Source organism: Mycolicibacterium vulneris (assembly GCF_002104765.1).
In the GTDB taxonomy this organism is placed as follows: domain Bacteria; phylum Actinomycetota; class Actinomycetes; order Mycobacteriales; family Mycobacteriaceae; genus Mycobacterium; species Mycobacterium vulneris.
Window position 1 is genome coordinate 57,223 of record NZ_NCXM01000006.1, and the last position, 167,992, is coordinate 225,214.

General features: G+C 65.2%; 177 protein-coding genes and 5 pseudogenes (1 of these 182 cut by a window edge). 111 read left to right on the top strand and 71 right to left on the bottom strand.

The genetic code is table 11. The annotated features are described in order from the left end of the window. Positions 1-578, bottom strand: the start of a protein-coding gene (locus B8W69_RS07405; protein WP_009953777.1) for an amidohydrolase family protein. 652 nt of this gene lie to the left of the window's left edge; 578 of the gene's 1,230 nt are visible here — the first part of the coding sequence; the start codon lies at positions 576-578; its stop codon lies off the left edge, out of view. 147 nt (positions 579-725) lie between these two features. On the opposite strand from B8W69_RS07405, the gene B8W69_RS07410 reads away from it, so the two are divergent. Genes B8W69_RS07410 through B8W69_RS30535 form a run of 4 tightly spaced genes read left to right on the top strand, consistent with a single transcriptional unit; the run spans position 726 to position 2,309 of the window. Continuing rightward, positions 726-1,337 (top strand): TetR/AcrR family transcriptional regulator, encoded by a 612-nt coding sequence (locus B8W69_RS07410; RefSeq protein WP_085289241.1) that lies wholly within the window; start codon positions 726-728, stop codon positions 1,335-1,337. Next, complete coding sequence (locus B8W69_RS07415; protein ID WP_085289242.1) at positions 1,334-1,774, top strand: pyridoxamine 5'-phosphate oxidase family protein; 441 nt, start codon at positions 1,334-1,336, stop codon at positions 1,772-1,774. Before B8W69_RS07410 ends, B8W69_RS07415 begins: the two co-directional genes overlap by 4 nt. Continuing rightward, entirely contained in the window at positions 1,767-2,126 is a 360-nt protein-coding gene (locus B8W69_RS07420) for a hypothetical protein (protein ID WP_245843163.1), read from the top strand. Before B8W69_RS07415 ends, B8W69_RS07420 begins: the two co-directional genes overlap by 8 nt. Positions 2,127-2,162: 36 nt before the next feature. After that, positions 2,163-2,309, top strand: coding sequence for a hypothetical protein (locus tag B8W69_RS30535; protein WP_009953781.1), 147 nt, complete (start codon positions 2,163-2,165; stop codon positions 2,307-2,309). 5 nt (positions 2,310-2,314) lie between these two features. Here the strand turns inward: B8W69_RS30535 and B8W69_RS07425 are convergent, their stop codons facing one another. Genes B8W69_RS07425 through B8W69_RS07435 form a run of 3 tightly spaced genes read right to left on the bottom strand, consistent with a single transcriptional unit; the run spans position 2,315 to position 4,977 of the window. After that, entirely contained in the window at positions 2,315-3,343 is a 1,029-nt protein-coding gene (locus B8W69_RS07425; RefSeq protein ID WP_085289244.1) for a DUF2889 domain-containing protein, read from the bottom strand. A gap of 10 nt (positions 3,344-3,353) precedes the next feature. Further along, positions 3,354-3,788: a Zn-ribbon domain-containing OB-fold protein gene (locus B8W69_RS07430; protein ID WP_009953784.1), complete on the bottom strand. Its 435-nt coding sequence runs from the start codon at positions 3,786-3,788 to the stop codon at positions 3,354-3,356. Between the two features lies 1 nt (position 3,789). Beyond that, on the bottom strand, positions 3,790-4,977 hold the full coding sequence (locus tag B8W69_RS07435) for a thiolase family protein (protein WP_009953786.1): 1,188 nt from the start codon (positions 4,975-4,977) through the stop codon (positions 3,790-3,792). Between the two features lie 110 nt (positions 4,978-5,087). On the opposite strand from B8W69_RS07435, the gene B8W69_RS07440 reads away from it, so the two are divergent. From B8W69_RS07440 to B8W69_RS07450, 3 genes are read left to right on the top strand one after another with little or no spacing between them, the layout of a single operon-like run. Continuing rightward, positions 5,088-5,546, top strand: coding sequence for a MaoC family dehydratase (locus tag B8W69_RS07440; RefSeq protein WP_009953787.1), 459 nt, complete (start codon positions 5,088-5,090; stop codon positions 5,544-5,546). After that, entirely contained in the window at positions 5,540-6,736 is a 1,197-nt protein-coding gene (locus B8W69_RS07445; protein ID WP_009953788.1) for a thiolase family protein, read from the top strand. Before B8W69_RS07440 ends, B8W69_RS07445 begins: the two co-directional genes overlap by 7 nt. 3 nt (positions 6,737-6,739) lie before the next feature. Continuing rightward, positions 6,740-8,302 carry a class I adenylate-forming enzyme family protein gene (locus B8W69_RS07450; protein WP_085289245.1) on the top strand — a complete coding sequence of 521 codons (1,563 nt, stop codon included), beginning with the start codon at positions 6,740-6,742 and terminating at the stop codon, positions 8,300-8,302. A gap of 10 nt (positions 8,303-8,312) precedes the next feature. Here B8W69_RS07450 and B8W69_RS07455 read toward each other — a convergent pair whose 3' ends face one another. Both B8W69_RS07455 and B8W69_RS07460 read right to left on the bottom strand, forming a co-directional pair. Continuing rightward, the gene (locus tag B8W69_RS07455; RefSeq protein WP_085289246.1) at positions 8,313-9,611 is read right to left on the bottom strand and encodes a TetR/AcrR family transcriptional regulator; all 1,299 of its coding nucleotides are present in this window, start codon (positions 9,609-9,611) and stop codon (positions 8,313-8,315) included. 29 nt (positions 9,612-9,640) lie between these two features. Then, complete coding sequence (locus B8W69_RS07460) at positions 9,641-9,955, bottom strand: hypothetical protein (protein ID WP_009953792.1); 315 nt, start codon at positions 9,953-9,955, stop codon at positions 9,641-9,643. 121 nt (positions 9,956-10,076) lie between these two features. Here B8W69_RS07460 and B8W69_RS07465 point away from each other — a divergent pair, with 121 nt between their 5' ends. Beyond that, complete coding sequence (locus tag B8W69_RS07465) at positions 10,077-11,276, top strand: amidohydrolase family protein (RefSeq protein ID WP_009953793.1); 1,200 nt, start codon at positions 10,077-10,079, stop codon at positions 11,274-11,276. Here the strand turns inward: B8W69_RS07465 and B8W69_RS07470 are convergent. Then, the gene (locus B8W69_RS07470) at positions 11,273-12,427 is read right to left on the bottom strand and encodes an acyl-CoA dehydrogenase family protein (protein WP_085289247.1); all 1,155 of its coding nucleotides are present in this window, start codon (positions 12,425-12,427) and stop codon (positions 11,273-11,275) included. The two genes, B8W69_RS07465 and B8W69_RS07470, sit on opposite strands and share 4 nt — an antisense overlap. Before the next feature lie 220 nt (positions 12,428-12,647). Between B8W69_RS07470 and fdxE the strand changes: the two genes are divergently transcribed. The 3 genes from fdxE (at position 12,648) to B8W69_RS07485 (ending at position 16,448) form a co-directional block, all read left to right on the top strand. After that, complete coding sequence (fdxE, locus tag B8W69_RS07475; RefSeq protein ID WP_009953795.1) at positions 12,648-12,842, top strand: ferredoxin FdxE; 195 nt, start codon at positions 12,648-12,650, stop codon at positions 12,840-12,842. 76 nt (positions 12,843-12,918) lie between these two features. Beyond that, positions 12,919-15,213: an acyl-CoA dehydrogenase family protein gene (locus B8W69_RS07480; protein ID WP_085289248.1), complete on the top strand. Its 2,295-nt coding sequence runs from the start codon at positions 12,919-12,921 to the stop codon at positions 15,211-15,213. A gap of 44 nt (positions 15,214-15,257) precedes the next feature. Beyond that, complete coding sequence (locus B8W69_RS07485) at positions 15,258-16,448, top strand: acyl-CoA dehydrogenase family protein (RefSeq protein ID WP_085289249.1); 1,191 nt, start codon at positions 15,258-15,260, stop codon at positions 16,446-16,448. A gap of 3 nt (positions 16,449-16,451) precedes the next feature. Here B8W69_RS07485 and B8W69_RS07490 read toward each other — a convergent pair whose 3' ends face one another. Beyond that, the gene (locus B8W69_RS07490; protein ID WP_085289250.1) at positions 16,452-17,459 is read right to left on the bottom strand and encodes an acyl-CoA dehydrogenase family protein; all 1,008 of its coding nucleotides are present in this window, start codon (positions 17,457-17,459) and stop codon (positions 16,452-16,454) included. Between the two features lie 93 nt (positions 17,460-17,552). Between B8W69_RS07490 and B8W69_RS07495 the strand changes: the two genes are divergently transcribed. The 7 genes from B8W69_RS07495 to B8W69_RS07525 are packed head-to-tail and all read left to right on the top strand — an operon-like array spanning position 17,553 to position 24,836. Further along, on the top strand, positions 17,553-19,070 hold the full coding sequence (locus B8W69_RS07495) for a class I adenylate-forming enzyme family protein (RefSeq protein WP_085289251.1): 1,518 nt from the start codon (positions 17,553-17,555) through the stop codon (positions 19,068-19,070). Between the two features lie 37 nt (positions 19,071-19,107). Then, on the top strand, positions 19,108-19,917 hold the full coding sequence (locus B8W69_RS07500; protein ID WP_014379527.1) for a crotonase/enoyl-CoA hydratase family protein: 810 nt from the start codon (positions 19,108-19,110) through the stop codon (positions 19,915-19,917). A 1-nt stretch (position 19,918) separates the two neighbouring features. After that, a complete protein-coding gene (locus B8W69_RS07505; protein ID WP_085289252.1) occupies positions 19,919-20,770 on the top strand; it encodes a mycofactocin-coupled SDR family oxidoreductase in 852 nt (283 codons plus the stop codon). Between the two features lie 8 nt (positions 20,771-20,778). Continuing rightward, a complete protein-coding gene (locus B8W69_RS07510) occupies positions 20,779-22,074 on the top strand; it encodes an FAS1-like dehydratase domain-containing protein (RefSeq protein WP_009953803.1) in 1,296 nt (431 codons plus the stop codon). 9 nt (positions 22,075-22,083) lie between these two features. Continuing rightward, on the top strand, positions 22,084-23,226 hold the full coding sequence (locus B8W69_RS07515) for an acyl-CoA dehydrogenase family protein (protein WP_009953806.1): 1,143 nt from the start codon (positions 22,084-22,086) through the stop codon (positions 23,224-23,226). A 10-nt stretch (positions 23,227-23,236) separates the two neighbouring features. Further along, positions 23,237-23,992 (top strand): enoyl-CoA hydratase, encoded by a 756-nt coding sequence (locus B8W69_RS07520; RefSeq protein WP_085289253.1) that lies wholly within the window; start codon positions 23,237-23,239, stop codon positions 23,990-23,992. A gap of 46 nt (positions 23,993-24,038) precedes the next feature. Then, positions 24,039-24,836, top strand: coding sequence for an alpha/beta fold hydrolase (locus B8W69_RS07525; protein WP_085289254.1), 798 nt, complete (start codon positions 24,039-24,041; stop codon positions 24,834-24,836). Positions 24,837-24,998: 162 nt separating this feature from the next. Here the strand turns inward: B8W69_RS07525 and B8W69_RS07530 are convergent, their stop codons facing one another. The 13 genes from B8W69_RS07530 to B8W69_RS07590 are packed head-to-tail and all read right to left on the bottom strand — an operon-like array spanning position 24,999 to position 36,863. Further along, positions 24,999-25,850 (bottom strand): thioesterase family protein, encoded by an 852-nt coding sequence (locus tag B8W69_RS07530; protein WP_029384511.1) that lies wholly within the window; start codon positions 25,848-25,850, stop codon positions 24,999-25,001. A gap of 7 nt (positions 25,851-25,857) precedes the next feature. After that, positions 25,858-26,610, bottom strand: coding sequence for an alpha/beta fold hydrolase (locus B8W69_RS07535; protein ID WP_085289255.1), 753 nt, complete (start codon positions 26,608-26,610; stop codon positions 25,858-25,860). Further along, positions 26,607-27,542, bottom strand: coding sequence for a TIGR03619 family F420-dependent LLM class oxidoreductase (locus B8W69_RS07540; protein WP_085289256.1), 936 nt, complete (start codon positions 27,540-27,542; stop codon positions 26,607-26,609). Before B8W69_RS07540 ends, B8W69_RS07535 begins: the two co-directional genes overlap by 4 nt. Before the next feature lie 11 nt (positions 27,543-27,553). Further along, the gene (locus tag B8W69_RS07545; RefSeq protein WP_033722641.1) at positions 27,554-28,717 is read right to left on the bottom strand and encodes an acyl-CoA dehydrogenase family protein; all 1,164 of its coding nucleotides are present in this window, start codon (positions 28,715-28,717) and stop codon (positions 27,554-27,556) included. Beyond that, positions 28,717-29,307, bottom strand: coding sequence for a flavin reductase family protein (locus B8W69_RS07550; protein ID WP_085289257.1), 591 nt, complete (start codon positions 29,305-29,307; stop codon positions 28,717-28,719). Before B8W69_RS07550 ends, B8W69_RS07545 begins: the two co-directional genes overlap by 1 nt. A gap of 19 nt (positions 29,308-29,326) precedes the next feature. Next, positions 29,327-30,817, bottom strand: a complete 1,491-nt coding sequence (locus B8W69_RS07555; protein ID WP_085289258.1) for an aldehyde dehydrogenase — start codon at positions 30,815-30,817, stop codon at positions 29,327-29,329. 10 nt (positions 30,818-30,827) lie between these two features. Next, on the bottom strand, positions 30,828-31,610 hold the full coding sequence (locus B8W69_RS07560; RefSeq protein WP_009953818.1) for an enoyl-CoA hydratase/isomerase family protein: 783 nt from the start codon (positions 31,608-31,610) through the stop codon (positions 30,828-30,830). Next, complete coding sequence (locus B8W69_RS07565) at positions 31,607-33,214, bottom strand: class I adenylate-forming enzyme family protein (RefSeq protein WP_011724921.1); 1,608 nt, start codon at positions 33,212-33,214, stop codon at positions 31,607-31,609. Before B8W69_RS07565 ends, B8W69_RS07560 begins: the two co-directional genes overlap by 4 nt. Positions 33,215-33,228: 14 nt before the next feature. After that, positions 33,229-33,744, bottom strand: a complete 516-nt coding sequence (locus tag B8W69_RS07570) for an aromatic-ring-hydroxylating dioxygenase subunit beta (RefSeq protein ID WP_085289259.1) — start codon at positions 33,742-33,744, stop codon at positions 33,229-33,231. Then, positions 33,741-35,036, bottom strand: coding sequence for an aromatic ring-hydroxylating oxygenase subunit alpha (locus tag B8W69_RS07575; RefSeq protein ID WP_011724923.1), 1,296 nt, complete (start codon positions 35,034-35,036; stop codon positions 33,741-33,743). The genes B8W69_RS07570 and B8W69_RS07575 overlap by 4 nt, the downstream gene beginning before the upstream one ends. Further along, complete coding sequence (locus B8W69_RS07580) at positions 35,033-35,473, bottom strand: Zn-ribbon domain-containing OB-fold protein (protein WP_009953823.1); 441 nt, start codon at positions 35,471-35,473, stop codon at positions 35,033-35,035. Before B8W69_RS07580 ends, B8W69_RS07575 begins: the two co-directional genes overlap by 4 nt. After that, complete coding sequence (locus B8W69_RS07585) at positions 35,470-36,588, bottom strand: thiolase family protein (protein ID WP_085289349.1); 1,119 nt, start codon at positions 36,586-36,588, stop codon at positions 35,470-35,472. Before B8W69_RS07585 ends, B8W69_RS07580 begins: the two co-directional genes overlap by 4 nt. 29 nt (positions 36,589-36,617) lie before the next feature. Further along, complete coding sequence (locus B8W69_RS07590; RefSeq protein WP_009953826.1) at positions 36,618-36,863, bottom strand: hypothetical protein; 246 nt, start codon at positions 36,861-36,863, stop codon at positions 36,618-36,620. A gap of 195 nt (positions 36,864-37,058) precedes the next feature. On the opposite strand from B8W69_RS07590, the gene B8W69_RS07595 reads away from it, so the two are divergent. From B8W69_RS07595 to B8W69_RS07630, 8 genes are read left to right on the top strand one after another with little or no spacing between them, the layout of a single operon-like run. Continuing rightward, complete coding sequence (locus B8W69_RS07595) at positions 37,059-37,985, top strand: alpha/beta fold hydrolase (protein WP_009953827.1); 927 nt, start codon at positions 37,059-37,061, stop codon at positions 37,983-37,985. Continuing rightward, positions 37,982-38,803 carry a 2-oxo-hept-4-ene-1,7-dioate hydratase gene (gene hpaH / locus B8W69_RS07600; protein WP_085289260.1) on the top strand — a complete coding sequence of 274 codons (822 nt, stop codon included), beginning with the start codon at positions 37,982-37,984 and terminating at the stop codon, positions 38,801-38,803. Before B8W69_RS07595 ends, hpaH begins: the two co-directional genes overlap by 4 nt. Continuing rightward, positions 38,800-39,564: an aldolase/citrate lyase family protein gene (locus tag B8W69_RS07605; RefSeq protein ID WP_085289261.1), complete on the top strand. Its 765-nt coding sequence runs from the start codon at positions 38,800-38,802 to the stop codon at positions 39,562-39,564. The genes hpaH and B8W69_RS07605 overlap by 4 nt, the downstream gene beginning before the upstream one ends. Before the next feature lie 45 nt (positions 39,565-39,609). Continuing rightward, positions 39,610-40,782, top strand: coding sequence for an acyl-CoA dehydrogenase family protein (locus B8W69_RS07610; RefSeq protein WP_009953832.1), 1,173 nt, complete (start codon positions 39,610-39,612; stop codon positions 40,780-40,782). A gap of 6 nt (positions 40,783-40,788) precedes the next feature. Beyond that, a complete protein-coding gene (locus B8W69_RS07615) occupies positions 40,789-41,817 on the top strand; it encodes an acyl-CoA dehydrogenase family protein (RefSeq protein WP_014379533.1) in 1,029 nt (342 codons plus the stop codon). Next, the gene (locus B8W69_RS07620; protein WP_009953835.1) at positions 41,814-42,974 is read left to right on the top strand and encodes an acetyl-CoA acetyltransferase; all 1,161 of its coding nucleotides are present in this window, start codon (positions 41,814-41,816) and stop codon (positions 42,972-42,974) included. The genes B8W69_RS07615 and B8W69_RS07620 overlap by 4 nt, the downstream gene beginning before the upstream one ends. Next, positions 42,975-44,474 (top strand): class I adenylate-forming enzyme family protein, encoded by a 1,500-nt coding sequence (locus B8W69_RS07625; RefSeq protein WP_009953836.1) that lies wholly within the window; start codon positions 42,975-42,977, stop codon positions 44,472-44,474. Between the two features lie 13 nt (positions 44,475-44,487). Continuing rightward, the gene (locus B8W69_RS07630; protein ID WP_009953837.1) at positions 44,488-45,303 is read left to right on the top strand and encodes a mycofactocin-coupled SDR family oxidoreductase; all 816 of its coding nucleotides are present in this window, start codon (positions 44,488-44,490) and stop codon (positions 45,301-45,303) included. 9 nt (positions 45,304-45,312) lie between these two features. Here the strand turns inward: B8W69_RS07630 and B8W69_RS07635 are convergent, their stop codons facing one another. After that, on the bottom strand, positions 45,313-45,909 hold the full coding sequence (locus tag B8W69_RS07635) for a PaaI family thioesterase (RefSeq protein ID WP_085289350.1): 597 nt from the start codon (positions 45,907-45,909) through the stop codon (positions 45,313-45,315). A gap of 164 nt (positions 45,910-46,073) precedes the next feature. Between B8W69_RS07635 and B8W69_RS07640 the strand changes: the two genes are divergently transcribed. After that, the gene (locus B8W69_RS07640) at positions 46,074-48,539 is read left to right on the top strand and encodes a CaiB/BaiF CoA transferase family protein (RefSeq protein WP_085289351.1); all 2,466 of its coding nucleotides are present in this window, start codon (positions 46,074-46,076) and stop codon (positions 48,537-48,539) included. 4 nt (positions 48,540-48,543) lie between these two features. On the opposite strand, the gene B8W69_RS07645 is transcribed toward B8W69_RS07640, so the two are convergent. Continuing rightward, positions 48,544-49,227 (bottom strand): TetR/AcrR family transcriptional regulator, encoded by a 684-nt coding sequence (locus B8W69_RS07645; RefSeq protein ID WP_085289262.1) that lies wholly within the window; start codon positions 49,225-49,227, stop codon positions 48,544-48,546. A gap of 136 nt (positions 49,228-49,363) precedes the next feature. Here B8W69_RS07645 and B8W69_RS07650 point away from each other — a divergent pair, with 136 nt between their 5' ends. From B8W69_RS07650 to B8W69_RS07665, 4 genes are read left to right on the top strand one after another with little or no spacing between them, the layout of a single operon-like run. Beyond that, positions 49,364-50,500: an amidohydrolase family protein gene (locus tag B8W69_RS07650; RefSeq protein ID WP_009953842.1), complete on the top strand. Its 1,137-nt coding sequence runs from the start codon at positions 49,364-49,366 to the stop codon at positions 50,498-50,500. A 4-nt stretch (positions 50,501-50,504) separates the two neighbouring features. Then, entirely contained in the window at positions 50,505-51,704 is a 1,200-nt protein-coding gene (locus B8W69_RS07655) for a thiolase C-terminal domain-containing protein (protein ID WP_033722644.1), read from the top strand. Beyond that, positions 51,701-52,156 carry a Zn-ribbon domain-containing OB-fold protein gene (locus B8W69_RS07660; protein WP_009953845.1) on the top strand — a complete coding sequence of 152 codons (456 nt, stop codon included), beginning with the start codon at positions 51,701-51,703 and terminating at the stop codon, positions 52,154-52,156. Before B8W69_RS07655 ends, B8W69_RS07660 begins: the two co-directional genes overlap by 4 nt. Before the next feature lie 4 nt (positions 52,157-52,160). Further along, positions 52,161-52,370: a hypothetical protein gene (locus B8W69_RS07665; RefSeq protein ID WP_009953846.1), complete on the top strand. Its 210-nt coding sequence runs from the start codon at positions 52,161-52,163 to the stop codon at positions 52,368-52,370. Positions 52,371-52,650: 280 nt separating this feature from the next. Here B8W69_RS07665 and B8W69_RS07670 read toward each other — a convergent pair whose 3' ends face one another. Next, a complete protein-coding gene (locus B8W69_RS07670) occupies positions 52,651-53,262 on the bottom strand; it encodes a TetR/AcrR family transcriptional regulator (protein WP_009953847.1) in 612 nt (203 codons plus the stop codon). A gap of 233 nt (positions 53,263-53,495) precedes the next feature. Here B8W69_RS07670 and B8W69_RS07675 point away from each other — a divergent pair, with 233 nt between their 5' ends. The 5 genes from B8W69_RS07675 to B8W69_RS07695 all read left to right on the top strand — a co-directional run bounded on the left by B8W69_RS07675 (position 53,496) and on the right by B8W69_RS07695 (position 59,346). Continuing rightward, positions 53,496-54,575: a hypothetical protein gene (locus tag B8W69_RS07675; protein ID WP_009953849.1), complete on the top strand. Its 1,080-nt coding sequence runs from the start codon at positions 53,496-53,498 to the stop codon at positions 54,573-54,575. 312 nt (positions 54,576-54,887) lie between these two features. After that, entirely contained in the window at positions 54,888-56,045 is a 1,158-nt protein-coding gene (locus B8W69_RS07680; RefSeq protein ID WP_049770293.1) for a cytochrome P450, read from the top strand. A gap of 25 nt (positions 56,046-56,070) precedes the next feature. Continuing rightward, positions 56,071-56,910: an NAD(P)-dependent oxidoreductase gene (locus B8W69_RS07685; protein ID WP_014382036.1), complete on the top strand. Its 840-nt coding sequence runs from the start codon at positions 56,071-56,073 to the stop codon at positions 56,908-56,910. Next, positions 56,907-57,728, top strand: coding sequence for a mycofactocin-coupled SDR family oxidoreductase (locus B8W69_RS07690; protein WP_014379538.1), 822 nt, complete (start codon positions 56,907-56,909; stop codon positions 57,726-57,728). Before B8W69_RS07685 ends, B8W69_RS07690 begins: the two co-directional genes overlap by 4 nt. Before the next feature lie 16 nt (positions 57,729-57,744). Next, entirely contained in the window at positions 57,745-59,346 is a 1,602-nt protein-coding gene (locus B8W69_RS07695) for an AMP-binding protein (protein ID WP_014382037.1), read from the top strand. On the opposite strand, the gene B8W69_RS07700 is transcribed toward B8W69_RS07695, so the two are convergent. From B8W69_RS07700 to B8W69_RS07720, 5 genes are read right to left on the bottom strand one after another with little or no spacing between them, the layout of a single operon-like run. Further along, positions 59,343-59,933 (bottom strand): nuclear transport factor 2 family protein, encoded by a 591-nt coding sequence (locus tag B8W69_RS07700; RefSeq protein ID WP_014382038.1) that lies wholly within the window; start codon positions 59,931-59,933, stop codon positions 59,343-59,345. The genes B8W69_RS07695 and B8W69_RS07700 overlap by 4 nt on opposite strands. Continuing rightward, positions 59,930-60,853, bottom strand: coding sequence for an SDR family NAD(P)-dependent oxidoreductase (locus B8W69_RS07705; protein ID WP_009953855.1), 924 nt, complete (start codon positions 60,851-60,853; stop codon positions 59,930-59,932). The genes B8W69_RS07700 and B8W69_RS07705 overlap by 4 nt, the downstream gene beginning before the upstream one ends. After that, positions 60,850-61,284, bottom strand: coding sequence for a Zn-ribbon domain-containing OB-fold protein (locus tag B8W69_RS07710; protein ID WP_009953857.1), 435 nt, complete (start codon positions 61,282-61,284; stop codon positions 60,850-60,852). The genes B8W69_RS07705 and B8W69_RS07710 overlap by 4 nt, the downstream gene beginning before the upstream one ends. Continuing rightward, positions 61,278-62,081 carry an enoyl-CoA hydratase/isomerase family protein gene (locus tag B8W69_RS07715; RefSeq protein ID WP_011724944.1) on the bottom strand — a complete coding sequence of 268 codons (804 nt, stop codon included), beginning with the start codon at positions 62,079-62,081 and terminating at the stop codon, positions 61,278-61,280. The genes B8W69_RS07710 and B8W69_RS07715 overlap by 7 nt, the downstream gene beginning before the upstream one ends. Continuing rightward, on the bottom strand, positions 62,078-63,352 hold the full coding sequence (locus tag B8W69_RS07720; protein WP_085289263.1) for a cytochrome P450: 1,275 nt from the start codon (positions 63,350-63,352) through the stop codon (positions 62,078-62,080). Before B8W69_RS07720 ends, B8W69_RS07715 begins: the two co-directional genes overlap by 4 nt. Positions 63,353-63,495: 143 nt before the next feature. On the opposite strand from B8W69_RS07720, the gene B8W69_RS07725 reads away from it, so the two are divergent. Together B8W69_RS07725 and B8W69_RS07730 are read left to right on the top strand one after the other, a co-directional pair. Next, the gene (locus tag B8W69_RS07725) at positions 63,496-64,578 is read left to right on the top strand and encodes a Gfo/Idh/MocA family protein (RefSeq protein WP_009953861.1); all 1,083 of its coding nucleotides are present in this window, start codon (positions 63,496-63,498) and stop codon (positions 64,576-64,578) included. Positions 64,579-64,762: 184 nt separating this feature from the next. After that, the gene (locus B8W69_RS07730) at positions 64,763-65,266 is read left to right on the top strand and encodes a cupin domain-containing protein (RefSeq protein WP_011724946.1); all 504 of its coding nucleotides are present in this window, start codon (positions 64,763-64,765) and stop codon (positions 65,264-65,266) included. 30 nt (positions 65,267-65,296) lie between these two features. On the opposite strand, the gene B8W69_RS07735 is transcribed toward B8W69_RS07730, so the two are convergent. From B8W69_RS07735 to B8W69_RS07745, 3 genes are all read right to left on the bottom strand, one after another. After that, positions 65,297-66,145 carry an SDR family oxidoreductase gene (locus B8W69_RS07735; RefSeq protein WP_225345943.1) on the bottom strand — a complete coding sequence of 283 codons (849 nt, stop codon included), beginning with the start codon at positions 66,143-66,145 and terminating at the stop codon, positions 65,297-65,299. A gap of 148 nt (positions 66,146-66,293) precedes the next feature. After that, on the bottom strand, positions 66,294-67,427 hold the full coding sequence (locus B8W69_RS07740; RefSeq protein ID WP_085289264.1) for an NDMA-dependent alcohol dehydrogenase: 1,134 nt from the start codon (positions 67,425-67,427) through the stop codon (positions 66,294-66,296). 16 nt (positions 67,428-67,443) lie between these two features. Then, positions 67,444-68,907 (bottom strand): aldehyde dehydrogenase, encoded by a 1,464-nt coding sequence (locus B8W69_RS07745; RefSeq protein ID WP_038535475.1) that lies wholly within the window; start codon positions 68,905-68,907, stop codon positions 67,444-67,446. 78 nt (positions 68,908-68,985) lie between these two features. On the opposite strand from B8W69_RS07745, the gene B8W69_RS07750 reads away from it, so the two are divergent. From B8W69_RS07750 to B8W69_RS07760, 3 genes are read left to right on the top strand one after another with little or no spacing between them, the layout of a single operon-like run. Further along, positions 68,986-69,420: an FAS1-like dehydratase domain-containing protein gene (locus B8W69_RS07750; protein WP_080749702.1), complete on the top strand. Its 435-nt coding sequence runs from the start codon at positions 68,986-68,988 to the stop codon at positions 69,418-69,420. Beyond that, positions 69,417-69,902, top strand: a complete 486-nt coding sequence (locus tag B8W69_RS07755; RefSeq protein WP_009953867.1) for a MaoC/PaaZ C-terminal domain-containing protein — start codon at positions 69,417-69,419, stop codon at positions 69,900-69,902. The genes B8W69_RS07750 and B8W69_RS07755 overlap by 4 nt, the downstream gene beginning before the upstream one ends. Positions 69,903-69,914: 12 nt before the next feature. Beyond that, positions 69,915-71,255: a TetR/AcrR family transcriptional regulator gene (locus B8W69_RS07760; RefSeq protein WP_085289265.1), complete on the top strand. Its 1,341-nt coding sequence runs from the start codon at positions 69,915-69,917 to the stop codon at positions 71,253-71,255. A 13-nt stretch (positions 71,256-71,268) separates the two neighbouring features. Here the strand turns inward: B8W69_RS07760 and B8W69_RS07765 are convergent, their stop codons facing one another. Next, the gene (locus B8W69_RS07765) at positions 71,269-72,459 is read right to left on the bottom strand and encodes a CaiB/BaiF CoA transferase family protein (protein WP_085289266.1); all 1,191 of its coding nucleotides are present in this window, start codon (positions 72,457-72,459) and stop codon (positions 71,269-71,271) included. Positions 72,460-72,747: 288 nt separating this feature from the next. Here B8W69_RS07765 and B8W69_RS07770 point away from each other — a divergent pair, with 288 nt between their 5' ends. Further along, complete coding sequence (locus B8W69_RS07770; protein WP_245843168.1) at positions 72,748-73,752, top strand: CaiB/BaiF CoA transferase family protein; 1,005 nt, start codon at positions 72,748-72,750, stop codon at positions 73,750-73,752. On the opposite strand, the gene B8W69_RS07775 is transcribed toward B8W69_RS07770, so the two are convergent. Genes B8W69_RS07775 through B8W69_RS07780 form a run of 3 tightly spaced genes read right to left on the bottom strand, consistent with a single transcriptional unit; the run spans position 73,744 to position 75,760 of the window. Beyond that, positions 73,744-74,607, bottom strand: a complete 864-nt coding sequence (locus B8W69_RS07775; RefSeq protein WP_085289268.1) for a 3-carboxyethylcatechol 2,3-dioxygenase — start codon at positions 74,605-74,607, stop codon at positions 73,744-73,746. The genes B8W69_RS07770 and B8W69_RS07775 overlap by 9 nt on opposite strands. Before the next feature lie 54 nt (positions 74,608-74,661). Beyond that, positions 74,662-74,829, bottom strand: a complete 168-nt coding sequence (locus B8W69_RS30540; protein ID WP_155254932.1) for a DUF7156 family protein — start codon at positions 74,827-74,829, stop codon at positions 74,662-74,664. Between the two features lie 16 nt (positions 74,830-74,845). Beyond that, entirely contained in the window at positions 74,846-75,760 is a 915-nt protein-coding gene (locus B8W69_RS07780) for a spirocyclase AveC family protein (protein ID WP_165762568.1), read from the bottom strand. Positions 75,761-75,996: 236 nt separating this feature from the next. Between B8W69_RS07780 and B8W69_RS07785 the strand changes: the two genes are divergently transcribed. Beyond that, positions 75,997-77,037, top strand: a complete 1,041-nt coding sequence (locus tag B8W69_RS07785; protein ID WP_165762569.1) for a spirocyclase AveC family protein — start codon at positions 75,997-75,999, stop codon at positions 77,035-77,037. A 6-nt stretch (positions 77,038-77,043) separates the two neighbouring features. On the opposite strand, the gene B8W69_RS07790 is transcribed toward B8W69_RS07785, so the two are convergent. Next, the gene (locus tag B8W69_RS07790) at positions 77,044-77,634 is read right to left on the bottom strand and encodes a TetR family transcriptional regulator (protein ID WP_085289270.1); all 591 of its coding nucleotides are present in this window, start codon (positions 77,632-77,634) and stop codon (positions 77,044-77,046) included. Positions 77,635-77,801: 167 nt separating this feature from the next. Between B8W69_RS07790 and B8W69_RS07795 the strand changes: the two genes are divergently transcribed. Next, positions 77,802-78,992 (top strand): cytochrome P450, encoded by a 1,191-nt coding sequence (locus B8W69_RS07795; RefSeq protein ID WP_009953879.1) that lies wholly within the window; start codon positions 77,802-77,804, stop codon positions 78,990-78,992. Positions 78,993-79,015: 23 nt separating this feature from the next. Here the strand turns inward: B8W69_RS07795 and B8W69_RS07800 are convergent, their stop codons facing one another. Next, a complete protein-coding gene (locus B8W69_RS07800) occupies positions 79,016-79,936 on the bottom strand; it encodes a TIGR03619 family F420-dependent LLM class oxidoreductase (protein WP_085289271.1) in 921 nt (306 codons plus the stop codon). A 240-nt stretch (positions 79,937-80,176) separates the two neighbouring features. Here B8W69_RS07800 and B8W69_RS07805 point away from each other — a divergent pair, with 240 nt between their 5' ends. The 6 genes from B8W69_RS07805 to B8W69_RS07830 are packed head-to-tail and all read left to right on the top strand — an operon-like array spanning position 80,177 to position 85,715. Further along, entirely contained in the window at positions 80,177-80,542 is a 366-nt protein-coding gene (locus B8W69_RS07805; RefSeq protein ID WP_085289272.1) for a DUF4286 family protein, read from the top strand. Continuing rightward, complete coding sequence (locus B8W69_RS07810) at positions 80,542-81,150, top strand: nitroreductase family protein (RefSeq protein WP_085289273.1); 609 nt, start codon at positions 80,542-80,544, stop codon at positions 81,148-81,150. Before B8W69_RS07805 ends, B8W69_RS07810 begins: the two co-directional genes overlap by 1 nt. A gap of 19 nt (positions 81,151-81,169) precedes the next feature. Further along, positions 81,170-83,320: an acyl-CoA dehydrogenase family protein gene (locus B8W69_RS07815; RefSeq protein WP_085289274.1), complete on the top strand. Its 2,151-nt coding sequence runs from the start codon at positions 81,170-81,172 to the stop codon at positions 83,318-83,320. A gap of 13 nt (positions 83,321-83,333) precedes the next feature. Continuing rightward, positions 83,334-84,470 (top strand): thiolase C-terminal domain-containing protein, encoded by a 1,137-nt coding sequence (locus B8W69_RS07820; RefSeq protein WP_009953884.1) that lies wholly within the window; start codon positions 83,334-83,336, stop codon positions 84,468-84,470. After that, entirely contained in the window at positions 84,467-84,877 is a 411-nt protein-coding gene (locus tag B8W69_RS07825) for a Zn-ribbon domain-containing OB-fold protein (protein ID WP_036390490.1), read from the top strand. The genes B8W69_RS07820 and B8W69_RS07825 overlap by 4 nt, the downstream gene beginning before the upstream one ends. A 16-nt stretch (positions 84,878-84,893) precedes the next feature. Next, positions 84,894-85,715, top strand: a complete 822-nt coding sequence (locus B8W69_RS07830; protein ID WP_020188800.1) for a mycofactocin-coupled SDR family oxidoreductase — start codon at positions 84,894-84,896, stop codon at positions 85,713-85,715. 19 nt (positions 85,716-85,734) lie between these two features. Here B8W69_RS07830 and B8W69_RS07835 read toward each other — a convergent pair whose 3' ends face one another. The 4 genes from B8W69_RS07835 to B8W69_RS07850 all read right to left on the bottom strand — a co-directional run bounded on the left by B8W69_RS07835 (position 85,735) and on the right by B8W69_RS07850 (position 89,360). Then, on the bottom strand, positions 85,735-86,853 hold the full coding sequence (locus B8W69_RS07835) for a phosphotransferase (RefSeq protein ID WP_085289275.1): 1,119 nt from the start codon (positions 86,851-86,853) through the stop codon (positions 85,735-85,737). Between the two features lie 103 nt (positions 86,854-86,956). After that, the gene (locus tag B8W69_RS07840) at positions 86,957-87,403 is read right to left on the bottom strand and encodes a Zn-ribbon domain-containing OB-fold protein (protein WP_085289276.1); all 447 of its coding nucleotides are present in this window, start codon (positions 87,401-87,403) and stop codon (positions 86,957-86,959) included. Then, complete coding sequence (locus B8W69_RS07845) at positions 87,400-88,542, bottom strand: acyl-CoA dehydrogenase family protein (RefSeq protein ID WP_085289277.1); 1,143 nt, start codon at positions 88,540-88,542, stop codon at positions 87,400-87,402. Before B8W69_RS07845 ends, B8W69_RS07840 begins: the two co-directional genes overlap by 4 nt. Further along, a complete protein-coding gene (locus B8W69_RS07850; RefSeq protein WP_085289278.1) occupies positions 88,539-89,360 on the bottom strand; it encodes an SDR family NAD(P)-dependent oxidoreductase in 822 nt (273 codons plus the stop codon). Before B8W69_RS07850 ends, B8W69_RS07845 begins: the two co-directional genes overlap by 4 nt. A 118-nt stretch (positions 89,361-89,478) precedes the next feature. Between B8W69_RS07850 and B8W69_RS07855 the strand changes: the two genes are divergently transcribed. From B8W69_RS07855 to B8W69_RS07890, 8 genes and pseudogenes are all read left to right on the top strand, one after another. Continuing rightward, positions 89,479-90,918, top strand: coding sequence for a class I adenylate-forming enzyme family protein (locus tag B8W69_RS07855; protein ID WP_085289279.1), 1,440 nt, complete (start codon positions 89,479-89,481; stop codon positions 90,916-90,918). Between the two features lie 306 nt (positions 90,919-91,224). Next, positions 91,225-91,617: a DUF732 domain-containing protein gene (locus B8W69_RS07860; protein ID WP_085289280.1), complete on the top strand. Its 393-nt coding sequence runs from the start codon at positions 91,225-91,227 to the stop codon at positions 91,615-91,617. A gap of 388 nt (positions 91,618-92,005) precedes the next feature. Continuing rightward, positions 92,006-92,443: an MmpS family transport accessory protein gene (locus B8W69_RS07865; protein WP_181447351.1), complete on the top strand. Its 438-nt coding sequence runs from the start codon at positions 92,006-92,008 to the stop codon at positions 92,441-92,443. Then, positions 92,440-95,307 (top strand): MMPL/RND family transporter, encoded by a 2,868-nt coding sequence (locus B8W69_RS07870; protein WP_085289282.1) that lies wholly within the window; start codon positions 92,440-92,442, stop codon positions 95,305-95,307. The genes B8W69_RS07865 and B8W69_RS07870 overlap by 4 nt, the downstream gene beginning before the upstream one ends. Before the next feature lie 62 nt (positions 95,308-95,369). Further along, positions 95,370-95,987, top strand: coding sequence for a TetR/AcrR family transcriptional regulator (locus B8W69_RS07875; protein ID WP_085289283.1), 618 nt, complete (start codon positions 95,370-95,372; stop codon positions 95,985-95,987). A 395-nt stretch (positions 95,988-96,382) separates the two neighbouring features. Next, positions 96,383-96,805 (top strand): Hsp20/alpha crystallin family protein, encoded by a 423-nt coding sequence (locus tag B8W69_RS07880; RefSeq protein WP_085289353.1) that lies wholly within the window; start codon positions 96,383-96,385, stop codon positions 96,803-96,805. Between the two features lie 1,105 nt (positions 96,806-97,910). After that, positions 97,911-98,060 (top strand): annotated as a pseudogene (locus B8W69_RS07885) (replicative DNA helicase); the annotation flags it as partial. A gap of 334 nt (positions 98,061-98,394) precedes the next feature. Further along, the gene (locus tag B8W69_RS07890; RefSeq protein ID WP_133057981.1) at positions 98,395-98,700 is read left to right on the top strand and encodes a hypothetical protein; all 306 of its coding nucleotides are present in this window, start codon (positions 98,395-98,397) and stop codon (positions 98,698-98,700) included. A 12-nt stretch (positions 98,701-98,712) separates the two neighbouring features. Here B8W69_RS07890 and B8W69_RS07895 read toward each other — a convergent pair whose 3' ends face one another. Further along, positions 98,713-99,465, bottom strand: coding sequence for a hypothetical protein (locus B8W69_RS07895; RefSeq protein WP_085289286.1), 753 nt, complete (start codon positions 99,463-99,465; stop codon positions 98,713-98,715). Positions 99,466-99,656: 191 nt separating this feature from the next. Between B8W69_RS07895 and B8W69_RS07900 the strand changes: the two genes are divergently transcribed. Beyond that, the gene (locus B8W69_RS07900; RefSeq protein WP_085289287.1) at positions 99,657-100,607 is read left to right on the top strand and encodes an alpha/beta fold hydrolase; all 951 of its coding nucleotides are present in this window, start codon (positions 99,657-99,659) and stop codon (positions 100,605-100,607) included. Between the two features lie 158 nt (positions 100,608-100,765). Here B8W69_RS07900 and B8W69_RS07905 read toward each other — a convergent pair whose 3' ends face one another. Both B8W69_RS07905 and B8W69_RS07910 read right to left on the bottom strand, forming a co-directional pair. Beyond that, the gene (locus B8W69_RS07905; RefSeq protein WP_085289354.1) at positions 100,766-100,981 is read right to left on the bottom strand and encodes a DUF3072 domain-containing protein; all 216 of its coding nucleotides are present in this window, start codon (positions 100,979-100,981) and stop codon (positions 100,766-100,768) included. A gap of 133 nt (positions 100,982-101,114) precedes the next feature. Continuing rightward, positions 101,115-102,143 carry a fused (3R)-hydroxyacyl-ACP dehydratase subunits HadA/HadB gene (locus B8W69_RS07910; RefSeq protein ID WP_085289288.1) on the bottom strand — a complete coding sequence of 343 codons (1,029 nt, stop codon included), beginning with the start codon at positions 102,141-102,143 and terminating at the stop codon, positions 101,115-101,117. A gap of 310 nt (positions 102,144-102,453) precedes the next feature. Here B8W69_RS07910 and B8W69_RS07915 point away from each other — a divergent pair, with 310 nt between their 5' ends. The 3 genes from B8W69_RS07915 (at position 102,454) to B8W69_RS07925 (ending at position 104,870) form a co-directional block, all read left to right on the top strand. After that, positions 102,454-103,347: a manganese catalase family protein gene (locus B8W69_RS07915; RefSeq protein ID WP_085289289.1), complete on the top strand. Its 894-nt coding sequence runs from the start codon at positions 102,454-102,456 to the stop codon at positions 103,345-103,347. A gap of 97 nt (positions 103,348-103,444) precedes the next feature. Then, positions 103,445-104,029 carry a hemerythrin domain-containing protein gene (locus B8W69_RS07920; RefSeq protein WP_085289290.1) on the top strand — a complete coding sequence of 195 codons (585 nt, stop codon included), beginning with the start codon at positions 103,445-103,447 and terminating at the stop codon, positions 104,027-104,029. 73 nt (positions 104,030-104,102) lie between these two features. After that, positions 104,103-104,870, top strand: coding sequence for a GAF and ANTAR domain-containing protein (locus B8W69_RS07925; protein ID WP_085289291.1), 768 nt, complete (start codon positions 104,103-104,105; stop codon positions 104,868-104,870). Between the two features lie 100 nt (positions 104,871-104,970). On the opposite strand, the gene B8W69_RS07930 is transcribed toward B8W69_RS07925, so the two are convergent. Beyond that, positions 104,971-105,342 (bottom strand): hypothetical protein, encoded by a 372-nt coding sequence (locus B8W69_RS07930; protein ID WP_085289292.1) that lies wholly within the window; start codon positions 105,340-105,342, stop codon positions 104,971-104,973. Positions 105,343-105,457: 115 nt separating this feature from the next. On the opposite strand from B8W69_RS07930, the gene B8W69_RS07935 reads away from it, so the two are divergent. The 3 genes from B8W69_RS07935 (at position 105,458) to B8W69_RS07945 (ending at position 107,050) form a co-directional block, all read left to right on the top strand. After that, positions 105,458-105,931, top strand: coding sequence for a GtrA family protein (locus B8W69_RS07935; RefSeq protein ID WP_085289293.1), 474 nt, complete (start codon positions 105,458-105,460; stop codon positions 105,929-105,931). A gap of 85 nt (positions 105,932-106,016) precedes the next feature. Then, on the top strand, positions 106,017-106,298 hold the full coding sequence (locus B8W69_RS07940; protein ID WP_245843169.1) for a hypothetical protein: 282 nt from the start codon (positions 106,017-106,019) through the stop codon (positions 106,296-106,298). A gap of 11 nt (positions 106,299-106,309) precedes the next feature. Beyond that, on the top strand, positions 106,310-107,050 hold the full coding sequence (locus B8W69_RS07945) for an SDR family NAD(P)-dependent oxidoreductase (protein ID WP_085289355.1): 741 nt from the start codon (positions 106,310-106,312) through the stop codon (positions 107,048-107,050). Positions 107,051-107,058: 8 nt separating this feature from the next. On the opposite strand, the gene B8W69_RS07950 is transcribed toward B8W69_RS07945, so the two are convergent. Next, a complete protein-coding gene (locus B8W69_RS07950) occupies positions 107,059-107,688 on the bottom strand; it encodes a DUF5134 domain-containing protein (protein WP_085289295.1) in 630 nt (209 codons plus the stop codon). Between the two features lie 247 nt (positions 107,689-107,935). Here B8W69_RS07950 and B8W69_RS07955 point away from each other — a divergent pair, with 247 nt between their 5' ends. From B8W69_RS07955 to B8W69_RS07960, 3 genes are all read left to right on the top strand, one after another. Then, the gene (locus tag B8W69_RS07955) at positions 107,936-109,369 is read left to right on the top strand and encodes an FAD-dependent oxidoreductase (RefSeq protein ID WP_085289296.1); all 1,434 of its coding nucleotides are present in this window, start codon (positions 107,936-107,938) and stop codon (positions 109,367-109,369) included. A 150-nt stretch (positions 109,370-109,519) separates the two neighbouring features. Further along, entirely contained in the window at positions 109,520-109,651 is a 132-nt protein-coding gene (locus B8W69_RS31785) for a hypothetical protein (RefSeq protein WP_281255216.1), read from the top strand. A gap of 163 nt (positions 109,652-109,814) precedes the next feature. Then, positions 109,815-110,492, top strand: coding sequence for a Crp/Fnr family transcriptional regulator (locus tag B8W69_RS07960; RefSeq protein WP_085289297.1), 678 nt, complete (start codon positions 109,815-109,817; stop codon positions 110,490-110,492). Here B8W69_RS07960 and B8W69_RS31965 read toward each other — a convergent pair. The 3 genes and pseudogenes from B8W69_RS31965 to B8W69_RS07975 form a co-directional block, all read right to left on the bottom strand. Then, positions 110,489-110,711, bottom strand: a pseudogene (locus B8W69_RS31965) (hypothetical protein). The gene B8W69_RS07960 and the pseudogene B8W69_RS31965 sit on opposite strands and share 4 nt — an antisense overlap. Before the next feature lie 46 nt (positions 110,712-110,757). Continuing rightward, entirely contained in the window at positions 110,758-111,654 is an 897-nt protein-coding gene (locus B8W69_RS07970; protein WP_165762576.1) for an alpha/beta fold hydrolase, read from the bottom strand. 94 nt (positions 111,655-111,748) lie between these two features. Beyond that, positions 111,749-112,087 (bottom strand): nitroreductase/quinone reductase family protein, encoded by a 339-nt coding sequence (locus B8W69_RS07975; RefSeq protein WP_085289357.1) that lies wholly within the window; start codon positions 112,085-112,087, stop codon positions 111,749-111,751. Positions 112,088-112,189: 102 nt separating this feature from the next. On the opposite strand from B8W69_RS07975, the gene B8W69_RS07980 reads away from it, so the two are divergent. Together B8W69_RS07980 and B8W69_RS07985 are read left to right on the top strand one after the other, a co-directional pair. Next, positions 112,190-112,582 carry an MFS transporter gene (locus tag B8W69_RS07980; protein WP_281255217.1) on the top strand — a complete coding sequence of 131 codons (393 nt, stop codon included), beginning with the start codon at positions 112,190-112,192 and terminating at the stop codon, positions 112,580-112,582. Then, positions 112,579-113,304, top strand: a complete 726-nt coding sequence (locus tag B8W69_RS07985; protein ID WP_085289299.1) for an esterase — start codon at positions 112,579-112,581, stop codon at positions 113,302-113,304. Before B8W69_RS07980 ends, B8W69_RS07985 begins: the two co-directional genes overlap by 4 nt. 50 nt (positions 113,305-113,354) lie before the next feature. On the opposite strand, the gene B8W69_RS07990 is transcribed toward B8W69_RS07985, so the two are convergent. Beyond that, positions 113,355-114,104: an Rv1363c family protein gene (locus B8W69_RS07990; RefSeq protein WP_085289300.1), complete on the bottom strand. Its 750-nt coding sequence runs from the start codon at positions 114,102-114,104 to the stop codon at positions 113,355-113,357. Further along, complete coding sequence (locus B8W69_RS07995) at positions 114,095-114,703, bottom strand: hypothetical protein (RefSeq protein ID WP_085289301.1); 609 nt, start codon at positions 114,701-114,703, stop codon at positions 114,095-114,097. The genes B8W69_RS07990 and B8W69_RS07995 overlap by 10 nt, the downstream gene beginning before the upstream one ends. A 335-nt stretch (positions 114,704-115,038) precedes the next feature. Between B8W69_RS07995 and B8W69_RS08000 the strand changes: the two genes are divergently transcribed. The 13 genes from B8W69_RS08000 to B8W69_RS08060 all read left to right on the top strand — a co-directional run bounded on the left by B8W69_RS08000 (position 115,039) and on the right by B8W69_RS08060 (position 127,724). After that, the gene (locus B8W69_RS08000; RefSeq protein ID WP_085289302.1) at positions 115,039-115,908 is read left to right on the top strand and encodes an MlaE family ABC transporter permease; all 870 of its coding nucleotides are present in this window, start codon (positions 115,039-115,041) and stop codon (positions 115,906-115,908) included. Position 115,909: 1 nt separating this feature from the next. Then, positions 115,910-116,767: an ABC transporter permease gene (locus tag B8W69_RS08005; RefSeq protein ID WP_085289303.1), complete on the top strand. Its 858-nt coding sequence runs from the start codon at positions 115,910-115,912 to the stop codon at positions 116,765-116,767. After that, positions 116,768-118,327, top strand: a complete 1,560-nt coding sequence (locus B8W69_RS08010) for an MlaD family protein (protein WP_085289304.1) — start codon at positions 116,768-116,770, stop codon at positions 118,325-118,327. Next, positions 118,324-119,403: an MlaD family protein gene (locus B8W69_RS08015; protein WP_085289305.1), complete on the top strand. Its 1,080-nt coding sequence runs from the start codon at positions 118,324-118,326 to the stop codon at positions 119,401-119,403. Before B8W69_RS08010 ends, B8W69_RS08015 begins: the two co-directional genes overlap by 4 nt. Next, a complete protein-coding gene (locus tag B8W69_RS08020; protein ID WP_085289306.1) occupies positions 119,396-120,442 on the top strand; it encodes an MCE family protein in 1,047 nt (348 codons plus the stop codon). Before B8W69_RS08015 ends, B8W69_RS08020 begins: the two co-directional genes overlap by 8 nt. Further along, on the top strand, positions 120,439-121,554 hold the full coding sequence (locus tag B8W69_RS08025; RefSeq protein WP_085289307.1) for an MCE family protein: 1,116 nt from the start codon (positions 120,439-120,441) through the stop codon (positions 121,552-121,554). Before B8W69_RS08020 ends, B8W69_RS08025 begins: the two co-directional genes overlap by 4 nt. Positions 121,555-121,556: 2 nt before the next feature. Continuing rightward, complete coding sequence (locus tag B8W69_RS08030) at positions 121,557-122,789, top strand: MlaD family protein (RefSeq protein WP_085289308.1); 1,233 nt, start codon at positions 121,557-121,559, stop codon at positions 122,787-122,789. Beyond that, positions 122,786-124,036: an MlaD family protein gene (locus B8W69_RS08035; protein WP_085289358.1), complete on the top strand. Its 1,251-nt coding sequence runs from the start codon at positions 122,786-122,788 to the stop codon at positions 124,034-124,036. Before B8W69_RS08030 ends, B8W69_RS08035 begins: the two co-directional genes overlap by 4 nt. A 36-nt stretch (positions 124,037-124,072) precedes the next feature. Next, positions 124,073-124,669 carry an Rv1363c family protein gene (locus B8W69_RS08040; RefSeq protein WP_085289309.1) on the top strand — a complete coding sequence of 199 codons (597 nt, stop codon included), beginning with the start codon at positions 124,073-124,075 and terminating at the stop codon, positions 124,667-124,669. Positions 124,670-124,681: 12 nt separating this feature from the next. Next, positions 124,682-125,467, top strand: a complete 786-nt coding sequence (locus B8W69_RS08045; protein ID WP_085289310.1) for a mannan-binding family protein — start codon at positions 124,682-124,684, stop codon at positions 125,465-125,467. 128 nt (positions 125,468-125,595) lie between these two features. Further along, the gene (locus tag B8W69_RS08050) at positions 125,596-126,858 is read left to right on the top strand and encodes a TetR/AcrR family transcriptional regulator (protein WP_085289311.1); all 1,263 of its coding nucleotides are present in this window, start codon (positions 125,596-125,598) and stop codon (positions 126,856-126,858) included. Between the two features lie 283 nt (positions 126,859-127,141). Then, positions 127,142-127,366: a hypothetical protein gene (locus B8W69_RS08055; RefSeq protein WP_064878624.1), complete on the top strand. Its 225-nt coding sequence runs from the start codon at positions 127,142-127,144 to the stop codon at positions 127,364-127,366. 10 nt (positions 127,367-127,376) lie between these two features. Beyond that, positions 127,377-127,724 (top strand): hypothetical protein, encoded by a 348-nt coding sequence (locus tag B8W69_RS08060; protein ID WP_085289312.1) that lies wholly within the window; start codon positions 127,377-127,379, stop codon positions 127,722-127,724. Positions 127,725-127,778: 54 nt separating this feature from the next. Here B8W69_RS08060 and B8W69_RS30545 read toward each other — a convergent pair whose 3' ends face one another. The 3 genes from B8W69_RS30545 to B8W69_RS08070 form a co-directional block, all read right to left on the bottom strand. Further along, positions 127,779-127,946, bottom strand: a complete 168-nt coding sequence (locus B8W69_RS30545) for a hypothetical protein (RefSeq protein WP_165762570.1) — start codon at positions 127,944-127,946, stop codon at positions 127,779-127,781. Positions 127,947-128,271: 325 nt separating this feature from the next. Beyond that, a complete protein-coding gene (locus tag B8W69_RS08065; RefSeq protein WP_281255218.1) occupies positions 128,272-128,961 on the bottom strand; it encodes a class I SAM-dependent methyltransferase in 690 nt (229 codons plus the stop codon). Between the two features lie 102 nt (positions 128,962-129,063). Next, entirely contained in the window at positions 129,064-129,960 is an 897-nt protein-coding gene (locus B8W69_RS08070) for a class I SAM-dependent methyltransferase (RefSeq protein ID WP_085289314.1), read from the bottom strand. A 155-nt stretch (positions 129,961-130,115) separates the two neighbouring features. Between B8W69_RS08070 and B8W69_RS08075 the strand changes: the two genes are divergently transcribed. Beyond that, a complete protein-coding gene (locus B8W69_RS08075) occupies positions 130,116-130,538 on the top strand; it encodes a nitroreductase family deazaflavin-dependent oxidoreductase (RefSeq protein WP_085289315.1) in 423 nt (140 codons plus the stop codon). Positions 130,539-130,827: 289 nt separating this feature from the next. Next, entirely contained in the window at positions 130,828-132,411 is a 1,584-nt protein-coding gene (locus tag B8W69_RS08080; protein WP_085289359.1) for a SulP family inorganic anion transporter, read from the top strand. A gap of 13 nt (positions 132,412-132,424) precedes the next feature. Here the strand turns inward: B8W69_RS08080 and B8W69_RS08085 are convergent, their stop codons facing one another. Continuing rightward, positions 132,425-133,282: an LLM class F420-dependent oxidoreductase gene (locus B8W69_RS08085; protein WP_085289316.1), complete on the bottom strand. Its 858-nt coding sequence runs from the start codon at positions 133,280-133,282 to the stop codon at positions 132,425-132,427. A 289-nt stretch (positions 133,283-133,571) separates the two neighbouring features. On the opposite strand from B8W69_RS08085, the gene B8W69_RS08090 reads away from it, so the two are divergent. Further along, positions 133,572-134,495 carry a 2-hydroxyacid dehydrogenase gene (locus B8W69_RS08090; RefSeq protein WP_439330597.1) on the top strand — a complete coding sequence of 308 codons (924 nt, stop codon included), beginning with the start codon at positions 133,572-133,574 and terminating at the stop codon, positions 134,493-134,495. Positions 134,496-134,648: 153 nt separating this feature from the next. Then, positions 134,649-135,074 (top strand): ATP-binding protein, encoded by a 426-nt coding sequence (locus tag B8W69_RS08095; RefSeq protein ID WP_085289318.1) that lies wholly within the window; start codon positions 134,649-134,651, stop codon positions 135,072-135,074. A gap of 19 nt (positions 135,075-135,093) precedes the next feature. On the opposite strand, the gene B8W69_RS08100 is transcribed toward B8W69_RS08095, so the two are convergent. Then, positions 135,094-136,311 carry a cytochrome P450 gene (locus tag B8W69_RS08100; RefSeq protein ID WP_085289319.1) on the bottom strand — a complete coding sequence of 406 codons (1,218 nt, stop codon included), beginning with the start codon at positions 136,309-136,311 and terminating at the stop codon, positions 135,094-135,096. Between the two features lie 224 nt (positions 136,312-136,535). Here B8W69_RS08100 and B8W69_RS08105 point away from each other — a divergent pair, with 224 nt between their 5' ends. Continuing rightward, on the top strand, positions 136,536-137,363 hold the full coding sequence (locus B8W69_RS08105; RefSeq protein ID WP_085289320.1) for a formate/nitrite transporter family protein: 828 nt from the start codon (positions 136,536-136,538) through the stop codon (positions 137,361-137,363). A 50-nt stretch (positions 137,364-137,413) separates the two neighbouring features. Here B8W69_RS08105 and B8W69_RS08110 read toward each other — a convergent pair whose 3' ends face one another. Next, on the bottom strand, positions 137,414-138,772 hold the full coding sequence (locus B8W69_RS08110; protein WP_085289321.1) for a WS/DGAT/MGAT family O-acyltransferase: 1,359 nt from the start codon (positions 138,770-138,772) through the stop codon (positions 137,414-137,416). A 160-nt stretch (positions 138,773-138,932) separates the two neighbouring features. Here B8W69_RS08110 and B8W69_RS08115 point away from each other — a divergent pair, with 160 nt between their 5' ends. Together B8W69_RS08115 and B8W69_RS08120 are read left to right on the top strand one after the other, a co-directional pair. Continuing rightward, positions 138,933-139,916, top strand: coding sequence for a methylenetetrahydrofolate reductase C-terminal domain-containing protein (locus tag B8W69_RS08115; RefSeq protein ID WP_085289322.1), 984 nt, complete (start codon positions 138,933-138,935; stop codon positions 139,914-139,916). Continuing rightward, complete coding sequence (locus B8W69_RS08120; protein ID WP_085289323.1) at positions 139,913-140,668, top strand: class I SAM-dependent methyltransferase; 756 nt, start codon at positions 139,913-139,915, stop codon at positions 140,666-140,668. Before B8W69_RS08115 ends, B8W69_RS08120 begins: the two co-directional genes overlap by 4 nt. A gap of 9 nt (positions 140,669-140,677) precedes the next feature. Here B8W69_RS08120 and B8W69_RS29810 read toward each other — a convergent pair. From B8W69_RS29810 to B8W69_RS08130, 3 genes and pseudogenes are all read right to left on the bottom strand, one after another. Further along, a pseudogene (locus tag B8W69_RS29810) lies at positions 140,678-140,749 on the bottom strand (phosphate transport system regulatory protein PhoU); the annotation flags it as partial. Positions 140,750-140,839: 90 nt separating this feature from the next. Further along, positions 140,840-142,171, bottom strand: coding sequence for an MFS transporter (locus B8W69_RS08125; RefSeq protein ID WP_085289324.1), 1,332 nt, complete (start codon positions 142,169-142,171; stop codon positions 140,840-140,842). Positions 142,172-142,470: 299 nt separating this feature from the next. Continuing rightward, positions 142,471-143,046 carry a hemerythrin domain-containing protein gene (locus B8W69_RS08130; protein ID WP_085289325.1) on the bottom strand — a complete coding sequence of 192 codons (576 nt, stop codon included), beginning with the start codon at positions 143,044-143,046 and terminating at the stop codon, positions 142,471-142,473. 348 nt (positions 143,047-143,394) lie between these two features. Here B8W69_RS08130 and B8W69_RS08135 point away from each other — a divergent pair, with 348 nt between their 5' ends. The 3 genes from B8W69_RS08135 to B8W69_RS08145 all read left to right on the top strand — a co-directional run bounded on the left by B8W69_RS08135 (position 143,395) and on the right by B8W69_RS08145 (position 145,406). After that, positions 143,395-144,279 carry a cyclopropane mycolic acid synthase family methyltransferase gene (locus tag B8W69_RS08135; protein WP_085289326.1) on the top strand — a complete coding sequence of 295 codons (885 nt, stop codon included), beginning with the start codon at positions 143,395-143,397 and terminating at the stop codon, positions 144,277-144,279. Positions 144,280-144,424: 145 nt separating this feature from the next. Continuing rightward, positions 144,425-144,940, top strand: a complete 516-nt coding sequence (locus B8W69_RS08140) for a hypothetical protein (RefSeq protein WP_245843165.1) — start codon at positions 144,425-144,427, stop codon at positions 144,938-144,940. A gap of 112 nt (positions 144,941-145,052) precedes the next feature. Beyond that, complete coding sequence (locus tag B8W69_RS08145) at positions 145,053-145,406, top strand: VOC family protein (protein WP_064878557.1); 354 nt, start codon at positions 145,053-145,055, stop codon at positions 145,404-145,406. Positions 145,407-145,438: 32 nt separating this feature from the next. On the opposite strand, the gene B8W69_RS08150 is transcribed toward B8W69_RS08145, so the two are convergent. Together B8W69_RS08150 and B8W69_RS08155 are read right to left on the bottom strand one after the other, a co-directional pair. Continuing rightward, the gene (locus tag B8W69_RS08150) at positions 145,439-145,705 is read right to left on the bottom strand and encodes a YdeI/OmpD-associated family protein (RefSeq protein WP_085289328.1); all 267 of its coding nucleotides are present in this window, start codon (positions 145,703-145,705) and stop codon (positions 145,439-145,441) included. Continuing rightward, positions 145,702-146,595 (bottom strand): SCO6745 family protein, encoded by an 894-nt coding sequence (locus tag B8W69_RS08155; protein WP_085289329.1) that lies wholly within the window; start codon positions 146,593-146,595, stop codon positions 145,702-145,704. Before B8W69_RS08155 ends, B8W69_RS08150 begins: the two co-directional genes overlap by 4 nt. 80 nt (positions 146,596-146,675) lie before the next feature. Here B8W69_RS08155 and B8W69_RS08160 point away from each other — a divergent pair, with 80 nt between their 5' ends. Beyond that, entirely contained in the window at positions 146,676-147,395 is a 720-nt protein-coding gene (locus B8W69_RS08160) for an NUDIX hydrolase (RefSeq protein WP_085289330.1), read from the top strand. Positions 147,396-147,430: 35 nt separating this feature from the next. Here B8W69_RS08160 and B8W69_RS08165 read toward each other — a convergent pair whose 3' ends face one another. Beyond that, complete coding sequence (locus tag B8W69_RS08165; protein ID WP_085289331.1) at positions 147,431-148,186, bottom strand: haloacid dehalogenase type II; 756 nt, start codon at positions 148,184-148,186, stop codon at positions 147,431-147,433. Positions 148,187-148,279: 93 nt separating this feature from the next. On the opposite strand from B8W69_RS08165, the gene B8W69_RS08170 reads away from it, so the two are divergent. Both B8W69_RS08170 and B8W69_RS08175 read left to right on the top strand, forming a co-directional pair. Further along, the gene (locus B8W69_RS08170) at positions 148,280-149,332 is read left to right on the top strand and encodes a ketopantoate reductase family protein (RefSeq protein ID WP_085289332.1); all 1,053 of its coding nucleotides are present in this window, start codon (positions 148,280-148,282) and stop codon (positions 149,330-149,332) included. A gap of 24 nt (positions 149,333-149,356) precedes the next feature. Next, entirely contained in the window at positions 149,357-149,779 is a 423-nt protein-coding gene (locus B8W69_RS08175; RefSeq protein ID WP_245843166.1) for a class I SAM-dependent methyltransferase, read from the top strand. Positions 149,780-149,791: 12 nt separating this feature from the next. Here the strand turns inward: B8W69_RS08175 and B8W69_RS08180 are convergent, their stop codons facing one another. Continuing rightward, the gene (locus B8W69_RS08180; RefSeq protein ID WP_085289333.1) at positions 149,792-150,397 is read right to left on the bottom strand and encodes a PadR family transcriptional regulator; all 606 of its coding nucleotides are present in this window, start codon (positions 150,395-150,397) and stop codon (positions 149,792-149,794) included. A 121-nt stretch (positions 150,398-150,518) separates the two neighbouring features. Between B8W69_RS08180 and B8W69_RS08185 the strand changes: the two genes are divergently transcribed. Both B8W69_RS08185 and B8W69_RS08190 read left to right on the top strand, forming a co-directional pair. After that, the gene (locus tag B8W69_RS08185) at positions 150,519-150,941 is read left to right on the top strand and encodes a nuclear transport factor 2 family protein (protein WP_085289334.1); all 423 of its coding nucleotides are present in this window, start codon (positions 150,519-150,521) and stop codon (positions 150,939-150,941) included. A gap of 11 nt (positions 150,942-150,952) precedes the next feature. Next, positions 150,953-151,990, top strand: coding sequence for an LLM class F420-dependent oxidoreductase (locus B8W69_RS08190; protein WP_085289360.1), 1,038 nt, complete (start codon positions 150,953-150,955; stop codon positions 151,988-151,990). A 22-nt stretch (positions 151,991-152,012) separates the two neighbouring features. Here the strand turns inward: B8W69_RS08190 and B8W69_RS08195 are convergent, their stop codons facing one another. Next, the gene (locus B8W69_RS08195; protein WP_085289335.1) at positions 152,013-153,221 is read right to left on the bottom strand and encodes an MFS transporter; all 1,209 of its coding nucleotides are present in this window, start codon (positions 153,219-153,221) and stop codon (positions 152,013-152,015) included. Positions 153,222-153,466: 245 nt separating this feature from the next. Here B8W69_RS08195 and B8W69_RS08200 point away from each other — a divergent pair, with 245 nt between their 5' ends. Together B8W69_RS08200 and B8W69_RS31270 are read left to right on the top strand one after the other, a co-directional pair. Continuing rightward, positions 153,467-153,748, top strand: a complete 282-nt coding sequence (locus B8W69_RS08200) for a hypothetical protein (RefSeq protein ID WP_065029583.1) — start codon at positions 153,467-153,469, stop codon at positions 153,746-153,748. Positions 153,749-153,863: 115 nt separating this feature from the next. Continuing rightward, a pseudogene (locus B8W69_RS31270) lies at positions 153,864-154,062 on the top strand (ABC transporter permease); the annotation flags it as partial. On the opposite strand, the gene B8W69_RS08210 reads toward B8W69_RS31270, so the two are convergent. Next, positions 154,007-154,702 (bottom strand): DUF998 domain-containing protein, encoded by a 696-nt coding sequence (locus tag B8W69_RS08210; RefSeq protein WP_085289336.1) that lies wholly within the window; start codon positions 154,700-154,702, stop codon positions 154,007-154,009. The pseudogene B8W69_RS31270 and the gene B8W69_RS08210 sit on opposite strands and share 56 nt — an antisense overlap. A 38-nt stretch (positions 154,703-154,740) precedes the next feature. Here B8W69_RS08210 and B8W69_RS08215 point away from each other — a divergent pair, with 38 nt between their 5' ends. After that, entirely contained in the window at positions 154,741-155,703 is a 963-nt protein-coding gene (locus tag B8W69_RS08215) for an alpha/beta fold hydrolase (protein ID WP_085289337.1), read from the top strand. Between the two features lie 5 nt (positions 155,704-155,708). On the opposite strand, the gene B8W69_RS08220 is transcribed toward B8W69_RS08215, so the two are convergent. The 4 genes from B8W69_RS08220 to B8W69_RS08235 form a co-directional block, all read right to left on the bottom strand. Continuing rightward, positions 155,709-156,926: a GNAT family N-acetyltransferase gene (locus B8W69_RS08220; RefSeq protein WP_085289338.1), complete on the bottom strand. Its 1,218-nt coding sequence runs from the start codon at positions 156,924-156,926 to the stop codon at positions 155,709-155,711. 30 nt (positions 156,927-156,956) lie between these two features. Beyond that, complete coding sequence (locus B8W69_RS08225) at positions 156,957-157,373, bottom strand: hypothetical protein (protein ID WP_085289339.1); 417 nt, start codon at positions 157,371-157,373, stop codon at positions 156,957-156,959. Between the two features lie 61 nt (positions 157,374-157,434). Beyond that, entirely contained in the window at positions 157,435-158,646 is a 1,212-nt protein-coding gene (locus B8W69_RS08230) for an acyl-CoA dehydrogenase family protein (protein ID WP_085289340.1), read from the bottom strand. Between the two features lie 27 nt (positions 158,647-158,673). Then, on the bottom strand, positions 158,674-159,276 hold the full coding sequence (locus tag B8W69_RS08235) for a TetR/AcrR family transcriptional regulator (RefSeq protein WP_085289341.1): 603 nt from the start codon (positions 159,274-159,276) through the stop codon (positions 158,674-158,676). A 225-nt stretch (positions 159,277-159,501) separates the two neighbouring features. On the opposite strand from B8W69_RS08235, the gene B8W69_RS08240 reads away from it, so the two are divergent. From B8W69_RS08240 to B8W69_RS08285, 10 genes and pseudogenes are all read left to right on the top strand, one after another. Beyond that, a complete protein-coding gene (locus B8W69_RS08240; RefSeq protein WP_085289342.1) occupies positions 159,502-160,830 on the top strand; it encodes a sensor histidine kinase in 1,329 nt (442 codons plus the stop codon). A 54-nt stretch (positions 160,831-160,884) separates the two neighbouring features. After that, positions 160,885-161,286: a VOC family protein gene (locus B8W69_RS08245; protein WP_085289343.1), complete on the top strand. Its 402-nt coding sequence runs from the start codon at positions 160,885-160,887 to the stop codon at positions 161,284-161,286. 243 nt (positions 161,287-161,529) lie between these two features. Beyond that, positions 161,530-161,841, top strand: coding sequence for a PE domain-containing protein (locus B8W69_RS08250; RefSeq protein ID WP_085289344.1), 312 nt, complete (start codon positions 161,530-161,532; stop codon positions 161,839-161,841). 31 nt (positions 161,842-161,872) lie between these two features. Continuing rightward, positions 161,873-163,054 carry a PPE family protein gene (locus B8W69_RS08255; RefSeq protein WP_085289345.1) on the top strand — a complete coding sequence of 394 codons (1,182 nt, stop codon included), beginning with the start codon at positions 161,873-161,875 and terminating at the stop codon, positions 163,052-163,054. A 102-nt stretch (positions 163,055-163,156) separates the two neighbouring features. Further along, positions 163,157-163,471 carry a WXG100 family type VII secretion target gene (locus B8W69_RS08260; RefSeq protein WP_040630553.1) on the top strand — a complete coding sequence of 105 codons (315 nt, stop codon included), beginning with the start codon at positions 163,157-163,159 and terminating at the stop codon, positions 163,469-163,471. Between the two features lie 50 nt (positions 163,472-163,521). Then, entirely contained in the window at positions 163,522-163,809 is a 288-nt protein-coding gene (locus tag B8W69_RS08265) for a WXG100 family type VII secretion target (protein ID WP_007771836.1), read from the top strand. Positions 163,810-163,927: 118 nt separating this feature from the next. After that, positions 163,928-164,758, top strand: coding sequence for an ESX secretion-associated protein EspG (locus tag B8W69_RS08270; protein WP_085289346.1), 831 nt, complete (start codon positions 163,928-163,930; stop codon positions 164,756-164,758). A 164-nt stretch (positions 164,759-164,922) separates the two neighbouring features. Continuing rightward, on the top strand, positions 164,923-165,948 hold the full coding sequence (locus B8W69_RS08275; protein WP_110881865.1) for a MinD/ParA family ATP-binding protein: 1,026 nt from the start codon (positions 164,923-164,925) through the stop codon (positions 165,946-165,948). Then, positions 165,945-167,474, top strand: a complete 1,530-nt coding sequence (eccD, locus tag B8W69_RS08280; RefSeq protein WP_085289348.1) for a type VII secretion integral membrane protein EccD — start codon at positions 165,945-165,947, stop codon at positions 167,472-167,474. The genes B8W69_RS08275 and eccD overlap by 4 nt, the downstream gene beginning before the upstream one ends. Continuing rightward, positions 167,459-167,992: pseudogene (locus B8W69_RS08285) on the top strand (type VII secretion-associated serine protease); the annotation flags it as partial. The gene eccD and the pseudogene B8W69_RS08285, both read left to right, overlap by 16 nt.

Below are 167,992 nucleotides of genomic sequence, written 5' to 3' on the forward strand. Positions count from 1 at the left end.
GGCTTGATCAGCGCGACCTTGGCGCCGTTGTCGAGGATGTACTCGAGTTCGCGACGCGCTTCGTCCACGAGTCCCAGGGTGAGTACCGGTGTCGAGTAGACGCGGTTGGCATGGCTGAACCCCCAGTGCTCCAGCATCCATTGGTTCAGCGCATGGATGATCGCCACGGTCAGGTCGGGATCCTCGGCGGCCGAATGCTCGACCAGATTGGCCAGCGTGGGGTAGTTCAGGCACGCGTCGACGCCCTGGCGGTCGAGTTCGGCAATTCGGTCTTCGGGGTTGCGCGCTCCCGGGGGGGTGTCGATGCCGCGGCCGGACATCTCTCGCATCGACAGGCCCTCGGGGTTCTGACCCGAGTAGAACTTCTCGTGCGCGCCGGGGGCCGCGACCCGTTCGAACGTCGGGTTCGGCATGTAGTCGGTGATCTTGTTCAGGATCGCGATGCGGGTGTGCCTGCCGATCTGGACGAACTGCACCTTGGGCTGGAACTCCTTCGGCAGATATTTCGTCAGCGCATCGGGGGTCTCATACATGTGCTGATCGGCATCGAAGATCGGTGCGTCGGTGAACTGCGTCATCGTGGTGCCTCTCGCTATTCGACTTTGGGCTTGGCTATGAGCTTCGCCTAACTTGACACTTGTGTCAAGTTCAGATGATTCCACGCCATGATTCGTCGAATAGGTGCATTGATTGCAGTTGACGGCACTGTCATATAAAGTCGCCGCATGACGGTGACCTCGGCTTCGGCCGCCGAACGGGAATCGGACCCCACCCGCGGTGAACGCACCCGCGCGGCGATCCTGAACGCCAGTCGCCGTCTGTTTCTGGAACGCGGCTACGCAGGCACGCCGATCAACGCGATCACTGAGGCGTGTGGCATCTCTCGGGCCGGCTTCTACACCTACTTCAAAGACAAGCGCGAGATCTTCAACGTCCTCGGCAAGAACGCCTACCGCGAAGCCCTAGCCGTCATCGGGGAATGGGCCGAGGCCGACGCAGCGTTCGGCCCAGCCGACATCCGGGCCTGGGTCGGTCATTACTTCGACTACATGGATCACCACGGTGCGTTCGTACTCGCTTCGGCGCAGTCGGCGCCCGACGACGACGATTTCCGAAACTCCCGCAACCGCATGGTGACTCGGGCGTCGTGGAAGCTTGGCCAGGCGATTGCCGGAAACGGCACACACTCGCCAGACGTCATCGGCGTCGCGGTGATGGGGCTGCTGGACCGCGCCTGGCACACGGTGCACCGGCAGACCGTGGCCGTCGACCGCCACGAGATGATCGCGGTGGTCGCGGAGATGATCGTCGCGATGGCAACGCCTCTCGCGTCGTGACCCCGCTGTCGCTCGACGCGCCGGACGTCATCGAGCTCCTCCATGCCCACCACCGCGTGTTTCTCTTCTGCCGCGATGGCGCCGGACGTCCGATCGGCTACGCCATGCGTTCGGTCGCCTATCGCTCCGCCACCCGCTGCCTCTACTTCGCCACCTACGCCAAGAGCGCCAAGGTCCGACACCTGCGCTCCGCTCCCGAAGTCGCCTGCTTGGTCGGCGACCACGAGGGTTGGGTCTCTGTTTGCGGTCATGCATCCGTCTACCAACCGTCCGCAGCCGAGGTCGACGAACTCATCGGCGAAAGCTCACCGGATCAACGCGTGCCGGAGGCGGTCGTGACGAACGTCCGCGACCGCCTCCTCAGCGGCAAGCGGTGCTTCATCGGCCTGACGCTCAACCAGATCCGCGCCGCCGATCTCCCCGATCGACGTGCCTAATCCGCGCAGCTCCGGCCCGATTGCGATGGCCGAGGACGAACTAGCCGAGTTTTTGGCGCAAGGGCCGTCCGGCGCGATCTGTGTCGTCGACACCGACGGCCAGTTGCTGGCGCTACCGGCGCGGGTGGTCGACTTCGATTCCGCCACAATCGCCGTCATCGTTGACGGTGTGAATAGTGAGGCCGCACAACGCGCTGAAATCCAGGCGTGCGTGGTGGCTGACACCTTCACCGCCTATCGGGACATTCGCGGTGTGATCTCGCAGGGAACAGTGATCTGGCCACCCGCAGCGAATCACGTGACCACGCTGACGGTTAGCCGCACACGGACGTTCTCGTTCGCCAACGCTTAGAGGATTGAGCGCCGGGATTCTGGCTATTCAGTAGCCATGTCAGGATTCGATACCAGCCAACCGATCACCGACGAGGCGTCCCTCGAGGACATCGACGAGGTTGACGGCGCGACCAGGCCGAAGTCGGCCACACCTCCCGCTCAACCCGACGAGCTGGGTGACGCGACGCCGGGCCCGCGCTGACGCGCTCAGGCTGCTTTCACTAGGCGTATCAACGCCTCAGCGTCGGCGGCGCTGCGCAGCAGGTCGTTGAGGTGGGTGCACGTACTGGTGCCCGATAGTTCTCGACGCACACGAAAGTGCAGTTCCTGCAACGTCATTCCGGTGATTCGCGCAGCGCTGGCGACGGCTCCGGGGCATTCCTGCCACGGCAGCACGCGCGGTGTGGCCCGCGAATCGACGATGACGCCGGTCTCGGTGTCCACGACGGCGTCCAGGGTGTACTCGTGGATGATCGTCTCCACCCCGTCACCGCGCACGTAGGTGTCGCGGAACATCGCATCGATGCCGACCCGCCGAGCGCTCTCTTCATAGACGTCGACGCGCCGTCTACGGCGCATGGCGTGGCGCGGCAAGGCCGCCACTTCGTGCCAGGCCCAGGGGTCCCCAGGATCTTGGCCGTGGTCGAGGTCGGGAGCCGCCGGGCCGGTGACGATCACCGGATCGCCCGCCTCGAAGGACGTCATTAGCAGACCCCCGGTCGCGAAACCCGCACACTGGTCTGCGACCGGCAGGTAGTATCCGGACTTCGCGACGTCGCCGAGCAGGTTGGATGCCGACAGCGCGTGGCCGGAGATCAGCGTCGCGACCGGAACGTCGTCGAGCAGCGTATAGCGCAGATCGCGGGCTTGCCGCAGCTCGGGAGCCACCTTGTCGGCCGCCGCGCGAAACCCGCTCATCGCGGGCGCGCCCGCCAGCCGGGACATCGCGGCGACGGCTGGCGTCACCTCGACGTGACGGACGACGCGGGCGACCAGCTCGATGGTGGCCGAGAGTGTCGCGGAGCCGAGTTCGGTCGCCGTTTCGTCGCCGGCTGTCCACAGATCGCGCGCCCGCCCACTCAGATACACCGGATCCAGCGAGCCCTCGTCGCGGGTCATGTCGATCGAGGTGGTCCGGCGCGCGGATCGCGGCCGGCGCGGCGGATTGCCGGTCGTGGGTTCGTGCACGCCGTGCAGGGGATGAAGCCCGAATTGCGGAGAGCCCAGGTCCGTCACCGAATGGACTCTAACTCTCCTCGGCCGGTCGGAACGCGAACGTCAGCAGCGACTGACCGTCGGCGGTCTCCAGGGTGGTGGTGGTCGAGACCAGGCGCTGGCCGATGCGCAGTTCGTCGGCAGTCGCGTCGACGATCAGCGTCTCCACCAGCACGCCCTCGGCCAGCTCGACGAAGCCCACCACATACGGCTGGAACACTTTCGGATCCCGATTGCCCTTGTAGGGTAGCGGTGGCGGGAACTCCTGCGTCGTATAGGTGTACAACGTTCCCGCGGTGGACAATTCGATCGGCTCGATGTCCTGCTGAATGTCGGAGTCGCCGTCGAACAGCTCGGGCCGCTCTGCAGGGAACTTCACCGCACCCGACGAACGCCTGCGCGACGCGAACAGCACCGCACGGCCGCCGTCGACCCGGAACAGTCCCTCGGTGATCAGTGCGGTCATCTCAGGCCACCTCAATGACCATCGCGGCACCCATACCACCGCCGGCGCACATTGACAGCACGCCGATACCCCCACCGCGCCTGCGCAATTCGTAGATCGCCGAGGTGACCATGCGGGCGCCGGTTGCGGCGATCGGGTGGCCCAGGCTGATGCCCGAGCCGTAGACGTTGACGATCTCCTCGTCGAGACCGAGTTCGCGCGCACACGCCACCGCCTGAGCGGCGAACGCCTCGTTGATTTCGAATAGTGCGACATCCTCGAGCTTGCGGCCCGCCAACTCGAGCGCCTTCGGGATAGCTTTGATCGGCCCGCTGCCGGTCCGCGTCGGGTCCAGTCCGACCTGTGTCCAGGACAGCACGCTTGCCAGCACTTCCTGCTGGGTGTCCGGGCTGGCCAGCGCGACCACTGCCGCGGCATCGTTGATCCCGGAGGAGTTTCCTGCCGTCACGGTGAAGCCTTCGATCTCAGGATGCAGCACCTTCAGCCCGGCAAGCGACTCCATCGAACTCCCGCGCCGTGGATGCTCGTCCTCGGCGAAGGTAATCACGCTGCCGTCGGCCTGGGGCACCTGGAGCGGGATGATCTCGTCGGTGAACGCCCCGGTGTCGATGGCCCTGATCGCGCGCTGATGGCTGCGCAGCGCCCACTTGTCCTGGTCCTCGCGGGTGATCCCGTACTGAAGGTTGCAGTTGTGCGCGACGGTGATGGACATGTCCATGGCGGGCGCTTCCGCAGTCGGCGGATGCGACTCGGGGAACCACTGCGCGTAGTCCTCGGGCGACTTGCCTGCGGTGAAGAGCTTGCGCTTCTGCATGATTGGGCCGGTCGACAGCGACTCCATACCGCCGGCCAGGATGGCGCGGCTCATCCCGGACGCGATCTGCCCGGCGCCCACGGCGATGGCCGAAAGACTCGATGCGCACTGGCGGTTCACGGCGAGCCCGGGAATGTCGAGCATGCCGAGGGCCACCGCGATGTAGCGGGCACTGTCGCCGCCGCCCTGCATGCTCTCGGCCAGCACCAGGTCGTCGAAGTCCGCCGCGTCCAGTCCGGAGCGTTCGACGACGGCCTGCACGACGGGTTTGGCGAGCTCGATCGCGGGCATGTTGGCCAGCGTGCCCTTGCGCGCCGTTCCGATCGGTGTGCGGGCAGCGGCCACGATCGCTGCGCGGGACGTGGTGGTGGCCATGTGTCTCCCAAGATCGTTAGAGTTGACGGGCTGCTTGCCCGACGAGCGAGGCCAGTCTATACCGTTAAATAGATATCGGTATATCGGCGCAGGCGACGTTGGGAGCAGCGGTGAAAATGATCAGGTCCGTGGACGATGCACTCGCGACGATCGGTGAGGAACTGGGCGTCAGCCGGTGGGTGGAAATCGACCAGAGCCGGATCGACGCCTTCGCCGACGTCACGATGGATCATCAGTGGATCCACGTCGACGTCGAGAAGGCCAAGGCCGAAAGTCCTTACGGCGCAACGATCGCGCACGGCTTTCTCACGCTCTCGCTCATCCCCGGTGTGAGCAAGGACAACTACCGCGTCGAGAACGCCAAGATGGGCATCAACTACGGCCTGAACAAGGTGAGATTCCTGTCCGCGGTCACCGCCGGTAGCCGCATCCGAGTCCGGTCCGAGCTCGCCGACGCCACCAAGGTCGCCGACGATACCGTGAACCTGACCGTGCGACACACCGTCGAGATCGATGGAGTCGACAAACCGGCCGCCGTGGCCGAACTGATCGCGCGGTTCGTATGGTGACCGGTGGTCCGTTCGACGGCAAGGCCGTCCTGACCGGAGCGGGTAAGTCGCAGGTCGGCCGCAGGCTGGGCCGGACGGGATTGGACCTCACCCTCGAGGCGGTGCTGCGGGCGATCGCCGACGCCGGGCTGAGCGTCGACGACGTAGACGGGATCGCGAGTTACCCGGGACCGGGTGTGCCGGACGCGGGGTTCTCCGGAGCGACCGTCCAAGAGGTCCGCAACGCACTCGGACTGCGCACCCGCTGGTACGTCTCCGCGATGGAGACAGCGGGGCAGATCGGCCCGGCGATCGAGGCGTGCATGGCGGTCAGTCTCGGGCTGGCCAACCACGTCGTGGTCTACCGGTCGGTATGGGAATCCACCGCCGCGCAACAAGCCGGCGGCGGTCGGGCCTCGGTGCTGTTCGGCGGCGGGGAATTGCCCCCGCACCTGGAATGGACGGCGCCCTTTGGCGCACTGTCGGCGGCGAACTGGCTGGCGATGCCCGCCCAGCGCTACATGCACGACTTCAGCCTGACGCGCGAGCACCTCGGCCGCATCGCGATCAACGCCCGCACCAATGCCGGACTCAATCCCGATGCGGTCTATCGCGAACCGATGACGATGGACGACTACCTCGGTGCGCGGATGATCTCCGAGCCGCTGTGCCTCTATGACTGCGATGTGCCCTGCGACGGCGCCACCGCCGTGATCGTGTCGCGCCGTGACGCCGCCAACGGCCTGCCGCGACACCCGCTGACGGTGGAGTCCGTCGGGCCCGGGATGTTCGAGCGGGCGACCTGGGATCAGCGCGGCGACATCACCACGATGGCGGCGCACGATTCGGCGGCCACGCTGTGGGAGCACACCACCCTGACTCCCGCCGATGTCGACATGGCCCAGCTCTACGACGGCTTCTCCTTCCTGACCGTCATGTGGCTGGAAGCGATGGGCTTCTGCGAGCACGGCAAGGTCGGCGAATTCGTCGGCGACGGTTCGTCTATCGCACTGGACGGTTCGCTGCCGATCAACACCAGCGGCGGTCAACTCTCCGGCGGGCGACTGCACGGAATGGGCTTCCTGCACGAGGCATGTGTGCAGTTGTGGGGCGAGGGCGGCGATCGGCAGGCGCCCCGCACCCCCGAGGTGGTGGCAGTCGGTGTGGGCGGCGGGCCGGTGGCTGGATCGATGCTGCTGAGTAGCCGGTAACTCATGTCGAGGGCCGAAGTCGACGACATGACGCTCGGTGACATCGTGACCGACAACGCAGTCCGCTTTCCCGACGTCGTCGCCTACCGGTACGGCCAGCGCACCGTGACCCACGCACAATTATGGGACCGGGCGGTCCGATTGGTGTCGGCGATGGCCGCGGCAGGGGTGAGGCGCCAGGACCGCATCGCAGTGTTGAGCCGCAACAGCATCGAGTTCGGCGAACTGAACGCGGCCGCCCAACTCGGCGGAATTATCATGGCCACCATCAACTTTCGGCTTTCGCCTCCCGAGATGGATGATGCGCTGCGGCGCGTCGCCCCGTCGATCGTGTTCTGCGCCGCCGAGTTCGTGCCGGTGATCGGCGATCTCATCGCGGATATGCCGTCGCCACCGATGTTGGTGGTCATCGGCGGACAAGCTCCGCAGGGGATCACGGGCTACGAACGATTTGTGGAGGAAGGCCGTAGCGGCGAGCACGAGTTCGTGGCCCGGCCCGACGACATCGCGTACCTGCTGTTCACCAGCGGCACGACCGGCGCATCCAAGTGCTGCATCCTCGGACAGCGAGAGATGCGCAGGGTCGCATTCACCATGAACAACGAGATGCGTTGCGGCAGCGCCGATCGCGGGCTGATCAACATGCCGATGTTCCACTTCGGTGCGCTCGGGATTATCGGTGGGCTGCATGCTCGAGGCGGAACCGTGGTGCTGCAGCAACAGTTCGACGCGGCCGATGCGGTGCGGCTGATCGCCGACGAGCGCATCACGGTGCTGCATCTGGCGCCGGTCATGCTCAGGGCGCTCCTCGATGAGGTGAGTGATCGCTTGGCGGTGGAATCGGTTCGCACGGTGGTCTATTCGGCCGCGCCGATGACCGCGGCTATCCTGCGGCGGGCACTCGCCGTTCTGCCGGACGCGGGTTTCCTCAACCTTTACGGACAGACGGAAGTCATTGTCTCTGGACTGCCACGGGAACTGCACATCCTCGACGACCCCAACGCTGCCGAGCGGCTGAGCTCGGTTGGCTTCCCATTTCCCGACACCCGGGTACGTGTGGTCGATGCGGACGGTGGCGTCCTGCCCGTGGGGCAGGCAGGTGAGATCGTCGTGCGGTCCGACTCGATGTTCCGCGGCTACTGGCAGGACGCGGCGGCGACGCAGGCGACGCTGCGGGACGGGTGGTGTCGCACCGGCGACATGGGTCGACTGGACGAGCGCGGGCTGCTCTATTTGATGGACCGCAAGAAGGACGTGATCATCAGCGGCGGGGAGAATATTTATTCGCCCGAGGTCGAGGATGCGGTCAGTGCGGTTGACGGGGTGGCCGCTTGCGCCGTCGTCGGGGTGCCCGACGACAAGTGGGGCGAGGCGGTCTGCGCCGTTGTGGTGCCGCGCGGCGGTGCGTCGCCGACGCTGGAAATGGTGCAAGAGGGGGTCCGGCAGCGGTTGGCGCGCTACAAGGTGCCTCGTCGACTGGTGTTGGTCGCCGATCTTCCTGTACTGGCCAGCGGCAAGGTGGACAAGAAGCGACTGCGCGCCGAGCTGAAGGCCGCCGCCGGCTGAGCTCCTGTGTTCACGCTTCACGCAGGAGCGAACGGCGCAACAGCTTGACCATCAACTCAGCGGCCTGCTCGTCGCTGTTCGGTCCGCTAGCCCCCGTCGGCTCGGACATCCGGCCCAGGACCGCCACGAACACCGCGCCTGCCACGTCAGCGTCGATGCCGGGCGGCAGGTCGACGGTGGACAACAACGCGGCAACCGCCTGGAAAATCGCGCCAATACCGTGGTCCACATCGGCGTTGGAGAGCTGTTCTGCGACCGTGCCGTCGAACCACGCCCGGATCACGCCGCGGTAGGTGCGATGGAATCGGACGTAGCCAAGCATCCATTCGGTCAGCGAATCCGCGGCCTTGGCAGGCAGGGCGGCGGCGTGCTTCTCGATCTCGGCGACCGCTCGGCGGGTCAGTTCGGCCAGGATCTTGTCCTTGGTGCTGAAGTACCGGTACAAGGTCGCGCGGCTGACATCGGCGGCGGCCGCGATCTCCTCCATGCCGATGGCGTAGTAGCCGCGTTCGGCGAACAACGCCGAACTGACCGACAGCACATCCTGCGGAATCGGCGATCCCGACGCCTCGACGGCCGCCGGTGTCGCCGCGGCATAGTCGAGGGCGCGGGGCGTGGTTCGTGCGCATCCGTCTCTTGCCGGTGCTACCACCTGCAACACGTCGGCTGGGGTCTCGGGGAACAGCATCAGCTGCAATGCACCGGTCAACGACCACGTCACGGTCGCGCGAGCGGGCAAAGGGAGCATGTCCCGGTACCGGTAGAGGTGAACCATGTGGGGGATCCGCCCGAGTGCTGCGGCCGCATCGTCGGCTTCCAGATCCCGCAGGCGTGTCCGCCGCAGCCGATCGGTGACGGTCTGATGGAACTGGGCGGCGGCCGAGCTGGCATCGATGACGGCCAACCCGGTGGCCGTGCCGATGCCCGGAAACTCGGCGAACACCGCGGCGTGGGCGTCGTAGATATCCGCCCATGCGACGAGCCAACGGTGCAGCGCATCCACTCCGTCGACTGTCGGGCCGAGTTCACCGAGGTGTTTACCGTGTGCCAGCACATCGCGTTCGGCCAGCGCACTCAGTTCGCGGAAGATCTCTTCCTTGCCCGCGAAGTATTGATACACGGTCGCACGAGAGGCGCCGGCCGCCCTCGCGATGGCGTCAAGTGAGGTGGCGTGAAATCCGTTGGCCAGGAACACTTCCGCGGCGGATCCGAGTATGCGCTCGCGGGTGTGCAGGCCGCGGCGTCCCACACCGTGATTGGCGGCGGGGGCATAGCCGGAGCGCCGCAACTTGTCGGGAGTGCGAGCCATGTGTGAATTATCCGTACGCGCCGACACGCTCATCGGGCCGACGGCGCTCCGGGCAGGTTGCGCTTGGCTTTGCCCGGATAGCCGAAGAACTTCTCGAAGTTGGCGTCGTTGATGGGCTGCGCGCTGTTGCGGGCTGCAGCGGACCGCAGTGCATCGAGGCGGGCCTGGGCCTTCTCGAGCGCCTCGACCGGCCCGGATTGCTGCAGGCCTTGCACCTCTCGCGCAGCCGCGGCGATTTCCAGGCGCAGTCGTTCGCCCGCTTCGCCGAAGGTCAACAGGTCGTGGTCGTCTTCATCGACCTTGTTCCGGCCTGCGTCTTCGGCGGGTCGGTCCGTGGATTCCATGTCGCGCCTCTCAACTGCTGGACGAATGTGGCATGTGTCATATAGTCTGTGAGACGAACCGTCAGAAAACAAGACGATATGTCAGAAAAATACGACCGCTCGTCAGATGCGAAGGAGCATCATGCCGCTTCAGGATGACCACCAGATCGTGTCCGTTGATGACCACTTGGTCGAGCACCCACGCGTGTGGCAGGACAGGTTGCCGCAGAAATACCTCGAACAGGGCCCGCGCATCGTCGAGGAAAACGGCATGCATCTGTGGCACTACGACGGTCAGGTCTTCCCGACCATCGGCCTGAACGCGGTCGCCGGCAAACCGCCCGAGGAGTGGGGCATGGATCCCGTCCGCTACGAGGACATGATTCCGGGCTGCTACGACCCCGTCGCGCGGGTCGCCGACATGGACCTCGACGGTGTGCAGTCGGCATTGTGCTTCCCGTCGTTCCCGGGATTCGGCGGCGGCACGTTCCAGCGTGCCGAGGACAAGGACCTGGCACTGTTGTGCGTCAAGGCGTGGAACGACTTCTACATCGACGAGTGGTGCGCGGTGGCGCCCGAGCGCTACATCCCGCTGGCGATCCTGCCGACATGGGATATCGACGCATGTGTGGCCGAGGCAGAGCGCGTCGCCGCCAAGGGTGCGCGCACGATCTCGTTCCCGGACAGCCCGGTGCCGCTCGGTCTGCCGTCATTCCACTCCGATCACTGGGACGGCTTGTGGCGGGTCTGCTCAGACGCCAAGATGCCGGTGTCGCTGCACTTCGGGTCCGGCTCGTTCGTGCCGGGTTTCTCGTTCTCGACGATCAAGCCGGTCCCGGGTCAGATGGCGGTGCCCGACGCACCGTTCGCGGTCGCGACGGCACTATTCTCCACGAACCTGATGTGGTCCACGGTCGACCTGCTGTTCTCCGGCAAGCTGCAGCAGTTCCCGGATCTCCAGATCTCGCTCGCTGAGGGCGGCATCGGTTGGGTGCCTTACATCCTCGAGCGAACCGACTACGTGTGGGAGCGGCACCGCTACTACCAGAAGATTGACTTCGACACCCGGCCTTCGGATCTGTTCCGCAAGCACTTCTGGGGATGCTTCATCGACGACGAGCACGGCCTGACGAACCGGCACAGCATCGGCATCGACCGGATCATGCTCGAGATCGACTTCCCGCACAGCGATTCCAACTGGCCGAACTCGCGCAAGCGGGCAGCCGAGGTCCTTGCCGACGTACCCGACGACGAGTGCAGGCTGATCGTCGAGGAGAACGCCCGCCGGATGCTCAACTTCCCGCGGGTGGGTGCGGTCGATCGGCAACTCGCCGGCGTCTAGAGTTTGCCCCGCGAGACCAGCTGTGCGGCAATGACGTTGCGCTGTATCTCGTTGGTGCCTTCGCCGACGATCATGAGAGGTGCGTCGCGGAAGTAGCGCTCGACGTCGTATTCGGTGGAATAGCCGTAGCCGCCGTGAATTCGGACGGCGTTGAGCGCGATTTCCATGGCTACCTCCGACGCGAACAGCTTGGCCATCCCGGCCTCCATGTCGCATCGCTCACCGCTGTCGTATTTCTCTGCGGCGTAGCGGGTGAGTTGGCGCGCCGCGGTGAGTTTGGTGGCCATGTCAGCCAGATAGTTGCCGACCGACTGGTGCTTCCAGATCGGTTGGCCGAAGCTCTCCCGCTCCTGCGCGTATTTCAGCGCGTCTTCCAGTGCTGCGCTCGCCACCCCTAGCGCCCGCGATGCAACCTGAATCCGGCCCGTTTCGAGGCCTTTCATCATCTGGGCGAATCCTCTGCCTGGTTCATCTCCGAGGATCGCCGAGGCCGGTACGCGGCACTGGTCGAACGACAGCTCGCAACTCTCCACGCCCTTGTAGCCCAGCTTGGGCAGGTCGCGTGAGACGGTCAGACCCTGACCGTGTTCGACCAGGACTATCGAGATGCCCTTATGGCGTGGCTCGGCTTGTGGATCGGTCTTGCACAGCAGTGCGATGAGGCCGGACCTACGCGCGTTACTGATCCAGGTCTTCGCGCCGTTGATCACCAGCTCGTTGCCCTCGGCTCGTGCGGTGGTCGTCATCGCCTGCAGGTCGGAGCCGCCACCAGGTTCGGTGAGCGCCATCGTGGCCCGCATCTCCCCGCTCGCCATGCGTGGCAAGTACTTCTGTTTCTGTTCTTCGGTGCCGTACAACGAGATCAGCTTGGCGACTACGGTGTGTCCGCCCATCGCGCCGGCCAGGCTCATCCAGCCACGGGCCAACTCCTCGGTCACCTTCACATAGCAGGGCATCGATACCGGTGAACCGCCGTATTCCTCGGGCACGGCAAGCCCGAAGATTCCGATCCGCTTCATCTGCTCGATCCACGCTTCCGGGTACTCGTTGGCGTGCTCGACTGCGCGGACCGTGGGCTTGACGTCGCGGTCGACGAAGGCCCGCACGGTTTCGACCAGCATGGTCTCTTCATCGCTGAGCGCGACTGTCATTGCAGCTCCTATCGAACATAGATGTCAGAACCAAGTGGAACATAGCCCGGTTGATCGCCACAAATATCCACTGACTCTGCGATATGAGTCAGGAATATGTATCGACACAAGTGTCAGAATAAGTGTGGACTAGAGGTGTGTCGAAATAGCTAAAGCTTTAGCCTTATGCTGAAAACTTGGATGAGACCGTACGCCTGGACGGTCGAGCGGAGGAGGTCGTATGAAGGTTCGGCTCGAGCAGTCGAAGTGCGTGGGCCATGCCCAGTGTTACGCCGTCGACCCGGATTTGTTCCCGATCGACGACTCCGGCTACTCCATCCTGGGGGAGCGTGAGGTGCGACCGGAAGACGAGCAGCTCACCCGCGACGGGGTAGCGGCATGCCCCGAGCTTGCTCTCATTCTCGAAGACGGCTGACGGGCGCGCTTGCCAAGCGGCTGCATTAACCGGCACACTCCAGACATAGTTAACCAAGTTGACTTTGTGGAGTGCCATGCAGACTGCTGATTGGCGGCCGCGTCTCGAGTTGCTGCTCGCCGAGTTTCGTCGTCGTCAGGCCGACGTCGCTCGGTCGGGCGTTGAACCCGACCGGATCGAGTTCGCCCGCGCTTGGCACGCCGAACTCGTCGACCACCAGCTGGCTGCGCCTGGGTGGCCCCGCGAGGTCGGTGGACTCGACCTATCGCTGGCGGATCAGCTGGACTACTACCGGATGACCACGGATGCGGGTGTGCCACCGCATCCGTGTCCGCTGTCGTTCATCCTCGCCCCCACGCTCATCGCGCACGGCACCCAGCAACAGAAGGATCGCTTCCTCACACCGCTGCTGCGCGCGGATGAGTTCTGGTGTCAAGGGTTTTCCGAGCCTGGGGCGGGCAGTGACCTGTCGTCGCTGTCCACCCGCGCGGTCCGCGACGGCGACGTGTACCGGGTGACGGGGCAGAAGGTGTGGACCACGATGGCCGATCGCGCCGACTGGATGTTCGCGCTGGTGCGGACGGGGTCGGGGGGCAAACCATCGGACGGGATCACCTATCTCTTGATCCCGATGAAGAGCCCCGGGATCACCGTGCGTCCCCTGCGCGACATCAGCGGCGCGGCGCATTTCGCCGAGGTCTTCCTCGACGATGTCGCGGTGCCCGTCGAGAATGTGGTCGGCGACGAGGGCGCGGGGTGGTCGATCATGCGCACATCGCTGGGCCACGAGCGTGCCACCGCCTTTCTGGCCGACGAGTTCAAGTACCGGCGCACGGCCGACCGGGTGATCGACCTTGTCGTCGCACAACGGCTTGACGACGACCCGCTGGTCCGCCAGGACGTTGCTCGGCTGGAATCCGGGGTCCGCACCATCGCAGCCAACAGCGCCCGCGCGCTGGCCGCGGTTCTGCGCGGCGAGGATCCCGGCGGTATGGCGTCGGTGAACCGATTGGTGAAGTCGGAGTTTGAGCAGCACATGCATGCGCTCGCCCTGCGCGCGGCCGGTCCCTATGCGGCGCTGGGCAGCCGCGCACCCGACGCCGTCGACAAGGGGCGTTGGACGTTCGGCTATCTGATGAGCCGTGCGACCACGATCGGTGCGGGCACCGCGGAGATCCAACGCAATACCATCGCCGAGAGCGTGCTCGGGCTGCCGTCACACCGCGGCGAGGGCACCCGGGAAGCGGCCGTCACGCCCGGCGACCCGCTCACCGTGCCCGAGGAAGATGAACGCGAGCTGCGCGAGGTGCTGGCGGCGACACTGCAGGCCAAAGTGGACGAAGCAGCATTGCTCGACCGCAAGCGTCCCGTCGATGCGGCCGAGCCCGAAGTGTGGTCGGCGCTCGTCGAATTCGGCCTACCGGGCCTTGCTGTCGATGAAACCTTGGGCGGCGCCGGCGCCCGACCGCGGTTGCTGTACACGGCCGTCGAAGAGGCCGCCAAGGCATTGGCCCCGGCGCCGCTTGTCCCGACCGTGATCGGGCTCGACGTCGCGTTACATTGCGGCGCAAAGGCTTTGGTTAAGCGAATCACGGGCGGTGCAACGGCGGCGTTCGCCGTACCCGTCAACGACAGCGGCTGGGTGACCAGCGGCCCCGAGCTGCCCGAGTGGGACGGAACTGGTCTCTCCGGTGTGGTCCCGATCGTGGCGGGAGCACCACACGCCGAGGTGCTCGTGGCATTGGCTCGCGTCGCAGCCGGGGTGGGTGAGGTATTGGTGGCCGTCGACGCGTCCGCCGACGGCGTTGAGGTGACGGCCCAGCAGCCGCTCGACCTCACCGGCACCGTCGGCGCGGTGACCTTCAGCGGGGCGGCGGGGGAGGTGCTGGCCGACGGAACCGATGTGCCTCGGATGTTGGCCGCGGCGCGCCGCCGGGCGGCCCTGGCCGTGGCCGCGGATTCCGTTGGGGTTGCGTCGCGCGCGCTGGCGATGGCCGTTCAGTGGGCACGCGAACGGCATCAGTTCGGCCGCCCCATCGGCAGCTTCCAGGCCGTGTCGCACCGGTGCGCCGACATGCTGGTCGCACTCGAGGGCGCCCGCAGCCAGATCCTCGAGGCCGTCGAGTCCGACCTCGAGGAGTCGGGTTACCTGGCGGATTTGGCCGCCGCGGCCGCCCTCGATGCCGGTGTCGCCGCCACCGAGGGTGCGTTGCAGATCCACGGCGGCATCGGCTTCACCTGGGAGCACCCGATCCATTTGCTGCTGCGCCGCGCTCGGGCCAACTCCGTGTTGGTTGGCCGTGCCGACGCGCTGCGAGACCGGGCGGCCGGCGAACTGTTGGCGCCGTACCGACAACGGCGCTCCGAATAACGTTGAGGCGCTGAGACGTTCGTAATCAACAGGAAGACGGAAACGTGGAATACGGAATGGGTCCCGAACTGGAGGCCTTTCGCGCGGAGGTGCGGGCTTTCATTGCGGAGCATGCACCGCCCATACCGCCGCGGGCGGGCGTGCGCAGCGCTGAGAATGAAGCCGAGCTCAAGGCGCTTCAGGATTGGACGGCGCGTCTGTTCGAAGCCGGCTACGTCGGCGCCGACTGGCCCGTGGAGTTCGGCGGCCGCGATGACCGCTCCGCTGAACACGCCATCGTGGTGGGCGAGGAGCTGGCCCGGGCCGCGGTGCCGGGGGTGCCGAGCGGTAACGCGCTGGCATCGCATGCGCTGATCCACTGCGGCACCGATGACCAGCGCCGCAGGCATCTGCCCGAGATCCGCGCGGGTCGACAGCTGTGGTGCCAATTGTTCAGCGAGCCCGGTGCAGGAAGCGATCTGGCGTCGCTGCGTACCCGCGCTGTTCTCGACGGTGATACCTATACCGTCAACGGGCAGAAGGTGTGGACCACCGACGGACACTGGGCCGACTACGGATATCTGTTGGCGCGCACCGATTCCGACGCCCCCAAGCACAAGGGCATCAGTGCGTTTATCCTCGACATGTCCAGCCCGGGCATCACGGTGCGCCCGCTGCGCGAGCTGACCGGCACCTCGGACTTCAACGAGGTCTTCTTCGATTCCGTCGAGGTGCCGGCCGAGGCGATGATCGGAGAACCGGGACAGGGCTGGGCGATCGCAAACGCCACGTTGGGGCATGAACGTACCAGCGTGGGCGCCGCGGTCGTCAAGTTGAGGCTGGCCATTGAGGCATTGGTGCAACTCGCCTCGCACGTCACCGTCGACGGTCGCCTCGCGATCGACAACGACCGTATTCGTGATCGGATCGGCGAGTTCAGCGCCGAGGTGGAGGCGCTGTCCGCGCTGACGTACGCCAATCTCACGCGTTGGCTGCGTGGCACCGAGCGCATGCACGACGGCGCGATGGCCAAGCTGATGTTCAGCGAGCTGAATCTCGAGATGGCACGCTTCGCAGTCGAACTCGGCGGCGAGGCAGGCGTTTTAGTGGAGGGCGACCCGGACGTTCTCGACGGCGGTCGCTGGCAGGACGAGTGGTTGTACGCTCGGGCCTACACCATCGCCGGCGGCAGTTCGGAGATCATGCGCAACCTGATCGCCGAGCGGGGCTTGGCGCTGCCGCGGGATCGGCGCTGAATGTCAAGCCGTGAGCAGCGCCGCGCGGTGTTCGGCGACGCTCCCGTTGAAGGCTTCGTCGACCTTGATCCGGCGCAGGAACAGATGCAGATCGTGTTCCCAGGTGAAGCCGATGCCGCCGTGCACCTGCAGCGCCGTTCCGGCCACCTTGGCGGCGGCGGACTTCGTGTACGCCGCCGCCGCGGACGCGGCCCGGGACCGGGCAGCGGCCGACGCGGTATCCAGTGCGAGCGCCGCGGCCCACAGCGTGGCCCGGCCGGCCTCCACCGCGACTGCCATGTCGGCGCAGTGATGCTTGACTGCCTGGAACGACCCGATCGGCGCGCCGAACTGCTCCCGCTGCTTGGCGTAAGACACCGTCATGTCGAGCAGTCGGGCCGCCCCGCCCAATGCGTCGAACGCCCGGTGCACCGCCAAAGCGTCGCGCAGCAGGGCCAGCGTGCCGGCAGGCAGCCGCGTCCAGTCGGCGATCGTCGCGTCGAGGTCCACGCGTGCCCACGAACGGCTCAGGTCGAGCGTCGACATGCCCGACAGCGTCGGGGCATTCAGGACCGCCAGGTACTCGCCGTCGTCCACGTGGCCCGCCACCGCGATGGAGTCCATATCGGCGGCCATCGGCACCGGACGGGTGATACCAGCCAGCCCCAGCGCATCGCTATCAAGAAGGGCGTCGGGACCGAGCGTCAATCCGGTCAGTTCGCCGTCTCCGGCGGGCGAGTCGACGTGGTCGAGCAGCCAGGCCGCGATATTGAGATCCGCGACCGGGAGCGAGCTGGCCGCGTATCCGTGCTCCTCGGCGAGGATGGCGAGATCCACATGGGTGCCGCCCATTTCGGGAGTGAGCAGCTCCAGAAGACCCGATTCCGCCGCATGCGCGACCGCCGCAGGATCGACGGTGACCGCAGCCGAGTCCAGCGTCGCGCGGACCCTGGCGATGGGGTCGTTTTTGGTGAGCCAGGCCCGCTCCGCCGCGGCGAGTTGATCCTGTTCGTCCGTCAAGCCGAAGTCCATCGCAAAACCTTTCACAAAGTTGACCTAGTAAACCATGTCCACTAGTTTCAGGAGAACGGCTATCCGCCGCGGAAGTCGATCCGGAAAGTCACGATGACGAGCATTGACGATGCGCTGGGACGGCTCTGGGACGCCGACGACGACGACCGCATGTTGGAGTGCGACGGACGCTGGGCGTCTTGGGGTTCCGTTCGGTCACTCACCGAGCGGATCGACCGGGAACTGACCGCCGCCGGGTGTCAGACCGGCGGCCGAGTCGCCGTCGTGCTATCCAATCGAATGGAGTCTGTCGCGGCGCTCATCGCCATCTTTCGGGGCGGACGGACGTTGGTGACCATCAGCCCGCTCCAGCCGCCGGACCGGCTGAGCGACGACCTCGGGGCGTCCGCCGCTCCCTTCGTCCTTGCGCCTGCCGCGTTGTGGTCCGACGAGGTGTTCAACCGCGTCGTCGCCGATCTCGGGGCGACCGGCTGGAGGCTCGACGACGGCGAACTCGACCTGCAGGTACGGGGCACGACGGAAGCGGTGAGCGGCGATCCAGCGGTAGCCATCGAGATGCTGACTTCGGGCACGACGGGTGCCCCGAAGCGCATCCCGCTGACCCGCGCGCAGCTCGAGGCCTCCCTGGCTTCGGCGTTGCGGCACAACGATCGTCCGGAAGTGAGAACCAAGCCGCCGCTGACCGGAGCGGTCGGCCTGGTGACGTTGCCGATCGTGCACATTGGCGGGCTCTGGTCGTTGTTGCAGTCACTGGTCGCGGCCCGGCCGATCGCGATGCTCGATCGATTCACGGTGCCGGGTTGGCACGCCGTGGTGAAGCAGTATCGGCCCGCGGTGGCAGGGCTGCCCCCGGCGGCCATGCGATCGGTGCTCGACTCCGACATTCCGCGGGAGGACCTGGCGAGCATCCGAGCCATCAATGCGGGTACCAGTCCCGTCGACCCAGCGTTGGTCGATGCGTTCTTCGAGCGCTACGGCATCCCGATCCTCGTCGTCTATGGCGCGACCGAATTCTCCGGCGCCGTGGCCGGATGGACGGTGAAGGACTTCCACTCGCGGTGGGCCGACAAGAAGGGCAGCGTCGGACGCGCCTTTCCCGGTGTGCGGTTGCGGGTCGTCGACGACGATGGCGCCGCGGTCAGCCGGGGGGTCACCGGCAGGCTGCAGGTTGCCACGCTGCAGGCCGGCGGCGCCGGAGACTGGATCACGACCAGTGACCTAGGGCATCTCGATGAAGATGATTTCCTCTACATCGACGGCCGCGCGGACGACGTGATCGTGCGCGGCGGTTTCAAGGTGTCCCCGGAGACGGTCGTCCGCGCATTGCGTGCGCACCCGGCGGTGGCAGATGCCGCCGTCGCGCCCATGCCGGATCAGCGGTTGGGCCAGATTCCGGTTGCCGCAGTTGAATTGCGCCCAGGCGCCGCCGCCGATGGCGAGGCGCTCCGGGAACACTGTCGGGCCACACTGACGCCCTATGAGGTGCCCGCCCGCATCTTCGTCGTCGACGAGTTGCCTCGTGGAGCGGCACTCAAGGTCGATCGTCGGCGTTTAATCGCACTGCTCGAGGACCTTGGCGTGCCGATCGGTCAACCGGCCGCCGCAGGCTGAAACTCCGGCACTGCCAATCCAATCGGAAGGAGACATTATGGCTGAAACCCTGACAGAGGTGACCCGCCAAGCCGCCGTCGTCGAGCGGCGGGGCAACGTCGCGCTCATCACCATCGACCGGCCAGATGCGCGCAACGCCGTCAACGGCGCGGTCAGCACGGCCGTCGGTGACGCACTCGAAGCGGCGCAGCGCGATCCCGAGGTGCGGGCCGTCGTCCTTACGGGTGCCGGCGAGAAGTCGTTCTGTGCCGGAGCAGACCTCAAGGCCGTCTCTCGCGGCGAGAATCTCTACCACGCGGAGCACCCTGAATGGGGCTTCGCCGGTTACGTGCACCACTTCATCGACAAACCCACCATCGCCGCAGTGAACGGCACCGCGCTCGGCGGCGGCTCAGAGCTCGCCTTGGCCAGCGATCTGGTGATCGCCTGCGAGAGTGCGAGTTTCGGACTTCCTGAGGTGAAACGCGGCCTGATCGCGGGTGCGGGCGGCGTGTTCCGGATCGTCGAGCAGCTGCCACGCAAGGTCGCGTTGGAGTTGGTGTTGACAGGTGAGCCGATGACAGCCTCCGACGCCTTGCGGTGGGGCCTGATTAATGAGGTCGTGCCGGACGGCACCGTCGTGGAAGCCGCCTTGGCGCTCGCCGAGCGGATCACCTGTAACGCGCCACTGTCGGTACAAGCCAGTAAGCGGATCGCCTACGGTGCCGACGACGGGATCATCGGCGCCGAGGAACCCAAGTGGGAACGCACGATTCGCGAATTCACCGAGTTGTTGAAGTCTGAGGACGCCAAGGAAGGTCCGTTGGCCTTCGCAGAGAAGCGTCAACCCGTATGGAAGGCACGCTGAAATGGGTCGAGTGCAGGACAAAGTGGTTCTGGTTACCGGAGGAGCCCGCGGTCAGGGCCGCAGCCACGCCGTCAAACTGGCCGAGGAGGGCGCTGACATCATCCTCTTCGACATCTGTCACGACATCGAGACCAACGAATACCCACTGGCGACATCGCGTGATCTCGAGGAAGCCGGTCTGGAGGTGGAGAAGACCGGCCGCAAGGCCTACACCGCCGAGGTCGACGTGCGAGACCGGGCGGTCGTGGGCCGCGAACTCGCGAACGCGGTCGCCGAATTCGGCAAACTCGACGTGGTAGTTGCCAATGCCGGCATCTGCCCACTGGGCGCTCATCTGCCGGTTCAGGCCTTCGCCGATGCCTTCGACGTCGACTTCGTCGGCGTCATCAACACCGTCCACGCCGCGCTGCCGTACCTGACGTCCGGCGCGTCGATCATCACCACCGGATCGGTCGCCGGCCTCATCGCAGCCGCCCAGCCCCCCGGCGCCGGCGGCCCGCAGGGCCCGGGCGGCGCGGGCTACAGCTACGCCAAGCAGCTGGTGGATTCCTATACCTTGCAGCTCGCCGCACAGCTCGCCCCACAATCCATCCGCGCCAACGTTATTCACCCGACAAACGTGAACACCGACATGCTCAACAGTGCGCCGATGTACCGGCAGTTCCGACCAGACCTCGAGGCGCCGAGCCGCGACGACGCCCTGCTGGCCTTCCCCGCCATGCAGGCGATGCCCACCCCCTACGTCGAAGCCTCGGATATCTCGAACGCGGTCTGCTTTCTGGCCTCGGACGAATCCCGGTATGTCACGGGCCTGCAGTTCAAGGTCGACGCCGGCGCAATGCTGAAGTTCTAGGAGGACCGATGACCACCACAGAAAAGCACAGCGCCGACGCGGCCGCCGAAGAGGGCCGCATCACCGACGAGGACATCGAACGCGCCAAAGGGCAGATCGGAATTCCCGTTCACCAGCGCGACGAAGCGTGGAACAAGCTGCCGTCGGCCGACGCCATCACGCACTTCGCCTTCGGCTGCGGTGACGACAACCCGTTGTTCCACGACCCGACGTACGGGCCGTCGACACGCTGGCACGGACAGATCGCATCGCCGACCTTCCCGATCGCGACGGGCCTGGATCAGACCCCTAAGTTCACCGATCCGGAGCGGAAGAAGCTGTTCCGCGGTCTGTTTCGCGGAACTGGCAAGTACTACTCGGGGGTGAAGTGGACGTGGTACCGCCCGATCTACGCGGGCAGGCCGGTCTTAGCGGAGAACTACACCCTCGACGTCCAGGTGAAGGAAAGTGAATTCTCCGGTGGGCGTTCGGTCAAGGAAACCTTCCGTTACCTCTACGTCGACATCGACGGCAACCCGATCGCGACCCGCGACGAGTCCTACATCAACGCCGAGCGTCACGGCTCGAAGAAGTCCGGGAAGCTTAAGGACATCGCGCGCAAGCACTGGACTCCCGAGGAGTTCGCCCAGGTCGAGGAAGAGTACGAGGCAGAGCAACGGCGAGGCGCTGATCCCCAGTGGTGGGAGGACGTCTCGGTGGGCGACGAACTCCCCGGAATCATCAAGGGCCCGTTGACTGTCGTCGACATCATCTCGATGCACATGGGGTGGGGCTGGGGCGGCTATGGCGTGGGGCCGCTGAAATTCGCCCACCAATTACGCAAGCGGATGCCCGCTTTCTACCAGCCGGATGAGTATGGCGTCCCCGACGTCGTGCAACGACTGCACTGGGATGCCGAACGCGCTCAGGCACTTGGTATTCCGGCGCCGTACGACTATGGTCAGATGCGCGCGGCGTGGGTAAGCCACCTGCTGACCAACTGGACCGGTGACGACGGCTGGCTGGCTGAGATGGATCTGCAACTACGCGGCTTCAACTACCACGGAGACGTGCACCGCTGCACTGGCACGGTCACCTCAAAGGGCGAGGGGGCTGAAGACCCAGTGTCGCTGGACGTCTTCGCCACCAGCCAGCGGGGCGAAACCACCACGCGAGGCACCGCCAAGGTGTTGCTGCCGTCGAAGGCGACCGGTGCTGTTGTGCTGCCGATCCCGGATGCCGATCTGCGAAGGCGGGGAGCACAGGTCGTTTCGCGAGTTTCTGGCAAAGTCGGTGAAGAAATGCGACGACTGTATGGAGAGTGAGATCACCACATGAAAAGACTCGTTCTGGAGCCGGAGCACGAGGCATTCCGCGAGACGGTCCGGCAGTTCATCGAGCGTGAACTCGTGCCAAACGCCGAGCGTTGGGAAGCCGACCGCATCGTCGACCGCTCGGCGTTCGTCGCCGCTGGCAAATACGGGTTGATCGGGTTCAACATGCCCGAGCAGTACGGCGGCGGGGGAGTCGACGACTTCCGGTTCAACGCGGTCATCGACGAGGAGATCGCCCGATACGGAGGGCCGTCGCCGTCGTTGAGCCTGCAAAACGACGTTGTGGGCCCGTACTTCTCGTCGTTGGCCAACGATGAGCAGAAGGAGCGCTGGCTGCCGGGCATCATCAGCGGCGAACTGATCGTCGCCGTAGCGATGACCGAGCCTGGCGCGGGCAGCGACCTGGCCGGGATCCGCACCTCGGCCGTCCGCGACGGTGACGACTGGATCATCAACGGCGCCAAGACATTCATCTCATCCGGCATCAACTGCGATCTGGTAGTGGTGGTATGCCGCACAGACCCCGAGGCCGGCCACAAGGGCTTCACATTGCTCGTGGTCGAGGCGGGCATGGAGGGCTTCAGCCGCGGCCGCAAGCTCGAAAAGATGGGGTTGCATTACCAGGACACCGCCGAGCTAGCCTTCGAGAACGTTCGGGTGCCATCGGCGAACCTGCTGGGCAAAGAGGGACGCGGCTTCTATCACCTGATGCACAACCTTCCGTCGGAGCGGTTGTCCATCGCCATCTCAGCCATCGCCGGCGCACGCGAGACCTGGCGGCAGACCTTGCAATACGCCAAGGACCGCAAGGCTTTCGGCCAGTCGATCGGCAGCTTCCAGCACAACCGATTCCTGTTGGCCGAGATGGACACCGAGCTCGAGATCGGTGAGCAATACATCGACAGGTGCCTCCAGGCGGTAGTGGACGGGGAACTCACCGCAGTTGAGGCATCGAAGGCAAAATGGTGGTGCACCGAGACCGCCAAGAAGGTGATCGATGGCTGCGTGCAGTTGCACGGCGGCTATGGCTATATGACGGAATACCGCGTCGCGCGCGACTATATGGACAATCGCATCATGACGATCTTCGGTGGCACCACCGAGATCATGAAGGACATCATCGGACGCGATCTCGGCCTATGATCCCGTTGCGATGAACGGCATCTCGGTCGAGCACGACGGCGCGGTGCTGCGGATCCGGCTGGACCGACCGGAGAAGCTCAACGCCGTCGACACCCCCATGCTCGAGGAGTTGTCGGTTCACATTCGCGATGCCGAGGCAGACGAATCGGTCCGCGCGGTACTGCTCACCGGTGCCGGTCGAGCATTCTGTTCCGGCGGCGACCTGACCGGCGGTGACACTGCGGGCGCCGCTGATGCCGCCAACCGGGTGGTCCGGGCGATCACCTCGCTACCCAAGCCGGTGATCGCCGGTGTCCATGGAGCGGCCGTTGGCTTCGGGTGTGCGCTGGCGCTCGCCTGCGATCTGGTGGTGGCCGCGCCAGCGTCGTACTTTCAGTTGGCCTTTACCCGGGTCGGGCTGATGCCGGACGGGGGTGCGTCCGCGCTGCTGCCATTGCTGATTGGTCGAGCGCGCACCTCTCGCATGGCCATGACCGCGGAAAAGATCTCCGCTGCAACCGCATTCGAATGGGGGATGATCTCGCACATCACTTCCGCGGACGAATACGAGTCGGTGCTGACCGACGTGCTGCGGTCGGTCTCCGGCGGTCCAACGTTGGCGTTCGGCTGGACGAAGCGTGCGCTGGCCGCAGCGACCCTGGCCGAGCTCGAGCCGGTGCAAGCTATCGAAGCCGAGGGGCAGTTGGCGTTGGTCGAGACCGCTGACTTCAGAGAAGGGGCACGCGCCTTCCGCGAACGGCGCACCCCAAATTTTCGTGGCCACTGAGCACAGGAGAGTCGACGTGACAACCCAGACAGTACGAGTAGACAACTTGGACATCGAATACACCGACAGCGGAACGGGTTCGACGATCCTTTTCGTCCACGGCGTCTATGTCACCGGCGCGGTGTGGAACGACGTCGTGGCTGAACTAGGGGAGGGCTTCCGCTGCATCGCGCCGACCTGGCCGCTGGGCGCGCATAGCACCCCCACCGGCGGCGCCGACCTGGGCGCTGAGGCGGCAGCGCGGCGCATCGTCCACTTCATGGAAGCCCTCGATCTGACCGACGTCACCGTGGTGGCCAACGACACCGGTGGTGGACTGGTGCTGGCATCGCTGGGCGATCCAGGTCTGGACACATCCCGCATCGCCCGTCTGGTACTCACCAATTGCGATAGCTACGAACACTTTCCGCCTGGCTCCTTCGCTCAGATCGTCAAGCTGTGCCGTCTCAGCTCCCGGGTGGGCGGAGGAATTGTCCGCCTGTTGGCCACTGAACCAGGGCAGAGCTTCTTCCTGAAGGCGGTGTCCAAGCACCCGCCCTCCCGCGAGCGGCAACGGGAGATCTTCGGCGCGTTCGCCACCAGCCGAGCGGCCCGTCGCGACGCGGTCATGGTGACCGCCTCACTGGATCCGGCGCTGACTCTGCGTGCCGCACCTGCGATCAAGGCGTTCGACAGACCCGTCACATTGACATGGGGCACCGAGGATAAGCTGTTCCCCCTCGACCATGCTCGCCGGCTACGCGACGCGTTTCCACATGCCGCGTTGATCGAGATCCCGGATTGCTCCGCCTTTGTCATGATCGATGCGCCCGCGAAACTCGCTGAGGCGATCCGCAACGGATGACCGGCTAAGCCCCAATGATCACGGTTCCAGAGCCGGCAGCCTAGATGGTGCGTGCCCAGCATTTCCAGGGCAATGCTTGTGCGCCGCAGGGAGGTATCGATGCACATCAAGTCCACGACTTGATCGAACTGAAGCTCGAGGGTGCCATCACCTGAGCTCCGGTCAGCTCACCACCATTGACGGTGGTGGCGTGAATCCCGGGTTCGACAACGCCGTTGCCATCCCGCTGCCGATCGGCCCGGTTTCGTCAAACAGGGTCGCCACCCCAGTGGCGACCCCCGCATGGCTGTAGTGCGTCACCGACGCCAATCCGATGTAGACACCTTCCGGCAGGCGACTGAGCGTGATCGTGTAGTCGGCGTTGATGAACTGCAATCCCTCAGTACCCCAATTGGTTAGCGAGCTGGTGACGTCTCCGGCCATGACGGCGCGAGTGAAAGGCGATAATGGCTCGTCATCGACGAGAAACTTCGTCTCCCGCATCCACGCGAATTTCTGGCCGTGGTGTCGCCACTCTTTGATGCCGACACCCGGACTCCCCGCGACTGGGTCCCGGCCGAACGAGTGAAACACCATCGGGGCATCGTCATTCAGCACGTCGGGCTCCGCGGGCACTGCGGGCATCGTGACGGGTGACGTCCACACGGTGTCCACGGCATGCTCACTCCGGCGGAGGAACAATGCGCTGGCCCGCGCCACGATCACGTCGTTCTGAGTCATGACCGCGTCGACCAGTCGAAGTCGGCGGCCGTCACGCACAACCGAGGAATGCATCTGCAGTGGTTGCAACGCCACCGGCCTGAGCAGGTCGACGGTCAGCCGGGCGGGTTGAAGGTCGACATCGTCTACTTCTTGCTCGACCGCTCGCCCCAACAACCCACCGATGTAATTGCCGCTGAGCGACGGACCCCATGGCCCTCTCGCCAAAGAAGTAGGCACATAGCATTTTCCGTCGGTGACGAAGAAGCACGTCGGTGCTGGGTCGGATTGATTCGTCGATGATGAGTCTGTCACCTGATCTCTAGCCCCTTAACCGGCATCGCTCGATGAGTATCTCGGCCAATCGCACCGGATGGCTGAACATCACCTCGTGGCAGGCATCGACGGGGATAACGGTATCCACCCCGCCGAGTGCCGCGATGCTGGCGTGCTGTGAGGCCACCGACAGGGCGCGGTCGCGGGTGGTCAATATCCAGGTGCGCGGCACATCGGTGGGTAGTCCGCTGCGGTCGACCGGCTCTCCGGGTATCCGCGCTGACTCCGCTTGCAGTTTGGACATCGTCAGTCGGCGCTGCGCGGCGGTCATGCCGTTGCAGAACGCCCACCGCGCCGCCGGTGCCGGAATCTTCATGGGTCTGCCGATTCGGGCGGCGCGCCGCGCGAAGACCGCCAGCGGGCCACCGAGTGTGTCCGCGATGGCCGAACCCTGAGGCGGTACGAATGCCGTTGCGAGAACCATCTCACGGACGCGCGATGAACCGAGCTTGGCGACGACGCCGGGGACGGTCACACCCGCCATCGAGTGGCCCACGATCACGATGTCACCGAGACCCGCTTCCTCGATGTCGGCGACGACAGAGTCCACCCAATCGGCGATCGTGACGGTCGCGAGGTCGCCTGGCTTGTTGCCGTGTCCGGGCAGATCCACTGCGAGAGTGCGTAATCCGGGTTCCTGGCGGCGCAATTCGGCGATGACGAGATCCCAGCAGTCACCGGCGTGCTCGCCGCCGTGGACGAGCACGAGGTCGGGCAGGGACTTGACGGCGCCGTTCATCGGGAGTTGATCAACTGGGAGCTCAGCATGTCGATGTCGGTCCGGAAGTCTGTGTAGCTCCTGCTGGCCGGCTCGATGGTGATCCACGTGACACCCGCCTCGGCGTAGGCGTCCAGCCGCGGCTGCACCGCGGCGCAGAATCTCTCGCAGTTGCCGCTGGCGAGCAGGTGCGCTTCGAACGGAACGAAGGCGACGTCAGCAGCGCCGCGGCCGGCTTCCGCCCGCTGCTTGTTCACCCTCGCGATCCAGTCACCAAGCGTGTCGATGTCCTCGAGTGGGCGGGCGCGGGTGATCGCGGCCATCTCGCCCGACGCGGCCATCGGCATCCAGCCGTCGGCGACCTCGACGACACGGCGTTGCGCGGCGGCGCCGTTGCCGCCGATCCAAATAGGGGGACCACCCGTCGTCAGCGGCGGCGGCAGCGCGACGTGACCGCTCACCCCGAACTCCGGGCCGTCATGATCGACACCCGCCCACGCCGCCTTCCACGCCGCGATCGCCTCGTCGAGCAGTGCGCCTCGCCGATCGAAATCGGCTCCTAGCGCTTCGAATTCGGCCTTGAGATAGCCGGCCCCGGTGCCCAATGTGAACCGACCACCCGAGAGCAGATCGAAACTCGCTGCGGCCTTTGCCGTCAGGTACGGACTGCGATAACCCGATACCAAGATGTAAGTCATCAACCTGACGCGGGTTGTGGCGCCCGCCGCGAAGCTCAGCGACACAAACGGGTCGAAGGCGTGGTGGCCGCCGCGGGCCAGCCACTCCCGATCCGGATAGGGGTGTTCGGACATGGAAAAGCCATCGAAGCCGGCCTCTTCCACCAGTCGTGCGACGTCCCCGATACCGGCGCCTTCGCACCAGCGGTTCCAGTGCTTGACGGCCCGCATCGGAAACATCAGGTTGTATTGCACTTCGGTCCCTTTCAGCTCCATTGTCGCCGCGGCTATCGCACCAGCGATCGCGCGATGATCTCGCGCTGGACTTCCGTCGCACCTTCGCCCAGACGCTTGACGCGCAGGTCGCGAAACCATCGCTCCAGCGGCAGTTCGGTAGAGATTCCCAGCGCGCCGTGAATCTGGATGCATCGATCCAGAACTCGGTAGGCTGCTTCGGTTCCGAACATCTTGGCCACCGACGCATCCACCCGGACGTCGCGTCCGAGGTCGGCGTTCGATGCGGCCTGGTACATCAGCAGCCGTGCGGCCCGCAGGTCTACCTCACTGTCCACCAGCATCCACTGGATGCCCTGCTTGTCAGCCAGCCTGCCGCCGAACACGTCTCGGTCCCTGGCCCATCGGCAGGCCATGTCCAGCGCGCTCTGCGCAATGCCGATCGGCCCGGCGGCATACACGATGCGGCCGTGCACCAGGAACTCCCCGGCTAACGAAAAGCCCTGTCCCTCTTCGCCGATCAGCTGTTCGGCCGGGAGCCGAACGTTATCGAAGTGCAGCTCGTAAGGGGCGAAGGACGCCATCACGGGGATCCGGCTGAACGTGACTCCTGGGGTGCCCTTTTCGAGAATGAAAGCCGAGATACCATGGCGCCCCTCACCGGTGCGGGCATACACCACCCCCCAATCGGCGTCGGGAGCATGTGAAATCCACATCTTCGAGCCGTTGAGCAGGTAGCTGCTGCCGTCACGCGTCGCCTTGAGCTTGATCGCCCGCGCCGGATCCGACCCACCGGAAGCCTCGGTGATCGCGGTGTACGCCTTGGACATGATCCCATCGATGACAGGTCGGGCGTACTTTTCGAACTGTTCGGGTGTCGCCTTGAACATAATGTTGGGGGGGTTGCCGCCGAAGGCTCCGAGGGCCGGAAAGAAGGCCCCCATCCGGCATTTCGCTGCCTCCTCGGCGACCACCACTTGGCCGAGGACACTGAGCCCGGCGCCGCCGTACTCCTCGGGCGTCTGCAGTGACCACAGTCCGGCCTCCCTGGCTTTTGCCTGCAGCGCGACGAGCTGTTCGCGGGGTAGCCCGACTGTGTCGTGGTCCAGCTTCTCCTCGACGGGATGCACATGCGCATCCATGAACCGCCGCACCGTATCGCGCAGCATCACCAATTCTTCCGGCAGCTGCCATGCGCCAGAAGGCCCTTCGGACATCAGACCCGTGCCGCAGCAGCAGCCCGCAGGTCGCGTGCACTCTGCAGCTGCGGCTCGTGGTTGGCCTCGTACTGCTCGATCCACTCCTGCGGCAACTTGCCCCATGCCTCACCGATCCGCAGCCGCTGTTCGGAGCTGAACACCTCCGCGGCGACGACGTCACCCACAAAGATGGTGTTCTCGTCGTTGTCCAGCGACCCCGTGATGCGGCATTCCACGTAGCTGTGTGCGTCAAGCAGGATCGGCGCACCAGTGACGCCCGGCTTGCTCCGCAGCTTGGAGATCTTGTCACCGTCCCGGCCCGAGCTGCCGCCGAGGGTCATCAGGATCTCCATCGACTTCTCGATCTCGTGCGGGCCGGCTGACAGCATGTGCATCACGAAAATGCCGGAGTTCACCAGCATGTCGTGCGTCCTATTGTATTTGGTCAGGCTGACGGTCGCGCGTGGCAGCTCCGGCACGATGCTGGCCGAGCCCGCCGACAGCGACATCAGCCCATTAGCGAAACCGCCGTCAATCGTGGTGACCGCCACCGGAAACGGCTGCAGTCCGGCCAGCACCTTGTCGGCGGCCGCGAGATTCAGCGTCATGTCTTTCCCTTTTGTCGATTCAGCCGAGCGTGAACGGGTCGCGAGTCTCTCCGGACAGCTCCACCCAGACCGCTTTGGTCTCGGTGAAGTCCTTCACGGCGTCGATGCCGTTCTCCCGTCCGATGCCGCTGTAGCCGATGCCACCGAACGGAACATGAGGCGCGACGACTCGATAAGCGTTGACCCACACCGTGCCGGCCCGCAGCTTGGCGGCCACCCGGTGCGCGCGGTGGACGTCCTTGGTCCACACCGCCGCGGCCAGTCCGAACTCGGTGCCGTTGGCCGCGGCGACGGCTTCGTCTTCGTCTTCGAAGGTCATCACCGCCAGCACGGGTCCGAAGATCTCCTCAGCGACGGCCCGCATCGACTGGTCGACGCCGGTCAGCACCGTTGGCTTGACGAAGAACCCGCCGAGGTCGCTGGCGGGCTCGCCGCCGTAGGCGACCGTCGCCCCCTGCTCACGTGCAGAAGCGAAGTGCGACAGCACCTTTTCGTACTGCGGCAAGTTGGACACCGGACCCATCTCGGTCGTCGGGTCCTTCGGGTCGCCCAGTTTGATGGTCGCCGCCCGCGCGACGATCTTCTCCACCAACGCGTCCGCGACGCTGCGGTCTACCAGCAGGCGCGAGCCCGCCAGACACGTCTGGCCGGTGGCGGCGAAGACGCCGGCGATCACCCCGTTGGCCGCGGCGTCGAGGTCAGCATCGGCGAACACCACTTGCGCCGACTTGCCGCCGAGTTCGAGTGAGAACCGGGTCATGTTCTCGATCGCGGCCTTGCCGACGTGAATGCCGGTGGCCGTCGACCCGGTGAACGCGACCTTGTCGACGCCCGGGTGCGACGCCAGCGCGGCGCCCGTCTCCGGACCCCAGCCGGTGACGACGTTGATCACGCCCGGCGGAAAACCGGCCTCGGCGAACAGCTTTGCGAACGCCAATGTCGACGTCGGGGTGTGATCGCTTGGCTTGACGACGAACGTGCAACCCGCGGCCAGCCCGGCGGCCAACTTCCAGGTCAACAGCAGTAGCGGTGAGTTCCAGGGCGTGATCGCGCCGACCACGCCGACGGGCTCATGGCGGGTGTAGACGAAGTAGTTGGGCTTGTCCACCGGTATGACGTCGCCCTGCAGCTTGTCTGCCAGCCCGCCATAGTAGAAGTAGTAATCCGGCAGCGACCGCATCTGGCCGACCATTTCGCGAACCAGCTTGCCGCCGTCACGCACCTCGAGTTCGGCGAGCTGGTCGGCTTCGCGCGCGATGATCTCACCGAGTCGGTGCAGCAGCTTGCCGCGGGCGGTCGCAGTGAGCGCACCCCACGGTCCATTCAGCGCGGCACGGGCGGCGGCGACGGCGCGATCCACATCGGCCGCCGCGGCATCGGGCACGCGCGCCCAGGGCCTGCCAGTGAAGGGGTCAACGCTGTCGTAGGTCAATCCCGACGCAGCGGAGGATGATTCGCCCCCAATCAGGAGGTCGAACTGGACCAACGTCTCGGTCGCGGTGTCGGTCATCGCCTCCTCCTCATCTTGTTCGGGGTTTCTTCTTGTTGTTCAACGAGTCCGGGGTAGCCCCGGCGTTGCCAAGGTCGGTAAAGAATTTGCCGTGCCGGGCGGCGACACTGGGGGTCAGATCGCGGGCCTCCCACATCGCGCGAACGGTGCCCTGCACGCCATTGGGTCTGCGCGCGGCGATTTCGGAGGCCAGTTCGAAGGCGCGGACGCGTAATTGGTCGTCCGGGACCACCTCGGTCACCAGCCCGATTCGCAGCGCGGTCTGCGCCGACATCCGCTCCTCGCTGCCGAGCAGCGCCCAGCGCATCACCTCGCCGTAGGGCACGCCAAGGGCCAGCATGCCCATCGGCTCCAGCGCCGAGACGATGCCCGCGTTGGCATGTGGGTCAAAGAAGGTGGCCGTCTCACTGCAGATCGAAAAGTCGCACTGGTTGACGAAGTACATGGCGCCGCCGGCCACGATGCCGTGCAGTGCCGCGATCACCGGCTTCCACACCTTGTGTGCCTTCGGCCCCAGCAATTCTCCCGGATCCTCTTGATTGAAGATCGGTCGGTGCTTCCACCAGGTGCCCTCGGTCACGTCGATGCCGGTGCAGAAGGCGCGCTCGCCGTTGGCGCACAGCACCGCGGCCCGGATGTCCTCGTCGTCGCGCACTCGGGCCCACACCGCGGCGAGTTCGGCGGCCATCTGTTCGGTGAAGCTGTTCATTTTCTCGGGCCGGTTGAGCGCCACGGTGGCGACGTGGTCGGCGACCTGGAATTCAATAGTGGCAAGGTCGGTCTGCTCGATCATCGTCGCTCCTCGGTCGATCCGGTCGATACCGGCATCTTCCCACCCGACTGGCTGACGTGGTTCACCTGGTTAGCGATCTCGCGTTTGAGGATCTTGCCCGCGGGCCCCAACGGGAACTCACGCCAGAACACGAACCGGCGCGGCTGCTTGTAACCGGCTAATTCCGCGCGGCACAACGCAGCCAGTTCCGCAGTCAGTGCGTCCTGATCGCCGACGTGGGATTTGGCAATCACGGCGGCCACCGGCGTCTCACCCCACTCGGGGTCAGGCACCCCGACCACCGCAACCATGTCGACATCGGAGTGCTGCGCGATCACCCGCTCAATCTCCGCCGGGTAGACATTGAACCCGCCGGAGATGATCAGATCGGTCTTGCGACCGGTGATGTGGAGGTAGCCCTCCTCGTCAAGGTAGCCCAAGTCGCCGGAGCGCAGCCCATCAGGACGGAACGTCTCGGCGGTCTGCTCGGGCCGGTTCCAGTAGCCAATCGCGTTGGCGGGGCTGGTGATGACGATTTCGCCGACATCGCCGGGCGGGGCGTCGTTGCCGTCGACGTCGATGACGCGGATCACGCACATCGGGGTTTCCTGTCCGCATGAGGTCGCGATCGAGGTTTTGCCGGCGACGATGTCGCGGTGATCTTGCGGGGTGAGGATCGTTGCCTGTCCTCCGCATTCGGTGAGGCCGTAGCGCTGTTGCAGCTCGCAGCCGAGCAGGTCCATCGCCTTACGTGCCAGGCCCGGCGGCACTGGGGCCGAACCATAGGAGATGCGCCGTAGGCTCGACATGTCCCGCGGTGGGCCGTCTTCGAGGATCGCCAGCGTCCGGTGCAGCATCGTCGGGATGAAGGTCGTGAACGTGATCGCACTGCGTTCGATCTCGTCGATCACCGCCTGCGGGTCGAATCTCTGATGGATCACCATGGTCTGACCGAGATAGAGCCAAGACACCGTGCGGACCATGCCGCCTGCAGTAAAGAACGGTGTCGTCGCGAGCATGACGTCGGAGCGGTTGGCCTCGGTGACCAGGTTCGTGTCGGCCGCCTGGTAGAGCAGGGCGCGATGAGTGTGCATCACACCTTTGGCGCGACCGGTGGTACCGCTGGTGTACAAGATGAACGCCACGTCGTCCGGCGTGATGTCGCGGCGCTCGGCGCCGGGCTGCGCTTGCGCCAGTGCCGTCTCGTAGTCGGTGACCAACTCGCTCGTGCCGAGCATTGAGTGCGCGCCCACGCCCAAGATCAGTGCCAGCTCGGTTAATTCGCCCAGGAACTTGTCCAAGTGGTCGGCGTGGATGATCACCGCTCGTGCGCCGGAGTCGTCGCGGACGTGGGCGACTTCGTCGGGAGCCAGCCTGATGTTCACCGGCACCGTGATCAGCCCGGCTTTGGCCAGGCCGAACGAGATCTCAGGCCATTCGATGCAGTTGCGGGCGATCACCATCACCCGGTCGCCCGGTACCAGCCCCCGTCCGATCAGGAAGGCGGCGAGCCGCCGGGCTCTGTCGTCGACCTGCGACCAGGTAAGCGCCCGGTCGGCATCGACCAGCGCACGCTTGTCGGGATAGCGGCGGGAGTTGTTGGTCGCGATGTCACCGATGAGCATCAGATGAAGTCCGTTCAAATTAGGAAAGCGAGTGTCTCGACCGGGCCGCTTGCGTCGATCAGGTGCACGATCTTGCGAATCAGCCGGGGGCCGTCCGGTGACAAGCGAATCGTGTGGATAACCCGGCCGGCCCAGAAGCGTTGACGTAGACGGTATTCGAATAGAGCGAAGTTGGATTCCACCGTGACGGAGTCGGCGCCCGTTTCCACCACCTCGCTGTTGGAGACCACGCGCCGCATTACCGACGGCGGTGTCTGGGAGTGCCGGTTGCCCGTGTTGAGCTGAGCCACCCGGCTTTTGATCCGTCGCCGGTTGTCGTTGATGTAGGCCAGCGTGGTGCGCGGGTCATCGTCGGGGTGCATCGGGACGCGGTACTCGACCGTGTCGTCGTCATCGGCCCACAGCGCTTCCCACTCCGAGTAGCGGCCCTCGTCGGCCAGCCGCGCTTCCAGATAGAGAAACGACAGGATCTCGGGGGCGGGCAGCGCGCGTAGAGCGGGACGTGCCTGGGCTTCGGAGTTGACGGTCATGCTCCGCTTCTCCCACCGACGACCGAGGCCCAGTGTGAGTAGAAACCGCGCTGGGGAGTCTCGGCGCTCTTGTCGCGGTTGATGATTCCAGTCATGTCGTCGACATCGCTTTCTATGCCGCGGGCCAGCATCAGCCACTCCGGCAGCTCGGCGGCGAGCCCGGCCTGGTTGCGCATCCCGATCTCTCCGTCGTCGGCGATCAAGAACCCCGCAGGACCCATCGCCCCCTCGGAACGGCGCAGCGTGCGCTCGTTCAACGCATCCTGGCCGGGTATCAGGACCGCGGTGGTGTAGGCGATGGTGCGGTCGGGCGCCTGCGGTTCGACGAACATCACGTTCATCTCGGCGAGGAAGAGGTTGGGCCATATCAACGTGTGTGGTGGACCCACCACCAGTGCGTCGTGCGCCTGCTCGGGGCCGTACGCACCCTCCAGCGCGCCGACGTAGTCGGCGAGCTTGGCTCGCGGGATCCTGCCGTACCAGACGAATTCCTCGTCGAGTTTCCGGTATTCGTCGCTGTAGTCGATCTCGGAATGGCCGTTACCGAGGTCGCGGACCAGCACGTCGACCTTAGTCGGGACGTGCGACACCTTGGCGGGCTTGATCGCGTCGTACACCGAGGCATGGGTGAACAGCGCGTGGTAACCGTCGACGTTGTTCTCCACCACCATCTTCCAGTTGGCGTGGTGCAAGTGCTTCATCCAGTTGGCCCGCAGGTCGATCTCGCGGGTGGGGGACAGGTTGAGCAGACGGTCGATGGCGCGTGTTGCCTTGCCAAGGTGCTCGGTTAACGAGATACCGTCTGGCGCCAATGATGCGAAGACGAATCCGCCGTAGCTGTCGACCCGAGGCGCCTGGGCAAGGCCCAGCTCGGAACGCACCTTGTTGAACTCCTCGCCGTAACCCTCACGCATCGGAACACCCTGCAGAGCACCGGTGTTGCCGAATGTCCAGCCGTGATACGGGCACCGGAACGAGTTGGCGTTGCCCTTCTCGGCGTTGCACAGCTTGTTGGCACGGTGAGTGCAGCGGTTGAGCATCACGCGAACCACGCCATCCTTACCGCGTGCGACGACGACCGGGTCGTGGCCGATCATTCGGGTCAGGTAGTCACCCGGCTCGCTGACCTCGCTCTCGTGGGCGACGTAGACCCATCCGGTCTTGAAGATAGTGTCCATTTCGCGTCGGAAGATCTCGGTGGACGTATACACGGTCCCGTGCACACGGTCGTGGCGGATGACACTGCCGACGTCGAAGTCGTCGACGGCGGGGGCGGATTCAAGTGTCGTCACTGGTCCTCCAGAATGTCGATGGCCGGGATGGCGACGTCGCCGAGGTGGCGGAAACCAATATGGACTGTTGTGCCGATGGGCGGTGCGGTGTCCGCAGGTTGCACGGTCGTCATCACAATCCGGTGCCCACTCGTCAGCTCGACGTCGACGACGGGGTAGGGCACCAGGCCGTGCACCAGGCCCGCTTCACGCCGGTGCATGAGCGTCGCAGCGTGTACGGTCCCGCGTAAATCAACTGTGCGCCAGTCTTGTTCGGCGTTCCCGCATTGGTCGCAGACTTCTTGATCGAGCTCGAGTGGCAGGGCGCAAGCCGCGCAGAACGGCAATGCGAGCTCATTGCGTGCGGCCGCTCGGTACAGCGGCGCCAGCATGTCGTCATCGGCGGCGGGCGCCAGTGCGCTGTCCAGCAGCCAGTCCTCGACCGCGGTGGCGGTCATGCGGCACGCTCCAGCACCAACGCGGCATGGTGGTCCATTCGGCCGCCGATACCGCCGACCAGCGCCACCGTGGCCCCGGGAACCTGACGTTGCCCGCCGGTGCCGCGCAGCTGAATCATCGCCTCCGCCAAGGGCGTCATGCCCTGCAGGTAGAAACCGGACAGCTGGCCACCGCCGGTATTGGTCGGCAGTGTGCCGCCCTGCCCGGTGTGGCCGTCGCGCACGAACGCACCCGCGGGAATGTCACCGGTGAGCCGGTATTCATCGAGCAGCACCAGGGTCACAATCGAGAACGGGTCGTACAGCTCGGCGACGTGCAGGTCTGATCGGGCCATGCCGGCCTGTTCGAGTGCGTCCTGGACCGCGCGGCCACCGCCGCCGAACCACGACTCGGCTCCGGAGCGACGGCGCCGCACCGGATGGTCGCGCCCGGTGCCGCGAACCCGCAATCGGGCGCCCCCGACCGAGGGCCGCCCGGTGAGCACGACGGCGACCGCCCCGTTCACCGGCCGAGCACAATCGAGCAGTCGAAGTGGTTCGGCAACCATCGGGGAAGAGTCATAGCCGGCGTCGTCGAGCGGCTCGCGGTTGACCGCGTCGGGATTGCCGCACGCCCATGCCCTTGCCGTGGTGGCCACGGAGCGCAGCGCGTCGGTGCGGGTGCCGGTGACGTGCAGCCAGCGCTGGGTAAGCAGCGCATACGTCGGGACTGAGCCAAGCAGCCCCGAGGCCCGCTCCAGTCCGCGCACCCCGACGTTGCCGCCACTGTGTGCGTAGGTCGAGCCCGCGCCGCGGCCGGCCACCAGGGGCGCGTCGGCGAACACGCACAGTATGGTTGCCGCCTCAGCGGTGAGGATCGCGTGGCGCGCGCGCTGGATCATGGCGATGGTCGTGGCGCCCTTGATCTCGACGTGCTCCAACAGGCGCAGATCCGAGAAGCCGGCCGCGGCGGCGAAGCCGACGCCCAGTCGTTCCGGCCGAACCCCCTGCGACGAGCCGACCAGGATCCCGTCGATGTCAGCCCGCTCGAGTCCGGCGTCGGCCAATGCGGCGGCGCTCGCCTTGACGGCCAGTTCGAGCGGCGTCGCGCCGGGACGCAGCGACATCGCGGTCATGCCCAGACCCACCAGGTCGGCGGCGGCGCTCACGGCCGCTCCGTTGAGCGGCGTTCGCCGCGGTAATTGCCCACCCTGATCCACTCCTCGCGGTCTTCGGCGGTGGCCATGGTGAAACTGGCCAACTCCAAGGGGCACAAGAAGACCTGCTCGCCGCCCTCCAGGTCCTCGACGAGCAGGCGGGGGCCGTTGCCGTTGACGTCCAGCGACAACCGCACGGCCGCGAACTCGTTGACCAGGTCGGCGAGGACGCGGCGTCCGGCCGGAGTGTTCACCTGCCCAGTATTACCGCATACAAGTGTCAGAATCAATGGAATGGAGCGGAATGACTCTAGGCGTATTACTTGCAGGCCGAGCGGTGGGAGCCATTCCCTACATGGGAACATAGAGCTTGTGCGACGATGAGGGGCATGCATCGCGACGCCAGCGCCAGATGACATATATGTCAGATACGAAGATTTGAGAAGGTGATGATGAGCCAAGCACCAGCACCGGCCGACGCGGTCGATGTGAGCCGGGTCGACACCGAGAACTACCGCAGCATCTGGATGTACCTCAAGGAGCTCGAGTTCCGGCAGGGGTTCATTGACATCCCGGTCAATGGAGTCCTCGTCCGTACCCGCTATGCCGAGGCCGGCGGTCCGGACAAGCCGCACGCCATCCTGCTGCACGGCACCGGCGGGCACTGGGAGACCTTCGCGCCCAATCTCGCCGCACTGTCGCAGCACTTCCACTGCGTGGCGATCGACATGGTCGGCAACGGGTTCTCCGGAAAGCCGGACTACGACTATGAGATCGCGGTTTACGTCGAACACGTATTGGGGGTGATGGACCACTTCGGCATGGCGTCGGCCAACTTCATCGCCATGTCGCTGGGCGCGTTCGTGGCGTCCGCGGTCTGCGTCGGCCACGCCGACCGGGTGGAGAAAGTGATCCTGATGTCGCCGGCCGGACGGGAAGCCTCGGCGTCGAATATGGCGCGCATCCGCACGGAACGAACCAAGGCGGTCAACGAGCCGACGTGGGAATCGCTGCACGCCGTGTTCGCTCACCTGATCGCCGACGAAGCCAATCGGCTGCCCGATCTCATCGGCCTACGCCAGGCCGTGTATCGGCGCGAGGACACCCGCAACACCATCGACCGGCTGCTGATCCTGCAGGACGAGAAGGTGCGTCACCGCAACCTGATTCCCGACGACAAGTGGCGCGGCATCGAGGCGCCGGTGATGATCGTGGCATCGGGCAAGGACCACGGCGTGTATCAGGACACGGCGCGCACCATCGCCGACCTGATCCCGAATTCGGAGGTGTTCGAGATGCCCTCGGTGCGGCACTGGCCGCATTTCGAGGATCCCGAGGCGTTCAACGCCGCGGCGATCGAGTTCCTTACGAGATGAGCAGACCCGCCGAGGACGAGCTCGCCGACATAGCCCGGCGGCTCTACGAGGCCGAGCAGACCCGCACGCCGATCCGGCAGTTGTCGTTGGACTATCCCGACATGACCATCGAGGACGCCTACGCGGTGCAGCGGGCACTCGTCGCGCTCAAGGTCGCCGACGGGCGAGAAGTCAAGGGTCGCAAGATCGGTCTGACCTCGAAGGTGATGCAGCGGGCGGTGTCGATCGACGAACCGGATTACGGCGCGCTGTTCGACGACATGTTCATCGAGGATGGCGGCCGCATACCGCTGGGCCGTTATATCCGTCCGCGCGTCGAGGTCGAGTTGGCGTTCGTAATGGGCGAGCAGCTATCCGGCCCCGGCGTCACATTGTTCGACGTGCTGCGGGCCACCGAGTTCGTGACTCCCGCACTCGAGATCCTCGACGCCAGGGTGCAGATGTCGGACCCCGAAACCGGTCATCTGCGCACCATCGTTGACACCATCGCCGACAACGCCGCGGACGCCGGTCTGGTCCTGGGCGGGCGGGTGTTCCGCCCGTTGGACGTCGACTTGCGCTGGGTGGCGGCCCTGCTGCTGCGCAACGGCACCATCGAGGAATCCGGGGTAGCCGCTGCGGTGCTCAACCATCCCGGCAATGGCGTGGCCTGGCTGGCCAATCGGCTTGCTCCACACGGTGTTTGGCTGGAACGCGGCGAGGTCATCCTGTCCGGATCGTTCACCAAGCCGGTGTTCGCCGAACCGGGGGACACCTTTGTCGCCGACTATGGACCGCTGGGCACGGTGTCGGTGACGTTCGATTCGGAGGCATCGTGACAAACCGGTGGACACAGCGCATCGGCGACGGCGACCCGCGCATCGGCATGTGGGTGGCCTCGGGCAGCGGTTACGTCACCGAAATCTGTGCAGGATCCGGGATCGACTGGCTGCTGTTGGATCAGGAGCACGCGCCCAACGATCTGCGCAGCACCCTCGGACAGCTGCAGGTGCTGGCCGGCTACCCGGATGTCGACGTGCTGGTGCGGCCGCCCTCGGCTGACCCGGTGTTCATCAAGCAATTGCTCGACATCGGGGCTCAGAACATCATCGTCCCGATGATCGATGGCCCCGGTGAGGCGGTCGCGGCGGTTTCCGCCACGCGTTATCCGCCCAACGGCATCCGCGGGGTCGGCAGCGCGTTGGCCCGAGCGTCCCGTTGGAACCGCATTTCTGACTATCTCGTCACCGCTGACACGGCCGTGTCGTTGACCGTCCAGGTGGAGAGTGTGGCCGGTCTGGCACAGCTCGGAGAGATCACCGACGTCGACGGAGTGGACGCCGTCTTCATCGGACCGGCCGACCTGGCAGCCTCGATGGGCAAACTTGGGCAGCCGGAGCATCCAGACGTCGTGAGCACCATAGAAACCGCGCTGGCGACCATCGTGGAACACGGCAAGCGCGCCGGGGTTAATGCGTTCAGCGAGCCACTGGCGCGCCGCTACATGGCGGCCGGGGCGAGCTTCGTGCTCGTAGGAGCGGACGTGGCACTGCTGGCCCGTGGCACCGAGCAGCTGGCAGCGAGGTATCGCCGCCAATGAACGACGCATTGTTTCTGACTGTCGTGTCACCTAGAATTCCGGATCATGGATCTCGACTTCACGCCTGACCAGCTCGAGTTCCGTGACCAGGTCCGCACATGGCTCGACGAGAACAAACCGGCTGAACCCCGCCCGCGCGACGACGCGGGGATCCGTGAATACGACCTTGCCTGGCAACGCACTCAGGCCGAGGGCGGCTGGGCCGGTATCGCCTGGCCCACCGAATACGGCGGCAAGGGGCTGACGCTGCTTCAGCAGTTGATCTGGTACGAGGAGTACGCCGCGCGGGGGTTCCCCGGCATCGATGCATGCTTCGTAGGCAACTCGCACGCCGGGCCCACCCTGATCACCAGGGCCACCGACGAACAGAAGTCTTTTCACTTGCCGAAAATCCTTGGTGGTGAAGTGATTTGGTGTCAGGGCTTCTCCGAGCCCGACGCCGGATCGGACCTGGCGGCATTGCGTACCAAGGCGGTGGTGGACGGCGAGGACCTGGTGGTCTCGGGGCAGAAGCTGTGGACCAGCTTCGCCACCGTCGCCGATTACCAGGAGCTGCTGGTGCGCACCGACAACACCGGCAGCAAGCACAAGGGCATCACCTGGGTGATCTGTGACATGAGCACGCCGGGCATCGACGTCCGCCCTATCGAGACCATCGAGGGCGGCTCGGAATTCTGCGAAGTGTTTTACGACGATGTGCGAATCCCGCTGAGCAACGTGGTCGGCGATGTCGGCGAAGGCTGGTCGGTTGCGATGGCCACCCTGTCCTTCGAGCGCGGCACCGCGTTCACCGCCAACCAGGTGCGGCTGGCGAAGATTATCGAGGACCTCATCGACTATGCCCGCGACCATGTCGGGCCGGACGGCCGCAGGCCCGCCATCGCCGACGACGACATCGCGCGACGGCTGGCGCGGGCCCGCGCCTCGGTGGCGTCGCTGCGGGCGCTCACCTACACCAATATCTGCGAGGCCATGAAGACCGAGACGCCCGGCCCGCGGGGTTCGATCGTCAAGCTGATGTATGCCGAATTAGCCAAGGAGATAGGCAGATTGGCGATGGATGTTGTCGGTCCCGCCTCGGTCCGGTATTCATCGCGCTGGGACGTCGACGGCTGGGTCGGCTACTACTACTACAGCTTCTCCCAAGCCATCGGCGGCGGGACGTCGGAGATTCAGCGCAACATCGTCGGCGAACGAGTGTTGGGGCTGCCGCGATGAGAGGAGATGACGGTGGACCTGCTGCCCGGAGCTGAGCAACTCGAAATCATCACGGCAGCAGGAGAATTCCTCGCCGATCGGATGCCAGTGGATCGGATCCGCGCTAATCGTCACGCCGAAGCGCCGATTCCCGAGTCACTGTGGCGAGAATGCGCCGAGCTGGGCCTGCTCACACTCGGGCTCGACGAGGCGTCCGGTGGGTCGGGCCGGCGGTTGGACGACGAGGCTCTGCTGTTCGTCGAGCTCGGCAAGCGGCTCGCGCCGGGGCCGTTCCTGGCATGCACGTTGGGCGCCCGGGTGGCCGCCCGTTGCGGCGACGACGCGCTGGCGCAGCGGATCGGCTCCGGGGCGGCATCGGTGGCCCTCGCGGTATTGCGCGGCGACGGCGACGTGCGCCCGGTCAAAGGCACTTTCGATTTGTTCGACCCGGCGGGTGTCTCGCACGCCCTGCTGGTGGCCCGCAGTGGTGCCGCACTGGTCGGCATCGATTCCTTCGGACCGCTTAAATCCGTGACCGCCGCAGACCCGGGTACCCGAATATCCTCGGCCACGGTCGAATCCGCCGAACCCCTGCACTGGTTGCCCGCCGAGGACGAATGGATCTGGGGACGCGCCACGGTACTCGCGGCGGGCTACCTCACCGGATTGGCCGCGGCCGCCGCAGCGTCGGCGACCGAACACGCCAAGACTCGTGTGCAGTTCGGCAAGCCGATCGGGGTTCACCAGGCGATCAAGCACGCCTGCGTCAATATGGAGATCGCTGCCGAGGCCGCTCAGGCGCAAACGTTCTTCGCTGCGATCGCTGTCGGCAGTGGCCGCGCCGACGCCTTGATGCAGGTGCTGTCGGCCCTCACAGTGGCCGGGTCGGCGGCCGTCGAGAATGCCGCCGCGGGCATCCAGGTGTTCGGCGGTATGGGCTACACATTCGAGAACGACATGCACCTGTATCTGAAGCGCGCGCACGTGTTTCGGCACTTGTTCGGTGAGCCCACCGACGTGCTGGCCGAACTGCTGGCCCAGGACCGCGCCCAGTGAGCGGCGCCGCTGGGGCCGCAGCCATCGCGGGCGTCGCCCTGTCCGACGTCGGCCGGGTCGACGACAAGGGACCCTACGAGCTGATCGCCCAGGCCAGCCGCCGCGCCCTGGCGGATGCCGGTCTGACACCCGATGACGTCGACGGGTTGGCCTCCACCGGCCAGGGCACACTGCCCCCGGTCGATGTCGGCGAGTATCTCGGTCTGCGGCCCCGCTGGATCGACTCCACCGCGGTCGGGGGAGCGTCGTGGGAGGTGATGGCCGCCCACGCGGCTGATGCGATCGCCGCTGGGCACGCCGACGTGGTCCTGCTGACGTACGGCTCGACCGCCCGCTCGGATCTTCGAAAGGGATTGCGGGGGGCCAACATCAACTGGGGCGCACGCGGACCCCTACAGTGGGAAGCGCCCTACGGCCACACCCTGATCTCCAAGTACGCCATGGCTGCGCGGCGGCACATGTTCACTTATGGCACCACGATCGAGCAGCTGGCCGAGGTCGCCGTGTCCGCGCGGTTCAACGCGGCCGACAATCCCGATGCCTACTATCGCGAACCGATCACTATCGACGACGTGCTCGGCGGACCGATGATCGCCGACCCGTTCACCAAGCTGCACTGCTGCATTCGCAGCGACGGCGGGGCCGCGGCAGTGCTCGTCAGTGCGGAACGTGCGAAGGATCTACGTAGTAAGCCAGTGTGGGTGCTGGGTTCAGCGGAAACGACCTCGCACATGCTCACCTCCCAGTGGGACGACCTCACCGTTGGCCCGGCCGCGGTCAGCGGACCGCTGGCCTTCGCCCGCGCCGGGGTCTCGCCGTCCGACGTCGACGTCGCCGAAATCTACGACGCGTTCACCTACATGTTGCTGCTCACCATCGAAGACCTCGGCTTCTGCCCCAAGGGGGAGGGGGGTGCCTTCGTCGAGAAAGGTGCGCTGCGCCTGGGCGGCGCGCTTCCCACCAACACCGACGGTGGCGGGCTGTCGGCGTGCCACCCCGGTCAGCGGGGGTTGTTCCTGCTGGTCGAGGCTGCGCGACAGTTGCGCGGCGAATGCGGCCCGCGCCAAGTACCCGATGCCAAGATCGCCTGTGTCAGCGGCACCGGCGGCTGGTTCTGCTCCAGCGGCACAATGATTCTCGGCGCCGAGGAGCCGTAGGTGGACCGCGCACCGCTGAGCTCCGACGTCGTGGATACCCGCGCGATGTTGGAGCTGGCGGCCGCCGTTCACGGCGATATCGAGGCCTACGTCGAGCCGGGGGCGCGAATCACGTTCGCGGAGTGGATCGGTCGGGCTCGTAGCGTCGCGACCCAGTTTGCCGACCTCGGCGTCGGCAAGGGCGATGTGGTCGTGCTGTGGCTGCCGTCGGGCATCGACTACGCGACGTGCTACGCCGCGGCGGCCATGATCGGTGCGATCACCACCGGGCTGAACCCGCGACTGGGCCGCAGAGAGATCGAATCGATTCTGCAGCAGGCAGATCCGGCGTTGGTCGTCGCTGACGGACTGCTTGATGCGTTACCCGGCACCGGGCATCGGCTGCTGTCGCGGGATGCGCTGTGCCGTGACACATCGCGCTCGGCGCCGCCTTCGGTGGAGTTGAATCGCCGGGACGTTGTTGCGTTGATCTTCACCAGTGGCACGACGGGGACGCCAAAAGGCGCAGCCTTCGACGCCGACCGGCTGGCCGCGGGCGCGGCAGCGTCAGGCGTGATGAGCGCGCCCTATGACCGGCGGCTCACGTCCACGCCGTTCGCCCACGCCGGCTACATGTTCAAGCTCTGGGATCAGTTGGTCTGGGGCAGCACGCTGGTGGTGCCCCCGACACCGTGGTCGGCCCAGGGCATGTTCGACGTCCTTCGCGACGAGCGAGTCACCGTGGCGGGCGCGGTGCCGACCCAGTGGGCCAAGCTGCTCGACGTCGATGGAGTGACCTCGAAGGCATTGCCGCACTTGCGGATCGGAGTGGTGGCCACAGCGCCGGCGCCACCCGAACTGGTACGCAGGGTCGCCGAGGGCATCGGGGTCCCGCTGGTCGTGCGGTACGCGATGACCGAGTGCCCGACCATCAGCGGCACCGAACCGGACGACGCCCCCGAGGTTCAATTCCGCACCGTGGGACGGCCTGCCGCGGGAATGGACGTGCGGATCGGATCGGACGGCGTACTTGAGGTGAGCGGCCCGTGTGTGATGCGTGGCTACTGGCGCAACTCGGAACTCACCGCAGAGGTGCTGCGCGACGGGTGGCTGCGCACCGGCGACGTCGGCGTGCTCGGCGACGACGGCAATATCACACTTGTCGGGCGCCGCGGTGACATGTACATCCGGGGTGGCTACAACGTGCATCCCGGTGAGGTGGAGCGGACGCTCACCGGGCACCCCGGCGTGAAACATGCCGCCGTGATTGGCCGTTCCGCACCCGTGATCGGAGAAATCGGCGTCGCGTGCGTGGTACCCGCGGACGCCACCGGTCCGCCGACACTGGCTGAACTGCGCGCCCACGTGGCAAGTGAACTGGCCGACTACAAGGCCCCCGACGAGCTGCTCATTGTTGATGAGCTGCCCTTGACGGCGATGCTCAAGCCGGACCGGCTAGCCCTGCGCGAATTGATCACCCAGCGTGACAGAGATATTCAGCGTCGACAATCGACACGATGAGAGGAATCTAGCTATGGGAAGACACGACGGACGGGTGGCGTTCATCACCGGCGCGGCGCGAGGGCAGGGCCGCGCCCATGCCGTTCGGCTCGCCGCCGAAGGCGCCGACATCGTGGCCGTGGACATCTGCCGCGACATCGACTCGATGGACTACCCCAACGCCACGCCCGACGATCTCGATGAAACCATCAAGCTCGTTGAGAACCAAGGTCGGCGGATCATTGCCCACCAAGCCGACGTCCGCGACGCCGATGCCTTAAAACAGGCCGTCAACGAAGGCGTCCGCGAGTTCGGCCGTCTCGACATCGTCCTGGCCAACGCCGGCATCATCAGACTCGGCGGCGAGGGAGACCGCAGCCAGATCTTCCGCGACATCGTCGACGTGAACCTCATCGGAGTCTGGAACACCGTCGAGGCCGCTATCCCCGCCCTCATCGACGGCGGCCGCGGCGGATCCATCGTGCTGACGAGTTCCAGTGCGGGATTGAAGGGCACCGGTACCGACCGGGCAGGCGGACAGGCTTACACCGCCGCCAAGCGGGGACTGGTCGGGCTCATGCAGGTGTGGGCGAATGAGTTGGCGCAGTATTGGATTCGGGTCAATACCATCCACCCCACCGGCGTGGCGACCGGCATGGTGATGAACGAAACCATGGGCAAGCTGCTCGAGGCCAACGACACGGCAGTGGCCGCCATGCAGAATGCGCTGCCGATTCAGATCCTGATGCCCGAGGACATCGCCGGCGCAGTGGCGTGGCTGGTCTCCGACGAGGCGAAATTCATCACCGGGGTGGCGTGGCCGCTAGATGCCGGATTCGCGGTGCGCTGAGCGGACGGCTCAGGGCTGGTCGGGTCGCAGGACGATGAACAGTCCCTCTGCTTCGGCGCACAGAGTGTCACCGTGAGTGATCGTCGCCCGCAGAATCCGCTTACGTCCTTGCTCGCTGACGAACCAGGCGCGCACCGCGAGCTCCTCGCCGATCGGTGTGATCGATCGGTAGTCGGTGTGCAAGTAGGCGGTTCGCGCAGGCGCCCGGTCGCCGCTACTGGCCAGCCGGCCGAGCACCTCATCGAATAGCAGCGGGATGGCCCCGCCGTGCACCGCGCCACCACCGCCGAGGAAATAGCGGCCGAATGTGACCACCCCGTGCACGCTCTGGTGGTCGCCGCCGAGCGGAATGAAGTTGGGGGACATGGTTTGTCCGCGGCCGGGCAGATCAAGCCGGCGGGCGAAGATCTGCCTGCGCTCAGGTACTGCAAACTGGGCCACCCGGTTGGCCCACCCGTTCAAGTCCTGTGTGAGGTCCACTGTGGTCGCCACGTCCGGAGCGGCCGCTGCCACATGGTCGAGGAAATTGCGCAGCGCGGCGATCATGTCGCCGTACTCAGCACCGCCACCCGGGCTGCTTACGGTCGGCTCCTGCCAGGTCCGCATGGGCGGGAAACCACCCTGTGTCTGCCGTTCATGGATCACTTCGCACACCCCTCAGTCACGCGGCAAGACTAATGCATTGACATTAATCTTGGTCGCTGCGATGCTGGCGTGGCGTGCGTCACAACACGTCGAACGAGACCTGCCAGCACACCCTAGGAGCGAACATGCCGGAAGTCGGTACGGCGTCGGGCGGTCCACTGGCTGGTCTCGTGGTGGTCGACCTATCGACAACGCTGCCCGGAGCGCAGGCGACGCAGTTCCTCGCCGACTGCGGTGCCGAGGTGATCATGGTCGAGCCGCTCGACGGTAGTCCGCTGCGCGAGCTCGCGGGCTGGCCCGCCCTGCTGCGTGGCAAGCTCAGCGTGACATTGGACCTGCATGACGAGGCTGATCTGGAGCGTCTGCGTGCTTTGCTGCGCCGCGCCGACGTCATGGTTAACACCATGCGGCCGACCACGGCCGAGCGCATCGGACTTACCCCCGACGCATTGTCGGAGGCCTACCCGCGACTTGTCGTGGCGACGATCACGGGCTGGGGATCGACCGGGCCGTTTCGCGACTACAAGGGCTGGGAGGCCCTGGTGATGGCGAAGACGGGTGTCATGCACGAAAAGCGCGGACTGACCACGAGGCCGGGACCGGCCTACACCACCTTCGCCTATGCCTCTTGGGGCGCCGCCCACGCCGCTGTTCAGGGCGTGCTTGCCGCGCTCCTTGAGCGGGAGAGCAGTGGGCGCGGCCAAACCGTCGAGACCAATCTGGTGACCGGCATGGGTTCGATGGATCCGTACAACTGGTTTTACGAGATGGTGCTGGAACGGTATCCGGGCGCCTTCGAACCGATGGACGCCGCCTACGACGACCAGGGCCGGCCCCAGGCCTACCTAATCTACGCACTCCTGGTCTGTCCGACGAAGGACGGTCGCTGGCTACAGTTCGCTCAGGTGTCGCCCAAGTTGATCGGCGCTTGGCTGACTGAACTGGACCTGCTGGGGCACCTCGCGGACCCGAAGTGGCAGGGTTTTCCGATGCTGCCGACCCCCGAACTTCGCACCGAGTGGTGGGACATGATGATCGAGCGGGTGGGGGCCCGCACGCTCGCCGAATGGCAGCGGGCCATGACAGAAAACCTTGACCTGAGCGGCGAACTGTTCCGAACTCCCGAGGAATCACTGGATCACCCGCAAACCGCTCACGAAGGCCGCGCCGCGACCGTGATCGATCCCGATCTCGGGCCGGTACGGCAGCCGTCGACCCTCATTCACGCTGACGGCAAGCCGTTGACCCCGCTTCGGCCGGCTCCGCGAGTCGGCGAGCACAACGACTCGGTCACCTTCGAGCAGCTCGGCCAAGTGCGCAGGGCCGCACTACCCGCACGGCACGCGGACCACGACGCACCGCCGCTGACGGGCGTGACGGTGCTGGAGTTCGGCAGCATGTTCGCGGGACCGTACGGCGCGACCCTGCTGGCCGACCTGGGCGCTCGCGTCATCAAGGTCGAGCCGCTGGAAGGCGACAACATCCGCAATCTGGTCGCGTTCCCCGAGGCGGGCGGCGCAAAAGTGTTGCAGGGCAAGGAAAGCTTCGCGATTGACTTCACCAAGCCCGAAGGCCTTGAGCTGGTGTACGAACTGGCCAAGCGGTCCGACATCGTGCTGCAGTGCTTCCGTGGCAAGGCCGCCGAGCGGGCGAAGATCGACGAGGCGTCGCTGCGGGCGGTCAACCCGGACTTGGCGTTCGTGACGACCTCAGGTTACGGGGTCGACGGACCCTTCGCGCACCGCGCCGCCTACGCGCCGTCGGTCGGTGCGGCATCCGGGCTGGCGCTGGTCGACAGCCACGACACGGGCGAGCCGGCCACCGACTTGGATGACCTGCACCGCCGAGCGGTCAAACTGCACGCGGGCGGGGCCGTGCCCGCAGTGCAATCTGACGGCATCGCCGCGCACGGTGTCGGTTCTGCGCTGCTGGTCGCGCTGTATGCCAAGCGGATGGGACGACCGATGTCCAACGTGGTCACCACGATGCTCGCCACCGCGCAGCAGGCGATGATCGCCTACAACGCAAGCTATGCGTCCCGTCCCGCGGACGCAGCCGCCGACGATCAATTCTTCGGCATGAATGCCCTGTACCGGATGTACCGCGCGGCAGACGGTTACGTCTTTCTCGCCGCACCTTTGCCGCGCGAATGGCCTGCGCTGACGAAGGCGATGTCGCCCTACGTCGACTTGGACGCCGATGAGCGCTTTACCGATGCCGAATCTCGCGCGGCGCATGACGACGAGCTGATCGCCGTGCTGACAACCGTTTTCGCCAACAAGACCAAGCTGGAGTGGGAGCACGAACTGTCCGCCCAGGACGTCGGCTGCGTCGAGGTGGTGGAGGCCAATTCCGAGTTGGTGCTGCAGACCGATCCGTACCACGAGGCGGGCTATGCCGTGGACGCCTTCAGCCCGATCTTCGGAGAGCACCGCCGGCTCGCCCCGCTGTGCCGGTTCTCCCGCTCGCGGACACGGGCCGACGCAGGATGCACCATCGGGCAGCACACCGATGCGGTGCTGCGCGAAATGGGTCTGGACGACGCGACGATCGCCGACCTCAGGGCGAAGGAGATCGTGGGCGGCAGCTGACGGATCAGCCGTCGTCGTCGGCGATCAGCGCGCGCGTCTCGTACGACACCGGAGCGGTCAGCATGCCGACCCAGGTGTCGACGTAATTGTGCAGCTGTGCCTCGCTGAGCCCGTGACCCGAACGCGCCGCCGCAGCAAGGGTATTGATCAAGCTGACATACAGCTGGAAAGTTCGGCCGCGCCGGATGCGCCCAGGCAGGTCCTGCAGCGCGGCGTCGACCAGTTCCTCCAGCTTCTCCTGCGTCCAATCGTCGTCGACGTGGTCGGGCCAGTATTCGCTGCGAGCTTGAGGATCCTCCACCAGCCGCGCCAGGAACGGCGCGAACATCTCGCCCGCGGCGATGCTGTTGGCCAACGGGCGCGCCAGCAGCCACACCACCGCGCGGGGATCCGCCTCCTTGCCTTGCTCGCGCATGCTCGTGAGCATTTCCCGGCGATCGGCGCCCAGTGACGCTTGACGGTAGGAGATCAGCGCCCGGATCAGGCCGTCGCGGGAGCCGAAGTGGTAGCGAATCACCGAGGTGTTGGACTGCCCGGCGGCCAGCTGAATCTCCCGCAGCGTAACGGCCTCGATACCCCGGGTGGCGAACAGCCGCTCGGCGACCTCCATCAACATCACCCGGGTCGACTCACCCGACGCGTTGCGCCTCCGCGCGCCCGCGGCCGACTCAGTTCGCAGCTCCGCCATGGGCCTCCTCCAGTCCGCCTAAGTCTTACTGGCGTCGCACCTTGGACCAAATAATAATGGCTATGTATTAGAAATACTGGACTTGCGCGAGAGCAGCTGGCATCATCCGAAGGAGCGACGGATCCGTGGAGGGCCAATGAGCATGATCTGGACGAATTCGGGTGACTCCCACTTCCTGGAGCCCGACGACCTGTGGCAGTCCCGGTTGCCCAAGGCGCTCGCCGAGCTGACGCCGCACGCGGAGAAGGATCCCGACGGCGAGTACGAGACGGTCTCGGTCGACGGACAGATCTTCCGGCGCAAGCTGCCGTCCTCGGCGATGGAGGCCTTCATCGAGGAGAGCATGAAGCCGCAGGGCATCCGCGACGCGAAGGCGCGGTTGGCGGACTTGGACAAGGAGGGTGTCTGGGGTGAGGTGATCTTCCCGTCATTGGGCATGTGGGGATCGACTTTCCGCACCCCCGAACTGCTCAAGGCGTGCATGCGCGCCAGCAACGAATGGGCACTCGAGGAGATCTGCGCGGTGTCACCGCGCTATGTGGTGACCGCCCAGGTGTCGACACTGATCGTGGAGGACGCAATCGAGGAATTGCATTGGGCCGCAGGCAAAGGCTTCAAGGCCGTGTTCTTGCCGACCACTCCTCATCCGAGCGCTCCGGACTGGCACCGCAAGGAGTGGGAACCGTTCTGGGCGGCAGCCGAGGAAGCCGGCATGGTGATCGCGTTCCACATCGGCACCGATCCGGTCGACATGACGGTCGGTGGCGCGAGCGGCGGGGCGGGCATGGTGTACCGCGGGCCGGGCGGGGCCGTGATGAATTACGCCGAGACCACGTTCTCCGGTCAGCGGGCGGCGATGAAGATGGTCGCCTCCGGTGCCTTAGACCGCCACCCTGACCTCCGGGTGCTGATCTCCGAAGGTGGCGCCACCTGGGTGCCGTTCCTTGGCGACCGGATGGTCGAGGGCTATCGCCAGCACCATATGGCGGTGCGGCCCAAGCTGAATCGTAGTCCGAAGGAGATTCTCTACAGCCAGGTTTATGCGTCATTCCAGCACGACGAGACCGCCGTCGCCGCTTACGAGCACATGGGCTACAAGAACGTGATGTTCGGCAGCGACTACCCGCACATGGAAGGCACCTTCGGGCACACCCAGGACACCCTGAAGGGACTGTTCGACGGGGTCAGCGACGAGACCCGGCTGCGCATCACCCAGGGCACGTTCTATGAACTGTTCCCCGACGTGCCGCCCATCCCGGCCGAAAAGTTCTGAGCGCGTGGCTACTTCGTCTGGACTGCGCGACGTTGCGATTGTGGGTGTCGGTGCCACGCCCTATTACAAGCGCGGCGGGTCATTACCGAAGTCGATCACCGAGTTGGCCGGCGAGGCCATCCTGGCGGCGTGTGATGACGCCGGCCTTCCCGTCACCGACGTCGACGGGTTCGCCTACTACTCAGGCGCCAGCGCGGGCTACACGGAGAAGATGGACACCGCCGACTTCATGGAAACGCTTGGCATTCCGGAAGTCCGGTTCACCGCCGCACTGACCTCCGGCGGCGGCGGCTCCGCGGGCGCGATCGGCCTGGCGCGGGCGGCCATCGTCGCCGGGGACGCCTCGGTGGTGGTGACGGTGATGGCGCTGCAACAGTCCAAACAACGCCTGGGCTCGGTGTTTTCGGCCATGGACCCCGATCCGATCAACTCGTTCCTCCAACCATCCGGCCTGTTCGGGCCCGGTCAGTTGATGTCGGTGCTGGCGCGCAGGCACATGCACCTCTACGGCACGCGCCGCGAGGCGTTCGCCGAGATCGCACTCTCCACGCGGGCGAATGCGTTCAATCGCCCAAAGGCCATGCATCGCCAACCGCTGACGTTGGACGACTACTTCAATGCGCGGATGATCGCAGAACCTTTGTGTCTCTACGACTTCTGTCAAGAGACCGACGGCGCCGTCGCAGTCATCACCACCAGCATGGACAGGGCCAGGGATCTGCGGCAACCGCCGGTGCCGGTGGTTGCCGCCGCCCACGGCGGCGTCCGCGACTGGGGCAGGGCGTTCGCCTGGATGGGCATGCCCGACGAATACTTCGCCTCCTCGGGCAATGCGCCCATCGCCAAGCGGCTCTACGAGCAGGCCGCTATCAGCGCCGCCGACATCGACGTCGCCCTGCTCTATGACCACTTCAGCCCGATGGTGCTCATGCAGCTCGAGGACTACGGATTCTGCGGCAAGGGGGAGGGCGGCGCGTTCGTCGAAAGCGGAGCGATTCGCTACGACGGTGGCTCGATTCCGGTCAACACCCACGGCGGTCAGCTCTCCGAGGCCTACATCATCGGGATGACCCACATCATGGAAGGAGTCGAGCAGATGCGCGGCACCGCCATCAACCAGGTCCGCGACGCCGAACTCGCTCTGGTCACCGGCGGGCCGGCAAGCCTGCCCGTGAGCGGGCTGATTCTGGGACGCGCCGCATGAGCACCGCCGCGGTCACCCTGGCCACCACCATTCCGGGCGAACACGTGCGGATCGCGGTCAACAAGGACACCGAGCCGTTCTGGATCGCCGCGAAGGAGCGGCGGTTGGTGGCCCCGCAGTGCGGCGACTGTCAGACCTTCCGGCTGCCCCCGACACCGTTTTGCCCCAATTGCCAATCAAACGCGGTGAACTGGGTCGAACTCAGCGGCCAGGCGGTCGTCTACAGCTTCGCCGTCGTGCACGGCTTCCCGGGCATGCCCGATCTGTTGTTGGTGCCCGCGGTCCTCGACCTGCCCGACGCGCCCGGTGCGCGACTGGTCTCGAACATCGTCGACGTCGCACCCGCCGACATCACGATAGGAATGTCTGTGCACGTTGATTTTTCACCGATTACCGATGGCTGGATGCTCCCCGTCTTCCGAGCCGCGGCCTCCCCCAACGCCAAGGAGTAACGCCATGTCCGATGACAGCGCTCTCCACGAAAAGCCCCTGGAGTTCCTCACCAGCATTGCCAACACCGGAGGATCGTGTGACGGCCAGGCAATCCTGCCTGTCAATGGTCACTTCCGTTGTACGTGCTCGTGCGGCGACTGGGACGTCGACGTCGACGATCCGCAGGAAGGCCTGCGGCAAGCCCGCATTCACACGGGCAGTGCGGCCGAATAATCGTTGAGGAGCTGGATGTGCATTCGGGCAGAATCTCGCGTTACCGGTGCCCTATGGCCGGAGCGGATCGGAAACAGAACCTTCACATGCGGCCGCCCGGCGACAATGCCGTTGCCATCACCAATTAGCCCGACACTGGACTGCCCGGACCCTGAAGGCTCTGCTTAAAGATTGTGGCGAGCCCACCGCATACTTCCCGAGACTCGCAGCAGGGCGCATCTATTCGATGTTTGCGGTATGCGCCAAGAGCATCGTCTTCGAGTCGTTACCGCGGCGATTGCTACACCGCCGAGGCGATTCGCGTCGCCTCGGCGAGTTCTCGGATCAGGCGGCCGATGTCCTGCTCGAGCTGTCGCCAATCCGGTTCTTCGGGCACAAGGTAGTCCGAGGTATAGACGACCGGGATGCCGATGAGCATTCGGGTAAGGGCGTCTTCGGGGAGGCCTCGGAAGTAGCCCTGTTGCTGGGCCTGCTGAATGGCTTGATGGAACAACCCGGTCGCCGACGCGGCGATCGCACTCACTCGGGTTTTCGTATTCGGGTCGGCGATTACGGTCATGAAGGACGCGGACCGGAAACCGGCGATCTCTGCGAAGAGTTCAAAGGGCGCGATGCACATAGCGATGATCCGATCGATCGGATCTTCAATGTCCTGGGCCGCCAGCCAGGCCTGCTGAACTCGCCTGTACTGAGTCCCGGTGGCCGCCGCCAAGAGCGCCGACTGGCTTGGAAAGTGCTTGTACACAACGCCATAGGAGATGCCCGCACGGCGCGCAATCTCCCGCATCGGAGCCGCCGTCCCGTACTCAGTCATCACGTCCAGCGCCACGTCGAGAATGCGTTGGGTCACGGCTGGATCGCGCTCAATCTTTGGTCTGGCCACAGCCTGCACCCTACGTCGACGCGAGCGTGAGCTGCCTAGGCGCCGAAGAATCTCGTCGGGAGAATGCGCCCAAAACCTTGCGTCGACCTCCCCATAACGCTAGCGTCAAGCATTGCGTGATCAGTGATCATGAAACCTTGAGATGGTTGCTCAGCCGAGCCGTCATCCCTACCACGCCATGCCGGCCCACGCCATGACCGATCCATGGATTAGACACCGACGTCTGAGGAGATCGCACATACATGACCAACGTAGAAGCCTCGCCAGCCATCACTCTCGACCAAGAGATCGGCCGCCGTGAAGAGCTGGCCGACCGGTACACCGGTATCCACTTCCTCGAGGACATGGGGGCTGGGATCTTCGGAAAAGCCAAGGGCGAGAATGTTCTGCTCATCGCTCTGCATTACCGCGTCGGTGGATCTGTCTGGGGAGTCGGCGACACGATCATCAACAACACCACGTTCCACGCCGCACCGTATGACCGGCAGAAAATCGAGGACAACGACTTCATCAGCCATCGCATCGACCCGATCCACCGCGTCGATGACTACACGATCACGAAGGAAACCGACCGGGTGGTCTGGCAGGCAGGTGACCGGGCAATCATCGCCCGGCCTCCCTTCTGGGACATCACGGGTGAACACCTCGGCGTCGATGTCGATGTCACCATGGAGCGAACGAGCGAACCCGACTGGTACATCGGCACGTGGGAAGACCTTCCCACCGAGGGACGCGGCGGCCGCGACTTCTGGGCCAAAACCAGCGGCACCATCACCGCCAGGGGCAAAAAATATGAACTCGAGGAGCACTCGTATTCGATCAACGAGCATCTCGTCTTCGGGGAGAACTGGGTCGTCGAGGCCCGCTCCTTCCCGGTCCAATACTTCTACCACCTGTATCGCAGTGACGAACTGCAGATCTTCCTCTACGCACGTCCTGATTCCGGCGTCGTCTACAGCCGAGTGGTGTTCACCGACGGCAAAGAAATCTTCTACGACTGGGACCAGGTCACCGTCGAAGAGGAAGAGTATTGGTTCGACCCGCAGACCCACATCCGGCCTCCGGTCAAATTCCGGGTGAAGCTCGACTCGCCCGAAGGCCGGGTCGAGCTGGCGCTGACCGCCTACAGCCGATCCATCTACTCGTTCCAACTCTCTGAAGGCACACGGACGCACTACAACTACTTCGTGCATAGCCAGGGTCAGTTCACCTCACCCGACGGCAAGACCATCCCCATCAAAGACAGCGAAAACGACACCTGTTTTGCCGAATGGGGACTGACCAGCCCCCTCGGCAGCGGCGCACCACTACTAACACCGTAAGGCCCCACACGTAGTCATCTTGGCGAGCCCCGATACCGTCAGCATGGCGCGCCGGTGATCGACGAGAATCGGGCGTCCAGAGGGGATGCCCCCGACCCAGCCAGCGGTATTGCGCTCGCCGTTTAACATAGTTAACCTAGTGTGCTGAGTCGCCGGGCGAGCATCGGCCACGATTTCGATCGATTATGACAGTCGACTGCCGTAGTATGCGACCCGCGGGTGCTTGGACTTCGCGCTCGTTCGCTGCCGCTACGGAAGGACGTCATGAGCGAGAATCGGCCTACGGCAACATGTCCCGTGAAGAATATTGAGATGAACACTCCGGAGTCGCCGGCGCTAGCGCACTTCCATCTGCTGGATGAGTGTCAGGACGAGGCCCGGCCGGTCTTCCGCAACACCGAGGCCGGCATTGATTACTGGGTGTTCACCGACAACTCGGTGATCCTGGACGGACTCCAGCACCCGGAGCTCTGGTCCAGCAGCGTCATCGTGCCGACGGAACCGGAGCCGCCGTACAAGTGGATCCCGATCATGATCGACCCGCCCGACCATGCCAAGTGGCGCCATGTGCTGGCCGAGTACTTCTCACCGGGTCGCGTCAAGGGCCTGCGCGACGCGCAGCAGAAGTTGGCCGCGGAACTGATCGACCAGGTCGCGGGCGAGGGTGGGTGCGACTTCGTTGCGCGGATCTCGCGGGTGTTCCCGTCGACGGTCTTCCTGACGATCATGGGCATGCCCGTGGAGGATCTCGAGAAGTTCCTGGCCTGGGAGGACATGATCCTGCATCAGAGCGGGGTGGGCGAGGAAGTCAACGCGGCCCGGCTCGAGGGCATGACGCATGTGATGGGTTACTTCTCGGGCCTGATTCAACAGCGACGCGAGAACCGTGACCCGGATGCCGACGACATCGTCAGCAAGGCCATCGACTGGACCATCGACGACGAACCGATCAACGACCTGGAGCTGCTCAACTGCCTGCTGTTGTTGTTCATGGCCGGGCTCGACACGGTCTCCAACCAGCTGTCGTACGCAATGCTGCATCTGGCCACCCATCCGGCCGACCGCGCCCGGATCGTCGCCGAACCGCAGCTCATTCCGAGGGCCGTGGAGGAACTGCTCCGGGTTTATCCGATCGTGCAGACCGCGCGAAAGGCGACCCGGGACATGGACTTCCATGGGTGCCCGGTCAAGGCGGGCGACATGGCGTCGTTCTCGTTGGCGTTCGCAGGCCGGGACGAATCGGCCTACCCCAATGCCCGCACGGTCGACTTCGACCGCGGCGTCACACGTCACCTGTCCTTCGGCGGCGGCCCGCACCGGTGCCTGGGTTCGCATCTCGCCCGACAGGAGCTGGCGGTGGTGCTGGAGGAGTGGCACAAGCGCATTCCGGAGTACGAAGTCTCGGGGCAGCCTATCGAGCACGGCGGTCAGGTGTTCGGCGTGGATTCGCTGAACCTGACGTGGGGCTGAGGCCGTCGACCCATAGGAAAGCACAATGCCCAACACCGTCGGATTCCTCGGCGCCGGACAACTCGGCGAGCCGATGGTCGAGCGATTGCTCGGCGCCGGCCACGATGTCTCGGTGTACGCCCGCCGCGAGGAGATTCGCCGGCGTTTGGAGGCGAAAGGTGCGGTGGCGGCCGCTTCGGTGGCCGACCTCGCGCGCGGGAGCGACGTCCTCATCTCGTGCCTCTTCTCCGACGCCCAGCTGCGCGAAACCGGGCTCGGTCCAGAGGGTTTCATCGCCAATGCGAAGCCGGGTGCGGTGTTCGTCTCTCACACGACGGGCACACTGTCCACCCTCGAGGCGTTGCGGGACAGTTCTGCCGCGGCGCCGATCGTCCTCGACGCGCCGGTCAGTGGCACCGTCGAGAACATCGATGCGGGCACGCTGACCGTGTTGATCGGCGGGCCGAGTGATGCCGTCGCCTCGGTGACGCCGATCCTGGCCGCATATGCCGACCCGGTGGTGGCGACCGGCGCACTGGGCAGCGCGTTGGCGCTCAAGTTGATCAACAATCTTCTATTCGCAGCCAATGCTCAACTTCTCTGTGCAGCGACGCAACTGGGCGTTCGGCTAGGTGTCGACCCGAGTGTTTTGCTGTCCACCCTGCAGGTGTGCAGCGCCGGGAGCCATGTGGCCGCCCACGCCCATCGCATCGGCGGGATGGATCGTTTCGAAGAACTGGCGGGGCCGTTCCTGCGGAAGGACATCTCGGCGTGCCGTGAGGCGGCGGCCGAGGCGGGTGTGGAGCTGGGACTGTTGGGCACCGCTGTGCTCGAGGGGCCGCTGGCCCTGGACGTCGACTCGGCGACCGCAGGGTCAGACCGATGACGGGCCGGCTCGCGGGGAAGGTGGCCTTCATTACCGGCGCCGCAAGGGGACAGGGCCGTGCACACGCGGTGCGGATGGCCGAAGAAGGGGCCGACATCATCGCCGTCGACCTGGCGGGCCCATTACCTGACTCAGTGCGCTACCCGTCGGCCACCGCCGATGACTTCGCCGAGACGGTGGAGATGGTGAAAGCGACAGGTGGCCGAATCATGGCTACCGCCGCGGACATCCGCGATCTGGATGCGCTGCGGACGGCCGTCGACGAGGGCGTCGAGGCCTACGGCCGGCTGGACGTCATCGTGGCCAACGCCGGAATATGTGTCCCGGCGCCGTGGAACGAGATCACGCCCGAGTCGTTTCGCGACATCATCGACGTCAACGTGACTGGCACGTGGAACACGGTGATGGCGGGCGCGCAGCGGATCATCGACGGGGGTCGGGGCGGGTCGATCATCCTGATCAGCTCCTACGCCGGTGTCAAGGTGCAGCCCTACATGGTGCACTACACCGCTAGCAAGCATGCCGTCACAGGGATGGCCCGGGCCTTCGCCGCGGAGCTGGGCAAGCACGACATCAGGGTCAACAGCGTGCATCCCGGTCCGGTCAACACTCCGATGGGCGGTGGCGACATGATTGCCGCGCTGTTCGCCGCGATCGAGACCAACCCCACGCTGAACAACATGGGGACCCCGTTCCTGCCGCAATGGGCCTGCGAGCCGGAAGACGTTGCCGCCGCGGTGTGTTGGCTGGCCTCCGACGAGTCGCGCTATGTGACCGCCACCCGTTTGTCGGTCGACCAGGGCATGGCGCAGTTCTAGCGAAGCGCCGGATCTGATGCCTTTCGACCACCGTCAGCTGCGCGACAAGTGGTATAGCGCCGGTTGGTACTCCGACCGCACCTGCCTGGACGCCTTCGAAGCGGGGGCGGTCGAGCACAAGGACGTGCCGTTGACATTCGTCATCGGCGATTCGGTGTCCAGTCCGACGGTATGCGAAATCCACGACCGGGCCGTGGCGTTGGCGGCGTCGTTGCAGCGGCTGGCGGTGCGCGACGGCGACGCCGTCGCGGTACAGCTGACCAATCGTGTCGAGTGTGCAGTCGCGTATCAGGCGGTGTTGTTGTGCGGGGCAGTGCTGGTGCCGATCGTGCACATCTACGGTATGGCCGAGGTGGCCTTCGTTCTCGACCAGTCGGCTGCGAAGGTACTGATCATGCCAGAGCGGCACGGATCGATCGTGTATAGCAACAGGCTGCAAGATCTTTCGCGGATCGACTCGCTGCAGCATGTCGTCATGCTGGACGCCGAGCCGGGCGAGGGCTATCTCGCGTGGTCGCAACTGGACACACCCGCCGCCCGGTACCGGCGCCCCGCAGTGGCCGCCGACGACGTCTGTCTGCTGCTGTACACATCGGGCACCACGTCGGCGCCTAAAGGCGTACAGCACACCAACAACACGGTTCTCGCCGAGCAGAGAACCATGCCGGCGCTGCTGGCCGGTAAGCCCGACGACGTGTCGCTGGTGACCTTTCCGCCGGGCCACATCGCGGGCGTCGGGTCGATGCTGCGGCCGTTGCTCAGCGGCGCCCGGACTGTCTTCATGGATGGTTGGGACCCGGCGCGGGCGGTCGAGGTGGTGCACCGTTTCGGCGTGACCTGCACCGCGGGCACACCATTTCACCTCGCGGGCATCCTTGATCTGGGTGACACCGGAGACAAGCTGGCAAGTCTGCGGGAGTTTCTGGTCGGCGCCGCACCGGTCGCCGAGGAGATCGGCCGGCGTGCTGCGCAAGCCGGGATCAGCACCTTCCGCAGTTACGGCGCCACCGAACATCCCACCGTCACCGGCGAACACGAGGGACAGCCGCAGTGGGCCCGGCTGGGTACCGATGGAAAACCGCTCCCGGGCTCCGAGATTCGCATCGTCGGGTCAGACGGCACGGACTGCCCGATCGGGATAGGTGGCGAGGTCGTCGTGCGCGGTCCCGATCAATTCATCGGATACCAGGATTCCGCTTTGAACACTGAGGCGTTCACTGACGACGGTTGGTTTCGCACCGGCGATCTCGGGCACCTTGACGCCCACGGCAGATTGACCATCACCGACCGGATCAAGGACGTCATCATCCGCGGTGGCGAGACCATCTCCTCCGGTCAGGTCGAAGAGGTACTCAACGCACATCCCGCCGTCGCCGACGGCGTTGCCGTCGCGGCCCCGGATTCGCGTTACGGCGACGTGGTCGCCGCGGTCGTGGTCCTCAAACCGGGGTATGCGCTCAACCTCGACGACCTGCGGGCCCACTTCGCGGCATCCGGGCTGGCCCGGCAGAAGACCCCGGAACGTCTCGCCATCGTCGACGAGCTACCGCGCACGTCGTTGGGCAAAGTGCGCAAGGCGCAACTGCGCAGTGACCACTTCGGCGCCGCTAGGCGTTAGTGTGACCGGACCCCGAAGTCGATGTCCGCAATGCCGGAGAACGGCGTGAAGCCGGCCTTGTCCAGCCATGACGGCGCTGCCTTATGTCCCGGTTCGGGGCGTGCCCAGTCCACCCAGGAGCCCCAGTCCTCGCGGCGCAACTTCTGTTGCAGCGTTTGCGGATGCGCGTCGGCGGCCGTGGCATAGCGCTTCGCGAATTGCTTCATCTCGGCCGGAATCCAAACGTCCTCCTCGGAACGCCACTTGCCGCCGCCGGCATATTCGATGAATTGATACGAGGGGAAGTCGATGGGCAGACCGCCCGGTTGCGGATTGTCGGCGCGATTGAGCACCTTGTATGCGACCCGCGTGCCGTCGACGATGTACCAGACCAGCGGACTGTAGACCTGCGGTGCGGCACCCATCGTTCCCTCGAGGAACTTAGTGATCTCCGTCGGGCCGGTGAACGTTCCGTAGAAGTGGTCGAAGTACGTCGCGTCGTCGGTGAACAGGTGTGCCCAGGCGTGCCAGTCCTCGAGTACCGGCCCGGTCATGAAATACCGCCGGAACTCCCGCTCGACCTCTTCGACGTCCGCCGTGGTAGTCATCCTCCGAGCCGCAGGCCCGTGTTTCGGGTGCCAAACACGTCGGTGGCCATGATGGCGCCGAGTTTCTGTGCATCCCAGCGCTTTTCGCCGTTCGAGACAGACGCGACGGGGTGCCAGCCCTTCAGGAGCTGGAGATGTTCGCCCATCGCACGGATCACTTGACCGCTGACGTGGCCGGCCTCGGGGCTGGCCAGCCAGGCCACCACCGGCGACCCCAGTGAGGGGTCCTTGGGGTCGAACTCGTCCTCCGCGCGCTCGTCGGGCTCGATCGGAGCCTGCGCGCCGGGCATGGAGGCCGACATCCGGGTGCGCCCACCCGGGCTGATCGCGTTGACGGTGGCGCCGATCGACGCCAACTCCAGGCTCAGTGTCTGGGTCAGACCGACGATTGCGGCCTTGGCCGCGCTGTAATTGGTCTGCCCGAAGTGGCCGTGCAGACCGGCGCCGGAGGTGGTGTTGATGATTCGGCCGTAGACCTTTCCGCCGGATTCCTTCGATTCCGCGCGCCACTTGCGAGCGACCGCGCGGCTGGTGAGCCAGCTACCGCGAACGTGGACCCGCATCACCAGGTCGAAATCGTCGGCGGTCATGTTCCAGATCGCCTTGTCGCGAACGATTCCTGCGTTGTTGACGACGATGTCCAGCCGCCCCAGCTGCGAGTAGGCACGCTCGACGGCGAGGTCGACCTGCTCCTCGTCGCCGACATCGCTGAAGTCGGAAACAGCGGTACCACCGCGGCTTTCGATGATCGCCACCACCTCGTCGGCCACCTTGCCGGTGCCCTCGCCGGACAGGCTGGTGCCGAGGTCGTTGACGATCACGGTGGCGCCGTGCTTGGCGAGTTCGAGAGCGTGGCCCCGGCCGATGCCGTGCCCCGCCCCGGTCACCAGGGCGACTTTGCCATCGAGCAGTCCGGTCATGGGTTCTCCTCGCTAGGTGTGAAGACTGTCAGATAGGGGCTGTCGGGATCGGTGTCGTCGACCGGGCGGAAGACGGCGGTAACCGGCATTCCGACCCGAAGGTCGTCGAAGTCCGCGCCTTCAATCGTCGTCATCAGCCGAGGGCCTTCGGTCAGTTCGACGAGCGCGGCGACATACGGCACTCGCTCCTTGAACGGCGCCAGATCATTCACGTAGACAGTCGAATACGTGTAGAGGGTTCCAGTTCCGCTGGCCTGTACGGGCGCAACGTCCTCGCTCCAGCAGAACGGGCAGAACGGGCGGGGGTAGTGATGGACCTTGCCGCACGCTGAGCATTCGGCGATCAACAATTGACCCTGCCTGGCGGCCTCCCAGTAGGGAGCGCTTGCCGCGTCGATGGTCGGAATGTCAGCGCGAGCCACCTTTACCACCCGGTGAACTCGGTCGGTCGTTTCTCCACGAACGCCTGCACGCCCTCGGTGGAGTCGTGTGAATACGACTGGATCTCCTGTGCCATTGCCTCCGCGACGAATGCACCGGAGCGGTCGGTGTCGGGTGAGTCGTTGAGCAGCCGTTTGGTGAACGCGATCGCGGAGGTCGGCGCTCCGGCCAACCGGCCGGCGAAGTCGGCGACCGTAGCGTCGAAGTCGGCGGCGCTGACCACCCGGTTCACCAGACCTAGCGTGAATGCTTCGGTGGCTGAGAGCTTTTCGCCGAAGAACGCCATCTCCTTGGCTTTCTGCATGCCAATGCGGCGGGGCAGTAGATAACAGCCGCCGCCGTCGACAACCAGCCCACGCTTGACGAATGACTCTGCGAAGTAGGCGTTTTCAGTAGCGATCACCAGGTCGGAGGCGTACACGACGTGGGCCCCCAGGCCCGTGGCCGCACCATGCACTGCGGCAATCACCGGTTTATTGCAGTCCAGCACGCTGGCCACCAGCTTCTGGGCGCCGTTCATGATGCGCCGGGTCGGCTCCAGCACTCGCTTCTCGCCCCGCGCGCGCCGTTCGGCGAGCGATCCAACGTCGGCGCCGGAGCAGAAGTGCTTGCCGTTGGCCCGCAGCACCACCACACGTACCTTCTCGTCGGCGTCGGCGGCGGCCAGTAGCGCGATGAGGGCATCGCGGTCGTCGGGACGTACCGCGTTGGCGGCTTCGGGCCGGTTCAGGGTGATCGTCAAGACGCCGTCCGCGATGTCGGACAAAACTGCTGCCTGCGTGTTCATGGTGTGTACGTGGCCTTCAGGTGTTTGATGCCGTTAACGAAGTTCGACCTCAGCATGACCGGTTCGCCCGCGGCGGTGATGTCGGGGTAGCGCGCGTAGAGCATCTGGAATGCCACGTTCAGCTCAAGCCGGGCCAGGTGCGCACCCAGGCAATAGTGCGGTCCCGGGCCGCCGAAAGCGATGTGGTTGTTGGGTTTCCGCGCGATGTCGAAGCGCTCCGGCTGGTCGAAGACCGCGGGGTCGCGGTTAGCGGCGGGATACCAGACCACAACTTTGTCGCCGGCGTTGAAGGTGTGGGTGACCTCGCCGTGGGCGTCGGTCAGCGTCACGCCGTCGCGGGTCACCGTACGGCGAAAGTGGATCACCGGGCTGGCGTATCGCAGGATCTCCTCGACCGCGGTGGACGCCATGTCGTCGTAGTTCGCCAACAGTCGGTCGCGCTGCTCGGGGTGGGCGCTGAGAATGAGCAGCCCGTGGGTCAGTGCATTGCGGGTGGTCTCGTTGCCCGCGCCGATCAGCAGGATGAAGAACTTCGCCAGCTCCTGGGGTGTGAGGTTTTCTTCGTCGGAGTTGACCAGTTTGCTGATCACGTCGTCGCGGGGATGGGCGATGCGGTCCTCGGCGATGCCCTTGAGCAACTCGATGAGCTGCTCGCTGATTTTGGTGACCGCGGCTCCGATGCCCGCGACGGTCTGGTCGGGTACGTACTCGGGGTCCGAGGCGCCGAGCACGATATTGGTCGCCCGCAGGATGAACTGTTCGTGTTCGCGTGGAACGCCGAGCATGGTGTCGATAATGCGCAGCGGCAGCAGCGTGGCGAACGAAGAGACGAAGTCGCACTCACCCGTGCGCGGCATCTCCTCGAGGATCTCGGAGGTGGTCTCTTCGACCAGGCCACGCAGCTCGGAGAGTATGCGCGGGGTGAAGCCCCGCGAGACGATCTTGCGTAGCCGCATGTGTTCGGGATCGTCCATGTCGATGATGGAGCCGCGGTATTCGCGCATCTCGGCGGTCTGGTCGAAGATCTGCGTGCCCTGCCCGGAACTGAAGTCGCCGGGGCGGCGGCTGATGTCGACGACGTCGCGGTGGGCGCCGATCGCCCAGAACCCTCGGGGCCGCGGCGAGTCGGGTCGGTTGGTGCGGACGAACACCGGGCCGCCGGCCTCGCGAAGGCGCCGGTAGAGCTCGCTCCGTTCAGCCGGACGCTCCTGCCACCACCGCAGATCGATCAGTGGTGCGAACTGCTGCTCGTCGGTGTCGATCGCGCTCACAGCACCCGATTCTGGCACCCATGTCACTTATAGGCAATGCCGGGGTGCTGGATCAGATCGGGCAATGTCTCAATATTTGTTCGCTCGCGGCACGAGTTATCTAACGTTAGTGTCACTGCAAACGGAGGAACGGAGAAGAGCACATGACTTTACGGGTCGGCATCATCGGCGTCGGGTGGGGCGCACGTGTGCAGGTGCCCGGTTTCCGGGCGGCGAAGGGCTTCGAGCCCGTCGCGCTCTGTGCGCGTACACCCGATCGGCTGGAGCGTGCGGCGGCCAAACTGGGCATCGAACAGACCTCCACCGATTGGCAGTCTTTCGTTACCCGCGACGACCTAGACGTCATCTCGGTCGCGACTCCCACCGTGCTGCACCACGAAATGACGATCGCCGCACTGGCGGCGGGGAAGCCGGTGTTGTGCGAGAAGCCGCTGGCGGGCGACCTCGAAGCGGCCCGCCACATGGTGCGTGCTGCGACCGATTCCAAGCTGCCCACCGCCTGCTGTTTCGAAAACCGGTGGAACCCGGACTGGTTGGCAGTCGCCGACAAGGTGCGCTCGGGCTTTCTCGGTTCGCAGTACCTCGCCCGGGTCAGTCGCAGCGCGTCGTATTGGCATCCGAGTCATCCGCTGCAGGCACATTGGATGTACGACCGCGAGCAGGGCGGCGGCTATCTGGCCGGCATGCTGGTGCACGATCTGGACTTCCTGACCAGCCTGCTCGGCCGCCCGGTGTCGGTGTGCGCGGAGGTGCGCACCAGCGATCCTGTCCGCGAACTGCCCGACGGGGGGACCCTACCGGTCACCGCCGATGACACCGCGGCACTGCTGATGCGTATGGAGTCGGGGGTGACCGTCATTTTGAGCCTCTCCGTTATGGGCGCCCACGCCGATCACTACCGCCTCGAATTGTTCGGCTCCGATGGCACCATCATCGGCGACGGCGACTTGCGTTCCGCGGCATACAGCCTCGGCGCCGCCACCGATGCGGGATTGAGTCCCCTGACGGTGGATGAACGCGAACCCGCGCACCCCGAGCGGTTGCCCGGGGGCCTGGCGGGTCACGCCAGCAGGGCTATGGCGCTGATGCTGCAGGACTGGCTGCCCGCGTTCGACGGTGGTCCCAGCGGCGCGGCTACCTTCGAGGACGGGCTGTTGTCGCTCGCGGTGATCGACGCCGCGCACCGCTCCGCCGAAGGTGGAGGGTGGGAGCAGGTGCAGGTTTGAGATGTGCGACTAAAAATAGGCTTCACCTCGACGGTGGCGGGACCCGAATGAACTGCGTCAAGAGTGAACAACGGCGCGGCTTGCAACGTCGTGATCGCCTGCCGTTGGCTCCGACGATGTGATTGATCGTCAAGCGCAGAGGGCTGTAGTCGGGACGTAATCAGTAGCGGAAGGGAAGTGCCCAATGAGAGGCGGACCGTCGATCAAGCATCTCGACGACGTACCGGCTGAGGAGATGCTGCGTTATGAGTTCGCAGATGGCCGTACGGCGTCGATATGGGAGAAGTGGATTGAGCTGTCTCCCCGGTACTTCGCGTTCTGGAACAAGTGGGACCCGGGGGCCATCTCCTCGCAGCACGGTCACACCGGCGATCACAGCAATTTCATCCTGGCCGGCGAGATCCGCTGCGGCGACGTGGTCGCCCGCGCAGGCACGCACATCATGCTTGAGTGGGGGGACGTATTCGGACCTTGGGAGGCCGGCCCGCAGGGGTGTGAACTGTATGGGTTCATCGCCGGTGAGGGACAACCGTTCGGCGGCGATACCGCCGCGTACGAGGCACTGCTCGAGGCGCGTGGCGCCCGGTCGGTACCGTTACCGATGCCAAAAAATCTACCGCCGTGGATACGTGCCAAACTGGGTGCCTCATTCACCTCATCGATTACCAACTGGGTGGCGTCGACCTGAGCCGCGCGGGTGTAGCGCCCGGTCGTCGGGTTAGTTGAGGGACGAGCCGGCATCAACCGTCACGTGCCGGCCGGTTATCGCTCGCGATTCGTCCGCCGCCAAGAATGCCACCGCGGCGGACGCATCCGTGTCAGCCCAGGTCGTAACAGGCCATGACATGGTGGAAAGCGACGCCGCGCCAACGCGATCAACGTCGAGCATGACGGGCCGATACAGCCGTCCGGCGTAGCCAGAGTCGTAGCCGTTCTCCGAACCGCTGGCGGTATTCACCCGAATACCAAGCGGCGCAAGCTGTTTAGCTAGCATCTGCACATACTGCGAAACCATCGACTGCGCGAGTTCATACGCCGCCCCGCCCGGTCCCTGCGGCCGATCGTGAAGAGGTCCTTGCGCCGACGATGAGGGACCAGAAGCGATAAGGGACGCGCCTTCGCTCAAACGTGGCATCGCGGCGCTGAAAGTGTTTACCACGCCGAGAAAGTCGACGTCGAACGTGTCGATGAAGGCCGCGATCGGGGCTTCCGCCCGAGTTGGGGCGATGGCGGCGCTCGCGACGACGACGTCGAGCGCGCCGAGTTGCCGTACGGCGGTGTCGACTGCGATCTCCATTTCGGTTCGATCGCAGACATCGCAGCGGTACACCGCCGCTCGTCGGTCGAGCTTCTCGATCATGCAAGCGGTGCGGTCGAGGTCTTCGCTAGTGGCGAGCGGATAGTCACACGAAGGGATGTTGTCACACAGATCTACCAACATGATGTCTGCGCCTTCGCGGGCCAAACGTAGCGCGTGGCTTCGACCCCGTCCTCTGGCTGCACCGGTCACGAGCGCCACCTTGCCTGCCAGACGTCTGCTGATCACGTCGCTCCTCCCCAGAGCCATCCCGCGGTCGCGAGCGTCCCGGCAGTGTCCACGCACTTCAGCCGAGGAGATGACATCTCGCTTCCTTTCTCACGCTGCACTCGGTCGATGTGCCGCCAGATCGTCCGGTCACGTGCCCAGCGGACCTCGTATGTGAGACCGCATTGCCTCAGCCGAGTGATCCCTCGGCGGGCGGATAAATCAGTACGCCACGGATATTGGCGCCGGCGTGCATGTCGGCGTAGCCGTCGTTGACCTTCTCCAGGGGGTAGGTGCGGGTGACCATGGATTCGAGGTCCACCTGCCCGGCGCTGTACAACTCGAGGATCTTAGGGATGTCGGCACGGGGATTGCCCGAGCCGTAGAGGGTTCCGACAATCTGCTTCTCGGTCAGGGTGAGGTCCATCAGATTAGCCCGGATCTCCCGTTCCAGCATTGGGTGGATGTTGGTGACCACCAGCCGGCCACGCTTGGCCGTCATGGCCAGCGCCTGGCCGACTAGTTGGCCGTCACCGACTCCCATAGCACAGATGAACTTGTCTACGCCGCGGTTCCAGGTAGCTTCGGCAACAACGGCTTTCGCCTCGTTCCAGTCGGCCGCGGTATGAGTGGCTCCCATCTTGACCGCTTCGGCCCGTTTGTACTCCGAGGGGTCGATGACGGTGATGGTGCGGGCACCCGCGAGCCGCGCGCCCTGGACTGCCGCGGCGCCGATGCCACCGACCCCGGCGATGGCAACGGTGTCGCCCGGCCTGACGTTGGCGGCATAGACCGAGGATCCCCAACCGGTGATGAAGCCGCAGCCCAGAAGACAGGCCAGGTCGAGGCGATAGTGGTCCGGGATCTTCACGCAACTGGCCTCGTGCACCACGGTGTGGTGGGCAAACGAGCCGATACCGCAGGCCAGCGCGAGGTCGTCGCCACCGAGATGGTGGCGAGCGGTGCCGTCGTGAATCTGCATGCCCGAGTAGATCTTTGCGCCGAGGTCGCACAGACTCTGGTGGCCCGTCGAGCACGACGGGCACCGTCCGCACGACGGGATGAAGCTGAACACCACGTGGTCGCCCGGCGACAGCCACGACACGTGCTCACCGACGGCCTTGACCACGCCCGCGCCCTCGTGCCCGCCGATGCAGGGCAATCGGATCGGCATGTCGCCGGTGACGAGATGGTCGTCGGAGTGACACATGCCCGAAGCGTGTAGTTCGATCAGCGCCTCGGTCGCCTTCGGCGCGTCGAGCTCGATGGACTCGATGGACCAGGGTGTGTTGCGTTCGAACAAGACCGCTGCTTGAGTCTGCACTGGAATCCCTTCCGGCTCAACGGATGATGGCTTGATGCTCGACAAACCCGGCGATGCCCTCGGGGCCCCCCTCGCGGCCGATGCCGGACTGCTTGAATCCGCCGAACGGGCTGGCGAAGTCGAGCACGGCGGTCGAGTTGACGGCCACTGAACCCACCAGCAGCTGGGCCGCCACCGCCGCCGCCCGTTCCGCGTCGGCAGACCACACCGCGCCGACCAGCCCGTACCGGGAGTCGTTGGCGATGGCCACCGCCTCAGCGACGTCGTCGGCGCCGGTGTCGTCGTAGGCGATCACGACCGCGACCGGTCCGAAGACCTCTTCGCGGGCGATCTCCATGTCGTTGGTCGCGGCGACGACCGCGGGAGAGAGGAACCACCCTGGACGGTTGGGCCGCTCGCCGCCGACCAACACGGTGGCGCCGTCCTGCCGCGCGCGCCGCAGGAACCCCTCGACCCTGTCGCGCGCAGCCTCGTTGATCAGCGGACCGATATCGGTGGCCCGGTCGGCGGGATCCCCGACGATCAGCTCGGCGACGGCGGCCGTCAGTGCGGCCACAAATTCGTCGTAGCGGCTGCGCGGCAACACGATTCGCGTCAGAGCGGCGCACAGCTGACCGTTGTTGCCCATCACGCCGGCGACCAAACCCGGCACCGTCGTCTCAAGCGGCGCATCGGGCAGCACGATGGCCGCGGACTTGCCGCCCAGTTCGGTGCTGCAGCGGCGGATTCGGGAGCCACACGACGCTGCGATCCTGGCACCGACGGCCGTCGAGCCGGTGAAGCTGACCTTGTCGACCCCCGGATGTTCGGTGAGCAGCTCGCCGGTTTCAGCGCCCCCGTTGACGACGTTGACGACTCCGTCGGGCAGTCCAGCTTCCTCGATCGCCTCCATCAGCACGCCGAATTCGAGCGGGGCATCGGGCGCCGGCTTGAGCACCACTGTGCACCCCGCCGCCAGGGCGGGACCGAGCTTTAGCGCTGCGATGAACAGCGGTGTGTTCCATGGCACGATGGCGCCGACCACGCCGACGGGAAGCTGACGCACCTCGACGGTGCCGCCCGTCACCGATGGACGGGTGGTCGAGAAGGGATAGTGCGGGGTGATCGACGCGTAGGCGCGCAGCACGCCGACCGCGGTGATGACCTGACCGAAGGTGCTCCAGGATCGCGGCGAGCCGATCTCCGCGGTGGTCAGGTCGGCCAGTTCACCCTTGCGGGCGCTCAGCGCGTCGGCGAGTCGCCCCAATGCGGCACCGCGATCGGCAGGAGCGACCCGCCCCCACGACTGCAGCGCGCCGCGGGCGGCGGCGACCGCGGCGCCCACGTCGTCGGGGCCGGCAATACCGACGGTGCCCAGCAGCTCGCCGGTGGCCGGCGACGTCACATCCAGTGTTCCGGCGTGCGCGCCCGACACCCATTTGCCTGCGGCATAGCTTGCCGCCAACTCCACCATGGGCACCGATTCTGGCAGCAATGTCATCTTTGGACAAGCAGTCCATTGGCTAAGAAGCGACGATTTAGTTTCAGGTCTTCACTTTTTCTGACAGTATTGGTCACTATGAGTGCATCGTCCGATAACGACGCCGACGGTAATTCCGGACGGCCGTGGGACCTGGTCGTGGAGCAGGGCAAGGTCGCCGAGTTCGCTGAGGCCATGTTGTGCGACGATCCCGCCTACCGTGGTCCTGACGCGATCATCCCGCCGACATTCCTGACGACCGCAGGCCGCTGGGCCCCGGCCGGTGTCCGGGTTGACGTGGGTTTCGACCGCAAGCGCTTGCTGCACGGCGAACAGGAATACACCTTTCACTCCGCCCCGCCCGCGGCCGGTGACGTCCTGACCGCACGGGAGAGGATCGTCGATCGGTACTCGAAACCGGGCAAACGTGGGGGCACGATGCGTTTCGCCACCGTGGTTACTGAGTACCGCGACGCCGGCGGAGCGCTCGTCGCCGAGGCCAAAGCCACCTTCATCGAGACGGCCCCCCGATGAGTCCCGGCGACGGCGCAGGCGGACAGACCACGACGACCACCGCATTGCGTGTCGGCGTGCAGGCGCCGGTCCGCGAGTTCGGACCACTGACTCGGCAGATGTTCGTCCGCTACGCAGGCGCGTCCGGTGATTTCAACCCCATGCATTACGACGATCAACTCGCGCGTTCCGCCGGCTACCCTTCGGTGTTCGCCCAGGGCATGTTCTCCGCGGCGCTGCTGGCCGGGTTCGCCACCGATTGGCTGGGCGCGGGCAGCGTGCGCCGTTTCGGCGTCCGCTTTCGCGAGCAGGTCTGGCCGGGCGACGTGTTGACCTGCTCGGGCACCGTGACCGCCGTGTCGGCGGAGCCTGACGCCGAACGGGTGATCGTGGAGTTGACCGCTACCCGGCAGACGGGCGGCGTCGCGATCACCGGCACCGCCGAGTTCGTCAACCCGCGGAACGCCGCTCGATGCGGCGCGGGTGACGCGGATCGGCCATAGGCTGGAAACACTATGTCCGAAGCCTCGATCGTCCGCCGGGCCAGCTACGGCCCCTCCAGCCCCGCAGTGGGCGCTCGCGGTGCCAACACCCGGGGCCGTATCGCCGAGGTCTCGCTGGAGCTATTCGGCCGGGTGGGCTACTTCGACACCTCGGTCGACGCGATAGCCAAAGCGGCAGGGGTGTCCCGGGCCACCCTGTACCAGTACTTCAAAGGCAAGGACGAGATCTTCCTGGAGTTGCTCAACGAATGCGGCAGCGCGTTGTTTCGGGTGGCGCGTCGCATCGGTCCGCTCGGCCCGGACGAGGTCGGCTTCGACAATCTGAACTGGTGGCTAGGGGAGTGGAGTTGGGTGTTCGACAAATACTCCACGATGTTCGTGCAGTGGACGGCGATCGCCTCGTCGGACACCAAGGTGCGTCCCGAAATCACCCGGTTTGTACGCGGTTATAACCACCGCCTCGCGGAGCGGCTCGCCGGCTCGGGCCTCAACGGCCTGGACCCGGAGGTCGCGGCCATGGCGATGACCGCGCTGGTGCACCGCATCAATCTGTTCGTACATACCGACCGCGCTTATGGCCGTAGCGCCAAGGATGCGGTCGACACGTTGTCGGTATTCCTGCAGCTGATGTTGTTCCCTGACACCCCACGATCGGTGCTGCGGTCACTGTCTTTGCACGCCAGCACGGATCCGGCGGCCGACATCGACGCCCTCAAGGCACCTCCGGCCCCAGACATCGCGGGGCTCTCGATCAGCGAGCGCACCACCAGCCTCAGCAAGCGCGCCGTCACCACCGTAAATGCTTTGGCCGATGCCGGCGCAGCCCAGTTCCGCGCCCGGGGCTATCGCAGCACCAGTGTCGATGACATTGTCGAGGCGGCCAACGTGGCGCGGGGCACGTTCTACAAGTACTTCAGCGACAAGCAGGATCTGCTCGCCGCCGTGGCCGCCGAAATCTACGGGGCCGGAACGGCATTCGCCCACCGGATCGCCGACGTCGACCCAGTGGCCAAGAAGTCGACGCTGCGGCACTGGCTGCGTACCTACGTCGAGTTCTACGACCGGTATTCGGGATGCATCGAAGCGTGGGCCGAAGGCGCCACCGACGACCCCACCATCGTGAGCATCGGGGAGAACGGCCAGGTGCAGATGGATATCGGCGCGGCCAGGATGCTGATCCGCGGACCGGGTCGGTATCCGTTCGACCCGGTGGTCTCCGCACTGATCCTGCGTGCGCTCGTCACCCGGGTGCCGCAGGCCGCTCTCGATCTGCCCGAACCGATTGACGACGACGAGCTCGTCGATGTGTTAATGACTTGCATCAACCGCGGATTCTTCGGACGCGCGAAGTAGATCGAGTCCTGGGCTATGCCGTCGTAACACCAGCGGCGATAAGTTCGTCGGTCGCCTGTGCGGAATATCCCAACTCGTGCAAAATCTTTCGGCTGTGCTCGCCCAGCGCGGGCACGTCACCAATCACCGGATCGACGCCTGCCAGGCCCGCGGGCGGCGGCAGCGCGGCAGCCGGACCGCCGGGCGTCTGAATCTCGTGCCATCGATCCCGGCCGACGAGTACCGGATGTAGCCACAAGTGATCAACACCGTTCATGCGCGCGTGCGCCACGCCGGCGCTCTGCAGGCGCGCTTCGAGTTCTTCAGCGCTCAGCCGCGCCGCCACGGTGGTGATAATCGACTCCAACTCATCGCGGTGCGCTACCCGATCAGGGTTCGTAGCGAACCGCGGTTCGTCGACGAGATCTCTTCTTTCCAAGACGATTTCGCAGAACCTCAGCCATTCGGCTGAATTCTGCACGCCCAGCAACACGGTGCCGCCGTCGCCCGCGGTCACCGGGCCGTACGGGGCGATCGTCGGATGCCGCGCGCCGGTGCGTGGTGGCGCCTTTCCCCCGTAGCGGCCGTAGTAGAGGGGTTGGGACATCCATTCGACCAACGCGTCGAATAACGACACCGAGACCGGCCGCACCGCGCCGGTGGTGGCGCGGGTGTAAAGCGCGGTGAGGATTCCGGAGAAGGCGAACATGCCGGCGGCGATGTCGGCGATCGATACACCGGTGCGCGCCACCTCCGCCGGCGAACCGGTCACCGACAACAACCCGGCCTCGGCTTGTACCAAAAGGTCGTAGGCCTTGCGGTCGCGCCAAGGTCCGTCCTGTCCATAGCCGCTGATGGTCGCTGTGATGGTCCGTGGGTGCGCGCGGGCCACCGATTCGGCGTCCAAGCCCATCCGAGCCGCGGCACCCGGCGCCAGGTTTTGCACCAGCACGTCGGCGCCCTCGAGTAGACGCTCAACGATGCGTCTGCCCTCGGGCTGCTTGAGGTCGACAGTCAACGACTCTTTGCCACGGTTGAGCCAGACGAAGTAGCTCGACTCCCCGTGCACTGTGCGGTCGTAGCCGCGGGCGAAATCGCCGCCCTGCGGGCGCTCGACCTTGATTACCCGTGCGCCGAGGTCCGCCAGCTGTCGGGTGGCGTACGGCGCGGCGACCGCCTGCTCGAGGCTCACGACGGTTATGCCGGCCAGTGGCGCATTCGTCATGTCGCCGGCGAATTCCGGGCCGGCTGACCGGTCCTACCGCCTGCCTCGTATCCGGCTGTAATACCCGAACCGCGGACGCACACAGTGCAGCACCCCCGGAGGATTAGATGACGGATACGTCAGAAAATCATATCAGGATGACCTTATAGCCCCTGGATGCATTGCGCAGACAGAAAACACCATATGTATGCAGTGTCAGATTATGGCTAGGCTCATCAGGTGGCAGATAGCTGCCCGCAGGCACCGGCGGGTCCTCTGAATGGCGTCAAGGTCGTCGAACTCGCGGGCATGGGCCCCGGGCCGCACGCCGCGATGTTGCTCGCCGACCTGGGTGCGGAAGTGACGCGAATCCAGCGGCCCGGGGGTGATGGTGGGGGCGCCCAGCTGCGTGGGCGCCGGATCGTTTTCGCCGATCTCAAAGACGCCGCCGAGCTCAACGGGGTGCGCCGCCTCATCGACGAGGCTGACGTTTTCATCGAAGGGTTCCGACCCGGCGTCGTCGAACGCCTCGGCCTCGGACCTGACGAATGCTGCCGTCGTAACCCGAGATTGGTTTACACCCGCATAACCGGATGGGGCCAGACCGGTCCCCGAGCTCGACAGGCCGGCCATGACATCAACTACGTCGGCCTCACCGGATTGCTTCACGCCATGGGTGACCCGGATCGTCCGCCGGCGCCACCCCTGAATCTGGTCGGCGACTACGGTGGTGGCTCGCTATTCGCGGTCGTGGGCGTCCTTGCCGCCTTGCTAGAGCGACACGCCTCGGGGCGAGGCCAGGTGATCGATGCCGCGATTGTCAACGGCGCACCGATGCTGGGCCACATCCTGTGGGCGATGCTCGGCGACGGCCGGTGGTCAGACGGGCGGGGTGACAACATCTTTGATGGCTCGGCGCCGTTCTACCGCACCTACGAATGCGCGGACGGTGGCTACGTCGCCGTGGGTGCGCTTGAACCGGCCTTCTTCGCCGAGTTGCTGCGGCTGCTGGAGATCGACCCGGACACTCTGGGCCCGCAACGGGAGCGTGCCGGCTGGCCCGCGATGCGGGATGCCCTGTCGGACAAATTCCGGGAGGAAACTCGGGACCACTGGGCGCGGGTTTTCTCGGATAGCGACGCATGCGTCACGCCGGTTCTGACCGCGACCGAGGCGATCGACGATCCGCATATGCGGGCACGCAACGTGTTCGTCGACATCGACGGGATCCGTCAACCGGCGTCCGCGCCGCGCTTCTCCCGAACCCCGGCCGCGCAACCGCGGCCCGCGCGCGTGGCGCCTCGATCACGCTGACGCAGCGACGGCCATCCCGGTGATCCATTCCGGCACAGGCTCATAGACCATCGGGGTTACCGGCCGCCCACCGCCCGCGGCGCCCGCGGCAAGCCAGGTCCTGACCTCGTTGGCGCCCGCGCCCGCACGGGTGTGGGCGGTGTCGACGAGCCGAATCAGCGAAGCGACGTCCCAGTTCGACATGGCGTCCAACACTTCGGCGTCCCAATCGGGACGGATCTTGGTGCGCGCTGCCGCCATACCCTCGGCGATGATCCGCGCCCGGTCTTCGTCGCTGAGGTCGTAGGTATCGACCTCCAGACTCGGCGGGGAATGTGACAACCCTCCGGTCCCGATCACCAGCACCCGCTCGGCGATCCCGTCGAGGAACCGGCCAACTTCCGCGCCGAACTCGGCCACTCGACGGCCAGTCGGAAGCGGAGCCGTGGCACAGTTCACCGGCAGCGGGATGACCGGCTTGACCGCCAAGTCGCCGAGCAGATCCCGAACGGGCTGGGCGAACGCGTGATCCAGTCCGATGTCACGACATGCCGCGACGTCGAACCCGGCCGACAGCAGGTGTTCGCACAGTCGGCGTGCCACCGCGGACGGGACATCAAGGTTGCCGGCCGGGTGGCCGCCTTCGGCCAGAATCGATGCGGACAACGCGACCCCGAAGGCGGGTACCACGTGTCGAAACGCGCGGCGGTGGTCACCGCCGAACACGATCACCACGTCGGGATCGAAGTGTTGCGCGCGTTCGGCCGCCGACGTCAGTGCCGAGCGGAACCTGCGACCGAAGGCGTGTTCGACATCGCGCTCCTTACCCGGGCTGTGGCTTGCACAGACAACCAGCCGCTCTGGCGTCACGTCCATCACCTCCGCTAGAAGTGACACTAATGTTAGATCAGTCGCCGGCCGACCATGGCATCACACCGTAATGACGATGCCTTGCGTCAACGCCACGATGACGCCGAGGATCACGATGAACGCCACGCATGCCGCGACAAGCCGGACGGTTTCTCGCTGCAGCGCGGCATTGGTCTGCGGAGGAAGAAAGAATTCAGCGGGCAGCTTGTTCATGCGTTCGCTTGCCACCACGACTCCTTTCGGATCACGGAATGTAGGGGCTGTCGGCGCCGGTCACGGTGCGCAACACCACCAGCGGAATGATCAGGAACACAAAGAAGGTGACCTGGAAGACGATGAACCAGGCGCCCAGTCGCATGATTTCGAAGCGCCACCGCGGAATCGCCACGTCGTAGTTGAGGTAGTCGTCGAATTCTTGCTGCTTGGTCGAGACCAATTGCTTGGTGGCAACGGCTGTCCCGCCGCGACTTTCGGTGTCGGCAGCCGCATGCAATGCGGTCCGCGGGACGGTGAAGCGATCTAACCGGCAGAATCGCTCAATATGGTTGAGGCCGCGAATCGGCGGTTTACCGGCCCAATAGGCGATCAGGTTGGGCCATATGCACATGATGCCGATGGTCCAGAGCAGTGTGATGCGACCGCCGTTGCCCCACTCCAGAACCGGCCCCATGCCGGGATCGTAGGTCCACCATCCCATCGCCGTGGCGGTGCCCTCGACGGCGAAGTCCCAGATGTAGTTGACTGGAATCGCAAGCACCAACATGGATTTGAGCATGCTCCAGCCGAACCGTGCGGACACCCATTGACTCAGCCACAACACCAGAAGCGCGTGCACCCCCCAATACACCGCGTAGGCGAACGGCATGAACAACGGATCGTTAGGGGTCTTGATCGGTAGCCATTCGAGCAGATGGTGCTGGGCGAACGCCGGGCTGTAGAACAGCATCTGGCCCCAGTCCCCGATGGTCTCCATCCAATACACCGCGAGGCTGTTGAACAGGAAAAGGAATCCCCAGGTCAGGCGCCGCCGCCGGATGACGTCGGCGATCGCCAGAACGATGAAGATGCTGCCGGCGATCGGTATCACCCAGTTGAAAAACCAGACGCCAGATGGGTTGAGGGTTGCCGGTGGTGCCAATTGTGATGTGGCGAAAAGCATCGTTGCCTCTCAGCGGGCAGGTGAGGGAGCGGACCCCATTCCGTTCAGCCGATCTTTCTACATATGTAACCTAGTTGACTATATTTCGTTTGTCACCAGAATCTGTGATAGAGGGTGCCGCTGTATGACGGCTCGAATGCTGCGGCATACCGCTCGCAGCCCGGCATCCGATGCCGGACATTGACACTATGACAGTGAACTGTCATCTTTGGTAGGTCGTGCCAAAGGAGCTACTAGTGACGGATCTGAAGTCCTCTAGCCGGGCAGAGCCATCGGCCATCGAGCCTCCGCAGATCAAGACGATTCGGCCGGTGCTGTTCTGGTCGAGCCTCGGCACGGTGTGCGTCGTCATCGCCGCTTACGTCTACATCTCCTGGATCGTGTCGGGCAATGCGACCCCGGTGAATCCCGGTCCCGACCCGATCCCCGCGGCCACCCACTGGGCGATGACCGCCTTCCAGATCGCCTGCCCCATACTGGCAATGGCTGCCATCGGCTACGTGATCCGCAAGAGCGTGCGCGAGCGTCAACTCTGCGTCGAAGCTGCCATCGTGATCGGATCGGCGATCGCATGGTGGCACGATCCCCTCATCAACTGGTTTCAGCCGGCACTGTTCTACAACGCCGGCTTGCTCAATTTCGGCAACTGGACGCAGAACATCCCCGGCTGGCTCAGCCCCGACGGTCGATTGATGGCCGAGCCGGTGCTGATGATCGGAATGATCTACATCTGGATGCCGCTGGCCATGGGCTCGATCGCCCGGTGGACCATGGGACGGGCGCGGCACCGATGGCCGACGCTGGGGCCCGTCCGCACCTTCTGCGCCGGTTGGCTTGCGGTGTACGTCATCGAGTTTCCGCTCGAGATCTTTGCGGTGCGCCACGGCCTGCTCGGCTATCCGGCGTCGATTCCCGGCGTCACGCTCTGGGCGGGTCAGACGATGCAGATACCGCTCTACGGCCCGATCCTGTGGTCGCTGGTGCTCAGCTCCAGCGGAGCGCTGATGTTCTTTCGCAACCGCGCCGGCCAGATCAGGGTGGAGGCGGGTGTGGAGACGCTGGGGTGGGCAGGGCCACGGGCCAGAGGACTGCTGAGGGTGCTCGCGGTCACCGGGTTTCTGCACGTGGTGGCGATCGGCGTGTACGACCTGCCGGTGAACTTCGCGGGCCTTTACGCGGGGCCGACCCAGACCTACCCGAGCTATCTGCGCACGCAGTACTGCGGACCGGGCACCCCGCGGGCGTGCCCCGACGGCACCCGTTTCGACGATCGCTAGCTCGCCCTACTTCAGCACCGCGGGCAGGGCGGCGAATTCCTGGCGGATCAGGTCGTCTAGTGAACGGCCTGGCGTCGAAAGCCACTGATTGAGGGCGCGCTCGACGAGCAGCATGCCGACGGCCGCCAAGAGCCGGCATTCGCTGTCGGGGGTGGGCATCCGGCGTCGTTCCGCGATCACCTGAGCGACGGTCTCGGCGTTGGCCTCGTGGTTTTTGCGTTCGCGGCCCAGCAACACGAGCGACGATGCGACGGCGTCGTGGTACTGCGCGATCCGTTTACGGATGCGCTTGAGTCCTGGTGCAAGCAACGCGAATGAATTCGCCAACGCCTCGAAGTCTGATGCCTCCTCCGGTTGAGCGAGGTAGACCCCGCTCACGGCGTCGATGAAGTCGTACTCGCCGAAGAAAAGCACCGACTCTTTGGTTGGGAAGTAGCGGAAGAAGGTCCTCGGCGAGACGCCCACCCTCTCGGCGATCTGGTCCGTGGTGGTCTCGTCGTAACCGTTAGTGCTGAACAGGTCCAGGGCCGCGTTCAGCAGAGCATTGCGGACCCGGTCCGCATGCGCGTCCCGCGGTGATCGGTCGCCCCGGGCCATCCGCCATCCCCTTTCCCGTCTGGGTGTCCCGACAGTACAACGACTCCGGGTGCCGGCACATCGTTGACACTCGTGGTGATACCGACGATACTTCCCAATATATGACAGTGCACTGTCATAGTGATACTTGAGCGCCAGCCGGCGCGGGTAGGGAGGATCTCGTCTCAATGACCGAGCTCGGCATGACCGGAACGCTGAACATCAACGATCTGCCCTTCGCGGAGGACCGCACGCGCGCTTGGCGGGAGCTGCGGGAGGCCGGCGAGGCGGTGAGTTCTGGCGAGGAGGTCGTGCTCACCAGTGCCGAGGCCGTCGAGTTCGCGGCCAAGAAACCTGAGATCTTCTCGTCGGCACGGGCTTTCGACCGGCTGGGAAGTCCGGTTCCGTTGGTACCGATCGCGATCGATCCGCCAGATCACACCCGCTTCCGCCGAATGCTTGACCCGTTCTTCGGCCCGAAGAAAATGGCCGAGCGTGAGCCCGAACTACGCAGGCAGGCGGGCGAGTTGATCGATGCCATTGTCGCGAGCGGTGAGTGCGACGTGGTACCCGATCTCGCGACACCTTTTCCCTCCCAGGTGTTTTTGACACTGTTCGGGCTGCCCATGGCCGACCGCGACCGGCTGGTGAAGTGGAAGGACGCGATCTTGCAGTTCACCGATCCGAGTAGCACCGAAGCGACCCCGGAGGTGATGGCTCATGCGCTGGAACTGTTCAGCTATTTGACCGAGCACATCGCCGAGCGGCGCGCCGATGCAACCGGCAACGACATGCTCACCCAGTTGATCCAAGACACCGACGAGGGCGGAATGTCGGACAACGAGATCCTGGGCCTGTGCTTCATGTTCGTGCTGGCCGGGCTCGACACCGTCACCTCCGCCGTCGGGTTCTCCTTAGCCAGGCTGGCGGCCGACGACGACATGCGCCGGCGTATTGCGCACGACTTCACGCTCATACCGGCGTTTATCGAAGAAATCTTACGCGTCGACGGTCCTGTTCCGTTTGCGCCACGTGTCACCACGGAGGGGGTCGAAGTGGCGGGCAGGTTCGTGCCCAAGGACACCACGGTCATGCTCAGTTATGGCAGCGCCGACCGCGATCCGCGTCGATACCAGGATGCCGACCAGATTCATCTCGACAGCAAGGTCGTGCACTTCGCATTCGGGCGTGGACCGCACCGGTGTCTGGGTTCACATCTGGCGCGTCTCGAACTAAGGCTGATCCTCGAGGAGTGGCACTCACGCATTCCCGAATACACTCTGGCGCTGGGCAAGCCGCCACAGATGCCCTGGCCGACCGGGACGATGTCGCTGCAATCGGTGCCGCTGAACATCAAGCCGTCGTCGAGGGGTCAATAGATCTCGCGGCTGTCGCGGAACGCTCATCCGACCTTGGGGATGATTTCCTCGGCTACCCACTGCATGTGGTCGAGGTAGGCGCTGAGCCCGTCCAGCGCTGGTGGGTTAACCCACGTGTCCGTGACGCCGCGCTCGGCCAGCATGTTGCAGTTGTCGATGACCTGCTGGGCGCTTTGGCCGAACTGCGCATTCGGGTCGTCGACGATGGCGTGCTCCTGACCGACGGACAACACCGCCAGGCTGTAGAACACCGAAAACGGCCGGTCGTCGAACCCGGGCTGCGAGCGTAGGTAATCCAATTTGGCCGGCAGCTCGTCGGGCTTGGTGAGCCATGGCGCCCAGCCATCTCCGAACCGGGCCGCCCGGCGCAGTACCGCGTCGGCGTCTCCGCCCATCCACACCGTCGGGTGCGGTGTGGAGATCGGCTTGGGCCCGAACGCGATGTCGTCGAACTTGACGAATTCACCGTCGTAACTTGGCGAATCGCTATGCCACAACTCGAACATCGCCTCGAGATATTCGTCTGCAATGCGGCCGCGCTTGGTGAACGGGACACCGATCGCGTCGTACTCCTCTTTAAGCCAGCCGACACCGACGGTGGTCTGAGCGCGACCGCCACTGAGCCAGTCGAACGTTGCGATCTGCTTGGCGGCGATGATCGGATTGTGCAGCGGCAGAATGGTGACCATCGAGCCGACGGTGATCGTCGAGGTGGCGCCTGCGACGAAGGCCTGGGCAGTGGTGGCGTCGAAGTAATGATCCCCGGACAACTCGAGATGAGCCGTCGGGGTGAGGAAGTGCTCTGGCAGAAATACCATCGAATAACCCAGCTGCTCGGCGTGTTGGGCGACTCGCGCAATGTCGGCACCGGAGAGCTGATGTTCCCAGGGCTGCGTGATGGCGGCGACGTGCATGCAATTGGGTAGGTAAACCGTGAATCTCATCTGGCGCCTTCCGATTTCGTGGTCCGGGGGCGGAGCGCCGACTGATGGTTCTCGCGCACCCGACCGTGGCCCGCCCATTATGGCAGTCTACTGACAAACGTCAAGGCTCCGGCGGCGGACCCAGCCGGTTCGGCGCCCGGTCAGGTCACGCCGTCGGCGAACCATGAGTCTGACGTTGACTGTGACAGTGGACTGTCATATTGTGGGTCCAATCCCTGGTTGTTGCGAAAGGCGTGTCACGTGGCTCCGAACCTGTTTATAGCGCTCACCAACCCGATCGAGGGTGAAGATGATGCCTTCAACAAGTGGTATGACACTCAGCATGTACCGGAGGTGCTCGACGTTCCGGGAGTGGTTGCGGCGCAGCGTTACGACATCACCGAACTGAAGGTGCCCGACGACGAGGATCTGCCGGCCCAGCTCCCGCCGCCGACCCACCGTTACATGGTGATCTACGAGCTGGACAACGAGCCCGATGTCGTCATGGCGGAATTTCTAAAACGTGTCATGGCCGGAACCCTCACACTAGGGGAGTGGCTTGATCTGACCACGGTGTCGCTCACGGGATGGACGCCGCGCGGCGAACGCGTGCAGGCGGACCGCTAGTGGGCGAGCTGCTCGCCGGTATTCGCGCCCAGCGGGCGTGTCGGCGATTCGACCCGGACGGCAAAGTACCCGATTCCGACGTCGAGCAGATGTTGGCGGCCAGCGTGCACGCGCCGAGCGCGGAGAATTCTCAGCCCTGGACGTTCATCGTGGTTCGCGACGAGGGCAACCGTGCACTTCTCGCGTCTTGGTGGACGGAGACGTGGAATGCCGGCGGCGGCGACTTCGTCAAGCAAAGTGTCGAAGACAAGGTGCTGGTCGCCGACCTCGAATTCGGTTTCAGCAAAGGCGGCTTCGCCGCGGCGCCGGTTGTCATAGTGGTGTGCGCCGACACGGATCGCGTGCCGGAGAGCTATGCACCGTCGTCGATCTACCCCGCCGTGCAGAACATGCTGCTTGCCGCTGCCGACCTGGGATATGGCTCGTGTCTGACCACCGGTCTGACTACCTTTGGTGTCGATCGTGTGCGGGAACTGCTGCAGCTGCCGCAAAACCTGATACCGATGGCCGCGGTCTACGTGGGCCTGCCCGCACGCAAGCTTTCACCACCGCGCCGCCGCCCGGCGACGTCGGTGACCTACCGCGAGGCTTTCGGTAACCCGTGGTGACCAGAACGGAGAGCTGCCAATGCCATTGGCGATAACCGAAGATCATCGCGCGCTCGCCGAAGTCGCGGCCGCGATGGTGGCCGGGCGCGCGGGCACCGTGGGTGCCCGCCGGATCCTGCTCGACCGCGAAAAGAGCGGTGCGTGGTGGTCGACCGATGGGCTCTGGAAAGAGATGGTCTCCACCGGGTGGCTTGGGCTGCACATCGACGAAAGATTCGGCGGTCAGGGTTACGGACTGCCTGAACTGACGATTGTGTTGGAGCAGCTCGGTCGCGCCGCGGTTGGTGGGCCATTTCTTCCCACCGTCGCGGTGTCCGCGGTGATCTCCGAAGTAGGGACTGACGAGCAGCGTGAGCGGTGGTTGCCGCGGCTGGTATCCGGTGACGTGGTCGCGGGTATCGGCACGAACAGCGATGTCGCCGTTCGTGATTCGACGGTCTCAGCGGCTGCGGTGCCCGCCCTGGCCGAAGCGGCCGCCGACCTTTTCTTGCTTCCTTCCGGCGACGACCTCGTCCTGGTGCAGGCCGGTGACGGGGTCAGCATCCGAACCATTGACTCAGTGGATCAGCTGCTCGCACCGGTGATCGTGGCCAGCCTGGACTCCGTTCACGTCGCCGAGGTTTTCCCCGGCGCAGCCGGGGTAGCGGTGCGGATCCTTCGTCTGCTGGCCGCGGCCGAAGCCGTCGGCGGTTTGGGCGCCTGCACCGAGATGGCCACGGCGTACGCCGCCGGCCGTGAGCAGTTCGGTAGGCCCATCGGCTCGTTCCAGGCGATCAAACATCACTGCGCGAACATGCTTGTCGACACCGAGCTCGCCACTGCCGCGACATGGGACGCCGCGCGCGCCGTCGGTGCGGAGGCCGAACTGGCCGCCACGATGGCCGCCGGACACGCGCTGACCGCCTATCAGCGGGTGTCGCTGCAGAACGTGCAAGTGCACGGCGGCATCGGCTATACGTGGGAGCACGACGCCCACCTCTACATCAGGCGGGCCACCGTCCTGCAGGCCTTCGCCGGTGATCAGGATGCACTGCGGGACAAGGTCATCGCGCTGCAGCTCAACGGCGTGCGCCGGCGTCAATCGGTGGACCTACCCGAGGGTGCCGAGCAATATCGGCAGGCCGCCCTGGATTTCCGTTCCGAACTCGAGGCGTCCGACGCCGTTGAGCGCCAACGGCTCTGGGCGCGTAGCGGCTATCTGCAACCGCACTGGCCCGCGCCGTACGGACGGGCCGCTGACAGCGTAGAGCAGTTGATCATCGAGGACGCCCTGGATGGGTTGGACAAACCCAGCCTCGGACTCGGCGAATGGGTGGTTCCGACGCTCCTGCAGCACGGCAGCAAGGAGCAGGTAGACCGATTGATCTGGCCGAGCCTCGAGGGCGAGCTGCGGTGGTGCCAACTCTTTAGTGAGCCCGGCGCGGGCTCGGACGCGGCGGCAGTTGCCACCAAGGCCACGCGGGTCGCCGACGGCTGGGTGGTCAGCGGTCAAAAGGTATGGACCAGTGATGCGGTGAATTGCCAACGCGGGCTGGCCACCGTGCGCACCGATCCGAAAGCGCGTAAGCACAAGGGCATTACGGCGATGATCATTGACCTCTCCGATCCGGCGGTGCGGATCCGCCCGCTCACCGAGATCACCGGCGAGACGCTGTTCAACGAAGTCTTTTTCGACGACGTCTTCGTGCCCGATCGCGACGTGGTCGGCGCCGTGAACGACGGCTGGAGCGTGGCGATGGCGGCGTTCGGCAACGAACGGGTGTCGATCGGCGGTGGCTCTGTCACCATGACGGCCGAAGCTTTGATCGATCTGTTGGAGCGGCACCGACCCGGCGACAGTGGCGTTGCCCGCGAGGTCGGTGCATTGCTGATCGAGTCCTACACCTTGGCCACGCTGAACCTGCGGCAGGCTGCCCGCGCCGTCTTCGACGCCGGGGCCGGGATCGAAGGCAACATCGCCAAGCTGTTCGGGGCTGAGCATGCTCAGCGGGTGGCAGAGTTGGCGCTGCGGATTGCCGACCGGGCCATCCTGGTCGGTGAGGAACCCGAAGTTGTGCACGACTATCTGTTCAGCCGGTGCCTGACTATCGCTGGCGGTACGTCGGAAATCGTCAGAAACCTGATCGCGGAGCGCATTCTGGGCCTGCCCCGCGATCCGGCGCCTAAGTAGATCGGAGAGCCACATGACCTGTGCCGTCGTCGGGATCGGTCGTACCGAGTACTCCCGCAACTCCGGCCGCACGACCCGCGGGATGGCCGTGGCTGCCTGCCGCGATGCCATCGCTGATGCCGGCCTCACGCCGGCCGACGTCGACGGCATCTGCACCTTCATGGCCAACGACTCCGAGCAGCCGATCTTCGTCGGATGGGCGCTTGGCATCGACGAATTGGCTTGGGCCAACGCCATGTACGGCGGCGGCAATCTCGTGGCTGACCAAATCGCCACCGCCGCCGCGGTGATCGAGGCCGGCATGTGCAAGGCCGTGCTGGTGTACCGGTCGCTCAACGGCCGCTCGGGCTACCGGTTCGGCCATATTGAGGGACCGATGCAGGTGCAGCACCACGACCAGTTCGACACGGCGTCCGGTTTCATGGTGCCGCCGCAGTGGTTCGCGATGTGGGCCCGTCGCCATCAGCATGAGTACGGTTCCACCAGTGAGGATTTGGGGCACATCGCGATCACTCAACGCAATCATGCGGGGCCTAACGAACACGCTCTGAGACGCGAACCGCTGACCATGGACGACTATCTGGCGGCGCGCTGGATCAACGAGCCGTTCCGGGTACTGGACTGCACTTCGGAGGTCGACGGCGCGGTAGCGGTGCTGATCGTCGGAGAGGACATCGCCCGCAACACCAAGCAGCCCCCGATGTGGCTGGTCGGATCGTCGAATTCACAGGGTGGTGCCGGCTGGAGCGAGTGGGACGATCCCACCGAGATGTACTCGCGCACAGCAGGACCGAAGATCTGGGAGAAGACGGGGCTTACCCCTGCCGACATGGATGTCGCCTGCATGTACGACTGCTTCACGTACACGGTGATGGCGACCATGGAGGGTTTCGGCTTCTGCGAGAAAGGCGAAGTGGGCAAGTTCTTCTCGACCGGACGCGCCACCTACGGCGGTGACGTGGTGGTCAACCCGCACGGTGGGCTGCTGTCCGAGGGCTATATTCACGGCCTCAACCACCACTACGAGGCAGCGCTGCAACTGCGCCACGCGGCTGGTGTGCGTCAGGTCGAGGGCGCTCAACTGGCACTGGTTACCGCGGGCGGCGGGCCCTTCGGTGGTGCGAACGTCTACAGCAAGGAGCACCCGTGACGAATCCTGCACTGGTAGCCCCAATTCCGGTACCCGACCCTGATTCGGCGCCGTATTGGGAGGGTCTGAAGAACGGTAAGTTGATGTTGTGCCGCTGCGACGACACCGGGAAATGGATCCATCCGCCGTTGGAACGCAGCCGGTACACCGGTGGTCCCGTGCACTTCGAGGAAGTCAGCGGTGCCGGCACGATCTTCAGCTACATCGTCGTCCGCCAGGCCCTGGTCCCCGGCCGTACGCCTCCCTATGTCGTCGGGCTGGTCGAACTTGCGGAGCAGCCGGGCTTGCGGATCAACGCCGTCATCGACGTCGATCCCGCCGACGTCCGAATCGGACAGGACGTTGAGCTACGCATCGTCGATCTCGGCGAAAGTGGTTATCGCATACCCGAATTCGTCACCAAGTAAAGGCTGGGAGTGGCAGATGGGCAGAATGGACGGTCGCGTCGCCTTCATCACCGGAGCTGGCAAGGGCCAGGGACGGTCGCACGCTGTCCGGTTAGCCGAGGAAGGTGCCGATATCGTTGGTGTCGACATCTGTCGCCAACTCGACGGCGTGCTGTATGCGATGGCCACGCCGGAAGACCTCGACGAGACCGTCAACTTGGTGGAGAAGACCGGTCAGCGGATGATCGCCCGTCAGGCTGATGTCCGCGATCGCAAAACACTACAGGCCGCTTTCGACGATGGCGTCGCAGAATTCGGCTACATAGATACGGTGGTGGCTAACGCGGGGATCGTATTGAACCGGGTCGACGAGCCCGATCCCGAGGCGGCGTGGGAACTCGGCATCGGCGTGCTGCTCACCGGTGTGTGGAACACCCTGCAGATCGCAAGCGCCCACATGATGAAGTCCGATCGCGGCGGTGCCATAGTCGCCACCAGCTCGATGGCTGGTCTGAAGGCACTGACTGACGGCAGCGGCGGCGCGGATGCGTACGCCGCGGCCAAAATCGGCGTCACTGGACTGGTACGGGCCTACGCACAGCGTATGGCAGCCAAAAATATCCGTGTCATGGCGATCGCACCGACCGGTGTCAACACCGCGATGATCGTGGAGAATCCGGCGCTGTTTGAGGTGATCGCCCAGAATGAGCATCTCGCTAAGGCGATGGCAAACGCCCTACCGGTGACGGTGATCGAACCGTCTGATGTCTCGGAGACGGTGTTGTTCCTCGTCTCGGACAGTGGCCGGTATTACACCGGCACAACGCTAATGCTCGACGCCGGCATGAACATGACCTGACGGCTGCTGCCGCACGGAGTCAGCTCAACACCGTGCCGGTGCCCAGGTCGTAATAGGCCTCCGCGAAGCGGCCAAGCACGGCGCCCACGACCTCGACCGAATACATCTGGTCGGGCGCGATCGCCCACATGCAGAAGCCCCAGGCCGGGCTCTCGCGATACGCGGTCCACATGGACTCGCGGTCGGGTAGCGAGGTGACGCCGGCGTCGAGCAGCCGGCCGCGATAGTTGTCCAGCAACTCGCGCTCGTGGGCCCGCCGAAGCTCCGGGGATAGCGCGGCGATCAACGCATAGCCGACGTCGTGTGACCACGAGCCGCGCCGAATCAGCTGCCAGTCGAGGAGACCCATTCGGCCGTCGGGCAGCACATACGTGTTGCGTGGATGTGGATCCCCGTGCAGCACCGTGACCGGCTCGCGGGCCACCCGGTCCTGGAGTCTCCAGAAAGCGGCCTCCATTCCGTCCATGTCAGTGCCGGCAGCATCGAGCAGCGCCTTCTTGTAGGGGGCATCAACGAGAGCGCGGATTATCGCGAACCCGTTGTCGCGCAGAAAGTGTGCGAACCCGCCGGTGACGGGGTCCTGTAACCAAGACAGGTCGCCGCCGTTCGCCAGGCGTCGGCTGCCCCAGAACGGAGCATGCAGTTGGCTCAACGTTGTGAGCAGCGCGTCGGCCTGCTCGACAGTAAGGCCGGCTACCGCGTCGGGGACCTGCGCGCCGCGCAGTGTGATGTCCTCTCCGAGGATCAGGAACTGCGACGGACCCTCGAGGTGGTCGGCGAAGTAGGTCGCCATGGTCTCGACGCTCAGGTCTGGGCGCAGGTCGCGGTAGAACCTCGTTTCGTCGTCATACAGAACAGTCCCGCCGCCGCCTTCGGACAGCGACTCATCGAACGCCTTCGGCAGGTCGTGCACCGTTCCCAATTGCGTTTTGATGAAGAGCCGCTGTGGAAGTCGGGTTTGCGGATCGGCGTAGGCCACGTCGAGGTGTAGGTGCGACGTAGTGCCCTGCCAGGTGTGCCCAATCGTGACGCGGGTGACCGTAGCCTCGGGATCGCGTCGGCGTAACAGCGACGTCAGAATCGCAGGCGTGATGTCCTCGGCGGACTGGAGCGTTACGTGCGGGGCTTGTCCGGTCATCACAATCCTCATCAGTGAGATTCAACAATGACAGTCGACTGTCACGTTATCACCGGAGCCAAGGCATGAACTGGTTTTGGGACCCTTTGGATGGACCGGCTTACTACCCCGTCTTGACCGGCCGGAACAGCGGCACCCATACCCGGCTCTCCTCTTCGCCCGAGAGCGCGGTCCAGTCTTCGAAGAAGACCTCGACGGCCATCCCGACCTTGATCGCGTCCGGGGCAACGTCGACCACATTCGAAATCAGCCGGGTATCGGGCTCCTCGGCAAGCTCGACCATCGCCACGATGTAGGGCGGTTCGAAACCGGGAATCCAGTTCTGGCGGTTCACCGTATATGCCGCGACAACTGCCCGGCCGGAGACGGGTTCTGGTGCAACGTCAGTGCTTCGGCAACGCCAGCACGCCGGCCCAGGCGGGTGAAAGAAGTGGCCGCAGCCGTGGCAGCGGGTGATCAGTAATTCGCCGTTGCGACCACCGGTCCAGAACGCAAGCGACTCGGCGGTAGGGCTGGGCGCCAATCGCAACTGGGGACGTTGGTAGTTCATGATCCGACCAACGATCGACCGATCACCAGCCGCTGAATCTGGTTGGTGCCCTCGAAGATCTGGGTGATCTTGGCTTCGCGCATGTAGCGCTCGACACGGTAATCCCTGGTGTAGCCGTAGCCGCCGAACACTTGCACGGCGTCGGTGGTGACCTTCATGGCGGCATCGGTGGCGATCAGCTTCGCCACGGAAGCGTTGCGCGAGTACGGCAGTCCTGCGTCGCGGCGCCGCGCCGCGTCCAGGTACGTGGCACGCGCGGAGTCGACCGCGGCAGCCATGTCGGCCAGCAGGAAAGCCAGGCCCTGATGGTCAATGATCTTGCGACCGAACGTCGTCCGTTGCTGGGCGTAGGAAACGGCCTCGTCGAGGGCTGCCTGCGCCAGTCCGACGGCTACCGCGGCGATGCCAAGGCGTCCGGAATCCAATGCACTGAAGGCGATCTGCAGGCCCTGCCCTTCGGCGCCGATCCTGCGTTGGGCAGGCACGAGCGCATTGTCATAGTGCGCCGTGGTAGTCGGAATGGCATGCAAGCCCATCTTCTCCTCGGGTTTGCCGAACGTGAGTCCTTCGGTGTCTTTGTCGACCAGAAAGCACGAAATACCTTGTCCACCTTCACCAGTGCGGGCGAATAGGCTGTAGAAATCGGCTATGCCGCCGTGGGTGATCCAGGCCTTGGCGCCGTTGACGCGGTAACCACCGTCGGTCGCGGTGGCCTTACAGGTCAGGGCGGCGGCATCGGAACCGGCCTGCGGCTCGGACAAGCTGTAGGCGCCGATCGTGTGACCACCCAACATGGTCGGCAGCCACTCCTGTTGCTGTTCGTCGGTGCCGAACGCGATCAACGGATGGCAGGACAGCACGTGGACGCTGACTGCTACGGCGACTGCCGCCCACCGAGCCGCCAACTCCTCGAGAACCTGTAGGTACACCTCGTACGGTTGCCCGCCACCGCCCCACTGCTCCGGGTGCGGCAGTGTCAGCAGCCCGGTCTCCCCCAGGGTGGCAAAGACTCCCTCGGGATAGGTCTCGTTCTTCTCATGCTCATCGACGATCGGATCAAGCACCTTGTCCGCGACATCGGCCGCGAGTCGAACCAGTTCGCGTGCTTCGGGTGTCGGCAGGAGTCGGTCAACGATCATGGACGGCTGCCCTGCCACTCGCAACCGGTCAATTCGGCAGAGATCTCCCAGAGTCGTCGCGCGCTGTCCGCGTCGCGGGCCTTGTCTCTGAGTGTGGCGGGCTTTGGTTTTCCCCACTGGTGCATCAGGCCGCGCGGCGCGATGTAGGTGCCGTTGGGCAGCGTCGTGGTGATCGCCTGAATGGTCGAGCGGGCACCGTCGGCCGGGCTCTGCGCGATATGTGGCGAGAGCACTCGGCCCGCCCACTGCAACACGCCTGAACCGTTGCTGGTGATGCCGGTGTCGGTCATGCCGGGATCGGAGGCGTAGGCGGTCTTGCCGCGGGCCACCAGTTCGCGCACGAACAACAGGTTCGCCAGCTTGGACTCCCCGTACGCCGACCATGGGTTGTAGCGGCGACGGTGGTAGTTGAGGTCGTCGAAGTGCATGCGGGCGGTGTTGTAGTTGGTGCTGGCCACCGCCACCACCCGATCGCGGATCCGGTCGCCGAGCAGGCATGTCAACGCGAAGTGGCCTAGGTGATTGATGCCCATGTGAGCCTCGAAGCCGTCGGCTGTCCGAGTCAGTGGCAAGCCCAACACACCGGCGTTGTTCACCAGCACGTCGACGTAGTCGACGGTGTCGGCGAACTTGCGCACGCTGGTGAGGTCGGCCAGATCCAGCTCGCGCACCGCGACGTCGCCGGGCATCGACGCCGCGGCTTGGTGCGCCTTCGTCAAGGAGCGGCAGGCGATGACCACTTCGTGGCCGGCAGCGGCCATTGCGTGCGCGGTCGCCTTCCCGACGCCACTGTTTCCACCGGTGACGATAATGCGCACGGTGCGACGGCCTCCTTCGTACAGTCCACACAAACAGTAAACTATTTATCGCTTTGGTGAAACGGTGAGGAGAGATGTTGCGAGATACCCACCCGACCAGTCCGGTTCAATCACTCGGATGACGTGGCTCGAGCGGATTTGCGCAGTCCACGAACGCAGTGAACGCGTGGCGGTCATCGGCGAAGTGGGCTCTGTAAGTGGACGCGAACTGATCGGTAAGGCGGTCGCGGCCGCGGACCTGCTCTGCGACCTCAACGTGCCGGCAGGTCGACCGATCCCCGCGTTGCTCACCACCAATGCCTGCGCGCTTGCCCTGCTGTTGGGCGGCGCCGCCGCCAACAGACCGCTCGCTTTACTTGGGCCCCGGCAGACTCCGACAGAGCTGGCCGCAATGGTGCGTCGGAGCGGCTCGCCAGTCCTGCTCGCTGAGGCCGAGTTCGCCGGGGCTGCCCGGCAGGTCGGCGACGCGGTTGGGATACGGGCGGTGACAATACCTTTCCTGCCGGTGTCGGATCGGTCGTTGCATCCACAACCCGGTCCCACAGCGATCTGCCTGCACACCGCCGGGACGACTGGGGTCCCCAAGCTCGTTTCGCTCACCGAGCGAGTGCTCGACGCCCGCGCCGAGCTATTGCGCCGCGTGATCGGCATCGGCCCTGTCGACCGTTATGCCACCGGCTCACCGCTGCATCACATAGGGGGACTGGGCAACGTCCTGGTGGCGCTCACGGCCGGGGCGGCGGTTATCTGTACCAACAGATTCTCCTTCGATTGGTGGCACAGCCTGAAGCAACTCGGTGCCACCCACTGCCTACTCGTTCCGACCATGATCGAGATGTTGCTCGGCAAGGGGCTTCTCGACGCGGTTCCGCTGAAGACATTGATCTACGGTGCCTCGCCGATCACCGTCGACACGTTGCGACGCGTTCTTGACGTGTTGCCCGACGTCGCGATGGTCAGCCTCTACGGCCAAACCGAGGGCAGTCCGATCACCAGCTTGGGCCCAGCGGACCACCGGTTGGCCGCGGTCAAGGATCCCGACATTCTGTCTACCGTCGGCCGGCCGGTGGACGGCCTTCGCCTGGAGATCGACCAGCCGGACCCGGCAGGAATCGGCGAAGTGTTCGCCGCCGCGGCCCACCTTTCCGGCCAGGCGGCCGACGGATGGCTGCGCACCGGTGATCTGGGTGTGGTGGATGCCGACGGTTATCTCCGCCTCTGCGGTCGTCGGCACGACATGGTGGTTCGCGGTGGAGAGAACGTTTATCCGCTGGAAGTCGAGAATGTGCTCAGCGCCCACCCCGGGGTTGCCGCCGTCGGCGTCGTGGGCGTGCCAGAGACGCGACTCGGAGAAACCCTGGCCGCGTTCATAGTTCCGACAGATTTGGTGCATCCGCCACGGCCCGAGGAGCTAGGGTCTTTCGCCCGGGTCAAGCTCGCCGGTTTCAAGATTCCACAGTATTGGTATTCGGTCACCGAGCTGCCGCTGAACAGTGCAGGCAAAGTCGTTCGCGCCACACTTCGGGCGGCACATCTTGAGCGTCAGCACGGCGCGTGAATTTGAGTTATCTGCACACGCTGGACCAGGAGGCGGGGGCGTCGCGCTCCCGAGGATCGGGCGTGGGCGCAACTGTCGGAGCCCTACCCGTTGGCCTATCTCACCGATGGGAATCCCGATCAGGGTCGGCCAGGGCGTGGTGTGAGTGGACTTCTATGATGACGCACCTGGACCTTATCCGTTATATAGTTTAACGTCTGGATCTATGCCCACTGCCGTGCGAAGCCGATCAGCTCAACGGGTGGACCAAGGTGCACTTTTGGACCCAATTGTGGCGATGCAGGCCACACGTTCGAGCCGCCAACCATGAAGCGTTGGAAATCGCTGGCTGCTTTGATCGCCGGCGCAGTTGCCATCGACGGGCTCCTGTTGACGTCACCACCGCGGGTACATGCCGCTCCGGCGCCCGAGGTCGAGTACGTGTACGACGTGGTGGTGCGGCGGCACTACGGATTTCCTGACAATGACGCGCTGGGCTATGGCCACGGAATTTGCGACAAAGTCGGCCGGGGCGAGGGCTACGGGCAAGTCATGGGTGAGGTCAAGAGTGACGTCACCCCCAACGATGAGTTCGCGGCTAATTACCTAGTCTCCTATGCGGTTAACTTGCTTTGCCCTGAGCTGATATGGCAGCTGCGGAACTCAGCCGCTGGCTACCAACCTCCGGGCGGAGCATCCGCGCCCGGTACCTATTACTGAATCCATCGCTTTCAAGCAGTCACCAATTAGCCGGCGCAGATGGCTCCGGAGTCGAGCGGAATTGTTCCATTTCGGCTGGAGGTCCAGACAGCTATCACCTTGTGGGCCAACAGAAGCGCAATCATGGGAGCGGTCTAGGGCCACGGGTCGCAAAACCGGACGCCGCCCCGGGCGCTGTTCACTGGTGGCGGATTGGAAGTGACGTTGCCGCCCGGCTTCGACCGAGGTTCTGGCGAGAAAACCCTCTGCCCGTGCTGTACAGTTCTCGACGATCGGTACACGGAACTTGAGTTCCAGCTAGGCCTTGGGGTGTGCGGGTGGTGTTTCGGCGGTTGTCTCCGTCGGGCGGGTGGCCCCCGACTGCGGGCGAAAAGTGAGGAGGTAGCGCATGTTCAGTATTTTGCGGAGGGCATGGATGCCGCTGCTTCTTGTTGTTGTGATTTCGCTGGGTGCGTATGCAGTTGTTCGCATTCGTGACACGTTCGGGGTCAACGGTGGGGTGGCGAGTGGTGAGGGCAACGCCGGTGACACCAAGCCGTTTCACCCCAAGCACATCACCTATGAGATAACCGGTGTGCCAGACGGGACGGTGAACGCCAACTACCTCGACGAAAACGGTCAGCCACACCTCGTTGATACCGCCCCGTTGCCGTGGTCGTTCACCATCGTCACGACGCTGCCGTCGATGTCGGCCAACATAGTCGCTCAAGGCAGCACCGCGGTGCATGCCCTGCGGTGTCGCGTCATCGTCGATGGCCAGGTGCGCGACGACCGCCACACCAGCGAGTACCAACCGTTCGTCTACTGCTTGGTGAAATCCGTATGAGTAACCCGCATTTGAAGTCCGATCTGCCGGTCATCCCCCGGCTCATCCGCGTGCTGTCACTGCCAATCACCCTGGGTTGGCTGTTCGTTGCGGTCGCTCTGGGTGTGCTGTCCCCTTCTCTCGACGAAGTTGCCACGCAGCACTCCGTTCCGATGACGCCGAGGGACGCCCCGGCGTTCAAATCCATGATGCACATCGGCGAGAAGTTCAAGGAGTTCAATACCGACTCCACTGCGATGGTGGTCCTGGAAGGGCAAGACAAACTCGGCGACAGCGCGCACGACTTCTACAACCACATCGTCAGCAAGCTCAAGGACGATCACAAGCATGTCCAGAATGTCCAGGACTTCTGGGGCGACCCGCTGACGGCGGCCGGTTCGCAAAGCCCGGATGGTAAGGCCGCATATGTCCAGGTCTTCCTCAATGGTGCGCAAGGCACCACGCCCAGTCACGAATCGGTCGCCGCTGTGCGCAAGATTGTCACCGACACGCCAGCACCGCAAGGGGTGAAGGCCTACGTGGCCGGCAACACCGTGCTCAACGCCGATACCAGTATCGTCGGCCATAAGAGCATGGCGACGATGGCGCTGGTTTCCATCGCCGTCATTTTCGTGATGCTGCTGGTGGTCTATCGGTCGGTCGTCACCTCCATCCTGTGCCTCGTGATGATCGGCATCGAACTTTTTGCGGCTCAAGGTATTACTGCCACCGCCGGCAATCTCAACATCATCGGACTCACGCCCTACGCAGTCAGCATGATCACCATGCTCAGCATCGCCGCGGGAACCGACTACGTGATCTTCCTGCTGGGCCGCTACCACGAAGCGCGATCTATCGGCCAAGACCGCGAGGCGGCCTTCTACACCGCGTACCAAGGCGTGTCGCATGTGATTTTGGGCTCAGGCCTGACCATCGCGGGTGCCTGCCTGTGCCTTACCGCTGCTCGGCTACCGTATTTCCAAACCATGGGATTGCCCTGCGCCATTGCGCTGCTGGTCATCGTGTTCGCCGCGCTGACACTGGCACCGGCAGTGCTGGCGATCGGCTCGCGGTTCGGTCTTTTCGATCCGAAACGCGCAGTCGACGTGCGGGGTTGGCGCAAAGTGGGCACGGCCGTAGTGCGCTGGCCCAAGCCGATCATCGTGGTGACCGCGGCCATCGCGATCATTGGGTTCATTAGCTTGCTGACCTACGTGCCGAACTACGACGACCAAAAATTCACGCCCAACGATATGCCTGCCAACGTCGCCATGACCGCAGCGCAACGGCATTTCTCGCAAGCGCGGATGAATCCCGAGTTGCTCATGTTGGAGGCCGATCACGATCTACGCGATCCGGCGGACATGCTCGTCGTCGACCGGGTCGCCAAGAGCGTCTTCCATCTTCGCGGCATCGAACGCGTGCAAACCATTACCAGGCCGCTGGGTGCACCGATCGAGCACAGTTCGATCCCGTTCCAGATCGCGATGCAGAACTCCGGCACACTGCAGACGGCCAAATTCATGAACGACACCATGGCTCAAATGCTCGAGCAGGCCGACGAGCTGGGTAAAACGATCGCCACCATGGAGCACATGTACGGCATCATGAAAGAACTCACCGCGACCACCCACAGCATGGTCGGCAGAACGCATGAGATGGCAGACACCACCAATGAGCTGCGCGCCCGCATTGCCGATTTCGACGACTTCTTCAGGCCCATTAGAAGCTACTTCTATTGGGAAAAGCACTGTTTCGACATCCCTGTCTGCTGGTCGTTGCGATCCCTTTTCGACGCGCTCGACGGCATCGACGAACTCTCCGACCAGATCAGCGGGCTCACGGTCGATCTCGACCGCTTGGATCGGTTGATGCCCCAACTGCTCGCCGATTTCCCAGCGACCATCGACTCGATGAAGACGATGCGCAACTTCATGCTCTCGACCCATAGCACGATGGCCGGTACCCAAGCCCATTCGCAGGAGGGAGCCGAGGGCTCAACTCTGATGGGGCAATACTTCGACGAAGCCAAGAACGATGACTCTTTCTACTTGCCGCCGGAAGTCTTCAAAAACCCCGATTTCAAACGCGGGTTGAAGATGTTCGTTTCGCCCGACGGCACAGCGGTCCGGTTCATCATCACCCACCAGGGTGACCCCGCCTCGGTCGAAGGGATCAAGCACGTCGCGGGAGTCAAAGACGCCGTGGCCGATGCCATCAAGGGAACTCCGCTGGAGAGCTCAAAGGTGTATCTAGCCGGGACCGCGTCGATGTATTCCGACATGCAGCAAGGTGTCATCATCGACCTGATGGTCGCCGGGATCTCCTGCCTGATCCTAATTTTCGCGATCATGTTGCTCATCACCCGCAGCGTGGTCGCGGCCCTCGTCATTGTCGGTACCGTGGCCGCCTCACTGGGCACCGCCTGTGGTCTGTCGGTCCTCCTCTGGCAAGACCTCCTGGGACTTGGCCTGCAGTGGATCGTGCTGCCGCTATCGGTAATCATCCTGCTGGCGGTGGGATCGGACTACAACCTGCTGCTCGTCTCACGGCTCAGAGAAGAAATCCCCGCCGGGCTCAACACCGGCATCATCCGCGGCATGGGCGCCTCCGGGCGGGTCGTCACTGCCGCCGGGTTGGTTTTCGCCTTCACCATGGCCTCGATGATCGTCAGCGACCTGCGGGTGATCGGAGAACTGGGCACCACCATCGGGTTAGGTCTGCTGGTCGATACCCTCATCGTGCGGTCCTTCATGACCCCGTCGATCGCTGCCGCCCTTGGGCATTGGTTCTGGTGGCCGATCAACACCATCCGCATCAAACGAAACGCACCTGCGCCCGACGATGCGCACACGGCGCCCATCCCACAACTGACGGCAAGGTGAAACTCACCGGCCGCTCTGCCAAGCTATCGATGACCACATTGGTAGTCGACAGGCCAGGACTCATGGCAAAACCGGAATCAAAACTTCGCCAGCGGACCGAGGGACGGCTGGACCGATCCCGCGATCCTGCGATCCTCGACGCCGCATTAGCGGCCCTCGCAGAGTGTGGGTATGTGGCAACAAACATGAATGACATCGCTGCGCGCGCCGGCGTGGGAAAGGCCGCAATCTATCGGCGGTGGTCATCAAAAGCCGCGCTGATGACCGACGCTCTCGTCTACTGGCGACCCGATCTGCTCAGCAACGACGCCCCTGACACCGGCACCCTGGTCGGCGATCTGGACGCGCTCGTCGAACGAGCCAAGCGCTACGATAACTCGTTGATCACCAACGATCTTCTGCTGCGGGTCGCTTTGGAGGCCGCTCACGACGCCCAACTCGCCACGGCGCTGGATGATCTGTTGCTCTTCAAGGGTAGACGCGTGCTCTCGGCGGTTCTGGCGCAAGCCGCCGACCGTGGCGAAATCGCCGCCACGCGCGACTGGTCATTGGTCGCCGACGTCATAGCGGCAATGGGTCTCTTGCGGGTCATCAGCGGACAGACCGTCGATGCCGAATTTGTACGGCAGGTCATCGATACCCTGATCCTGCCCGCGGTGCGGACACCGATCGCCGACTGAAACGTCGGCGACGAGTGCTGAAGCAGTTCCACGCTTGGGGGCCCGTCGATGACCGCCATCGGGGCGTAAATGTACAAGTCGCACCACGCCCCAGCGTGTTGTCCCTCATCCGGCGAACGGGACCGGCTCCGAAGTTCGTCACGCGCTTCCGCCGGTACCCACAGAAGCGCTGGCCGCTGGGTCGGTGAGCAGGCCGGACGCATGGTTCTCGCAGGGCCGATAGCCTTTGGTGCCGCCGCTATAAGGGCGGGAACCCATTGATAACCCTGTGGCAGAAGATTTTTCAACACTCGCTTGCCAATTGCGCCCATCCGCGCTATATAGAAATATATGCCGCAAGGCACAGATAATCGATGAGGACAGACAGATAGATGGGAGTGTTGGAGGTGACGGCCATGTTGGTGCGTAGCGATCCGTTTCGTGACCTCGATCGCTTCAATCAGCAGGTGTCAGGTACCGCGGCGCGTCCTGCGGTGATGCCGATGGATGCCTGGCGCGACGGTGAGCAGTTCGTTGTCGAATTCGATCTGCCGGGAATCGACGAACAATCGCTGGACCTCAATATCGAGCGCAATGTGGTGACGGTGCGAGCGAAACGCCCAGATGTCGACCCAGGCCGGGAGATGCTGGCAACCGAACGGGTGCGGGGGGTTTTCAGCCGACAGTTGGTGCTCGGAGACAATCTCGACACCGACCATATCGACGCGCGCTATGACGCTGGAGTCTTGCGATTGCGCATTCCGGTAGCGGAGAAGGCCAAGCAACGCAAGATCGCAGTTAAGCGCGTGGATAGGCAGTACGCCGCCATCAGCGCGTAGATCGGCCGGTTCGATGCTGACGGAACGCGGGCTAGTGATGACGCATTGCAGCACCGGGGCAGCAACGGTGTCCCGTACGGCCGCCGAGGGTTTCGTGGTCCGGCCGGCCCCACTCCTGATGGACGAGGGCCCGGGCTTGTCCGAGTTGATCGCTGAGGTCGACGCCATCTTGTGCGCTGCGGCGGCGACCCTGCATCGTCCGCCACCATCGCGCCAAGTGGCCGGTTGCGCCCTGGCCGCGCCCCGGACGCCGGGCCGGTCCTGGGCGGTAACGCCGCAGCCTTGGAGTGCGCCGACGCCCCATGTGCACGCCGTGCAGCGCAGCCCTCCGCGAGCAACATCTGCGAACGATGGCGACACAACTGAGAAGGAAAGGCAGGTGATGGCATTACAACGAGGATGACCGGGCCAGCCCGCCGGCCGGGCGACACCGTGGGCGCTGCCTGAATCCCGATGGGAAGAGGCACGCCACTGCCACAGCCAGGCGACTCGTCTCCGGGGCGGGCGGCCCGCCCTCACATAATTCAGTCGCGATGTCATCGAAGCTGAAAACTGTTGCAAGAGTGCTATTCGCGAGTAGGCAAGGAGGGGTAGCCGTGATCAGACAAGCCATCCGGAATGGGGCTGTGCGTGGATATTCGGGCGCACTGCGCAACTTTCGCGCGGTAGAGGCAGACCCTGCCGACTGGGCGGAACAACAACAGTCGGTTCCGCTGCCCGACGACGAATATCCCCATGCCCGCGGTGACAACCGCGTCTGGTAGGTGCGTGACCGGATCGGAGTGTGTCGTGCCGCGTCGGCGACGCGTCGACGGTCAGAGTCTGCGCGCGGGGGCGCTTCGTATCACCGCCGAGACCGCAGATATCAAAATGCCATGTCGTAGCAGACCGACAGCAGCGGGCCGACCAAGATCAGAACCAGGAGAGCAAGACCGCCGATCAGCCGCCCCGCAATGGTCGAGCGAAAGATCACCCGCCGTCCCCGCCGAAGCGGTCGCCAGGACCGTCAACACGGCGACGATGACGCATTCGGTGCGTGCTAGTGCACCGCGGATTCGGACAACAGCGGGAAGAAGCCTGCTTCCAATTGGAACGCCAGCGCGCGATTGTGAACCGGCTGGACGCCTTCGAGCGCGACGACTCGCGCGGGGGAGAGGAGGATGTCATTCTCGCCAAGCACCGCAACGGCCCCACCAAGACGGTGACGGTCGCGGACGAGCTGCACCTGTTGCGATTCACCAACATGGCGCGGTGACGGATTGCGGGGGTTGGCGCGGGTGGACCCGCGGAACGTGGGCTCCTGCGATCACTGGCGCCTCGCCGGTCAGCGGCAAGCCGTGGAACCGATCGACAGCCGCTGGGCTATCTGCGGTGAGGTCAGACCTCCGAGTTGACTCGCTGAGACTGGAATGGCGGCTCGGTAGTCCACCCGTGGGAAAGGTCACGTGCAAGGCCACTCCGAACGCGTGCTGGTAAACATCGGCGCAACGAAATTACCTGTGGGACAGAGTATTGTGTGCAATTACCGCACGGTGTAGCGTGAGGTTTCCAACAGCGGGAGGCCAGAACCCTAGCTAAGTGGGCACACCGTGGGACAGTCGGAGCTAACCAGCCTCATCGGCCTGCGAGACGGCGATGGGAATCGAATCCATCTCGTCCGCGTGGATCGTCGCAACGGGACGAGCGGCTACATGCTCAGGGTCGGGACGGGGAAAGTGTTCCTGAGTGCCGGCGATCTTGCCAGGCTCAACAATGTCATCCGGTTCGAGCTGCATTCGGCGCACCGGATCCATTTATTGAATTGGGCGATCCAGCTACTGATCTTGTGCGCACTGGCATGGCTCCTCGCGTACGGCCCCACCGGGCCGCTGTTTGTCTATCCCTGGTCCTATTGAGGTCACCGCCCATCAAGCACGGATTGCGCTGCGGGCAAGTGTTTTTGGAGCAGTTACTCGCTTTCCTAGGAGATCGCGGCTAGCTGCCCGCGCGTCGTAGTGGGGATCGTTGGTCAATTGAAGCAGCAGGTAACCCGAAATGGCGGGCACGACCACCCACATACCGTTCAGGCCGAAGAATTTGAGGTAGCTGAGCGCATCGGGACGGATATCGGCCAAGTGGTTCATGAGCTGAGTGACGAAAAAAACTGTGCAACCATAGAGCTGCAAACAGCCGGCCGCGACGAAGAACCGGATCGCGGCCGCAGTCCGGTTGTGGAGGAACAGGGTCACAAAGACGATCTCGACGACGCCGATGATTCCGGACCAGTATTCGACGAGAATCATCAACGGGTCGCTACGCAAGAAGCGAATGTCGGCCACTGCGTAGGCCCAGAAGTACCACTTCGACGTGTCCTGCGCGGTAGCCCCGTTGACCCAGTCGTGCAGGATCGCCCAGGGCAGGTCCCAGCTGAGCGGGAACACGATCGCAATCGCCGACCACATCAGCACAAACGCTGTGCGGCGAAGCTCACGACGGGCCTTGCCGCCGAAAAGAAATGGCGTCGCCAGCGCGATGATCCAGCAGCTCAGCAATCCGGGCAGCGCGACGTCGCTCAACAGCAACGGGTCTGCGGCGTGTGTCACTGCCAAGAGCATGCATACTGCGGGGATCGACAGCGAGATGGCCAGCCAGAACAGCTGTAGCCGGACAAAAACGGGCATCGGCGGCCTCCAACCTGACGCGGGCGAACGCAACGATGCCCGGTTCACATGGGTGGGAGTCTAGATCCAGAGGGCGACACCCAGGTTGGTCGCCTGTGCATGAGCCCGGCGGTTAAGGAGTTGTCCGCCCGGATCCAGACGGTGTAGCGAAGCTATAGTCGGGGCGTGTTGCCTGCCTATGATCGCGATTCATGACCGAAGGAGCACAAGGACCGGCGTCGGCGCAAGCACGGACTGGCGAGATCGCCCCGCTCGATGTCGTCGGCTCCGGAGTCCTTCCACCGGTCGCTGCCCGAGTGCGCCGGCTTTTTTGGCTGCTCGAGCGGTTGGCGCCCTCTCTGGGATCGCGGTGGGCAGTCGAGTTATGGTGTACCCCACCGGTTCTCGAGTCGAGTCTGCGCATGCCGCCGGGTGTGTCCCCGGGCAGGCCTATAGAAGCGTATTGGGATGGGCATCGGATCGCTGGTGAGGAATGGGGCGAGGGGCCGCCGACATATCTGGTACATGGTTGGGGCGGGCAGCGCGCGCACTTGGCAGTGTTCGTCAAACCGCTGGTGGAGGCGGGGTATCGGGTCGTTGCATTCGACTTGCCCAGCCACAACGAATCGGATCCGGGTGCGCTTGCGCCCGGGCGTACCACTTCCATCGAGTGTGCCGACGCCGTTGCGGCGATAATCGAGACCCACGGCCCTGCCCACGCGGTGATAGCTCACTCACTCGGAGCGAACGCGACTGCATTCGCGGCGGCGCAGGGCGCACCTGTCGGGCGCTTGGTCTTCTTGGCGCCCATGGGCGATTTCCCTCTCTATCTCGACCTGTTCGCCGCACGCCACGGCTTCGGCCGCCGGATCCGCGCGGGCCTGCAACGTCGCTTGGAAAAACGAATCGCCATGCCGCTGCAGGAAACGAACATGACGCGGATCGGTCGACGAGCCAACTACCCCCCGCTGCTTCTCATCCATGACCCCGACGACCCAGACAGCCCTTATGCCGCGAGTGAGCGGCTCGCATCGTCATGGCAAGGCGCACGATTAATGACAACGCGTGGGCTCGGCCGACTCGCTCATTACCGAATCCTGCGCCACCGCCCCGCTATTCGCGCCGGGCTGGAGTTCATCGGCCACCAAGCGGCTGAAAGTTGATCGCAGGCACCGTTACTCGTGCCAAGTCTTAACAGCAAACGAGCCTAGCCGGACTGCACATCGGTTTGGCGCGGCTTGGACAGCCCCCGAGGGGTGGTGACATCCGCGGGTTAGGCGTTCGCATTCGCCATGCTGATGACCCTGAAGAGCGACTGCCGTCAGCTACTGCCGCGCCCGGTATGCTGCTGCAGCTCGTCTATCAGGTCGGACGCCTGGGCCTTGGTCAGACCATCGGGGACCCCACGCCCTGCCTCCTGCGCCAGTGTGTGCAAGTAGCTTCGCTGCGGTCCGGTCATCGGCTCGTCGCCCGTGACCCAGTCGGCTGGGTCTTTTTCCGCCGTCTCGTTAGGCGCCTGTTGCCACTCGTCGCTCATGTCACGATCACCTCCGACGAGGTAATAGCCCTCGCACACGTGTTCGAAACATATTCGAGCAGCGAAACCCGCGTGCGACGGTTCAGCCCGGTTTAGCTAATTGGTGGCGGCCCATTCTGCACCTCGGCAGGCCTCAGCGGAAGCGGATGTTCAACGTCGCCAGACCAAAAATCTTACGGCCGGCCGACTTTGCGCCGACGATCACGACTCCGGTGCGGGTTTCCGGGTCCAATGACTTGATCCGGCCGCTGTATTCGATGTCGGCACCCTCGGTGGCCGACACGATCACCGGCTGGGACAGCCGCACCGCGTAGCGGGTAACCGCACCGGGATCGCCTGACCATGCGGAGCCGAATCCGGCACCCAATGCCATGGTGAGCATGCCGTGTGCGATCACGTCGGGCTGCCCCGCGAGTTTGGCGAGATTCTCGTCCCAATGAAGCGGGTTCGCATCGCAGGCCACCCCGGAGTAGTTCACCAGGTCGCCGCGCGACAGTCGGGCGTGGTGGACCGGTAACTCGTCGCCGACCTGCACGTCATCGTAGGACGGTGTCCCCGGGGTGCGGGTTGTGCCTCCGTGGGCAATCCGAACTTCGTCCGCGGGACGCTCCGTCTTCTGGTAGCCCGCTTCGGAGTGGTCGATTCCGGCGAGGTTCACGTCGTGCATCATCACTTGCTGAGCGACCGTCCTGATCGCCGGATCGACATCCTCGGCGGTGACGCCGACGACGGTGGTGTGCAGGGTATGCACCCGCTCGCCGGCGGTGTCGGTGAATGTATTGGTCACGGTGATCAAGTCTCTGCCGGCGATCCTGCGCACCGCTGACAGTTCGACGTCAATGTGCAGTTCGTCGCCGGCCACGATCGGTCGGTGCTGCTCGAAGACTTCCTCGGTCTGCAGATACATCTCGTAACCGATGACCACCGATTCGAAGAGGTGGCGGTTGGCTGCCATAGCCGGGGCCGACGTGAACGTCAGCGGAGCCACCAGGTCCGAGTATCCCAGTTCAGCGGCGGCGGCGAGTTTCCAGTGCGCAGGGTGATAGTCCTGCACGGCACGGGCGAACTCGCGCAATTTCTCGCGGCCGACCTGGTAAGTGTCGTCGATCTGGTAGTAATGGCCGACCCGCGATTCAAGCGCCGACGTTTCTGCTGCTGTCATGAATTGCCCAACTTTTCTACCGGCCTGTTCACGGAGGCCGACCTACGCACACTAACGCGCGACCCCCGGGCCACCGGAGACCGCGACGGCTTATCGCTGCCCCCGCGGAACGCGGTACGGGATCGCGAATGTTTGGGGACCCGGTCAGAGGGTATTGCGGTCGGTGATGCGGCGGGTGAGGCGTCGCACCTTTTGCACCGGACGAGCCACAGCCCCTGGTTCGACAACGGACGAACTACAGCTCCTGGTTTGCGTCTTGTTCTCCGGCTTCTCGAGAACTGATCCATCCACGCTGTCTGGAGCTGTATTTATGTTTGTTCACAATAAGGATCTTCAATTCGAGGTACGGGTAGGCCGGCCCGACCCGCGGTTCGCATCGCTGCTGATGGAGCAATTCGGCGGCGCCAACGGTGAGTTGACCGCCGCGCTGCAGTACTTCACCCAGGCCTTCGTACTGCGCGAAAAGAACCCGAAGCTGTACGACCTGTTCATGGACATCGCCACCGAGGAGCTCAGCCATCTCGAGATGGTGGGCTCGATGATCACCATGCTGCTCGACGGGCTCAACGACGATCTCAAGGTGGCCCACCAACAATGTGACTGGATGCCGGCGGTGGCCAGTCGTGACGGCCGCGACCAAGCCATCCACCAGGTGGCGGTCAACCCGATGTTCCTCGTGCTCAGTGGCGGTGGACCCGACGTGAAGGATTCGGCGGGGAACAATTGGACGGGTGCTTTCATCGACGCCAACGGCGACCCGACGGTGGACCTGCGCAACAACCTGGCCGCCGAATCGCGGGCCAAGGTCGTCTACGAGTACCTCAAGCAGTTCACCGACGACCCCGGGGTGCAGGACACGCTGACCTTCTTGATGACCCGCGAAATCGCTCATTATCAGCAATTCACCGCCGCGCTCAACGAGCTGCCGGTCAATTTCCCGCCGGGAATGTTGGCCGGAGACAACCGCTTTCAGAATGTTGCCTTCAACATGTCCAACGGCGGCGGGTCCGTGCGCGGCCCGTGGAATGAGGGGCAGGGCCCCTGGCCCGAGGGCGTGGAGTGGGAGTACGTCGAAAAGCCCGAACAGCAATGGCTCGGCACCGACATCCGCAAGAACAGGGGCGCGGCGGACAACCCGTCGGGCTCCCCGGCTGTCGAAGGCGACAAGCCCTTCACTCACGAACAGCGCATCCCTACCACCTGATCACTGACGACGCGACGGCGGCCGGCGCCCCGCCCGTGGGCGCCGCGCCTCCGTCGTCGTTCCCGCATCAATCGACCCAAGGACCGATGGAGAAACAATGGACGCTTTGACTTTTCTGCGGCAGGACCATAAAAGTGTGCTGGGCATGTTGGAAGTGCTCGACGGGGCTCCGTCGGGTACCGGGAGCCAAATCAGCGGCCTGAACACGATGGTGACCAACTTGGTGATCGCCGAGTCGCAGCACGAAGCCATCGAGGAACAGTTCTTCTGGCCGGCCGTCCGCAAATCCCTGGAAGACGGAGACGCTCTCGCGGACAAAGCAATTCAGCAAGAGCAGGAAGGCAAGAAGCTCCTCCAGCGGCTCGAGGACAGCAAGCCCGGCCAGCCGGACTACCAGCAGGCATTGCACGCCTTCGTGAAGGCGAGCCGGGAGCACATCGCCTTCGAGCAAGACGTGGTCTGGCCAAGGTTCGAAGCCGCGGTCGGCCGCGAGCAGCTCGAACGGTTGGGCGGCCAGCTCGAGCGGGCCAAGAAGATCGCCCCGACCCGCCCACATCCCGAGACCCCGCCCAGTTCCATGGTGCTCAAGACGCTGGGCATGGTCGCGGCGGTCATCGACCACCTGCGCGACGCGCTGACCGGTCGCGCCAGCAAGAATCCGCCCGATCCCCAAATCCACTGACCCGCCCGGAAACGCTTTGACGGCGGGTGCTAGGCGCACGACGCACGCGACGGCTCTTTGATTAAATGGTGCGATGGCCAGTGTCGTGGAGCCCGCATCGAGCGACGGCGAATTCTCGGCCGGCCGCTTGTCAGGCCTGCCAATCGAATTGGCCGATCTCAGCGATAACGCGTGGAGTTGTCTGGATCAACTCGCTCGGGGATTGCGAGTCGATGAGGCCGACCGGCAATCGACGCTCGATGCCATCGTCGCCTCGGCGACCGCGACGGTCAGCGGGGCCCAGGCCGCCGGCATCAATCTGCTGGACAAACGGAAGTTGGTGCCGCAGGCGGTGCATGGTGACGCGCCGCCCGTCCTGGACAGCCTGCAACAACGGACGGGCAGTGGCCCCTGCATCGACGCGTCGCGCGATCAACAAACCATCGAGATCGCCCACATGCGCGAAGAAGACAGGTGGCCTCGGTTCGCGGACCGCGCGATCGAGCTCGGTGTCCTGTCGATGCTGTGCCTGCCCCTTTGGATCGATGACCGAACGCTCGGCTCGTTGAGCCTCTATGCGGGTGACCCCGGGGCATTTGATGACACCGCACGCAACCTCGCCCAGCTCTTCGCGACCCACGCCGCGCTGGCGATCGGCGATGCGCAACGGACCACGCGGCTGCGCCAGGCGATGGCCAACCGCGACGTCATCGGCCAGGCAAAGGGCATCCTGATGGAACGGCATCGCATCACCGCCGACGAAGCCCACGATCTGCTGGTGCGAGCCTCAAAGCAGACCAATCGCAAGGTCGTCGACCTCGCCCAAGACCTTGCCGCAACCGGCCAAGTCGTCATCCCGTAGTCACGGTCGTCGCCAACGAGCGGCAGCCGACTACACCACGTCCTCGCCGCGGAACTCGCGGACGTGCCTGATGCGAATCACGTTGCCAGCTCGGCAGACTTCAGAACGCCATGTCGTAGCAGACCCACAGCAGCGGGCCGACCAGAATCAATCCCAGCAGGGTGACGCCCCCGACGATCCGCCACGCGATCGTCGAGCGGAAGATCACCGCCGTCACCGCCGAAGCGGTCGACAAAACGGCCAGAACCGTGGCGATGACGATCTCGGTCCGCGCTGATTGCACGGCGGCTTCGGACAACGGCGGGAAGAAACCGGCCTCCAGCTTGAACGCCAGAGCGCGGTTGTTTGTCGCCGTCAGCGCTAGAAGGAGTGCGAACATCATCGTCGCCAACCCCAGCAGCGACAGACATGCCCCAAAGATGTTGCGGTTGGCGGGATCTATCGGACCGGTGTAGTGGGGCATCTCGTCCACAATCCAGATCGTAGGGTCTCGATCCGCGGCAAAGGGGCGAAGCGAAGGCTGCACCGTTGACCGCAGTTGGCCGGCTGATCACGTAGTGGATACCTGGTCATGTCACCGTGCTGATGTGCGAGGGGAACCGGCGATCGGACAATCACGCCTGTCCGGCCGGTTCCGCACCTGGTGCGAGGCGTGCGTCGGGTGGTTGCCGTTCGGGCTCGGGGCATTCGTAGCACCGACTTTTGTGGGCTTCTGTGTGATCAACGGCTTCACCTTCGGCGTCGATGTGACCATCCTCACGGGTTTGCGTGGCGCGCTGGGCCTGCCGGTGCCGATCGCGGTCACGGTTGCCTACGTCTGCGCGTTCGCGCTCAGCTACGTGCTCAATCGGATGGTCAATTTCCGGTCTCACGCTCCCGTCGGGCCGCAGGTCGCGACCTATGTCGTGGTGGTCGTCGTCAATTACCTGGCTTTCATCCTCGGGGTGACCACCGCGCTGACCTCAATTGGAGTGCAGTATCAGCTGTCGCGGCTGGCGGCGGGCGTGTGTGAGGCGGTGTACATGTACAGCGCGATGAGGTGGGTGGTCTTCCGCCGCTGACCCGCACGGCCGCCCGCACTTGTTGGCCGAGGTGTAGCCCGCGCGTGACCTTCTCGCGACGGCGGCAAAGGACGCTCGACACGTGATGGTAATCGCGGTCATCGCCGCGCTCGCGGCAGCTGGCTGCATCGGCTACTACTTCGGACGGCGCGCGGCCTCGGCCCCGTCGAGCTGGAAGAGGCGAACGAGCCGGGTCGCACTGAGCGGGCAGGCCATCAACCTGCTCGCGATGATCACCGCGCGCCGGATCCAGCGGCGCTTCCGGGTCGAGCGCATCGTCTCCGACGTGGCCGCCAGATACGGGCTGAGAACAGTTGCGCCCCTCCAATTTCGACGCGGCGGAGTGGCGCGGTTGCGGTCCTATTAAGGTGCATGGGCATGGCTGCACTGCGGGACAAAGTGGCGTTGGTGACCGGAGCGTCGTCGGGCCTGGGCGCCGAAACGGCGAAGTTGTTTTCCCGCGAGGGCGCAACGGTTTTCGGCATCGGTCGTGACGCCAACCGCTTGGCCGACGTTTTCGCCGGCATCGAACACGGCGGGTTCGCGTCGGTGGACATCGGAGGGGTGCACGCCTGCCGGGACGCGGTCGAGCGGTGCGTCCGTGACTTCGGCGGCCTGGACATCCTCGTCAACGTCGCGGGGCGCCACCAGATGCGCCGGACGGAGTCGATGACCGACGACGACTGGGAACAAGACCTTGCGGTCAACCTCAACGGGCCGTTCTACCTGTGCAGGGCGGCGTTGCCTCATCTGCTGGAACGCGGCGGAAACATCGTCAACGTCAGCTCCATCGCCGGAGTCGAGGGGCAGGCGTATTCGGCCGGCTACTGTGCCGCCAAGCACGGCCTGATCGGCCTCACCCGTGCGTTGGCGGTGGAGTACACCGCGGATCGGTTGCGCGTCAACGCGGTCTGCCCCGGCGGCATGCTCACGCCGCAGATCGAACAGTTCAGCGCGCCGGACAATCCCAACTACGACCTGATCATGCGCACGGCATCGCCGCGCGGAATGATGCAACCCCTCGACGTCGCCAGCGTGATCGCCTTCCTCGCCAGCGATGCCGCGGGCGCGATTCACGGCGCCGTCTATCGCGTCGACAACGGTAAAGGCGCGGGATAACCGGCGGGTCACCAGACCAGCGCGTCGAACATTAGCGCGGTGCCCGCGGCGGTGAACGCCTGATAGACCGGTTCCATGCGCGCGAGCCGCGCGGCGGGTGCAACGGTCATGTGGCGTCCGCCGACGAAGCGGTACGACCAATACAGCGCCACTGCGCCAAATCCCGCCACCCCAACCCAGTTCGCCGCAGCGACCCAGCCCAATGTCGTCGCCCCCGAGGGCGTGTGCTGAGCCGGCAACTGCATGCCGGGCATGTCCATCATCGCCGAGTCCGGCCGCGAGTGGACGCGTGAGTGAATGCCCCCGCTCATCACCGCGTACATCCACGCCATCGCCGCCATCATCGCCGCGTAATACCACGTTTTGAGGCGCTGGCGGGACGGCGATGCGGACCGCACGGCCACCAGCGCAAACCAGACCCCCGCCAGTAGAAAGAAGAGCATCGGCCCTATCGCGGGGAGATTCAGGCCAACACGCCACACCATCAAAATCATTGCTACCGACATCACCAGGTGCAGCAGGTGACTGACCCGGCACACCCATCGATCACGTTGTGCGACAGCGAGGTACGCATACATCGTTATGCTGACACCGAAAAGAATGGTGACCGCGCAACGGAACGGTATTTCGCCGAGCATCAAATGCAACCCCGTGCCCTGGCGAATGCCGCCTGCTGTACCGCCGCGCCCATGGCGCTACCGTACCCCTACGGGGTATTTGAGCCAACCATAGTCCGGGAATGTCGACAACGGGCCGGCAATCCAGCCTGTGTACCCGGCGCGGTAACGGTTCGGGCACGTTTCAATCACCCCTCGACACGTCGTGCGGCACCACGCCTGTCGTGGTTGACAATTCGGGGCATGACGCAATCGCGGGAGTCCGACGATGGCGCGTGAATTCTCGCGGCAGACGTTTCTGCGCGGCGCCGTCGGCGCGTTGGCCACCGGAGCCGTCCTCGGCGCACCCCGGGTCGCCGCCGATCCAAGGGCTACCGGTTGGGAGGGTCTGTCCACCGCCCTCGGCGGGAAGGTCCTGCTTCCCGATAGTCCCCAATTCGCCGGGGCCAAGCAGGTTTTCAACACCAACTACAATGGGCTGACACCCGCGGCGGTAGTCACTCCGACATCGGCGGCCGACGTGCAGAAGGCGATGGCCTTCGCCGCCGCGCACAACCTCAAGGTCGCCCCGCGCAGCGGCGGGCACTCCTACATCGGCGCGTCGACCGCCAACGGCGCCATGGTGCTGGACCTGCGCCAGCTGCCCGGCGATGCCAATTACGACGCCGCCACCGGCCAGGTGACGGTGACGCCGGCGACCAGCCTGTACACGATGCACCGGACGCTCGCCGCGGTCGGCCGCGGCGTCCCAACCGGCACCTGCCCGTCGGTCGGCGCCGCGGGACACGCGCTCGGCGGCGGCATGGGAGCCCAATCCCGGCACGCCGGCCTGCTCTGCGATCAGTTGACGTCGGCGTCGGTGGTGCTGCCCAGTGGCCAGGCGGTCACTGCGTCCGCCGCCAGCAACCCGGACCTGTTCTGGGCACTGCGCGGCGGCGGTGGCGGCAACATCGGCGTGACGACCTCGCTGACCTTCGCCACGTTCCCCACCAAGGACGTCGACGTCGTCAACCTCAACTTCCCGCCACAGTCGTTCGCGCAGGTCCTCGTCGGTTGGCAGAACTGGCTTCGCACCGCCGACCGCAACAGCTGGGCGCTGGCGGACGCCACCGTCGACCCGATGGGCGTGCATTGCCGGATCCTGGCGACCTGCCCGGCCGGGTCGGGCAACAGCGCTGCGGCCGCGATCACCCAGGCGGTGGGACTGCAGCCGTCGGGTATCGAGAACCACACCTTTAACTACATGGACCTGGTGAATTATCTGGCCGTCGGCAACCTCAACCCGTCACCGCTCGGTTACGTCGGAGGATCCGACGTCTTCGCCACGGTCAACGCGGGGGTGGCGCAGGGGATCGCCTCGGCGGTCAATGCCTTTCCCCGCGGCGCCGGCCGAATGCTGGCCATCATGCACGCGATGGACGGCGCCCTCGCCACGGTGGCGCCCGGCGCCACCGCGTTTCCATGGCGCCGGCAATCGGCGCTGGTGCAGTGGTACGTGGAGACGGGCGACCCCGCGGCCGCGACCAGCTGGCTCAACACGGCACATCAAGCCGTGCAACAGTATTCGGTCGGCGGCTACGTGAATTACATCGAGGCCAACCAGCCGCCGTCGCGTTACTTCGGTCCGAACCTGTCCCGGCTGAGCGCCGTACGGCAGAAATATGATCCCGGCCGCGTCATGTACTCGGGGCTGAACTACTAGCCGGCAAACGCCCCGCGAACGCGGCTGTCGTGGGCGGCTGACACCCGACGGTTAGCCTGGCTTCGCACTGGGTACTTCCAGTATGTCTATGGCGAGTTAAGGGGTTGGCGAATGGCAATCGAGCACGGTCGTGCACGGTGCCCGCGTTGCATGGCGTGGGCGCAGTACCAGTTTCTTGAGCGCGACGACGACAAGCTCGAGTATCAGGTGCATTGCGATGCGTGCGGGAACCTGTATTCCGAGGTGACCATCGCGTCGTCGGTGACCACCCCGGCCGCCTGAATGGCTCGCCCGGCTCTCGTTCCGCGCTAAGGCGGCGGGCGCGACCTGCTACGTTACGGAACCGCGCCCTGGTGTAAGGTCTGGACCGCGAGCCAAGACGCCCCCACTCTGGAGCAGCGCCTAGTGCGCGCAACGCCGTGCGAACAGCGTTGAAAGGGGCGGCGTGAACGAGGTATTGGCGCGAGCCGGCATCTTCCAGGGGATCGCTCCCGATGCGGTCGACGCGTTGGCTCGACACCTGCAGCACGCATCGTTCCCGCGTAGGCGAACCGTCTTCGTCGAAGGCGAGCCCGGTGACGACCTTTACGTAATCCTGTCGGGCTCGGTGAAGATTCGTCATCAGACGACCGACGGTCGCGAAACCGTCTTCGCGGTGCTGGGCCCCGGGGACGTGTTCGGTGAGCTTGCGCTGTTCGATCCCGGCCCGCGAACCTCGACGGTGATCACCCTGACCGAGGTGGAAGCCGTGCGGATGGACCGGCACGCGTTGCGGACCTGGATCGTCGAACGCCCCGAAATCGCCGAGCAGCTGTTGCGGGTGTTGGCACGCCGACTTCGGCACACCAACAACACGCTGTGCGACCTGATCTTCACCGACGTCCCCGCCCGGGTGGCCAAGCAAATCCTCGATCTGGCAATGCGATTCGGTACCAACAACGGCGGCTCGGTGCTGGTCGAGCACCACCTCACGCAGAAGGAGCTCGCGCAACTCGTGGGGTCGTCGCGTGAAACGGTCAATAAGGCGTTATCGGACTTCACCCAACGCGGATGGATCCGGCAACAGGGCAGGGCCCTCATCATCGACCAACCCGCGAAGTTGGCCCGCCGCGCAAGGGCTTAACGCCCCGCGTGACCCAAGGGAACGGGCGCCGGCATCAACACGATCGTCCACGCGTCCGGGTCGAGAAACGCGATCGCACCGTTGCGGCCCCACCACGGGTTGTCGAGCACGACCTGCTCGGCTGTAGAACTCGACTATTCGCTCCAGCCGCGCCGTGGGGCGGGCCACCCGCACCTGCACGGCGGGCATCGCCGCCGGCCATGAACCGACACTCGGCATCTCAGGCATCTGACCCCTTTTCCGAACGTGTAGCCCAGTTCACGCCCTAGGTGATCGACCAGAACTCCAGCAGGGTCCGCAACGTCGCCACCAGGGGGAGCGGTTGGTCCAGCATCGGATGGTGGCCGGCCAGGGCCAACTCCACGAAGGGGCCACGCAGCTGAAGCAGGGAACGGATGCGTTCGGCCATCTCGGGCGGCACCAATCCGGCTTCGCAGCGCAAATACCCGACGCGGCAACGCATCGCGGCCAGCATGGTCTCTAACGACTCCTCGTCGGGGGGCATCGGATCGAAAACCTCACCGCCGAAGATCGCCGGGTCGAACTTCCAAATCCATCCTTCGTCGGTTCTGCGCACCGACTCGCCCGCGATGTGCTGTCGGACGTAGGGCAGGATCAACTCCTGCGAGGGCACGGCGGTAAAGCGGGCCAGGATCTCATCTTTCGTCCGGTAATGGTTGTGATTGCGCCTACGTAATCGCCCCTCCTCCGGCGCGCGCTCCCACAACGGCGAGTCGATGACCAGCATGCTGTTGATCTGCTGGCTGTAGTGCATCGCCGCCGTGGACACCACCCAGCCGCCCATGCTGTGGCCGATGATCGTCGGCCGCCCGGCGGGCCCGGCGGCTGCTGCGGCCGCCATCACTTCGCTCGCCCAGACTCGCAGGTCGTAACTGCCACGTGCTTCGCTGTCGCCGTGCCCGGACAGATCCGGGGCGATCACCCGATGGGTGCGGGAAAAGAATGGCGCGACGTGATCCCACCACCCTGAATGCGCTCCGCCACCGTGGACGAGCACCACCGGCGGTTGATCAGCATCGCCCCAGACGCGCAGGTGTATGCGGCAACCGTCGACGTCGACGTCACAGTGGTCCGGCTTGTGATCGAGCGCTGTGGTGAACCAGGATGGTGTAACAGGTATCTGGTGCGAGCGGGAAAACAGTTTTCCGACCTCCTGAGGATTCAAACGCTTTGTCTTGACCCAGGTTTGGCTCGCCGTGGCCAATAGCGGTCCGCCTGGGCGGGGAAGGTGGAATTCACGAATTCGTCTCGGCCGGCCGCACTGTGACGGTTACCGCTCCCTTTTCGTCTCGGGTGGCGACGGCGTGTCCGGCGCGCTCGGTTTCGTCAAGCCGCAACGTCAGCGGCCCACCGGCGTCGAGGAAGTTGCGCCACCACGTCTTAGCGTCGGGCATGTTGACGCTGATGACGATGTCGCCGCCGGAACGGCGATAGGCCACCGGAATGCTGTACGTGCGTCCGGAGCGCCGCCCCGTGTAGGTCAGCATCGTGATGTTGCGATTGATCAGCCGGCCGAAGCGGCGCGACTTCGCCAGAGCGGCTATCGGCGCATTGAAAACGGGCGCGGCTCGCATCAGGAGGCGGCCGAGGTTGTTGGGACTCACGTTGAAAGTATCGCAGCAAATTCCGCCGAGTAGTCGACCGTTGGAATTCGACGTGATGTCGCCCCGCCACCCGTGCAGGTAGCATCCGGCGCGGATGCTCCAGCGGCTGCCATAAACGAAGAAGAGGGCCTCGGACCGACGCTGGTACTAGGCCTATTCGCCGGCGTGCTGGCCGATCTGTTCGACCGGCGGCGGTTGCTGTTTGTGCTGCAGTCGTACGCGGTGCTGGTGGCCCTGGCGTTGGCGGTCCTGACCTACCAAGGCCGCATGACCCCGACGTCGCTGCCGATGTTCACCGTGGCCATCGGGTGCGCGTCCGCACTGGCCGGGCCGGCCTGGCAGGCGATCCATCCCGCCCGCCTGCGGCCAAGAGGCCCAGTCAATAGGCTTGTCCACCATCCGCCCATCCGCCGCAGCCGATCTGTGACAATGCACCCTGCGGAACATTCAACGGAGGCGCGGTGAATTTTGACAGCGGGCGGCGTATCGGAGCACGGTGGCTAGCGGGGACGGTGGCGGTCCTCGCGACGGCGGTCGCATTCATCGGCCCTGCGCCGGCCCGCGCTGACGTGCAACTGTGCAATCCGGCGAGTGTCGATGCGAATCAGATGTGCCACTTCGATGCCTCGGGGCCGCTTTCGGACATCAGCATGGTGTTTCCGGCCAACTACCCCGATGAGCAGGCGATGATCGGCTATCTGACCAAGGTCAACGACGATTTCGGCAACGCCCGCGGGCCGCTGAATACGTTGAAATCGCCGACTGCGCTGAAGGTTACCGGCACGCGATACAGCTCCGGTCCCCAAGCGACGGGTACCCAGTCCGTGGTCACCGAGGTCTATCAGAGCCTCGGCGCCGCCCACCCTTTGGTCTGGTACAAGTCCTTCAACTACAACCTGGCCAATCAGCAGCCGATCACCTTCGATTCCTTGTTCCAGCCGGGAACCCAACCGCTGCAGGCCATCTTGCCAATCGTGCAGAAGACCCTGGCCGACCGCTACCGGGCGGCCGTGTCGATACCGCCGGCCACCGGACTCCAGCCGGCGAACTACCAGAGTTTCGCGATCACCAACGAAGCGATCGTGTTCTTCTTCGATCAAAACGCGCTGCAGCCGGCGATGGAGGCCACGCAAGTATCGGTGCCGCGCAGCACGATCGCCTCGATGATCAGTCCCGGCATCGCGTAACCGGCCGTTATAGTGGTACAACTGATCGCTCCGCCTGTGGCGCAACGGCTTTACGGCAGCTCAACCTTGCTGGCCAGCCAGCGGCCATCCACCTTTTCCATCGTCATCTTGACCCGGCTGCGGTCCAGCTGCGGCGCGGGCGCGGCCCCATTGCTCACCGACTGATCGACGAACAGCACGACGTCCACCTTGTCTTCGGTGGCGGACTGGACCGCGGCGTCGATCACACTGCCATGCGCCGCTGCCTTGTTGTCGATGAGCGTCTGACGCAGCTGGGCACTGGATTTGGTGTACATGTCCTTGAATTCACCGGTGGAGCCGTCGAGGACATCGGTGAAATTCTTGTCAATCGCATTGGTGTCCACGCTGGTCAACGTGACGATGTACTTCTTGGCTGCATCGAGCGCCTGGGCGGCGGCAACTTCCTTCTGGTGATGCTGAAACACCAGCCAGCCCTCATACCCCGCACCCGCGAGCATCGCGGCCAATACTCCGACGGCTGCCCGGCGAGCGACGTTGCTGCGGCGTCCCTTTCGGCCATCGGAGTGCACCTCGCCGGTGACGTCCTCGTCTTCGCCGGGCGCTTCGTCGGGCACGGCGGGGTCGGCGCCCTCACTGTCGGGCGTAGCGTCGGCCGGCTTCGTATCTTCCTCGGCCCCATCGGTTTCCGCCGATGTAGGCACTGGTGGGAGCGGCACGTCATCTGCGACCCCCTCCGCGGCGAGGCGGAAGCGATTGACCAACCATGTTCCCGGGTTGCCGACTGTTCGTAGCGATGGTCGAGAGTTCATCAGTTGCATGCGCCGGAATCACGAAGCGCGTTCGCCCAGCCGGTGGCCGAGACGATGTACGCATGGGTGACTCCTGACGGATCCTTTCTCTTGATGCTGTCACTGATTCGCGAGAGCTGAAATGCCAAGTGGGTCATCGACTCACCCCCGTACACCGGCGAATACGGTCCGAAGTTATCGGGCTGATTGGTGATGATCAGCGACTTCACCCGAGGTGCCAGAAAGGCTGTCGACTGGTCGATATTGGCGACCACGGCGTGAGCGTTTCCCTGCACGCCCCCGATCGAGTAGTCGTCGTGCTGGTCACCGAGGTACCGGTTGAAGTCGTTGATCTGGCCCATCAGCGGATCGAATTGCGATTTGAACCATTGGCAGGAGTCCGACATTCCGCCGATCATCTCCGGTGTCACGCGTGCCGTGAATGTGTTGTACGGCCAGATGTCGGAGTTCGGCGACCAATCGCTGGGCGCCGGCGCGAACACCGGCAACGGGGGCGGGGGCTGCCCCGGATCGGCGGCGGCCTGGCCGGCGAGCGCGATGGCGGCCGTGAGTGCCGGTCCGGCGCACGCCAGGCCGCTACCTGCCCGTCGCAACCTCGTCAGATTCATCCGATCTTCCCCAAGAAGTACGATATCCCGCGGCTACCGAATACCGATCCACCCATCTCATTGGCGAAATAGCTATTAACATCTGCGTCTAGTTAGGCGATCTTCTCGCGAAGTCGGCAACGCGTCAAGTGGCCGCTACCAGGTAAACAACGTAATGACCACAAGTCATCACGCATGCGTGCGCCCCTTTGCGGCCACGGGATTGGCCCAGTTTGTCAATCAAGACCTTCCGCAGAAGCTGAGCAGCAGTTAACATAGCCGCCCGTGGGGGCACAACGCACATTCACCGACGCTCATCGGTACCTGTGAGTGATCACCTTGGGGCGCGTCCGGCGATGACCGCCCAGGACGACCGCTCGCCCAACGACGACCGAGCGCCCGACAATGTGGCCACTATCCAAGAGTGGTCCACCGGATACGTCGTGCGGCACCCCCTGGCATCACTCAACACCCTCGGCGAGCAGTACATCCTTGCGATACGCACCGTCGAGTACTGCATGGTCGACTTGTTCACCGGGCGGTTCCAATGGGCGGAGTTCATCCGCCAGGGTGCCTTCATGGCTGCCACGGCGGTGCTGCCGACGGTGTTGGTGGCGCTGCCGATCGGGGTGACGCTTTCCATCCAGTTCGCCTTGCTGGCCAACCAAGTCGGCGCGACATCACTCGCCGGGGCGGCCAGCGGACTCGCGGTCATCCGGCAGGCCGCGTCGTTGGTGGCCGCGGTGCTCATGGCGTCCGCCGTCGGCTCGGCCATCACCGCAGATCTCGGCTCCCGCACCATGCGTGAGGAGACCGACGCCATGGAGGTCATGGGAGTCTCGGTGATTCGCCGCTTGGTGGTGCCCCGCTTCGCCGCGGCCATAATGGTTGGTGTCGCCCTGACCGGAATCACTTGCTTCGTAGGGTTTTTGGCCAGCTACCTCTTCAACGTCTATTTCCAGCGTGGCGCGCCGGGAAGCTTCGTAGCGACGTTTTCGTCGTTCGCCACCACGGAAGACATGGTCGTCGCGCTGCTCAAAGCAGTGATATACGGCGCGATCGTGGCGGTGATCGCCTGCCAGAAGGGGTTATTCACCAAGGGCGGCCCGGCGGGAGTGGCGAACTCGGTGAACGCCGCGGTGGTGGAATCGATCCTGGTACTGATGATCGTGAACGTCGGGATCAGCGAGCTGTACAACGCGCTGTACCCCAGGACGGGGCTGTGACATGACGGCATCGGTCTACGTCCCAACGCTGGCCCGCCCGATCGTCGGTGCCTATCGGGCCGCGACCGCCCCGACCATGCGGTTGGGGCACATGCTGGTGTTCTTCGTGCGGGCCGTGCTCGCCGTCCCCTCCGTGCTGCGCCAATACCGCACGGAATTCCTGCGATTGCTGTCGAACATCGCGTGGGGCAACGGCTCGATCGTCGTCGGCGGCGGCACGGCCGGTGTCGCGGTTGTGCTCGGGTTCACCGCGGGCGCACTGGTCGCCGTGGAGGGTTATAACTTCCTCAATCTCCTCGGCCTGGGTCCGGCCACCGGCATCATCTCCTCGCTGGTCAACACCCGTGAGCTCGCGCCGATCATGGCTTCGCTGGCTTTCGCGATGCAGGCCGGCTGCCGGTTCACGGCGCAGCTGGGTGCCATGCGCATCGCCGAAGAGATCGACGCGCTGGAATCGTTGGCCATCCGCCCCATCCCGTTCCTGGTCACGACGCGGCTCATGGCTTCCGTCATCGCCGTGATCCCGCTCTACATCGCCTGCCTGGCCGTGACCTATCTGACGTGTCAGGTCGTCGCCGAGGTGATCAGCGGGGGATCTGTCGGTCCGTACCTGCACTACTTCACGATGATGCTGAGCGCGAAGGATATCGCCTACTCGGTGGTCAAGTGCGTTGTCTTCGTTTGGCTTTCGTCTACCGTGCAGTGCTACTACGGCTTCTATGCCTCCGGCGGTCCGGAGGGCGTCGGCGTAGCCGCCGGGCATGCCATGCGGGCGAGCATCACCGTGGTGATCATGGTCAACATGTTGCTCACGATGGCGCTGTGGAGCATCGACGCCGGCGCGAGATTCGGTGGCTGAATGCCGAATTCACTGGACTTCGACGGGCGGGGCCCTTCAGACCATCAGCTGCTCGCCACGGGCGTCGCCGTCCTGCTGATAGCGGGACTGGTCACGGGCAGCCTCCTGCTGAAGTCCACCGGCCGGCTCAACGACTACATCCGCGTGGTCGCCGAGCTGACGAACGTGGGTGACGGATTGCCCACCCGCTCCGACGTGAAGTACCACGGGCTGCTCGTCGGTGCCGTCGACAACGTCATCCCTGCGGCCTACGGCAAACCCAACTATGTGCACATCAACCTCAAACCCGAATACGCCAAAGACATTCCGGGTGCGGTGACCGCGCGTGTGGTGCCCAGTAACGTATTCGCGGTCTCGTCGGTGCAACTCGTCGACGGCCGCCCGAGTGCGAGCATCCGCAGCGGGGCACGCATCCCCGAAGACGCGCAGCTTTCGACGGTGATCTTCCAGACCACGATCAGCAAGCTGCGTGACATCCTTGCCGCGACCGGCCGGGGCCGCGAAGACCACAGTGTGGGAATACTGGCCGCCGTCGCGGCCGCCACCAATAACCGGCGCGGCGCGCTGCTCGCGGCCGGTGCGCAGATGACGCGGGTGCTCGATGAGCTCAACGGCATCGTTACCACCAACCCCGGACCGTCCACAGTTTCCGCGTTGCTGGATGCCACCCGGGGCCTGCAGTCCACCGCGCCCGACCTTGTCGACGTCCTGCATGACGCGGTCAAACCGATGCAGACCCTGGCCGAAAAGCGTGAACAGTTCCGGTCGCTGGTTACCGGTTCGCACCACACCTTCGGCGTGAGCCGGCAAGCGTTCGACAACCACACCGATCAGCTGATCGAGATGACGCAGAACCTCACGCCGGTCCTGGGTGTGTTCGCGCTGCACAGCGACAAGTTCGTGCCCATCTTCACCAGATTGAACCGGTTGTCCGACAAGTTCTTCGAAGAGGTGTGGGATCCCGACCTCGACACCGGGAACATGCGGGTCAATCTGGCACTGACCCCGACCTACACCTACACGCGCGCCGACTGCCCGCGTTACGGCCAGCTGCTCGGACCGAGTTGCTATACCGCCCCGACGATCACGGTGCGCCCCGACCTGCCCGAGGTCCTGCTGCCGCAGAACTACCATCCGCCCGCCGATCTGGCGCCGCCACCGGGGACCCAGATCGGGCCCGACAACAACCTCGTCCCCGTCGGGCCGCCGCTGTACAACCCCAACCCGAGCCTGCAGGACCCCAATCCGCCGTTGCCGTGGTGGCCGTGGCCGACCGGCCCGGTTCCCCGAGTCCCGGGAACCGCCGATCCCGACGACGCGCCACCCCCTGCGGGTCCGCCGCCGGCACCAAGCCCGGGACCGCCCGGAGCGGTCGCACCATCGGGCTACGGCGGCAACGTCGGTCCGATTGGCAGCCAACACGAGCGGGATCAGCTGGGTTGGATCACCGGCCAGGGAGGGTCGGCGTCGGTGGCGACGCAGTTGTTACTCGGCCCGGTGGCGCGCGGCACGGCGGTCTCGCTGAAGCCCCAGCAGCAGCCGACGGGTGGGCCGAAATGAAAGTGCGGGGCCCGCTGATCGGCCTGTCGATGTTCATGGCGCTCGCCATCGCCGTGACGTGGATGGTGTACGCCACCCTGCGGCGAGACGTGGCCGGACCAACCACCGGGTACGCGGCGATATTCACCGACGTGTACGGGCTCCGCGTCGGCGATGACGTCCGGATGGCCGGTGTGCGGGTCGGCCGCGTCGAAAACGTAGAACTCACCGGCAAATTGGCGAAGGTCTCGTTCATCGTCGAAAACGAACAGCACCTGTACGGCAATACGGTTGCGTCGGTGACCTACCAGAACATCATCGGGCAGCGGTATCTGGGCTTGTCGCTGGGCGAGATCGGCAACCGGGGGCTGCTCCCAGCCGGGAGCGTGATACCGGTGCAGCAGACCGACCCGTCCTTCGATGTCGACAAGTTGCTCAACGGTTTTGAGCCGCTGTTCACCTTGCTCAACGCCAAGGACGCCGACGACCTGACCAAGGGCGTATTGCAGTCGCTGCAGGGCGATCAGGCGTCCATCCCGCTACTGGTGGAGCAGACCTCGACGATCACCCGAACGTTGTCCGCACGCGATCAGTCCCTGGGCGATCTCATCAGCAGCCTCACGAAGGTCACCGACACCGTCGCCCGCCAAAACGACGACCTTGATCACGCGCTCGACCAAACACGCGATGCGGTTGCTAATTTCGACGACCGGCGTGCATCGTTACAGGACTCGGTGGGATCGATCGCCAAGGTGACCCGTCGTCTCTCGGCGATCGCCGACGACGTGGATCCGTCGTTGAACGACCTCATAACCCGGGAGCCCGGTTTCAGCAAGCACATGATCGGCATCGAACCTCAGCTGGCATTCACCGGAGACAACCTCCCGCTGCTACTCAAGGGATTCGCACGAGCCGTCGGCGAGGGTTCCTACGGCAATGCCTACGCGTGCGACCTGAACGCCGCCGGTTTCTTCCCCGGTCTCAACGACATCACGACCTTCATCGTCAACGCGGCCACCCCGGGCAACGCGTATCCGATCACCACCAAGAACCTGGGGTGGCACACCCCACGATGCAGGAACATGGCCAATGGCTGAATCATTGAAGGCCCGGTGGGCGCGACGCCGTCCGCTGGAGTCCTACAACAGGACCTGGCTCGGCCTGGCGGGACTGGTGTTGGTCGCCGTTCTCGTCGTGGCGGCACTGGGAATCAAATTGCTCGGTGTCGGTTACACCCACTACAATGCCGAATTCTTGCAAGCCGCAACGCTGCGACCCGGAAATCCCATCACCATCGCCGGCATCGAGGTCGGACACGTCACCAGCATGAAGCTCGATGGCGATCACGTCGAAGCCGGTTTGAGCGTGCGTGACAACGTCGCGCTGGGCAAGGACACCCGAGCGGTGATCAAGGTGATGACGATCCTCGGTTCGCGCTATCTCGAGCTGGTGCCTGACGGCCCGGGTTCGCTGCCGGGCAGGACGATCGGCTTGACGCACACGGAGGTGCCGTACGACCTGCAGTCGCTGCTCGAAGACGCCACCACCACCTTCGAGCAGGTCGACTCCGACCAGTTCGCCCAGTCGCTCGGGGTGCTGGGCAAGCAGCTCGGCGGGGTGCCGCCCCTGATTCCGCAGGCGGTCGCGAATCTGCAGACGCTGTCGACGATCACCGCCGACCGCCGAGGCCAGCTCGGCACCTTACTGAAAAGCACTGAGCGGGTGGTTAATACCCTACGGCGCCAGCAGACCAACATCGGCCATGTGATGGATCAGGGGCAGGATCTGCTCGGGCACTTGGTCGCGCGCGAAGCCACCTTCCATACCATGTTCGCGGGGCTGACGGACCTAGTCGACCAGCTCGACAAGATCGTGGTTAAAAACAGGCCGCTGCTCGATGAGTTGTTCGCCAACCTGCACGAGCTGACGAATATGGTCGGCCAGCACGACGACCTGCTGCGCAATCTTTTGCAGGTCGCGCCGGTGGCCCTTCGCGGCCTGACCAACGCGACCGGCTACGGACCCGTCGTCGAGTTCAACCTGCCAAACGGGCTCGCGATCGATTCGTGGATGTGTGCCATCAGCGGTCGCGCCAAGGAATTCAAGATGATCCAGTATTTCAAGGACTGCAAATGATCTCCGGGAGGCGCAAACTCATCGCCGTGGGCGCCGCAGTGGCGGCGCTAACCGCCGTCGCCATCGGGGTGGTCGGCCACTACGTCAAGTCACGCCTGGACACCATGATGGTGACCGCGCAATTCGACAGCGCCGCAGGCCTTTACGAAGGCAACCTCGTTGCGGTCCTCGGCATGCCGGTGGGCAAGGTCAGCAAGGTCACCTCCAAAGGCGGCTACGTCGAGGCCGAGCTGACGGTGGACAAGAAGGTCAAGATCCCGGCGGCCGCCCGCGCGGTCACCATCACCACCTCCATCCTCACCGACCGGCAGGTCGAACTCACCCCGCCTTACCGGGGCGGCCCGGTGCTGAAGAACCACGACACGATCGGACTGACCCGAACCAAGACGCCCGTGGCCTTCGATCGCGTCCTCGACATGCTCGACAAGGTGTCCAAATCGCTCAAGGGCGACGGAAACGGCGGCGGACCCATCGCCGACCTGACCGATTCCGCCGCCGCCATCACCGACGGCAACGGCAAAAAAATCCTGTCTGCCCTCGACGAACTCGCCAACGCGCTGCGGCTCAGCTCCGAGCGCGGCGCGACCACCCGCGAGCAGCTGACGACGATCATCACCGACCTCAGCTCGATAACCGAGGCCACCGCACGCAATGACACCAAGGTGCGCCAATTCGGTTCCACGACAAACCAGCTGAGCCAGATGCTCGCCGACGAAAAATTCGGCACCGGCGCTACCGGGCGCACCATCAACAGAATCCTCGAAGAGGTCACCACGCTGCTCGAGCAGAACCGGGAAAACCTCAAACAGGCAGTGCGCAACGGCGACACCGCCGCCAAGACGATCGTCGAGGATCAGCGGGGGGTTTCCGAAATGCTCGATGTGCTCCCCATAACACTGGAGAACCTGTACAACACGGTCGATCAGAGCAACGGAGCGATACGCGTGCACGGGCTCCTCGATAAGGCTCTGACCGACAGCCAGTCCGCCAAGGAGCTCTGCAATCTGATGCACCTGCGCCAACTCGGCTGCAGCACAGGCACGTTACAAGACTACGGCCCCGATTTCGGCCTGACCTACATCCTCGACGGTCTCTCGGCGATGGGGCAGTAGTAATGAATGCGGCTAAGCACAAAGGGTTGGCGGTGGCGCTCAGCGCGGTCATGGTCTGCTCCGGTTGCGCCACCACCGGGCTGTCCAGCCTGCCGCTGCCGGCGCCAGGCATCGGCAATGGCGGATACCTGCTCAACGCCGTCTTCTCCAACGCGCTGAACCTCCCGGCCCACGCGAAGGTAAAACTCGCCGGCGCCGATGTCGGACAGCTCGAATCGATGGTCGCTCGCAACTACACCGCGGTGACGACGCTGCGAATCATGGACGGTGTCCGCGTCCCGGTCGGTAGCACCGCGGAGCTGCGGTCGGCGACACCGCTGGGCGACGTGTTCGTCGCGATCAAGCCCCCGTCGCCGATGGATCCCAGCGCACCGCTACTGAAGAGCGGCGACACCATCGGCCTGCCGGCCACCCGCGCCGCCGCCACCGTGGAGAGCGTGCTGAGCTCCGCCGCGCTGCTGGTCAACGGTGGCTCGGTCCGAAACTTCACCGATATCGTCAACGGCGCCGGCAAGGCGACCGGCGACCAGGGGCACGCCTTCGGTGATCTGATCAACCGGACCAATCTACTTCTGAGCAAACTCAATTCGCGCTCGGACCAGATTGACGCCGCAGTGACCGAAACGGCCGGCCTGGCCGACCGGCTGGACCAGAAGAACCAGGAAATCTCCGACGTCCTGCAGGCCATCGGGCCGGCAACGAATGTGTTGTCCCGCAATGCCGACGAAATAGCCGACGTGGTCGGCGAACTCGGCGCCACGACGCATCAGCTGTCAAAATTCCCGTCCATCGCCGGCACCGACAAGACCGGCCGCAGCATCATCAAGGATGCCAACACCATCGCCGCCGCGTGGAATGACGTCGTGTTGAGCCCCGATACCAGCCTCGCCGGCCTTAACCGGCTGATTCCGCCGTTCGTCAAAGCCACCCCCAGCGATGCGATCTCGGTGCGCGGCAGCTTCGATCGGTTGGTCATGGGATCGCGGCCGGGTACCGGGGCGGAGACCGGGGGGTTCAAGGGCGATCCGGCGTTCCACGGGCCCATGCGCCGCGACTGGAACTACATGGTGGGCTCGATCAAATACGTGTTGTGGCGCCTCCAGGAACGCGTAGTGGGCCGCGGTCCACAAACACCGATGGGCCAAAGTCCGTGGACGCCGGCCGGTCCGCCGCTTCCGCCCGCGCCCGCGGGGGAAGCGCCAGCGGATCCCATGCACCCGGAGCCGCCGCGATGATCGACAGCATCGGATGGTTCATCGTTGGCGTGGTCAGAGCCGGCCACCGGCGGCGCGCCTGGCTGTCCGGGGCCGCGCTGGTGCTGACCCTGGTGGTCGGCGTGACCTACCTGGCCCTCGGAGCGCTACGGATCAATCCCCTGGAATCGACCTACCGGGTCACCATCCGGCTACCCGAATCCGGTGGGCTGCTGGCCAACCAAGACGTATCGGTCCGCGGGATCCGCGTCGGGCGGATCCAATCGCTGCGGCCCACATCCACCGGCGTCGAGGTCGTCGCCAATATCAACGCCAATGCCAAGATCCCCGCCGCCAGCCCGGTACGAGTGTCTGGCCTATCTCCCGCGGGCGAGCAGTACATCGATTTCGAGCCCGCATCCAACGCCGGCCCATTCCTGTCGAACGGCAGCGTGATCGGCCCACAGCACACCACCACACCCATCCCGCTCTCACAAGTGCTCGCTGACGCCGATGGGCTGCTTGCCCAAACCGACCCGAAGAAGCTCGAAATCGTGAAGAGGGAACTGAGTTTAGGCAAGGAGGGCCCGCAGAAGCTCACCGACATCATCGATGGCTCCACCTTCCTGCTGTCGACCATGGACCCGGTGCTGCCGCAGACGGTGAGCATGCTCAAGACCAGCCGAGTGGTCCTGACCACCCTCGCCGACAAGAATGCCGGGCTCGGTGCGACGTCGCGCAATGTCGGCGACCTCATGACCGGCGTGAACAAAATGGACCGTGGCTACCGAAAATTCGTCGATCAGACCCCGCACGCCCTGTCCAAGGTGGACAACCTGTTCGACGACAACTCCGACACCATGGTCGGGTTGCTGGCCAATCTGGTCACCACCGCACGAATCATCTATCTCCGCGTCCCGGCGTTGAACGCGGTCTTCCCCGATTATCGCGGCTCCACACTCGAGGCCCTGATGACGACCATGCACGAGCACGGGCTGTGGGCAACCGCCGACATCTACCCGCGCTACACGTGCGACTACGGCACCCCGCGGCGGCCGTCGTCATCCGCGGACTACCCCGAACCGTTCCTGTACACCTACTGCCGAGACGACGATCCCCAGGTATTGGTCCGGGGCGCCAAGAATGCGCCCCGACCGGGCGGTGACGACACCGCGGGGCCACCGCCCGGGGCCGACCTCGGCCAAACCGCCGATCCAACCCCGAAGGGGCGCTTCACCATTCCGACGCCGTACGGCGGCCCGGTGCTGCCGATAGAGCCGCCCCACTGAACCCGCCAGCATTCGAGACCGCAAGGAGGCACCATCGTGGCGATCACCGCCGACCAGGATTGCAGCACGAGCGACGACATCGAGAAGCCGCCTCACGATGAGCAGTTGGCCGCCGTTGACACCGGCGAGCACATCGCGAAAGGCGGCACGCGGCCGTGGAAACGCTACGCCCGCAGCGCGCTCGTCTTCGTCGTCTACGCGGGAGCGGTCGGCCTCGCCGGCGGGCTGGGCTGGAAGCTATGGGACGAGCACACGGTGAGCCAGGCCGGGCACGCCGCCCAGCGGACCGCGATCAACTATGCCCAGGTGCTGACGAGCATCGATTCCAGCCAGGTCGACCAGAACTTCTCCGCCGTACTAGACGGAGCCACAGGGGAATTCAAGGACACCTACACCAAGGCCAGTGCCCAGCTTCGGCAGTTGCTCATCGACAATAAGGCCGCGGCGCACGGAACGGTGGTGGACTCTGCGATCCAATCGCAAACCAAAAACAAGGTGGTGGTGTTGTTGATGGTTGACCAGACCGTCAGCAACGCGGCGCGTCCCGACGGCCGGGTCGACCGAAGCCGGATGAAGGTCACGATGGAAAACATCGGTGGCCGCTGGCTGGCCGGCAAAGTCGAATTACCCTAGGACGTTTCGATTATGCGGATGATCCGGCTATCGATCGCTGTGGCAGCGGTGACGACGGCGGTGTTGAGCGCACCGGTGGCATCGGCGTCGGCGCAGTCTTTTTGCGGCGATCTCGGCGGCGATTGGGACGGGCAGTACTGCCACACCTCGGTGCTCTCCGAGCGAAAAGCCGTTCGCGACATCAAGATAGCGCTGCCCAGCGACCTGGTCGAGAGCCCCACCAGCGGGCCGTCCATCCGCGAATACCTGCGCAACCTGATGAACAACTGGCGTACCAAGGGCGCTTCAATGGTCCAGGACAGTTGGGGTGAGGAGAACTATCAGGTGTTCCCCCATGGGCGTGCGCTCAGCGTGGCCTTCCATGAGGACTACCACGCGGACGGTCCGGCCTTCAACAACGCCTATCGCACGTTCACCTTCGATATGGCGGGAGGCAGGCGGTTACAGCTGGCCGACATCACCAAGCCGGGTGTCGATCCGCTGACTGCCATTCCACCGCTGGTCGAGCCGTTCATCCAAAAGGCACTCGACCGCGCGGCGTGGCAGCACAACCCGGGCACGTATCCGTTCACCGTCGATCGCTGGACACCGGACAAGGTTTTCTCGGGGGGCTATAAGGCATGGGTTCTCACGCCCGACGAGCTGATCCTGTACATGCCGGACTACCCGGTCGGCCACGACTCTCCCATCCAGTACGGGCAGTCCGAGCAGTGGTCGATGGACGGAGGCGCCGTCGAGCCGCATATTCCGCTCAGCGCACTCGGCTCGGTGTTGCGTCCGGAATTCGGCGGAGCGTAACGGGGTTAGGTGTCTGATGACCTCGAGTACACGCTGCGCCCCGCCGTGCGTGGCCGGCTCGCCGACTGCACGATTCCGGCCGTCTACCGATCGCCCAAGCAGCCCCCGCTGCGGCTACGGTGATCTGTATGCCGTCGGCTAGCCGCTCGTCCGCAGATCAGGTAAAGCGGCGCCCGAAGGACCGCAAGGTCCAGATCGCCCGCGCCGCCACCGATGCGTTCAGCGAGTTGGGCTATCACGCGGTCAGCATGGAGAACATCGCGGCCCGGGTGGGAATCTCCGCGGCCGCGCTGTACCGCCACTCCCAGGGCAAATACGACCTGTTCCGCGACGTCTTCCTGGCGCTGGGGCAGCAACTGGTCGACGCCACGGCCTTCGCGGACGCTTTGCCCGCCGATGGCGATCCCGAGGAACAACTCAGGGCGCTCACGAATGCGCTGATCGACACGACGATCGTCAACCGCACCGCCGGCGGACTGTATCGGTGGGAGGGCCGCTACCTGCGGGGCGACGATCAGCGGGCTCTGGCCGAACAGATCAAACTGATTAACCGCCGCCTGCAGCGTCCGCTGATGAGGTTGCGGCCGAAATTGACGTCGCGGCAACGCTGGATCTTGTCGGCGGCCACCCTGAGTGTCATCGGCAGCATCACCGACCACCGGTCGCGGCTGGGTAATGCCGAGATCCGCGCGGCGCTGGCCGATATCGCGACCGCGGTGTTGCAAGCCGAGTTGCCGAGCCAGCGCGGTCGTGGATCCGAGCGGCCGCGGTCGTCGACGCTGACCAGCGCCGCCGGAAGTTATGAGCTTCTCTTGCACGAATCGATGCGCCTGTTCAACGAGCGCGGCTATCGCGAAACCGGAATGGAAGACATCGCCGCAGCGGTCGGCATACCGGTCGCCAGCATCTATCAATACTTTCCGGGGAAGGCCGCCATTTTGGCGGTCTACTACCGGCGCGCCGCCGACCAGCTCTCCGGTGACCTGTCCAGCATCCTGGCCACCAACGCCGACCCGGAACAGGCGCTCGCGCAACTCATCGAGGCCTACGTCACCCGGTCATTCGCCAACCCCGAACTGGCCTGCGTGTACTACACCGAGCGTCACAACCTGCCCGACACAGACGCGGTGCTGCTCTACAACATTCAGCGCTCCACCGTCGAATCCTGGGCCAGCCTGGCCGTCGCGGCCAGCCCGGAGCTCACCCTCGGCCGCGCCCGCTACGCCGTGCACGCCGCGTTCGCGCTCGCGGTGGACACCGGCCGCCTGGTCTACCCCAACACCAGTGCGGCCGCGAGCCTCACGGTGCGCCGCCTGATGGAGGTCACGGTGCTGGGACGACCGGCCGCGGCAGCCCGTAATGCCCCCCGGGGCGGCCGGCAGCGGCATTGACAGGGCTTCGGGGGACAAGCCTCGGGCGAAGAATGAATCTCCACTTGCTAGTTGGACATTCGGCTCGCCGGAGCACCCAGGGCGATCGAACGTCCCGTTCCGGCAAGGTATCTCCGTGATCGGCCGCGGTTCCCGAGCACTGCCGATCGGTGTACGGCACTACCGAATCGTGCGAACCGGGATTAACATAGATGCGTCTAATCCGCGCGCCGGGGCGTGCGGTGCTCATCACTTCGGATGGGCCGGCTCCGAACCCGGCAGCGCCTGCGCGAAAGGCATGCCCATGCTCGCCAGGATTCGCACACTCCTGGAGTATCAGTTGACCATCGCCGAACTGTTGGGCCTGGCAATACTGCTGGGGACCCCGTACCTGATCGTCGGCGTGATCTGGTCGAGCACCCACACCCAGCACCTGCACGACATGCACGGCGCCGATCTGGTGGTGTCGTTCCTCGGCTCGATCGTGTCATGGCCGGTGCTGCTTTTCGCCAACGTGTGCATGACCTAGGAGGCTCGGTATGGTCAACCGCGGCCCGCTGATCGTCTTCGCTGCCGTGGTGTTCCTGGCCGGGGGGCTGTGCGCGCTGTACCTCCCAGTGTTCATCGACGGCTATGATCAATTCGGCTGGCAAGTCAAGTGCGGCAATGGCTTTACGACCGAGCTGAACCAGGCGTCGAGCGCGGACGGACCAGCGGGCCTCAACTATATTGACCAATGCGGTAGCGCGCTGATGGTGCGGCGCCTGTGGGCAATCCCGATGGCGGTCCTGGGCGGGATGACGCTGACCTGGCAGGCAGCAGCGGTACTCGCCCATGACCACCGGCGGCCGGCGCTATCAAGGTCCGCGGCGCAATCGCCATCCTGAGGCCGGGCATGGCTACAAGGGCCAAACACCTTGCGAATAACTATGTTTTGCTGACTACCGTGTGCTCTCGTCGGGAAGGTCGTGCCGAGATTGGTGCAATCCCGGGCCGTCTGGATCTTCGTCCTGGCGATCGAGTTGTTCCTGCAGCTTGCGCTGTTCCTCGGTTGCCTTCCGCGCGTCCTCGGGCGCAGCGGGCGGGTCGAAGTTGACTTGCTGATCCACCGAGATCTCCTCTGAACGTCTGTACTGACTCTATGCAGGATCTCCCGAATGACGGGCCCCGAAACCCGGCCAACCTCGATAGTGCCGATCGCGCTGCTCACGGCGCCGGGAACTCAATATTGGGTGACTACCGCGCGCGGCGCCGTTCGCCGTCGCGTCAGCAGGGCCGGATCGGTACCGGCCCTCGGACTCCAGCGGCTCGGTACAGGGCTTCACCGCGCGCTTCGGGCCTGATCACGTTGGCCGGCAACGAGCCCGGTGACGGCGCCGTATGCTGCCGGAGAGCTGGGACGGCACGTAGGCCGCGCCGCCCTCCGTCGCGCGGTCAGCCGAGGTGCGCGGACAGCAACCAGGCGCCCACGGACTTGCGACCGTTGTCCTCGTCGCGGATGTCGGCACCGGCGAAGGCCTCAAAGCCCGCCAGGAAAGTCTCGGGCACGTTGGCGTGGATGCGGGCCGGCCGGATCTCGTCGATCACCCAGTACTTCGAGACCACCTCGCGTAACTCGGGCTCGGTGACCGCGTTGACGGGGCCATCGGCCGGCATCGCGGCGCGATCGAAGACGAGCACGAAGTACGAGGCGCCCGGCGCCGCGGCCCGCACGATCGACCGCTGATAGCCGTCACGCAACTCCACGGGCATCGAGTGGAACAGGGTGCTGTCGACGATGGTTCCGAAGCGGCCGTCGTAGCCGGTGAAGGCGCTGATATCCGCCACGTCGAAGGTGGCACTGGTGAGACCCCGCCGGGCGGCTTTCTCGGTGGCCAGCGCGATGGCAGTGGGGGACTGGTCCAGACCCACCGTGGTGAAGCCGCGCTCGGCGAGGTACAGCGACACCGCCGCCTCGCCGCAACCGGCATCGAGCACGTCGCCGTGGAACTTGCCGTCCTCGATGAGGGCCGCGATCTCTGGCTGCGGCTCACCGATGCTCCACGGCGGCCGGTTGCCCTCGCCCATCTCGGGAGCCTCACCCCGGTAGGCGGATTCGAACATCTCTTGAGTCGGTTGCGTCACGTCTTCGTTTATATCAACCGCCCTGATATATGTCAACGAAACTGATATAGAGGGCCGCGGTCGCCGGCTTAAACCCCAGCTTTGGGGTTGGCGTTGCTCGTACTAGAGGGTTGCGGTCAGGTACCCGGACGCTTGGCCGAATGAGGCCAGCTCGTCGTTGGGTACCGCGAACCCCTGGGCGGCGAAAGCTTGCTCGGTTGTCCGGATATCGATCCGCCAACCGCGTGCGGCCAGGTATTCGCCGGCGGGATTGCGGTCGCCGGTGTAGAACAACTCGGCCAGATTGATGTTGGAGCCGATGCGCTGAGACCGTTCGGTCAGCTTCTGCGCCCAGTCCGAGGGGATGTCGCGCAGGTCCATATGTTCGGTCGCGATCCGGCTGCCCGGCGCCGAAACGGCGACGATGTTGTCGAACAACCGGTCTTGCGCCTCGGGCGGGAGGTACACCAGGAGTCCCTCGGCGCTCCACGCGGTCGGCTTATGTGCGTCGAACCCGGCCGCCGCGAGGGCCGACGGCCAGTCGTCGCGCAGGTCGATCGACACGGTGCGGCGCTCCGCGGTGGGTGTGGCGCCCAGGCCGGCCAGGGTGTGCGTCTTGAATTCGATCACCTCGGGCTGGTCGATCTCGTACACGACGGTGCCCGCCGGCCACGGCAGCCGGTAGGCCCGGGTGTCCAGGCCGGACGCCAAAATGACGGCCTGCTGGATACCCGATTCGGTGGCCCGCACGAAGAAGTCGTCGAAGAACCGGGTGCGCACCGTGATCTGCTCCTTCACGGCCTGGCGGTTCAGCAGCGGATCGTCGCTGCGGTCAAGCTGATTGTCGAGGAGCTTGACGAAGACATCGCTGCCCACCGCACGGACCAGCGGATCGGCCCAGGGGTCGTTCAGCAAGGGCTCCGGGCCCTGGGACGCGATCGCCCGCTGTGCGGCGACTGCCGTTGCGGTGGCCCCGACGCTGGACGCCAGATCCCACGTGTCGTTCTCGGTGCGGGCCACGCCCCTCTTCCCCGCGCCCTTCGCGCAATTAGTTAGCATAGTTAAGCGACTTCTCGACTGTACTCCTTGGCGCCGGGGCCACCGGTCCAAGCGGCGTCGGCCGTGCAGGGAGCCCCGGGGAATGCGGCGGTGGGGCTCGGGTGTTCGCTGTAGATATGGCTGACGAAATCGAATTGAGCCCGCGGGGTTGGGTGCGCGACCAGACCGAACGGATCCTGAGTCAGGGCACGACCGATGGAGTCGAGGTGTTCGATCGGCCGATCGTTCTGCTGACCGTCACCGGGGCGAAGTCCGGCAAGCAGCGTTATGTCCCGTTGATGCGGGTCGAGAAAGATGGCCGCTACGTCATTGTCGCGTCGCACGGCGGCGCCCCGGAGCATCCGGTTTGGTATTTCAACCTGAAGGCGAATCCGGCGGTGACGCTGCAAGACGGCGATAAGGTTGTCGCACTGACCGCTCGCGAGCTCGAGGGAGCCGAGCGCGAGGAGTGGTGGCAGCGCGCCATTGAGGCGTTTCCCCCCTACGCGGAATACAAGAAGAAGACGCCGCGGCAGATCCCCGTTTTCGTCCTGGAGTAGCCGCTCTCGGTCCCGCGGCGGGCCGCTGGCACCGGGTGCCGAAAAAATTTGCATTCGATATGCACTCGGCTTGTCCGATTGACCCCTTGTGCGCAGCCCGCCTACCTTCGAACGCATAGGCCAGGCGTGTCCCGCCGAACGATGACGTCCAGATAGTTGTAAGTGCCTGCGCCGCGCGGCGTTACGCATTTTCGGCCTGCCGTGACCGGGTGGATATCGAAAGCCCACCGCCGATGATTAATTCAGGGGAGGGCCAGTGCAACACGTGAAACAGCCAGAGCCGCAGGGCATGGGGGACGGCGTTCCATCTCGACGCGACCGGGTGCGTGAGGCCCTGCAATACGACCTGCCGGCCTCGTTGGTGGTCTTCTTGGTGGCGCTGCCGTTATCGCTCGGGATCGCGATCGCCTCGGACGCGCCGGTTCTCGCCGGCCTGATTGCGGCGATTGTCGGGGGAGTCGTCGGCGGATCGATCGGTGGATCGCCGTTACAGGTCAGTGGCCCGGCGGCCGGGTTGACCGTTGTCGTCGCCGAACTGGTATCCCAGTTCGGCTGGGCGGTCACATGTTTCATCACCGTGATCGCCGGGATCCTGCAAGTCCTGTTGGGATTCAGCCGCATTGCCCGCGCCGCCCTGGCGATATCACCGGTGGTGGTGCACGCGATGCTGGCCGGCATCGGCATTACGATTGCGCTACAACAAGTGCACGTGCTGCTGGGCGGTTCCTCGAAAAGCTCGGCCTGGAGCAATGTCACCGGACTGCCCGCACAGATTATGGGTGCGCACCGGCCGGGGCTGGTCCTGGGTCTGCTCGTGATCGCCATTCTGGTTGCCTGGCGCTGGGTTCCGGCCCGGGTGGCCAAAGTTCCCGGCCCGCTCGTCGCGATCGTGGCGGTCACGGCTATTTCAGTGATCTTCCCGTTCAATGTATCCCGCATCGTGCTGGATGGCTCAGTGCTCGATGCGCTGCGCCTGCCGACGCTGCCGCACGGGAATTGGGGAGCTGTCGTCGTCGCCGTCATCACCGTCACGCTGATCACCAGCGTGCAGAGCCTGTTGACCGCGGTATCGATCGACCGCATGCACACCGGCGCGCGAACCGACTTCAACCGCGAGCTGATCGGACAGGGCGCGGCGAACATCGCGTCGGGGGCCATCGGCGGACTTCCCATCGCGGGTGTCATCGTGCGGAGCGCCGCCAACGTGAATGGCGGCGCCAAGACGCGCGCCTCGACGATCATGCACGGCGTCTGGATACTGCTGTTCGCCGTACCGTTCGCGGGACTCGTCGAAAAGATCCCCACCGCCGCGCTTGCCGGCCTGCTCATCGTCATCGGCATCGAGCTGTTGAAGCCTGCCCACATCGAAACCGCATTGCGCAACGGCGATCTCGCCGTCTACCTGGTGACCGTGGTTTGCGTCGTCTTCCTCAACCTGCTGCACGGCGTGATGATCGGCCTCGCGCTGGCCGTCGCCGTGACCGGATGGCGGGTGGTGCGAGCCAGGATCGAGGCCGAGCCCGTTGGTGACGGTTGGCACGTCGTCGTCGAGGGAGCGTGCACCTTCCTGGCGCTGCCCCGGTTGACCGGAGTCTTGGCGTCCGTGCCCGAACGCACTTCGGTCACGATCCACTTGCTCACGAATTATCTCGATCACGCGGCGCACCAGGCGATCAGCGACTGGCAACGCCGGCACTGTGCTACCGGCGGACAGGTCCATGTTCGTGACACGGTGGACGCGGGTGGGCCCGACGTCCTGGCCACCAGCGGTCTCATGGAATCCGTTGGCATCGCAGGGAAGTCATCGAAGGCCAGCCGCCGTAACGTGCACCTGAGCCTGGTCGAGGAGTTGTCCGCGTCCGGGGCCAAGTAACCGCCCGGCGCAGCTACTTCAGGTCGGCGGCGACCTGCTCCAGGGCGGCGAGGTGTTCGTCGACACTCGCGAAACCAGCCTTCATGGTGTTCACCGAAAGATGGCTGGCGCCGGCGGCTTTCCATGCGGCGATGGTGGCGGCGAGCTTGTCGCGGTCCTCGATCCAGCTGACCCGGCCTTCCATTCCGAGGCTCTTCGGGTCGCGGCCGGCCGCTTCGGCCGCGCGGTTCACCTGTTCGAGGGCATGGTCGAGTCCGGGGCCGGGCTCCAGCATCGGAAACCAGCCGTCGCCGAGGCGACCGGCACGCTCGTACGCGCGATCGGAGGCCGCACCGAACCACACCGGTATCGGGCGCTGGGTGGGCAACGGGGCAAGGCCGGCCGCGGTCACCGTGTGGTATTTGCCGTTGTAGGTGACCGACCGTTTGGTCCACAGCTTGCGCATCACCTCGACCTGTTCCTCGGAGCGCCTCCCGCGATTAGTGAACGACTCTCCGAGCGCCTCGTACTCAACGGCGTTCCAGCCCAATCCAATTCCGAATCTGAAGCGGCCCCCGGTGAGCAGATCGACCTCGGCGGCCTGTTTGGCCGCCAACACCGTCTGGCGTTGCGGCAAGATGATCACCCCGGTGACGAGTTCCAGTGAGGTGACCGCGGCCAGGTAGCCGAACATGACGAACGGCTCATGAAAGGTCGAGTCGATGTCGTAGGGCCCCTGGAAGCCGTGATGCACCGTCGGGTCGGCGCCGACGACGTGGTCGTAGGCGAGGATGTGAGTGAACCCCAGTTCCTCGACGCGCTGACCGTAGGCGCGGACGACGGCGGGGTCCGAGCCGAGCTCGGTTTGCGGGAAGACGACTCCAATACGCATTGGGTGTGCAACCACGCCGCATCAGGTTTACTTCCCGTGCAACGAAAAACACAGCGCACCAATCGGCACGGCAAATGTATTGGGGCGGTGTCGTCTTCTCACCTCTCGGCAAGTGGTCGCTCGAGGCGACGGTTCTGGTGTGGTACCCGGGGGAATGGCCGACACCGCTGCGCTCATCAACCACGGCCGTTGTCGGGATATTCCTGCCGGATGATCGAGTCCGTATCGACTTCAGGATGATGTAGTCGTGACGGCGAACAGGGTCAGTGGGGTGCTGGGAGTCGGCGAGATGGAGCCGACGTTCGAACAAGAGTTGGCTGCGCGTTACGCGATTCCGAAGCTGCCCGACGGACCCGCGCGAACGCAGTTCCTCACCGAGCATGGCGCCGGTGTGCGCGTGCTGGTGACATCGGGATCGACCGGCGTCGATGCCGCCACCATCGCGGCGCTGCCCAACCTGGAGGCCATCGTCAACAACGGGGCGGGAGTGGATCTGATCGATTTGGGTGCGGCGAAGCGCCGCGGCATCGGCGTGAGCAACACTCCCGACGTGCTGTCGGACACGGTCGCCGACGCGGCAGTGGGCCTGATCCTGATGACACTGCGCCGTTTCGGTGCCGCCGATCGGTACGTGCGCGCCGGTCGATGGGCACGCGACGGCGCGTTTCCCTATGCCAGAGATGTCAGCGGCCTGCAGGTCGGCATTCTGGGGCTGGGCCGGATCGGGTCGGCAATCGCGACCCGGCTGCTCGGATTCGACTGCGCCATCGCCTATCACAACCGCCACCGCATCGAGGGATCGCCATTTCGCTATGCCGAGTCACCCATGGAGCTCGCCGAGTCGGTCGACGTCCTGGTGATCGCCACCACAGGTGACGCCAAAACGCACAAGCTGGTCGACCGTGCGGTGCTGCAGGCCTTGGGTCCCGAGGGTTACCTGATCAACATCGCACGGGGCAGCGTCGTCGACCAGGACGCGCTGGTGGAATTACTGGCCGCCGGGCAACTGGCGGGCGCGGGCCTGGACGTCTTCGCCGAAGAACCGCAGGTACCGACCGAATTGTTCCACCTGGACAACGTGGTGCTTCTCCCGCATATCGGCAGCGCCACCGCGCGGACCCGGCGGGCCATGGCGCTGCTGGCGATCCGTAATCTCGACAGCTTCCTCGAAACCGGCGAATTGGTCACACCCGTCCTGCCGCCGCGTCGTTAGGACCCGCTTGCACGCGACTCGGCGCGTTGACCTGGCGATTCGGGACGGCTATTCATCTGTGGCCGAAGCGATACTCGCTGAAGGTTATCGCGCCATCCGCATCTGGGTATGCGGCTTTTTATGAGTCGACTATCGCCGGAGACTTCCACGCCGGTGCGGCTGACGCTTGCCGGGACAGCCCGCCCCGATACGGCGGCGGAGTGGCGGCGGGCGCTGCAACGGTGGTTGCAGCAAGAGGTGCGCGCGCCGGAAAAAATTCGTGAGGACGTGGTCCTGGGCGTCAACGAGGCGCTGGCGAATTGTGTTGAGCACGCCTACCGCTCGCATCGCCAGGTCGGCGCCATGAAACTTCAGGCCAGCTACGATCCCGCCGCCGAGTCGATCCGGGTGTGCGTCAGCGACCGCGGAAACTGGCGGAAGCCTTCGTCGAGGCACTCCAGCGACCCCCACGCGTCGCGCGGCATCATGCTGATGCACGGCCTCGCCGACCACTGCACCATCCATGCCCGTCCCAACGGCACCAGCGTCTACCTGGATTACGCGACCGAAGCGGACGCTGCCGGGCATCACCCACGTTGAAGGCCCGGGACCGCCCGGGTCAGGCGCCTGATCGCGCCGACGGCGTGAACTTGACCGGCATCCTTTCCAGACCGCTGACAAAATTCGCCGGGCGCAGCTGTAGCGGCTCGTCCGACGCCAGCCGCATGTCCGGCAGTCGTTTCAGTAGGCGCTCGAGGATGATCGACAGCTCCAGGCGCGCCAGTTGATTGCCCAGACAGAAGTGGGTTCCGAACCCGAAGGCCAGATGATTGTTGGGGTATCGGTCGATGCGGAAGTTCTCCGGATCTCCGAACACCGCCTCGTCGAAGTTCGCCGATTCGAACAGCAGGACGATCTTCTCGCCCTGCTTGAGCTGTGCACCGTGAAACTCCAGGTCGGCGGTCATGGTGCGGGCCATGTTTTTGACCGGGGCGGTCCACCGCAGCATCTCCTCGATCGCGTTGGGTAGCAGGGCCACGTCATTGATTAGCTGCTGGTGCTGTTGCGGGTGCCGCAATATTTGCGCGGTGCCGCCGGACAGCGTGTGGCGAGTGGTCTCGTCGCCGCCGATCAGGAGTAACAACACCTCGGTGACGATCTCATGGTCGGCCAGCTTTTCGCCGTCCACCTCCGCGTGCACCAACACACTGACCAGATCATCGGTCGGATCCGCCTTGCGCGCCGCGATCATGCCCGTCATGTATTCGGTGTAAGCGGCGAACGCGTCCACCGAGACCTGGAAATCCTCCTCTGCGGTCGTGCTGCTGAGCAAGGTCACCATGTCGTCGGACCAGCGAAGGAACATCTGGCGCTCCTCCGGAAGCACCCCGAGCATGTCACCGATCACCGCCATGGGAAGCGGCGCGGCGAGGTCCCAGACGAAGTCGCATTCGCCCCGTTCGCAGACGTTGTCGATCAGCGCATCACACAGGGCGCCGATCGAGTGCTCCCTGTCCTTGACGCGTTTGCGGGTAAAGCCCGCGTTGACCAGCTTGCGTCGCAGCAGGTGCGTGGGGTCATCCATCGCGATCATCATCGGGGGCGCGTCCTGGTCGGGCCGGATGCCGCCGGCATTGGAGAACAGCTCCGGCGCACGCTCGGCGTCGATCACCGCCTGGTAGCTCGCCGCGGCCGCCAGGCCGTTGCGGTCCCGAAAGACTGGTTCGTGTTCACGCATCCAGTGATAGACCGGCCGCGAATCGCCCGCGTAGAAGGCCCCGTCGGTCAGGTCAATGTCGGGCCGCAGCTGGTTGCGCGTATCGATGGTGCTTGGCACGGTTCACCCCTCTCCCGCCGGCGCTGACTTACCGTGGACCTTACAGTAGATGCTGTGGTATTCCCCACAAAAGGTTTTGGTCCGGTCGATCCCCGATGCACGCTGCGGCCCGCCGGGCCGTCTGCACCGCGCGTGTGGCACAGCTAACCCTTCGCGCTGCCGCGGCGCGCCCCGATAAATGGGTATAGGACCTTTCCCGGTCGTTCTACTGCGAGGGATCCGTCATGAACCAGGCCATCCAGCGACAGCTGGGCAAAACCGACAGTCCAATCGAGGACGAGCTCGAAGACGCCTTCAGCAGGATGCTGAGCGAGGGAACCCAGCGGCTGCACCGCAGTTGGCGGGGCGTGCTGGTCACCGGGTTCTTCGGCGGCACCGAGGTGGCACTCGGCGTGCTCGCCTATCTGTCGGTTCTAGACGCCACCCACCGCCCCCTGCTGGCCGGATTGGCGTTCTCGATAGGGTTTTTGGCCCTGCTGCTGGGCCGCAGCGAGCTGTTCACCGAGGGCTTCATCATTCCCGTCGTCACGGTGGCGGCCAAGCGTGCCAGCCTGTCGCAGCTGGGCAAACTGTGGGGCGGCACGATGTTCGCCAACCTGGTCGGCGGCTGGGTGATCATGTGGCTGATCATGACGGGATTTCCCGAATTACATTCGCAGACAGTCGAGTCCGCGACCCACTTTGCTGCCTCGCCACTGTCGGCGCAGAGTTTCTGCCTGGCCGTGCTCGGCGGGATGGTGATCACGTTGATGACCCGGATGCAGCACGGCACCGATTCGGTGCCGGGCAAGATAGCCGCAGCCGTAGCGGCGGCGTTCCTGCTAGCCGGGTTGCGACTGTTTCATTCAATCCTGGATTCGCTTCTCATCTTCGGCGCGCTCGTCACGGGCAAGGCCCCCTTCGGCTACCTCGAATGGTTGGGTTGGTTCAGCTACACGGTCGTCGGCAACCTGGTGGGCGGCCTGCTGTTCGTGACGCTGCTGCGGTTGCTGCGCAGCAAGGACCGGCTGGAAGAGGAAGGCGCCGAAGCCGCTGACGCGGGGGCATCGTGATGGCGCGCCGCATCGACGCACGCGGCAGGCGTCAAGCGATGCAACGCATCTCAGATGCCCGCAATAAGTTCCAGATCCTTCAGGGCCGCCTCCAGGTGGCCGAGCATCCGCTGCAGGTGAGGGACGCTGCGGCGGCAGCCGACCAGACCGAAGTCGAGGTTATTCGCGTTGTTGGTGACGGTGATGTTGACCGCCTGGCCGTCGAGTGGGATCGACAGCGGATAATTTCCGTCTAATCGCGCTCCACGCCAATACAATTGGTCCGCGTTGCCGGTCGAAACGTTCGAGATGACGATGTTGAACGGCGGTGAGGCCGCGGACAGGTAGCCGGGGATCAGACCGAAGAACAGTCCCCCAATGTTGAAGGCGGACAGGGCCAACTGCTGAACCGGAGACAGCTGCCAGAACACCTCTTTGGTCTCGCGGATGGACGCGCTGATCGTCTCCAGCCGCTTCGCCGGGTCGTCGAGGTCTGTTGCGAGGTTGCACAGGAAGGTCCCGACGTTGTTCCCGCTGCTGTCATCGTCGTCTTTACGCAGATTCACCGGGACCATGGCGGTCAGGGGCGCGTCCGGAAGGGCGTTCTGATCGAGGAGGTAGGCGCGTAAAGCCCCGGCGGACATGGCGAGGATGACGTCGTTGACCGTCGTGCCGGTGGCGGCCTTGACCGCCTTGATCCGCTCCAGCGAGTAGGACTGGGCCGCTACCCGGCGGGCGCCGCCGATCCGCACGTTGAACATCGAGCGCGGCGCCCGGAACGGTAGTGTCAATTGTTGTTCGAGCAGCGCGGCGCGCGCGAGCTTGAGCGTCGACGGCGCCAACGCGAGCGCCGAGCCCGCGGTGCGGCCGACCTGGTCGAAGAGGGACGACTGTTGCCGCCGCCCGCTGCGCTGACGCGGCCCCAGGCTCCACGGCACCCGCACCTCGTCGTCGTGTGGATCGGACGTGAAGGCGCGCTGTACAAGGCGTAGCGCCGAGACACCATCCATGAGGGAGTGGTGGTACTTCGTGTAGACCGCATACCGCCCGTCCTGCAGGCCTTCGACGAGATGCGCCTCCCACATCGGACGGTGCCGATCGAGCAGGCTGCCGTGCAGCCGGGACGCCAACTCGAGCAGGTCCCGGACTCGTCCGGGTTCGGGAAGAGCCGACCGGCGCAGGTGATAGTCGAGCTCGACGTCCTTGTCGAAGGACCACGCGACGTTGGTGAGGCCGCCGAAGAAGGCCGGGTGCTTACGGAAGGACGGCTGGATCTCCGTTTGCTCGAGCATCGCGTGATACGCCTCGCGCACGAAGTGGGGGCCGGCGTCCTCCGGCGGCTCGAAGAGCTGCAGCGAGCCCACGTGCATCGGATGTTCGCGTGACTCGCCGATGAGGAACAACGCGTCCGTCGGTGATATCGGTTCCATAGTCGTTCCATTCCCTCCGCTGCGCCGTCCGTCCAGCACATGCCCCTCTCGTATTAGCCGCGCAGAGCGATTGCTAATCGCGAATGCGCATTCGGACTAGCGGTCGGTCAGAGCGCTTGCGTGTGGGTTCGTTTGGGTATTGACGCTCAAGGGGGGTGAGATGCCGGCGGATTCGGGATGTCCCAAGCGGATGGAGTACGGGCCGTGCGGCGGTGTGCGGCCCGACGGGCAGTGCGAGATGCTGCCGAGTCCTTGCGTGTTCGACGATGTGGTGCCGTGGTCGGGCCATAGACCCGCACCCCGTCCGGTAAGTGCCCCGCGGGTGCTCACGGACTTCAGCGCCACGCCCTTTGATCCCGACGACATCGCGGCGACGGCGGCCATCCTGGCATCCGGGTGTGATGCCGTCCTTGTCGGCGAGCACCAGAACAAGCCCGACTTCCCGCCCACCCTCATGGCGTCGCTGCTCCTCGACGCCGGCGTGACACCGTGGATCACCCTGTCATGCCGGGACCGCAACCGCGTGGTGCTCGAGCAGGAGTTGCGGGGACTGCGCAGCATCGATGTCGACACCGTGCTATGCGTGACCGGTGACGGGCGCGGATATGACGTGCGCGCAGACGTCACGCAGACATTCGACCTCGACGGGCCTCGCCTGGTGTCGCTGGCCGCCTCGGTCGGCATGACCGCAGCGGTGCCCGAGACTCCGACCGCCCCGCCCGTGCACCGTCGACCCGCTCGTCTGGTCGAAAAGCAACGCGCCGGAGCCAGTCTGGCTGTCCTGAATCACGTGCCTTTCCCGGACATGGTCGCCGACTTCATGAGGACAGCGCGTTCGGCCGGGCTGACGATCCCGGTGATCGCGGCAGTAGCAGTTTTCACTGACAGCATTTCGGCCGCGGTGCTGGAAGGCTTGCCCGGGCTTGAGCTCGATCCCGCTGTGACACAACGTGTTTTGAGCGCTCCAGATCCGGTGGCCACCGGAATCGCGGCGGCGGTGAGCGAGGCGCGAGCGCTGCTGTCGATCGAGGGCGTCGAGGGCGTCAACGTATCCGGGCTGGCGTCAGCGTCCGGCCCTCGCGTCGGTGCGCAGATCAAGGCGGAGGTCGGTCGACGAATCCGGGCGGAGGAGCGGCGCTTATGACGGACGCGATGGAGGCCGAATTCGACACCGTCGCCGAGTGGACCGCGCAGGTCGCGGCGGATCTGGGGCCCGAGTATCACCTCCCTGCCGGCTGCCGGGGAAGCGGAAGTCCGGCCGCGCTCGATTGGCTCATCGAGCGGATGGCGCTCGCGCCCGATGCGACGCTGTTGGATTCCGGCGCCGGTGTCGGGGGGCCTGCCGCGTACGCCGCGCAATCCGGCGCGGTGCGGCCCGTGCTCGTAGAGCCCGAAACGGGCGCCTGCCGCGCGGCGCGGAAACTGTTCGGCTTCCCGGTGGTGTGCGCACTGGGATCGGCCCTGCCGATGACGGACGCTAGCTTCGACGCCGCCTGGTCGTTGGGCGTGTTGTGCACGACGACGGATCAGCTCGCGTTGCTCATGGAGTTGCGCCGCGTCGTAAGGCCGGGCGGCCGCATCGGCTTGCTGGTTTTCGTAGCACACCGCGAAGTACCGTCAAACGCTCTGGAAGGCAATCACTTTCCCACGCCCGGCGGATTGCGTGAGCTGTTGGCAGGGGCGTCACTTCATGTCGAGCACTGGCTCGGCACAGCGGCCCTTCCGCCGATCGCCGACACATGGAACCGACGCGTCGAGGCCGTGGAGAGCGTCCTCGGCGAGCGGCACGGACACACTGAGGCCTGGCAGCTGGCCGAACGTCAGAGTTCGCGGATCGGGCAGCTGCTCGGCAATGGAACCTTGACCGGCGAGTTGCTGGTGCTGCGTCACGCCTGAGCGAATCGGCTAGCGCCCGGTGGCCTGGAAGATGACGCGGCGGGCGATCTGGACCGTGTGGTCGGCGAAGCGTTCGTAGAAGGGAAACCGATTCTCATCTTCATCGGATAACCCGCCACCGCGAAATAAACGTCCCCGCGCAGAACGGCAGAAAGTCCTTTAGCTTGGCCGCTAGCGGATGTCCTCGGCGAGCGCGCGCGCCTCCCGCTCGGTTTCGACAGCGGGCCCGGAGCCGGGCAACGGCTTGCCGGCGACCTCCGGGGTGAACAGCAACGTGATGGCTCCCACCACGCCAGCGAAGATCAGCATGTAGGCCGGCACCATCACGTTCCCGGTGCCCGATACCAGCGCCTGGGCGATCAGCGGTGTGATGCCGCCGACGAGGGAAATCGAGATGTTGTACGAAATCGCCAGCGCCCCGTAGCGCACGTTGGTGGGAAACAAGGCCGGCAGCATGGCCGGCCCGGTGCTGTCGAAGCACAGTTCCATCAGGCCGATCAGCAGCACACCGATGAAGATCACCGGGTACACGCCACCGAAGCGGATGAGCAGGAATGCCGGGATCGAGGCCCCGATCAGCAGCGCACAACCCGTCCACATGATGGGTTTGACGCCGATGCGGTCGGACAAGGCGGCGACGAGCACTACGGTGACCATCAGGATCGCCAGCGTCGAGACGATCATCACCAGTCCGGCGGTGCGCCCGACGCGCACGAAGAGTCTGAGGTAGGTCGGCAGATATCCGGTGAGCATGAAGTCGGCGACCTGGGAGGTCAGCACCAGCGCTGCGCAGATCAGCATCGGGCGCCACTGGGCCGCGACCATGCGCAGCATTTGCTGCGGTCCTTGGCCACCCGACGCGGGTGCACCGTCGGTCGCGCTCTGGTAGGCGGAGGACTCCTTGAGTCGGAGCCGTAGGTACAGGGCGACCAGGCCGAAGGGTAGCCCCAGCAACAGCGGAATCCGCCAGCCGTACGTGAGCATGTCGTCGTCCGGCAGCCAGGTCTGCAGGCCGGTCACCAGCAACCCGGCCAGGACGAATCCGACCAGGTTGCCCATCGGCAAGAAGCCGACCATCATGCCGCGTTTGTGGTCGGGGGCCTGCTCGACGAGATAGGTCATCGCGCCGACGTACTCGCCGCCGGTCGACAGGCCCTGAAAGACTCGTGCGAGGACGAGCAGGATCGGCGCCCAGATGCCGATGGTGCTGTAGGTGGGCAGCAGGCCGGTCATGGTGGTGCTCACCGTCATCATGAGGATGGTGACCACCAGCACCCGGTGACGTCCGATGCGGTCGCCCAGCGGCCCGAAGATGAATCCGCCGAGCGGGCGCACGACAAAGGCCGCCGCCAGCGTGCCGAAGGTCGCGATGAGGTGGACGCCGCTGACGCTCTTGCCGGGGTAAAACACCTGGGCGATCGTGGTGGCGATGTAACCGTAGACCCCGAAGTCGTACCACTCCATGAAGTTGCCGATGGCGGTACCCATGATGGTCTGCCGCATCGCTGGATCGGCGACCCTGATGTCTTTACGGGTCCATTTCCTCCGGCCGCGTCGAGTAACCATCGGATGATGGCTTACCCGAAACATTCCCGGGACGAACCGGCGGGGTGGGGTAATGAGACCTTTGTCCGGGTTACCCGGAGACCGCCGCGATCATCCGGCCAGGCCGCGGGCGGACGTCATCGATTCCGGAAAACGCCAGCTAGGCGTGTGTCGCCGACGCCGCGGACGACGACATCGCGCCGGCTCCTGAGCCGACTTTGGTTATTCGCGTCACGTCCGCTGGTTCGCGGCGTGGTTCATTGGCCTTTCAAGCTCCCGATGCGCAGCGAGAAATCGGCGGCTTTGGACGGCGGCGAGTCCTCGAACTGCTCGACGTAACCCTGGGGGTCACGGTCGGTGATCGGCAGCCCCTCGGTGGTCGGGTGCTCGGCCATGAACTCGCTGTATTGACGCCCGAGCGCGTCGCGGAGCCCGATCGGGGCGTTGCGGCGGAAGTCCGACAGCCCTTCGCGTTCCTCCTCGCCCATGTGATCGTCGTTCGCCTCCCGGGTGCGCCCGACGGCGGCCCACCATTGTTCGCTGCCCAGCGCGGCGGCGTTGGCGTCGCGCACACCGTCGCGAATGTCGTTGTGATCGCCGATCGCGTCGAGGGTCTCGCCCTCGGCGTCGGCACCCCCGCGTTTCAGCAACTGCGGGTAGAAGATCTTTTCCTCGATGTAGGCGTGCACGTCGAGCTTGTCGGCGAGCGGACCCCATACTCGCTGGAGCGCGGCCTGGTCGTCGGGGCGCTGGGCCTGCAGATCGTCCAGGCGCGCGAACTGTTCGCGGAACCACTCGTGGTCGGCCAGGATCAACCTGGTGATGTCTGCCATCGGTGAGTTCCGCCTCTCTGGATCCCGGTGAGCCGGGGCTTACCCCGTTTACCAGCTGAGGTAACAACGCGACGCGGGATCCGTCAACCGTGTTCGCTGCCTGGCTTGCGGCCCTTGACCGAGTTGTCCTGCGCCGCAGTAAAATCACCAATTTGACGCATGCGTAAGCCCTTTGATGGTCGTGCGCCGCCGGCGACACCGTCGGCCTCGTGCCCATCGGCGCCGTGGCCCTGAACAGGAACTGGCCGGGAGGGCGCGGTTATCCGGGCGGATACACTGGGGCGGTCAGTTCGGCGATCAGCTTCGATCGCACCCGTAAACCAATAAGAATCAGTCAGAGGTTGTGCCTTGTCCGAAAAACCCGGCGATGCCGTCAGCTTGGAACCGCATTTCGAGGACGTACAAGCGCACTACGACCTGTCCGACGAATTCTTCGCGCTCTTCCTGGACCCGACGCGGACTTATAGCTGCGCCTATTTCGAGCGCGACGATATGACGCTGGAAGAGGCGCAGTACGCCAAGGTCGACCTCTCGCTGGGCAAGCTCGGGCTGCAGCCGGGCATGACATTGCTCGACATCGGGTGCGGGTGGGGCACCACGATCGTCCGCGGCCTGGAGAACTACGACGTCAACGTCGTCGGCCTCACGCTCAGCCGCAATCAACAGGCACACGTGCAGCGCCGCCTGGACAGCCATCCTTCGCAGCGGTCCAAGCGGGTGCTGCTGCAGGGCTGGGAGCAGTTCGACGAGAAGGTCGACCGGATTGTCTCGATCGGCGCCTTCGAGCACTTCGGGCGCGACCGGTACGACGAATTCTTCAAAAAGGCCTACGAGGCGCTACCGGCCGACGGCGTTATGATGCTGCACACCATTATCAAGCCCAGCGACGAGGAATTCGCGGAGCGCGGCCTGCCCATCACCATGACCAAGCTGCGCTTCATGAAATTCATCATGGACGAGATCTTCCCGGGCGGAGACCTGCCGCAGGCCAAGGGCGTCGTGGAGCACGCCGAGCGTGCCGGCTTCGGTGTGAAGCTGATTCAGCCGCTGCGCCTGCACTATGCCCGCACCCTCGACACCTGGTCGGCCGCGCTCGAGGCGCGCCGCGACGAGGCCATCGCGATTCAGTCCGAAGAGGTCTACGACCGGTACATGAGGTACCTGACCGGATGCGCGGACCTGTTCCGCGAGGGCTACACCGACGTCGCGCAGTTCACCCTGACCAAGGGCTGACGGCGGGTCCACTTCCAGGCCGATCGCACTTTCCGATTGGCCGGAGGGCGGTTTACCGGTGCATTTTCGCGGGTAATTCCACGGCAACAACCTGATTCGGTGGGTGCCAGTTTCCTTCGGCGCAACGCCGCTGGAAGGACCGACCGTGAGCGCCAAACACCGCATGCCGGAGTTACCGGAGCAAAGGCCGACGTTGATCGATCACCGTCAGCGGCGCGGCCTGTCCGGTGCTGCGAAGGTGTGCGACATCATCTCCGCTTCGTTGTTGTGTGCCGCCTGCCTGACAGCGTTGGTGCTCAACGGAGGCCAGCACGAGAAGCGCAGTGTCGCAGCCAGTCTCGAGCCGCCGACCGTCTCGCAGCCGGTGAGTCAGGAAGGCACCGTGGTGGCCGTGTCGGCAGACTCGGTGACGATGCGCGGCACGGACGGCCACATCCAGACCTACCACTTCACCCCGAACACCACCGTCGTCACGCATGGCGCACGCCAACCCATCACCGCCGCGCCGCATTTCACGGTCAATGACAAGGTCGTCGTGGTCGGGACGATCGAGGGCGGTACGGCGCTGGCCACCGCGGTGGCCTACCGCGGCGCGGGGCACGGTGAGGCTCCGCCGATGGATTACCTTGACGGCCAAGCGGTTCCGGCCGGCGCCGCCTGAGGTTCAACTTCGGAACCCGCGTTTCCCCAGCCGACTGCGTCAGCCGGGCGTCGCTCGCCGCGGGTATGCGCGCCCGGCCTAGTCTGGTAGTGAACCGGACACAGGAGGTGCCATGGGCGAGCACGAAGCAAAGATGATCATCCTGTCGACCGACGACCTGGATGAGTCGATCCGGTTTTACAGCGAGACGTTGGGCATGCCACTGAAGTTTCGCGATGGCGCGCACTTCGCGGCCCTCGACGCGGGCCCGGTCACGCTGGCGCTGGCGACCGCGGTCGACCACCCCATCCCCGGGCAGGTCGTGGTCGGCATCAAGACCGCGGATGTCGATGCCGCTGCGAAGGCCGTCGAGGCCAGCGGCGGAGGCATCGTGAAGGGCCCCTATGACGATGCCCACGAACGACGCGCGGTGGTCTATGACAACAAGGGCAACGGCTTGGTGTTCTACAAGCCATTGGCCCGGTAGCAGCGCCGTATTTCGAGAGTGCCGCTGCGCGTTTACTTTCCGGTGCGCTCGCGGTGTTTGCAGCCCGGCCAGCAGCAAGGCCGGCGCTTGCCCTCTTCCAACTCCTCCTGGGTCCGGCGGATGCGGCGTTCCCGGGTCGCCTGCTGCTTGGCATCTTCGACCCAGCAGATGAACTCGTTTCGGGCCAGCGGAGTGATGTCCCGCCACGCGGCGAGCGCGGTCGGGTTGCCGATGAGCGACTCACGCAGGTCCGTAGGCAATTTGTGCACGACTCCGCCGGGCACCCGCCGGCCGCTCATCGGCTGACCAGATGCGCGCTGTCGTCGTGTAGTTCGTCGCGGCGCAACGTCATCGGGGTGAGAGCGGGAACATCACCGCCCGCGACCACGGCGCGGGTGATCGGGGTGAGCGCCTGGAACAGCGTCTCCACCTCGTCGTCGCTGAGCGCGTCGAGCGCGGACAGGGCCAGTGTATCGGTCGTCAACTCGACGTGGTCCTTCAATTCCCGTCCGGCCGGGGTCAGTGTTCCGTCGCCGTTGAGCAGCCCACGCTCGGCAAGCCGTTGCTCGTGGTGACGCCAAGTGGTCTCGTCGTAGTCGCGGGTGCGGGCGATGTAATCGCGAGAGACATTGCCCGCCGCGGCGTGCACGACGTTGGACTCGCGGCCAGAGATGCCGGCAGCGGCCAGCACCGCCACGTGCGCGTCGCCGCGCTGCTCACGCAGCAGCGTCGTGGCGTGCCACAGCGCGGACAGCGGGTCGTCCGGCCAGGGCAGCGCCAGGTTCGCGGCGAACAGCGGACGCGCGTCGAGCGGAGCATGACGCGCCGCCCGGCCCGCCAGTTCGGCTGCAACGCGGATGTTTTCGTCCGAACCCAGGCCGTAGCGGCGCAGCGCCGCCACCGCGGACTCTTGCCGGGCCTGCAAAGCGGCCTGCGGACCCGCGATCTCCCATGCCGCCGGCAGCGCCTTGGCGACCCGTTCGGGTGCGAAGTTGTAGAAGATGGCGCTGACCACCTCGCGGGGCGCCGCGCCCAACGGTGCCGAGCGGGCCGCGAAATAGCCCATCCAGAAACCCCGATAGCCCAGCGCGTCCAACGCCGCCCGCGCCTCGGGCGCGAAGTAGGTCACCGCGTGCACCGGCTCATAGCGATCGAAGAAGCGTCGGGCCAGGGCCGGATGTCGTCGCATGCTCGCAGTTAATCACTGGCGCGGGCCACGACCAAGCACGGACCTGCGGTACGAAAGGCACCTCCGCCTAGGCTCGAGAAGTGACCATCCCGTATGACCAGCCATTGCGTGAGCGAATTCGGAACAACCTGGCCGGCCACCACCGCCGCACGGTAACCGATCCGACGAAGCGGCACGCGGCCGTCGCGGTGGTACTGGTGGATTCGGAGGTGGGGGAGGACCGGGTCGATCCGGCGTCGGTGGACGAGTGGAACGGCGGGCGGCCGATGCCTGCTGTCCATTTGGACGGCCGCATGGTCGACGTGTCCGGCGGCGCCGCGTTCTTGCTGTGCCGCAGGGGATCTCGGCTCACCTCACATGCGGCGCAGTGGGCACTGCCCGGCGGCCGGCTCGATCCGGGCGAGACGGCGGTCGACGCGGCGCTGCGGGAATTGCGGGAGGAGATCGGCGTCGAGCTGTCCGATTCGACCGTGCTGGGGTTGCTCGACGACTACCCCACCCGGTCCGGGTATGTGATCACCCCGGTGGTGGTCTGGGGCGGGGGACGGCTCGAGCTTCGACCCGCGCCCGACGAGGTCGTGGCCGTGTACCGGGTCGGGCTGCACCAACTCCAACGCGACGACTCGCCGCGATTCATCACCATTCCGGAAAGCCCGCGACCGGTCGTGCAGATCCCGCTGGGCAACGACCTCATCCACGCCCCGACCGGCGCTGTGCTGCTGCAATTGCGTTGGCTGGGTCTGGAAGGGCGAGCCGACCCGGTGGACGAATTGGAACAACCGGTCTTCGCCTGGAAGTAGCCATCGCCCAACGCCTCCCGCGAGGGCGACTGACGTCAGCGTTGGTCCGGCGTCCCGAACAGCGAGGCCGCCAATTCGATCAGCGATGCGCCCGAGACATCCCAGGCGCCCGGGGGCGGCGGGTCCGTCGGCCGGCCTGGTCCGTATTCGTCTGGGCGCGCGACGAAACCGGTGGCCAGCCCGCTGGTCTGGGCCGCCTCGAGGTCGGAGGGGTGTGCTGCCACCAGCATCACCTCACCGGGTTCCAGACCCAGCAACTCCGCGGGCGTCCGATACGCACGCGGGTCGGGCTTGAAGGCTTTGCTGACGTCGGAACCGAGCACCACGTCCCACGGCAGGCCGGCGTACTTCGCCATATCGACCAGCAGTCCGGTGTTGCCGTTGGACAGCGGCCCGACGATGACGTGCCGTTTCATGGCCTCGATGCCCTCGACGCTGTCCGGCCAGGGTGGCAGCCACCGCCACGACCGGGCCAGGTCGTCCACCTCACCGCCGGGCAGCGCCTCGGCGGCGACGCCGAACTTCTCGAACGATTCGAGCAGGTTTTCTCGATGCAGGACGTCCAGCGACACGAATTCCCGACGGCCCGAGCGGACTTCGGCCATCGACGGGAGGTAGCGACCGCGCCACTCCAGCGCAAATGCGGCCGGGTCGAGGCTGAGCTGGTGGCGGTGCGCGAAACGCCCTACCGAGGCCGCGATCCCGGAACGCCAGTCGACGACCGTTCCGAAGGTGTCGAACAACACGGCACGCACGGCGCGCCCGGTCGAGGGCGAGCGGTAATCGGTCATTACCTCAGGCTAACGCCGCGCTCGGCGGCGCGGCCGGGCGGCGACACGTAATCTCGCCGTTGAGGATTGCAACTTCACCGAGAGGGCGTGGCAATGCCGGCTTCCGACGTAAGCCGATATGTGATCGTTGGCGCCGGCGCCATCGGCGGCACCCTGGGCGGATTGTTGGCGCGCGCCGGAGCTCCCGCCGTATTGGTCGCCCGGGGCCGCCATGCCGAGGTGCTGGCGGCCGACGGTTTGACGCTGAGGACGCCCGACGGCACGTTCCGCACACCGGTCTCGGTCACGTCGCGCCCTGAGCAGGTGCATTTGACCGAGCACGACGTGCTGGTCTTCGCGACGAAAACGCAGCAACTCGACGCGGCCCTGCAGGAGTGGGTGGACCGGCCGGTACAGGGGACGGACGGCACCGCGGGCGAACTGCTCCCGGCGATGACCGCGCTCAATGGTATTGCCGCCGAGGAGAAAGCGCTTCGCTACTTCGCGCGCGTATTCGGCATCTGCGTGTGGTTGCCGGCCGTCCATCTGGAACCCGGCGAGGTGATCGTGCGGTCCTGGCCGATCGCCGGCCAGTTTCACCTCGCACGGTGGCCCGCGGCGGTCACAACCGCGGCCGACGCCGACTTTTTGACCGGCCTTGCCGAGACCTGGAGCGCGGCGGGCATCCGTACCCGCGTCACGTCCGACGTCGCGCCCTGGAAATACAACAAGCTACTGAGCAACCTGGGAAACGGGGTGGGGGCGCTGACAGCCGGCGCGACCGATGCCAGCGAGATTCTGGCCGCGTTACGCGCCGAGGGCGAAGGCGTGTTGCGTTACGCCGGAATCGAATTCGTCTCCTTCGAAATCTCGAAAGCGGTGCGTGCCGACGGACCGACCATCCGTCCGGTTCCCGGATGGGACAACGGGTCGACCAACTCCACCTGGCAGTCGTTCACCCGCAATACCGGCAACGCCGAGACCGACTTCTTCAACGGCGAGATCGCCCGGATCGCACACCGCAATGGCATCGCGGCGCCGCTGAATGCTGCGGTTGCACGCGCGGTCCGCGTCGCGGTGCGCGAGGGCGCGGAACCCGGGCGCTACTCGGCGGCGCAACTGGCGCAGGTGTTGGGAATCGACGCGAGCGCTCCATCGCAGGCCTGATCGGACGCGACGCGCCGGGTCGCGGTGGGCGAGCTGATTGCCGCGGGGTTCGATCCCGGCCAACCGACGGCATGGGCGCTTGAGGGCTTGCTGCCGTATCTTCCTGGGCCAGCGCAGGATGCGCTGTTCGACAAGCTGCACGACTTGTCGGCTGTCGGCAGCCACCTGGCCGCCGAGCTCGGGCCGGCGCCCGGTGAAGTGCAGGAGTTCGCCGATAACGTCCCCACCATCAGCCAAGACACCGGCCAGCCGCCGGTCGCCGAGCTGTGGTACGACGATCCGCGCACGGACACCAAAGACTTTCTGGCCCAGCGTGGTTGGCAGGTCACCGGCGTCGACTTGGTCGATAAGGCGGCCATCGAGTATGGACGGCCCTTCCAGGAGTTGCCCGTGGTCTTCGACCGGTTGATGCGCACCAAATCCTTCACCGCGGTCCGCAAAGGCTAACCGTTTCGCAACTCACCGGCGGGTAGCGGCCCGGCGTCCTGATCGCCCGGTGCGCGCCACACCGGCCGACAAGCGAGCTTCGACGATGCTCAGCGTGCGTTCGGCCCATCGAATGTTCTCCTCTTCGAACGAGATTCCGCGCATCAGCGTCAGGTACGGCCCAACTCGTTCGGCCCGGGCGAGGTAGTCCTCTTCGCTACGGCCGTCCAGCATTCGCATCCGCAACCGTTCGTAGCGCTGCACTTTGGCGCTCGCCCAGTCCCGCCGTTCGCGAATGAATTCGCGGACGGCGTCGATGTCTCCGGCGTCGGCGGCCTGGACCTTGACCAGCAATTCATCACGGATGACCGACGGCTTCGGCGCCTTCGCCGTGAACTGCCGGATAGCGTCACGTCCGGCGTCGGTCAGCGAGAACATGCGCTTGTTAGGCCGGCGTTCCTGCCGCACGATCCGGGCCTGGATGAGACCCTGCTCGGCGAGCCGGTCGAGTTCGCGATACAGCTGCTGCGGGGTGGCCGGCCAGAAGTTCGCGACCGAGGCGTCGAAGTCTTTGGCCAGGTCGTATCCGGACGATTCGCCCTCGAGGAGGGCGGCCAACACCGCGTCACGCAGCGACATCGGTCGATGTTACAACGATGCGACTAATCAACAAAGTGATTAATCGCACTCTGGACTTCCAGGTGCGCGCGCCCTAGCGTCGATTCCACTTGCTCAACTAGTTGACTATGCGAGGTCGCTGATGCACCCGTTCCGTAAAGCCGTCGAAGAGCGCGACGAGAAGGGCATCCAGGCGATGCTGGCCGACACCGTGGTCTTCACCAGCCCGGTGGCGTTCAAGCCCTACGTCGGCAAGCCGATCACCGCCGCCATTCTGCGCGGCGTGTTACGAATCTTCGAGAACTTCCACTACATCCGCGAGATCCACGACCCGAGCGGGCGCGACCACGCCTTCGTTTTCGAGACCGGGATAGCCGGGGCGCCGGGGGTGAAGATCACCGGCTGCGACTTCCTGCACTTCAACGACGACGGCCTGATCGACGACTTCATGGTGATGGTGCGGCCCCTGTCGGGCGCGACGGCGCTGTCCGAGGCGATGGGTGCCCAGTTTGATCGCATCCAACAGGAGGCGCTCGAATTGGCCAATCAATCCGGTACCGCGTAGAAGTAATGACCATGCGGATTGGACTGGGCATCAATTATGCGGGCGGGTTCAAGGACGTGGCCGCCGAAGTGGCCGACCTCGAGCGCGCCGGACTGGACATTGTCTTTGTCCCCGAGGCGTATTCGTTCGACGCGGTGAGCGCGCTGGGCTACCTGGCCGCGAGCACCGACCGCGTCGGCTTGGCCTCGGGCATCCTACAGCTGTACACGCGGACACCCACCCTGACCGCGATGACCGCGGCCGGCCTGGACTACGTCTCCGACGGCCGGTTCACCCTCGGCCTGGGCGCCTCCGGCCCACAGGTCATCGAGGGCTTCCACGGTGTTCCCTACGATGCCCCGATCGGCCGCACCCGCGAGGTCATCGACATCTGCCGCCAGGTGTGGCGGCGCGAGACCGTGCAACACCAGGGCAAGCACTACACGATCCCGCTGCCCGCCGACCAGGGCACCGGACTCGGCAAACCGCTCAAGTTGATCAATAAGCCTGTCCGCGAGCGCATTCCGATACTGGTGGCCGCGCTGGGGCCCAAGAATGTCGAAATGGCGGCCGAGATCGCCGAGGGCTGGCAGCCGATCTTCTATCTGCCCGAAAAGGCGCAGGACGTGTGGGGGGATGCTCTGGCCGCCGGCCGGGCCAAGCGCGATCCCGAGCTGGGTGAGCTCGACATCTATGCCGGCCCCGTGCTGGCCATCGGTGAAAATGTCGAGCCACTAAGGGAATTCGTCAAACCGCACCTGGCTCTTTATATCGGTGGGATGGGTGCCAAGGGCAAGAATTTCTACCACGCCCTGGCGACGAAATACGGCTACGGCCCCGAAGCCGACCGGATTCAAGAGCTGTACCTGGCCGGTGACAAAGACGGCGCCGCCAAGGTTGTGCCCGACGATCTCGTGCGAGACGTGAACCTGATCGGTACCCGCGAATTCGTCAAGGAGCGCCTGGCGGCGTTCCGCGAGGCGGGGGTGACCACCCTCAACGTGGCGCCCATCGCCTCCACGACGGCTGAGCGGATCAAGCTGATCGAGACGCTGCGCCAATTGGTTTGATCGCCACCGCTGAGGCGCCCGATCAGTCCCGCCGGTGACTATCCCGTCGTAACCGCACCGCTCTGGCGAACGCCGCCACCGTGGCCAGCAGCGCCATCACCGACAGGATCACCACCGAGGCCGCGGACCCGACGGTGGCCAGGACCAGCGGCAGCGCGAAGCCGACGTACGTGACGACGTAGAACACCCCGGTCAGCGCGCCGCGCAGGTGCGGCGGCGCGGCGGCCTCCAGGTCGATCAATCCTTCTCGCAGGCACAGTCCCGACGCGCAGCCGAGGACAAGCAATAGCGGCAGGCCCAGCGCCGGGGTCAGAGCCGGCAGCGCGATCGCGGCGGTCGCGTAGCCGAGCGCGGCCAGCACCGCACCCGCCGTCCCGGCCTGCGGGCCCCACCGCAACGCGCGGGCCAGTATTTGAACGACACCGCTGACACCGTTGACGATCAGGGTGGCCGTGCCGGCCGCGATCGGAGCCGCGAGCCCAGTGTGTAACCGGGTGGGTATGGTGACGAATCCCAGTGTCGCCGAGGCGTATACCCACGGCGCGAGCGGCATGGCCCAACTCAGTGCCCGGCTGAAACCGGTCACCGCCGGTGCCGCTCGTTCCGAGTCGTAGTGCGTCGCCGTCCCGGTCACGTCGGTGCGCCGAGCCGCGCCGGCGACGGCCAACGTTGCCAGCACGACAATGGCGGCGGCGACACCGAACGACACCCGGATTCCGGATCGTCCGGCTAACACGATGATTCCTCCGGCGAAGGGCCCGAGGGCGAAGCCGGCGGTCAGCACCGCTCCGGCGGTCGCGGCGCCCGCGGGGCCTCTCAGATCCGAGGCCCACACGGTGCACGAGCTGATGGCCAGGCCCACACCGATCCCGACGACCAGGCGTCCCAGCAGCAGAGCGCCCGTGTGCTGGGACAGCAGCATCACCGCCGTCCCCGACAGGGCTGCCGAGGAACCCGCCAGCGCCACCGACCGGCGTCCGAGCGCGTCCGACGCGCGTCCGCCGACGAGCAACCCCGGCAGCAGCCCCAGCGCGTAAATGCCGAAGATTCCGTCGAGCGTGGCCGTGCTGAGGTGCTCGGTTTCGCTGATCACCGGCATCAACCCGACGAAGTGGTTGGCCACCCACCCGGTGGCCAACAGCAGCGCCAATACGCTGACGAACAGCGGCTGCGTCCCCGCCGGATCACGTGTCGACCGGGCGCTGTCGGTGCGCACATTCGACGAGGTCACGGATCCCCTCCCCTCCCAAACCCAACGTGCGTACGAGGCCGACCGACGATGATAGAACGCGACGTCACCTGGCCAGTTATTCCCGCTCGACGCGATCACACCGCTTTAGGCACCCCGATGTCACCTGAATTTCAGCGTTCAACGCGCGCCTGCAAACATGGCGGGCCCCGGTTCGGATGTCACTTCGGGGTTTGAAATCAGGCGATTTGGTGTATTGATACCACTACTCGCACCCAGGAAGGCAAATGATGAAGTACATTGCGGCAGCCACGATCGCGGTCTCCGTCTTGCTGTCTAGCGCGTGTTCGGCCTCACAGGTCATCAACACCGGTGGCGACACGAAATGCAAGGATTTCACCACGCAGGACGAAAAGAAGCAGAACGACGAAGTCAGCAAGATGCTGAAAGACAAGAGCGGCACCGACCCGACCAATGTGGAGATCTCCGCAACGCGGCTCTCGGCGATGACCTACTGCCAGACGCTCGGCAAGCCCGACACCAAGATCTCCGAGGCACCGCACGGCTGACCGCAGCCGGGGCGCGCAGCCGGTTCCCGATCGGGAGCCGGGCCGGACGTAATCACCAACGGCACAGCCGAAATTCGCGGCGAGCGACGTGAGGGTGGCCACTACTGCGCGACCCATCGGCGCGTTCTACCCGGTCTATACCACGACGGCATCGGCGCTTGCCCGTACCGACCCACACCTGCTGGAGGTCGGACGAGCCTACGGGCGGCACCGACGTGATGCTGCTGGCCATCGTGCTGTTGGCCGGCTTGGGCAAGCTCACCGACGGGGCCTTGGGTGCCGTGGAGACCTTGATCGTGCGGAGACGCGGGTAGTCCGCGCCAGCAGGCAAGCGGCGGTGAGCAACTGCCACCCGGTGATCGTGTACACACTGCCGCGTTCCCATGCGCCGTCGGGAAGCAGGTACGTGGTCGCCGTCACCGATTTCATCATCAACATGGCCAAGCAGAACAGGCCAAGGGCCGCAATCGCTTTGGATATCCGGCGATACCGGCGCCAGGCGGCAAGCGGCCCGATGACACCGGATCCCAGCAAGATCGCGGCGTTGCCCCCGACGAGCGCTAGCAGGGCGCCGATGATGTGCACCGTGCCGCTGTGCACCGATCCGATCACGATGTTACCGACAGCGTTCGTGGCGACGCTACCCAAAAACATTCGGGTCCTACGGTTGTCGGGAACCCCCACCATCAGCGATGCCCCGAGCAAGAACAGGATGCCCTGCAGGTAGAACGCCGCATGCATCAAGTACGCGCGGGGCGAGTAGATCGGATGGCCGTGCGCCAGCGTGCCGTTCGGCAGACCGAGATCGCTGATGTAGTTGCGTGCGTAGCTGTAGGCCGGCTCGTAGGCCGCGGCGGCGATCGCCTCCAAAACCAGGTAACCCACAGCGGCCACGACCCACAGGGCTGCTCCTCGCGCGCCGGCCGAATTGTGTCGCTCCATTTTGGTGGCCATGCTTTCATGCGAGGCCGGGTTACCCGCACAATAGCGCGATGCGTGCAGTGCGGGAGATCCGGAGAATCGCGGCGGGTGTTCGTCGATGCCTGCTGACCGCCACGCTGCTGGTTGCGCTCGTGGGATGCGGCGGGCCGGCACACAACCGCGGTGCGCCGTCGTCGGGCGGTGTGTTCGCGGGTCCGATCCAGATCGGCAACGGCCGGCACCTGTATCTCGAATGCCACGGAAAGGGAGGGCCCACAGTCGTTTTGGAGTCCGGCTACCACAACTCTTCGGATCCGTGGAGCCACTCCGATGCCGCCGCGCCGGCAACGGGCCCGGCCGTGCTGCCGGCTTTGGCCGCCGACCACCGCGTCTGTGCCTACGACCGGCCCGGCACCCTGCGCTATCCCGATCCGCCCAGCATCACCGACCGCAGTTCGCCGGTCGCGATGCCTCGCACCGCGCAGGACGTTGTCCAGGATTTGCATGCGTTACTCGCCGCCGCCCACCTTCCGGGCCCGTACGTCCTGGTCGGGCACTCGCTGGGCGGGCTGTTCATCCGGCTGTATGCGCAGACCTACCCCGACCAGGTGCGGGCGCTGGCGTTCGTGGATGCCTTTCCGGTCGAGATACCGGCCCTGCTGGGCGCGGACTGGCCGACCTATCGCCAGGCGTTGGACCAGCCGCTGCCCCAGTTTGCGAACTCACCTGGGTTCGAGGAGATCGACATCGAGAAGAGTGTCGACCAGGTCGGCGCGGCCCCGGCGTTCCCGGCCGTTCCCGCGGTCGTGCTGACCAGGACCGAACCGTTCGCGATCCCCGGCACCGTCTCACCCGAGCAGGGCGCCAAGCTGGAGCAGGCGTGGCGCGAGGCATCGGCGGATCTGATCGCGCTGCGGCCGCAGACACCGCACCTGATCGCGACCGGCAGCGACCACTTCATCCAGATCCACCAGCCCGATCTGGTGGCGGCAGGCGTGCGTCTGGCGATGCAGCGGTCGGAGCCGAACCGCTGACCCGGCTAGAAGAAGGTCCCGGCATGCGGCGCTTCGGGCACTGCGAACAGTTGATCGGCCACGTCGAGTGCGACCGGATCGTCAGCCCGGGCCAGACCGGCGGCGGCGAGACTGCGCCAGCGTGTGCCACCGAGCAGCGCGGCACCCAGCCCCTCGATCCCGACGTGGACGTCGGCGCGGCGGGTCGTCGGTTCGGCGCCGTCGCCGGTGATCGTGAAGCTCGCTGAATTGCTCGGCAGCACTGGGTCGTTCACCGCGATGGTGACGGCCCCGCCGCCGACGTAGGAGCGCGCCGCCAGCGCACGCCGGGCATCGATGACCCGCAGCCAGGTTTCGTCGTGCACCGCGGTGACCTTCGCCGCCCGGCGATCGACGAACAGCCAGGGCAGCGCGTCGTCGACGGGTAGCATCCAAAACATCACTCGGTGAACGAGATCCAGGCCGAGCAGGAATCGCAGCAACCCGAGATAGGCGTCGGCGGTGGGCGCGAAGAAATCCTCGACCACGATGGTGCGCTGATCGCTGACGAACCAATTCTCGGTGTCGACGGGCCGGTACCGGGCGAACCCCGATTCGGCGCCCGGTTCGCCATGAACGGCGACATACCAAGCCCCCGGAAAGGATTCGGTGCGACGCCGTGCGCTCCCCCACCACGTCCGCGGGCGGTCGATGGTTCCGGGACGGGACGGACGGTTGGTGTCATAGACGCGGGGCAAGGTCTCCCAGACCTCGGCGGCATCGAGCAATCGCACCGGACCACCCGACCCGACCTCGGGGCGAAACGCTGCGCGCGGGCTCGTAATCTCCACGCTCTGGAAGGAACTCGCCACCCCGTAGCCGTATCGCTCATAAATGGTGGCCTCCGATGCCCGCAACGACGCGACCACCTCACCGCGCCCGGCGATGTCGTGCAGCTGGTGCCGGATCAGCTCGGTGGCGACGCCCCTTCGGGTGTACGACGGCAGCACCCCGATGTGAGTCACGGCGGCGTGGCTGACGGCGGCTCCGCCGGGAAGGGTCAGGGTGCTCGTCACGGCGTCCGCGGTGCCGGCGAGTACTCCGTCGATGAATGCGCCGATGGTGCGCCCGGGGTCGAGCAGCTTGGTGATCTGGTCGGGCGGCAGGTTCGAGATGGGCGGCAGGCCCACCATCGCGGTGCGAAACAATCTCGCCGCGGCGACGAGGTCGTCCTCGGTGTCGAGAACCCGGATCTCGGTGGTCATCCGGCCATCATGTCGCGCTCGCACACGGCATCACCCGATGGGTGTGATGCCCGCGTTGGACATCGTGAACCCACGGCCCGAGGGCACGGTGCAGGTGACGCCGTCGGCCTTGGACGCACAGCTGAACGGACCGACTGCGGCGGTCTGGCCGTAGGCAAGCACCGGCGTGCCGATTCCCGCGTTGCCGAGACACGAGACACCCGCGCAGTTCGTGACCGCGCCGGTCGTGGACAGGCGCACGGATGCGGGCGGCTCGTTGGTCTGGCAATAGGCCTCGTCGGGGATGCCCGGATCCCGCTGGTAGTCGACCTCGCAACTGATGTTGCGCGACGGCGACAGAAAGGCACACACCGACGCCGTGCAGACCGGGTTGTCCGCGATCGCCCGGGGCGCCCCCACCCAGCAGCCGACGACGACTCCGAGTGTCGCGATGACCGCACGCTTCACGTCAGCCCCTAACGGATGGTGTGCCGCAGAAGCTATCAGACGCCAGGGACTTGTACGCCCACTAACGGATGGGAAGGCCGGTCACCGCCCGCGAAATCACCAACCGCTGGATCTCGCTGGTGCCCTCGAAGATCGTGAAGATCTTTGCGTCACGGTGCATGCGTTCCACCGGGTAGTCGCGGGTGTAGCCGTTGCCGCCCAAGATCTGGATGGCCTCGTCGGTGACGTAGACCGCGGCCTCGCTCGCGACCAGCTTGGCCATCGAACCCTCGGCCGAGTCGAAGTTCTGGTTGTTGCGCGCCATCCAGCCGGCCCGCCACACCAGCAGGCGGGCCGCGTCGATGCGGCTCTTCATATCCGCGAGCTTGAACGCCACGGCCTGAAACTCACCGATCTTGCGGCCGAATTGCTCACGCTGGCAGGCATATTCGAGCGCATACTCGTAGGCGGCCCGTGCGACGCCGACGGCCATCGCTCCGACCGTGGGCCGGGTGCGCTCGAAGGTCTTCATCGCCGCCTGGCCACCCGTGGAGGCACCGGACTTGACCCGGGCGATCCGCGCCTCGAATTTCTCCCGGCCGCCGAGGATGGCGTCCTCGGGCAGGCGGACGTTGTCGAGGACCACCTCGGCGGTGTGCGATGCGCGGATCCCGTGCTTCTTGAACTTCTGGCCTTGCGCCAAACCTTTGGTGTCCGGTCCGATTACGAAGCTGGCCTGGCCGCGGGTACCGAGCTCGGGATAGACCGAGGCCACCACGATGTGCACGTTGGCGATGCCACCGTTGGTGGCCCAGGTCTTGGTGCCGTTGAGCACCCACTCACCGGCCGCCTCGTCGTAGCGCGCCCGGGTGCGGATGCCGCCGACGTCAGAACCCGCGTCCGGCTCCGACGAGCAGAAGGCACCCAGCTTGGGTTCGTCCGGCGTACCGAACATCTCGGGAAGCCAGCGTCCCAGTTGTTCGGGAGTCCCGTTGCCCGCCAACGCCGCCGCGGCCAGGCCGGTGCCCATGATGGACAGCGCGATGCCGGCGTCACCCCAGAACATCTCCTCGAACGCGGTCAGCATTCCCAGACCGGTCTCTTCGGCGGCCTGCTGCGCGAAGAAGTCGGGGGAATAGAGCCCCACCTTCGCGGCTTCCTGGATCACCGGCCACGGGGTTTCCTCCCGTTCGTCCCATTCGGCCGCGGCCGGACGGATGATGTCGGCCGCGAACTTGTGCACCCAGTCGCGCACCTCGATCACGTCGTCGGACAGTTGCATGGAGAATGTCACAGCTCTGCTCCTGAAATAGGTTGCTAATCAACGGTTTCTGTAGTGGTCGAGGACGCTGACCGTCTGGTTCACCCACGCCTCAAAGTACCGTTCTTCATCGGTGTTGCCGGGCAGGCGACCGGTCAGCGCCTGCAGAGTCGCCGCGTAGGACAGCGACCCGATCGCGACGGCCGCCGCTGCTTCGGGATCGGGAATGCTGGTGCGGCCGGACCGATTCGACGCGGCAAGCTCGTCGGCGAAGCGTTGGTAGGCGTTGTCGGTGATCACCTGCCACGTCTTCTCGTCGAGATCGCCGAGCTCGTCGGGTTCGCGCAACATGACCTTGAGCAGATCCTCGCTCTGTTTGAGGTTGCTCCAGATCAGCTGGCCGGCGATGCGCACCGCCCGCTCAACGCTGCCCGGTTGCCCCGCGTCGTATTGCTCTCGCGCGGCCACGATGCTGTCGATCCGGTGCGCGACCGCCGCCTCGAGTAGCTCGCGCTTGGAGCCGAAGTGCTTGTAGAGCGCGCCCGAGCCGGGCGCCAGCCCGGACTCGCGCTGGATGTCGGCCACTGACGTCGCCGCGTAGCCCTTCGCGGCGAAGAGCCGCAGGGCTGCGGAGAGCAGCCGGTCGCGTCCGGAGGCGAGCATGGTGAGAGAGTACTCACTCACCCTGGTCGAGCCCAAATCGGCCCGGTTTTGGCACGTGAGGGAGGAGATGGCGAAGCGGCTAGCGTTAAATTCTTGCGAAACGCCACTGCGCTTGATCGCGCCGGACCGGTACTGCTGTGAGGGTTGTACTCAGGTTGGTTGATAAGGACCGGCGATCGTCTGAAGGAGCCTGACATTCGCGTCCTACCGCATGTACAGCTGCCGATGCGGGTGCTGTCGCTGCGCACCATCGTCATCGTCGCCGCCATTTCGGTGATGACCCTCGTCGTTCTGCTGGGCACCTGGGTATGGGTGGGCGTCACCAACGATCAGTACAACCAGCTCGACCGCCGGCTCGATTCGGTCAGCAGCCTGGGCGACATCAGCAGCCTGCTCAACAACGCGGAGCACACGAACCCGGACCGCCCCGCGCCGGACGGCAACCTGGTGCGCACCGCGCGCATCGGCGGGGCCACCGTGTCGGTGCCCAGCAGCATCGTGGTGCCCCAGCTGCCCGACGGCTATGCCAACACCACCATCAACGGGGTGCAGTACCGCGTCCGGACCTTCACCGCGGGCCCCGCCTCGATAGCGCTGGCCGCGCCGCTGGCCGAGGCGCAGCATCGGATCAACGAGTTGCACCTGCGGGTGTTACTGATCTGCGCCAGCGTGATCGGGGGCACCGTCGTGGTGGGCTGGGTGATCTCGCTGATCATGGTCAATCCGTTCCTCTTGTTGGCGCAGCAGGCCCGGGCGATCAACGCGCAGTCCAGTCCCGACGAGGTCCAGGTGCGCGGCGTGCGTGAGGCAGTGGAGATCGCCGAAGCGGTCGAGGGAATGCTGGCCCGCATCGGCAAGGAGCAGCAGCGCACCAAGGCCGCATTGGAATCTGCCCGCGACTTCGCCGCGGTCGCCTCCCACGAACTGCGCACGCCGCTGACCGCGATGCGCACCAACCTGGAGGTGCTGTCCACCTTGGACCTGCCGCCAGAGCAGCGCCACGAGGTCATCGGTGACGTCATCCGCACCCAGAGCCGCATCGAGGCCACCCTGACCGCGCTGGAGCGGCTGGCCCAGGGCGAGCTGACCACCGTCGACGACTTCGTTCCGTTCGACATCACCGAGCTACTGGATCGTGCCGCTCACGACGCGCTGCGCATCTACCCCGACGTGGAGGTGTCGCTGGTGCCCTCGCCGACGGTGCTGATGATCGGGCTGCCGACGGGCCTGCGGCTGGTGATCGACAACGCCATCGCCAATGCCGTCAAGCACGGCAACGCCGGGAAAATCCTGCTGACCGTCGGCAGCTCTGGTGAGGGCGTGGAGATCGCGATCGACGACGATGGCACCGGAGTCCCGGAATCCGAACGCGCCACCGTCTTCGAACGCTTCGCCCGCGGTTCGACGGCCTCGCGGTCGGGATCGGGACTGGGCCTGGCGCTGGTCGCCCAGCAGGCCGAATTGCACGGCGGCACAGCGGCATTGGAGACCAGCCCGCTCGGCGGCACCCGACTGCTGCTGCGGCTGGCCGGCGACGGGCGCGGTCCGGCGTAGGGGGCGCCGGCCCACCGCCGTGCGCTCCACGCGCTAGATATCGGACAATGAGCAATGCTCGGCCACCTCGGCATCAACGTGCCTGTTTTGTCAGCCGCAAAACGGTATTACGACGCGCTGATGCCCCTTGTCGACTTTGAGCCGTTCTTTCACGCCGACGACGAGTTCTCCTATAGGCCTGCCGAAAACAAGCCGGGCACCTACTTGTTCTTCTATCCGGCGGTCGAGCCGCATCAGTACTCGTCGCGGCAAGCCGGGCTACAGCACCTGGCATTCATTGTGCGGAGCCGGTCGTCGGTGCGTGCGGTGCACGATCATGTCGTCCGGATCGGAGGCACCGTCATCCACCCACCGCGCCATTTCCCGCAATATCCCGGCCATTATTACGCCACTTTTTGGTACGACCCATTCGGCATCAAACTCGAAGCCGTATGCCATCACGACCGCGATAGATAACGCCATGTTGCGACGCACGCAAGGTAACCGCGGTGCATTTGTGACTGCCGAGTCTTGAGTGGCGATAGAGGTTTATAAATGACACCTTCTGGGAATCCATTGCTTTCGCGTTGGGGCCAGCGCTACTTAACTGAATTCCGGGACCCTGTGCCCGGCCAAACGGTGTGAATACAAGATCAACGAAACCGCATTACACTAAGGCCCCAAGCACCTGGATTTGGGTGGAGCGCTCGGAGGGCAATCATGGGTTTTGTTACGTCTGTGCAGTCGGAGGCGGTTCTGGCGTCGTCGGGCGCCGAGTCGGCGATCAGCGCGGAGACCGAGGCGGCGGCTTCGGCGGCCGCGCCCGTCCTGCTGGGAGTTCTGCCGATGGGCGGCGACCCCGATTCGGCGATGTTCGCGGCGGCACTCAACGCCTGCGGTGGAAGCTACCTGGGCGTAGTGTCCGAGCACGCCGCCCAGCGCGGCCTGTTCGCCGGCGCGCAGAGCATCGCGTCGAGCACGTATGTCGTTACGGAGCTGATGCGCAGCTTGACGATGGCAATCGGGGCTTAGGACCTAGCGACGTAAAGAGGGGGAAGTACGCATGGCCGATCCGGGGTGGGCTGCGCGTACGCCTGAGGAAAACGACCTGCTGCTCAAGGCGGGGGCCGGCGTCATCACGCACTTGGCGAACCAGGCCGCCTGGACCGCGTTGGCGGCCACCCATCACGGCTCCAGCATCGCGTCAACGATCAACACCGTCGCGACGTCGGCGAGCTGGGTGGGCTCGGGGTCGTTGGCCTCGGCGGCAAACGCGACCGCGCTGAACGCTTCCCTGCACGGGCTGGCCGGCTGGGTCGACGTCAAGCCGGCGGTGGTGTCGACCGCGGTCTCGGCGTATCAGATGGCTTACGGCTCAATGCGTCCCGCGCCCGAGTGCATCGGGAACCGCACCGAGACCGCCGCCGATTACGGCATCAACCCGCTGGTCCTCGGCGCACTGACGCCGCGCATCACGTCGCTTGAGCTCGAGTACTTCGGGTCGATGTGGCCGAACAACTCGGCGGTCGGGGCCAGCTACGGAACGATCCTGACGGCCCTGTCGCAAAGCCTGACCATCCCACCGCCGATCGCGACCATGGGTGCGTCGCCGGCCGCGCCCGCGCAGGCGGCAGCCGCGATCGGCGAGTCGGCGGCGGACGAAGGGGCCGGCGACGGCATGCGTGCCGCCATGCAGGGCGCGCAGACGGGGACCCAAGGAGTCGGGCAGGCGGCCTCGGGAGGCCAGGACTTCATGAGTCAGGCCGGCTCATTGATGCAGCCCGCACAGCAACTGATGGGGGCGGTCCCGCAGGTGATGCAGGCCCCGATGCAGATGATGCAGGCTCCGATGCAGATGATGCAGCCGTTGATGGGCATGTTCGCCAATCCCGGCGCTATGGGGATGGGCGGCGCGACGCCGGCCGTCTCGGCGGTCTCGGCCACCACCGGGCTTTCCGCAGCGGAGGCCGGAGCGGGCGGGGGCGCATCGCTGGGCGGCGCGGGCATGCCCGCAACCAGTTTCACCCGTCCGGTCAGCGCCTTCGAGCCAGCCACCAGTGGCCGGCCGGTGGGGCTGCGGCCGGCCGGGGCATTAGGCGCCGAGGCCATGCGACCGCAGACCACGACGATGGGTGGTGCCCCGATGGGCGGAATGCCCGTGGGGCACGGGGCGGGAGGCGACCGCGGCTCCCGTGACAAAGCCGACCAGCCCGCGACCGTGCGGGTCGTCGACGCCCGAGTGTGACGTCAACCCCCTGGTGAAAGGTGAATCGACAGGTCCAAATAGCCGCCATACACTTCGCTTCATGCCCTCACGGGGGGCGGCCCACCGGAGAAGGAGAATTCCGTGACAATCAAAGTAACACCGCAAATGCTTCGCGACGCTTCCAACGCTATCCAGGCAAACATGGAGCACGCGATCGGGATTGGCCAGGGATACGTCGCGAACCAGGAAAACGTGATGAATCCGTCCACCTGGTCTGGCTCGGCTGTGACCGCCTCGCACGCGACGGCGATCGAGGTCCAAAACGACTTGAACAAAGTCTTGACCGGCGGTACACGGCTTGCCGAAGGCCTTACGAAGGCGGCGGCCCTGATGGAAGGCCACGAGGCGGATTCTTCGCACGCGTTCAGCGCGCTATTCGGCGGCCACGGCTCTTAACCACCACTCACTCGCAATTCCATTAATGGTCTTTTGAAAGGAACTTCACAATGTCCGACCCGATCACTTATAACCCGGGGGCCGTAGCCGACTTCGCCACCGACGTCGCCTCCCGCGCCGGCCAGTTGCAGTCGATTTTCGACGACACTTCCAACCGCACGCACGCCCTGCAGGAATTCTTCGCCGGCCACGGCGCATCGGGCTTCTTCGAGGCGCAGGCGCAGATGCTGTCCGGGCTGCAAGGTCTCATCGACACCATCCGCCAGCACGGGGTGACCACCTCCCACGTGCTGGACAACGCGCTCAGTACGGACCAGCACATCGCCGGTCTGTTCTGAGTCCGCTCAACCACACCAAGACAAGCGAGGGTGGGGCAGATGCGCCCAGCGTATGTGCCCCACCTTTGGTCTCCTATCCACCGGTCGGGGTGTTCACACCGAGTGAGGTCGAGGCGACATGCTGACAACGACGGTCGATGGCTTATGGGTGTTGCAGGCGGTCACCGGGGTGGAGCAAACCTGCCCTGAGCTGGGACTGCGGCCGATGCTGCCACGACTGGACACCCCGGAGCGCGCGAGGAGCCACCCCGCGGCCGCCGAGTTGGTGGCCGCCGGTGCGCTCGATGAGGCCGGCAACGTCGACCCGATGATCCGTGAGTGGCTGACGGTCCTGTTACGGCGAGACCTGGGGCTGCTGGTGATGATCGGGGTGCCGGGCCGCGAGCCGACGCGCGCATCGATCTGCCGTTTCGCGACGTGGTGGGTGGTGTTGGAGCGTCACGGCGACATGGTGCGGTTGTATCCCGCGGGCACGGCCGGCAACGAGGCGTCGGCCAGTGACCTCCTGGTCGGTCAGATCGAGCGGCTGTGCGGCGTGGCCGAGGCGGCGCCGCTGAAGCCGGTCACGCTCGACACCGAGCAGTTGCTGAACTCGGTGCGCGACACCGCCAGCCTGCGCTCGTTCCTGCTCGAACAGCGCCTCGACGCCGACCAGCTGCAGATGGTCCTGACGGCCGCCGACCCCGCGCGGTCCGCGCACGCGAACATCGTCGGGCTGCAGGCCGGTGTCGGGCCGGACGAATTAGCCCGGATCGCCGTCGGTGATTCGACGGTGTCCATCGTCGACACCCCCGCCGGCCGGATCTGCATCGAGAGCGTCACCTCGGGGCAGCGCCAGTACCAGATTCTCTCGCCCGGCTCGCGCACGGACATCGGCGGAGCGATTCAACGGCTCATCCGCCGGCTGCCCGCCGGCGACGAGTGGCACTCGTATCGGCGAGTGGTGTGAGAGGTGTGCGCTCGGCTATCGAAAGCCAAACGCGCATGGTGCACCGGAAACCGAACCAAGGAAACTAACTAGATAACCAAAGTCTTGGAATAGCAACGCCTGTCGTACTTAAGGGATTTCTGAACGGGTAAACGCGGTATCGCCAACCGTGTTAGCATCTCGTCGTGACGAGCCCTTGGAATGACCCGAATATATCGGACGAAGGAGCGCTCAGACGGGGGGATCCGTCAGGGGTCAGCAACTTCCCGGATTCGGTATCCGACACGATGCGTATTACCGATCTGGCTGCGCCGCGAAAAATTCCACCGGGGTCGGGATGGCGGAAATTCATTTACTCCATCTCGTTTCACAAAATAAATCTCGGTGAGTCGCCCCGTGAACGGCACTACCGGGATTTGCAGAATCGCATCCGCCGGCATATTCGGCGGCAATACGTCATCACGGTCGTCTCCGGCAAGGGCGGCGTTGGCGTCACGACGCTCGCCGCCTGCCTCGGGGGTGTGTTCCGGGAATGCCGCCCGCAGAACGTGATTGCGATCGACGCCGTCCCGGGCTTCGGGACTCTCGCCGACCGAATCGACGAATCCCCGCCCGGGGACTACACCGCCATCATCAACGACACCGATGTCCAGGGCTACGCGGACATTCGAGAACATCTGGGCCAGAACGTCATCGGTCTTGACGTTCTGGCCGGAAACCGGACCTCCGACCAGCCCAGGCCGTTGGTGCCCGCGATGTTTTCCGGGGTGCTGTCGCGACTGCGGCGCACCCACACGGTGATGATCGTTGACACCTCTCCGGACCTCGAACACGAAGTGATGAAGCCGGTGCTGGAGAGCACCGACACCCTCGTGTTCGTCTCCGGCATCACCGCGGACCGGTCGCGACCCGTGCTGCGGGCGGTGGATTACCTGCGGTCGCAGGGTTACCACGAATTGGTCTCGCGCAGCACCGTGATCGTCAACCACACCGACCAGATCACCGACAAGGACGCGTTGGCTTACCTGACCGAGCGGTTCACCAAGGTCGGGGCGACGGTCGAAGTGCTGCCGTTTGATCCCCACCTCGCCAAAGGCGGCATCATCGATACAGTTCACGAGCTGAATAAGAAATCGCGATTGCGCCTCTTCGAAATCACCGCCGGGTTGGCGGACAAATATATTCCTGACGCCGAGCGGTCGCTGCCGTGACAGCGCCGCATAAGGTCGCCTTCCCGGCGCGTTGTGCGGTCAACATTTCTTACGAGAAGCACCTGTGTTCGCAGGTATTCCCCGCCGGAATTCCGATGGAGGGATTCTTCGAGGGAATGGTCGAGCTGTTCGATGCCGATTTGAAGCGCAAAGGCTTCGACGGCATCGCATTACCCGCCGGCAGCTACGAACTTCACAAGATCAACGGCGTTCGGCTCGATATCAATAAAAGCCTCGACGAGCTGGGCGTCCAGGACGGCGACACCCTGGTGCTGGTGCCCCGGGTCGACGGCGACTCGTTCGAACCGCAATACGAGTCGCTGTCCACGGGGTTGGCGGCCATGGGCAAGTGGCTGGGCCGCGACGGTGGCGATCGGATGTTTGCGCCGGTGACACCGTTGACGGCCGCGCACACCGCGGTCGCGGTGATCGCAATGGCCGTCGGGGTCGTGGTGGCCCTGACCCTGCGGGCGCGGACCTTCACCGACGGTCCCGTCCCGGCCGCGGTGTCGGGCGCCGTCGGCGCCCTGCTGCTGGTCGCGACGCTGGTGGTGCGGAGCGGATGGCGGGAGCGCCGCGACCTGTTCAGCGGGTTCGCCTGGCTGGCGGTGTTGTCGCTCGCCGCCGCCGGTGCCTGCGCGCCCCCCGGTGTGCTGGGTGCGGCCCATGGCCTCATCGGCGCCGTCGTAATGATCCTTGGCGCCATCGCCATCGGGGTGACCGCGCGAAACCGTTGGCAGACAGCGGTGGTCACCGCGGTGGTGACCGTCTGCGGGATCCTGGCCGCCGTCGCCGCCGTCCGCATGTTCCGGCCGGCCTCGGCCCAGGTGCTGGCGGTCTGCGTGTTGGTCGGATTGCTCTTCCTGGTCCGGATGGCCCCCCTGATCGCGTTGTGGGTGGCGCGGGTCAGACCGCCGCATTTCGGATCGATCACCGGTCGTGATTTGTTCGCGCGGCGCGAGGGGATGCCCATCGACACGGTGTCTCCGGTCAGCGAGGACGAATCCGAGGACGAGGACAACGAATTGACCGACATCACCGCCCGCGGCGCCGCGATCGCCGCCTCGGCGCGCTTGGTCAACGCGGTCCAGGTGGGCCTGTGCGTCGGGGTGGCGGTAGTGCTGCCCGCCGCGGTGTGGGGCGTGTTGACGCCGGGACGCCAGTGGGCGTGGTTGGCGCTGGTGGTCGCCGGGCTCGTGGTGGGTATCTTCCTCACCCAGGGACGGGGATTCGCCGCCAAATATCAGGCCATCGCGCTCGTATGTGGGGCATCGGCCGCGGTGTGCGCGGGAGTGGTCAAATACGCGGTCGCCGCGCCGAAAGACGCCATGACCGGGCTGATGTGGCCCGTGGTGGCGGTCGCGACCTTCGCCGGGCTGGGCTTGGCCGCGGCACTTTTGGTGCCGGCCATGAGGTTTCGGCCATTCATCCGGTTGACCGTGGAATGGGTGGAAGTGCTCGCGTTCATCGTCTTGTTGCCGGCGGCAGCGGCTTTGGGAGGGCTCTTCACGTGGATTCGCCACTGAAAAGGGCCGCGGCGGTGACCGCCGCCGTCGCTCTGGTCGCGTTATCAGCCAACATCCCTGCCGCACTTGCCATTACACCCCCCACGGTGGATCCGGGAATGGTGCCGCCGGACGGGCCGCCACGACCCGACCAGCCGATGCGCCGCGCCAACAGCTGCTCGACCCCGATCACCGTGCGCAACCCCGATGTCGCGCAGATGGCGCCGGGCTTCAACCTGCTGAACATCACGAAGGCGTGGCAATACAGCACCGGCAACGGCGTGCCGGTGGCGGTCATCGACACTGGGGTCTCGCCGAACCCGCGGCTACCGGTGGTGCCCGGTGGCGACTACATCATGGGCGAGGACGGCCTATCGGATTGCGATGCCCACGGCACGATCGTCGGCTCGATCATCGGCGCTGCGCCGCAAGGGATTCTGCCGATGCCGCGACCGATGCCGGCCACCCCGGCATTCCCCCCACCGGCCGGCCCGCCGCCGGTCGCCGCGGCGGCCCGGCCGGTGGGGGGAATGCCGGGG

What these genes read in the sequence shown, in the direction of transcription:
- B8W69_RS07410 (WP_085289241.1), top strand. Translation starts at nt 726, where the DNA reads ATGACGGTGACCTCGGCTTCGGCCGCCGAACGGGAATCGGACCCCACC.
- B8W69_RS30535 (WP_009953781.1), top strand. Translation starts at nt 2,163, where the DNA reads ATGTCAGGATTCGATACCAGCCAACCGATCACCGACGAGGCGTCCCTC.
- B8W69_RS07430 (WP_009953784.1), bottom strand. Translation starts at nt 3,788, where the DNA reads ATGACCGCACTGATCACCGAGGGACTGTTCCGGGTCGACGGCGGCCGT.
- B8W69_RS07435 (WP_009953786.1), bottom strand. Translation starts at nt 4,977, where the DNA reads ATGGCCACCACCACGTCCCGCGCAGCGATCGTGGCCGCTGCCCGCACA.
- B8W69_RS07445 (WP_009953788.1), top strand. Translation starts at nt 5,540, where the DNA reads ATGGTGACCGGTGGTCCGTTCGACGGCAAGGCCGTCCTGACCGGAGCG.
- B8W69_RS07450 (WP_085289245.1), top strand. Translation starts at nt 6,740, where the DNA reads ATGTCGAGGGCCGAAGTCGACGACATGACGCTCGGTGACATCGTGACC.
- B8W69_RS07455 (WP_085289246.1), bottom strand. Translation starts at nt 9,611, where the DNA reads ATGGCTCGCACTCCCGACAAGTTGCGGCGCTCCGGCTATGCCCCCGCC.
- B8W69_RS07460 (WP_009953792.1), bottom strand. Translation starts at nt 9,955, where the DNA reads ATGGAATCCACGGACCGACCCGCCGAAGACGCAGGCCGGAACAAGGTC.
- B8W69_RS07465 (WP_009953793.1), top strand. Translation starts at nt 10,077, where the DNA reads ATGCCGCTTCAGGATGACCACCAGATCGTGTCCGTTGATGACCACTTG.
- B8W69_RS07470 (WP_085289247.1), bottom strand. Translation starts at nt 12,427, where the DNA reads ATGACAGTCGCGCTCAGCGATGAAGAGACCATGCTGGTCGAAACCGTG.
- fdxE (WP_009953795.1), top strand. Translation starts at nt 12,648, where the DNA reads ATGAAGGTTCGGCTCGAGCAGTCGAAGTGCGTGGGCCATGCCCAGTGT.
- B8W69_RS07480 (WP_085289248.1), top strand. Translation starts at nt 12,919, where the DNA reads ATGCAGACTGCTGATTGGCGGCCGCGTCTCGAGTTGCTGCTCGCCGAG.
- B8W69_RS07490 (WP_085289250.1), bottom strand. Translation starts at nt 17,459, where the DNA reads ATGGACTTCGGCTTGACGGACGAACAGGATCAACTCGCCGCGGCGGAG.
- B8W69_RS07495 (WP_085289251.1), top strand. Translation starts at nt 17,553, where the DNA reads ATGACGAGCATTGACGATGCGCTGGGACGGCTCTGGGACGCCGACGAC.
- B8W69_RS07500 (WP_014379527.1), top strand. Translation starts at nt 19,108, where the DNA reads ATGGCTGAAACCCTGACAGAGGTGACCCGCCAAGCCGCCGTCGTCGAG.
- B8W69_RS07505 (WP_085289252.1), top strand. Translation starts at nt 19,919, where the DNA reads ATGGGTCGAGTGCAGGACAAAGTGGTTCTGGTTACCGGAGGAGCCCGC.
- B8W69_RS07510 (WP_009953803.1), top strand. Translation starts at nt 20,779, where the DNA reads ATGACCACCACAGAAAAGCACAGCGCCGACGCGGCCGCCGAAGAGGGC.
- B8W69_RS07515 (WP_009953806.1), top strand. Translation starts at nt 22,084, where the DNA reads ATGAAAAGACTCGTTCTGGAGCCGGAGCACGAGGCATTCCGCGAGACG.
- B8W69_RS07520 (WP_085289253.1), top strand. Translation starts at nt 23,237, where the DNA reads ATGAACGGCATCTCGGTCGAGCACGACGGCGCGGTGCTGCGGATCCGG.
- B8W69_RS07535 (WP_085289255.1), bottom strand. Translation starts at nt 26,610, where the DNA reads ATGAACGGCGCCGTCAAGTCCCTGCCCGACCTCGTGCTCGTCCACGGC.
- B8W69_RS07540 (WP_085289256.1), bottom strand. Translation starts at nt 27,542, where the DNA reads ATGGAGCTGAAAGGGACCGAAGTGCAATACAACCTGATGTTTCCGATG.
- B8W69_RS07545 (WP_033722641.1), bottom strand. Translation starts at nt 28,717, where the DNA reads ATGTCCGAAGGGCCTTCTGGCGCATGGCAGCTGCCGGAAGAATTGGTG.
- B8W69_RS07550 (WP_085289257.1), bottom strand. Translation starts at nt 29,307, where the DNA reads ATGACGCTGAATCTCGCGGCCGCCGACAAGGTGCTGGCCGGACTGCAG.
- B8W69_RS07555 (WP_085289258.1), bottom strand. Translation starts at nt 30,817, where the DNA reads ATGACCGACACCGCGACCGAGACGTTGGTCCAGTTCGACCTCCTGATT.
- B8W69_RS07560 (WP_009953818.1), bottom strand. Translation starts at nt 31,610, where the DNA reads ATGATCGAGCAGACCGACCTTGCCACTATTGAATTCCAGGTCGCCGAC.
- B8W69_RS07565 (WP_011724921.1), bottom strand. Translation starts at nt 33,214, where the DNA reads ATGCTCATCGGTGACATCGCGACCAACAACTCCCGCCGCTATCCCGAC.
- B8W69_RS07570 (WP_085289259.1), bottom strand. Translation starts at nt 33,744, where the DNA reads ATGACCGTCAACTCCGAAGCCCAGGCACGTCCCGCTCTACGCGCGCTG.
- B8W69_RS07580 (WP_009953823.1), bottom strand. Translation starts at nt 35,473, where the DNA reads ATGACCGCCACCGCGGTCGAGGACTGGCTGCTGGACAGCGCACTGGCG.
- B8W69_RS07585 (WP_085289349.1), bottom strand. Translation starts at nt 36,588, where the DNA reads ATGACCGCGATGTCGCTGCGTCCCGGCGCGACGCCGCTCGAACTGGCC.
- B8W69_RS07595 (WP_009953827.1), top strand. Translation starts at nt 37,059, where the DNA reads ATGATGAGCCAAGCACCAGCACCGGCCGACGCGGTCGATGTGAGCCGG.
- hpaH (WP_085289260.1), top strand. Translation starts at nt 37,982, where the DNA reads ATGAGCAGACCCGCCGAGGACGAGCTCGCCGACATAGCCCGGCGGCTC.
- B8W69_RS07610 (WP_009953832.1), top strand. Translation starts at nt 39,610, where the DNA reads ATGGATCTCGACTTCACGCCTGACCAGCTCGAGTTCCGTGACCAGGTC.
- B8W69_RS07615 (WP_014379533.1), top strand. Translation starts at nt 40,789, where the DNA reads ATGACGGTGGACCTGCTGCCCGGAGCTGAGCAACTCGAAATCATCACG.
- B8W69_RS07630 (WP_009953837.1), top strand. Translation starts at nt 44,488, where the DNA reads ATGGGAAGACACGACGGACGGGTGGCGTTCATCACCGGCGCGGCGCGA.
- B8W69_RS07635 (WP_085289350.1), bottom strand. Translation starts at nt 45,909, where the DNA reads ATGCGGACCTGGCAGGAGCCGACCGTAAGCAGCCCGGGTGGCGGTGCT.
- B8W69_RS07640 (WP_085289351.1), top strand. Translation starts at nt 46,074, where the DNA reads ATGCCGGAAGTCGGTACGGCGTCGGGCGGTCCACTGGCTGGTCTCGTG.
- B8W69_RS07645 (WP_085289262.1), bottom strand. Translation starts at nt 49,227, where the DNA reads ATGGCGGAGCTGCGAACTGAGTCGGCCGCGGGCGCGCGGAGGCGCAAC.
- B8W69_RS07650 (WP_009953842.1), top strand. Translation starts at nt 49,364, where the DNA reads ATGAGCATGATCTGGACGAATTCGGGTGACTCCCACTTCCTGGAGCCC.
- B8W69_RS07660 (WP_009953845.1), top strand. Translation starts at nt 51,701, where the DNA reads ATGAGCACCGCCGCGGTCACCCTGGCCACCACCATTCCGGGCGAACAC.
- B8W69_RS07665 (WP_009953846.1), top strand. Translation starts at nt 52,161, where the DNA reads ATGTCCGATGACAGCGCTCTCCACGAAAAGCCCCTGGAGTTCCTCACC.
- B8W69_RS07675 (WP_009953849.1), top strand. Translation starts at nt 53,496, where the DNA reads ATGACCAACGTAGAAGCCTCGCCAGCCATCACTCTCGACCAAGAGATC.
- B8W69_RS07680 (WP_049770293.1), top strand. Translation starts at nt 54,888, where the DNA reads ATGAACACTCCGGAGTCGCCGGCGCTAGCGCACTTCCATCTGCTGGAT.
- B8W69_RS07685 (WP_014382036.1), top strand. Translation starts at nt 56,071, where the DNA reads ATGCCCAACACCGTCGGATTCCTCGGCGCCGGACAACTCGGCGAGCCG.
- B8W69_RS07690 (WP_014379538.1), top strand. Translation starts at nt 56,907, where the DNA reads ATGACGGGCCGGCTCGCGGGGAAGGTGGCCTTCATTACCGGCGCCGCA.
- B8W69_RS07695 (WP_014382037.1), top strand. Translation starts at nt 57,745, where the DNA reads ATGCCTTTCGACCACCGTCAGCTGCGCGACAAGTGGTATAGCGCCGGT.
- B8W69_RS07700 (WP_014382038.1), bottom strand. Translation starts at nt 59,933, where the DNA reads ATGACTACCACGGCGGACGTCGAAGAGGTCGAGCGGGAGTTCCGGCGG.
- B8W69_RS07705 (WP_009953855.1), bottom strand. Translation starts at nt 60,853, where the DNA reads ATGACCGGACTGCTCGATGGCAAAGTCGCCCTGGTGACCGGGGCGGGG.
- B8W69_RS07715 (WP_011724944.1), bottom strand. Translation starts at nt 62,081, where the DNA reads ATGAACACGCAGGCAGCAGTTTTGTCCGACATCGCGGACGGCGTCTTG.
- B8W69_RS07725 (WP_009953861.1), top strand. Translation starts at nt 63,496, where the DNA reads ATGACTTTACGGGTCGGCATCATCGGCGTCGGGTGGGGCGCACGTGTG.
- B8W69_RS07730 (WP_011724946.1), top strand. Translation starts at nt 64,763, where the DNA reads ATGAGAGGCGGACCGTCGATCAAGCATCTCGACGACGTACCGGCTGAG.
- B8W69_RS07735 (WP_225345943.1), bottom strand. Translation starts at nt 66,145, where the DNA reads ATGGCTCTGGGGAGGAGCGACGTGATCAGCAGACGTCTGGCAGGCAAG.
- B8W69_RS07745 (WP_038535475.1), bottom strand. Translation starts at nt 68,907, where the DNA reads ATGACATTGCTGCCAGAATCGGTGCCCATGGTGGAGTTGGCGGCAAGC.
- B8W69_RS07750 (WP_080749702.1), top strand. Translation starts at nt 68,986, where the DNA reads ATGAGTGCATCGTCCGATAACGACGCCGACGGTAATTCCGGACGGCCG.
- B8W69_RS07755 (WP_009953867.1), top strand. Translation starts at nt 69,417, where the DNA reads ATGAGTCCCGGCGACGGCGCAGGCGGACAGACCACGACGACCACCGCA.
- B8W69_RS07760 (WP_085289265.1), top strand. Translation starts at nt 69,915, where the DNA reads ATGTCCGAAGCCTCGATCGTCCGCCGGGCCAGCTACGGCCCCTCCAGC.
- B8W69_RS07765 (WP_085289266.1), bottom strand. Translation starts at nt 72,459, where the DNA reads ATGACGAATGCGCCACTGGCCGGCATAACCGTCGTGAGCCTCGAGCAG.
- B8W69_RS07770 (WP_245843168.1), top strand. Translation starts at nt 72,748, where the DNA reads ATGGGCCCCGGGCCGCACGCCGCGATGTTGCTCGCCGACCTGGGTGCG.
- B8W69_RS07775 (WP_085289268.1), bottom strand. Translation starts at nt 74,607, where the DNA reads ATGGACGTGACGCCAGAGCGGCTGGTTGTCTGTGCAAGCCACAGCCCG.
- B8W69_RS07780 (WP_165762568.1), bottom strand. Translation starts at nt 75,760, where the DNA reads ATGCTTTTCGCCACATCACAATTGGCACCACCGGCAACCCTCAACCCA.
- B8W69_RS07790 (WP_085289270.1), bottom strand. Translation starts at nt 77,634, where the DNA reads ATGGCCCGGGGCGACCGATCACCGCGGGACGCGCATGCGGACCGGGTC.
- B8W69_RS07795 (WP_009953879.1), top strand. Translation starts at nt 77,802, where the DNA reads ATGACCGAGCTCGGCATGACCGGAACGCTGAACATCAACGATCTGCCC.
- B8W69_RS07800 (WP_085289271.1), bottom strand. Translation starts at nt 79,936, where the DNA reads ATGAGATTCACGGTTTACCTACCCAATTGCATGCACGTCGCCGCCATC.
- B8W69_RS07815 (WP_085289274.1), top strand. Translation starts at nt 81,170, where the DNA reads ATGCCATTGGCGATAACCGAAGATCATCGCGCGCTCGCCGAAGTCGCG.
- B8W69_RS07820 (WP_009953884.1), top strand. Translation starts at nt 83,334, where the DNA reads ATGACCTGTGCCGTCGTCGGGATCGGTCGTACCGAGTACTCCCGCAAC.
- B8W69_RS07830 (WP_020188800.1), top strand. Translation starts at nt 84,894, where the DNA reads ATGGGCAGAATGGACGGTCGCGTCGCCTTCATCACCGGAGCTGGCAAG.
- B8W69_RS07835 (WP_085289275.1), bottom strand. Translation starts at nt 86,853, where the DNA reads ATGACCGGACAAGCCCCGCACGTAACGCTCCAGTCCGCCGAGGACATC.
- B8W69_RS07840 (WP_085289276.1), bottom strand. Translation starts at nt 87,403, where the DNA reads ATGAACTACCAACGTCCCCAGTTGCGATTGGCGCCCAGCCCTACCGCC.
- B8W69_RS07845 (WP_085289277.1), bottom strand. Translation starts at nt 88,542, where the DNA reads ATGATCGTTGACCGACTCCTGCCGACACCCGAAGCACGCGAACTGGTT.
- B8W69_RS07855 (WP_085289279.1), top strand. Translation starts at nt 89,479, where the DNA reads ATGACGTGGCTCGAGCGGATTTGCGCAGTCCACGAACGCAGTGAACGC.
- B8W69_RS07860 (WP_085289280.1), top strand. Translation starts at nt 91,225, where the DNA reads ATGAAGCGTTGGAAATCGCTGGCTGCTTTGATCGCCGGCGCAGTTGCC.
- B8W69_RS07865 (WP_181447351.1), top strand. Translation starts at nt 92,006, where the DNA reads ATGTTCAGTATTTTGCGGAGGGCATGGATGCCGCTGCTTCTTGTTGTT.
- B8W69_RS07870 (WP_085289282.1), top strand. Translation starts at nt 92,440, where the DNA reads ATGAGTAACCCGCATTTGAAGTCCGATCTGCCGGTCATCCCCCGGCTC.
- B8W69_RS07875 (WP_085289283.1), top strand. Translation starts at nt 95,370, where the DNA reads ATGGCAAAACCGGAATCAAAACTTCGCCAGCGGACCGAGGGACGGCTG.
- B8W69_RS07880 (WP_085289353.1), top strand. Translation starts at nt 96,383, where the DNA reads ATGTTGGTGCGTAGCGATCCGTTTCGTGACCTCGATCGCTTCAATCAG.
- B8W69_RS07895 (WP_085289286.1), bottom strand. Translation starts at nt 99,465, where the DNA reads ATGCCCGTTTTTGTCCGGCTACAGCTGTTCTGGCTGGCCATCTCGCTG.
- B8W69_RS07900 (WP_085289287.1), top strand. Translation starts at nt 99,657, where the DNA reads ATGACCGAAGGAGCACAAGGACCGGCGTCGGCGCAAGCACGGACTGGC.
- B8W69_RS07905 (WP_085289354.1), bottom strand. Translation starts at nt 100,981, where the DNA reads ATGAGCGACGAGTGGCAACAGGCGCCTAACGAGACGGCGGAAAAAGAC.
- B8W69_RS07910 (WP_085289288.1), bottom strand. Translation starts at nt 102,143, where the DNA reads ATGACAGCAGCAGAAACGTCGGCGCTTGAATCGCGGGTCGGCCATTAC.
- B8W69_RS07915 (WP_085289289.1), top strand. Translation starts at nt 102,454, where the DNA reads ATGTTTGTTCACAATAAGGATCTTCAATTCGAGGTACGGGTAGGCCGG.
- B8W69_RS07920 (WP_085289290.1), top strand. Translation starts at nt 103,445, where the DNA reads ATGGACGCTTTGACTTTTCTGCGGCAGGACCATAAAAGTGTGCTGGGC.
- B8W69_RS07925 (WP_085289291.1), top strand. Translation starts at nt 104,103, where the DNA reads ATGGCCAGTGTCGTGGAGCCCGCATCGAGCGACGGCGAATTCTCGGCC.
- B8W69_RS07940 (WP_245843169.1), top strand. Translation starts at nt 106,017, where the DNA reads ATGGTAATCGCGGTCATCGCCGCGCTCGCGGCAGCTGGCTGCATCGGC.
- B8W69_RS07945 (WP_085289355.1), top strand. Translation starts at nt 106,310, where the DNA reads ATGGCTGCACTGCGGGACAAAGTGGCGTTGGTGACCGGAGCGTCGTCG.
- B8W69_RS07950 (WP_085289295.1), bottom strand. Translation starts at nt 107,688, where the DNA reads ATGCTCGGCGAAATACCGTTCCGTTGCGCGGTCACCATTCTTTTCGGT.
- B8W69_RS07955 (WP_085289296.1), top strand. Translation starts at nt 107,936, where the DNA reads ATGGCGCGTGAATTCTCGCGGCAGACGTTTCTGCGCGGCGCCGTCGGC.
- B8W69_RS31785 (WP_281255216.1), top strand. Translation starts at nt 109,520, where the DNA reads ATGGCGTGGGCGCAGTACCAGTTTCTTGAGCGCGACGACGACAAGCTC.
- B8W69_RS07975 (WP_085289357.1), bottom strand. Translation starts at nt 112,087, where the DNA reads ATGCGAGCCGCGCCCGTTTTCAATGCGCCGATAGCCGCTCTGGCGAAG.
- B8W69_RS07990 (WP_085289300.1), bottom strand. Translation starts at nt 114,104, where the DNA reads ATGCAACTGATGAACTCTCGACCATCGCTACGAACAGTCGGCAACCCG.
- B8W69_RS07995 (WP_085289301.1), bottom strand. Translation starts at nt 114,703, where the DNA reads ATGAATCTGACGAGGTTGCGACGGGCAGGTAGCGGCCTGGCGTGCGCC.
- B8W69_RS08000 (WP_085289302.1), top strand. Translation starts at nt 115,039, where the DNA reads ATGACCGCCCAGGACGACCGCTCGCCCAACGACGACCGAGCGCCCGAC.
- B8W69_RS08005 (WP_085289303.1), top strand. Translation starts at nt 115,910, where the DNA reads ATGACGGCATCGGTCTACGTCCCAACGCTGGCCCGCCCGATCGTCGGT.
- B8W69_RS08010 (WP_085289304.1), top strand. Translation starts at nt 116,768, where the DNA reads ATGCCGAATTCACTGGACTTCGACGGGCGGGGCCCTTCAGACCATCAG.
- B8W69_RS08015 (WP_085289305.1), top strand. Translation starts at nt 118,324, where the DNA reads ATGAAAGTGCGGGGCCCGCTGATCGGCCTGTCGATGTTCATGGCGCTC.
- B8W69_RS08020 (WP_085289306.1), top strand. Translation starts at nt 119,396, where the DNA reads ATGGCTGAATCATTGAAGGCCCGGTGGGCGCGACGCCGTCCGCTGGAG.
- B8W69_RS08025 (WP_085289307.1), top strand. Translation starts at nt 120,439, where the DNA reads ATGATCTCCGGGAGGCGCAAACTCATCGCCGTGGGCGCCGCAGTGGCG.
- B8W69_RS08030 (WP_085289308.1), top strand. Translation starts at nt 121,557, where the DNA reads ATGAATGCGGCTAAGCACAAAGGGTTGGCGGTGGCGCTCAGCGCGGTC.
- B8W69_RS08035 (WP_085289358.1), top strand. Translation starts at nt 122,786, where the DNA reads ATGATCGACAGCATCGGATGGTTCATCGTTGGCGTGGTCAGAGCCGGC.
- B8W69_RS08045 (WP_085289310.1), top strand. Translation starts at nt 124,682, where the DNA reads ATGCGGATGATCCGGCTATCGATCGCTGTGGCAGCGGTGACGACGGCG.
- B8W69_RS08050 (WP_085289311.1), top strand. Translation starts at nt 125,596, where the DNA reads ATGCCGTCGGCTAGCCGCTCGTCCGCAGATCAGGTAAAGCGGCGCCCG.
- B8W69_RS08055 (WP_064878624.1), top strand. Translation starts at nt 127,142, where the DNA reads ATGCTCGCCAGGATTCGCACACTCCTGGAGTATCAGTTGACCATCGCC.
- B8W69_RS08060 (WP_085289312.1), top strand. Translation starts at nt 127,377, where the DNA reads ATGGTCAACCGCGGCCCGCTGATCGTCTTCGCTGCCGTGGTGTTCCTG.
- B8W69_RS08075 (WP_085289315.1), top strand. Translation starts at nt 130,116, where the DNA reads ATGGCTGACGAAATCGAATTGAGCCCGCGGGGTTGGGTGCGCGACCAG.
- B8W69_RS08080 (WP_085289359.1), top strand. Translation starts at nt 130,828, where the DNA reads ATGGGGGACGGCGTTCCATCTCGACGCGACCGGGTGCGTGAGGCCCTG.
- B8W69_RS08085 (WP_085289316.1), bottom strand. Translation starts at nt 133,282, where the DNA reads ATGCGTATTGGAGTCGTCTTCCCGCAAACCGAGCTCGGCTCGGACCCC.
- B8W69_RS08090 (WP_439330597.1), top strand. Translation starts at nt 133,572, where the DNA reads ATGGAGCCGACGTTCGAACAAGAGTTGGCTGCGCGTTACGCGATTCCG.
- B8W69_RS08105 (WP_085289320.1), top strand. Translation starts at nt 136,536, where the DNA reads ATGAACCAGGCCATCCAGCGACAGCTGGGCAAAACCGACAGTCCAATC.
- B8W69_RS08110 (WP_085289321.1), bottom strand. Translation starts at nt 138,772, where the DNA reads ATGGAACCGATATCACCGACGGACGCGTTGTTCCTCATCGGCGAGTCA.
- B8W69_RS08115 (WP_085289322.1), top strand. Translation starts at nt 138,933, where the DNA reads ATGCCGGCGGATTCGGGATGTCCCAAGCGGATGGAGTACGGGCCGTGC.
- B8W69_RS08120 (WP_085289323.1), top strand. Translation starts at nt 139,913, where the DNA reads ATGACGGACGCGATGGAGGCCGAATTCGACACCGTCGCCGAGTGGACC.
- B8W69_RS08125 (WP_085289324.1), bottom strand. Translation starts at nt 142,171, where the DNA reads ATGCGGCAGACCATCATGGGTACCGCCATCGGCAACTTCATGGAGTGG.
- B8W69_RS08130 (WP_085289325.1), bottom strand. Translation starts at nt 143,046, where the DNA reads ATGGCAGACATCACCAGGTTGATCCTGGCCGACCACGAGTGGTTCCGC.
- B8W69_RS08145 (WP_064878557.1), top strand. Translation starts at nt 145,053, where the DNA reads ATGGGCGAGCACGAAGCAAAGATGATCATCCTGTCGACCGACGACCTG.
- B8W69_RS08150 (WP_085289328.1), bottom strand. Translation starts at nt 145,705, where the DNA reads ATGAGCGGCCGGCGGGTGCCCGGCGGAGTCGTGCACAAATTGCCTACG.
- B8W69_RS08155 (WP_085289329.1), bottom strand. Translation starts at nt 146,595, where the DNA reads ATGCGACGACATCCGGCCCTGGCCCGACGCTTCTTCGATCGCTATGAG.
- B8W69_RS08165 (WP_085289331.1), bottom strand. Translation starts at nt 148,186, where the DNA reads ATGACCGATTACCGCTCGCCCTCGACCGGGCGCGCCGTGCGTGCCGTG.
- B8W69_RS08170 (WP_085289332.1), top strand. Translation starts at nt 148,280, where the DNA reads ATGCCGGCTTCCGACGTAAGCCGATATGTGATCGTTGGCGCCGGCGCC.
- B8W69_RS08180 (WP_085289333.1), bottom strand. Translation starts at nt 150,397, where the DNA reads ATGTCGCTGCGTGACGCGGTGTTGGCCGCCCTCCTCGAGGGCGAATCG.
- B8W69_RS08185 (WP_085289334.1), top strand. Translation starts at nt 150,519, where the DNA reads ATGCACCCGTTCCGTAAAGCCGTCGAAGAGCGCGACGAGAAGGGCATC.
- B8W69_RS08190 (WP_085289360.1), top strand. Translation starts at nt 150,953, where the DNA reads ATGCGGATTGGACTGGGCATCAATTATGCGGGCGGGTTCAAGGACGTG.
- B8W69_RS08200 (WP_065029583.1), top strand. Translation starts at nt 153,467, where the DNA reads ATGATGAAGTACATTGCGGCAGCCACGATCGCGGTCTCCGTCTTGCTG.
- B8W69_RS08210 (WP_085289336.1), bottom strand. Translation starts at nt 154,702, where the DNA reads ATGGCCACCAAAATGGAGCGACACAATTCGGCCGGCGCGCGAGGAGCA.
- B8W69_RS08215 (WP_085289337.1), top strand. Translation starts at nt 154,741, where the DNA reads ATGCGTGCAGTGCGGGAGATCCGGAGAATCGCGGCGGGTGTTCGTCGA.
- B8W69_RS08220 (WP_085289338.1), bottom strand. Translation starts at nt 156,926, where the DNA reads ATGACCACCGAGATCCGGGTTCTCGACACCGAGGACGACCTCGTCGCC.
- B8W69_RS08235 (WP_085289341.1), bottom strand. Translation starts at nt 159,276, where the DNA reads ATGCTCGCCTCCGGACGCGACCGGCTGCTCTCCGCAGCCCTGCGGCTC.
- B8W69_RS08240 (WP_085289342.1), top strand. Translation starts at nt 159,502, where the DNA reads ATGCGGGTGCTGTCGCTGCGCACCATCGTCATCGTCGCCGCCATTTCG.
- B8W69_RS08245 (WP_085289343.1), top strand. Translation starts at nt 160,885, where the DNA reads ATGCTCGGCCACCTCGGCATCAACGTGCCTGTTTTGTCAGCCGCAAAA.
- B8W69_RS08250 (WP_085289344.1), top strand. Translation starts at nt 161,530, where the DNA reads ATGGGTTTTGTTACGTCTGTGCAGTCGGAGGCGGTTCTGGCGTCGTCG.
- B8W69_RS08255 (WP_085289345.1), top strand. Translation starts at nt 161,873, where the DNA reads ATGGCCGATCCGGGGTGGGCTGCGCGTACGCCTGAGGAAAACGACCTG.
- B8W69_RS08265 (WP_007771836.1), top strand. Translation starts at nt 163,522, where the DNA reads ATGTCCGACCCGATCACTTATAACCCGGGGGCCGTAGCCGACTTCGCC.
- B8W69_RS08270 (WP_085289346.1), top strand. Translation starts at nt 163,928, where the DNA reads ATGCTGACAACGACGGTCGATGGCTTATGGGTGTTGCAGGCGGTCACC.